This is a genomic window from Scandinavium sp. NPDC088450, from assembly GCF_044900545.1.
GTDB lineage: Bacteria > Pseudomonadota > Gammaproteobacteria > Enterobacterales > Enterobacteriaceae > Scandinavium.
The window spans coordinates 1-183,544 of the sequence record NZ_JBJDNI010000009.1 but is presented as its reverse complement, the minus strand read 5'-3'; the positions used below and the strand labels follow the sequence as shown (position 1 = coordinate 183,544).

Below are 183,544 nucleotides of genomic sequence, written 5' to 3'. Positions count from 1 at the left end.
AATGAATATAGTTAATGCGCTGAAATTATTAGGGAAAGAGTACAGTAATATGGTCACAGGCGAATGACCATATTACTGGGGATCCCTCAGCCCTGAGGGAGAGGGTTAGGGAGAGGGGGGAAAAGCGGGTGCTATGCCTGAGAAGGCGTCGGATCGTCCCCTTTCACTTCACGCTTCACTTCTGTGACTTCATCGCCCTTCTCGTTGCGCAGGTGCACTTCAAGCTGATTAAAGGCGATGTTGATGCCGTTCTCACGGCACAAGCGGTCAATAGTACGGTTCAGTTCATCGACGGTGTAGCTGCGATCTCGTAATTCACGCACATACAGGCGCAGCTCGTGATCCAGAGTGCTTGGGCCAAAGGTGGTGAAGAACACTGATGGTTCCGGCTCGTGCATCACTTTTGGATGATCGTTGGCGGCTTTCAGCAGCACCTCTTTCACCTTGTCGAGATCCGATCCGTAAGCCACGCCAAGACGGATAACCACGCGGGTGATCGTATCGCTCAACGACCAGTTGATCAGACGCTCGGTCACGAACGCTTTGTTCGGGATGATCACTTCTTTACGGTCGAAGTCAGTGATCGTCGTGGCGCGAATACGGATCTTGTTTACCGAGCCAGAGAACGTCCCGATAGTCACCGTGTCGCCGATGCGTACCGGGCGTTCGAACAGGATGATCAGGCCCGCCACGAAGTTACCGAAAATTTCCTGTAAGCCGAAACCTAAACCGACCGACAGCGCGGCGGCGAGCCATTGCAGTTTATCCCACGACACGCCGAGCGAGCCGAAGATGGTCATCGCCCCGACGGCGATAATGACGTAGTTCAGAATGGTGGTAATGGCATATGACGCGCCCTGACGCATGTTCAGGCGCGAGAGCACAAGCACTTCCAGCAGCCCCGGCAAGTTGCGAATCAACGCCCAGGCAACCGCTAACGAAATCAGCGCAAACAGCAGGCTGCCGAGCGTCACGTTGCGTAGCACCTCCGCCCCGGCTTCAGTGGCGTTGTAGTGCCACAGCGTGATGCTGTCGAGATAGGCGAAAACGGTGATTAAATCTGACCAGATAGCCCAGAACATCAGGCCAAACAGCGCCACCATCACCAGCATGGTGATACGTAAGGTTTGCTGGTTGACGTCTTCCAGCGCGATGGTCGGCTCTTCAACCGGCTCCGCCCCTTCAGCGCCCTCTTTCACCAGATGCTGACGGCGAGCCAGCGCACGGCGATAGGCAATGCGGCGAGCGGCAACGCTCAGACCACGCAGAACGGTTTGATAAAGCAAGTTCCACAGGATGACCAGATAGACGGTTTCAATCCAGCGTCCCGCCAGACGCAGCGTGGTGTAGAAATACCCCGTTGCCGTCAGTACCAGCAGCGCAACCGGCACAATCGCCAGCACGGTGATGGTAAGCAAACGCAGGCTATGCGACTCTTTATCACGCCAGGCGTCGCGGCACATCGGCATGATCAGCACGGCTATCAGCAGCAGGTTGAGGAAAATCGCAAACTGGCCCAGCACGTCATCCATCAGATGCAGCGGAGACAATTCCGCCTCTACGGACCAGAAATGCAGCGGTAACAGCGCCAGGCTGATACGCACAATCTGCCGACGCCAGTGGCTGGTCAATTGCGGTGGCATGTTGAAGTGGGTCACCGCCACGCCGTTTTTCTCAAGCACTTTCCAGCACACGCCAAACACCAGCCAGAACAGCGCCAGTTTTTTACTGAACGCCCACAGCAAATCGCTGACGTTCAGCTGCATGGTCAGCAGAATCAATCCTGCCGCGAGAATGAGCATCACCACCGGCAGCGCGCGAATCAGGTCGATAAGAATCGCTTTCGGGGTGTGTAACTGGCTGTCATTACGCAGTTGCCCGACTTCTGAAGCCAGTTTTGCCTGATAGTTACGCAGCCATTTCAGCCGCCAGCGAATCAGCCCGGCAATCAACAGCAGCGGCAATCCTGCGAGGAAAGCGACGAACACCGCAGGCCAGGCTTTCTGCCAGTTAACGGTCAGCTTCATTTTGCTGAACTGGTCTTTCAGCGCTGACGGGAAGGATTTGATCCAGTCCCAGTCCATCGGCTTGTTGCTGTTCACCCAGAAAATTTGCTGGGTCAGAATAGAGCGCAGGCTTTTCGAGACGCTCATCAACTGCTGCTGGTTCACCTGCAGGTTGATGGCCATCATCAGCTGGTTACCCAACTGTTTGTTCATCTGGTCCAGCAGTTCACGACGCATATCCACAACCTGGGTTAACGCATCGGTCACTTCGTCGTTCACTTCTCCGGTATGCCCTTCTTCCAGCTTCGACACGTAATCATCGCTCTGGAACAGCGCGTCACGCTGCTGGTTGACTTCAAACTGCTCAAGACGCAAATCCGCGATGCGGTTGGTCATGTCTTCCAGCTCATCGGCGGAAGGCAGCGTTTGCTGTTCCTGATACAGAATGCGCGACAGCAACAGGCTGCCTTTGAGCATAGAAATTTGTTCTTTGATATTGCGTTCGGACTGCAGCGCCCTGTCGAGCCAGTTCTTCACGCGAATATTTTGCTGAACCAGCTGGTTGCCCGTTTCGGTCGCTTTGATCAGGCGTTCGCTGAGCTGATGATTAATATCAAGCTCTTGCTTCACCAGCGGGTTGGCCTGAATGCGAGCGGCATCATCCGGAGAAACCGCTTCCTGGGCTGTTTTTTCTGTCAGCGTCAGGCGTTTGCTGTTCACCGCTTCCTGTAACAGCTGAAGCTGATGTTGCAGGCGGTTGGCATTGGCCGTCACATAGTCCCGCTGCTTTTGCAGGGCATCCTGCAACGTGGTGTTGCCTGAAAGACTTTTGCGTTGCTGATCGAGCTCGGCATTCAGTAAGGCTTGCTGCACCAGCAGCATATTTTGCTGAGTGGGACGCAGCGCATCTTCGCCCACCGTCGTGCCGTTCAGGCGGTTACGAATCTGCTGTAGCTGCTGCGAGGCGTTATACATCGCATTCTGAACGCGCTCCGGCTGCGTTTGCAGAGAAACCAGTTGACTGTTATACGTCGCGAGATCGTTTTGCGCGGTTTGTAGCTGGTCAAGAACATCGGTAATTCGCGCTTCTAACTGGCGAACAGAAAGCTGATTCAGCGTCTTGCGGGTTTCTTCGTCGTTATCGGCGTCGCTCAACGCATTCAGGCTGTCTGTCGCCTGGCGCATTTTTACCGGAGCCTGATCAATTTGCTGCTTGAGCTGGTTGGTCTCGTCTTTCACCCGATCTATTTTATCGAGCAGTTGCAGGGTATCCGACAGATCCTGCTCGACGAGTTTATCCTGAGGGGTGAGATCTTTTTTCTTGGTCAGCGTGGTCAGTTGTTTTTGCACATCTGCGCGATCGGGAAGATCGCTGCTGTTTTGCGCCCGTGCCTGGCTGATGCCCGTGGCGCCAAAGAAAAAGACCAAAACAATAATGAATGCGGAGAGTGGCTTGCGGCCAAAAATGTTGTGCAGCATAGTGTCGACACGAATGAGTTCAGGACCGGAGAGACCGGGGACAAGTGCCGCCGAAGAATAGCATTTCTGCCGGGAACCGAATAGCAGTTCTCGCCAGGAATATTCTCGGACTCGTTCGCGCCTTACTTCGCGGAACCCGCCCGCAGCGTTGGGCAGAACTGGTACATCTCAATCAACACTTCCACGTAAGCACGGGCTTCATTTTTCAGGTTGAAAGAGTCCGGCGAAAAAAGCCAGTTTTCAACAATCCCGGACACATAACTACGCATCAGAATCGCTGCACGTCGGGTCAATAAATCTGCTGGCAACTGCCCGGCATCCATACACGCCTTTAAGGCCTGTTCGATGCGATCGTAACTCTCCAGACAGAGGTCGCGCTGAACCTGTTGCACCACGGCCATTTCACCGACAAATTCACATTTGTGGAAGATTATCTCCATTAGCAGTCGTCGGCGCTCCTCTGACACTGTAGCTTCAAGAATATAGGCTAGAATCTCCCTAAGAACTGAGAGTGGATCGCCGGGGAATTTTGCCTGATACTCTGTTTCTAATGAGCCGATGCTAAGCTCCGAGAGCTGCCAGATTTCGCTGAAGAGATCTGATTTGTTTTTGAAATGCCAGTATATTGCACCACGGGTCACGCCAGCCGCTTTTGCAATCTCGGCCAACGAGGTGGATGATACCCCCTGTTGAGAAAACAAACGCAGGGCAACATCGAGAATGTGTTGCCGTGTTTCCAGCGCTTGTTGTTTGGTTTTTCGTGCCATAGGTTCGTGAATTTACAGAGGTTAGATTTACATACATTTATGAATGTATGTACCATAGCACGACCATAATATAAAGCAGCAATGGGTTTGTGGACATTTGATCCATTGATCAATTTGAAATCGGACACTCGAGGTTTACATATGAACAAAAACAGAGGGTTAACGCCTCTGGCGGTCGTTCTGATGCTTTCAGGCAGCTTAGCGCTTACAGGATGTGACGATAAACAGGCTCAACAGGGCGCGGCGCAAACGCCAGAAGTTGGCGTGGTGACGCTCAAAACCGAACCTCTCCAAATCACGACTGAATTACCTGGCCGCACCAGTGCTTTCCGTATCGCAGAAGTTCGTCCTCAGGTGAGCGGGATTATCCTGAAACGTAACTTTACGGAAGGCGGTGAAATTAAGGCCGGTGAGTCTCTTTATCAGATTGATCCAGCAACCTACCAGGCTTCTTACGACAGCGCCAAAGGCGATTTAGCTAAAGCTGAAGCTGCAGCGAAAGTGGCTCAGTTGACCGCAAGCCGTTACCAGAAACTGCTGGGTACTCAGTACATCAGCCGTCAGGATTACGACACTGCGCTGTCTGATTCTCTGCAAGCCAATGCTGCCGTTGTGGCGGCAAAAGCCGCTGTTGAAACGGCGCGAATCAACCTGGCTTACACCAAAGTGACCTCGCCAATTGGTGGCCGTATCGGCAAATCTTCCGTTACGGAAGGTGCGCTGGTGCAAAACGGTCAGGCCGATGCGTTGGCAACCGTGCAGCAGCTCGACCCGATCTATGTCGACGTGACCCAGTCCAGCAACGATTTCCTGCGTCTGAAGCAGGAACTGGCAAGCGGCTCACTGAAACAGGTAGATGGCAAAGCGAAAGTCGATCTCGTCACGCAGGACGGTATCAAATATTCGCAGAGCGGTAGCCTGGAATTCTCTGATGTGACCGTTGACCAGACCACCGGCTCAATCACCCTCCGCGCCGTCTTCCCGAACCCAGACCATACCCTGCTGCCGGGCATGTTTGTGCGGGCGAAACTGGAAGAAGGGACCAACCCTAACGCGCTGCTGGTACCTCAGCAGGGTGTCACTCGTACGCCACGTGGTGATGCCAGTGCGATGGTTGTGGGTGAAGGTGACAAAGTCGAAGTTCGCCAGATTACCGCCACTCAGGCGATTGGTGACAAATGGCTGGTGACCGACGGTCTGAAGCCAGGCGACCGCGTCATCATTACCGGTTTACAAAAAGTAAGACCGGGCGCTCAGGTGAAAGCGCAGGAAGTGAATTCTGACAATAAACAGCAGGCCGCGGGCGGCGCGCAGTCAGAACAAACCAAGTCTTAACTTAAACAGGAGACGTTAAGACATGCCTAATTTCTTTATCGATCGCCCCATTTTCGCGTGGGTGATCGCCATAATCATCATGCTGGCTGGGGGACTTGCGATCCTGAAGCTGCCGATTGCGCAATATCCTACGATTGCGCCACCGGCAGTGACGATCTCCGCAGTCTACCCTGGCGCTGATGCGAAAACGGTGCAGGACACCGTCACGCAGGTTATCGAACAGAACATGAACGGTATCGATAACCTGATGTACATGTCCTCAAACAGTGACTCAACCGGTACCGTGCAGATTACCCTGACCTTCGAGTCTGGTACTGATGCGGATATCGCTCAGGTTCAGGTGCAGAACAAACTGCAACTGGCCATGCCACTTCTGCCGCAGGAAGTTCAGCAGCAGGGTGTGAGCGTTGAGAAATCGTCCAGCAGCTTCCTGATGGTTGTCGGTGTCATTAACACCAACGGCACCATGACCCAGGACGATATCTCCGACTACGTTGCGGCCAACATGAAGGACCCTATCAGCCGTACTTCCGGCGTGGGTGACGTTCAGCTGTTTGGTTCTCAATACGCGATGCGTATCTGGATGGACCCAAACAAACTGAACAACTTCCAGTTGACTCCGGTTGACGTTATCACCGCTATCAAAGCGCAGAACGCCCAGGTTGCAGCCGGTCAGTTAGGCGGTACGCCGCCAGTGAAAGGCCAGCAACTGAACGCCTCTATCATCGCTCAGACCCGTCTGACCTCCACTGAAGAGTTCGGCAAAATTCTGCTGAAAGTGAATCAGGATGGTTCGCAGGTTCGTCTGCGTGATGTGGCGAAAATTGAGCTCGGCGGTGAAAACTACGACATCATTGCGAAGTTCAACGGCCAGCCAGCTTCTGGTCTGGGGATCAAACTGGCGACCGGGGCTAACGCACTGAACACCGCTGATGCGATTCGCGCTGAACTGAAACGTATGGAGCCGTTCTTCCCATCCGGTCTGAAGATTGTTTATCCGTACGACACCACGCCGTTCGTGAAAATCTCCATTCACGAAGTGGTGAAAACGCTGGTGGAAGCGATCATCCTCGTGTTCCTCGTGATGTATCTGTTCCTGCAGAACTTCCGTGCGACGCTGATCCCAACCATTGCGGTACCGGTGGTACTGCTCGGGACGTTTGCGATCCTGGCCATCTTCGGGTACTCGATAAACACCCTGACGATGTTCGGGATGGTGCTCGCCATCGGCTTGTTGGTGGATGACGCCATCGTGGTGGTCGAAAACGTCGAGCGTGTGATGGCAGAAGAAGGCCTGCCGCCGAAAGAAGCGACCCGTAAATCAATGGGTCAGATTCAGGGCGCGCTGGTCGGTATCGCGATGGTGCTCTCGGCAGTATTCATCCCGATGGCGTTCTTCGGCGGCTCAACCGGTGCGATTTATCGCCAGTTCTCGATCACTATCGTTTCGGCGATGGCGCTGTCGGTTCTGGTGGCGTTGATCCTGACGCCAGCCCTGTGTGCCACCATGCTCAAGCCGATTCAGAAAGGCGGTCATGGCGAACACAAAGGCTTCTTCGGCTGGTTTAACCGCATGTTCGATAAGAGCACTCACCATTACACCGACAGCGTAGGCAACATTCTGCGCAGCACCGGTCGTTATCTGCTGCTCTACATCATCATCGTGGTGGGCATGGCTTACCTTTTCGTGCGTCTGCCAAGCTCGTTCCTGCCGGACGAAGACCAGGGCGTATTCCTGTCAATGGCGCAGTTGCCAGCAGGGGCGACTCAGGAGCGTACGCAGAAAGTCCTCGATGAGATGACGAATTACTATCTCACCAAAGAAAAAGACAACGTTGTCCGTGTTTGCGGTTAACGGCTTCGGCTTCGCCGGTCGTGGCCAGAACACCGGTATCGCGTTCGTTTCTCTGAAGGACTGGAGCCAGCGTCCAGGGGAAGAGAACAAAGTCGGCGCGATTACCGGCCGTGCGATGGGCTACTTCTCGCAGATTAAAGATGCGATGGTGTTCGCCTTTAACCTGCCAGCTATCGTCGAACTGGGTACGGCAACCGGCTTTGACTTCCAGCTGATTGACCAGGCCGGTCTGGGCCACGAAAAACTGACTCAGGCGCGTAACCAGCTGTTTGGTGAAATCGCCAAGCATCCGGATGTGTTGACGCAGGTTCGTCCTAACGGTCTGGAAGATACGCCACAGTTCAAAATTGACGTTGACCAGGAAAAAGCGCAGGCACTGGGTGTGTCCATTAGCGACATCAACACCACGCTGGGCGCAGCCTGGGGTGGCAGCTACGTCAACGACTTCATCGACCGTGGTCGTGTGAAGAAAGTGTACGTGATGTCCGAAGCGCCATACCGCATGCTGCCAAATGACATTGGTAACTGGTATGTTCGAGGCAGCAATGGCCAGATGGTGCCGTTCTCCGCCTTCTCCACGTCACGTTGGGAATACGGTTCACCGCGTCTGGAACGTTACAACGGTCTGCCATCCATGGAAATCCTCGGTCAGGCAACGCCAGGTAAGAGTACCGGTGAAGCGATGCTGCTGATGGAGCAACTGGCTGGCAAACTGCCGACTGGTGTGGGCTACGACTGGACGGGCATGTCTTATCAGGAACGTTTGTCCGGTAACCAGGCCCCTGCCCTGTACGCGATTTCACTGATTGTCGTGTTCCTGTGTCTGGCGGCGTTGTATGAGAGCTGGTCGATTCCGTTCTCGGTTATGCTGGTCGTTCCGCTTGGGGTTATCGGTGCCCTGCTGGCAGCCACCTTCCGTGGCCTGACCAACGACGTGTACTTCCAGGTAGGCTTGCTGACAACCATTGGCTTGTCGGCGAAGAACGCGATACTTATCGTGGAATTCGCCAAAGACCTGATGGATAAAGAAGGCAAAGGCCTGATTGAATCGACGCTGGAAGCGGTCCGTATGCGTCTGCGTCCTATCCTGATGACGTCTCTGGCGTTCATCCTCGGGGTAACACCGCTGGTTATCAGCTCCGGTGCAGGCTCCGGTGCACAGAACGCCGTCGGTACTGGCGTAATGGGCGGGATGGTCACCGCGACAGTGCTGGCAATCTTCTTCGTGCCGGTGTTCTTTGTGGTTGTTCGTCGTCGTTTCGGTAAAAAGAACGAAGATCTGGAACATACCCACCCGGTTGAACGCCATTAATTTGGCTAAGCCATAACGACAAAGGGCCGCATACGCGGCCCTTTTTAATCGCTGCACTCCGACCAAAAACGCACTTATTGCACCTCTGTTTATATCTCCACTACAACTATCAGGGATATAATCTTAATATTCTGACGATTTTTCCGTAGCAATAAGCGATAGCGTTGATTTTTATCTCAATCTACTTAGGAATACTCTTAGTTTGGCCACTCACTAAGAATTTTCACCCTTGTTCATTGCCTCGGGATAAACATAAGCTAATGAAAACTAAGCATCCTGCAGCATATTTAACGAGCGAAACCTAAAATTTCAGGTATTAGAAATGCTTAAGCTTTACCCAGGCTGAATGTCCGAAATAACGCTAATTGTAATTTTTCGTAATAGCGCGATGAAATCTTTTTCAGAGTGGATTATAGTTAGAGCATCAGGTTAGAAGCGTATGTTCCGGGTCAGACTGTTGTATCCATCCCACACGGTGTTTGTTGGTTTATCATAAGGGGATGCGTTATGGACGAATACTCGCCAAAAAGACATGATATTGCGCAGCTTAAATTTCTCTGCGAAACCCTGTATCATGATTGTCTGGTTAACCTTGAAGAAAACCGAACTGGCTGGGTCAATGACCCGACGTCAGCGCTTAATCTTCAACTTAATGAACTGATCGAGCATATCGCCACCTTCGCACTTAATTACAAAATTAAGTATGACGAAGACAATAAATTGATCGCACAAATTGATGAATATCTGGACGATACCTTTATGTTGTTCAGTAACTACGGCATTAATGCCGACGATTTGCAGAAATGGCGTAAATCAGGTAACAGACTTTTTCGCTGCTTCATCAACGTCAGCAGAGCGAATCCTGTAAGTCATTCTTGTTAAAAATATTACAATCAAAAAGGTCACATGATGTCAGATAAACCTTTAACCAAAACCGATTATTTGATGCGTCTGCGACGTTGTCAGACTATTGATACGTTGGAACGTGTTATTGAAAAAAATAAATATGAACTCTCCGATAATGAACTGGCTGTTTTTTACTCAGCAGCCGATCATCGTCTGGCCGAACTCACCATGAATAAGCTGTACGATAAAATCCCTTCTTCCGTGTGGAAATTTATACGTTAATTCTCCCTGTCAGCTAAACAAGCCACGGTCTTGTCTGCCTCACTCAAGAGAGCAGAAGGCAATGTGACAAGCGTCACACGGCAAGACAGGGAACGTTCCCTGATTGTGGTAGACCTTATACTGTGACTCTCTCGCTAACAGGAGAATCACATGAGTCACATGAGTGAAGAAAAACGCAAAATGATCGCCGGAGAGCTGTATCGTCCGGGTGATGCCACCCTCCGGGCCGACCGTTTGCGGGCAAGAGACATTCTGCATCGCTATAACCATTCCTCGCCAGAAGAGAAAGCGTTACGTCACGAACTGCTCAGTGACTTACTGGGCTATGAGCATGACGCTTACATAGAGCCGACTTTCCGCTGTGACTACGGCTACAACATTTTCCTCGGTCGCAACTTCTACGCCAACTTTGACTGCATCATGCTCGACGTCTGCCCGATTCATATCGGTGACAACTGTATGCTTGCGCCCGGTGTGCATATCTACACCGCTACTCATCCTCTCGATGCGCAAGAACGCGTAGGCGGAGCCGAGTTCGGCAAGCCCGTGACGATTGGCCACAATGTGTGGATTGGAGGGCGAGCGGTTATCAATCCTGGTGTCACTATTGGTGATAATGCGGTGATCGCGTCCGGCGCTATCGTGGTGAAAGATGTGCCAGCGAATGCGGTGGTCGGTGGCAATCCGGCGCAAATCATTAAAATGCTCGCCTGACTGTTATGCTTTTCTGCAACCAAACTGTTACTTTCCGCCTGAATCACGGCAACATAAAATAGGGCATCACCCGATTCAGGCATAACAGAGGGCGCAGATGGCCGAAATCCAGCGACTGCTTACCAATACCATCGAAGAATTAAACAGCACTGAGAAACGCGATAATCGCCCGCGCTTTAGCATCAGCTTTATTCGCCGTTTCCCTGGGCTGTTCGTGGCGATGTATCTCGGCTTTCTGGCGACGTACATCGTCATGCATCGTTCAGAAACGCTGGCGGATTCCCTGTGGCTACTGGTGGTGTTGTTTATCGTCCTCAACGGCTTTTTCTTTTTCGACGTCGCCCCGCGTTACCGCTACGAAGATATCGACGTACTGGATTTTCGCGTCTGTTATAACGGCGAGTGGTACAACACCCGCTTTGTGCCAGATGAGCTTATCGAGCGCATTTTGCATTCCCCTCGCGTTGCCGATCCGCAGAAAAGCCAATTACAGAAGATGATGGCCACCAAAGGTGAGCTGTCGTTCTACGATATCTTCACCCTTGCCCGCGCCGAGACTGCGCAATAAGCTTATTCAGCGTCCGCATTCCAGAGACAAACTGGGATGCGGACGTATTGCCGTACCCCAACACAAAGCCCGTTTTCCCACGAGATGCGTCGAGGTAATAACGGCTCAGCGCGGCGGGTGCCATTTGATAGTGCCGGGCAAGGTCAGCAATGTTACCGTCATCAATGCCTGCCATTTGCACAGTCAGGTGCATACCTCCTTCACCGCCGGAAACCGTATGCGGCGTCTTCAGCTCCAGCGCAATCGCTTCACGTAACTGCCCCTGCCGCTTGCGGTAAAGCCTTCTCATCGAAGCAAGATGGCGCGCGTAGTGTCCTTCTTCAATGAAATGCGCCAGCGCTCGCTGCTCCGTTCTGTGCCCGCCGCGCAGCAGTGAATGGATGGTGGGCTGTACCGCTCTCGCCAGCGCTTCCGGCATCACCACAAACCCCATTCGTAATGACGGGAAAAGCGTCTTGCTGAAGGTGCCCAAATACACAACGGGCGCCTGAGGATGCATGCCCAACATGGCGGGGATCGGTTCGCCGCTGTAGCGGAACTCACTGTCGTAATCATCTTCGATAATCCATGCGCCATGGGCGCGCGCGAACGCCAACAGTGCCAGGCGCCTTGACGCGCTCATCACGCTACCCAAAGGAAATTGATGCGAAGGTGAAGTAAAAATGAGCCGGGGAGCCTGCGCGGTTTGCGCGTTAAAGTTCATACCCTCTTCATCCACGCTAATGCCTTGCACCTGCAATCCGCAGGAAACAAAAGCGCTGCGTGCGCCAAAGTAACCGGGATCTTCATGCCAGGCTAACTGCCCGCTTTCGCTGAGCAATTGAGTACACAAGTTCAGCCCTTCCAGCGCGCCCTCGGTGATGATGACCTGGCTTGCATCGCAATGAATGCCGCGAGACAGCGCCAAATGGCGGGCAATCGCCGTGCGCAGCGGCCATTCACCAGCCGATTCGCCGTAACCCAGTAACGTGCAGCCCTCTTCCCTCAACACGCGATCCAGCAGGCGTCGCCACAGTGGCAGCGGAAAATAGTTCACCGCCGGAGTGCCCGGCGTGAACATAAAGGCAGGAGAATCGCGCCGGGTGCCCGGTGGCAGTTGTGCCAGCCTGGTCGGCAGGCGCAAATCTGGCACCACGGTTGATTGGGTCACAGAAGATTTAGGCAGTGCAGCGACTCGCGAACCCTGACGGTCGCGCAGCAGATAGCCTTCCGTCGCCAGTTGATCCAGCGCGGCATTAATAGTGTTGCGCGAAAGGAGCAACTGCTGCGCGATGGTCCGCGATCCAGGCAAACGGCTTTCCGCCTGCAGATGCCCTTGCAAAATGGCTTCTCGCAACCCGAGATAGAGAGCACGAGCCAGCGTTTCATTACCTCTTTGCTGCAGAGCTTTTGCCAGCAGAGTGTAGAAAGCATCTTGTGGAATATTCATCGCCTCTCCTCGTGGTACCACCACAATGCCCATCAATGGTTCTTTTTAGGGAACCATCTTATCTCTATTCTGCGGGAGTGCGTTCATAAAAGGAGTGAGTATGAGTCAGAATAATGAGTTTGGTCAGCCGGTGGGCGATGCCCTTCCGGACTGGCAACCGCGTCAACATCCACAACGAGTGACCCTTGAAGGCCGTTTGTGCCGGCTGGAGCCGCTGGCTGAACACCATGCGCATGCGCTGTTTGCAGCCTATCAACTGGCAGAAGATACGCGTAGCTGGACCTGGCTACTGCGTGAACCGGATACCGACGTTGAGAGCTATCAGGCGTGGGTGGCAAGTGTTGCTGCGCTGCAGGACCCGATTCATTTTGCGGTGATAGACAAAAACACGGGGCAGCCAGTGGGCAGCCTGGCTCTGATGCGTATCGACAGCAAAAATGGCGTCATCGAAGTGGGGCATGTGCATTTTTCACCTTTACTGAGCCGCACACCGATGTCGACCGAAGCCCAGTGGCTGCTGATGCGCTATGCGTTTGAAACGCTGGGCTATCGTCGCTATGAATGGAAATGCAACAGCCTGAACGAGCCGTCGCGTCGCGCGGCGTTACGCATGGGGTTTCAGTATGAAGGGCGTTTTCGCCAGGCGCTGGTGATTAAAGGTCACAACCGGGATACCGACTGGTTCTCTATTATTGATAGCGAGTGGCCCGACGTCGACCACGCGATGCAGAAATGGCTTGCCGCCGGGAATTTTGGTCCCGACGGCAAGCAGTTAAGTTCCCTGGAAAGTTGGCGACAGCCAAAACGTTAACGTCTTTTCTTACGCCCCTGCACAGCTTTAAAGCGGGGGTTACTTTTGCAAATGACGTACAGCCGCCCTTTGCGTTTGACTATCTGGCAATCCGGATGGCGCTGTTTCGCGCTCTTCAGTGAGTTAAGCACCTGCATGTTTAGCCTCGTTTCGCATTAAGGAAACCAGCAAAACGCTGACGGAAGCGCGCCGTACTGCCTTCGCTGGAGAAAGTTTTCTGCTTCCCGGTGTAGAACGGGTGCGATTTGGACGACACTTCCAGCGTGATGTACGGATAGGTTTCGCCTTCCAGCTCAATCTCTCTGTCCGTCCTGATGGTCGAGCCCACTTTGAAGTACTCGTTAGCACTGGTGTCGTGAAACACCACGGTACGGTAGTGCGGATGAATGTCGGCTTTCATGAACAACCTCAATTGTTATAGTATAACATAACAACAAAATACGCCGACGTCTGTAGAAGATCAACCATGAATAAATCAGGGTTATTTATTAAGGGAAGGAGCTGCCTGGCGGCGCTACGCTTGCACAGGCTTACAAGAGAAGAGAGAAACGTAGGCCGGGTAAGGCACAGCCGCCACCCGGCAATAGCGCATTACCGCTGTTCGCGCCCCACCAGCACTGTCGTCAGTGTGAAGGACAGCACCAGCGCGATAGCCACGCCAGACAGCGCAAACACAAAGTATGGGCCAATATATGCAGGCAAGCTGAAAATGCTCGACAAGATGTAGCCATACAGTCGCACACCAAAGAAAGCGATGAATGCTGAAGCCAGTGAGCTCGCCACCGTCGCGGCAATAAACGCCTTTTTATAGCGAGTCAGCACGCCGAACAGCGCAGGTTCGGTGATCCCCAGCAGCGCAGAAACCGCAGCAGAAAGCGTGACGGTTCTTTCCTGCCTGTCTTTACTCAAACGCCAGATAGCAAACGTCGCCCCGGCAATCGCCATATTGGCCATAAACATCATCGGCATCAGCATGTCGTAGCCGCGATCGCTGAAGTTTTGCAGCGCAATGGGCGTCATGGCGTGGTGCATGCCGGTCAGGATTGCTACCGGACGAATGGCCCCCACCACCAGCCCCGCAAAACTCGCGGAAACACCGAACAGCCCTTCAATAAAGAAGGCCAGCGCTTTCCCAAGCCAGATGCCAATCGGCCCGATAACTACCAGAGCAGCCAGCGCGCCAATGAACAGCGTCAGGGTCGGCGTAAAGACCGTTTTCAGCACGTCCGGCATGATGCTGTCGACCCACTTGTGGATGTATTTCAACGCCAGCACCGAGAAGATAACCGGGATAACGCTCGACGCGTAGTTAAACACCGAGACAGGAATGGCGTTCATCAGCCACAGCGCAGAAGCCGCATCTGCCTGATGAGCCGCCAGCGCTTTGGCGGCATCGATAAGAGTGGGGTACATCAAACAGGCCGCCACCGCCGCAGCCAGATATTCGTTGGTTTTGAAGATTTTCGCCGCCGACACCGCCAGGAAGAACGGCAGGAAATAAAACACGCCGCTGGCAATTAAATCGATGATCATTACCGTGTCGCTTTTTGGCGAAACGACCTTCAGGGCAATTAATCCTGCGAGCAAGCCTTTAATCATCCCCGCGCCTGCAATGGCCGGTACTATCGGACCAAATACGCCGGAGACGGTGTCCATAAATAACGACACCAGGCTTTTGCGCCCTTTACTGCTTTCCACCGTGCTGTCATCACGCTGGCCTAACACGTCCTGCAATTGCTCATACCAGCTGTTGACCTTCGGCCCGATAATTATCTGGAATTGGTCGCTCTGCAGCTGTGCGCCCAGCACCCCGGGCAGCAGCTTGATTTCACTGTGTTTTATTTTGCTATCATCAATTAAATCAAAGCGTAAGCGGGTCATGCAGTGCCAGACTTTATTGATATTTTCCTGCCCACCCACCAGTTGAATGATGCTGGCGATGGCGTCTCGCGTCCCCATAGTGACTCCTGCTGAAATGTTCTTGTTTTGGTTGTCTGGAGGATAATAAAGCCCAAACAATAAAACAAACCAATAAAATTTGAATCCCCTCACAATTATGGACGCAAGGTACGTAGAAAGAGAGCCTCCACAACAATTGGTCTGGTTTTTAATTAAAATACCTCACAATTACAGACCAAAAAATTTATTCAGTAAAAGGGTTTACCTGTGCCTGAAAATAGAGTGAAGATAGTGCATCAACCGTATTCTCTTTTCGTCTTCTACAGGGAGCCTTTGGCGTGGAACCGACACTTATCACCGCGATTGATTGTTTCATCACCCGCCCGGATCGTCACAACCTGGTGACCGTCCGCGTGACAACCGACAAAGGGGTGACTGGCCTCGGCTGCGCCACCTTTCAGCAGCGCCCGCTGGCGGTAAAAACGCTGGTCGATGAGTATCTTAGCCCTCTGCTGCTGGGCCGTGATGCCAACAATATTGAAGATCTCTGGCAGATGATGAACGTCAACGCCTACTGGCGTAACGGCCCGGCGATGAATAACGCAATGGCAGGCGTGGATATGGCGCTGTGGGATATTAAAGCTCGCCTGGCGAATATGCCGCTGTATCAACTGTTTGGCGGGAAAGCTCGCGATGCCATCGCCGCGTATACTCACGCCAGCGGCGAAACCCTCGAAGAACTGTACGCCTCCGTCGACGCGCTTTTGGAAAAAGGCTATCGCCATATTCGCTGCCAGTTAGGTTTTTATGGCGGCACGCCAACGGAATTGCACGCGCCCGAAAACCCGTCTTCCGGCGCCTGGTTCGATCAGGATCAGTACATGCGCAATACCGTCGAGATGTTCCGCGCCCTGCGCGAACGCTATGGCCATCGCTTTCATATTTTGCATGATGTGCACGAGCGGCTGTTCCCACAACAAGCCGTCCAGCTGGCGAAGCAGTTGGAGCCTTATCAGCCGTACTTTATTGAAGACATCTTACCCCCGCAGCAAACGCCGTGGCTGGCACAAATTCGCCAGCAAAGCTGCGTTCCGCTGGCCCTGGGCGAGCTCTTCAATAATCCGGCGGAGTGGCACGATCTGATTGTGAATCGTCAGATTGATTTCATTCGCTGCCACGTTTCACAGATTGGCGGAATAACGCCTGCACTGAAGCTTGCGGTCTTGTGCCAGGCATTTGGCGTACGCCTGGCGTGGCATGGCCCGGGGGATATGACGCCGATTGGCGTGGCAGTGAACACGCATCTGAATATTCATCTGCACAATGCGGCGATTCAGGAGTTTATTCCTCGCTCAGCCACCACTGACGCGGTGTTCCCGGGCGCGCCGGAAGTGAAAGAAGGCTATGTCTATCCTCCGCAGGGCGTGGGGATTGGCGTAGGATTTAACGAAGAAGTGGCGCTGGCTCATCCGGTGGTGTATCGCCCACATGAATGGACTCAAAGCCGCCTGCCTGACGGCACAATTCATACTCCGTAATCACACCGGCTGCTGGCGGAACGCGAGATTGTCGCGGTTGTGCGGGATAACGTAAGTGCAGGTGTAGTTGATGTCGATGATATCGCTTATCTCATACACCTGCCCGCCCGCCAGAATGCCGCGATTGCTGATATGCATCGCGGCTCCGCCTTTCTTACAGCCCAGCAGTTCCGCTTGTTCACGGCTGACGTTTACCGCCCGATACGTCGTCAGCATGTGCGAAATGGCGTAACCCTTTTCAAGGACATATTGCTGTAACGATCGTTCGATAACCTGCTGCGTAAGGTCCGGGAATGCCGCCGACGGCATGCGCGACACCTCAATTTGCACAGGATTGTCGTCCACATAACGCAGACGGCAAAACTGCCAGATAAAGTCATCATCCGTTAGCCCGAATATCTGTTGCTCCTCGCGATTCGGGCGTTTTTTATGCAAACTGATCATCCGGTAGCGCATCTGATCAAAGCGTTTCTCGGTGATCGAGTTGTAAACCAGCGGGTTATTCCGCGCCTGTTCGTTAATCCACGCTCCCGATCCCTGAACAATTCTGACCACTCCAATACTCGCCAGTTTTTCCAGCGCCTGACGCACGGTGAAACGCGACACGCCATATTCCTCGGCCAGTTGCCGCTCCGGAGGCAGCTTGCACGGGCCGCCTTCGCTGTGCTGATAAATTTTACTGAGCAGATCCTGGGTGACGAACTCGTTCTTCTTCATACGTTGTTTTTCTCATTCTTGATCTCCGTAAGACAGCACAGGCTGGCAGCGCATATACTGGGTTAACTTTACGAAATTTGCGCTGAAAGGAAAGCAGGCTATGACAAATACCCGGTTGATTGCGCTTGTCATCACCGTGCTGTTTCTGGTCGTGCTGCTGCCTGTCACCCTGAGCATCTGGCTGGCGCATTATCAGGCACAAAAGGATTTTACCCACACGCTCGATGACTATGGCGAGCGTGTCATCCAGCGTTCTCAGCAGGTGGCTGACCAGGCGAAACAAGCCATTCAGGTAATCAGCCAGTTCCAGGGCACGCCTTGCAGTGACGAACATTTGATGGCAATGCGCCGTATCGCTTACACCTGGCGTGATGTTCAGGAAGTGCTGTGGCTCGACGGATTGCAGCCCCGCTGTTCATCGATGGAAAAGCGCAGCGCTGAGATCTGGTTTCCTTCAAACTTTGGCTACACTCACGACGGCTATCGCGTCTGGCTGACCAGCGATAACGACCTGGGTATCAAGCATGCCATGGTTGCGCTCGCCAATGAGCATTATATGGTGATGGTTGATCCCACGGCCTTTGTCGATGTGCTTCCCTTCTCATCATGGAACATTAATGCCGCGCTGATTGCCACCCGTAGCGGGCATATCATCGCGCAAAACGCCGACTTAACACCGAACCTCTGGGAGAATGCTCATCGCGACGGAGTGCGAACGTTTGAACGCAAAGGCATGATGTACAACCTGCGCGATTATCCGGAATTGGGCATTTCACTGGTGGTCTGGGCCTCGACCCTTCCTCTCGACGAAAGCTGGCATCGCCAGTTACTTATCTGGCTGCCGTTAGGCATTTTTATCAGCCTGGCGGGCGCGGGGCTGATTATCTGGATGGTGCGGCGCACACAGCTACCGTGGCACAGAATTCAGGACGCGATTAAAAACCGGACTATCGAAGTTTATTACCAGCCGGTGGTCTCGCTGAAGACAAAGAAAATTGTCGGGGCTGAAGCGCTTGCCCGCTGGCCGCAGCCGGATGGCACTTTTTTGTCACCCGACATTTTCATTCCTATCGCTGAACAAGCCGGGTTGATTACAGACCTCACCAAACTGGTGGTTGAGAAGATCTTTGAAGACTTGGGAGCCTGGCTGAAACCCCACCCGCAGCTTCATATCTCAGTGAATCTGGACCCAAGCGATCTCAACTCGCCGTCACTTTCAGCGCTGTTGTTCCATAAACTGCTGGAATACGGTATCTCACCTTCCCAGATTGCACTTGAGCTGACTGAGCGCAGTTTTATTGATCCTCAACGTTCGTCGGCTCGCCTGAGTCAATTCCGTGAAGCCGGGCATGCCATTTATATTGATGACTTTGGTACTGGCTACTCCAGCCTGAGTTTTTTGAAAGACTTACAGGTCGATACGCTCAAAATCGACAAAGCCTTTGTCGACCCGCAGGCCTTTACCAGCCTGACACCGCACGTTATCGAGATAGCCAAAACGTTGAATCTGTCGATGATTGCCGAAGGCGTGGAAACACAGTCTCAGGCGGACTGGCTGGAAGCACATGACGTGCAGTTTGGTCAGGGATGGCTTTACAGCAAAGCGCTGCCGAAAGAGGCGTTTATTGCGTGGGCGGAAGCCAATCTGAAGCAGGCCTGAAACGAAAACGGCTGGCGGCACGCCGCACAGCCGGGAAGGATTACTCGTCGAGAATCGGCGCGAAGCCGCCATAGATCATGCGTTTACCGTCAAACGGCATGCTCTCACCCATCTCTTTCATCCGTGGATCGGCCATCATCTTCGCGTTGGCAGCATCCCGAACCTCTTTCGACGGATACTCAATCCAGCTGAACACCACCTCTTCACTGTCTTCAGCTTTGACCGCCATGCGAAAATCAGTCAGGTTTCCCGCGGGGACATCGTCCGTCCAGCACTCCACCACGCGAGTAGCACCAAACTCTTTAAACAGCGGTGCCGCCTTTGCCGCCAGCGCCAGATACTCCTCCTTTTTGTCCGCCGGCACGGCAACGACAAAACCATCAACATACTTCATGAGATTACCTCCGAAGTGAACGGCGCGGCCAGCGGGTCTGGCCGCGTCCGGCGTAGATAAGTTTAGTCGCGACGCCAGCTGAACGCATAACGCAGACGGCGCGTGGGCAAAAGGAACTCCGGCGACACACTCGGACTCCAGGAATCATCCCCGCCCACGCCCATATGAAACGCATCAAGATTTAGCCAACAGCCCGCTTCTTCCCGTAGCAGGTGCTGATGCATGGTTTCATGAAGCTGTTTTTGGCTGTAGCGACTCAGGCCAAAATGAAACAGCCCGTGCAGGCAATGATCGGCATATTGCAGTTCGCGCGTATCACAGCGCAGCCCGTTCTCACTGGGGAAAATGTACGGCGTGTGCAGCGCTTCCAGCGGTAACGTCCAGCGACCCTGCCGTGCAGCCAGTTTACGGTCGGGGTAATTCTCATGAGGGCCAAGCCCCTGCCACGTCACCTCATTGGCCGATGCCGCTAGCTGGCAGCTCAGGCCGATACGTGCAGGTTCGGGAATGTCACTTGCCACGGTCACGTCTATTTCTGCGTGCAGTTCTCCCTGGCCGTCGATACGCCAGCGTTTATCAGAAATGAACAGCGTCTTGTCACCGTGCTGCCAGGCGTGGCGAGTCACCACCACCACGTCATTGCCTTGTTCCTGAGCTTCACACAGCAGCAAACGCGGTGTCATCGCGTACATGCCTGCCGCCTTCCAACGTTCAACCCAGGCATTCGGATCGATACGCGTGGCCTCGCTTACGCCAATGTCGTTATCCAGCGGCGCACGGGTGAAATTATCGGTCAGTGGTGAAAGCAAAGCGGGCTGCTCGTTGCGCCACCATTGGCAGAGATCGCCACTTTGGCGGCTGAATTGCCAGCGCTGATTGCCGTGCGTGATGCTAAAAGCCGCTTCCGTTTCATTCAAACGTGGAGCCGTGCCGTGTGCGAGAAGTTTTGGCAGGGCAAGTGGCGAGGGCAACAGCCACTGATCCCAGGCACAAAGATGGTTGGCATCAGACCAGGCGGTGGCTTCCTGCTGCCACACTTCGACGTTGAGCCATATCTCTCCCCCGTTTTCTGGCATCGTAAACTCTGGCAGGTCAAACCGTTGCTGACCTTCCGCTTCGACATCAAGCGCCCTCTCGCCTTCTGCCAGAATTTTGCCCTCACACGCCAGCCACCAGCGTAATTTTTCGTTATCGGTACGACGGAAAAGATACTCACTGGTCACTTCAATCTGAAGCAGCGAAGCGGACAGCAAACGGAACTGGAAGAACTGCTGCGCGCGTTTGGCCTCGTAAAGCGCAGGATGCGGGCTGCGATCCGGGAACACCAGCCCGTTCATGCAGAACTGGCGATCGTTTGGCGTATCGCCGAAATCGCCGCCGTAAGCCCAAAACGTCTTGCCCTCGGCGTCGGTTTTGCACAAAGCCTGATCGACCCAGTCCCAGACAAAACCGCCCTGCAAACGAGGAAACTCGCGGAAAGCCTGCCAGTATTTGGCGAAGCCTCCAAAGCTATTGCCCATGGCATGGGCGTATTCGCAAAGGATCAGTGGGCGATGTTCACTGGGCAAGCCGATCCACTTTTTTAGCGACCATTTTGGCACCGCCGGGAAAGGCTGATCCTGATCGACGCGAGCATACATCGGGCAAACAATATCGGTTGCGGCGGTATTTGCGCCGCCGCCCTCATACTGCACCGGACGGGTTGGATCGGTGGTTTTGATCCAACGATAGAGCGCATCGTGGTTCGCGCCATGGCCGGATTCATTCCCCAACGACCAGATAATTATCGACGGATGATTGCGATCGCGGGCAACCATTCGCGTCACGCGTTCGCTCATCGCCGGGAGCCAGTGCGGATCGTCTGCCAGACGGCTCATCGGCACCATGCCGTGGGTTTCGATATTAGCTTCATCCACCACATACAGGCCGTAGCGATCGCACAGGCGATACCACTGCGGATGATTAGGATAATGCGAGCAGCGCACAGCATTAAAGTTGTTCTGCTTCATCAGCAGAATGTCCTGAACCATCGTGGCCTCATCCACGGCTTGCCCGGTGAGCGGATGATGTTCATGCCGGTTCACACCACGGATAAGCAAGGGTTTACCGTTGAGCTTCAGCAAGCCATCAGCAATTTCCACCTTGCGAAACCCGACGTCACAAGCTTCTGTTTCCAGAGCATCGCCCTGCGCATTTTTTAACGTCAGCGTCAGCCGATACAGCTCGGGAAGTTCAGCGCTCCACAATGCAGGCTGCGCTACGGGAATGTTCAGTTGAAGGCGTTCAGTCCAATTTCCACGCTCATCCACGATATCGCTGCCGGGGTGTTGGCTCGCGCTTCCAACCTCAACGCCATCGCGCCAAAGCACAGCTTCCACAACGGAATCGGCATATGCCTCACCTTCCAGCGTGACCTGAAGTTCCACCACGCCGTGGGTGAAATCTTCGTTAAGCCGGGTTGAGAGGTGATAGTCGGCAATGCGCGTCACCGGTTTGTGCAGCAGAGTGACATCGCGAAAAATGCCGCTCATCCGCCACATATCCTGATCTTCAAGATAGCTGCCATCACACCAGCGCAGCACCAGCACGGCCAGACGGTTTCGCCCGGCCACCAGCACATGGCTGAGGTCAAATTCCGCGGGCAAACGGCTGTCCTGGGAATAGCCGACCCACTGGCCGTTGCACCATAAATAAAAAGCGGAGTTTACGCCATCAAGGATAATGCGCGTCTGCCCTTCCGCCAGCCAGGCTTCCGGCACCTCAAATTCTCGGGAATAACAGCCTGTCGGGTTTTCTTCTGGCACCTGCGGCGGCGTGACGGGAATGGGATAGGTCACGTTGGTATAAATCGGGATATCGAACCCTTGCATCTGCCAGTTTGAGGGCACGGGCATGGCGACTGCATCCGGTAAATCCTTTTCGAGCCAGTTCTCAGGCACCGCTTCCGGGCGAGTAAAAAAACTAAACCGCCACTCACCGTTTAGCAGCAAGCGTGAAGTGGCAGCTTCATCACGCTGGGCCTCTTCTTCATGACGCCAGCTGAACAGTGGAGTATGGGCAGGTAAACGGTGCCACTGGGTCATGCCAGGGTTTTCCCAGTCACGACGAGCCAGTAACGAAGCCAGAGTTTGGGTAGCAGATTGCATCAGTAAACCTCTTTTGCGAAGCGCTCACAATTTTAACTGAGAGTGCATCGTTATCCTGTGCCCGTAAAGGATCAGATCAGCAGGAAGCGAGGAGGATCACAAAGCGTTTAGCGCAACCCAAGCTTGTTGGCCATTTCTGCCAGCGCCTGAAAACGTTCAGCCAGATCCTGCGATGCCGTCTGACTCATTGGAGAGGTTGATCCACGCACGATCAGCGAGACGGGCAAACGGGTTTGACTGGCTGAGGTTTCCTCACGATGTGGATCAATCAGCCAATCGACAGCCTTCTCACCGGCCTCACGAAAAGCCTGCCGAACAGTGGTTAACGGCGGCGTAAACCAGGCGCTGTCTGTCGTGTCGTCATAGCCGATAACCGATAATTGATGCGGGACTGAAATCCCCTTCTCAGCACAGGCGCGGAGTACGCCAAGCGCCATCTGATCGTTGCCCACCAGAATGGCCTCTGGGCGAGGTGTGCCAGCAAGCAAACTGTGAGCCTTTTCGAAGCCTGATTGTGCGCTCCAGTCGCCCTCTGCAATTGCAGCGGCCTCTAAGCCTGCATTTCGAAGCGTGTGCAGCCAACCCTCCAGCCTCGCACGCGCTGAAACAGAGGTTTTTGGCCCCGCCAATAACGCAATGTTGCGATGCCCTTCTGCCAGCAGATGTTCAACGCCCAGCGCCGCGCCTTGAGCGGCATCAAACACCAAACTATTGACCTGTGCCTGTTCACCGACATCCAGGAAGAGCACCGGTAACGGCGCAGCCAGTTCGCGAAGTTGTTTTGCGGCTGCATTTTCCAGCGGCACGTTGATCACCAGCCCATCGACACGCTGAGCTAACAACTCCTGCACCGCCAGGGTGCAATCACTCGGCGGATGGCTGGCAACCATCGAAATCAACACCGCATACCCTTTCTCGCTGGCCCGAGTTTTTACCGCAGAGGCAATTTGCGATGGCGCGTGCAAGGCCAGATCGGCGGTGATTAACCCCAGAGTGGGTTTATGTTTTCCAGCCAGCAGTTGCGCGCCCCGGTTGGGCACATAATTCAGTTCAGCCATGGCGTACTGAACTTTCTCTCGCGTGCGAGCAGAAACGTGCTCCGCCTGGTTAATGACGCGGGAGACAGTCTGGTAGGACACCCCCGCGAGGCGAGCGACATCGTAGAGCGTTGTGGGTTTCATCAAATGCAGCTTCCAGTCAGAGAAGCTCTCAGTGTACCTGAAAAGCCTTTCCCTGACTGTGAGCGCTTCGCAAATTTAGCTAACTGCTTTCACCTTTGCGCTGACAGGTGTCGCTTTCGGTAAAGTGCGAAACCAGGGCAAACAGAGCTGAATCAGGGGGCCAATCGCCAGGGCATAAACCAGCGTGCCGACCCCCACGCTGCCGCCGAGCAGATAGCCAATCACCAGCACGGTCAACTCAATGGTGGTGCGGATGCCGCGAAGCGACCATCCCGTGCGGGCGTGCAGGCCAGTCATCAACCCATCGCGCGGCCCCGGGCCAAAACCTGCGCCAATGTACATGCCTGTTGCCAGCGCATTTAGCACAACAGCTGCCACCATCAACGCAGTCTTTAACCACAGAGAATCCGGCGTGTGCAAAACAGCCATCGTGGCATTGGCCGCCAGACCCAACACAATCACATTGCTGATGGTGCCCAGCCCTGGGCGTTGGCGAATCGGGATCCACAGCAGTAACACCAGCGCGCCGGTGAGGATCATCACCGTGCCAATATCCAACGAAAAAACTTTCCCGACGCCAAGGTGAAACACATCCCACGGATCGGCCCCGAGATCCGCACGGACAAACATCGCGGTGGAAATCCCATACAGACAAAGCCCGACATACAGCTGAACTAAACGGCGCAGCATAAAAACCTCACGATGGATTGCTGAAAACCGCATCATCGTTAAAAATGGACTTATTATTAATGACCAGTTTTATAAAAGTGGACTGCTATGCCTCAACGTCGTTCCGGAAGTCAGTCGCTGGTGAGCTTATTGGGCCACTGGCAGGAAAGCCCTTCTCGTATGCCGCTCTGGCGACAGCTGGCTGAAGCGCTGCGTCTTTTGATTCTGGACGGTCGTCTGGCGCTGGACAGCCGTCTGCCCGGCGAGCGTGAACTGGCAAGCGCGCTGCAGGTCAGTCGAACGACGATTGCCAGCGCTCTTGCCCACTTACGTGAAGAAGGATTTATCGTCAGCCGCCACGGCAGTGGATCGCAGGTCATGCTGCCCGCTCACCATCCTCAGGTGCCGACCCGAATGAGCGCCGCTCAGTCATTGGATCTTTCCACTGCGGCTTTGAGCGCCGGGCCTGAAATCCACCAGGCCTACAGCCACGCAATGGCCGCGCTACCCGAACATCTCGCCAGCACAGGTTACGATCAGCAAGGATTACCAGCGCTGCGGGAAGCTATCGCAAAGCGCTATTGCCAACGTGGGCTGCCTACCCGAGCGGATGAAATCATGGTGGTCAATGGTGCCGTCAGCGGGCTGGCACTGATCCTGCGTTTACTGACCGGGCCGGGCGATCGGGTGGTCGTGGAAAACCCGACTTACCCATTGGCCATTGCGGCCATTCAGGGCGCATCTTGCCGTCCTGTCAGCGTCGCACTTCCCCATCAGGGTTGGGACGTGGGAGGGTTAGCGGCCACCATAGCGCAAACCGCGCCAAGACTGGCTTACCTGATGCCCGATTTTCATAACCCCACAGGACGGTGCATGGACAGCGCTACGCGGCAGGCGATTGCTGACCTGGCTGCGAAAACGCGTACTGCGCTGGTGGTGGATGAAACGATGGTCGATTTGTGGTTCAACGCCCCGCCGCCGCCCCCGCTGGCGGCGTTTAATTCCCAGGCGCAAATCATCACGCTGGGTTCGGCAGGAAAAAGCTTTTGGGGCGGATTACGGCTTGGCTGGATCAGAGCATCCACTCGCACAATTGCATCGCTGATTCAGGCGCGTGACACACTCGATTTGGGTTCGCCGATCCTGGAGCAGCTCGCCACCTGCTGGCTGCTGGAAAACAGTGCGGATTTGCTGTCTCAGCGCCGCCAGATGCTGGCGACTCGTCGGGATATGTGCAGTGCATTAATGGCGGAGTATTTTCCACAATGGCGTTACGAGCAGCCGGAAGGTGGCCTGTCATTTTGGGTGGAACTGCCGGATATGCTCGCAACGCTGTTTGCCGCTCGCGCCGAAGGCATCGGTATTCATCTGGGAACGGGTACCCGTTTTGGGCTGGCGGGGGCGTTCGATCGCTGGCTTCGCCTGCCCTTCACCCATGACGACGAAACGCTGCGGGTTGCTTTTAAGGCGCTGCAACCCCTCTGGAATTCTCTGAACGGTCAGCAGAATAATTTACGTACACGGAAAATAATATAATAAAATAACGACGAGCCAGCATTAACGATGGCTCGTCTAAAAATATCGTCCATGATGATATGAGATGATCATGTCTTTCTTATTGCAAAACATCATCCTGGATTCAGATGTCCGCAACATGACAAGATGTTGGCAGTTTTATTAATGCTGGCGTGGGATTGGGAAACCTTTCAAGGAAATAATAAAACTGTCGCCATCTTTTTTAATTTTTGCACCGGTATCACACCAGTCAGAAGCGATGCGGAAAAACTCATCGCTGCCCACATTCCAGTTCAAACGCACGTGCTTAACATAGCCGGAACGCAGCGTTCACAGGCTTCGCCATAAGTGCTGGCCGTTGAAAGTTGTTGTTTCATTTTCTCTTCTTCAAAAGTTTGCGTAGTGCTTTGATTTCTTTAGGAGTAAGAGGTGATGATTCTTCTTCGGTATGCTGGCTGTCGACCTCATCTTCGGATACTCCCGCTGCAACCTCCTTGTCGAACGCAAGCTGTAACAGCTTTTGTGTTGCCGCGCTCAGGGTCTCGTTATGGACTTCCGCGTAATGCCGTAATTGCTCTTTCAGATCGCCATCAATTTTTACATTCAGTACTGCAGTACTCATGTTCACGTTTCCCGTGCAATAAATTCAGATAATTAATACATGAACATGACAGAACGATCCAGAAATAAATTTTTCACAATCGTTAACTTAATAATTACCCATCTTTATTGTCTGCCTATAAAATGACATTTATATGACAGTAATACTTCAATGGCATGACAACTTATTTATTAGCACTACGTAATGAGATTAGCACGGCTTAACTTTTAACCGTTAATTTAACATTTATCTTTGCACCAGGGGTTCGCGCTACACTGTAGTGAACGGTTTAAAAGAGGATAAACATGAAAATTTTCGTCACTGACAGCAAGGGTGCCCTGCATGAAGTTGAAGGGGAAAGCGTGGTGCTTCAGCTGGAAAACGGCAAAACCATTGAGTTGGCCGAAGTCAATCCGTGGCGTGATACGCCAGACGCCATTACCGTTTGGGGTGGACGTCAACCGCTGGAGTCCTGGACCGAAGAAGAACGCGGTCAGACAGAGCAGATTAATTTAAGCCTGATAGCCGGCAACTGCGTGGATATCTGGCCTGGCAGAGCCAAAAAACAGTAACCCCCGCATTGCCCGTTACGTCGACGAGAGCGATTTGGCGTAACGGGTAAGCTGATCGACCACAATTCCCCACCCTTCGTAGAAGCCCATTTGTTCATGCTGTGTACGTGCTTCAGGTGTGCGATGACGAGCAATGGCGGTGTAACGCGTCTTCCCTTCCCCGGCCTCTTCCAGCAGCAAAATGGCCGTCATAAAAGGGTTCTCGCTGGGTTTCCAGCCTTCAGTGTAGCTGTCAGTGAACACCAGTTTTTCGCCGTCTGTCACTTCGAGAAACACGCCATTATTCTTCATCTCGCTGCCGTTCACTTCAAAAGTGGTGTTGAAGCGGCCACCCACTCGCAGGTCGATGTCACAGGCCGTGACGCGGTGAGGCTCAGGAACAAAAAAGTGTTTGATATGCTCAGGCGTCGTCCAGCACTCCCAAACCAACTTGCGAGGGACATCAATAATACGTTCAAGCTTCAGATCGGTTTCAGGGTCAAGCTGGATCATTGTGGTTTCCGCGTCAGTGGCAAATGGCACAAAATAACCATAGTGAAGGCTTGACTGAATTGCCATCCCGGAAAGGTGAAGAGGGATATTTTTGGGGGAGCAGAATTGGGTGGGGGCCCTGCCAGCTACATCCCGGCACACACGTCGTCTGCCCTGGCTGCTTCCTTCCGGACCTGACCTGGTGAACAGAGTAGCGTTGCGGGAGAACCAACAGAGCCCCCATTGAGAGCGTTATTCCTAACGCGCTGGCGCATTATCCCTGTGCAGCCCGGCAATTGCAACCCGCCGCCGACCGGATGCTGGTTTATTGCCCATCTTTGCGCCATTCTTTCTGTACAGCACCTGAAAGCCAGGATGTGCGAAGTTGCTCTCAGCAAATCCGGCTACAGCGTGCAGACTCTGTTTATCCTTCGAATCGTTTAGGGTATGACAATGATCAAGACACCGCCTCAGACACTCACGCTGCCGATGCCCGCTATCGACGAAGCCACCATCCCCCATCACGGGCTAAACTATTTACGCCCGGAATTGGTGTTGGATTTCATCACCATCAGCCCCAGCCCGTTGTTGTTTGTCACGCCTGTGGCCGTGCTTTTCTCCTCGTTGGGGGTGGTGAATCACGTACCTTTGCGCCAGATCCCCGTCGCGGTCTCTGGGCGGGTTATCTATCCGATTTGCACTCAGGAACTGCCGGAGTTGCGGGGAAAACTCATCATCAATACCGCCTCACGAAAGCTCAAGTTTCTGGAAAATCAGGTCGTCAGCCCGGATAAATTTGCCCCGACAACCACGCAAGTGATTGGCCTGGCGCTTGAATTTACCGTTCAGCAACCTGAGTGAGCGCTTCACAAGGTCAGGAGCGTCACTTATCCTGTGTTTTTTGGCAATTCGGACGCAGTGATGGAACCTAAAGATTCATTCCCGCAGCGGGTTTGGCAAATTGTGGCTGCTATTCCGGAAGGGTCTGTAACGACGTACGGTGAAGTGGCACGGCTGGCAGGTTCGCCCCGCGCAGCGCGGCAAGTGGGTGGCGTGCTTCGAAGGCTGCCGGAAGGCTCGACGCTGCCGTGGTATAGGGTGATCAACAGTCAGGGCTCTATTTCCCTCACCGGGCCGGATTTACAACGTCAGCGCCAGGCGCTGTTGTCTGAGGGCGTTCAGGTGTCGGGAAGTGGAAGAGTTGATTTGTTGAAGTACCGCTGGAAATACTGAGTCCTCCCCCGCGATGGAGGGAGGAACTCACGTCATTACGGCATCTGCGTTGGAGCAGGAACGGCCGAAGACGGATTCACCTGAGTCGGTGAAGTCGACGGAACGGTTGTCGCCGCACCACCGGTTTCATTCACCGGCACAGCGGTCGACTGAACAGGCACCAGCGTCAGATCGGCTTTTGTTCCACCGTTATTGATCACCTGCTGAACGGTGTCAGTGATAAACACCAGCTTATCGTTCACGGTGATGGCCGCACTCAACAGGATGCGAGCATTCGGCTGAATATCGGCCGGGTTATAAGGCAGAACGAAGCTGAACGGTGCCTGTTTCCCTTCCGTACGGGTCACTTTCTGTGACAACACTTTCGATGGCGCATCGGCAAGTGAAGCATCAGACAGCGTGACCGTCAGAACGGCATCAGGTGGCAGCGCCACTTTCTGGCGTATCCACGCAGTACCAGAAACATTAGGCTGCTGGATGACAGGCTGTGTAGCCGCAGAGGGGTTCGGGCTAGGCGCAGGTGTCGGAATGTCTGCACTTTTATGAGCGCAGGCCGACAGCGCAACCGCAACCGCTAAACCACTTAACACGTGCACGAGTTTCATTATGTTCTCCTTTTCATCCATGCACTCGCAGGACGATATCCTGCCAGAGTGAGTGGTTAAAACATTTGTGACGCACTAAGTGTGGCACAGATCTCAGATATTTGCCTGTATTCGCCTCGTTATTCAGACTATTGCACCCATCGGACCACTTCGCAAACTGCGTTATACTGTGGCTATTCCCGCGCTCAGTCGTGGCTTTTTTACCTGTTGAGGACATTTATGAGTCAGGCTCTCTCTAATCTGCTAGCCCTGTTAAATCTGGAAAAAATCGAAGAGGGATTATTCCGCGGCCAGAGTGAGGATCTGGGATTACGTCAGGTATTTGGGGGTCAGGTCGTTGGTCAGGCGCTGTATGCGGCGAAAGAAACCGTGCCTGCCGACCGACTCGTCCACTCCTTCCACAGCTACTTTTTACGCCCGGGCGACAGCCAAAAACCGATTGTTTATGACGTAGAAGTGCTGCGTGATGGCAACAGCTTCAGCGCACGCCGCGTGGCCGCCATTCAGCATGGCAAACCGATTTTCTATATGACCGCCTCTTTCCAGGCACCGGAAAGCGGTTATGAGCATCAAAAGCAGATGCCTCCTGCGCCAGCGCCAGATGCCCTGCCTTCGGAAACAGACATTGCACGCAAGCTGGCACATCTGCTGCCACCGCAGGCCAAAGAGAAGTTTCTGTGCGATAAACCGCTGGAGATTCGCCCGGTCGAGTTTCATAACCCTTTAAAAGGCCATGTGGCAGAACCCACTCGCCAGGTCTGGATCCGTGCGAACGGTACCGTCGCAGACGACTTCCGCGTCCATCAGTACCTGCTGGGTTATGCCTCTGATTTCAATTTCCTGCCAGTCGCCCTTCAGCCGCACGGCGTGGGCTTCCTCGAAAAAGGCATGCAGGTCGCCACTATCGACCATTCCATGTGGTTCCATCGCCCGTTCAATATGAATGAGTGGTTGCTGTACAGCGTGGAAAGCACTTCCGCCTCCAGCGCTCGCGGGTTTGTGCGCGGCGAGTTTTACACCCAGGATGGTGTGTTAGTCGCTTCGACGGTGCAGGAAGGGGTGATGCGCAATCGCAATTGATATTGCGTGAGCCGTGAAGCAAAAAGCCTCCGAATCGGAGGCTTTTGCGCTTTATGGAGATAACGTGAGGATAGAGCTGTCTGATGCCCTCTCCCCCAACCCCTCTCCCACAGGGCGAGGGGAGTTTTTGGTTCCCTTAGGGAGAGGGTGATAACTGTTTAATCAGGCGTTATAAGCATTCTCGCCGTGGCTGTTGACGTCCAGACCTTCGCGCTCCTGCTCTTCTGGTACACGCAGGCCCACGGTCAGGTCAGCCAGTTTGTAGCCGATGAAGGCCACAACTGCAGACCAGACGATAGTGATGGCGACACTTTCCAGCTGCACCAGTACCTGATGGCCCATGGTGACACCTTCGGCATAGCCCACGCCGCCCAGTGAAGTCGCGGCGAAGATACCGGTCAGGATACAGCCCACAATCCCACACACGCCGTGAACACCGAACACATCGCAAGGGTCATCGACACGTAACCAGCGTTTCAGCGCGGTGACACCCCACAGACCTGCCAGACCTGCCGCGATGCCAACAATCAGCGAACCGCCAACCCCGATGTAGCCACAAGCCGGAGTGACCGCAACCAGACCAGCGATAGCACCTGAACAGGCGCCCAGCAGAGAAGGTTTACCGCGAACAGCCCACTCACCGAAGACCCAGGCCAGAATCGCTGCGGCGGTTGCCACGACGGTATTCACGAACGCCAGTGCCGCAATTTCGTTGGCTGAGCTTGCAGAACCTGCGTTGAAACCAAACCAGCCAACATACAGGATCGCAGTCCCGGTGAAGACCATTGGCAGGTTATGTGGTTTGAAAGCTTCTTTACCAAAGCCCGCGCGTTTGCCAATCAGGTAAGCGCCCACTAAACCTGCCACAGCGGCGTTGATATGCACGACGGTACCGCCCGCAAAATCCAGCGCGCCGTGTGTAGCAAGCAAGCCGCCGCCCCAGACCATATGCGCGATTGGCACATAGGAGAAGGTCATCCACACGGCCACGAAAATCAGCACCGCAGAGAAGCGAATACGTTCTGCCAGGGAACCGACAATCAGGCCAACGGTGATACAGGCAAACGAACCCTGGAACGCCACGTGGATGTACTGATAGAAGGTGCCCATCAGCGCTTTCAGCTCAATGCCTTTCAGCATCACCCAGTCAAAGCTGCCGAAGAAATTCCCGCCAGTACCAAACGCCAGGGTGTAGCCGTAAACCACCCACAGCACGCAAACCAGTGCGAAAGACACCGTGACCTGCGTCAGCATGGAGAGCACGTTTTTACCGCGGATCAGGCCGCCGTAAAACAGCGCAATCCCAGGGATACTCATAAACAACACCAGCGCGGTGCTGATCATCATAAAAGCGTTATCCGCTTTGTCAGCAACAGCGGGAGCCGCCATCGCCAGACCCGGCAGCAGAGCCAGTACACCAGGGGCAAATTTCAGTACTTTATTCATTTTCTCGATCCCTATCACTGTGTGGTCTGAGAATTACAGTGCCGCTTCGTCGGCTTCGCCGGTACGAATACGAATAACGCGTTGCAGCTCGGCGACGAAGATTTTGCCGTCGCCAATTTTGCCGGTGTAGGCCGCTTTGCTGATCACATCGATAACCTCTTCAAGCTGGTCATCGGCGATAGCAACATCGATTTTCACCTTAGGCAGGAAGTTGACGCTATATTCGGCACCGCGGTACAGCTCGGCATGGCCCTTCTGACGACCGAAACCTTTCACTTCGGTAACGGTCAGCCCCTGAATACCAATGGAAGACAGCGCTTCACGCACGTCTTCGAGTTTGAATGGTTTGATTACCACGGTAACCAGCTTCATAGATCCCCTCCAGTCAGAATTCGGTAATGGCTGCGGCTAACACGTATGAGGTAAAGCAAGCGGCGTGCCAGAAATAAAAATCTGGCCGCTACATGAAGTGCGGAGGCGTTTTATGCGGGGGAATGAGTCGGAAAGCAGGCGGGCAAGAACAGCGGATACTAGGCCAGAAACAAAAACGCACCAGCGTAGTGCATGGTGCGTTTCACTTTTGCACCAGCTTGCGCTGGTGTTATCAGATTGCCTGATATTGGTGCATCAGGCGATAAGCGACTCTTCTTCGATGCTGGCCGCCAGCTCTTCCCCGGCTAACTGCAACTGGTACATCTGCCAGTAACGGCCTTTGGCTTCAAGCAATTGCTGGTGAGTCCCCCGTTCAACCGCCTGCCCGCGATGCAGCACCATGATGGTATCGGCTTCCACTATGGTCGACAGACGGTGCGCAATGACCACCAGCGTTGTACGTTCACGCACCGCGGCCAGTGCCTGCTGAATGGCTTGTTCCGTGCCGGAATCGATGTTGGCTGTGGCTTCGTCGAGGATCAGAATTTGTGGCGTATCCACCAGCACACGAGCCAGCGCCAACAGCTGTTTCTGCCCCACGGAGAGATTATTGCCCTGCTCGCCGAGACGGGTATAAATGCCGTCATCTAAGCCGCGAGCCAGTTCTGCCAACTGTACCGTTTCCAGTGCTTGCCACACCTGTTCTTCGCTGATGTCTCGCCCCAGCGTAACGTTGGCAAAGAAAGAGTCAGCCAGCACCACTGGGTCCTGCTGGACCATCGCTACACCCTGACGAAGCACAGTATGGCTGAGCGAAGAAAGCGGACGGCCATCAAGACGGATTTCCCCTTTGCTGAGCGGGTAGTAGCCCATCAACAAACTGGCCAGCGTACTTTTGCCGCTGCCAGTGTGCCCAACCAGCGCCACAAAATTACGTGAAGGCACATTCAGGTTGATGTCCTGCAACACCAGCCGATCGCCGCGATAAGCGAAAGAAACGTTATCAACGTCAATTGAACCGCTACGCAGTGGCTGCTGATCTTCACCATAATTCTGGCGCGGCTTGTCCATCAGCTCGAACACGCGTTCGCCCGCCACCACAGCCTGTTGCAGCATCGATTGCTGAGTCGTGAGTTCAATCAACGGTTCGTTCAGGCGACCGAGATAGCTGATAAACGCATAAAGCACGCCCACTTCAATGGTGCCTTTGGTTGTCAGCCCGAACAGCATCAGCAAGCCACAGAGGATCAGCGAAGAAAACAGGCTCAGCAGCGGACGCAGCAGGAAACCGTCCAGACGCAGCGTCTGCATGCGGGCAACATAATGCGAACGACTCGCCTCCCCCATGCGCTCACCAAAACGCGCCTGCTGACGGAATTGCTGGATAACACTCATGCCGTTAATGACTTCGTTAAAGCCGTCGTTGATGTCCGCCAGATAGGCACGGACGCGGCGCACAATCGGCGTGCTGTAACGCTGATAGATAACCATCACGACAATCACCGCCGGGAAGATAGCAATCGCCACCAGCGCCATACGCCAGTCGAGGCTGAACATCGCCACCAGCATCGCACTGATAAGGGCGGCACTGCGTAATACCGTGGAAACGACCGTGACGTAGAGATCGCGGATAACTTCGGTGTCGTTGGTCACGCGCGAGATCAACTGCCCGACAGGCTGCACATCAAACTCGCTCAATGGCTGGCGCAGCGCGGCATCCATCACATCGGTACGCAGTTGCTGAACCACGCCCACCGCCGCCCGGTTAAACAGCAGCGATTGAACATAGTGCAGCGAAGCCGCCAGCAACTGTAAACCCACATAGGCAGCAGCAAGCCCCGCGACAATGCCTAACGGCAGATAGCTTTTCGCCACCATGTTATCGATGAAGTAGCTTATCAGCAGCGGCCCGGTGACTTCGGCAGCCGCAGCAATCCACATAATCACCATGCCGATGCCGAGCGGTTTACGCCACGGCGAGCCATACGCCAGCAGGCGTTTCAGGGTGGGCCACAGCTGTCCAAAACTACGCATTGGCGGCCTCCTCTTGCTCGTCCGGTGCATCGTTGAGTGCCGCTTCAAGTTGTTGATAACGGTACATGTCGCGATACCAGCCTGACTGGATCGCCAGGTGTTCATGCTCGCCGCGTTGGGCGATATGCCCATGTTGCATGACGATGATTTCGCTCGCTTCGGTCAGCGCTGACAGACGGTGAGCGCTGATAATAACGGTGCGCCCCTCGCCCCACTGACGCAGGTTGTGCAGGATCTGATGTTCTGTGCGCCCATCGACCGCCGAGAGTGCGTCGTCGAGGATCAGGATCTCCGCATCCAGCAGCAACGCGCGAGCGATAGAAATACGTTGTTTCTGCCCACCAGAAAGCATCACGCCGCGTTCGCCAACTTCGGTGTCGTAGCCTTGCGGCAGGCGAAGAATGTCTTCATGCACGCTGGCAAGCCGCGCCACATGCTCAATTTCTTCCTGCGTCGCCCCAGGTTTGCCCAGCGCAATATTGCTGCCCACGGTGTCCGAGAAAAGGAACGGCGTCTGATTGACCACTGCGAGGCGGCTACGCCAACTGTCGAGTTGCAGCGCGGTCAAGGGCAGATCCTGGAAGCGGATATCGCCGTGTTTCACGTCGAAGTGACGCTGTATCAGGGAAAGTATCGTCGTTTTACCCGCACCAGTGGGGCCACAGATACCCAGCATCTGGCCCGGCGACAAGCGGAAATTAACGTTACTCAGCGTGGTTTTATCGGTTTGCGGATACTGGAATTCATGAATATCAACCACCAGCGTGCCGCGCTCTGGTTTCAGCGTTTCTGTTCCGTCCGTGACTACTGGCGCTTCTGCCAGCATGTCGCGGATTCGGCTGTACGCCGCGCTGCCGCGTTCAACGATATTGAACATCCACGCCAGCGCCAGCATCGGCCAAATCATCAGGCCCAGATACATCATAAAGCTGGTGAGCTGGCCCAACGTCAGACTGCCATGCACCACCATCCAGCTGCCGCCCGCAATAGCCAGCAGGTTTGCCATGCCGATGGCGATGTAAATAGTCGGGTCAAAGCGCGCATCTACGCGCGCCACGCGCATATTTTTCGCCCCGGTATCGGCCGCTTCTGCCGCAAACTGTGCTGATTGTCGGTCTTCCAGGCCAAACGCTTTGATCATGCGGATGCTGGTCAGGCTCTCCTGAGTTCGGTCGTTCAGACCCGAAAACGCGGCCTGCGCCAGTTTGAAACGTTCGTGCAGCGTGTCGCCGTTGCGCTTGATGGCAATCGCCATGATCGGCATCGGCAATAGCGCCAGCAGCGTCAGCTCCCAGCTGATTTGCGTGGACATCACGATCAATACCGCGAGACCCATCACCAGCGAATCCACCAGCGTCAGCACGCCTTCCCCGGCGGCAAAGACCACGCGGTCAACGTCGTTGGTGGCACGGGCGATTAAATCCCCGGTGCGGTGACGCAAATAAAACTCCGGATGCTGACGACTGAGCTGACGGTAATAGTCCTCACGCAGTTCAACCGCGAGCTGATAGGACGCGCCAAACAGCAGCACGCGCCAGACGTAGCGCAGCAGATAAACCACCACCGCAATCAGCGCCAGTGTCGCCACCCACATCATCACTCGCATGGCGGTGTAATGTTGTTGTGTCACGCCATCCACTACATAGCCCACCACACGCGGCGGGATCAGTTGCAGGATAGCAATAATGATAAGCAGCAGGACCGCACCGAGATAGCGACGCCATTCCCGGCGGAAGTACCAGCTGAGTTGAGCAAATAATCGCACGCAGAATTACCCAGAGAATGAATCGACCGGCAGCGCGGTGGTGTATTTGATCTGTTCCATCGCAAAACTCGATGTCACATCCGATAACCCCGGCACGCTGTTCACCAGCCGTTTATAAAAATCGTCGTAGCGTTTCATGTCCGCTACCTGTACTCGCAGCAAATAGTCGTATTCGCCTGCCATGCGCCAGAAGCCAAGCACTTCGGGCATTTGTGTAACGTGGGAGACAAACCGGCTATACCAGTCGCTACTGTGATGCTGTGTTTTGATGAGCACAAAAGCCGTTAGCCCGAGCCCCAGTTTTTCTGCATCCAGCAGTGCCACCCGAGCGCGCAAAATGCCTTCGTCTTCGAGACGTTTCAGGCGCTTCCAGCAGGGTGTGGTGGTCAGATTAACGGCATCTGCTAACGCCTGCAAAGAGAGGGTGCAGTCCTCTTGCAGCAAAGCGAGCAGCTTACGGTCAATTTTATCTATCATCACCCCACCTCAGAGAAATTTTTTCTCCTTTAATTGTATTTCAAAGGTCAAATAGCAACAATTTTTTCCGTGCTTTCCGCTATTCTGGGCACAAAATGACAAACGGATAACCACGATGAACAGCACCTGGGTCAAACACGCCATCAGTGAAATTAACGCCGACTATCAGCGTTCTGCCGATACGCACCTGATTCGTCTGGCGCTGCCCGCTTTTCCGGGCATTCAGCTCTATCTCAAAGATGAAAGTACACACCCAACCGGCAGCCTGAAACACCGCCTGGCGCGTTCGCTGTTTTTATACGGACTGTGTAACGGCTGGATCAAAGAAGGCACCACCATAATCGAAGCCTCATCAGGCTCAACGGCGGTGTCGGAAGCCTATTTTGCTCGCCTGCTCGGCCTGCCGTTTATCGCGGTGATGCCGTCATGTACGGCGAAGCGCAAGATTGAACAGATTGAATTTTATGGCGGGCGTTGCCACTTCGTGCAAAGCGCCTGCGAGATTTACGAAGCCTCTGAAATGCTGGCTCGCGAGCTGAACGGCCATTATATGGATCAGTTCACCTTCGCGGAACGCGCAACGGACTGGCGCGGAAATAACAATATCGCCGACAGCATTTTCCGCCAGATGCAGCATGAACCGAACCCTGTTCCGGCGCATATCGTGATGAGCGCGGGCACGGGCGGCACCTCTGCCACCATCGGCCGCTACATTCGTTGTCAGGGTTATGACACGCAACTGACCGTCGTTGACCCGCAGAATTCAGTATTTATGGATTACTGGCAACAGCGCGATGCGTCTTTGCGCAGCCCGGTTGGCAGTAAAATTGAAGGGATTGGTCGCCCGCGTGTCGAACCGTCGTTCATTCCTGATGTCGTGGATAACATGCTGCGCGTGCCAGATGCCGCAAGCGTGGCGACGGCACACTGGCTGGAAAGCCAATTGGGCCGCAAAGTAGGTGCCTCAACCGGCACCAATATGTGGGGTGCGCTGCAACTGGCGGCGCAAATGCGTAACGACGGTCAAACCGGATCTATCGTGACGCTGCTGTGTGACAGCGGCGAACGCTATCTGGAAACCTACTACAACCCGGAATGGGTCGCGGCAAATATCGGCGATATTCATCCGGCGCAAGCAACGCTCAGCAACCTCATTGCCTGTCGTTAATCGCAAGACGGCGTACTCATCGCGGTGAGTACGCCCGTTTCTCCTACCCAATCAGCAGCAGACAAGAGAGATCGTCCCCGGCATTAATCATATCGATAGCCCGGTTCATGCGGGTATCGAGCGTAGCCGAGTGCATGGTTTTCTCAGACAAGCTTGCCAGCGTCTTTAACACCAACGTTTCGTTCACTTCCCTCTGCAGCGAATGCGCGCTCAGGATGTGCTTCAGGTAGAAATACTCCAGCACCAGACGGTAGAACTGGCGCATCACCGTCGTTAAATCTGTGCCTGGGAAATGGCTGGTGTAAATTTTATAGGTCAGGAAATTGCGCAGCACATGGGGTGCAGACAGACAAGAGTCCTCGCACAACGCCAGCCATTGCTTATCGAGAGCCGCAAACTTTTCACTCAACTGCCCGATATCCGTTTGCTCTGCGGCATCAAGGTATGTCGCAATGTGCTGATGGCCTTTCTTGAGATGGTCTTCGCGAGCACCATCGTTGGCTATCAGCGTTCCCAAAACGGCTAACGCCCGGAGCTTCATTGGCACCGTGTTCTGAGCGGGTTGGTCTGACATCAGGCTCTCACCGGACTGCAAATCAGCCAGCAGTTGCTGGTGCCAGGCCGCGACTTCATCGAAGCGGGTGTGCAAATCAAAATCAATGCGCTGCAGGTAAAGAATAAATTGCGCCAGCGCCTGTAAGTTCTCTTCGATATGACGCGACGGTGCCTGAACCAGATGCCAGACAAAAAGATGGACAACTTGCTGCACCTGATTCAGCGGCTGACGCTGACCAATCAGATTCACCTTCCCTTTTGCCAGCAGAGATTCCTGCTCATGCAGCCTCATGCTGTCAGCATCAAACAACACCAGCCTGGCGACTTCCGGACAAGAAAGCGTCATCGAATGGCGCGTTTCATCGTCATAACGCCGCTTCAGGCGCGGATAGGTGGAACAAGTGGGCGACAGCGCACTTTCCCCCAGCTCGCGCTGAACCAGACAAAATTTGTCCTCAGCAATAAAAGGACAAAAGCCCTCTTCATTCAGCTTGATCACGGAAAAATTGCTTTTGCCTTTACGGGTGCGGAGTAAGTTAGCCTCGGCAAGCGTGGCGATGTCGCGGTTATCGGAGTTGAGATACGCATGATGGGTTTTCTTGTCGATGGCGATGTTCCAGCCCTGACAGCAGGAGATCAGGCACTCCGGGCCAACACAGCTAAACCTTTCGACAAAATCAGGCTTAACGACTTTATGAATGAGCATAGGGATTCTTCACGTGCAAAAGGTGAAAAATATCACGCGCCTGAACAGATTTTATAACCCCATAACCCGCTGTTTAAGTCAGTATTTCGCCACTTTAACTGACGGCAAAAAGAAAAAAGCCGGGCTTCAAAGGAAGTCCGGCTTGCTGGAAGGAGTCTCAATCATTCGGGGGAATAAGGGAGATGTGGAGTGTCCAGCCAATGAGTCAAATAATGTGAGACCGCCTGATTCTGGCAGTGCCCGATAACCGGTAGATGAGGCAGCGCGGCTTTAAGCTGCGGCATGGCATTACCCATGATGACGCCTTTCCCCACCAATCCCAGCATTTCGCTGTCGTTCATTGCGTCACCAAACGCCATGCAGTCCGCCATCGTCATCCCCAGGTGCTGGCTCAGCACCGAAAGCGCGGAACCTTTATTGGAGCCAACGGGCAGCACTTCCAGACATTCAAACGCCGAGAACGTGAGATGCGCGCGAGTGCCCAACGCTTCGTTGAGTTGAATGCGCAGACGGTTCAAATCTTCATGCTCACCGCAGAAACAGATTTTTGTGACTTCATGCGCGGGCAGGCGTTTGAAATCACACAGCTGATAGCGAAAGCCGCTGTAAACGTGGGCGTGCAGCATTTCAGGGATTTCACGGTTGGTGAGCCAACCGCTGTCATTGAAGACATGCATGCTGGCCTGGGTATCCCAGTGGCTGTGCAGCACCAGGTCGGCCACATCCGGGTCAAGATCGCTACGATGCAGAACATCGCCTTCGCGGGAATGAATGCGCGTGCCGTTGCCAGTAATCAGGAAAGCATCAAGGGAAAGGTTGCCCATCAAATGGCGCATTTCAAGAGCATGACGGCCAGTGGCAAACGTCAACGTGATTTCCCTTTCATGCAGGCGTTTAAGGGTATTCAGCGTTTGTTCGCCCAGACGATGGTCGGGCATCAACAGCGTCCCGTCCATATCAAATGCAGCCAGTCTTGCCATTATCTTCCCCGGAGTGTGATGAGTGTCGCTTGTGGGAAAGTATCACCTGATATATACGGAAGGAATACTGAATAACTCTTATTTATTGTTCCGGATTTAACCCTATGCGCCAGCTCAACAGACTCAATCAGTTTCAACGCCTGTGGCAGCCCTCCTCCGGCGCGCCGCAGCAAATCACCGTCGCCGAACTGGCTGAACGCTGTTTTTGCAGTGAGCGGCATGTGCGAACATTATTACGCCAGGCCCAGGAAGCGGGTTGGCTAACCTGGCAGGCGCAGTCAGGCCGGGGAAAACGCGGCACGCTGACGTTTCAGGTCACGCCAGAAGCCCTGCGCAACGACATGATGGAACAGGCGCTCACGCAGGGCCAGCAGCAAAACGCGCTGGAACTGGCGCAGCTTAATGCGCCAGAGTTGCGCGCCTTGCTGCATCCTTTTCTGGGCGGACAATGGCAAAACAACACGCCAACACTGCGCATTCCTTATTACCGCCCGCTTGATTCACTGCAGCCGGGTTTTCTGCCAGGGCGCGCCGAGCAGCATCTGGCCGGGCAGATTTATTCCGGGCTGACCCGGTTCGGCATAGACAGCGATGAGCCCAGTGGCGATCTGGCGCATCACTGGGAGGTTTCCCCCGATGGTTTGCGCTGGCATTTTTACATTCGTTCAACGTTGCACTGGCACAACGGCGATCCTGTCGATACCGCTCAACTTCACCGACGCCTGGAGATGTTGCTGGCGCTTCCTGCGCTGCGAAAACTGTTCGCCAGCGTCCAGCAGATTGAAATGACGCACGCTCAGTGCCTGACGTTTACGCTGACTAAACCCGACTTCTGGCTGGCACATCGTCTGGCAAGCTATTGCAGCGTGCTGGCCCATCCGGATAACGTCACGCTGGGCACGGGTCCTTTTCGGCTGAAAATTTTTGAACCTGAACTGGTGCGCCTGGAAAGCCACAATCGCTATCACCTGAGCCACCCGCTATTGCAGGCGATTGAGTTCTGGATAACGCCTCAGCTTTTTGAGCAAGATTTGGGTACCAGTTGTCGACATCCGGTACAGATTGCCATTGGTGAACCCGATGAACTGCGTAAACTTCGGCTGGTCAGCGACAGCATCAGCCTCGGTTTTTGCTATCTCACTCAGCGTAAAAGCTCATGCCTCACCGCGGCCCAGGCACAAAAAATCATTGCCTTAATTCACCGCTCGTCGCTGATGGAGACCTTGCCTCTGGATGAAAATCTGATCACGCCTACCCATGAACTGCTGCCGGGATGGGATATTCCAGTGACGAAAGACGCTCCCGATGTCGCGTTTCCGTCAGCCCTGACCCTCGTCTACCACTTGCCTGTCGAGCTTCACACGATGGCCGAACAACTTCGTCTGGCCTTAGAGAAACTGGGCTGCAAACTGACGCTGATTTTCCATGATGCGAAAACCTGGGATGGCTGCGAGGCGTTAGCCCAGGCCGATTTGATGATGGGAGACCGGCTGATTGGGGAAGCGCCTGAATATACGCTTGAACAATGGCTGCGCTGCGATTCCCTCTGGGCGCAGGTGTTGAGCGAGGAACACTATGCCGAACTTCAGCAAACGCTGGATACCGTTCAGAGCCAAAAACAGCCCTCATCCCGGCATGCGGCGCTGAAACATGTTTTCCAGGATCTGATGGAAAATGCGGTACTGACGCCGCTCTTTAACTATCAATACAAGATAAGCGCGCCGCCGGGCGTCAATGGCATTCGCCTCAATGCCCGTGGCTGGTTTGAATTCACTGAAGCCTGGCTTCCGGCATCTGGCGCGTCGTGAAGCTGGTGGACACGACGCTCAGGCGCTACCATAGCGCTTTCCAAAAAGTTGACAGGATTTGCTATGAAACGCGCCGTGGTGGTGTTCAGCGGAGGTCAGGATTCGACAACATGTCTGGTCCAGGCTTTACAGCAGTATGATGAAGTACACTGTGTGACCTTTGATTATGGCCAGCGCCATCGTGCAGAGATCGACGTGGCTCGCGAACTGGCCCTGAAATTGGGTGCGCGAGCACATAAAGTGCTGGATGTCACCCTGTTGAACGAACTGGCGGTGAGCAGCCTGACTCGCGACAGCATCCCGGTGCCGGATTACGAACCAGAAGCCAACGGTATTCCCAATACCTTCGTGCCGGGCCGCAATATTCTGTTCCTGACCCTGACTGCGATTTACGCCTATCAGGTGAAAGCCGAAGCAGTGATTACCGGGGTCTGCGAAACAGATTTCTCTGGATACCCTGACTGCCGTGACGAATTCGTCAAAGCGCTGAACCACGCGGTTAATCTGGGCATGGCCAAAGAGATCCGCTTTGAAACGCCGCTGATGTGGATTGATAAAGCCGAAACCTGGGCGCTGGCCGATTACTGGGGCCAACTAGAGTTAGTCCGCAGTGAAACGCTCACCTGCTACAACGGCATCAAAGGCGATGGTTGCGGGCACTGTGCAGCATGCACGCTGCGCGCTAACGGGCTGAACCATTACCTGGCAGATAAAGCGGGCGTAATGGCGGCGATGAAGGCGAAAACCGGGCTGAAGTAAGAATGAAGTAAAGAGAGTTTCATCTGAACTCTCTTTATTATTTTCATTCAATGCGGAGTCACGGCGTCTGTTTGGTGATCTTTTCCAGTGCAACTTGTGCCAAAAAACCCGAACGACTTTTGTATTCAGGATGACGAGCCACACAGCGATCGATTCGATCGATTAACGATTTTGGCAACGTGACGTTAATTTTCTCTGATCCACCAAGTAAGCGCAGTACATCCACATCAATCAGAGCCCAGGTGAACCCTTTGAACTCGCTGTTGCCGGCCAGGTCATTCACCATTGAGACGTGCGGAATTTCCTCGCCAGCCTCAAGCAGTAATTCAATATGCGCGGTGATGGCTTCGTTAGCGTTAATGATCGCTTCATCCAGCGTGTCACCAGCAGAGAAACAACCGGGCAGATCAGGAACAATCACACCCCAGGCGTGATTTTCATCTCCACACTCGATGGCTATGGGAAAGTGCATATTATCTCCAGGATAGCTTGCGAGAATGATCGAGACCAGCCTGACGGCGAATACTCTTCACCGTGCCGACAGGTAAATCCTTTTTAGGGTGCGGGACAGTAACGAGCCCTGCAAAGTTCGGATGACGGAAGTGATGACGGCTTCCCGTCACCCGAACTAATTCCCACCCAGCAGCAAGCAATTCACTGATCAAATCCCTGCTGTTCATCCATGATATCCTGATATCAATTATAACTCCAATAACCCTGAGTGTTAATCGCTACTCCACCATCGCTTCCAGATGTTCGCGAAGTTCACCTTCCAGCGGCAGTGCTTTTTGCGTTTTCAGGTCGATGCAGACAAATGTAATTTGCGCGTCGGCAACGACTTCGCCTTCTGGCTCCAGCGTCACGACCTGGCTTAATACGCCGCTTTTGCCGTTAAGTTGCTGAACTTTGCTGGTGACAGTTAGCAAATCACCTAACACTGCCGGGCGGCGATAATTAATGTTGATGTTGACGACCACGAACGCGATGTGGTGTTGGGTCATCCATTGGAAGCCCGAACTGTTTTCCAGCCCATCCCAACGGGCCTCTTCGAGAAATTCGAGATAGCGGGCATTATTCACGTGTTGATAAACATCCAGGTGATACCCGCGTACTTTGATTTGTGTCTGCATAGCGCAATAGCCTTTCTTATTAATAGAGTCTTAATAGAGTCAGAGGTCGTACACTGGTACGACCTCTTCAGTCTGGCATTTTTTTGCTAGTGTGCAAACTCCTTCGCGAGTCAGAGCATCAGATGCGGCAGATTTCTTTCTACCAATGCGCCTCCCATGCCTGGTACCTGGCGCAGATCGTCGAGGGTTTTAAACGGGCCATACTCTTCGCGGTAGCTGACAATCGCCTGGGCCTTCTTCAACCCTACGCCGTTCATGGCACGCGCTAATTCTTCTGCGCTGGCGGTGTTGATGCTGACTTTGCCACTGTCGCTATTTTCGGGGGGCGCAGGTGTTTTTGCCGTAGCCGCAGGTGCAGCAGCTGCTTTGGTTTCTACCTGTGCTTTACTTGTGGATTGTGCCGCAATGGCCTGCGATCCGAGCGCTGAGAAAGCGACTGAGAGAGCAATAAGACAAACTTTGATTCCTGATTTCATGCTGTTATCTCCTTGTTTGTTGACAGCGAGGCCACCATAACCGGAGAAAAACACCAGCACAAAAGGCAATGTTCAGAATTGGAAAAGGCCGCGAAAGCGGCCTTTGAATTTTGCAGTACGTTACGAAAATCTGCGAGCGTGCTCGACGTTATTGCTGCTGTTGAACGATATCACCCAGCTTGATCTTCGCTTCTTTACGCAGGTTCGCCATCAGGGCTTCGAAGGCAATCTGGGCGTTGTTCTGGGTGATCCCCTGAACCATCGCTTTCTTCTGCTCTTCCGGCATGGTGCCGTCTTTCACTTCATCCAGCGACAGCAGAACCACGTTCCCCTGCATGTCAGAGCCCACGCCATAGCTTGGTTTATCTTTCTGCGGCAGCGGCAAGGTGAATGCAGCCTGGCTGATAGGATCCTGACCGGTACGGCTCAGGGTTTTCGCTGCGCTGAAGCTCAGATTAGCCGCTTTCATCGCATCGTCACCTTTACCCGCTTTCAGCTCAGCCAGCAGCTTGTCAGCATCCAGCTTCGCCTGCTGCTCTGCTTTGGTGTGCTTAACGATAGCAACAACCTGATCTTTGACTTCTGCCAGTGGTTTAACCGCTTCGGCTTTGTGCTCGCTCACGCGCAGAACAAAGGCACGATCGCCATCGACAGTGATGATGTCAGAGTTGCTGCCCGGTGTGCCGTTCTCACCCACCAGACCGCCATTGAAAATGGCATCGGAAACAGGTTTGAAGTTCAGCTCAGCTGGCAGGTTGTCGTGACCAAACCAGTCGGTTTCAACCACTTTTATACCTGCAACTTGTGCCGCGCCAGCCAGTGTCTCGTTGTCATTGCTGGCTGCTTCGCTCACTTTCTGCTGCAGAGCATAGTAAGCATCCAGCGCTTTTTCCTGTTTCACTTTCGCTGCGATGTCATCATGAACGTCTGCCAGCGGCTTCACTTTCGCTGGTTCAACATCATCAAGACGTGCGACCAGGAAGCCAACGGAAGATTTGATCACCCCGGAGAGCTGGCCTTTGTCTTTCAGACCGGCATTTTTCAGTTCATCTGGCGTGGTGGACGCTTCCAGCCAACCCATGTCACCGCCGTTTTTCGCGGAGATGATGTCGGTAGATTTCGCTTTGGCAACGTCAGCAAAGTTAGCGCCTTTGTTGATTTCGTCCAGTGCGGCTTTGGCGTCAGCTTCAGTTTTGGTCTGAATCACGCTGTAACGCACGCGCTGCGGCTGAGTGAACTGATCCTGATGCTGATCGTAGTAAGACTGGATATCGCTGTCAGAGGCGGTTTCCTGCATGCTCGCGGCATCCATCTTGATGTAGCTCACGCGGAACTGCTCTGGGGCAACGAACTGGTTTTTGTTCTGCTCGTAGTAGCCAGTGATTTCCTGATCGCTCACCTGCTGCTTCGCAGCCAGTGCATTCACATCAATGGTGGCTTCACGCACAACACGCTGCTGAGAAACCAGGGCAGCCAGTTGATTTGTTTCGCCCGGCAGCATGAATTCAGAGCCAACAATTGCGTTGATAAGCTGCTGGGTAACCAGTTGGTTACGCAGGGCCTGCGCGTACTGATCGGCGCTCATGCCCATCTGATTGACGATGCCGTTGAAACGATCGTTATCAAATTTGCCGTTCGACTGGAATGCCTGAGTCTGGAAGATGGCCTGTTTGACCTGAGCATCGCTGATGCCAAGGTTCAGGTGTTTGGCGTACTGATCCAGCAGCGCTTCGTCGATAAGACGGTTCAGCACCTGCTGACGCATGGTTGTCATGTAGTTTTCATTAGACGCCAGTTCAGAGAACTGATCGCCCAACTGCTGCTGCATACGGTTACGTTCGCTGGCAACGGCATTTTCAAACTGTGGTCGGCTAATTTCCTGACCGTTCACTTTCGCGGCGTAGGTACTGTTCCCGCCAATCAGGTAGCTGCTCACGCCGGTCAAAATGAACGACACGATAATGATACCGAAAATAATCTTGAGCACGACGCTGTTCGCGGCCGTACGTAAGGAGTCCATCATGGTGTAACAACGCTCCGCTGTAGGTGACTTTTTACCTCGCACAGCATAGCACGACTGGCGCTGCGCGTGAGGGCGTATTTTGACAAGAAAGGGGGGCAATTGTCAGCCTGCAAGTCACTTAAAAACAGAGAAAGTGTGGCTGGACAAATAAAAAAAGGCACATCAGATGATGCGCCCTTGTACTTCGTCACGTTCCCTTAACGGGAAAGCGATCAGTTTACCGCGTCTTTCAGTGCTTTACCTGCACGGAAACCCGGAACTTTGGCAGCAGCAATGGTGATCTCTTTACCTGTTTGCGGGTTGCGACCAGTACGGGCAGCACGCTCTTTAACAGCAAAAGTACCAAAACCTACCAGTGCAACGTCATCCCCAGCCTGCAGAGACTCGGTGACAGAAGCGATCAAAGCGTCTAACGCACGGCCAGCAGCAGCTTTAGAAATATCCGCACCCGCAGCAATTTTGTCAATCAGTTGAGATTTGTTCACTGTTCTCTTCCTCTCTTTATAATTTATATCGCACTGGAATCCTTCGCAGTGCGACGGCGCAGCAGTTATATCAGGAGTGTCATGCCCTTACAACACCCGTTGTCTATGACATACCCAACCAGCAATCTAAATTAGCTATACAAAAAAAGGCTGGCAAGTGCGAAATCACCTGCCAGCCCTGTTTTTCTTAACGCTATTTGCGCGAAGTCACTATTTTGCGGTTACAACCTGCATGCCGTAAGGCTCATTCTGCAGTGCAAGTGCCAGAACTTCCTCGATACGTTTCACAGGATGAATCTGCAAATCGGCAATCACGTTATCTGGAATGTCTTCCAAATCGCGTTTGTTCTCGTCCGGAATCAGAACAGTCTTAATGCCGCCACGGTGAGCCGCGAGCAGTTTTTCCTTCAGACCACCAATCGGCAGCACCAGGCCACGCAGGGTGATTTCACCCGTCATCGCCACGTCGGCACGCACCGGGTTACCCGTCAGACAGGACACCAAAGCGGTACACATGGCGATACCTGCGCTTGGGCCGTCTTTCGGCGTTGCGCCTTCAGGAACGTGAACATGGATGTCGCGTTTCTCGTAGAAGTCGCCATTAATGCCGAGTTTCTCCGCACGCGCGCGAACCACGGTCAGCGCAGCCTGAATGGATTCCTGCATCACTTCGCCCAGGGAACCGGTATACGTCAGCTTGCCTTTGCCTGGTACACACGCGGTTTCGATGGTCAGCAGATCGCCACCCACTTCCGTCCACGCAAGACCTGTAACCTGGCCAACACGGTTTTCATCATCCGCACGGCCATAGTCGAAGCGCTGCACGCCAAGGTAATCATGCAGATTCTCACCGTCGATGGTGATGTGCTTGAGCGTTTTATCCAGCAACAGCTGTTTCACCGCTTTACGGCACAGTTTGGAGATTTCACGCTCCAGGCTACGCACACCGGCTTCGCGAGTGTAGTAACGAATGATGCCGACAATCGCGCTGTCTTCGACGGTGATCTCGCCTTTTTTCAGGGCGTTACGCTCAATCTGTTTTGGCAACAGATGGCGTTTAGCGATGTTCAGCTTCTCATCTTCGGTGTAACCGGAAAGACGAATCACTTCCATACGATCCAGCAGCGGGGCTGGAATGTTCATGGAGTTAGAGGTCGCCACGAACATTACGTCGCTGAGATCGTAATCGACTTCCAGATAGTGATCGCTGAACGCCACGTTCTGTTCTGGATCAAGCACTTCCAGCAGAGCAGACGCCGGGTCACCACGCATGTCAGATGACATTTTGTCGATCTCATCCAGCAGGAACAGCGGGTTTTTCACGCCCACTTTCGCCATTTTCTGGATAAGTTTGCCCGGCATCGAACCGATGTAAGTACGACGGTGACCACGAATTTCAGCTTCATCACGCACGCCACCGAGTGCCATACGGATGTATTTACGACCGGTTGCTTTGGCAATGGACTGACCCAGAGAGGTTTTACCCACACCCGGAGGCCCTACCAGGCACAGAATCGGCCCTTTCAGTTTGTTCACGCGGCTCTGGACTGCGAGATACTCAAGGATGCGGTCTTTGACGCGCTCCAGACCATAATGGTCGGTATCGAGGATCTCTTGCGCCTGGCGCAGATCTTTTTTGACTTTGCTGCGTGCGTTCCACGGAACCTGCACCATCCAGTCAATGTAGCCACGAACGACAGTCGCTTCCGCCGACATCGGAGACATCATTTTCAGCTTCTGCAGCTCAGCTTCGGCCTTCTCTTTTGCCTCTTTTGGCATCTTAGCGGCGTCAATCTTACGCTTCAGCGCTTCGTTTTCGTCTGGCGCATCGTCCATCTCGCCGAGTTCTTTCTGAATGGCTTTCATTTGCTCGTTCAGATAGTACTCGCGCTGGGATTTCTCCATCTGCTTTTTGACGCGATTGCGAATGCGTTTCTCAACCTGCAGCAGGTCGATTTCCGATTCCATCATCGCCATCAGGTATTCCAGACGTTCGTTGATGTCGGACATCTCCAGCACAGACTGTTTGTCCGAAAGCTTGAGCGGCATGTGCGCAGCGATGGTGTCCGCCAGACGAGCCGGATCGTCGATGCTGTTCAGCGACGTCAGCACTTCCGGTGGGATTTTCTTGTTGAGCTTGATGTAGCCTTCGAACTGGCTGATGGCGGTGCGTACCAGCACCTCCTGCTCACGCTCTTCGATAACCGGAGACTCAAGGTACTCCGCTTTCGCCGAGAAATGCTCGCCGTTGTCAGACAGTGCGGAAATACGCGCACGCTGCAGGCCTTCAACCAGCACTTTGACAGTGCCGTCAGGCAGTTTCAGCATCTGTAAAATAGAGGCCACGGTCCCGACGGTGAAAAGATCGTTTACACCCGGCTCATCCGTTGACGCGTCTTTTTGAGCGACCAGCATGATTTTTTTATCATGGTCCATGGCCGCTTCCAGACAACGGATAGATTTTTCCCGCCCTACAAATAAGGGAATGACCATATGCGGATAAACCACCACATCGCGCAATGGCAATACGGGGATTTCAATGCGTTCAGAACGCTCAGGATTCATAGAGCTCTCTCTTAGTTTAATGTCCGCCAGGTAGTCGATGGCGCCACTGGCTTTACGCCACCGTTAACATGTAATCCAGTATATGGGGATGTTTCCCACACATTCAACGCCAGGTATGCAGGAAAAGTAAAAGGGGGATAAAATATCCCCCTTTTGGTTAACTGACTGAGTAATTTGGTGAATTATTCGCCAGATGCCTGCTGTGTTTCACTGGTGCCATACATCAGCAGCGGCTTAGTTTGCCCTTCGATGACGGACTCATCGATAACCACTTTTTCAACGTCTTCCATAGAAGGCAGATCGTACATGGTATCGAGCAATGCAGCTTCAACGATTGAACGCAGACCACGGGCACCGGTTTTACGGGCCATCGCTTTGCGAGCAATCGCATCCAGCGCTTCATCACGGAATTCCAGATCCACGCCTTCGAGATTAAACAGCGCCTGATACTGCTTGGTCAGGGCGTTTTTCGGCTCTTTCAGAATCTGAATCAGTGCGTCTTCGCTCAGCTCATTCAGGGTTGCAACCACGGGCAGACGGCCAATGAATTCCGGGATAAGACCGAATTTGATCAAATCTTCCGGCTCGACCTGCTCCAGCAGCTCACCTTCGTTAGCTTTTTCAGATTTCGCTTTCACCGTCGCGCCAAAGCCGATACCTGAACCAGTTTCAACGCGGTTAGCGATGACTTTATCGAGGCCAGCAAATGCACCGCCACAGATAAAGAGGATCTTCGAGGTATCAACCTGCAGGAATTCCTGCTGTGGATGCTTACGGCCACCCTGCGGCGGAACAGCGGCTACGGTGCCTTCGATAAGCTTCAGCAGAGCCTGCTGTACGCCTTCGCCGGACACGTCGCGGGTAATCGACGGGTTATCCGATTTACGGGAAATTTTGTCGATTTCATCGATATAGACGATGCCGCGCTGCGCTTTCTGTACGTCGTAATCGCACTTCTGCAGCAGTTTCTGGATGATGTTTTCCACGTCTTCACCCACATAACCGGCTTCGGTCAGGGTGGTGGCATCCGCCATGGTAAAGGGCACGTCCAGCAGACGAGCGAGCGTTTCCGCCAGCAGCGTTTTACCGGAACCGGTTGGGCCAATCAGCAGAATGTTACTTTTGCCGAGTTCTACGCCGTTGCTGGTATCGCCGTTACGCAGACGCTTGTAGTGGTTATATACCGCCACCGCCAGCACTTTTTTCGCCCTTTCCTGACCGATAACATAATCGTCAAGGTGATGGCGGATTTCATGCGGCGTGGGTAATGCACTACGTTCACGATGCGGAGCGACTTCTTTGATTTCTTCGCGAATGATGTCGTTACATAAATCAACGCATTCGTCGCAGATATACACGGACGGCCCGGCGATCAGCTTACGCACTTCATGCTGGCTTTTGCCGCAAAAAGAGCAATACAACAGTTTGCCTGAACCATCTTTGCGTTTATCTGTCATGAGTCCAAACCTCTTTCTAAGTTCTTTGTGCCGCACATGACGACGCAAATGCCCGTCTTCGCGGAATGCCGCCTTCTACAGTATATACCCTAAATAATTCATGTTGCAGGAAGGCGTCAAGGGAACTCATCCCCAGGAGCTTACTAAAGTAAGTGACTGGGGTGAGTGAGTGCAGCCAACGCACCTGCCGCTTGAAGAATGACGGGTATAGCGGCACTCGGCGAGCTGGCATTATTTACGATGGGTCAAAATGGAGTCGACCAGACCGTACTCCACCGCTTCTGATGCTGAGAGGAAGCGATCGCGTTCGGTGTCGCGCTCGATCTGCTCAAGAGAGTGACCCGTGTGTTGCGCCATAAGTTCATTCATGCGCGCTTTAACTTTCAGGATTTCTTTGGCGTGGATTTCGATATCCGTCGCCTGGCCCTGGTAACCACCCAGCGGCTGGTGAATCATCACGCGAGAGTTAGGCAGGCAGAAACGCTTACCTTTTGCGCCCGCGGTCAGCAGGAAGGCGCCCATCGAGCACGCCTGGCCCATACAAATGGTGCTGACGTCCGGCTTGATGAACTGCATGGTGTCATAGATAGACATGCCTGCGGTGATCACGCCGCCTGGGGAGTTGATGTACAGGTAAATGTCTTTTTCCGGGTTTTCCGCTTCCAGAAACAGCATCTGCGCTACGATCAGGTTCGCCATGTGGTCTTCCACCTGGCCGGTCAGAAAGATAACGCGCTCCTTGAGCAGACGGGAGTAGATATCAAAAGAACGTTCACCGCGAGAGGTCTGTTCGATGACCATGGGCACCAGGGCCATATGGGGTGCAAAGTTATCTCGTTCGCCACTGTATGACATGTCCGTCTCCTGGATAAATAGTGAAATTACCTGCTGTACTGATTGTAACCTTGCGGACGGATCATCAGCCAGTCGATCTGTTACTTCCCCTTTTATGGGGTTGCTACTGCCGTATTTCAAGCATAACAATATTTTGGTGTTACGCTAACACCGAAACACTGTTTTGGCACGTTCAGGCGTCCTATTACTGCAATAAAAAAACCCGCCACCAAAAGGTAACGGGTTTTCGCTCAAACTTTAAACGACAGGGGCGTTAATTACGCCTGCTGGTTCATCAGTTCGTTGAAAGAAGTGGCTTTTTCAGACACTTTCGCTTTGTTCAGAACGGCTTCAACAGCCTGCTCTTCCAGTGCGACGTTACGCATGTTGTCCATCAGCTCTTTGTTCTTGCTGTAGAACTCGATAACTTCTTTCGGATCTTCGTACGCGGAAGCCATTTCTTCGATCAGGCCTTTCACACGGTCTTCGTCAGCTTTCAGCTCGTGGGTGCGAATCACTTCGCCCAGCAGCAGGCCAACCACAACGCGGCGTTTAGCTTGTTCTTCAAACAGTTCGCGTGGCAGTTCCATCGCTTGCTTAGCGTTGCCGCCAAAGCGCTGTGCCGCCTGCTGACGCAGAACGTCAACTTCGCTGTCGATCAGGGCCGCTGGCACGTCGATGTTGTTGGCGTTAACCAGACCTTCGATTGCCTGAGACTTGATGCGGTTTTTAACAGCACCTTTCAGCTCGCGTTCCATGTTCTTACGCACTTCAGCACGCAGACCGGCTACGGAACCATCTTCCACGCCGAAACGCTTGATGAATTCTTCAGTCAGTTCTGGCAGCTCACGCTCTTCCACTTTCTTCAGGTTAATAACGAACTTAGCCGCTTTACCTTTCAGATTTTCAGCGTGGTACTCTTCCGGGAAGGTCACGTCGATGGTGAACTCTTCGCCAGCTTTGTGGCCTTTGATACCGTCTTCAAAGCCTGGGATCATACGACCCTGACCCATTGCCAGTACGAAATCAGTGGCTTTGCCGCCTTCGAATTCTTCGCCGTCTACAGAACCGGTGAAGTCAACGGTGACGCGATCTTCATCGGCTACCGCGCCTTCTTTATCTTTCCAGGTTGCCTGCTGCTTACGCAGGGTGTCCAGCATGCCGTCAACGTCAGCATCGGTCACTTCAACCATTGGTTTTTCAACTTCGATGGCGTCCAGACCCTGCAGTTCGACTTCTGGGTACACTTCGAACTCAACGGAGTAAGTGAAGTCTTCGCCCAGTTTGTATTCACCCGGAACGTAGTTCGGGGCACCGGCTGGGTTGATTTTCTCTTTGATGATCGCATCAACGAAGTTGCGGCTCATCAGGTCACCCAGCACGTCCTGGCGAACAGAGGCGCCATAACGCTGAGCAACAACATTCATCGGTACTTTCCCTTTACGGAAACCGTCGATGCGAACTTTTTTCGCTACGTTGACCAGCTCGCTTTTTACAGCGTTTTCGATGCTGTCAGCAGCGATAGTAATCGTTACACGGCGGCCAAGGCCCTGAGTGGTTTCAACTGAAACTTGCATCTTGTTACCTCAAAAAAATCACAGTGCTCGGTCAACTCTGGAAGCGCGTATCGCGAACTTCGCAGAACCGGGATGTTCCCTTCTGTACAGAAGACCATTCCCTGTTGCCAGAATCATCCCGAAGACATTCCGAAAATAAGACGCAGCATTATAGCGGCATCACTGGAGTGAGTCGAGAACGGGAATGGTGCAGCGATGCGCCATTTTTCACATTTTTGAGGTAAATTTGACCTGAAAAAAGCATTACCCGCTCAAATCTCATGCAAAACAAAACGGCCCGCAGGCCGTTAGAGACTTCTGACAAAGCAATACACAAACAGACTCACTCCGCGAAAACGATCATTAAACCTATACTCGGCAGCAAGTCAGTGTGTTGACTTTCCCTACTAAAACAGGAAAAACCACGTTTTTTCCTGTTTTATGTCCACAGCATGAAACGGCCCGCAGGCCGTTTCTCATTAATCTGTACGCAACATACTGGAAAAGTTCCGGCTGTTGCAAATGTGAATTTACGCGATAGTGCCCGCTCCGCGACACGGCGGAGAGGCAAACACGGTGTCCTGTAACCCTTCCCACTCTTTTACGGTGTAGGTGTGCAGTGCCAGCGCATGTACGGTGCTGGACAATTCAGCGGTTAAGGTCCCGTAAATCATGCGATGACGGTTGAGGAAACGCTCTCCGGCAAAACAGTCGCTAACCAGTACGACTTTGAAATGGCTTTCAGAGCCCGCCGGGACATTGTGGCGATAACTTTCGTCGACCACTTCGAGGAATAAGGGTGAAAACGCCGCCCTTAATTTTTCTTCTATCTGTTCACGTATCATCATGAATTTACTCCTCCGACAACGCTGAGATGCCGCCCTTCCCTTTAAATGTTAGCCGCTTTTACCGTTTCCATTACATGAAGACAACAAAAATTTAGCTTTCGTCTGTTTCTCTCACGCAAAGGGATGAAGTTTGCTTCTTTTGCCATCCGATTCCTCGCAAAAATCAGCAGGAAATTGTGCCTGTGTTCAGAAATCACTCAACACGATGAATTTACATGCGTTGCCCACTTCCCCTCTCTGATGGCGATGTTATGATGGCGGGAATTTTTCGCCCGTAGAAAATTTTGCCCGTTGAACCACAGTGACGCTGAGAGCCAAAACATGTTAAAAAAAATCCTCTTCCCGTTGGTTGCGATGTTTATGCTGGCCGGTTGTGCCAAGCCGCAAACCACCATCGACGTATCGCCTAAAATTACCCTGCCTTCACAGGACCCAAGCCTGATGGGCGTGACCGTCAGCATCAATGGCGCCGATCAGCGTCAGGACCAGGCGCTGGCGAAAGTCACCCGTGATAACCAGCTGGTAACCCTGACCGCTTCCCGCGATCTGCGTTTCCTGCTGCAGGAAGTGCTTGAGAAACAAATGACCGCCCGTGGCTACATGATTGGCCCGAACGGCGCCGTTGATCTGCAAGTCATCGTTAACAACCTGTACGCTGACGTGTCTCAGGGCAACGTTCGCTACAACATCGCGACCAAAGCAGACATCGCCATCATCGCGACCGCGAAAAACGGCAACAAGATGACCAAAAACTACCGCGCGAGCTATCAGGTTGAAGGCGCATTCACCGCCAATAACCAGAACATCGCTAACGCCGTGAACAGCGTGCTGACGGATACCATTTCCGATATGGCACAGGACACCAGCGTTCACGACTTCATCAAGCAAAACGCTCGTTAAGTTGATTCTGACCCGGTTCCGGCCGGGTCAGTCATCTAAAGCCCATGTCAAATCACTACCTGCGCATCTTCCAGCAACCTAAATCAGCCATTCTGCTGATCCTCGGCTTCGCCTCTGGCCTGCCTCTGGCGTTGACGTCCGGCACGCTTCAGGCATGGATGACCGTCGAGAACATCGATCTCAAAACCATCGGTTTCTTCTCGCTCGTCGGCCAGGCCTACGTCTTTAAGTTCCTGTGGTCACCGATGATGGACCGCTACACGCCGCCGTTCCTGGGCCGTCGTCGCGGTTGGTTATTAACGACTCAGGTACTGTTGCTGGTAGCCATTGCCGCCATGGGCTTTCTCGAACCGTCGAGTCAGTTACGCTGGATGGCCGCGCTGGCGGTAGTGATAGCTTTCTGTTCCGCCTCGCAAGATATCGTGTTCGATGCCTGGAAAACGGATGTGCTGCCGCCGGAAGAGCGTGGCACAGGTGCGGCAATAAGCGTGCTGGGTTATCGCCTGGCGATGCTGGTTTCCGGCGGTCTGGCACTGTGGCTGGCCGATCAATGGCTTGGCTGGCAAGCGATGTACTGGCTGATGGCCGCGCTGATGATCCCCTGCATCATCGCCACCTTAATGGCGCCGGAGCCCAGCGACGTTATTCCTGCTCCGAAAACGCTGGAGCAAGCGGTGGCTGAACCGCTGCTGGATTTCTTTGGCCGCAATAACGCCTGGCTGATTCTGTTGCTGATCGTCCTTTATAAGCTGGGCGATGCGTTTGCCATGAGTCTGACCACCACTTTTCTGATCCGCGGCGTCGGCTTTGATGCCGGTGAAGTGGGCGTGGTGAATAAAACGTTGGGGCTGTTTGCCACCATCCTCGGCGCGCTGTATGGCGGCGTGCTGATGCAGCGTTTGTCGCTGTTCAGGGCTTTGCTGATTTTCGGTATTTTGCAGGGTGCGTCAAACGCGGGTTACTGGCTGCTGTCGGTCACCGACAAGAGCATGCTCAGCATGGGCACCGCCGTCTTCTTCGAAAACCTGTGCGGCGGGATGGGTACCTCGGCGTTTGTTGCCTTATTAATGACCCTCTGCAACAAGTCGTTTTCTGCAACACAGTTTGCCCTGCTTTCTGCCCTGTCTGCCGTTGGCCGTGTTTATGTCGGCCCAATTGCCGGTTGGTTTGTGGAAGCGCACGGCTGGCCAACCTTTTATATGTTCTCTGTCGTTTCTGCCGTTCCCGGTATTTTACTGCTGCTGCTGTGTCGTCAGACGCTGGAATACACCTGGCAAACAGAAAGCTTTATGCCACGCACGGAATTTAAATCGGCCTATTCTTTGGCGCTGTTGATTCTGACCGTGGGCTGTCTTGTTCTCGCGGTCTGGCTTCTGCTGCTGGTGTTGAACGCCCTGGATCTGACCAACTTCTCCTTCCTCACCGGCATGCTGGAAGTCGGCGCTTTTATTGCCATTGGCGGCATTGTCTTTGGCGGCCTTTTGGATGCGCTGGCATTACGGAAAACACGCCTTGCCTGAACAATAAATAAGCGAAATAGCGGTTGTAATCACCTCGAGTAATTATAACGGCCGTCAGTCATTCATTTTTTCCGATTGTTATTTTGTGCGTTATCAAATTTCGGAAATTACTGGCGCTTTTCGCGTTTCGGCTTATTTCCTTAACCGATTCAGCTTGAGGCCGTTTATTTTATTGTTTTTTCATTGTCGTTTATTTGATAATTTATTGTTAATTATTTGTTTGTTTTTAGCGCCATTTATAGCCCAAGCTCCAGAAACCAGATTAATCAGCCCCATTTAGTTATAACGCAGCGCGAATGCGCTATCCGCCTGGATTTTAGACATAATCGGTAACATCTGTGACAGCCCCGGCAGAACCCGGTAACAGGCCAAAGACACTTCTCCAATCATGTTTACAGTAATGTAACCTTCCCGTAAAATGCCCCCACACTTTAAACGCCACCAGATCCCGTGGAATTGAGGTCGTTAATGAGACTCAGGAAATACAATAAAAGTTTGGGATGGTTGTCATTACTCGCAGGCACTGTATTACTCAGTGGCTGTGATTCTGCGCTACTTGACCCCAAAGGACAGATTGGACTGGAGCAACGTTCTTTGATACTGACGGCTTTTGGCCTGATGTTGATTGTCGTTATTCCCGCCATCTTGATGGCAGTTGGTTTCGCCTGGAAGTACCGCGCGAGCAATAAAGATGCGAAGTATAGCCCTAACTGGTCACACTCCAATAAAGTGGAAGCTGTGGTCTGGACGGTCCCTATCCTTATCATCCTGTTCCTTGCCGTTCTCACCTGGAAGACCACTCACGCGCTTGAGCCTAGCAAACCGCTGGCCCATGACGAAAAACCAGTGACCATCGAAGTGGTCTCCATGGACTGGAAATGGTTCTTCATTTATCCGGAACAGGGTATTGCGACTGTTAACGAAATCGCCTTCCCGGCGAACGTGCCAGTCCAGTTCAAAGTTACCTCCAACTCCGTGATGAACTCGTTCTTTATCCCGCGTTTGGGTAGCCAGATTTATGCGATGGCCGGTATGCAGACTAACCTGCACCTGATCGCCAATGAAGCAGGCACCTACGACGGTATCTCCGCCAGCTACAGTGGTCCGGGCTTCTCTGGAATGAAGTTCAAAGCCATTGCTACACCTGATCGCGCTGGTTTCGATCAGTGGGTCGCGAAGGTCAAACAGTCTCAGGGCACCATGAACGATATGGCGACCTATGAAAAACTGGCTGCACCGAGCGAATACAACAAGGTGGAATACTTCTCCAGCGTGAAACCTGATTTGTTCAAAGATGTGATTAACAAATACATGGGTCACGGTCACATGGACATGAGCCAACCTGCCGGTGAGCACGCCTCACACGAAGGGATGGAAGGCATGGACATGAGTCACGCGGAAACCGCTCACTAAGGGGCCGAGGAAGAAACGATGTTCGGAAAATTAACACTGGATGCAGTGCCCTACCACGAACCCATTATCGTGGTTACGGTGGCTGCCATTATCATCGGTGGGGCAGCCTTACTGGGCTTGATCACTTACTTCGGTAAGTGGACCTACCTGTGGAAAGAGTGGCTGACGTCTGTCGACCATAAAAAGCTCGGTATCATGTACTGCATCGTCGGTATCGTGATGCTGATTCGTGGCTTTGCTGACGCCATCATGATGCGTAGCCAGCAGGTCCTTGCCTCAGCCGGTGAAGCAGGCTTCTTGCCACCGCACCACTACGATCAGATCTTTACCGCTCACGGCGTTATCATGATCTTCTTCGTGGCGATGCCGCTGGTTATCGGCCTGATGAACGTGGTTGTTCCTTTGCAGATCGGCGCGCGCGACGTTGCGTTCCCGTTCCTGAACAACCTGAGCTTCTGGTTCACTGTCGTCGGCGTTATCCTGGTTAACCTGTCTCTCGGTGTGGGCGAATTCGCACAGACCGGCTGGCTGGCCTATCCACCGCTGTCGGGCATTGAGTACAGTCCGGGCGTAGGCGTCGATTACTGGATTTGGGCACTTCAGCTCTCCGGTATCGGTACGACGCTGACCGGGATCAACTTCTTTGTGACCATCATCAAGATGCGTGCGCCTGGCATGACCATGTTCAAGATGCCTGTTTTCACCTGGGCTTCTCTGTGCGCTAACGTCCTGATTATTGCCTCCTTCCCAATCCTGACTGTCACCATCGCGCTGCTGACCCTAGACCGTTATATCGGTACCCATTTCTTCACCAACGAAATGGGCGGCAACATGATGATGTACATCAACCTGATCTGGGCCTGGGGCCATCCGGAAGTGTACATTCTGGTGCTGCCGGTGTTTGGTGTGTTCTCCGAAGTGGCGGCCACCTTCTCCCGTAAGCGTCTGTTTGGTTACACCTCACTGGTGTGGGCAACCGTCTGTATTACCGTTCTGTCGTTCATCGTTTGGCTGCACCACTTCTTCACCATGGGTGCGGGCGCGAACGTAAACGCCTTCTTCGGTATTGCGACCATGATTATCGCGATCCCAACCGGGGTTAAGATCTTCAACTGGCTGTTCACCATGTATCAGGGCCGTATCGTGTTCCACTCTGCGATGCTGTGGACCATCGGTTTTATCGTGACCTTCTCGGTTGGCGGTATGACTGGCGTTCTGCTGGCGGTGCCGGGTGCGGACTTCGTGCTGCACAACAGCTTGTTCCTGATTGCCCACTTCCATAACGTGATTATCGGTGGTGTGGTGTTCGGTTGCTTCGCGGGTATCACCTACTGGTGGCCGAAAGCCTTTGGCTTCACCCTGAACGAGACCTGGGGCAAACGCGCCTTCTGGTTCTGGATCATCGGCTTCTTCGTGGCGTTTATGCCGCTGTACGTGCTGGGCTTCATGGGGATGACCCGTCGCCTGAGCCAGCAGATTGATCCGCAGTTCCACCCAATGCTGGTTGTTGCAGCTTGCGGTGCTGCGCTGATTGCCTGTGGTATCGCGTGCCAGCTGATTCAGTACTACGTGTCTATTCGCGACCGCGAGCAGAACCGTGACCTGACCGGTGACCCGTGGGGCGCACGTACGCTGGAGTGGGCAACCTCTTCTCCGCCTCCGTTCTATAACTTTGCCGTTGTGCCGCACATTCATGAGCGTGACGCATTCTGGGAAATGAAAGAGAAAGGCGAAGCGTACAAGCAACCTGCGAGCTATGAAGAAATCCATATGCCGAAAAACAGCGGTGCGGGCATCGTGATTGCCGCCTTCGCAACGGTATTCGGTTTTGCCATGATCTGGCATATCTGGTGGATGGCGATCGTCGGCTTCCTCGGCATCGTGATTAGCTGGATTGTGAAAAGCTTCGACGAGGACGTGGATTACTACGTGCCGGTAGCAGAAATCGAAAAACTGGAAAATCAGCATTTCGATGAGATCTCTAAGGCAGGGCTGAAAAATGGCAACTGATACTCTGACTAACGCGCACGCCCACGCGCACGACCATGGGCATCACGATTCAGGGCCGACCAAAGTCTTCGGCTTCTGGATCTACCTGATGAGCGACTGCGTTCTGTTCTCCATTCTGTTCGCGACCTACGCGGTGTTGGTTAACAACACCGCAGGTGGCCCGGCAGGGAAGGACATTTTCGAGCTGCCGTTCGTTCTGGTTGAGACGGCTCTGCTGCTGTTCAGCTCCATCACTTATGGCATGGCGGCGATCGCCATGTATAAGAACAACAAAAGCCAGGTTATCTCCTGGCTGGCGTTGACCTGGCTGTTCGGTGCAGGCTTCATCGCGATGGAAATCTATGAATTCCATCACCTGATCGTAGAAGGTATGGGTCCGGATCGCAGTGGCTTCCTGTCCGCGTTCTTCGCGCTGGTCGGTACGCACGGTCTGCACGTGACCTCTGGTCTTATCTGGATGGCGGTACTGATGTTCCAGATTAGCCGTCGCGGCCTGACCAGCACTAACCGTACTCGTATCCTGTGCCTGAGCCTGTTCTGGCACTTCCTGGACGTAGTGTGGATCTGCGTGTTCTCTGTAGTTTATCTGATGGGGGCGATGTAATGAGTCATTCAACCGATCATGGCGCGTCTCACGGCAGCGTAAAAACTTACATGACAGGGTTTATCCTGTCGATCATCCTGACGGCAATCCCGTTTGCGATGGTGATGAACGGCTCTGCGTCCCACGTTGTGCTGATTGGCACTGTGCTGTTGACCGCTGTGGTGCAGATTCTGGTGCATCTGGTGTGCTTCCTGCACATGAACAGCAAGTCTGATGAGGGCTGGAACCTGACGGCCTTCATCTTTACTGTACTGATCATCGCCATTGTGGTGATAGGCTCCATCTGGATCATGTGGAACCTTAACTACAACATGATGGTTCGATAAGAGCGTCGCGTATGTTTAAGCAATACCTGCAAGTTACAAAACCCGGCATCATCTTCGGTAACCTGATCTCGGTGATCGGCGGATTCCTGTTGGCCTCCAAAGGCCACATCGATTACCCGCTGTTTATCTCCACCCTGGTCGGCGTGTCCCTGGTCGTTGCATCCGGTTGTGTTTTCAACAACTACATCGACAGGGATATCGACAAGAAGATGGAACGAACCAAAAATCGGGTGCTGGTTAAAGGCCTGATTTCTGCGAACGTTTCGCTGGTGTATGCCACTCTGTTGGGTATTGCTGGCTTCGCGCTGTTGTGGTTCGGTGCTAACCCGCTGGCCTGTTGGCTTGCCGTGATGGGGTTCGTGGTTTATGTCGGCGTTTACAGCCTGTACATGAAACGCAACTCCGTGTACGGCACGCTGATTGGTTCCCTGTCGGGCGCAGCGCCGCCGGTGATTGGCTACTGTGCCGTCACCGGCAACTTTGACAGCGGTGCGGCTATTCTGCTGGCTATCTTCAGCCTGTGGCAGATGCCTCACTCCTACGCCATCGCGATTTTCCGCTTCAAGGATTATCAGGCGGCGAACATCCCGGTTCTGCCGGTGGTGAAAGGGATCTCCGTTGCCAAAAACCACATCACGCTCTACATCATCGCCTTTGCTGTGGCGACCCTGATGCTCACCCTCGGCGGCTATGCAGGTTATAAATACCTGGTTGTGGCTGCAGCGGTCAGCGTCTGGTGGTTGGGCATGGCATTACGCGGCTATAAAGTCGCTGATGACAGAATCTGGGCGCGTAAGCTGTTCGGTTTCTCCATCATCGCCATTACAGCCCTTTCCGTGATGATGTCCGTCGACTTTATGGTGCCGGATTCTCATTCTGCGCTGGCTTACCTCTGGTAAGATAAACAGCCGTTTTAATCGGCATTTTTCGACATAAAAAGCAGGTCGCACAAACGTGCGGCCTTTTTTTTACTTAACTGTGAATGCACCGTCCTTTTTTACTGACGCGATCCCCTATTGTTGCTTCGTTTTATTTATTTCGTTTGAATATTCATCAAATAGATAATGCGGAGCAATATATTTATGCAATCTATGCTTACCCCTTACACGCTTTTCCAGACCGTCAATAAGTTTGACAATTACGCTGCCGAGGATATGAAATACGGTGATATGGACGATAGCATGCTCTACGCGCTTGATCTGAGGGACATCTCTCCGAACGTAGATCCATACAAATTAATTATCTATGAAACACCTGCTTTTGACGATCGCATTGGCGGAAGCTTTGATAGAAGCTTTAATGGTTTTTTTGATTTAGAGTCTACACAGCCAAGAGGAAGAAAGATCAGCCATAGTGAATGTGTTGATATCCTGTTTAATGAGATGCATAAACTCTCTCATACTTTCGCTATTTATGGCGACTACACCGATTTAATCACCCAAATGATTAATCATTTCAGGTACAGCGATGGGGAAAATTTTCATAGCCCATTACTCGACTCAGCATTTGAGCATCAAATAATATCTAAAGGTTTCAATAGCTCACTAAACATTATTTCGCAGCATCTTAAAAAAACGCTTTACAATAAAAAACAAAAAATAAATGAAACCACATTATTTTATAATATATCAAGTGAAATATTGAACTCCACGCTACCTAAATTCAACCGTTTTATTGACAGAGTCAATGGTCTTGGTATCACGGTGCATGATATTTTCGCCCAGAAAATAACCTTGTCCTCCCTTGAGCGGTATGCCTCTGGCTGGAGTGCTAAAGTGAGCTATCGCGCTCAGGACCATTTTGGACTTGATGTCACTGATATCAAAAACGATCTCTACCGCCAATTTCGCTTTTTCCGTATCTGGTTTTTCCTGCAGCGACATAAAGACTTCGCATTCAAGCCTTTTATGACAAATTTTTCGGCCACCCTACAATTGCGGAATCAGTGATGAAAAAGACAACACGGACCGCTTTGTTCATCTATTTATCTTTCTCTCTTTATAACTTATGGAGCCTGAGACCTGTTAATATTCTCTATGTTGACCTTATTTCCTGGTCTGATGCTGGCTCACATGCGAATCATATTACTGTTGTCGTCGACCATTTCCCGTGGACAGACAGAGACAGAATAGCCTGGTTTTTAGCACACGAATCTGAAATTAGAGCATGGCATCCTGATTTTAAAGACCGAGTAGACGGCATCTTCATCATGATCGCCAGCGAGGGGTTTCTTAACCGCCTTGAATACCCTCACGAGGATTTATATTGTTTCTCTTCAATTAAAAACCCAAAAAACTGTATTGAAAAAGACGTCCCCCTCAGAATTAGCCATGACAGTGATAGCCCTGTCATTTTTGAATTAGAGGAAGCAAATTACCTGTATAACAATGGCAAAATTGAAGTTGCCCCTGATTATTACCTGATACACAGAGATTATCAGGAGTAGCACTTAAGTCGTCTGATGAGCACGACGTGTGAGCCTAAGGATACAAAACGTAATATCTCTTTGCTAAACACTTATTTACCCCATTTATAACTCAGTCTAAACTATGGACGACTTTTGATTGAGGTGGAAATGAACGATTTTAAAATGACACCAGGGGAACTGCGCGCAACCTGGGGTTTAGGGACCGTTTTCTCATTGCGCATGCTCGGCATGTTTATGGTCCTGCCTGTTCTGACCACATACGGCATGGCGCTTCAGGGCGCGAGCGAAGCGCTGATTGGCCTGGCCATCGGCATTTACGGCCTGGCACAGGCTGTTTTCCAGATTCCTTTTGGCCTGCTCTCCGACCGCATCGGCCGCAAACCGCTGATTGTCGGCGGATTACTGATTTTTGTCCTCGGCAGCGTGATTGCAGCCCTCTCGGATTCTATCTGGGGCATTATTCTCGGCCGGGCATTGCAGGGCTCTGGCGCAATTGCCGCCGCGGTCATGGCGCTGCTCTCTGACCTCACTCGTGAACAGAACCGTACCAAAGCGATGGCCTTTATCGGCGTCAGCTTCGGCGTTACTTTCGCTATCGCGATGGTGCTGGGCCCTATCGTGACCCACAAGCTCGGCCTGCACGCCTTATTCTGGATGATTGCGGGCCTGGCGACGCTCGCTATTCTGCTGACCCTCTGGGTGGTGCCCAACAGCGAAAACCATGTGCTGAACCGCGAGTCTGGCATGGTGAAAGGCTGCTTCAGTAAAGTGCTGATGGAGCCAAAACTGCTGAAGCTGAACTTCGGCATTATGTGCCTGCACATCCTGCTGATGTCGACGTTTGTCGCCCTGCCCGGCCAGCTCGAAGCCGCAGGTTTCCCGGCAGCCGAGCACTGGAAAATCTATCTGGCGACAATGCTGATTTCGTTTGTCTCCGTCGTGCCGTTCATCATCTACGCCGAAGTGAAACGCCGCATGAAGCGCGTGTTCCTGGTGTGCATCGCCCTGATTTTGATCGCAGAAATCGTACTGTGGGGTTCCGGTTCTTACTTCTGGGAGCTGGTCGCAGGCGTGCAGTTATTCTTCCTGGCATTTAACCTGATGGAAGCCCTGCTGCCCTCGCTTATCAGCAAAGAATCGCCAGCAGGCTATAAAGGCACGGCGATGGGAATTTACTCCACCAGCCAGTTCCTCGGCGTGGCGATTGGCGGCTCATTAGGCGGCTGGGTTGATGGTTTCTTTGATTCACAAACCGTCTTTTTGATGGGCGCGCTGCTGGCAACAGTCTGGCTGTTAGTCGCCATGACGATGCAGGAACCGCCTTACGTCAGTAGCCTGCGCGTGGCGATCCCGGACGACGTTGATGCTGATGAAAATCTGAAATCACGCCTGCTGGCAAAAGAAGGCGTGAAAGAAGTGTTGGTGGTTGCGGCTGAGCGTTCTGCCTATGTCAAAATTGACAGCAAAGTGACCAACCGCTTCGAAGTGGAGCAGGTTATCAAAGCCGTTTGAGTTACAAATTGCCGGGTGGCGGCGTCGCCTTACCCGGCCTACGATTTCGTTAATTTGCAGGCCCGGTCAGCGCAGCGCCACCGGGCAAAATCAGGACTCCGGCGTCACCCCTTTCTTCAATAAAATATTCCCATACTTCGCCGTCTCGCCGGTGACGACAATCGCAAAAGCTTTCTGCGCGCGTTCGTAAAAGGCAAAGCGATCGATTCGACTGACAGGCGTCATCTCATCTTCGCCAAATAAAGCCTTCAGATAGCGAGCCTCCACGCTTTTATCAAGCTGGTCGCCTGCAACCGGGGCCATCATCACCAAGGGCTCGGCATAGCTGTCCAGTTCAAACAGCGGAATGACTGCCTTTAACAACGCATCGATTTTCAGGCCATCCGCACGAATCACCTGTGGCCCGATGCTGTGCGCAGGAAAGTGCGCGTCGGCGAAAATGATTTCATCGCCGTGTCCCATTTCGGCCAGCGTTTTCAGCAAGTCAGGTGAAATCAAAGGTGAGATAGTTTTCAGCATGTCAGTTTTCCTGTGGCGTATAAACGCGGTAGCGATACTCAACAGCGGCTCGCGCGGCGCTGGCGGTCGGATAGAATCCGACACCGCTCCAGCCATAAAAAGAGGCACCCAGTACGGTGGTTTCGGCTTCATCCAACACTTTTACCGGAATGCCCAGTGCATCGGCTTTCATCTGATTCCAGAGCGTATTGCGGCTTCCTCCGCCCACCAGCAGCAATTCACGTGTTTTGAACCCCGCGGCTTGTTCCAGTCGGGCAAGATTGTCTTTCAGCTGGCGCGTTAATCCTTCCAGCGCTGCGCGATACAAATGTCCACGTGTCGTGCCTAAAGAAACCCCTTCCCAGCCAGCTTGAGGATGCGTCAGCAGCTCGCAATTCATCCTCACGCCTTCGCATCCGGCAGGAATGCGGCGCGCTTGTTCCACAATGTCTTGCCACGGCGTCTGCGCATCGCCCAGCAACGTGCGTAACCACTCCAGTACGCCAGAGGCCAGATACTGCATGCCGGGGTTGTACACGCCAGGTTCACTGTCGAGTTCGCAGGTTGAGCCTGGGCAAGCCGCCAGTTTTTGACTGTCGATTTTGCGGCTGCGGACCATCAGGATTTCCCAGGTGCCGGAAGAAAGCACTGGCTGATCGATATCAGCCCCTGCGCCATACAGCGCGAACTGAGTGTCGTGGCCGCAGGATATGACCGGTAAAGCAGGCGGTAATCCAAGAAACGCCGCCATCGTGGGAAGCAGCTGTCCGACGCATTCCCCTGGCGTGACCTGCGGCGGAAAGAGTGACTCCGGGACGCCCACTAAATCGAGGATGGAGGCGCTGAAGTCTCCACTTTGCAACGACAGCAGTTGGCTGGTTCCCGCCATGGTGCGGTCGGTGGTGAATTCGCCCGTCAAACGTTGATTAATCAGCGACGAGATAAACAGCCAGCGGTGCGCTTTTGTCAGCAGATCAGGATGGTATTGCTTCAACCAAAACAGCTTATAGAGGGTGTTAAAACTGAAATGCCCGACGCCGCTGGTTTTTTGCAGCCACTCAGGAGAAACCTGTTGCAGGACGGTGTTCATCACCGGCGTTGTGCGCGGGCATTTCCAGCTAATGATGGGATAAAGCAACTCTCCGGCGTTATCTACCAGCGCGCCATCGACGCCAAACGTGGTGACCGTCAGCCCGGCAATTCTGTAGCCCGTAAGCTGGGTCTGCACTTCCCGGCAGCAATGCGCAAAACGCTGCATGATGGCGTCCAGCGACCACTGGTGCCAACTGGAGTCTTCCGTTGCGGGCTCACTGGCATTAGCGATGCTCGCACGTGCAACGACTGTACCTTGTGGGTTCAGCGCCATCGCCCGCACGTTTGTCGCCCCGCAATCGAGAACCAGAAAACAGTCTTTCATCGTCCCTCCCGATGAGCGCGAGGTAGCACCCCGCGCTCCACTCCATTAACGTTTGTACAGCGGGCCGTAATTTTGGCAGGCGCGATAATCCTGCCCTTCCAGATCCATGCCGTGCGCGGCCCACGCGGTAGGACGCCAGACTTGCTCCTCTTCGAGGTTGTGCATGCAGACCGGAATACGCAGCATCGCCGCCAGCGTGACAAACTCAGCGCCCACATGCCCGACCGTCAGCACTCCGTGGTTGGAGCCCCAGTTCGACATCACCGACCAGACATCTTTGAACGGACCGTTGCCCGTCAGACGTGGCGCAAACCAGGTGGTTGGCCAGGTGGAATCGGTTCGGCTATCCAGTGTTTTATGCACATCTTCAGGCAGTTCAATGCTCCAGCCTTCCGCAATTTGCAGCACCGGGCCGATGCCTTTGATGATGTTCACGCGCGTCATGGTGAACGGCACGCCGCCACGGGTCAGGAAGTTAGAGGAATAGCCGCCGCCGCGGAAATATTCATGCACCGCCGGGCACCAGCGCGTCGCTTCCAGACAGGCGTCGGCCTCTTTCTGGCTGATTTCCCAGTGCGGTTTTAAGGTTGGTTTGCCTTCAGCATCGGTTTGTTGAGCGGTGCCGTCAAGCGCTGCTGAACCGGAGTTAATCAGATGGATAATGCCGTGCTGCGCATGGCCGGTGAGCGCTTTCCCGGTGACACGTTTAACCGCATCCGGCGACCAGAAGGTGCGCACGTCGGCAAAAATCTGCGCGGTGCCAGTCATCAGGTGACCGAACAACATCGCCACGCCGTTGAGGCTGTCGTTTTCCGTGGCAACCACATACGGCTGACGCACGCCGTGCCAGTCAAACGAACTGTTGAGCAGCGCTTCTGCGGTGTCGCCATTAGGATATTGATCCGTCCAGTGACGCTGCCCCTGGAAGCCCGACACAATGGCGTTGTAACCCAGCGCCTCCTCCTCGCGGCCTTTTTCTGCAAGTTTAGGATTGCCCTGCATCATGTCGCGAATGCAAATGGCCATCAGCAGACTTTCACGCAGAATGTCGCGATTTTGCTCTTCGCTGCGACGATATTTGGCGGCATTTTTATCTTCGCCAAAGCGGAATTTTTCCTGCGCCCAGCTCACCGCCAGCGCCAGTTCCTCTTCATCGTAAATCTGGTTATCCATGCGACGACGCAACTCGGTCATGTCGACCGCCTGCACTTTCATCCCCAGCCACGATTCGAAGAAATTGTGATCGACAATCGAGCCCGCAATCCCCATCGAGGTGCCGCCCAGTGACAGATAACTTTTGCCCTTCATGCTGGCAACCGCCAGCCCTGCACGAGCAAATCGCAGCAGTTTTTCTTCCACATCAGCCGGAACAGACGTGTCCCCCGCGTCCTGCACTTCATGACCATAAATGGAAAATGCCGGGAGGCCTTTCTGGTTATGTGCAGCCAAAGCAGCAGCCAGATAAACCGCACCCGGACGCTCAGTGCCGTTAAAACCCCAAATGGCTTTTGGTCGCAGTGGGTCCATATCAATCGTTTCGCTGCCGTAACACCAGCAAGGCGTAACGGTGATGGTCAGCCCGACATTCAGCGCCGCGAATTTTTCTTCACAGGCGGCAGACTCGGCCATCCCGGCAATACAGGTATCGGCAATCACGCACTCAATCTGGCTGCCGCAAGGGTGGCGCAGCTTTTCCTGCAGCAGCGCCGCCGTGGCCTTCGCCATGTTCATGGTCTGCTCTTCCAGCGATTCGCGAATGCCCATCCGACGCCCGTCAATCACCGGACGAATGCCAATTCTCGGTAACAGTTTTTTCGATTTCATCTTCACTCCTCGTGATGGCTATTGCCCGTACAGGCACGGCGCGGTGGACCCGGCAGGCCGATTGAGCATGAAAACCAGAATTTGCTAACTCGAATTAGCTTAGAAGTGCATTGAAATTTTGCTCAACTACTTTGTGGTTGTTCTGTGAACACCTTCACGATCAGAGGTCAAAATTCGATCAGCGTCAGATAACTCGTTTCAGCTAAAAAACAATAAATAATTAAAATTCATCGCGTTAAACAAATTCACTTGCAGCGCGTCACAATTTAAAAACAAATAATTTGGCGAAAATTCCACCGTGAAATAGCTTTTATCAGCACAAGCTAATTCGAATTAGCTAAAAAGTGATTGCGATAACATCCGGAGAAAACCTAATGATGTCAGAGACTTTCTTGCAGATGAGCAACATCACCAAGCGTTTTCCCGGTGTGTTGGCACTCAGCAACGTCAGTTTTAACCTGCGGCCCGGTGAAGTGCATGCGCTGTTGGGGGAGAATGGCGCCGGAAAATCGACGCTGATGAAAATTCTCTCTGGCGTTTATCAGCCCGATGAAGGCGAGATCGTTTTCGAAAACAATAAGGTGGCGTTCAGCGATCCGCTCAGTGCGCAGCACGCCGGGATCACCATTATTCATCAGGAATTTAACCTCTTCCCTGACCTGACCGTTGAGGAAAATATCTATATCGGCCGCGAGTTTCGTAAGAACACGAGCTGGCGGCTGGATGAGAAAAGCCAACGCCAGGCGGTTATCGATATTCTGGCACAGCTCAATCTTTCGATTTCACCCCAAACCAGGGTGGCGGATTTAACCGTTGCTCAGCAGCAGATGGTGGAAATTGCCAAGGCGATTTCCGTTAACGCCAAAGTCCTGATCATGGATGAACCCACGGCAGCGCTGACCGAGAGTGAAATCGAAAGCCTGTTTAAGGTCACGCGTCTGCTCAAATCGCGCGGCACCGGCATTGTGTATATCTCACACCGGCTGGAAGAGTTAGCGTTGATTGCCGACCGGGCCACGGTGATGCGCGACGGCCAGTTTATTGCCACCGTTGATTATGAAACGGTGCAGATTAGCGAGCTTATCGCGATGATGGTCGGTCGCGATCTGGGCAATATCTACCCCAAACGCCCGCCACAAACCGAGAAAGTCCCGGTGCTGGAAGTGAAAAACTTGCAGCGCAAAGAGGTGCTTAACGACATCAGTTTCACGCTGCATCGTGGCGAAATTCTTGGCCTTGCGGGGCTGATGGGTGCCGGACGTACCGAACTTGCACGCGCGATTTTTGGTGCCGACCCGATTGATTGCGGCACCTTAACGCTCAACGGCAAAAACATCGTGATTAAAGACGTCGCCGATGCCATTCGTCAGGGCATCAGCTACCTCACGGAAGACCGTAAAAAAGAGGGGCTGGCGCTCGGGCTGTCGGTGGAAGAGAACATCATGCTCGGCAACTACCCCGAATTCAGCAGCCGCTTGGGTAACGTGGACGAAAAATCCTGCGAGAAAACCAGCAGCGAATTAGTCAAAGCCCTGCGTATCAAAACGCCTCACCTGCAACAGGCCGCGCTGAACCTCAGCGGCGGTAATCAACAGAAAATCATTATTGCCCGCTGGGTCTGCAAAGACACCGACATCCTGATTTTTGATGAACCGACCCGCGGCATCGACGTCGGCGCGAAGCTGGAAATTTACGAGTTAATGAACCGGCTGGTCGCTAAAGGCAAATCCATCATCATGATTTCGTCTGAGCTCCCGGAAGTCCTGGGCATGTGCGACCGCATTCTGGTCATGCGCGGTGGCCGAATTACCGGTGAAGTTCAGGCGCAAAGCGCCACCCAGGAAAAAATCATGCAATACGCGACGCTGGAGGATTAACCATGAGCATCACTGTCACCCCTGCAAAAAGTGAGCAGCACAAAATGAAAGTGAACAAAGCCCTGCTGATGCGTCTGGCGCCGCTGTTCAGCCTGATCCTGCTGGTGCTTTTTTTCAGCTTCAGTTCACCGTTCTTCTTTAACACCGAAAATCTGATGACCATCGCCCTGCAAACCTCGGTGATTGGCATTATGGCTATCGGCGTAACGTTTGTGATTATCACCGCGGGTATCGACCTGTCGCTCGGCTCGGTGGTGGCCTTTTCCGGCGTGGTCGTGGGTATCTGCGCGGGCTTCGGCTTACCACTGCCGTTGTGCGTGCTGGGTGGCGTGTTGGCTGGCGGCCTTTGTGGCTACGTCAACGCGTTCCTCGTCACACGTGCGGCCATTCCGCCTTTTATTGCCACGCTGGGGCTGATGATGTCGGTACGCGGCATCAATATGGTGATGACTGATGGGCGCGCCATTTACTTCTCTGAATACCCGATGTTCAAACTGCTGGCGCAGGGTCGCCTGTTTGATGTTCTGCCTTACCCGGTGTTCTATCTGGTGATTGTGGCGCTGTTCTCCGCGTACATCCTGAAAAAAACCGTCATTGGTCGCTACGTCTACGCCGTGGGCAGTAATGAAACGGCGGCACACCTTTCCGGTATCAAAGTACGCCGGGTCAAAATCTTTGTTTACGCCTTCTGCGGTCTGCTGACCGGTATCGCCGGCGTGATCCTCGCCTCGCGCCTCAATTCCGGCCAGCCGACTGTCGGTGTGGGTTATGAACTGGAAGCCATCGCCGCGGTGGTCATTGGTGGCACCAGCCTGATGGGCGGTATCGGCACCATCGGCGGCACCATCATCGGCGCTTTCATCATGAGCGTGCTGAAAAACGGCCTCAACCTGATGGGCGTCTCGCAGTTCTGGCAGATGGTGGCGATGGGCGTGGTGGTTATTGCTGCGGTGTATCTCGACACATTGCGTAAAAAAATGCGTTAAAACAGCGTCCGGCGGTGATGCCGGGCACCCTTACCTGCCCTGACGTATAGGGTTCTTCCCTCAGTACGGAGTACAAAAATGAAAACCAGGCAATTTCTGTATGCACTCTCTCTCGTCGCGGTGATGACCAGCAGCGCGCTGGCAAAAGATTACAACCTGCCGGTGGTCAGTAAAGGCTTCCAGCATGAGTTCTGGCAGACCGTCAAAATGGGGACCGAAGCCGCGGCGAAAGAGCTGGGCGATAAAACCAGCTACGTTGGCCCGGCGGATGAAACGCAGATTGCGGAGCAGATCCAGTTGGTGGAAAACACCATGGCGCAGAAGCCGAATGGCCTGCTGCTGGCGGCACTCGACGCGAATGCGTTGGCTCCGCTGGTTGAAACCGCGAACAGCCGTGGCATTAAAGTCGTGACGTTTGACTCCGGCGTGGAATCTGACATTCCGGCAAGCTTCGTCGCCACCAACAACCGCAAAGCCGGGGCACAGGCTGCCGATGCGCTGGCTGAACAGGTGGGCGGGAAAGGCAAAGTCGGGATTATTGCACACGTCGCCGGGACCACGTCAGCCATCGAACGTTCCGAAGGTTTTTCCGCAGAAATGAAAGCGAAGTACCCTAATATTCAGGTACTGCCGGTGCAATACAGCGATGGCGATCCGCAAAAAGCGATGGATAAAACTATCGATATGGTGCAAGCCAACCCGGACCTGGCGGGGATTTACGCCACCAATGAAGGGGCTACACTGGGTGTGGCGAACGCCATCGACAGCCAGAGCCTGAAGGGCAAAGTGAAAGTCATCGGCTTTGACAGCACTGAAGCTATCATTGGTTTCCTGAAAAGCGGCGTGATTCAGGGCTTTATGGTGCAGGATGCCTACCAGATTGGTTATCAGGGGCTTAAAGCACTGAACGCGGCAGTGGCGGGTCAAAGCGTGCCGAAGCAAATCGATATTCCGGTGAAATACGTGAACGCGAAAAATATCGATACGCCGGAAGTCGACAAACTGCTCTACCCGCTGGGCAAAAAATAACGATAAACCCCGTTGAGGAATGAAGATGACTAGCAGCTATTTTGTGGGTGTGGATGTCGGCTCAGGCAGCGTTCGGGCTGGAATATACGACCGTCAGGGCAAGCGCCTGGCTTTCGCCACCCGCCCGCTGTCTCAGTTTCGTCCCGGCGGGGAACGCGTGGAGCAGTCGTCTGCTGAAATCTGGCAACATGCCTGCGAGGCAGTGCGTGAAAGCGTCTCTCTTGCCGGTATCGACGCGGCTCACGTTTGCGCCATCGGCTTCGATGCCACCTGTTCACTGGTGGCTATCGATGCCCAGGGAAAAGGGCTGTCGGCCTCGCCTCACGGCAGCCCTGACCACGATATCATCATGTGGATGGATCATCGCGCCGATGAAGAAACTCGCCAGCTTAATCGCACCGGCGACCCGGCGCTACGCTATGTCGGCGGTGAAATCAGTATTGAAATGGAGCTGCCAAAAGTCCTTTGGCTCAAGCATCACCATCCGCAAACCTGGGAGCAGGCATACCGCTTTTTCGACCTGGCCGATTTTATGGTCTGGAAAGCCACCGGCGAGGATGTCGCCAGCCTTTGCACCCTCACCTGCAAATGGAACTATCTGGCACACGAACACCGATTTAGCGACTCCTTGCTAGCGGCGGTTGGCCTCACGCCGCTGCTGGATAAAGTGCCAACGCGTATTCTTGCGCCGGGTACTCGCGCCGGGCAATTAACGCCACAGGCGGCTGCGGAAATGGGTCTGTCGACAAATGTGGTTGTCGCCACAGGGATGATTGATGCCCACGCAGGCGGCGTTGCGCTGACTGCTGCAAATCCTTCTGGTACCGTCGCCCTGATAAGCGGCACCTCGAACTGTCACATGATCAGCCATCCTCAACCGCTCATGACACCCGGCGTCTGGGGCCCTTATTGGTCAGCGATGTTGCCGGATTTTTGGTTAACCGAAGGCGGACAAAGCGCGGCAGGCGCCCTGGTCGACTGGACGCTGAGAGAGCATTACTCCAGCGCGGAGTTGTTCGCCAAAGCCAAAGCGCGAGGTTGCCATCCTGTCGAACTCATCAATGAGTGGGTCGCGGTCCTCGAAGCCGCAGAAAAAGACCCCACGCAAAATCTGCATGTGCTTGCCGATCATCACGGTAATCGCTCGCCACGCGCACGAGCAGACGCACGCGGTACGGTTTGCGGGCTGACACTTGAGCAAGGCGAAAGCGCCCTCGCTCGGCTCTATCTGGCAACGTTACAGGCTATCGCCTACGGCACGCGCCATATTCTGGACGTGATGCGTGAAAACGGACATACCGTGGAACGCATCGCGCTGTGCGGCGGCGCAAGCCATAATCCTCTGTGGCTGCGCGAGTATGCCGATGTCACCGGCTGTGATATTCAGCTCATGGCGGAAGAAGATGCCGTCACACTCGGTGCAGCCATTACCGGCGCGGTCGCCAGCGGTACCTATCCAGACATGTCCGCAGCCGCAAGTGCCATGGTTCAACCAGGACAACTCGTCGCGGCGAACCCGGCGCGCCGGGCGTTTCATCAACGCAAATATCGGGTGTATCTGACCCTTTGGGATCACCAACAGCAGCTTAACCACCTGATGAATAACGACTATGATGCCTAATCCTTCTATGATGTCGGCTATGTTTTTCTTTATGGAAGCCTGCGGAGCTCAGTGATGGCCAAAACAGTGGAACAAATTGCCAATGACCTTAACCTGTCGGTGACCACCGTCCGGTTGGTGTTGGGCGGAAAAGCGGAACAGTACCGGATCAGCGTGAAAACCCAGAGCCGGATAAACCAGCACGTGGAACGCTACGGCTACGTGCTCAATCATTCCGCCCGCAGCCTGAAGCTGAACAAAACCGAGACGCTGGGCCTCATCGTGCCGAACATTTCCAACGTGTTCTTCGCCACCCTGGCCGAAAAACTGGAGCTGCGCTGTCGCCGTTCGGGGTATCAGCTAACCATCAGCTGTACCTATAACGATGTTGATTATGAGAACAAGCTGGTGCAGTCACTGATTGCTCGTAATCTCGACGGGCTGTTTATTGTTCCGACCTCGCTGGAAAACCAGCAGCATCATCTGCGGCTGGTGAAAAAGCCGCTGGTGCTGCTGGACCGCGATTTTAAATTTACCGATAACGCGCTGGTCGAAAGTCATAACGCCGAAGGTGGGCAGAAACTCACCGAAGCGCTACTGGCCGCAGGTAAATCGCCGCTGTGGTTCCTGGTGGGAGATGCCGAATTGCCGAGTATCAGCGATCGTCTGACGGGCTATCTGACTGCGTTGAAAAAGCACGGTATTGAGCATCAGGACTGGGTGCAACGCGGGGCGGAAAACACCCCGGAAGGCGGCCATCAAATCATGACTCAGCTGCTGGATACCCATCCTGCACCTGAAGCTTTTATTGCCTCGTCGTTGCCGGTTCTGGAAGGCGCGATTGAAGCCCTTCGCGACAAATTTGGCGAAGTGCCGCCTGACATCAACATCGGCACCTTCGACGAACATCCCATGCTGGGGTTTCTGGCCAATAACGTCTGGTCGATGCAGCAGGATGAACATACCTGGGCCGAAAAAGCGTTCGAGATTATGCAGCGCGCCATCGAGGGCGACCCGGTAACTGAAACCGTGAAAGTAAAAATGAAACTGATTAAACGCGCGCGTCGCGCTTAACGTTAATTACGCCTGTTATGCCGTTGTCTGGAGAGGCCTGCGCTTCTCCAGTGGCTTCCTTTTGCCTCGCGTCACCCGGAGAAAGAAATGGAACGATCACAACTGTCACGCGAAATTATTGAAACCTGTCTGGAAATGACCCGTCTTGGCCTGAATCAGGGCACGGCGGGCAACATCAGCGCCCGATACGATAACGGCATGCTGATTACGCCCACCGGCATTCCTTACGAAAAACTCACTGAAAGCCACATTGTGTATGTCGATGCACAAGGCCGTCACGAAGAGGGCAAACTGCCCTCAAGCGAATGGCGCTTTCATCAGGCCGTTTATCTGACTCGCCCTGAAGCGAATGCCGTGGTGCATAATCACGCCATTCACTGCACCGCCGTGTCGATTTTGAACCGCCCTATTCCGGCCATTCACTACATGATTGCCGCCGCCGGGGGCAATTCTATTCCCTGCGCGCCCTATGCGACTTTCGGCTCTAAAGCGCTGTCAGAACACGTGGCCGTTGCGATGCGTAACCGCAAAGCTACGCTGCTTCAACATCATGGGCTGATTGCCTGTGAACAGAATCTGGAAAAAGCACTGTGGCTGGCACAAGAAGTGGAGGTGCTGGCGAAGCTGTATCTGGCAACGTTAGCGGTCACCGAAAATGTGCCGGTGTTACCGGACGAAGAGATAGCCGTCGTGCTGGAGAAATTTAAGAGCTACGGATTGCGCATTGAGGAATAACAGCAGAAGTACGGTACAAAACAAGCGGCCCCCGTCAGGAGGCCGCTTTTGTATCAGAACTCAGAACAGGCCCAGGGGATCCGTCCCGTAGCTCACCAGGATATTTTTGGTGTGCTGGTAGGCGTCCAGCGCCATTTTGTGGGTTTCGCGGCCTACGCCAGACTGCTTGTAACCGCCAAACGCCGCATGAGCCGGGTAGACGTGGTAACAGTTCGTCCAGACGCGGCCTGCTTTAATGCCTCTTCCCATGCGGTATGCGAGGTTGCTGTCACGGGTCCAGACACCGGCCCCCAGGCCATACTGCGTATCGTTCGCCAGGGCCAGCGCTTCCGCTTCATCCTTAAAGGTCAGAATGCCGATCACCGGGCCAAAGATCTCCTCCTGGAAGCTGCGCATGGCGTTGGTGCCTTTGATCAGCGTCGGCTGAATATAGAAGCCGTTATCCAGATCGTTGACCACCGCCCGATCGCCGCCGGTCAGGATTTTCCCGCCCTCTTCGCGAGCAATATTGATATAAGACATTATCTTATCGTACTGCTGCCGTGAGGCCTGTGCGCCAATCATGGTGTCGGTATCAAACGGGTCACCGCGGCGAATGTTGGCAATTTTCGCCATCACGCGTTCCATGAACGGCTCATAGATAGACTCATGGATCAGCGCACGCGACGGGCAGGTACACACTTCGCCCTGGTTGAAGAAGCCTAACACCAACCCCTCAACGGCTTTTTCAATGAACGACTCTTCGGCGTTCATCACATCGGCAAAGTAGATATTCGGCGATTTTCCGCCCAGTTCTACGGTGCAGGGAATAATATTTTCCGCCGCACAAGCCATGATGTGCCGTCCGACCGGCGTTGATCCGGTGAAGGCGATTTTTGCAATGCGCTTGCTGGTCGCCAGCGCCTCACCCGCTTCACGGCCATAGCCCTGGACAATGTTCACCACGCCCGCCGGGAACAGATCGCCAATGATGCCCATCAGCAGCGTAATGCTTAACGGCGTCTGCTCTGCGGGCTTCAGCACCACGCAGTTCCCCGCCGCCAGCGCCGGAGCCAACTTCCATGCCGCCATCAACAGCGGGAAGTTCCAGGGGATAATTTGCCCCACCACGCCCAGCGGCTCATAGAAGTGATAAGCCACGGTATTTTCGTCGATCTCCGCCGTACTGCCCTCCTGGGCACGCAAACAACCGGCGAAGTAGCGGAAATGATCCACCGCCAGGGGAATATCGGCATTCAGGGTTTCACGCACAGGTTTGCCGTTGTCCCAGCTTTCGGCAATCGCCAGCATCTCCAGATTCTCGGCAATCCGATCCGCCACCTGTAATAGCAAGTTAGAGCGATGCTGTGCGGAGGTTTTCCCCCAGGCCGCCGCCGCGCGATGGGCGGCATCCAGCGCCTTGTCGATATCCGCCGCGCCGGAACGGGGGAACTTGCCGATATCGCTCCCATCGACGGGAGAGGTATTCATGAAGTACTCGCCGTTAACAGGTTCGACGAACTGACCGTCAATGTAATTGCCGTAAGTGGCCTGCAGGGTAATCAGAGCACCTGGCTTGCCAGGATGTGCATAACGCATGGCGAACTCCTTCTGTAGGGTTGAGATACAGCGGCGTGACTCTATTGGTCTCGCGCACTGCTGTTCAGCCCATGCATTGGGCATGCCAGAATTTCAACGCCTGAAAAAGACATTTATTTTCATCACGTTAATCATTAAAAACCGCAGGCTGGATGAATTTGTCGCAGCAATGTTCGCTTCCGTGTCGCACAACGCAACACCAAAGAAACCTTTAAGCTACAATATCGCAACACTTTTCGTTCCATTGAGGTGTTCGATGCAGGGAAAATCAACCGACCGCCTGAGCCATGCTCACAACAACCCACTGCTACGCGAGTCGTGGTTTCGCAGCGAGCTGTATGGTCTGGAACGCAACGCTGAAGATTTCCCGTTGCTGGGCCAGGGAGAACTGGCCGATCGTCTCGCCAGTCATTCCGGATTACAACGTTATGCCTCACCCACGGTCAACCATCTGGCGGAAAACCTGACGGCAACCCAGTCAGTGGTGGTCTTAACGGATGCCTCAGGCATCGTGTTGCAGACGGTCGGCAACCTGAGCGCGATGGAAAAAGCGCAGCGTTTTGCCCTGTCGCCGGGCACATTGTGGAGCGAAAGTGGCCGGGGAACCAATGCGATTGGCACGGCGCTTGCCATTGATGACAGCTGCGAGATAGACGGTGAACAGCATTTTCTCACCAGCAATCAGAACCTGTATTGCGCCGCCGTTCCCCTGCAAACACCGGACGGTCAGATTGCAGGCGTGCTGGATATCTCCGGCCCGGCGCATTTCTCGCATACGCACACGCTGGCGTGGGTCAAAAGTGCTGCCAGGCAGATTGAGTATCTGTGGGTTAAACAGAGTCTTCATCCGCAGCAGTGGCTGATGAGTTTGCACCCTGACCCGCAAAAGCTCGACAGCGTCGAAGAGCTCCTGCTGGTCTTTTCCGACAATACGCTGATTGCAGCCAACCGCCTGGCGCTGCGCAGACTGGGCATTGACGCAGGACGGCTCGGTCAGATGACGTTTGGACAGCTCTTCCCGCTGCTGAAACAAACGGCCAGCACGGTGCCCGTGCCGGTGACCTGTAATGCTCAGACTTACTTTTACCGCCTGCGTGCTCCAGCACAAAGCCTCGTCAGCGTGCCGCCAAAACCCGCCGTCGCCTGGCCTTTTTCGCTGCAGCAGGAGGGCGAAAAAATGGTGCGTCTGCTCAATGCGGGAGTGTCACTCTGCGTTCAGGGAGAAACCGGCAGCGGGAAAGAGTTTGTCAGCCAGACGCTGCACCAGCACAGCCGCTGGCGGGAAGGGAAATTTATCGCCATCAACTGCGCAGCCATCCCGGAATCACTGATTGAATCAGAGCTGTTTGGCTATCAGCCCGGCGCGTTTACTGGAGCGAATAAAAACGGCTATATCGGGAAAATCCGCGAAGCGGACGGGGGGATACTTTTCCTTGATGAGATTGGCGATATGCCCCTTGCCCTGCAAACCCGTCTGCTCAGAGTCTTGCAGGACAAAGTGGTTGCCCCGCTGGGTTCCAGCCGCAGCTGGCCGGTGAATTTTGCCGTGATTTGCGCGACGCACCGCAATCTGACTCAACTTGTCGCTAACGGAGAATTCCGCGAAGATCTGCTGTATCGGCTACAGGAATTTACCCTGACCCTTCCCCCGCTGAGAGAATGGCCCATGCTTCCGGCCTTTATTGATCAGCAGTGGCTGCTGCTAGGCGGACAAGCGCGGCACATCACGCTTTCACCGTCGCTGCTGGACACCCTGGCGCACTTCGCCTGGCCGGGGAATATCCGCCAGTTGCGTAGCCTGATGAAGGTTCTGTTGGCACTGGCTGAAGACGGCGAAACGCTAGGCGTTGAGACTTTACCGGCTGAGTATCGGCAGGCAATTCCTGAACTTACGGATAATCTGAAACAGCATGACACCGCGCTCATTACCAGTACGCTGGCACGCTTTAACGGCAATATCAGTAAGGCAGCTCAGGCTTTGGGTGTGGCGCGCAGCACGCTGTATCGACGTGCCGCGCGGACCCGTGACGGGAATTAATCGCGGAAGTTTTTGAACTGGAACGGCTGGCCGAGGTTGCCGCCGCGCACCAGCGCCATGACAGCCTGCAAATCATCACGGGATTTACCGGTGACGCGAATTTCTTCGCCCTGAATCTGCGCCTGCACCTTCGCCTTGCTGTCTTTAATCAGCTTAACGATTTTCTTCTGCACTGAGCTTTCGATGCCGGTTTTCAGCTTCGCTTCCACGAACCAGGTTTTGCCGCTGTGGACAAACTCTTCTGGCACTTCAATGGAGTTGCCTTCAATGCCGCGCTTGAGCAGCTTGGCGCGCAGAATATCCAGCAGCTGATTCACCTGGAAATCTGACTCGCTCAGGACCTTGATGGTTTCGTTCTTTTCGTTCAGTTCGATGGTTGCTTCTACACCGCGAAAATCAAAACGAGATTCGACTTCACGTGCCGCATTATCTACGGCGTTTTTGGCTTCCTGAAGATCAACTTCAGAGACAATATCGAAAGATGGCATGTTTTATTCTCCCTCTCTTTTTGTTGCGATGCATAATACCCGCAACATCAGAGAACACAACCTGTTATACCTGTGTCTGCGGGGGTGTGGTCGGCGCTATAATAGTAACATAACGCCTGATCCCTAAGCAGGTGAGGAGGAATAATGAAGATTACCGTGCTCGGATGCGGCGCCCTTGGACAATTATGGCTGACTGCGCTATTCCGGCAAGGCCACGACGTTCAGGGTTGGTTACGCGTGCCTGCGCCCTGGTGCAGCGTGAACCTCCAGCAGCGCGACGGCAGCATCTTCAACGAACTGCTGACCGCCAACGATCCAGAGTTTCTCGCCCACAGCGACCTTTTACTGGTCACGCTGAAAGCCTGGCAAATTTCTACCGCCGTCAAAAATCTGGCCCCACTTCTGCCGCCGGGTTGCCCAATCCTGCTGATTCATAACGGCATGGGCACCGTGGAAGAGCTGCAATCAATGAAACAACCGCTGTTGATAGGGATGACCACTCAGGCCGCGCGTCGTGACGGCAACCTGATCATTCATGTCGCCAACGGCATCACACACATTGGCCCGGCGAATACTATGGCGCAGGAATACAGCCATCTTGCCGACGTGTTGCAAGCCGCTCTGCCCGACGTGGCCTGGCATAACGACATGGGCAATGCGAGCTGGAAAAAGCTGGCCGTGAACTGCGTGATTAACCCGCTGACCGCGATTTATAACTGCCCGAACGGACAGTTGCGCGACTATCCACAAGAAGTGGAACGTATTTGTGCGGAAGTCGCTGCGGTGATGCAACGCGAAGGGCATCATGCCTCGCAGGAAGATTTGCTGTTTTACGTCTGGCAAGTTGTCGACAGCACGGCTGCCAACATCTCATCAATGTTGCAGGACGTCCGCGCCGAGCGACAAACTGAAATAGACTATATCAGCGGTTACCTGCTGAAACGGGCCCGGGCGCACGGTATTCCGGTGCCGGAAAACGCCCGTCTGTTCGAACTGATTAAACGTAAGGAGAACGCGTATGAGCGCATCAGCGCTGGTTTGTCTCGCCCCTGGGAGTGAAGAGACCGAAGCCGTCACCACTATCGATCTGCTGGTTCGCGGCGGCATTAGCGTCACCACGGCGAGCGTGGCCAGCGACGGCGAACTGGCGATTGTCTGCTCTCGTGGCGTCAAACTGCTGGCCGATGCGCCGCTGGTTCAGGTCGCCGACGGCGACTATGACGCAATTGTGCTGCCCGGCGGTTTGAAAGGCGCGGAATGTTTCCGCGACAGCCCGTTACTGGTCGAAACGGTGAAACAATTTCACCGCTCCGGGCGCATTGTTGCCGCCATCTGCGCCGCCGCAGGCACAGTTTTAGTGCCGCACGATATCTTCCCCATTGGCAATATGACCGGTTTCCCGGGGCTGAAAGACACCATTCCGGAAGACCAATGGCAGGACAAACGCGTGGTCTGGGACCCGCGAGTGAACCTGTTGACCAGCCAGGGGCCGGGCACCAGCATCGATTTCGGCCTGAAGCTTATCGACCTGCTGGTCGGGCAGAAAAAAGCCCATGAGGTCGCCTCACAACTGGTGTTAGCCGCCGGGATTTATAACCACTACTCTGAATAATTCCTTGATGCGCCGGGTGGCGGCTATCGCCTTACCCGGCCTACCAAAACCTGCCGTTAAGCTCGCTTCACAAGAGTGAGTTCCAACTGCCAGCCCAGCGCAGACAACGCTCCGGCAATGGTATCGATTTTGGTTGAGTGCCCCAGCTTCACGATACGAGTCACTTCCTGCGGGCGGGTTTTCAGTTTACGCGCCAGCTCCGCCTGGCTGGTGCCGCTCTTTAGTATGGCATTCAGCAATAGCACTTTAGCCGTGATGCTGGCTGGCAGCTGGACAAACTCATCCTCAGCATTGAGCGCGTCAGGCAGCGGGATTGCACGCTCATCTTCAAAGTAAAAATCCAGCGCAGTGACCAGGGCATCTTCGGCCATCTGCAACGCTTCCTCTCGGGTGTCGCCACAGGTCAGCGCTTCCGGAATCTGTGGGAAAGAGGCAAACCAGCCCCCTTCAACGTCGTCTTTCTCAATCACCACTTTGTATTTCATTGTTCATTCCTCGCGCAGATTGAGTTGCTTAATGATGGCCTTGCGCAGCTTTTCGTTCAGCTCTTTACCCGGATGCCGTGGCATAACCGATTGACGGCCATGAAGGTAAATCTTCAGGTGATTTGTACCTTCAACGAAGATGGCTCCTTGCCTTGCCAGCCACTGACGAAATTCCCTTTGCTTCATCGACCACTCCCTGAGTATAAACTTTTTTGTTTATTAACAACACAAAGATTACGAGGTGATGCTTTTATATGCCTCGTATAACTTACTGTAAATCATGACTTTCATGATTTACGAGGCCGTTTCAGGAAAAGACATTTTAAGAATTAATCAAGATCTGCTCAGGTACGGTTTTGCGTGCCAGCGCTCACACTTCTCATCTTTTCTGCGCATCCCCTTCCGCCCCCCGATTCAACAAATCCCTGATATTTCATTGAGATGACATGTTATTTGCCAGGTTGTCGCCTGTTTGACAGTCCAGAAAATGCGTGGAACACTCAAGCACAACTGGACTAGTCCAGTTACAAATAACCTTCTGACCCCTACAACAGAAGGCATAAAAACCTCATAAGAGGAGTGGCCCGTGGTGACATTTATTGAGAGCAAGGTTGTCCCTGTCCTCATCCGGATCGGTGAAAACAAAATTCTGGTCGCCGTCAGAAACGGAATTGCCCTGACGTTGCCCTTTACCATTACTGGCAGTTTGTTCCTGATTATTGCCAACCTGCCCATCCCTGGCTGGAGCGAGTGGCTTGGCCCGTGGGCTGATAAAATCAGCGCTCCGGTGGCCGTCACGTTTGGTGCCATCGGCCTGATTTCTGCCGTCGGGATCAGCTACAACCTGGCGAAAGAATACAAACTCAACGCCATTACCTGCACCGCCGTGACGTTGGTGGTATTCCTGCTGGCGCAGCTTAATGACAAATATCAGCTAAACGTGGATAACCTCGGCGCGGCTGGACTGTTCTCCGCCATCATTCTTGCGATAGTGACCGTGCAGATTATTCGCTGGTTTGTTGGCCGCGAAATCGTCATCAAATTGCCGGATGGCGTGCCGCCTGCGGTTGCACAATCTTTCGCAAGCCTGGTGCCTGCGGCGGTGACCATCACGCTGGTGTGGTTTGTCAGAGTGATGCTGAACTTTGATATCAATGAATTTTTCACCCAGATTTTAAGCCCACTGGTCAGCGGCCTGGGTTCACTGCCGGGTATGCTGGTCCTGATTTTCCTGATTTCCTTGCTCTGGTGCTGCGGCATTCACGGCGACAACGTGCTCTCTGGCATCACTAGCCCCATCTTCCTGAAATATATCGCTGAAAATACTCAGGCCTATTTGAACCACCAGCCGATCCCTCACATTACGGCGGATGGCTTCTACATCGTCTTTATGTGTATTGGCGGCACTGGCGCAACGCTCGGGCTGGTGCTGGCGATGCTGCGTTCCCGCAGCAAGATGTATAAATCAGTGGGTAAGCTCTCGCTGCCTTCCGCCGTTTTCTGCATCAACGAACCAGTGATTTTCGGCACCCCGATTGTCTTCAACCCGCTGCTGATGATCCCTTTCACGCTGACACCGATGCTGCTGTGCATCTCCACCTACAGCCTGATGTACTTCGACATCATCGGCCGCCCGGTGCTGCAAATCCCGTGGACCATGCCGCCAATTCTGGCCGCCTGGTTTGTGACGGGAGGCAATATCCCGGCGGTCATCTGGTCTGTCTGCACCATTGTGATTTCAGTGGCGATTTACTTCCCCTTCTTCAAAACGCTCGAACGCCAACAACTGGCGCGTGAAGCGCAGGAAAGCCAACAGGCTACTGACTCTGTACTGAACACTGACTCTGCTTCGTCTTAAGGATATCACTATGAAAAAGTTAAAAATCGTGACCATCGGTGGGGGGTCAAGCTATACCCCGGAACTGATCGACGGCTTTATCAAACGCTACGATGAACTGCCGGTGACCGACTACTACCTGCTGGACATTGAGGAAGGCAAAGAGAAGCTGGAAATTGTCGGCAAACTGGCGCAGCGAATGGTGAAAGAAGCCGGGATCCCGATGAAAATTCACCTGTCACTCAATCGTGAAGAAGCGCTGAAAGATGCCGATTTTGTCACCACTCAGCTGCGTGTCGGCTTCCTTGATGCACGCATTAACGACGAAAAAATCCCGCTGAAATATGGCGTCCTTGGTCAGGAAACCACCGGCCCCGGCGGCTTTATGAAAGCCCAGCGTACCATTCCGGTGCTGATGGATATCTGCCGCGATATGGAAAAATATTGCCCGGACGCGTGGCTGATTAACTTTACCAACCCGGCGGGCATTGTCACCGAAGCCATCACTCGTCATTCCAGGATTAAAAGTATCGGGATTTGCAGCGGCGCGAACAGCATGCTGATGGATATCGCCAAAGCGTATGAGGTGGAAAAGAAAGATGTCTACGCCCGTATCATGGGGCTTAACCACCTGATTTTCGCCGACCAGATATACATCAAAGGCGAAGACTACACCGACGATTTCATGGCAAAACTGGCTCAGGGCAGCGCCAGCAACTCGCTGAAAAACATTCCGGATATTGGCTTCTCTTCGCGCTTTGCCAAAGCCCTGCACATGTACCCGATTTCTTATCTGAAGTACTTCTTCCTGACCCGCGAAATGGTGGAAGCGGCGCAAAAAGATGCAACAACGAAGGGCACACGAGGCGAGCAAACGCGAGAAATTGAACACCGTCTGTTTGAGCTGTATCAGGATGAGCACCTTTCCCATAAACCGAAAGAGCTGGAAAAGCGCGGCGGGGCCTGGTACTCCGATACCGCCTGCTCGATTATCAGCTCGATTTATAACGACAAGAAAGAGATCCACGTGGTCAACACCGTGAACAACGGAACGACGCCGGATCTGCCCGATCATGTCACCGTGGAAACCAACGCAATGATCGACCGTCACGGCGCTCACCCTCTGGCTTATGGCCGTTTGCCGGTGAAAATACGTGGTTTGATTCAGAGTGTTAAAGCCTATGAAGAGTTGACCGTTGAAGCCGCAATCACTGGCGATTACAGCACGGCGCTGATGGCGCTGACCATCAACCCATTAGTGCCTTCCGCCACGCTTGCGGAGAAGATTCTTGATGAATATCTGGAAGTGAATCAGCGCTATTTACCGCAATATCAAACCAAACGCTAAGGAGCAGCAATGAAAACGCTTATCTCTCAGGATTACCCACAGCTGTGTGAAGCGGTAGCGAAGAACGTTATCGACTGTGTGAACGCAAAACCGGATGCGCTGATCTGCATTGCAGGCGGCGATACGCCTCTCGGGGTGTTTGCCGCCCTGGTCGAGGCGCAAAAACAGGGCCACGTTGATTTCTCCCGCACGCAGTTTGTCGGCCTCGATGAATGGCTTGGGCTTGGCAAAGAGGACAAAGGCAGCTGCCGGGAAATGGTCTGGAGCCATTTCTTCGATAAACTGGCCTTACGAGACGAGCAAATCTGTTTCTTTGACGGCCTGACAAACGATCCGCAGGCTGAGTGCAAACGCGTCGACAGCTATATCGAGAAGCACGGCCCACTCGACTGCATCGTGCTCGGCATCGGGATGAACGGTCATATTGGCTTTAACGAACCGGGAGCTGCGCTGGACAAGACTTGCCACATTGTCGATCTCGATCCTGTCACTCAGACCGTGTCAGTGAAATATTTCGGTACGGCGCGGGATGTTAAGCAGGGGATTTCGCTTGGCCTGAAAACGATTCTGGCTGCGAAGAAAATCGTGCTGATGGCGAGTGGTGAGAAGAAAGCGTCGGTTGTGGCGCAGACAGTAAATCAGTCTGCCAGCAACGCCATTCCTTCCACGCTGGTCAAGACAACCAACAAGGCAAGTTTGTACGTCGATAAGGCGGCCGCCAGCACGCTGTAACTTTTCTCTGGCAGGCGCTCACGCGTCTGCTAGCGTTCGATGCGCAGGTTTTTGACGCGGAAAATGTCTGCGCGATTGTAGCTGATGGAAAAGTTAAACGCCGTTTTATCGGCCAGACGCGTCACTTCGGTGATTTTCAGCATCGGCAGCCCGCTGGCAATATTCAGCAAAGGAGCCAGCTCAGCATCAAACAGCGCGGCTTCGATAATGGAATCCGCATCCTTGATTTTCTTCCCGGTGTACTCTTCGACATAACCATACAGCGAGCCTTCTTTGAGGATATGCTCAGGAATGGTGTCGATGATGCGTTGCGGAATATTGCTGTCTTCGACCAGCACAGGATTGCCGTCCAGCAGACGGATTCGGCGGATAAACCAGACGTTGTCACCCGTGGTGATTTCAAGATGCTGTGCGAGAGTGGCATCAGCCTGAATCAGCTCAAATTTTAATAACTGGCTACTGACCTTGACCCGCCCCTGAAATTCACGGGAAAAGCCAAGAATGCTGTCACTGGTTTCGTTATTGAGGAGGTAAACGCTGGTGTCGGTATTCTTCAGCACAAACATGCCTTTGCCGTGAATACGCTCGATAAACCCTTCCTGCACCAGAATATCAATGGCTTTCTGCACCGTGACACGGGTGACGTCATACTGCGTCGCCAGTTCACGCTCGGAGGGAATGCTTTCACCTTTTTTGTAGACCTGGCTAAGGATGTCGCCTTTGAGGCGTTCCTTAATTTCGAGGTATTTGTGCGTTTTTTGCATTGCGGTTCCCAGAAAATCGCCGGGTGGCGCTGCGCTGACCCGGCCTACAAATTCCTGCCGCTTTTGTAGGCCGGGCAAACAACGTGCCGCCCGGCGAACAGTGCGGTCTGGTGCCCTCTCCCTTGAGGGAGAGGGGGAAATCCGACAGTTTACTCAGGACGATAAACCTTCACGTTCGCGAAACCTTGCTCACGCAGATACAGCGCCTGCAGGCGGCTCATCACCCCACGCTCACACCACAGCAGCCAGGTTTTACTCTGATCAAGGTCGCCAAACTTCGTGCTGAGTTTATAGAAAGGCAAAGAAACAACCTCAACGCCTTCCACTTTCAGCGGCTTTTCGTCCTGCTCGTCGATGGAGCGGATATCGAGGATCACGTCGTTGGCGCTGAAGCCGCTAACGGTTTCCACTTCCACCACTTCCTGTTCGGCCTGCTGTGCAATTTCACGGATATCGACGTTGCTGGCTTCCGCCACCACTTTATCGAGGATCGCGAAATCAAAGTTCTGCTCTTCCGCTTCGATCTTCGCTTTCACCGCTTTGACGGTTGGGCTCTTCGAAATCACACCACAGTATTCCGGCATGGTACGGGCGAAATCTTCGGTGCCGATTTCACGCGCCAGATCGATGATGTGCTCTTTATCGTGAGAGATCAGCGGACGCAGGATCAGCGTGTCAGACACGTTGTCGATCAGACGCAGGTTGGTCAGCGTCTGGCTTGATACCTGGCCCAGCGCTTCGCCGGTCACCAGCGCCTGCACACCGTAGCGCTCGGCAACTTGTGATGCGGCACGCATCATCATGCGTTTCAGGACGACGCCCATCTGACCGTCATCGATTTTCTCAAGGATTTCGCCAACCACAGGCTCAAAGTTGATCGCCACAAAACGCACCTTGTGGGAGCTACCAAAACGGTTCCACAGATAATGCGCCACCTGGCGAACACCGATTTCATGCGCCGCGCCGCCGAGATTAAAGAAGCAGTAGTGCACACGGCAACCACGACGAATCAGCATGTAGCTGGAGACGCCGGAATCGAAGCCGCCAGAAATCAGCGACAACACGTCTTCCTGAGTGCCGATTGGGAAACCGCCGATGCCTTCATAGCGGCCTTTCACCAGCAGCAGGCGATCGTTTTCGATCTCCAGGTGCACGGTGATGTCCGGGTTGGTGAGTTTCACGCGTGCCGTTTCGATATGCTGATTCAGCCCGCCGCCAACGTAACGTTCCACTTCGATAGAGGTGAACTCGTGCTTACCACGACGTTTCACGCGCACACAGAAGGATTTGCCTTCCAGTTGCTCACGCCACAGCGGCAGCGTCTGTTCGAAAATATCGTGCAGCGAAGTGAAAGGCACATCTTCCACTTCCAGAATATGATGGATGCCGGGAATGCGGGTCAGCGCGTCACGAATGACAGGGCGCTGCGCCTCATCTTTGGCACGCACTTCAATGTGATCCCAGTGGCGCACCACGGCGAGGGTTTCGTCATACTGCTTCAGAACGTTACGGATGTTCCCGGTGAGCATCTTTATAAAGCGTATGCGCACAGATTGGCTCTTGATGGTGATTTCCGGGAACAATTTAATGATAAACTTCATGGCGGCAATGGTTCTTTGGCAAGCCCGCAAAGGCTTGTGATGAAAAAGAGTACAGCAGCTCACGTCGGTGGCTGCATCCAGGCGCGCAAGTATACCACCTTCGCGCGGCTCCTGTGCACATTGCGCGTTATTTGATAATTGCCCCGAGTCCGTTACCATGACGGGGCTGAAAACATAAGAGTCCATTCACATGCCAAAGAAAAATGAAGCGCCAGCCAGTTTTGAAACCGCACTGACTGAACTTGAGCAGATTGTCTCGCGCCTTGAAAACGGCGATCTTCCGCTGGAAGAGGCGCTGAACGAGTTTGAACGCGGCATCGGGCTTGCGCGTCAGGGCCAGGTGAAGCTGCAACAGGCCGAGCAGCGTGTGCAAATCCTGCTGGCCGATAACGAAGACGCCCCACTGACCCCCTTCACGCCGGACGCCGAGTAAGATGGATTTCACGCAACAATTGCAGGCCTGCGTAACGCGAGCTAACGACGCGCTGCGTCAGTTCATCGCCCCGCAGCCGTTTCAGAACACTCCACTGGTCGAAGCCATGCACTATGGCGCACTCTTAGGCGGAAAGCGCCTGCGCCCGTTCCTGGTGTATGCCACAGGCGAGATGTTCAACGTCAGTTTGTCCACGCTGGATGCGCCCGCTGCGGCGGTGGAATGTATTCACGCTTATTCTTTGATTCATGACGATTTACCGGCGATGGATGACGACGATCTGCGTCGTGGTCAGCCGACTTGCCACATTAAATTTGGCGAAGCCAACGCCATTCTGGCCGGAGATGCGTTGCAAACGCTGGCGTTTTCTATACTCAGTGATGCGCCCATGCCGGAAGTGAGCGATCGCTATCGTCTGAAAATGGTCTCCGAGCTGGCACAAGCGAGCGGCGTGGCGGGCATGTGTGGCGGTCAGGCGTTAGACCTGGAAGCGGAAGGCAAACAGGTTGATTTGCAGGCGCTGGAGCGTATCCATCGCCATAAAACAGGCGCACTGATTCGTTCTGCCGTACGCTTAGGCGCGCTGAGTGCGGGTGATAAAGGCCTCGCTGCGCTGCCGGTACTGGATAAATACGCAGAATGCATCGGCCTGGCCTTCCAGGTGCAGGATGACATTCTGGATGTGGTAGGGGATACTGCGACCCTTGGTAAGCGCCAGGGTGCCGATCAGCAACTTGGCAAAAGCACCTACCCTGCCCTGTTGGGTCTTGAGCAAGCCCAAACGAAAGCCCGTGATCTGATTGAAGAAGCCCGCCAGGCATTGACCGTTCTGGCCGCGCAGTCTCTGGACACCACGGCACTGGAAGCGCTAGCGAATTATATTATTCAGCGCGATAAATAAAAAAACACCACGATGAGTCTCTGATGAGTTTTGATATTGCCAAATACCCGACGCTGGCACTGGTGGAGTCCACTCAGGAACTGCGTCTGTTGCCAAAAGAGAGCCTGCCGAAGCTCTGCGACGAACTGCGCCGCTACCTGCTCGACAGCGTGAGCCGCTCCAGCGGACACTTCGCCTCCGGGCTTGGCACGGTGGAACTCACCGTGGCGCTGCACTATGTCTACAACACCCCGTTTGATCAGCTGATCTGGGACGTAGGCCATCAGGCTTATCCGCACAAAATTCTGACCGGTCGTCGCGATAAAATTGGCACCATTCGTCAGAAAGGCGGCCTGCACCCGTTCCCGTGGCGCGGTGAAAGCGAATTCGACGTGCTGAGCGTCGGCCACTCATCGACCTCCATTTCTGCCGGGATTGGCATCGCCGTCGCCGCCGAAAAAGAAGCCAAACAGCGTCGCACCGTCTGCGTAATTGGCGATGGCGCCATTACCGCAGGCATGGCGTTTGAAGCCATGAACCACGCGGGCGATATCAAACCGGACATGCTGGTTATCCTCAACGATAACGAAATGTCGATTTCCGAGAACGTTGGTGCGCTCAACAACCATCTGGCGCAGCTGCTTTCCGGCAAGCTTTACTCCTCGCTGCGCGAAGGCGGCAAGAAAGTGTTCTCTGGCGTACCGCCAATTAAAGAACTGCTCAAGCGCACCGAAGAACATATTAAAGGCATGGTGGTGCCGGGCACGCTGTTCGAAGAGCTCGGTTTTAACTACATCGGCCCGGTGGACGGGCACGACGTGCTGGGTCTGGTGAGCACCCTGAAGAACATGCGAGACCTGAAAGGCCCGCAGTTCCTGCACATCATGACCAAGAAAGGCCGTGGCTATGAGCCAGCGGAAAAAGATCCGATCACCTTCCACGCCGTGCCGAAGTTTGATCACACCAGCGGCGTGCTGCCGAAAAGCAGCGGCGGTCTGCCGAGCTATTCGAAAATCTTCGGCGACTGGCTGTGCGAAACGGCGGCCAAAGACAATAAGCTGATGGCGGTCACTCCGGCGATGCGCGAAGGCTCCGGGATGGTTGAGTTTTCGAAGAAATACCCGGATCAGTATTTCGATGTCGCGATTGCTGAACAGCACGCGGTCACCTTCGCCGCAGGTCTGGCGATTGGCGGTTACAAGCCGGTGGTGGCGATTTACTCCACCTTCCTGCAACGCGCCTACGATCAGGTTATCCACGATGTGGCTATCCAGAAGCTGCCGGTGCTGTTTGCTATCGACCGTGCCGGGATTGTGGGTGCAGATGGGCAAACCCATCAGGGCGCATTCGATCTCTCTTATCTGCGCTGCATTCCGGATATGGTCATCATGACCCCGAGCGATGAGAACGAGTGCCGCCAGATGCTGTTTACCGGCTATCACCACAATGACGGCCCAAGTGCTGTGCGTTATCCGCGTGGAAGTGGCACGGGTGCTGAACTGGCTCCGCTGGAAAAACTGCCGCTGGGCAAGGGCGTGGTGAAACGTCAGGGCGAGAAAATCGCGATTCTGAACTTTGGCACTCTGCTGGCAGACGCTGAAACAGTCGCGGAAAAACTCAACGCCACGCTGGTCGATATGCGCTTTGTGAAACCGCTGGATGAAGCACTGATTCTGGAGATGGCCGCACGTCATGAAGTGCTGGTCACCCTTGAAGAAAACGCCATTATGGGCGGTGCAGGTAGCGGTGTGAACGAGGTGCTGATGGCACATCGTAAACCGGTGCCAGTGCTGAACCTCGGTCTGCCTGATTTCTTTATCCCACAAGGCACGCAGGAAGAAGCCCGGGCCGAAATTGGCCTGGATGCCGAAGGAATCGAAGCGAAAATCAACGCCTGGCTGGCCTGATCCCTCCCTTTTTCCGCTCCTGCTATGCTTAACGTTATGTTCATCGCAGGAGTGGAACCATGCAATACAACAAATTAGGAACGACCGACCTCAACGTCTCCCGACTTTGTCTGGGCTGTATGACCTTTGGCGAGCCCGATCGCGGCAACCACGCCTGGACGCTGCCGGAAGAGAGCAGTCGTCCTATCATCAAACACGCTCTGGAAGGCGGCATTAACTTCTTTGATACCGCCAATAGCTATTCTGACGGCAGCAGCGAAGAAATCGTCGGGCGTGCTCTACGTGATTTTGCCCGCCGCGAGGATGTGGTGGTGGCGACCAAGGTCTATCACCAGACAGGCGACCTGCCGCAAGGCCTTTCCCGAGCGCAAATCCTGCGTTCCATCGACGACAGTTTGCGTCGGCTCGGCATGGACTATGTCGACCTGCTGCAAATCCACCGTTGGGACTACAACACCCCGATTGAAGAAACGCTCGAAGCGCTAAATGATGTCGTCAAGGCCGGGAAAGCGCGTTACATCGGCGCCTCGTCAATGCACGCCTCACAGTTTGCTCAGGCCCTGGAATTGCAGAAACAAAACGGCTGGGCACGCTTTGTCACCATGCAGGATCACTACAACCTGATCTACCGTGAAGAAGAACGCGAGATGCTGCCGCTGTGCTATCAGGAAGGGGTGGCGGTGATCCCATGGAGCCCGCTGGCACGTGGTCGTCTGACACGACCCTGGGGCGAAACGACAGCGCGAGTGGTGTCTGATGAGTTTGGTAAAACGCTGTACAGCACCACCGAAGCGAACGATGCCCAGATAGCTGAACGGCTGGCTGCGATTGCCGAAGAGTTAGACGTGAGCCGCGCACAGGTAGCGCTGGCGTGGCTGTTAAGCAAGCCAGGCGTGGCAGCACCGATCATCGGTACGTCGCGAGAAGAGCAGCTCGATGATTTGCTGAATGCGGTGGATATTACGCTGAAGCCGGAGCAGATTGCTGAGCTGGAAACGCCTTATCAGCCACATCCAGTGGTGGGGTTTAAGTAGGTTATGGCCCCTCTCCCCTGCCCTCTCCCAAGGGGAGAGGGAGAATGAACACTGCTCGTTCTGAATTCCCTCTCCCTCAGGGAAAGGGCCAGGGAGAGGGTGGAAAAAACACGCCTTCTCCCACAAAATCAGTGCTTCACCAGTGTCGCAAAATAGTACACCAGCGGCACTGCCAGTACCCACAGACCCACTGGGATCTCACGCCATTTCCCGGAAATGGCTTTGATAACAACGTAGAACAACAGCCCACCGGCAATCCCTGTCCCGAAACTGTTGGCAATCAGGGTGATCATCACCATCATCAGCACCGGCAGTCCTTCGGTGAAATTCGCCAGATCCACTTTGCGCAAACCGCTGAACATATTCAGGCCAATCAGGATCAGCGCCGGGGCTGTCGCCTCTTTCGGGATCATCAACGCAACGGGCGTAAACAGCAGCATCAATAAGAACATAACGGCAGCTGCCAACGCGGTGATGCCCGTTTTCCCTCCCGCCTCAGCGGCTGCCGAGGACTCAATCAGTGCAGTGGCGGCAGGAATACCTATCCATGGGCCAAGGGCCGCCGCAATCGAATCAACAAGGAATGGCCGGTTGATCTGAGGCATATTGCCCTCTTCATCCAGCAGCCCGGCATCACCGCCCACCGCCAGCGTCGTCCCCATTGTTGAGAAGAACTCTGAGGCAAAGAAGACAAACAGATAAGGCAGGAAAGCGATATTCAGCGCCCCAAAGAGATCGATCTTGCCCAACACCGGAGCCAGTGAATGTGGCATTGCGATAATGTGTTCTGGCAGATGAGTCACGCCCATCGGGATCCCCAGCAGCGTCGCAAACAGAATCGCCCACAGAATAGCACCCGGCACGCGGCGAGCCTGTAAAGCAATGGCAAGAAGTAATCCGCAGAGCGCAACCACCGCCCCCGGGGCCAGAAAATCCCCCAGCATCAACGCGTTGTTGCGACTATTTGCCAGCACTAAACCTGCATTACGAAAACCAAGTACCGCGACAAACAGACCGATAGAGGCCGTCAGCCCGAGCTTGATTGACTGCGGTACTGATCGTGTCACCACTTCCCGCAAACCAAAACGCGTCAGCAGGAAAAACAAGATCCCGGACCAGCAGGCAATGCCCAAACCAATCTGCCAGCCAATGCCCTCACTGCCCGCCAGCGTCACGCCAACCAGCACTGAGCCGCCAATACCTGGCCCGACGATAAAGGGCAGATTTGCATAAAAGGCCATCAGCAGCGAACCGGCGATGAAAACCAGGATAGTGCCTGTCGTGACCGCCCCTTTATCCATTCCGCCAACCGCCAGCAGACCGGGGATCACCACCAGCAAATAAGCGGCGGCAAGAAACCCGGTGACACCCGCGAGACATTCCGTTTTAACCGTGCTACCGCGCTCAGTGAGCGCAAAACGTCGCTCAAGCCAGCCTGAAGACGAGCGAGTATTCAGCGTGTTATCAGCCATTATTTGCCGCTCCCGTTATGCTCAGCTTTTTCACTTTCCAGCGGAATGTCCTGACAGCTAATGACAGGATTAACAATTTGACGGGTGGTGCCGTCAGTTAATCCCAGGTCAGTGAGGTGCGGCCCGGCATTGCACGCCAGACAAGTTCCTTCGATGGCCTTAAAGACCCGATAGGGCGGTTCCCAGTCGGCGATATCACTGCTGCGATCGCGCAGTGTACGGAATTGTTCTGCCAGTGCTTCCGGCGGTAAATCGGAAAGCATTCCGGCAATCGGCATCGCCACGTGGGCAATCACCTCGTCATGTTGTGCCAGCGCCATCCCTCCACCGCTGGTGATAAGCTGGTTCGCCGCTTTCACCATCTGTGCCGCATCACGGCCTAACACCACCAGATTGTGAGAGTCATGGGAATAACTGGTGGCAATGGCACCACGCAATTCTCCCCATCCTTCCAGCAGCGCAACCTGAGGTTTTGCTTCATGGCGACCATGACGATGCTGCACCCAAATCAGACTGAAGCCATCCGGAATACACACTTTGCCGTCGCGAATGGTGACATCCACTTCGCCCCACTGGGTGAAACGCGCCCCGCGGATATGACGCAGACGGGCCACGCCATTACGCACTCCCTCAACGCGTAATGCGAAATCATCTTCCGTCAGCGGCGAGAGGTGCAGGGTATTACGTGGAACCTGAAGATGGGTCGACTCCGTTAACGGTTGAAGAATTTTACCCTCTTCGGCAATGAGTTCCCCGCCAACATAAACGCGCTTCGCACGTAAGGTATCGAGTGAATCAAACACCACCAGATCGGCACGTCGACCCGCAGCGACCAGCCCCAGATCGTTTCTCTGCAAGCGAATAGCGGCGTTCAGTGTCGCAAAGCGTAAAACATCCACTGCCGGAAGACCATGGGCAATCAGCAGATTGAGCAGCGCGATGATCCCACCCTTCTCCAGTAACTGGTCAGGCGCGACGTCATCGGTACAGACCGTTATCTGCGAAGAGAGGTGCGGCAACGTTTTCAGCGCGGCAACGATATCCGGCAGCAAATAGGGGTGCGAACCACGAATCTCCAGGGTTAAACCTGCACGCAGTTTCTCCAGCGCATCTTCAGCAGAAGTCAGCTCGTGATCGGACGTCACGCCTGCCGCCAGATACGCCTGCAATTCTGCCCCACTCAGACCGCGAGCATGGCCTTCAATTAGCTTGCCGCTCTCCAGGCCCGCCTGCAAAATGTCCATCATGCGCTCACTGCCGTGTAGCACGCCGTGCATATCCATCACTTCGGCAACACCGTTGACTTCAGGCCAACTCAACAGCGTCTCCATCTCTTTCCCGGCAAAGTCAGCACCCGACATTTCCAGACCCGGCGTAGACGGGACACTGGACGGGGCGGCAATCATCACCTGCAACGGCAAGTCACGGCTGGCCTCAACGGCATAGCGCACGCCCTCAATGCCAAGCACATTCGCCAGCTCATGCGGGTCCCAGAATACGGCGGTAGTGCCCTGCGCGAGCACGATTTCAGCATAGCGCGCCGGAGGAAGGTGTGAGCTTTCAAGATGAACGTGAGTATCCATCAGACCTGGTGAGATCCACGCCCCGTTCAGCGCATGTGTTTCGCGAGCATCCTGACGCGTGCCGCGCGGGTGGACGCTGGCAATCAATGCGCCCACGATACCGACATCGGCTTCACGTACTTCGCCTGTGGCCATGTCCACCACCTGCGCATCGGTTAACAGAAGATCAAAAGGCACCTGGCCCTGGGCAGCAAGCACCGCACGACGGCGGGTTTCAGCACTAACCTGCATAATAAACACTATCCGGTAAGGGGGAATGACGTTACTCTAGGCGCACAGCAAACGTTTGCCCAGATGATTAAATTTATCGGGCGATAAGCCAACGTTATTCTCACCTGATTAAAAATGATGATGATTGACCCCTGGCAGCGACTCCCTGCCCTTTCGCTCAAGCAACTGCAGTATTTCGTCACCCTTGCCCAATTGCGCCATTTTACCGATACCGCCAACCGTCTGGCGATCAGCCAGCCTGCGCTGAGCAGCGCCTTGCGTCAGATTGAGCAGACACTCGGCGGCAAGCTGGTGAATCGCACGGCGACAGCCGTGTCACTGACTGAATTGGGGATGGCGATTTTACCGCACGCCGAGCGTATTCTGAGCGTTGCACAGCGGGCGTTTAACGACATGCAGGCTATCGTCGAAGCGGGCGGCAACGGCACGGTACGCATTGGCCTTATTCCCTCCGTCAGCTCTCTGCTATTTCCGGCGCTACCGGAACAACTAGCCAGCGAGTTTCCACGCCTAAAAGTCGAATTTCACGATGCCCCAAACCCTTCGCTGGTCACGCTGTTACAGAATGGACAGATTGATTTCGGCATCGGGGCGCTCGACAACTCGGTGCCTTCATCGCTTCAGACATGGCCGCTACAGGACGATCCGTTTGTCGCGGTACTCCATCGCGATGATGCGTTAGCCACCTCTCCTCATCTGCCATGGAAGCAACTGGCAGAGCGTGATATCGCGGTGTTTTCCAAAGGCAATGTTCAGCGGCTGGTGACGTCACTTGCGGAGAGCCACCGCCTGACGTTAAGTCTGCGTTACCATGTGGATTACATCGAAACGCTATACGGACTGGTGCGCTCAAAACTGGCCATCGCCATTCTGCCGCAGCTCTATACGACTCATCTGCATGACGAACAGCTGAAGGTGGTGCAACTCCAGCAGCCCGCGCTGGCTCGCACCATCGTACTGATGCGAAATGCCCAACCGCTGCCACCGATGATTGAGTCCTGCTTTACGTGGGTACGCCAGGCACTGCGCCCCTGAAACGGGGCGCAAGGGGCAACGTCAGAGGAGACCCATCGGCCAGTGGTGGCCAATCAGGTACAGTAGCCCCGCGGAGATGATCCCGGCGATGATGTCGTCGACCATAATTCCCATGCCGCCGTGGACATTGCGGTCAAACCAGCGAATCGGCCACGGTTTCCACATATCGAAAATGCGGAAAATCACGAAGCCTGCGGCGACCCACTGCCACTGGTTGGTCGGCAGCGCCATCAGCGTTATCCACATCCCGACAAATTCGTCCCAGACGATACTGCCGTGGTCATGCACGCCCATGTCTTTGGCGGTGCGGTGACAAATGTAGACTCCGATACAGATGCTCAGCATGACTACCAGCGAATAGAGCTGCCAGGGCAGAAGCGTGAGCAGATACCAGAAAGGAATGGCGGCCAGAGAGCCCGCCGTGCCAGGCATGATTGGGCTCAGCCCGCTGCCAAATCCTGTGGCGAGTAAATGCCAGGGATTGAGCAGACTCAGGCGGCTTTTCGCGATGTCTTTACTGCGCAAAATGGTCGTACCCCTTCCAGTCGAGCGTCACCGGCTTGCCGTCACGCTGAAAATGCAGTCCTTCTACATCGGCCGTCATCTGTCCGATGCAGGTATACGCCATACCAAAATTCCCTAGCGCTACATCCATCGCGCCTCGGTTCAATTCTGGCACGGTAAAGCACAGCTCGTAATCTTCGCCACCCGATAACGCCCAGCGCAACGCCTGTTCAGGCTCGACGTGGCGAGTCATGGCTTCCGAGTACGGCAGTAAATCGAGATCGATTCTTGCTCCGCACTCGCTCGCTTTGAGGATGTGCCCTAAGTCAGAAATCAGCCCGTCAGAAAGATCGATAGCCGAATTTGCCAGCCCGCGCAGCGCTTGCCCGCTCAGAATGCGTGGCGTCGGGTTGAGATGGCGTTTGACCAGATAATCAGCGTCTTCTTTCGCGTTGACCTGCAAGCGGTCCTGCAAAATCGCCAGACCCGCCGCGCTATCCCCCGGCGTACCGGTCACGTAAATCCAGTCACCCGGTTTTGCGCCTGAACGCTTCAGGGCTCGGCCTTCTGGCACAAAACCATGAATACCCAACGTCATCGACAGCGGACCTTTAGTGGTGTCGCCGCCAATCAGCTGCATATCGTAGTAATTGAGCTGTTCGAACAGGCTGTCGCTAAACGTTTCCAGCCAGGCCTCATCCACAGAAGGCAGCGTCAGGGCTAGTATCAGCCATGCCGGGTCCGCCCCCATCGCCGCTAAATCACTGAGATTGACCGCCAGCGCTTTACGAGCGAGATCGGCAGGGTTGATGTCCGGAAGAAAATGAATGCCCGATACCAGCGTATCGGTGCTGATCGCCAGCGTCTGTTTCTCTGGCACGCTGAGCAGCGCACAGTCGTCACCGATTCCGGTTTCAACATCAAGACGGGAGCTTCTTACGCGATCGAAATAACGGGAAATGAGAGAGAATTCACCGCATGCCATGCGTCAGCCTCGAGACAGGAAAAAAGAGAGGCCGACAAAAGCGGAGAAACCGCTTCGTCGGCCTGCAGATTACTTTTTGCGGGGACGGATGACCGGAGCGGCTTTATCCAGCACGCCGTTGACAAACTTGTGGCTGTCTTCAGCGCCGAAGGTTTTCGCCAGTTCGATGGCTTCGTTGATGGCCACTTTGTACGGCACATCATCACGTTTAGCCAGCTCGAACAGCGCGATACGCAGCACGGCTTTTTCCACCTGACCCAACTCTTCCAGCAGACGGGAGAGGTACGGTTTCATCAGGCCATCGAGATACGCGCTGTTGGTCGCCACCCCGGACAGCAGTTCACGGAAGTACACGACGTCGACGTCTTTCACGTCCTGTTCCGCCAGGAACTGATATTCAACATCAGCGATGTCGTTATGGGACAACTGCCAGGAGTAAAGCGCCTGGACGGCACACTCACGGGCGCGGCGACGAGCAGCAGGTTTCACGGAATTCCCCTTACAAAAATCAGGCCCTGATGGCCTTCAATACATTAATCATTTCAAGTGCGGTCAGTGCAGCTTCTGCACCCTTGTTACCCGCCTTGGTGCCAGCGCGTTCGATGGCTTGTTCGATGCTTTCGGTGGTCAATACGCCAAAAGCGACCGGAATTTCGCTGTCCTGTGCAACATGCAGCAGGCCATTGCTTGCGCCACCGGCGACGTATTCAAAGTGAGCAGTACCGCCACGGATAACGGTGCCCAATGCCACAACGGCGTCATATTTACCGGTCTTCGCCAGTGCGCCCGCTGCCAGTGGCAGTTCGTATGCGCCCGGAACCCAGACTACGGTGATGTTGTTATCGTTCACTTGACCAATGCGCTTCAGGGCGTCAATCGCACCTTCCAGCAGGCTGTCATTGATGAAGTTGTTGAAACGCGCAATGGTGATGGCGACGCGGGCTTCAGGAGCCGCTACGTTAGCTTCGATAATGTTCATACTTTTCCTTTTGGGATTCGACTTACCCCATGAGGGGGGCGGATTTTATCATAATAATTTGCGCGCTGCTTCGGTTATTGACAGCAACTTACGCGGGTATCAGGTGCAGACAGAGATCCGGGCCAACGTGGCGTATCTCGCTGAAACTAAATTGGGGCGCCTCGGCCAGTTTCTCAAGCCCTGGCAACACACATAATCCTCTGGCATCACTGCCTAACAGTTTAGGCGCAACGTAAACAATCAGCTCATCCACAAGCCCTGCCTGCAACAGCGCGCCAGCAAGCATTGGGCCTGCCTCAACCCAGATACTGTTAATCTGTTGTTTGCCCAATTGCATCATCAACAGCACCAAATCAAGATGACCGTTGTGTTCCGGGATTTGCAGCGTGCGCACAGACTCCGGCCATTCGCGAGAATCTTGCTGAGTTCTGGCAAACCAGGTTTCGCCCGGTTGCTGCACGATGCGGTGTTCCGGCGTCACGCGATTTTGACTGTCGATAACGATACGCACTGGCTGACGCAAATTTTCCTGCGGATACTGCGCCTGCACGTCAGCGTTGAGTTCTTCCCAGCGTACGGTCAGAGCCGGATTATCCGCTAACACAGTTGCACTGCTGGTCAGAATGGCATGGCTTTCTGCACGTAAACGCTGAACGTCCCGGCGCGCTTGCGGCGAAGTGATCCACTGGCTTTCACCGCTCGCCATTGCCGTGCGCCCATCCAGCGATGCGCCAAGTTTGAGCTGGATAAACGGGAAACCGGTACGCATACGTTTCAGGAAGCCTTTGTTCAATGCTTCGGCTTCACTCATCATCAGCCCATGGCTGACTTCAATGCCTTCCTGTTGCAAACGATAAAGCCCGCGGCCTGCAACCTGGGGATTTGGGTCCTGCATGGCTGCCACTACGCGGCTCACGCCTGCCGCAATGAGAGCGTCACAGCACGGCGGCGTACGCCCGTGGTGGCTGCACGGTTCAAGCGTGACGTACGCTGTTGCGCCTTTAGCTTTTTCGCCCGCCATGCGCAACGCATGCACTTCTGCATGAGGCTCGCCCGCTCTGTAGTGCGCGCCCTCTCCCACTATCTCGCCGTCTTTAACTATCACACAGCCAACACGTGGATTGGGATGAGTGGTGAAACGGCCCTGATTCGCCAGCTTCAGCGCACGCGCCATGTACTGTTCGTCATGCATGGCTCAGTCCTGTAAACGGGCGATCTCTTCGCCGAATTCTTTGATGTCTTCGAAGCTGCGATACACCGAAGCAAAGCGGATATAAGCCACTTTATCGAGTTTTTTCAGCTGCTCCATCACCAGATTGCCAATCTGTTTGCTTGGGATTTCACGCTCACCGGTGGCGCGCAGCTGCGATTTAATGTGATTCAGCGCCATTTCGACGTCATCTGAACTGACAGGACGCTTTTCGAGTGCTTTCTGAATGCCGCTGCGCAATTTGTCTTCATTAAACGGCTCGCGAACATCGTTGCTTTTCACCACTCGCGGCATCACAAGTTCAGCCACTTCGAAGGTGGTGAAGCGTTCATTACAGACCAGGCACTGTCGGCGGCGGCGTACAGAAGAGCCTTCTCCCACCAGACGAGAGTCGATCACTTTGGTATCTACGGCTAAACAAAATGGGCAATGCATGGCGCGTCCTGACGAAAGGGGAATAACATTTTCCTATTTTACCACGACCCAGGCGGCGCCGTCATTTTGAGACAAACCCCCGATGGCAACGCGCGCGATACTGCTACCATTGAAGACGAAAGAACTCTGAAAGGAACCCTGACAATGACACGACGTTATTTACGCCTTTTGGCCGTGGGAAGTTTGTTTACCCTTAGCGCCTGTGCACAGCAAACCGAAGTTCACCAGATGCAGCAGAGCGTGAGCGCGCTCTCAAAGGACATGACTAAGCTTAATCAGGAAACGGTCAAGATAACCCAGCAAAATGCCCTGAATGCCAAATCTGCAAGCGGTGTTTATCTGTTGCCTGGCGCGAACACCCCGGCACGCCTGGAAAGCCAGATTGGTACCCTGCGCATGTCGCTGACCAATATTGCGCAAAACGCTGAGGGAATGCGCGCCACGCTGCGTATTCAGGGTGAATCCAACGATCCGCTGCCTGCCTTTAGCGGCACAGTCGAATGGGGCCTGATTCAGGGCACCACGGACAACTACCAGGAAGTTGACGTGAAAAACCAGCTCATCAACGCCCCGGCAAGCATCCTTGCCCCAAGCGATGTCGATATTCCGTTGCAGTTGAACGACATTGATCCGAAGCAACCGGTCTTCGTCCGTATCCACGACATTCAGCCGGTGAATGCTCAGTAACTGATTGTTGCCGGATAACGCCCGTTATCCGGCCTCTTTCCCGCCTTTTCCTCATGCTTTGACACCCTTTGCAATGTTTCCTGTTTTTCCAGAAAACCCTGGAAACATTCATGAGAATCCGTACAATGCCCGCCGTCAATGTACGCAAACGTGAACGCAATCGATTACGTACATGAGAAAACTGTGAAACACCACATATTTTTGTGAGCAATGATTCTTATAATAGGCCTCGCAAAAACAGTTACATTTAGAAACGCTCCGGCGGGTCTTTTCACACCCCGAAAGGGATTTTTAAAAAAGTGGCGTCTTTATGAAAAAAACATTACTTGCAGCCAGTGCAGTGCTTGCGCTCTCCTCGTCTTTCACGGCAAACGCTGCCGAAACGTCTAAGCCAGAGTACGTCTCTGACTGGTGGCACCAGAGCGTCAACGTGGTAGGCAGCTATCACACCCGCTTCGGACCAAAAATCAACAACGACGTGTACCTGGAGTACGAAGCGTTTGCCAAGAAAGACTGGTTTGATTTCTATGGCTACATCGATATCCCGAAAACCTTCGGTTGGGGTAACGGCAATGACACTGGCGTCTGGGACGACGGTTCCCGTATGTTCATGGAAATCGAACCGCGCTTCTCAATCGACAAGCTGACCGGCACCAGCCTGGCCTTCGGTCCGTTCAAAGAGTGGTACTTCGCGAACAACTACATCTATGACATGGGCGCTCATGGCAACGATGCCAGCAAGCAGAGCACCTGGTATATGGGTCTGGGCACCGACATCGACACCGGTTTGCCAATGAGCCTGTCTCTGAACGTGTACGCGAAATATCAGTGGCAGAACTACGGAGCCTCCAACGAAAACGAGTGGGACGGCTATCGCTTCAAAGTGAAATACTTCGTGCCAATCACCCAACTGTGGGGCGGCCAGCTGAGCTATATCGGCTTCACCAACTTTGACTGGGGTTCTGACCTGGGCGACGACAACTTCTACGATCTGAACGGGAAGCACGCGCGTACCAGCAATTCCATCGCGTCCAGCCACATTCTGGCGCTGAATTACGATCACTGGCACTACTCTGTCGTGGCACGTTACTGGCACAACGGCGGCCAGTGGAACGACGATGCCAGCCTGAACTTCGGTGACGGCAACTTCAGCGTTCGCTCCACCGGTTGGGGTGGTTATCTGGTTGTGGGTTACAACTTCTGATAACCCTTTGTTTGCCGGGCGGCAGCTTCGCTTTGCCCGGCAAACAAAACCAGAAGCCGGGTCACTGCCCGGCTTTTCATTATTTCACACTCAACGCCTGACTCTGATCCAACAGCCACGGTCGTAAATACCCCACGGTATTTGAGAACGGCAACACCCATTCCGGCAATGTAATCCCAATCTCACGCTCGATAAATTCTCGTCTTTTCAGGACTCGCGCCCACAGCGCCGGGTATTCAACGGATAACTGTTTGCGCAGCGTTTCATCTGCCAGTGCCACCGTGTCCTCAATGCTTGCGCCCGCGTAACCCGCACGAGAGTGGATAATATCGATTTGCAGCAGCATGCCGCTTTTTAAGGGAATGTCAGACCCTGGGCCGACCGGCGAGCACAACCACTCTTCATCGGCGACCAGGTGACCCGGATTGAGATGCCAGTGGTATTCCGACTTTGGCAGCACGTCTTCAATCAGCTGATACAGTTCACCGCCCGTCATGCCTGGGCGAATGTTTTCCAGCCAGGTGACGACCGCGCGGAAATACGGAATAGCCACCACATCAAGATAATCACTTACTGCTTCAGGGAGCTGAGAGGCATCTTTCACGACGTAAGCCGCGCGACTGCTGAGCCCGCCTTTATAGCTGGTGGTCAGCGAGAACTTATCACCCTGCTGCACGACTTTATCGCCAGGATAAAGATTGGCGTTCGCGAAGCGGTCGCCCGTCGCGGCAATCATCACCACGTTATTTGGTTGACCATCTGCCGCTAATAAACAGGCAATCTGCTTTTCGGTTTTGCCCGGTGCAACAGCATTTAAGGCACTCAGAATAGCGGTAGAAGCCAGATTCGCACCGTACTCATAATGCGCCAGTTCATTGGCATTGTTGACAGCCCGCGCCCCTTCTGCGGGGGAAATAAATAGCCCGGTGGCATTTTGCAGTTCCGCAAGCGGTGCCGCTTCGCGAATCGCATCGACGATAAACGTCGGGATATCGAACATCTGACGGGTATTGTCTTTCACGCCGGTAAAGAGTTTCCAGCCTGCCAATCCCAACCGTTTATTCGCCGTGATACCTGCGCTTTGTAATAGCTCAGGCAGAGACTGCGTGTTGTCCATCGGCTGATTAGGCAGCGAAAACCACGGCGCATGCACCACATGGTTTGGCAACCGGGCGTGAGCAGCCAGTTTGAGGTTTTCATTGCCAAGCACTAATACCGCTTCGCCATCGCGATGCAGGACCAGCAGCGCCTCTTCGAAGCGCGGAATAAACCCGGTCAGATACTCAAAATTACCGCCGTGCTCTTTGTCCGCGTAGACAATCAGCGTGTCCAGCTTCTGCTGCTGCATCCCGGCGAGCACTTTCGCCTTGCGCTGTGCAAGGGTGGCATCGCTGAGTGTGACTGAAGGCAATCCTGTCCAGCACTGCGGTTGCGGCGTGGTATTGAGGGCAATCACATGAGGCGTGGTCATGTCTGTAGCATCCTTTGAACAGAGAGTAATCTGTTCAGCCTATCGGAAATCCCCCTTTTTGGCATAAAAAAATCCCGGCCAATTGACCGGGATTCGTTTTTTAGCTGGAAAATCTTACGGCAGGATGGAAGGCTGATCGGCGCCTTCTTTCTCTACTTTCTGTACCAGCAGGTGTTCGCGTTTCATCCCGAGTTTCAGCGCCAGCGCCGATGCCACGTAGATGGAAGACACCGTACCGATGGAGACACCGATAAGCATGGTCAGCGAGAAGCCTTCCAGAACCGGGCCACCGAACAGGAACAGCATCAGGATAACCATTAAGGTGGTTCCTGAGGTGATCAACGTACGGTGTAGCGTCTGGGTCAGGGACACGTTAAAGATTTCGTAAGGCGTGCCGCGACGAATCTTGCGGAAGTTCTCACGAATACGGTCCGAGACCACGATGCTGTCGTTCAGCGAGTAGCCGATAACCGACATCAACGACGCCACGATGGTCAGGTCAACCTCGATGTGGAACAGCGAGAGAATGCCCATGGTGATCACCACGTCGTGCGCCAGGGCGATAACTACCCCCGCCGCCAGACGCCACTCGAAGCGGAAGCCAACGTAGACCAGAATCGAGATCAGTGCCGCCAGCAGAGCCATCGCCCCGCTCTGCGCCAGGTCAGCCCCGACGCTCGGCCCCACGAACTCAATACGCTTGATAGCCGCGTTCTGAGAGGTGGATTCGTTGATCACGTCCAGCACTTTGCTGCCCAGCTCCTGGCTGCCGCTCTCCGTTTTCACCGGAGGCATGCGCACCATGATGTCGTGGCTGCTACCAAAGTTCTGCACCAGTGGCTCAACGAAGCCCGCTTTTTCCAGCGAGGCACGCGTCTGCTCCATGTCCACTGGTTTTTCCAGCGTAATTTCAATCACCGTACCACCGGTGAAATCGAGACCCCAGTTGAAGCCGCGTACGCCGATAATGATTATCGACGCCACCAGCAACAGGCCAGATATTGAAAAGGCCCAGAAGTCCCAGCGCATAAAGTCATAGACTTTACGCCCGTGGTTCAATTGTTCAACAGTATATTCCTGTGCCACAACGCACTCCTCAGATAGACAGCTTGTTGATGCGTTTGCCGCCGTACAACAGGTTTACGATGGCACGGGTGCCGACGATCGCGGTAAACATGGAAGTCGCCACACCGATACCGGTGGTGATGGCGAAGCCTTTAATGGCGCCAGTACCGACTGCATACAGGATCAGGACTTTAATCAGCGTAGTGATGTTCGCATCGAAGATGGAACTAAACGCACCAGCATACCCCTCATGGATGGCCTGCTGGACCGAGCGTCCGTTACTTAATTCTTCTTTGATACGTTCGTTAATCAGTACGTTAGCATCGACCGCGACCGCAAGGGTTAACACGATACCCGCAATGCCTGGCATACTCAGTGTGGCCCCTGGCAGCAGCGACATGATCCCAACAATCAGCACCAGGTTTGCCAGCAGCGCAGAGGTTGCGATCAGGCCAAACTTCTTATAGAAGAACAGCATGAACAGAATCGAGACCACCAGACCAGCCAGACACGCTTCCAGACCCTGCTTGATGTTCTGCAGACCCAGAGTTGGACCGATGGTCCGTTCTTCGACAATCTGGATTGGCGCAATCAGCGCACCGGCACGCAGCAGCAGCGACAGCTGACGAGCTTCGTTCGGGTTGCTGAGCCCCGTGATGCGGAAGCTGTTACCCAGGCGAGACTGGATGTTAGCGACGTTAATCACTTCTTCCTGTTTCACCAGTACGGCACGGCCTTTCGCATCTTTCTTACCGCTGTCTTTATACTCTACGAACAGGGTCGCCATCGGTTTACCGATGTTGTCCTTGGTAAAGTTAGACATGATGTTACCACCGGCGCTGTCGAGCGAGATGTTAACCTGCGGCTGGTTGTATTCGTCCTGGCTGGAGGTGGAGTCGGTGATATGGTCACCGGTCAGGATCACACGCTTGTACAGCACAATCGGCCGGCCTTCGCGGGTATCTTTCACCTCAGAGTCGCCCGGTACGCGGCCAGAAGTGGCAGCAGACTGATCGACGTTGGTGTTCACCAGACGGAATTCCAGGGTCGCGGTTGCGCCCAGAATTTCTTTCGCACGCGCGGTGTCCTGAATACCAGGCAGCTCGACGACGATGCGATCAGCACCCTGACGCTGTACCACCGGCTCGGCAACGCCCAGCTGGTTAACACGGTTACGCAGGATGTTGATGTTCTGCTGAACGGCATATTCGCGCGCTTCTTTCAGGCGCTCATCGGTCATCGTGGCCCGCAACTGGTTGTTGCCCTGGCTGGTGATAACCAAATCACGGTGACGCGGAGAAAGGTAGCTAATAGCCTGGTCACGGGCCGTGCTGTCACGGAACGTGATGTTCAGACCGTAGTTATCGGCTTTCTGCACCGTGGTATAGCCGATGCCCTTCTCACGCAGGTCACTGCGCAGGCCATCGATATTTTGTTCCTGCAGTTTACCCAACGCGGTGTCCATGTCGACTTCCATCAGGAAGTGCACGCCGCCGCGCAGGTCAAGACCGAGCTTCATCGGCTCAGCCTGCATCATGGCCAGCCAACGCGGAGTGGCCGGTGCCAGGTTAAGCGCCACGACATACTTGTCACCCAGCACGCTAACCAGCGCTTCACGCGCACGCAGCTGGATGTCAGTGGAGTCGAAGCGAGCAAGAATTGCGCCCTCTTCCAGTGCCACAGACTTCGCGGTAATTTTTTCTTCTTTTAAAGTGTTCTGGACCTGGATCAGCGTTTGCTCACTGGCGGCGTTACCACGCACGCCAGTGATTTGAACAGCCGGATCCTCACCATACAGGTTGGGAAGTGCGTAAAGCAGGCCGACGAGTATCACGACGACCAGCATAATGTACTTCCACAAAGGATAACGGTTTAACACGGCAGTTCCCTTTGGGAAAACAAGAAATTACAGCGCCTTCATCGTGCCTTTCGGCAGAACGGCAGCTACGAAGTCACGTTTGATGACCACTTCAGTGGTGTCGTTCAGGGCGATAGCAATGTAGCCAGCTTCAGCTACTTTGGTTACGCGACCGACCAGGCCACCGTTAGTCAGCACTTCATCACCTTTCGCGATGGAGTCCATCAGCTTTTTATGCTCTTTGGTGCGCTTCTGCTGTGGGCGCAGGATCATGAAATAGAAAATCAGACCGAACACCACCAGCATCAGGATCAGAGACATCGGGCTGCTTTGTCCCGGTGCACCAGTAGCGGCTACCGCATCAGAAATAAAAAAGCTCATTGAATTTCCCTCATTATTAAAATTAATCAACGTTCAACGGTGGGACATCCCGACCCTGACGTTGGTAAAACTCCGTCACAAAGCTCTCTAATTTACCCTCTTCGATAGCCTTGCGTAAACCCGCCATTAAGCGCTGATAGTAGCGAAGATTATGGATGGTATTGAGACGCGCGCCCAGAATTTCATTGCAACGGTCAAGATGATGCAAATAAGCGCGTGAATAATGACGACAGGTATAGCAATCACACTCAGCGTCGAGTGGGCTGGTGTCGCTCTTATGTTTCGCGTTACGGATTTTTACCACGCCATCGGTGACAAACAGGTGTCCGTTACGGGCGTTACGCGTTGGCATTACGCAGTCGAACATGTCGATACCGCGACGCACACCTTCCACCAGATCTTCCGGTTTGCCCACGCCCATCAGGTAGCGTGGTTTATCTGCCGGGATTTGCGGGCAAACATGCTCCAGAATGCGATGCATGTCTTCCTTTGGCTCCCCGACAGCCAGACCGCCGACAGCGTAGCCATCAAAGCCAATCTCCACCAGACCTTTGACGGAGATATCGCGTAAATCTTCGTAAACGCTGCCCTGAATAATGCCGAACAGCGCATTTTTGTTGTGCAGAGAATCAAAACGATCGCGGCTGCGTTTTGCCCAACGCAAGGACATTTCCATGGAGCGCTTGGCGTAATCCCAGTCCGCCGGGTACGGCGTACATTCGTCGAAGATCATCACGATATCGGAACCGAGATCGTACTGAATCTCCATGGATTTTTCCGGATCGAGGAAAATCGGATCGCCGTTGATCGGGTTGCGGAAATGCACGCCCGCTTCGGTGATTTTACGAATATCGCCCAGGCTGAAGACCTGGAAGCCGCCGGAATCGGTCAGGATAGGCCCTTTCCACTGCATGAAATCATGGAGATCGCCATGCAGCTTCATGATTTCCTGGCCTGGACGCAGCCACAGGTGGAAGGTATTGCCGAGAATAATCTGCGCGCCAGTGGCTTCGACTTCTTCCGGCGTCATCCCTTTTACGGTGCCGTAAGTGCCAACAGGCATAAAGGCTGGCGTTTCAACTACGCCACGATCAAAGACCAGGCGGCCGCGGCGTGCGCGACCGTCTGTGGTATCCAGTTCAAATTTCATTTTTACTCCAGCGTCAGAAAGACAGTCTGACGTATTAACCCAGCGCCGCGGAATCAGTCCCCAACGCGTTCTTGAATAGCGGACGGATTGTACGTGATGTACATGGCATCCCCGTAGCTAAAAAAGCGATATTTTTGTTCTACCGCAGACTTGTAAGCGTTCATCGTGTGCTGATAACCCGCAAAGGCGGACACCAGCATGATGAGCGTCGACTCTGGCAGGTGGAAGTTGGTCACCAGCGCGTCGATGACTTTGTACTGATAGCCTGGATAGATAAAGATTTGCGTGTCGCCGAAGAACGGTTCGATCAGGTCAGTTTTCGCTGCCTGCGCCGCGCTTTCCAGTGAACGAACGGAGGTTGTGCCTACTGCGACAACTCTGCTCCCGCGCGCTTTTGCCGCCAGCACCGCATCAACAACGTCCTGCGGCACTTCGGCATATTCGGAGTGCATGATGTGATCTTCGATGCTGTCTACGCGCACTGGCTGGAAAGTTCCCGCACCCACGTGCAGCGTGACAAACGCCATCTCAATGCCTTTCTCACGCAGTTTCGCCAGCAGCGGTTCATCAAAATGCAGACCGGCGGTTGGCGCAGCAACAGCCCCTGGTTTTTGGCTGTAGACCGTCTGATACAGCTCGCGGTCAGCGTCTTCATCCGGGCGGTCGATGTACGGCGGTAACGGCATATGGCCGATGGCGTTGAGGATATCGAGCACCGGTCGCTGGTCATTAAACTCAACTTCAAACAGCGCATCGTGGCGGGCAACCATCGTGGCATGAATGCTTTCATCGTCACCGAGCAGCAGCTCTGCGCCCGGTTTCGGCGCTTTGGACGCGCGAATATGTGCCAGAATACGTTTATCGTCGAGCATGCGCTCCACCAGCACTTCAATCTTGCCGCCGCTGGCTTTACGGCCAAACAGACGCGCCGGGATCACCCGGGTGTTGTTAAAGACCAGCAGATCGCCAGGGTTGAGCTTGTCGAGCAGATCGGTGAAAGTACCGTGCGTCAGCGCGCCCGTTGGCCCGTCTAAGGATAACAAACGGCAGCTACTGCGCTCCGGCTGTGGATAGTGGGCAATCAGGGATTCGGGCAGTTCAAAAGAAAAATCGGCGACGCGCATGACGGTAACTCAGACATAATAAAGAGGCGAGTAGTCTAGTGGCAGGCTGCTTTGGCTGCAACCTGTAAGCCTTTAAATAAGGAAAGCATACAAATGAACTTTCTCGCTCACCTGCATTTAGCGCATCTGGCCGACAGCTCGTTATCGGGCAATCTACTGGCCGATTTTGTGCGCGGCAATCCGGATGAGCTGTACTCCCCGGAGGTGGTAAGCGGGATTTACATGCACCGTCGCATAGACGTGCTGACGGATAATTTGCCGGAAGTCAAAGCCGCCCGTTGCTGGTTCCGCCCTGAAACCCGCCGCGTTGCCCCGATTACACTGGACGTGATGTGGGATCATTTTCTTTCGCGCCACTGGTCGCAGCTTTCGCCCGAGATGTCGCTGCCTGATTTTGTGCACTATGCGCACGCGCAGGTCGCTGAAATCTTGCCTGAATCGCCCCCTCGCTTCGTGAATCTGAATGATTACTTGTGGACTGAGCGCTGGCTTGAGCGTTATCGGGAGATGGATTTTATCCAGCGAGTGCTTAACGGCATGGCGAGCCGTCGCCCGCGACTCGATGCCTTACGCGATTCCTGGCAGGATTTAGACGCGAACTATGAGCAGCTGGAAGAAACCTTCTGGGCGTTCTACCCGCGCATGATGGCACAAGCGCAGGCCAGAGCACTTTAAAACTTGCGCTTCATCACAAAATCGCTAAGCTGACACAGTTGGAAATATAACAATTGATAGGTAAAACCTGTCTCAACGATTGTCAGCGCCTCTTTGTATCGTTTATTTCCTCTCCCTATACTGGCCCGCGTTGCGTTCCATTAACCTTATAAATCTAGAGGAGAACCTCATGGTTCTGGTAACTCGTCCTGCTCCTGACTTTACTGCCGCTGCTGTACTGGGTAACGGCGAAATCGTTGATAACTTCAACTTCAAACAGCACACCGCTGGCAAAGCGACCGTTCTGTTCTTCTGGCCAATGGACTTCACCTTCGTCTGCCCATCTGAGCTGATCGCTTTCGACAAGCGTTACGAAGAATTCCAGAAGCGCGGCGTTGAAGTGGTTGGCGTTTCTTTTGACTCTGAATTTGTCCATAACGCATGGCGCAACACCCCTGTCGACAAAGGCGGCATCGGTGCAGTGAAATACGCGATGGTTGCGGACATCAAACGTGAAATCCAGCAGGCTTACGGTATCGAACATCCGGACGCTGGCGTGGCTCTGCGTGGTTCTTTCCTGATCGACGCTAACGGCATCGTACGTCACCAGGTGGTGAACGATCTGCCACTGGGTCGTAACATCGATGAAATGCTGCGTATGGTTGACGCGCTGCAGTTCCACGAAGAGCACGGCGAAGTGTGCCCGGCTCAGTGGGAAAAAGGCAAAGAAGGCATGAATGCTTCCCCAGCAGGCGTTGCTAAATACCTGACTGAGAACGTCAACGGCCTGTAATCAGCGCTGATTGATAGATGAAAGGCTCGCTTAGGTGGGCCTTTTTTGTGGGTTGAGATCGGCACACTCCCCTCTCCCTAACCCTCTCCCGTGGGGAGAGGGAACTGTTCGGCGCTGATTTTCTCCCTCTCCCGTGGGGAAAGGGAATTGTTCGGCGCTGATTTTCTCCCTCTCCCGTGGAGAAAGGGAACTGTTCGGCGTTGGTTTTCTCCCTCTCCCTTTGGGAGAGGGCTGGGGGAGAGGGGAACAGGCCGCTCAGCTGTCAAAAAGCAAAACAACTGCATCCCAGCACGCCCCAGAATGCCTGGTCGTCCGAAACCGGAATGCCTGACTGCCTCGCGATATCATGCGAGTGCCCATGTACACCGCAGCTACCGATACACTGGTGCATCTGTACCACTGCACCGACTTTCCCCATCGCTGGCGGCGCAGAACGATAATGGCCTGGCACTTTCACCACTGGCGACCAGTCTGGTACCACCGGAATGGCTGGCGGCGCAAGCGGTGTGAAATGCCCTGCTGCGTACACCACTTTGCCATCGACAATCGTCAGCACTGACTCGATGCCTTTGATTTCTTCTTCCGGCACGCGGAAGTAGTCTTTTGACAGCACCACCAAATCCGCAAGTTGATCGGCAACGATGCGGCCTTTCTTGCCCTGTTCGCTGGAGAACCACGCACTGCCGGCAGTCCACAGCTCCAGTGCCACATCACGCGGCAGGCGATTGCTGTCGTCATACATCGACAAACCGCCGACGGTACGCCCGGACACCAGCCAGTAAAGCGCCGTCCACGGGTTGTAGCTCGCCACACGAGTCGCATCGGTCCCCAAACCAACTGGCACATCCAGCTCCAGCATTTTCGCCACTGGCGGCGTGTGTTTCACGGCCTCTTTGCCATATCTGTCGACAAAATATTCGCCCTGGAACGCCATGCGGTGCTGCACCGCAATCCCGCCGCCCAGTGCTTTTACACGTTCGATATTACGTTCGGTGATGGTTTCGGCATGGTCGAAGAACCAGTGCAGGCCGTTGAATGGAATATCCCGATTCACTTTCTCGAACACATCCAGCATCCGGCTGATGGATTCGTCATAAGTGGCGTGCAGGCGGAACGGCCAACGGTGTTCCACCAGATGGCGTACCACGCGCTCCAGCTCATCTTCCATGCCTTGTGGCAAATCAGGCCGCGGCTGGAGAAAATCTTCGAAATCCGCTGCGGAAAAGACCAGCATTTCCCCTGCCCCATTCGCGCGATAAAAATCAGTGCCCTGGCCTGGTTTCAGCATATCAGTCCAGCGTTCGAAATCTTCCAGCTCTTGTTTCGGCCGTTGGGTAAACAGGTTGTAGGCGATGCGCACGGTCATTTGGTCATTGGCGTGCAGTTGCTCAATGATTTCGTAATCTTCCGGGTAGTTCTGGAAACCGCCGCCTGCATCGATGGCACTGGTTAAGCCCAGGCGATTCAACTCGCGCATAAACTGACGTGTGGAGTTCACCTGCATTTCCAGCGGCAATTTGGGTCCTTTCGCCAGCGTGGAATAGAGGATCATGGCGTTGGGTTTCGCCACCAGCATGCCTGTCGGATTACCGTTGCTGTCACGCACGATTTCACCGCCTGCAGGATCAGGCGTTTCTTTGGTGTACCCCACCGCTTTCAGCGCTGCACGGTTCAGCAGCGCACGATCATAAAGATGCAGGACAAACACAGGCGTGTCCGGCGCGGCTTCATTCAGTTCTTCAATTGTCGGCATCCGGCGTTCGGCAAACTGGAACTCACTCCAGCCGCCCACCACGCGCACCCACTGCGGTGACGGCGTGCAATCGGCCTGATCTTTCAGCATTCGCAGCGCATCCGCGAGCGAAGGCACGCCTTCCCAGCGCAGTTCAAGATTGTAATTCAGCCCACCACGAATCAGGTGCAGGTGCGAGTCATTCAGGCCAGGGATCACCGTGTGGCCTTTAAGATCGACAATCTGCGTGCCATCAGTGGCATAGCTCATGATTTGATCGTGGCTGCCGGTGGCGAGGATTTTACCGTTGGCAATCGCGACCGCTTGTGCGAGAGGATTTTCCCGATCCAGGGTATGGATTTCGCCATGGGTCAGGATCAATGTGGCTTGTTGAGACATTTCAGACTCCTCAAACCGGCTCAGGCTTTTTTCAGCCAGCCGGCAAAAATTCGGGTAACGATGGGCATCCACAGCCAGACAACCAGCGCCACCACGCAGGCATCGTTAATCAGATGCAGCAGCAACGTGCCTTTCAGGCCAGGAAACAGCAGGCCAGTGATAGCAGGCACCAGGTTAGTGCTCGGGAAAATCACCAGCAGCGTGATAAGGAACTGTTTCCAGCGTTTGGGTTGACGCACATGCGGCGCAGGCGGGGTAAACCAGAAAGCCGCCTCAGTTTTGACTTCGGTATGATCGCCTTCGGTCAGCAGTGGCGTGATTTCATCCACCAGTTGCTTGCGGGTTTCGGATTGTGTCCAGGCGTAGAGGTGTTCGAGCGTGTCGAAGCGAATGATGATATTCCACATGCCCTGCCCGTCAGTAGGGCGAATAACGTTAGCGCCAAGATGGCCGGGGAATTCCGCCGCGACCGGCATTATCCTGCCGAGCCACGCTTCGTATTCCCCGCTGTCTTCAGGCCGCAAAGCGTGGGTGATAACCAGAGTCACATGTTTTTTTTGCGTCATGGCAAAGATTCCCTGCTGTCGCAAACAGGCGGGCGAACGCCCGCCACCGCGTTACGCTTTACGTTCAGGCGCACCGTGAACCAAAGTGTAGGCGTAATCGACGCCCATGCCGTAAGCACCGCTGTGTTCGCGCACCAAATCCATTACGGCATCGTAGGTGCCTTTGCGTGACCAGTCTCGTTGGTACTCAAGCAGCACCTGTTGCCAGGTCACAGGTACCGCGCCAGCTTGTACCATGCGGTCGATTGCACGTTCGTGCGCATCCACTGACGTGCCACCGGAAGTATCGGTCACCACGTAAACTTCAAAGCCTTCGTCCAGCGCCATCAGTGCCGGGAAGGTCAGGCACACTTCAGTCCACAGCGCGGAGATAATCAGTTTTTTACGCCCAGTCGCTTTCACGGCCTCGACAAATGCCTTGTCTTCCCAGGAGTTCATTGATGTACGTTCAATCGGTTTGACATCAGGGTGCACAGCCAGCAATTCTGGCCAGATATAACCACTAAAACTTTTGGTTTCGACAGAGGTATAAATCACCGGCACATTGAATATCTTCCCGGCTTTGGCGAGTGCCACGGTATTATTTTTCAGTGTCTGACGGTCAATATTCGCCACACCAAAAGACATTTGCGGCTGATGGTCGATAAAAATAAGCGCAGAATTCTGCGGGTCGATCAGTTCCCGAATAGACATAACACACCTTCTTAATCAATGAGTTGAAAGGCAACGATCTAAGACTGTTGTAAACAGTTGGATCCTGACGGATAAGGCAAAATGAGTATAGGCGGAAATTTCTAACGAGTTATTAAAGAAATTTTTCTGTTTTATGACCAGCGAGCTGGAGAATATATTCTGGGAAATTCATTCCCGATGAAAACTATTATCAGGCTTAGTCAAAAAATTACGCGCCTGCGTTCTAAATTATTCACTGGCATTGAATAAGCGCTTCAGTAAGACTTTAGCTATTCTTTTTCTGACCGATCCTGCCGCCATGCGCTTAAACCTTGATGTCCTGCTGATCCTCGATGCCCTCGATAAACACGGATCTTTTGCCACCGCCGCCGAATCTCTGTTCAAAACGCCCGCCGCGCTCAGCTACATGATCCAGAAACTGGAAAGCGATCTGGAGATTACCTTGTTAGATCGCTCCGGACATCGAGCGAAATTTACCGATACTGGCCGAATGATGCTGGAAAAAGGACGGCTTCTGCTAAACGCAGCCAAAGATCTGGAGAAACAGGCGGTACAGGTGCAATCCGGCTGGGAAAAAGAGCTATCGATTGCACTGGATGACTCCTTCCCGTTTGCAGCACTTTTACCGCTGATTGACGCGTTCCACGCCCTGAATAAACAAACGCGGCTGAACTTTACCCATCACACGCTGGCCGGTTCATGGGAAGAACTCACCCACCACGGCGCGGATATGATTATAGGAGCGATCAACGAGCCGCCAACCTCCGGCGCATGGTCGTACAAAATGCTTGGCACCCTGGACAATGTGTTCGTGGTCGCCCCTTCGCACCCGCTGGCGCAGACTCAAACGCAGCTTTCCAACGATCAGCTTTGTCTGCACCGAGCCGTGGTCATCAGCGACAGTGCGCGCAGCTGTCAGCCTATCAACAGCAATCTTATGGATGAACAACCGCAAATACGCGTGGATGATTTTCACTCTAAGCTGACGCTGTTACGCGCGGGAATGGGCTGCGGTTTTCTGCCACGGCACATTGCACGTCCGTGGCTGGAGAATGGCGAGCTGGTGGAAAAAGAAGTGGTGTCATTTCGTGAAAAAGACGTGGCCTATATGGCCTGGCGCAACCACAGTGACGGGCTGGCGCAGCGCTGGTGGCGGGACGCGTTGTTGAGCGATGACGTTTTGGCGCGTTTGTACTGTTAAAGATATGCCGGTTATGCGGTCTGATGCCCTCTCCCCCGGCCCCTCTCCCACAGGGCGAGGGGGGCAAACACTAAAAATCCTCTCATGAGAGGATTTTGTTCTTTACCTTGCCGCCCGGCACCTCTGGTGCTAATTACCGAACCATACCGAAGCAGAGATAGCGGGCAGCGTCAGCACATCGTCCTGCAACGTGCCTTTGCCCTCTTTCAGCAGCCACTCTTTAACAGCCAGCAACGGCGAGGCGTCGAGCACCACTTCACACGGCTCGCCGCGATTTATCGCCACCAGCACGCGCTGTTGCTTCAATACGCGCACAAAGACCACTACGTTGTCTTCCGCGTAAATCACCTGACAGCCGCCGTGACGCAGGGCCTGAGAGCGTTGACGAAGCTTCGCCATTCGCTGATACAGGGCAAACAGCGTCAGATCCTGTTTTTCTTTCTGCCACGGGAATGGCTTGCGGCAGAACGGATCATTGTTGCCATCAAGCCCCACTTCATCACCGTAGTAGATGCACGGCACGCCAGGCCAGGTGAACAGCCACACCACCGCCAGTGGCAAACGAGCCACATCTTTGCCAAGTAGCGATTTAAAACGCGCCGTATCGTGGCTATCGAGCTGGTTAAACATGCGCAACTGCTGCTGTTGCGACAGGCCAGCGCGGTAGTTGTCCATCCATGCCATGCAGGTTTGGGCATCGATCATTTGCGGATCGTAAGAGATATCGGTGTTCGCCAGGAATCCCCACAGCGGGAAAGTAAACCCGCGATAGTTCATCGCCGCGTCTTCAGCATCGGCCTGTAGCCACTGACGCGCATCGCCGAAATGCTCACCCAGAATATAGGCCTCTGGCTGCGTTTCTTTGGCCGCTTTGGTTATCCCGGCGATGTGCTGAAGATTGTTCCGCGCCCCACCCGCTTCCCCCAACATATGCACCACGTCGAGCCGCCAGCCGTCCATGCTCCACGGCGTTTTGAGCCAGTGGCGCACAATGCTGTCTTCACCGCGATAGATTTCGTTGATCAGCGTTTCAGAGCTGAAATCGAGCTTCGGCAAGCTGGCATAGCCCAGCCAGTCCAGCGCTTTGCCTTCCTCCGAAAAACTGTACCAGTCGCGCCAATGCGATGAAGGATTGTGGCATGCACCATCGGTGCCGCGGTTATGCCTGTCAAACCAGCCGTGCGAATCTCCGCTGTGGTTAAACACACCGTCGAGGATCAGCTTCATGCCTTCGCGGCGGGTGTTGTGGCGCAGCCTTAATAACGCCTGATCGCCGCCAAACTGCGGATCGACGTGACGATAATCTTCAGTGTCGTATTTGTGCACGCTCGGGGCGACAAAAACAGGGTTGAGATACAGCGCGGTGACGCCGAGCTTTTTCAGGTACGGCAGCTTTTCGCTGATCCCGTCCAAATCGCCGCCGTAAAAAGTGGAGCCACCCGCTTCGGCCGTCAGCGGTTCATCCCACTCGCGCAGCACGATGTCGCGCCCGGCAGCGTGGTGATAATAGACGTTGTCCTGCTCCGCCGAACGAGGCTCAGTTCGGGCAAAGCGGTCGGGGAAAATCTGATAGAACACCTGATCGGCCACCCACTGTGGGCCAATATCCGGCACGTCCACCGCAAACTGCTCAAGACGTGCTGGCGGGAAACGACTAAAGCCTTGTGGCGTAAACCAGCGCTGGCGATTTTCCCACAGCAATTTGAAGCTGTAACGGCGACGCGGTTGCCCGCTTGCTAATGGGATCTCCGCCCGCCATGCCGTTACTCCCGGCTGCGGTTCACTGCGCAAACGGTGCATTGGCAACGCAATCTCTTCGTTGTCTTCCTCTGCTCGTAACGTCACGCGCAGCGGCGGCGCTTCACCGCTCAGCCACAGCGTGATCGCCAGCCGATCCTGCTGCTGTTTAATGAACGGTGCAACAGGCAGATGCCATGCCTTCAACATCATTTTTCCCCTTTGTCCAAAATGCGTTCACCTTGCCACAGTCTGGCTACGTATCACTCATCATTATGCGGCGAATTGGGGGAGGATACCGGGGGAGGAGACTCTCCTGTCGCGGCTTTTACTTCTCAACAAACAACAACGCAAGAACACTTTCGAGCATGGTGAGAACGACCTGCGGATCGGGCTTATCGAGCGCCCCTAACGCCAGGCCGCGTTCCAGCGTAACGATAAAGCTGGCAAACGTGGCGGGCGTCATGTGGCCAGGCAACTCCCCAGTATCCTGTGCCAGACGGGCTTCTTCTTCCAGCCACTGCACAAACGCGGCACGTTCATCCCGCAACTGGTTGGCTAACTCCCCCTCTCCGCTCCGAAACGCCAGAGCGGAAAAAGTCATCATGCAACCTAAAGGTTTATCGCTACAGCTAAACAGGGTGAAAGCGGCCGTCAAAAAGGCAGTGATGCGCTGTTGAAAGCTTAACCCTTTATTGTCGAGGGTTTGCTGAAGCCCTGACAGCCACGTCTGGCGATAGTAGGCCAGGGCAGCAGCGTACATGCCTTCTTTGTTGCCAAAAGCCAGATATAAAGAAGCCGGTTTCATGCCTGTTGCCTGTGTCAAATCCGCGATGGAAGTCGACGCATAGCCTTTTGAAGCAAAGACCTGAAACAACGTCTCGGCCAATTTCTCTTCCGACATGAGCTTGGGGCGCCCCGTTTTCTTACCTTTTATCATGATGTTACCTAACATTTTAATTTTTTCGGATAACATATTTTACCTTATTTTTGAGCAATCGCTAAAAAAATATTTGCACCCACAATCCAGCCAGGCTATATATTTTAGCGAACACTAAAAAACATCCTTTAAGGAGAACATCATGAAAAAGATCATCATTGCTTCAATCCTGGCATTCAGCACAGTCCCTGCTTTTGCACAAAACACGACAGAAATTACTCAGTCGCACCAATGTGAACTGTTGCGCATCGGGAGCATTACCGCCTCTTCTGGCACCATTGATGAGTTAACGCATCAACTTGCGGCAAAAGCTCAAAATGCCGGGGCTGATTATTTTCGGATCACCCATCTGAATACCAATCAGCTCGGGTATGCCACGGCAACGCTTTATAACAATGCCGATGCCAAAGCGTAATTAGGGACAACTCTCTTGTTGATAATAAAAATGTGTGGCCACACATACTTCAACAAATTTAACCAGGAAATACATTATGAAGAAGTCATTGAAAATTGCACTTATTGCCTCTCACCTCGCACTATTTGGTGTTGGTTTCGGCGCAGGGATATATATCTTACCGATCCTTACCGCAGAAAAAAACTCCACCACCGAAGAGATCCAAACCGTTAAAGACAATGCACGCTATAACGGTGTCTTTGATAAAAACCAAAAAGGCAGCAATGCGGTACACTGGGCAGAAGGCAAGCTGTACGTGAATGATAAAGAAATAGCCTTTGAAGGCAGCGTCGCGCCCGGACCGGATTACAAGATCTATTTGACCAAAACCCAGGCCAATGATCGTGAATCCTTCATGAAAATCAAAGAAGACTCACTTTATATTGGCGACCTTAAAAACTTCGGTAATTTCAAAAAGAGCCTTCCGAATGGTGTCAATATTGACGAATACACCACCGTACAAATCTGGTGCGAACAATTTGAACAGTTTATTTCTTCGGCCTCGTTCAAATAAACAGGTTCATTCGGAATACCTTTATCCTGTCCATGAGTAAATGGGTGTCCACCTTGTCAACACCCATTCACTCCTGAAGGAGAAATGCGATGAAACTCAATCACCCCTTTTCTGTTTTGTATCGCCGCGAAATAAATCTGATCAGAGTAATCGTTGTTCTGCTGTTCTTTATTTCCGGCAACCTGAAATGGTTCTCGCCTGAAATGCAACTGGTGGATGAACTTACTCATGATACCTGGCTCTCTTTCTTGCCCGGATGGTTGGGTCAGGATGGCACAAGCTACTTTCTGGCCGTTGTACAGGCAGCTATCTCCGTCGCGCTGTTGGGGGGAATCGTGTTTCCCGCACTTGGAATAGCCGGAGGTCTGGCCGCGATAGCATCGGCGCTGATAACACTAAATCTGCTTCCCGCAGCAATGAGCGTTAGCGTCGTCGGCCTTGCGCTGAAAGAAATATTGCTCGGAAGCGCAGCAGCAGCCATTGTGTATTTCGACTTCCGCGCGTTTTTCCATCAACGACTGGTGATTATCGAATGACTGCAAGAACAAAAAACCCGGCGCGTGGCCGGGTTTGAGAGAGTTACTGCGCAAGCGCTCGTTGGCGGTCGCGGCGGGCTTTGAACTGCCAGCCAATCAGCAACAGGGCAATCCACGCAAAGCCTACGTACAGCGAGATGCGGGTGTCCGGGTGCCAGCCAATCAGCACGATGATAAACACCAGGAACAGCAGGCCGACAATGGTGGTGAAAACGCCGCCCGGCACTTTAAATTTCAGCGCTTTAACTTCTTCCGGCGGCAGACGGCGACGGAACGCAATCTGTGACAAGAGGATCATGATCCACACCCACACCGTGGCGAAAGTCGCCAGCGAAGCAATCACCAGGAACACGTTTTCCGGCATGATGTAATTCAGATACACCGCCAGCAGCAGCGCGACTGTCATGACCGCTACCGTCACCCACGGCACACCGCGGCGAGAGGTTTTAGCGAAAATCTTCGGCGCACTGCCCTGCTCGGCCATGCCGTGTAACATGCGCCCTACGCCAAAGACGTCGGAGTTAATGGCTGAAAGCGAGGCCGTCAGCACCACAAAGTTAAGGATGCTGGCTGCAAAAGTGATACCCAGATGCTGGAACGTCAGCACGAACGGGCTGCCATTGGTGCCGACCTGGTTCCACGGGTAGATGGACATGATCACGAACAGCGTACCCACATAAAACACCAGAATGCGCATCGGCACGGAGTTAATCGCACGCGGAATGGATTTCTCCGGGTCTTTCGCTTCACCCGCTGTAATGCCGATGATTTCAATGCCGCCGTAGGCAAACATCACCATTTGCAGCGACATCACCATGCCAAGCCAGCCGTTACTGAAGAAGCCACCGTTGCTCCACAAATTGTGAATGCCGGTTGGCTGACCGCCGTTGCCGATGCCCCAGATGATGATGCCAAAGCCTGCCGCAATCATCACAATGATGGTGGCGACCTTGAAGAAGGAGAACCAGAACTCCAGCTCGCCGAACACTTTGACGCTCATCAGGTTGATGGCGCAGATGATGAGCACCACGCTCAGCACCCAAATCCAGTGCGGCACTGCCGGGAACCAGACGCCCATGTAGATGCCAAACGCGGTCACGTCGGCAATCGCCACAATCAGGATTTCAAAGCAGTACGTCCAGCCGGTGATGTAGCCCGCGAGAGGGCCTAAGTTATCCTGCGCGTAGCGGGAGAAGGAGCTGGCAGACGGGTTGTGCACGGACATTTCGCCGAGCGCACGCATGATGATGTAAGCGGCAACACCGCCGATGATATAAGCCAGCAACACGCTGGGACCGGCCATTTTGATGGCGTCTGCCGAGCCATAAAAAAGACCGGTACCGATGGCCGACCCGAGCGCCATAAAGCGAATGTGACGGGTACTTAGCCCGCGTTTTAGTTTGTTCTCTGTTTCCATGAATTCCACTGCCTTACCAAAAAACAAAACCACGGAGCCTGTAGCCCCGTGGTTAATTTTACTTCTGGAACGCTAATTAATGCGCGCTTGAAGTCACCTGACGGCCTGCTGCGCGATCCCAGCCAATGGCCAGCACGGCGGCCACGATGGTCGGCATCAGCCAGGCCAGGCCTTGCTCTGCCAGCGGCAGATGCGAGGTCCACGCCGGAAGGATGTCCGCGAAGGCGGAAGCTTTAATGCCATCCAGCAGACCGAACACCAGGCTGATAAACATCGCCGGGGCAATCACGCGGCTCGAATTATGCCACCAACCGCGGGTAAAACTTAATACCACGAGTGCGATACAAGGCGGATAAATTGCAGTCAGCACCGGAATGGACACCTGAATCAGGTGGCTCAGCCCCAGATTCGACACCACCATCGAGAACAGACCGAGGATAAACACCAGCGAACGGTAAGACAGCGGCAGATACTGAGAGAAGAACTCGGCACAAGCGGTGGTCAGGCCAACGGCGGTCACCATACAGGCGATGAAAATCAGGGCTGCCAGCAGGAAGCTGCCTGCGCCACCGAAGGTGTGCTGCACATAAGCGTGCAGAATCGCTGCACCGTTGGCATTTTGATCCACCAGCGAGGCACTGTCAGAACCCAGACGGAACAGCGCCAGATACAGCAGCGTCAGACCAACGCCTGCCATCAGGCCAGCCCAAACGGTGTAACGGGTCAGCAGACGAGCTTCGGTCACGCCACGAGAACGCGCGGCGTTAACAATAACGATACCGAAGACCATTGCGCCCAGCGTATCCATGGTCAGATAGCCGTTCACGAAACCGTTAGAGAACGGTGCGGTCTGGTAAGCTTCCAGCGCATGGCTGATAGAACCTGCAGGCCACATGATAGCGGCAACAGACAGCACAATCAGCGCAAGGATTTTCAGCGGTGCAAGGAAGTTGCCCACGGTATCCAGCAGTTTGCCCGGATAGAGCGACACCAGAATCACCAGTGCAAAATAGATAACGCTGTAAATCAGCAGCGGCAGCGCACCGTCACCCGTCAGCGGCGCAATGCCCACTTCAAAGGAGACTGTTGCGGTGCGCGGGGTCGCGAACAGCGGACCAACGGCCAGATAGCAGACGACAGCCAGCAGAATACCGGCGACTCTCCCGATAGGCGTGCTCAGGCTATCCACGCCGCCGCCCACTTTTGCCAAAGCAATAATGGTCAACACAGGCAGGCCCACTGCGGTTATCAGGAAACCAATCGCCGCAGTCCAGACGTGCTCGCCTGCCTGTAAGCCAACCATTGGAGGGAAGATGATGTTGCCAGCGCCAACGAACAACGCAAAGGTCATAAAGCCCAGGGCGATGATGTCGCGTGATTTTAACTGATGGGTCATAAACTCTTTACTGCCTGTGGATGTGGTGTTGAAAAAATAAAACGTCGCGCTTATCCCTGCGGAACAGAACAACGGCAAGAGCGTAATCGTTAGTGGGATATTCTCCCGATGTTCGCGTGGAAAGAATTGTTATTGGGTTTACCACGCGAAAGCAGTCAGACTGCGACTGCAACGTGGGCAATTTAAACGCTTATAACGTTTTAAAGCAACATGGGATCGCAAAACCAGAGGATTATATCAACATGAAAACCCATATCAGCATGAATAACCAGTTATAAGAAAAACCCATGGCTTATCATGCGAACAAAAAAGCATCAGACGTTTGATAATTATCCGCCGTTTGGTTAACTGGAAAGCAAAAAAACCGGCTCTCGCCGGTTTTTGAAACTGATGACAAACCGCCAACGAATGAAGATTTGTCATAACTTGCCGAACAAAAAATAAGGAAAATCAATTCATTGATTTTCGGCTGATAATCACAAAGAAGGAAAAACCACGCTTTTTCCTTCTTTGTCTGCGATCTGAAAAACCGGCTTTCGCCGGTTTGTGTCAATCTTTCCTGCCAGTACTGAAATCAGGCGCTTTTTTTGGCAATCAAACGTTCCGGCAGCAAGAAGCTAAAGCGCGTCACTTTGCCTGGCTGACTCTCGATATCGAGCCGGCTTTCGTGGTGATTCACCGCATGCTTAACAATGGCTAACCCAAGACCGCTGCCGCCTGTCTGGCGCGAACGGGCTTTGTCGACACGATAGAAGCGCTCAGTCAGACGCGGAATGTGTTCAGGCGCAATACCTGGGCCATCATCTTCCACGCTGAATAGCGCACCGTGAGGCGCTCGCTGCCAACGCACGATAATGGTCGTGCCTTCAGGCGTATGATTCACCGCGTTATAAACAAGGTTCGATATTGCGCTACGTAACTGTTCTTCGCTGCCCAGCACCGTGAGCGAATCATCTATCTCAAAATGCAGCGTATGCTTTTTCTGGCTGAGGGTTTGCGCTTCCCGCTCTACCACTCGCAGCATCATTGGCACGTCGATACGTTCGTTTAAGGCCGCTAACGGTGCCGCTTCGATGCGTGAGAGCGTCAGTAACTGGCGCACCAGCCCTTCCATTCGCTGCGTTTGTTCGCGCATGGTGTGCAGCGCTTTTTCACGCGGTGCCCCTTCCAGCGTTTGCTCCTGCATCATTTCCAGATAGCCCTGCAGCACCGTGAGCGGCGTGCGTAGCTCATGGCTGACGTTGGCAAAGAAGTTGCGTCGGGCGCCTTCCAGTTGGTGCATTTGCGTGACATCACGCGCCACCAGCAGCAGCTGTTTGTCGGTGTAGGGCATCACGCGAATTTCCAGATGCCGCCCGGTGTTGAGCACCAGATTAAGCGGCTTTGTGAAGTCGCGGGTTTTCAGGTAACGGGAGAATTCGGGATAACGCAACAGGTTGAGAATGTTCTGGCCGTTGTCATCCGGCCAGCGCAGATTCAGCATTTGCTGCGCCAGGCCATTACACCAGAACATCGCCCCTTCCTCGGTGGTCAGCACCACCGCATCCGGCAAGGACTCTGCCCCACTGCGAAAGCGTTTGATCAGGCTGCCCAGTTCGCGACGGCGTTTTTTATTACGCATCTGCATCTGGTGAAGCCCGTACAGCAAGGGCTCCCAGCTGCCGCTGCCCGGCGGTGGCGTCATGCTTCGGTCAACCCACAGCCACCAGGAGAGGCGCAGCAGGTTCCAGAAGTGCCACACCAGCAGCCCGGTCACCGCCACCAGTAAAAACCAGGGCAAGTAACCGAAAATCGCCCCGAGGATCAGGGCCGGGATACAACAGAGGATCAGCTCGAAAACCAGCCTTTTCCATGACAACCGTTCAAGCACGGGTCACACTCCAGTCAATTGTCAGAAACGGGCAGAGAAACGATAGCCCGTGCCGCGAACGGTTTGTACCATCCGATCGTGACCACTGTGTTCCAGCGCTTTACGCAGGCGGCGGATGTGCACATCGACCGTCCTGTCTTCCACATAAACGTTGGTTCCCCAGACATTGTTCAGCAGCTGTTCGCGGCTATAAACACGTTCCGGGTGAGTCATAAAGAAGTGCAGCAGTTTAAATTCCGTCGGCCCCATGTCCAGCGGATTTTCGCCGGTCATCACGCGGTGCGAAGACGGATCGAGGCTTAATCCCTGCATCTCGATAACTTCTTCCACGGCCATCGGCGAAATACGACGCATGACCGCTTTAATACGTGCCACCAGCTCTTTCGGTGAGAAAGGCTTGGTGATGTAATCATCCGCGCCCGTTTCCAGACCACGAACCCTGTCTTCTTCTTCGCCACGCGCCGTCAGCATCACGACCGGAATGTCGCGGGTCAGCGCTTCACGTTTCAGGTGCTTGATAAACTGGATCCCGGAACCGCCCGGCAGCATCCAGTCCAGCAGAACCAGATCAGGCCACGGCTCATTCATCTGGTTAACGGCACTGTCATAATCTTCGGCTTCTATAGGCTGGAAGCCATTTTGCTCCAGGACGAAGCACACCATCTCGCGGATCGGCGCTTCATCTTCAACGACCAGAATACGTCTCGCCATTATTTGTCCCGTGTTATTAGTCATATGTATGCAATGCGGCGCTAGTATGCGTCAGTTTTATGACAGATTTATGATAGCGATTTTTTGATTATGACACCGAATCCGCGCAGTCATCGCCCTGTTATCGTTAAATGTTTATACTTGCTGCCACGCTTTCACGCCATGGACTGATTATGCGCATCCTACACACCTCTGACTGGCATCTCGGCCAGAATTTTTACAGCAAAAGCCGCGCCGCCGAACATCAAGCTTTTCTTGATTGGCTGCTGGCGACCGCCGAAGCGCAGCAGGTGGATGCCATTATTGTGGCGGGCGACATTTTTGATACCGGCTCGCCGCCAAGTTATGCCCGCGAGCTGTACAACCGTTTTGTCGTTCAGCTTCAGCAAACAGGCTGTCAGTTAGTCGTGCTGGCGGGAAACCATGATTCTGTGGCCACGCTGAATGAATCACGCGATATTCTCGCCTTCCTGAATACAAAAGTTGTCGCGGGCAGCGGCACACCGCCGTGTGAATTAATGCTTCGCGACGGCACGCCAGGTGCCATTCTTTGCCCTGTGCCTTTTTTACGCCCGCGTGATGTGATTGTTAGCACCGCTGGAGCCTCTGCGGGTGAAAAGCAACAGCATTTATTACAGGCCATCACCGGGTATTATCAGCAGCAATATCAACAAGCTTGCGACCTGCGCGGCGAGCGCACGTTGCCGATCATTGCCACCGGGCATCTGACCACCGTGGGCGCCAGCAAAAGTGACGCAGTACGTGACATCTATATTGGCACGCTGGATGCCTTCCCGGCGCAGAACTTCCCGCCTGCGAATTACATCGCTCTCGGGCATATTCACCGCGCACAGAAGATTGGCGGCACCGAGCACATTCGCTACTGCGGCTCCCCTATTTCTTTGAGCTTTGATGAAACGGGCAAAGCCAAAACCGTCAATCTGGTGAGTTTTGAGGACGGGAAACTGGCCGAAGTCCTGCCGCTGGAGGTGCCTGTCACTCAGCCGTTGGCGGTTTTGAAAGGGGATTTTGGCAGCATCAGCACGCAGCTTGAACAGTGGCGAGACGCAGATGACAGCCAGCCGGTGTGGCTCGACATCGAAATCACCAGCGACGAATACCTGCATGATATCCAACGCAAAATTCAAACCCTGACCGAAACGCTGCCCGTCGAAGTGCTGCTGGTGCGCCGCAGCCGCGAACAGCGTGAGCGCATCATGGCAAGCGAACATCGGGAAACGCTGAGCGAACTGAAAGTAGAAGAAGTGTTTGAACGCCGTCTGGCGCTGGAAACCTTAGAAGAACCGCAGCAACAACGCCTGCACCAACTCTTCAACGAAACCCTGAGCGCCCTGTCCAGCGAGGAACAGCCATGAAAATTTTAAGCCTGCGGCTGAAAAACCTGAACTCGCTGAAGGGTGAATGGAAAATCGATTTCACCCAGGAACCGTTCGCCAGCAACGGGTTGTTTGCTATCACTGGCCCCACGGGTGCCGGGAAAACCACGCTGCTGGATGCCATCTGTCTGGCGCTGTATCACGAGACACCGAGACTCAGCACGCTGTCGCAATCGCAAAATGATTTGATGACCCGCGATACCGCCGAATGTCTGGCCGAGGTTGAGTTTGAAGTGAAGGGCACCGCCTATCGCGCTTTCTGGAGCCAAAACCGGGCACGAAATCAGCCGGACGGTAATCTCCAGGCACCGCGAGTGGAACTCTCACGCTGCGACACGGGCGAAATCCTTGCCGAGAAAGTGAAAGAAAAGCTGGATCTTACCGCCTCACTCACCGGGCTGGATTACGGCCGTTTTACCCGTTCGATGATGCTCTCTCAGGGCCAGTTCGCCGCGTTCCTGAATGCCAAACCGAAAGAGCGAGCAGAGCTGCTTGAAGAACTGACCGGCACAGAAATCTACGGACAGATTTCCGCGATGGTGTTTGAGAAGCACAAAGAAGCCAAAATCAGCCTGGAAAAGCTACAGGCTCAGGCATCAGGCATGGTGTTGCTGAGCGACGAGCAACAGCAGGCTTTGCAGCAACGTTTGCAGGCACTCACTGACGAAGAAAAGCAGCAACAGAGCACGCAGCTTCGCATTCAGGGCTGGCAACAATGGCTAACCCGAGAGGCTGAAATGCGCGAAGCGCATCAGCGTTCACAAACGGCCCTCGCAAGCGCCCAGCAGGCACTGAGTGACGCGCAGCCGCAGCTGGCAGCGTTGGCGCTTGCCCAGCCAGCCGACCAGTTGCGCCCGCTTTGGGTTCGCCTTCAGGATCAGCAAGCCGCTTATGCTCAAACGCATCAACAGGCTGAAGAAGTAAATACTCGCTTACAGCGTCAACTGGCGCAGCGGGCGGGTATACGCCTGACTGCGGATGCGCAATATCAGCAGTTGAACACTGAACACAAAACCCTTAGCGAGTGGCTGAAAACAAACGACCGCTTCCGTCTTTTAGGCCGTGAACTCGCGGGCTGGCGAGCGACATTTACTCAGCAAACACGCGACGCATCGCAGGTGCAAAACCTGACGCAGCGCGAAGCGGAGCTGATTCGCCAATCGAATGCCCTGCCCGCCAGCACGCTGGAGCTGGACGACAAGCAAGTTACCGCCGCCATCGAAAAACACACGGCGGCCCGGCCTTTGCGTCAGTTACTCAACACGCTGCAAAACCGCTTCCAGCCGCTCAGCAAGCGCCGCCAGCAGCTTCAGCCGCTGCTTGTGCAGCGTCAGCAGGAACTGAAAAAAGGGGAAGCAGAGCTTGTTACTCGCCGTCAGCATTATAAAGAGAAGCTGCAGCAGTTTAACGATGTGAAGACGCTGTGCGAGCAGGAAAAAATCATCGCGAAGCTGACCGATGAACGCGCTCGCTTACAGCCGGGTGGCCCTTGCCCGCTGTGCGGTTCGACGGAACATCCGGCCGTAGCGGAGTATCAGGCGCTCAAACCCGGCGTGAATGAAGCCCGCCGTGATCAGCTTGAAAAAGAAGTGAAACAACTGGGCGAAGCCGGGGCCAGCCTGCGAGGGCAGCTTGATGGGTTGCAGAAGCAGCTACAGGCCGAGCAAAGCGAGCTGGTATCAATCGCTGAGCAGGAGCAAGCACTCACCTCGCAATGGCAGGAAACCGTCGCCGCGCTGGCGATTTCGCTGACTCCTGAAGACGATATCGGCGGCTGGCTGAATGAGCAGGAAAGTTGGGAGCAGCAGCTGTATCAACACAGTCAACGCCTAAACCTGCAAAAACAGCATCTTGATTTGCAAGCCCAGCGTACCGCGCTTGAGCAGGAGATAGCCGCTCGTCAAAACAGCTTAACCGAGGCCCTGAGCAGCTTCAATCTGACGCTTCCGGCTACCGGGGAAGAAGCCGCATGGCTTGCTGAGCGTGAAGCCGAAAGTCAGCAATGGCAAACGCAAACCGAACAGCTTCAGTCGGTTGAGCAGAAGCTTCTTCACCTGCAACCGCTGCGGGAAACGCTGCCTGAAGTGCCGCCATCAGACGACTTCACGCCGGTGCCACTGGAAGGCTGGCAGCAGGTTCATCACGATTGTGTGTCGCTGCAAAGCCAGTGGCAAACGCTGCAACAGCAAAAAGAGCAGACAGAGCAAACAAGGCTTGCGGCCCAACAAGCATTTGAAAGCGCGTTGACCAACAGCCAGTTTGCCGATCAGCAGGCGTTTCTGGCCGCCTTGCTCGACGAGCAGACGCGCCAGCGCCTGGAACAGTTAAAGCAACAGCTCGAAAGCCAACTTCAGCAACAACAGGCGCTGGCGACGCAGGCTCAAACGGCACAGGCCAGCCATCAACAACAGCGTTCTGAAGATTTATCCGCTGAGGCCCAACCTGAACAAGTGCAGTTCCAGTTAGCCGAGCTGGCGCAGAAGCTGCGGGAAAACAGTTCCGCCCAGGGCGAAATCCGTCAGCAGATAAAGCAAGACGCCGATAATCGCCAACAGCAGCAAGCGTTGATGACACAGATGCAAACAGCCAGCCAGACGCTCGAAGACTGGGGCTGGCTGAATGCTCTGATCGGCTCGAAAGAAGGCGATAAATTCCGCAAATTCGCGCAGGGGCTGACGCTCGATAATCTGGTGTGGCTGGCAAACGAACAGTTAAACCGTCTCCATGGGCGTTATCTGCTTAAACGCAAAGCCAGCGAAGCGCTTGAACTGGAAGTGATGGACACCTGGCAGGCCGATGCCGTGCGAGATACACGCACGCTTTCGGGCGGAGAAAGCTTCCTGGTGAGTCTGGCGCTGGCGTTAGCGCTGTCGGATCTGGTGAGCCATAAAACCCGAATTGACTCCCTTTTCTTAGACGAAGGTTTCGGCACGCTGGACAGCGAAACGCTGGACACCGCACTCGATGCTCTGGACGCCCTGAATGCGAGCGGCAAAGTCATCGGTGTGATAAGCCATGTGGAAGCGATGAAAGAGAGAATTCCGGTGCAGATCCGCGTGAAGAAGATCAACGGGTTAGGCTACAGCAAGCTGGATAAAACCTTTGCCGTGGACCCGTGAGATAGCAGGATCGTCAATACCAAAAGAAGAATAAGCAATTGGCCTGCGCAGCCTGTTTGCCGCAAGCTGGGGTTCACGACGTGTCCTGACGTTCCGGGATGTCACACCACAACGAGTCAGTATGAAAAAAGTCATTTTATCGTTAGCGTTAGGCACCTTCGGCCTGGGCATGGCCGAATTTGGCATCATGGGCGTGTTAACCGAGCTGGCTCACAACGTGGGGATTTCCATCCCAACCGCCGGGCACATGATCTCCTGGTATGCGTTCGGCGTGGTGATTGGGGCCCCTGTTATTGCCGTATTTTCCAGCCGATTTTCCCTGAAGCACATTCTGATTTTCCTGCTGGCGCTGTGTCTTATCGGCAACGCGATGTTTACCCTCTCGTCGTCTTACTGGATGCTCGCCGCAGGGCGACTGGTGTCCGGCTTCCCACACGGCGCTTTCTTTGGCGTCGGCGCGATTATTTTGTCGAAGCTCGCGAAGCCCGGAAAAGTGACCGCTGCGGTGGCGGGAATGATCAGCGGAATGACTGTCGCCAACTTACTCGGCGTGCCGCTCGGCACCTGGCTCAGCCAGGAATTTAGCTGGCGCTATACGTTCCTGCTGATTGCCGTTTTCAACGCTCTGGTCATCGCCTCCGTTATCTTTTGGGTGCCGAATATCACCGACGCCTCCAAACGCAAGTTGCGCGAACAGTTCCATTTCCTGAAATCCCCCGCGCCCTGGTTTATCTTTTCCGCCACGCTGTTTGGTAATGCTGGCGTGTTCGCCTGGTTCAGCTACATCAAACCCTTCATGATGACCGTGGCGGGCTTTTCCGAAGGCAATATGACGCTGATTATGATGCTGGCTGGGCTAGGCATGGTCTCGGGCAATCTGCTGAGCGGACGCTTATCAGGAAAACACTCGCCACTCAGTATCGCTATCGTGACGGATCTGGTGATTGCGCTTTCGCTGGCGCTGCTGTTCGTATTTGGCGCGGATAAAGCCGCCTCGCTCGGGCTGGCGTTTGTCTGCTGTCTGGGGTTGTTTGCGCTCTCTGCACCGCTGCAAATCCTGCTGTTGCAGAATGCGAAAGGTGGCGAAATGTTGGGGGCCGCCGGAGGCCAAATGGCCTTTAACCTCGGTAGCGCTGTAGGGGCTTACTGCGGAGGAATGATGTTGACGATGGGGTTTGCCTACAACTACGTGGCGCTGCCTGCGGCACTGCTCTCCTTTTTCGCTATGTCGTCCCTGTTGCTGTATGCCCGCCTGAAACAAAAACCTGCTCCGGCGTTTTCATCACTCTGAGATTCGCCCCTTTTCAGGGGCGTTCAGATTACAGTGGCCACAACCACGCCGCGCCGCGCACGCCGCTTGAATCACCGTGAACCGCTTTGCGAATGGGCGTTTCACATTCACCGCCAAACACAAAATTCTTCACCAGGCCAGGAACCGTTTTGTACAACCGTTCGACGTTGCTCATGCCGCCGCCCAGCACGATGACGTCCGGATCCAGAATATTGACCACGTGTGCCAGCGATTTTGCCAGACGCAGTTCATAGCGACTTAACGCCAGTTCCGCCACCGCGTCCTGCTCTTCAACCAGACGCATGATCTCATTGCCTTTCAGCGGCTTGCCGCTAAGACGATGATAATCTGTCGCAAAGCCCGTGCCAGAGATGAAGGTTTCAATACAACCTTGTTTTCCGCAATAGCACGGCACTTCTTCGCGATAGCGCAACTCGTCTTCGTCCATCCACGGTAAAGGGTTATGCCCCCACTCACCCGCCGTGCCGTTACCGCCAATGTGCGCCCGGCCACCAAGCGCAACACCAGCACCACAGCCGGTGCCGATAATGACGGCAAAAACGGTTTGCGCACCGGCTGCTGCGCCATCAATGGCTTCAGAAACGGCCAGACAGTTCGCATCGTTCGCCAGCCGAACTTCGCGATTGAGGCGCTTGCTTAAATCTTTATCGAAAGGCTGGCCGTTGAGCCAGGTGGAGTTGGCGTTTTTCACCACGCCGGTATAAGGCGAAATGGAGCCGGGAATGCCCATGCCCACTGTGCCCGTTTGCCCAGTTTCTTTCTCAGCCATGGCCACCAGCGTGGCTATCGTCTCTATCGTTTGCTGATAATCGTCTCGCGGCGTCGGCAGACGATGACGGAACAACTGCTCGCCTCGATCGCTAAGCGCGATGACCTCTGTTTTCGTGCCACCCAGATCAATTCCTATACGCACCGATACCTCCCCCGTTCCTGATTAACAATGCAAGCATAGCGACAATTCGCTATCATGCGCCCTGGATTTAACGACAAAGCCGTGGAAATTATCATGCTGTGGTTCAAAAATTTAATGGTTTACCGTCTTAGCCGCGACATTTCTTTGCGCGCCGATGAGATGGAAAAACAGTTAGCCGCGCTGGCGTTTACCCCCTGCGGCAGTCAGGATATGGCGAAAACCGGTTGGGTTTCGCCTATGGGCTCGCACAGTGACGCGTTCACGCACGAAGCGAACGGTCAGATTCTGGTCTGCGCCCGCAAGGAAGAAAAAATTATCCCTGCTCCAGTTATCAAACAGGCGCTCGAAGCAAAAATTCTGAAACTGGAAGCCGATCAGGGTCGTAAGCTTAAAAAGACCGAGAAAGACTCCCTGAAAGATGAAGTGCTGCACTCGCTTCTGCCACGTGCTTTCAGCCGTTTCAGCCAGACAATGCTGTGGATTGACACTGTAAACGGGCTGATCATGGTGGATTGCGCCAGTGCGAAGAAAGGCGAAGACACGCTCGCGCTGCTGCGTAAAACGCTCGGCTCGCTGCCGGTGGTTCCGCTGGCGCTGGAAAACCCTATCGAGCTGACGCTGACCGAGTGGGTTCGCTCCGGCACTGTCGCACAAGGTTTCCAGTTGCTGGATGAAGCTGAGCTGAAAGCCATTCTGGAAGACGGTGGCGTTATCCGTGCCAAGAAGCAGGAACTGGTCAGCGACGAAATCGCCGTGCATATCGAAGCGGGCAAAGTGGTCACTAAACTGGCTCTGGACTGGCAGCAGCGCATTCAGTTTATGGTGTGCGAAGATGCGTCCATTAAGCGCCTGAAGTTCTGTGACGAACTGCGCGATCAGAACGAAGATATCGAACGGGAAAATTACGATCAGCGCTTTGACGCTGACTTTATCCTGATGACCGGTGAGCTGGCAGCCTTGATTGCCCAACTGGTTGAAGGCCTGGGCGGCGAAGCCCAGCGCTAAGTAAAAAGCCTTCCGTCAGGAAGGCTTTTTTATTTACAGGTAGCGGCAGAGATAAGAGGTTGGCTCTGCGACCTGAAGATGAAATTCACTGTGTCCCGGCACATTGAAGACCTGCCCGGCGGTGTAGGTTTTCCATTCGGTTTCACCCGCCTGTAAGACGTTCAGCGCGCCGCTGACAACGGTCATCTCTTCCGGCTGCGCGGTGCCAAAAGTGTATTCCCCTTCTGCCATAACACCCACGCTGGCGCGGCCAGTGCTGCTGCTGGTAAACCCGATGGACTTCACTTTCCCGTCAAAGTATTCATTGCTTTGAAGCATAACTGGCCCTTATTGGTTTCATTGTTGTGTCCTGTCCAATATAGGGGGCGTGACAGCGGACTGTCACGCAAAAAATCCGTCAGACCAGCAGTTCCGCCGCCAGACGAGCCACCAGCACATTCGACAACAACACAGGCACATCCAGCGCTTTTTGCAATACATCACGGTGATGTTGATGAAAACCCAGACAGTCGAGCATCAGGACATCAGCCCCCTCACCCATCAGTTTTTTTCCGGCGGAGATCAATTCATCATCGCTACCATGAACAGGATTCGCCAGGGCGTAGTGCGGGGAATTTTGCAACACTTCCCATTTGACCCGCTGGTTTTTCATCAGCTCAGGGATCGGCACAATCACCCCGACTTGATGGCCATCGACAATGGAATTCACTAAGGGCGGGATAATGCGTTGCGGTTCGATAAGTATCGCTTTGCGGGCCACCAGGCCGCTGATGGGTGCCGTGCTCATCAGCAGGATAACGTCATAATCCTGATTATCGAGCACCTCAACGAGTGCCTGCAAGTCACGTTCAACCTTCTGACGGGAGACTTCCACCATGCGATTATCGTTGAGGAGGGCAATAAGAACATCTTCTCCGGGACTCACCGCGTACGCGTCCATGACGGCTTCGCGAGTCATTTTCCCCAGCAAACTGACGTGGGTTATCTGATCTTCCCTGATGTGCTCTGTTAATAGCGGCAACACCTCACGCAACGGAACCACGCCGATGGTAAGAATCGCTAAAGTCGCACTCATGTTATTTACCTTTTTATCACTGCAACCACTGCTTCGACACAGGCTTACTTCTCGATGGCAGCCCCCTGGATGGCTAAAAAATTCAACCGTTCAGAAGCGTAGCAGCTACGCTCCGGCGCAGTTTGTAAAGATTCCAGAAGGCTCCGACACACTCCAGTAATATCTTGAGGTTAACGTTTTATTAACAATGAGTTTAGCTAAAAAGTGTGATTTACGCCCACTCAAGGCAGGCGTTGCGCAACAGAAAGGCCGGATTCAGGACTTGCCGGGGTCTTCATAACGGCGTTTGGCGTCGAGGGCTTCGGCCTCAGTCGGATGTTCGCTGATCAGCGAATCAGGTTTGGGGTGGTCGGCACGCAGTTCGTACCAGGTCACGCTGTTGCCCGGCTCGCCTTTTTCTACGGCAACAATCCGGGCTTGTCTTGGATACGGGGGATTGGTCGGCATAGCTCTTCCTCTTTTGGGTCAGAGCGTTAAGTATAGGCGTTAGCCCGCTGTTGCCGAGTTTGCCTGAATGCAGGCTGCTGCTGGCGCGTTGATGGCGGCCAGAATTTGCGCAACGACATCGTCAGGATCGCAGGCGGCATCGACAATGTGATGGGCGGTTTCACGATACAGCGCATCGCGTTGGGCCAAAATTTCCCTGACCTCTTCGCTGATCGGTTTTCCGGTTAACGTAGGGCGTTGGGATTCTTCCGGAAATGCTTCAAGGCGACCAGCAAGGACCGCCACAGGCGCTTTCAGGTAGATAACGATGCCGTTTTTACGCAAAAATTCGCGGTTCACGGGAGCCAGAATAATGCCGCCACCGGTGGCGATAATCGACTGGGGCGCGGTGACCGATTGCAGGGTTTGTGTTTCACGGCTGCGAAAGGCGGGCCAGCCTTCTTTCGCCACGATATCGGCAATGCTTCTGCCTTCACGTTGCTGAAGGATCTGATCGGTATCGAGGAAATCAAACTGACAGGCCTGCGCCAGCTTTTGTCCGACTGTTGTTTTTCCGCAGCCACGGGCGCCGATAAGAAAAATAGGCTCTGTTGTCACCTGAAAATCCCCCTGGTACTGCAGCAATGCAGGCTGTGCGTGTGAGCGAGAAAGAATACCATCAAACTAGTACGCAAGTAAGTGTAAATTAATAGTTACAACCCTGATACCCCGTCAATCTCTTTGCCGGGAATAAAGGGGAGTGTAAATCATGAGGGTGTAAAGAAATAGTGTCATCGAGTGTTGCGGCAACCTTACATGAAAGCACGGTCTTTTGACAACCCTGTGCAGGTGCAAAAGGTAACACATCTATGCACAGCTTTACGTAGCGCATATTTACAGTATGAATGTTTCAGACAAACTATGCCGTACAGCATTCGTATGACCGAGGACTCACCCATGCAATCTGAAGAACAACGCCTTATCGAGGGTCTTTTCTCTCGCCTGAAACAAGCCGAAGAGCAAAGTTCGCCGCGCGATGCTAACGCCGAGAGCGTGATTGCGCAACATATCCAGGCGCAACCGGCTGCTCCTTACTATATGGCGCAGACCATTCTTATTCAGGAAGCGGCCGTTAAACAGCTGCATGAGCGCGTTCAGGCGCTGGAAAATGAAGTCGGCCAACTGCGCTCTACCAGGCAAAGCAGCGGCGGCTTTCTTGCCGGATTGTTTGGCGGTGGCTCAGCACAACCTCAAGTCAACAATCCTATCCCTGGTGCGCAAAACTACGGCCAACCTTCAGCTGCGCCTCAGATGCAAAACTATGCTGCAGGCCGCAACGGAGGTGGCTTTATGGCAGGCGCGCTACAAACTGCGGCGGGTGTTGCTGGTGGCGTTGTGCTGGGGAATATGCTGATGAACATGTTCTCCGGCACGCACCCTCAGGAAATCGTCAATATTATCGAGGAACCGCCTGTTCCTGCGTCTGACAATGTAAGCCAGGCAGCAGACACGCCGTTTTTACCTGATGACGGCAGCACCGACTACGCCAATAACCAGGATAATGACAGCTGGAATAACGACGATTTCAGCAACGATGATTTCGGCGGCGACGACGACAGCTGGGTTTAGTTCTGTCCTCGTTGGACCGCCAGCAGCCACTTATCAAGTTCCGCTGCAAATTGCTGTCTGTCGCGCTGCGATAAACTGTCGGGGCCACCGGTCTGAATGCCGCTGGCCCGCAGCGTATCCATAAAATCACGCATGGTCAGCCTTTCACGAATGGTTGCTTCACTGTAGCGCTCGCCGCGAGGGTTGAGCGCTGCGCCGCCTTTAGCTAACACTTCTGCCGCCAGAGGAATGTCAGCGGTGATCACCAGATCGCCCGGCTGGCACTGGCGAACAATTTCGTTATCCGCCACATCAAAGCCAGCAGGCACACGCAATGCGCGAATAAAACGCGATGGCGGCACGCGCAGGTTCTGGTTGGCGACGAGCGTCACCTGTGTCTGTGTTCTGTCTGCTGCACGAAACAGGATTTCTTTAATCACATTCGGACACGCATCGGCATCCACCCAAATCGACATATTCACTCCTGTAATAAATAACTGCGCTATTGTCGCCTGCTTTCCCCTGTCGGCATAGCCACAAGATGATAAGCTAATACGCATTATCAAAAAAACGCTGAGGGAGAGACAGAATGGATAAGAAAATCGGATTCATCGGCTGCGGTAATATGGGCAAGGCCATTCTTGGTGGGCTTATCGCCAGTGGGCAAGTGCAGCCTGGCCAAATTTGGGTCTACACGCCCTCGCCGGACAAAGTCGCCGCCCTGCAAGAGAAGTATGGCATTAACGCGGCACAGAGCGCGCAGGAAGTGGCGCAAATCGCCGATATCGTCTTCGGTGCGGTGAAACCTGCCATCATGACCAAAGTGCTGAGCGAAGTGGCCTCCAGTTTCAATAAAGAGACACTGGTGGTGTCGATTGCAGCAGGCGTAACGCTCGACCAGCTCGCCCGTGCGCTGGGGCATGACCGTAAAATCGTTCGCGCGATGCCCAACACCCCGTCGCTGGTGAATGCCGGGATGACTTCCGTGACGCCAAATGCGCTGGTCACCAGCGAAGATACGGCCGATGTACTGACTATTTTCCGCTGCTTTGGCGAAGCCGAAGTGATTGCTGAACCGATGATCCACCCGGTAGTGGGCGTCAGCGGTTCTGCACCTGCTTATGTCTTTATGTTTATTGAAGCGATGGCGGATGCTGCGGTACTGGGCGGAATGCCACGTGCGCAGGCGTATAAATTCGCGGCACAGGCGGTGATGGGTTCAGCCAAAATGGTGCTTGAAACCGGGATTCATCCGGGCGAACTGAAAGATATGGTGTGTTCACCGGGCGGCACGACTATTGAAGCCGTTCGCGTGCTGGAAGAAAAAGGGTTCCGCTCTGCCGTGATTGAAGCCATGGTCAGCTGCATGGAAAAATCAGAAAAGCTCAGTAAAGCCTGATAAAAAAACGGGTGAACCAGAACAGGGTTCACCCGCTTGATATACGCCTGGGATTACCCCGTTTTTTTCAGGCAAGCGCTCATGAATTTCTTACGATCGTCACCTTTCAGCGATTGCTGAGTCGCCGTGGCATTACACTCACCCATTTTTTGCTGCTGCGGGGTCATGCTTTTCTCTGCAGGCTTTGAGCTGCTGTTTTTCAGGCAGTTACTCATATAGGTTTTTCTTGCATCCCCCTTCAGCGTTTGAGCCGTAGCCTGTTGGTTACAGCTCGTCATTCGCTGCTGTTGCGGGGTCATCGTTTTTTCTGCTGCTCCCACTGTTGTGAGAAACACCAGACCGAACAGTAGAGTCACCAGTAATGTTATTTTCATTGCACCATCCTTCTGTGAGGGATCTCAGTAAGTCTGGTCGTTTAAACGAAAAAAACCACTTAGCCGGTAAAAAAAGAGTGATACCACGAGTCTGGACGGGAAGGTATTAATACGTTATCAGCGACGATAAAACGGCAATCGTCGCGTCTGAATTCGGCACTCGCCTTAACTACGCGGATGCCGTAATAGCTTTTTTATATATTGATTTAATAATTCCGCATCGCGATCGGGCACCTGAGATTCCGGTTTTGCTTCGTCTAATGCAGATTCAATATCGGTAATCAGAGCCTGTTGTTCCGGCTGTCGCATGTGACGTAATAGCGCCGTGACAACGATTTCCAGTGCTTCAACCTGAACCACTAACTCCTTTGATTCTTCTTCCTTTTCCGCAAGCTTAACCAACAATTCTGCAATCAGATTTTTCATGGTGAGACTTCCTTATGAGAATGCCTGAGACGGTAGCACCGATGATCCCTAATGCCTAGTCGGTATAAGAATTATTTTAGAAATTCCAAATTATGCAAATTGAATTGGTAGCGAAACGTTTCTCTCAAGGAATTATGATCAAAATGTGAAGGGGAGAATATTTCATACTCTACCCCTTGAGAATTAGGTGGATAAATTAGGCTTGTTGTTGGCGACGGCGAAGCATTATGGCTAACTGAACTAAATTAATCAGCACGACAATGGCCGTGGCAACAAATACCCAGCGGAAACCCGCCATCGCGGAGACAGATGCCCCAATCAGCGGCCCGGCGACATTGCCAAGATACATAAAGGACTGGTTGTATCCGAAGATGCGGCCCGTGACCTGATCGCTGGAATATTTCAACAGCAGTGTTTGTACCGCTGGCAGCATGGCGCCATCGGCAAACCCAAGCAGAAAACGCAGCACACCCAACTGGAATGGCGTGGTGACAAATGACATCGCAAAAAACATCACCACGGCGCAGAAAAGGGTGGCCAGCAGGATGCGTTGAGTCCCGATACGGTCGCCAAGTTTGCCTAATCGTGGAGCCGAAATTAGCGCCGAAACCCCGGGAACCGCCGCGATCATCCCGGCTAAAAACGCGATATTGTTGCTTTCTGGTGCCATCGATTTGATAAACAGCGCGAGGATTGGCCCGATGGACCCATTACACAGCTGAATCACCATGGTGGTGAAAAACAGACTGATAACCAGCCCCGGATAGGTGAGCGAAGCGAATACGGCCTTTCCGCTTAGCCGGTCAGCCTTGCTAATTTGCGGACGTGCGCCTTCTTTAATCAGAAATAACGTCACCAGAAAACTGATGGTCAGCAAAATGGCAGTGATAAAAAACACCGCACGTAAACCCACATGATCGGCGAGGAATCCCCCCAGCAGTGGGCCACCAATAACCCCGCTGATTTGTGCTGTCGATAATGTGCTTAACGCCCAGCCACTGCGTTCTCTTGGAACCTGCGAAGCCACCAGCGCCATGGCGTTAGGAATATAACCCGAGGTCAGGCCCATAATCGCGCGCAGGATAAACAGCTGCCAGACGTTGGTGGCAAACGCCTGCAACAGAATGGCTATCGCCATCCCAAGCGAGGCGCGGAGCAGCATCAGTTTACGCCCTTTGCGGTCAGCAAGGCTGCCCCACATAGGCGACACAATGGCAGACACCAGGAACGTCACGCTAAACGTTAACCCAGACCACATCGACAAGGCTTCATGCGAAGTGACGCCTAGCTGGGAAACATACAGCGGCAAAAAGGGCAGGATCTGGCTGATAGCAAGGCCGGTGAAAAAGCAGCCAAACCAGACAGAGATGAGGTTTATTCTCCAGGATTCCATAACTGCACGTAATCATTCATTTTTGGTATGTATCGACCAGCATAGCAAGATGCCGTTGAGCCTGTTCGGCGAGAGGTGCGCTATAAATGAGTTCAGACATTTATCTTCTCAATACTCATTTGTGTGACTAATATCACGAAGAATCCCCTCTTCGGCAGAGGGTTATGCTCACTCTGTTTCGGCATCCTAAAAGCCATAAAGGGTATCCAGGATTTTGCACAAGCGACGGGTCGGCGTGCTATGGTATCAGCTTTGTGTTTTTTCGGATGGGTACAGAAATGGCTAAGTTGCGGGTTGGGATCGTTTTTGGTGGAAAGTCTGCTGAGCATGAAGTCTCTTTACAGTCAGCCAAAAACATTGTTGAAGCGATGGATAAAACACGTTTCGAAGTGGTGCTGTTGGGGATTGATAAACAAGGGCAATGGCACGTTAACGATGCCACTCACTATTTGCTCAATCCTCAGGATCCGGCTCGAATTGCCCTTCGCCCGTCAGAGATAACGCTGGCGCAAATCCCGGGTAAAACCACCCAGCAGTTCATCAACGCTGAAGGCGGTGAACCGCTGGCTGCCATTGATGTGATTTTCCCTATTGTGCACGGCACGCTTGGAGAAGACGGCTCTCTTCAGGGCATGCTGCGAATGGCGAATCTGCCTTTCGTCGGGTCAGATGTGCTGAGCTCTGCGGCCTGTATGGACAAAGACGTGACAAAACGCCTGCTGCGCGATGCAGGCCTGGCTATTGCCCCGTTCGTCACGCTCACGCGTTCAAACCGGAACAACTACTCTTTTGCGCAAGTGAAGGAAAAGCTCGGCTTACCGCTATTTGTTAAGCCTGCCAACCAGGGCTCATCGGTGGGTGTCAGTAAAGTCAAAACCGCAGAAGAGTACGAGCGCGCCGTTGCGCTGGCGTTTGAGTTTGACCATAAAGTCGTGGTCGAAACCGGGATCGTTGGGCGAGAAATTGAATGTGCGGTGTTGGGTAACGACGAACCGCAGGCCAGTACCTGTGGCGAAATTGTACTTAACAGCGAGTTTTATGCCTACGACACCAAATATATCGATGACAATGGCGCGAAAGTCGTGGTTCCCGCGGCTATCGATTCTGCTGTTAACGACAAGATTCGCCAGGTTGCGGTTGAAGCGTACCAGGCGCTGGGATGCAGTGGAATGGCGCGCGTGGATGTTTTCCTGACCGCGGAAAATGAAGTGGTGATCAACGAAATCAATACGCTGCCGGGCTTCACCAATATCAGCATGTACCCGAAACTGTGGCAGGCGAGCGGCCTGGATTACACCAGCCTTATCACTCGCCTGATTGAACTTGCGATGGAGCGCCATCAAACGAATCTGGCGCTGAAAACCTCGATGAACGGATAGCGGTTATGGGCCGGGCATCTTCAGAGATGTCCGGTCAGGCTTCAGAACTTTTTTCTTCTTCGATATCGACCGGACGACGACGGATCACCAGCCCCGCCAGCCAGAAGCTAATCACCCAGGTCACCAGACCGACCGCATAGGTCTGCCACCCTTTCGCTTCAAAACCTAACAGCCCGACCACGCCGTTAAGAATAAAAATCAGGCCGATGGCAAAGGCATAGTAATGCCAGTCGCGGCGAATTTTATCAGGCAGTTTCATAACAACTCCGCAAGTGAAAACCCTATCCTCGCACATTCCTGTGACAGCGTCTGCGTGACGCTTAGCAAATTCTTAACCTGTACTGATTTCACTTAAGGAGAGACTTTGTGACGCAGAGCGTAAAAGCCAACTTTAGGAGTCTTCCCTGAGTGAAATTACCACGAATCTGATATTGACAACGGCGATCCCCTGTCAAACTTACTCACGTAATTCTGGCTCAGGCCAGCTTATAACAAGGTCTGACAGGATTGGCGCTAAGCAGTCTCAGGAGGTTCTCATGGCTGATTTCACATTCTCAAAACCCATTATTGCCGGGAAAGGAAGAGCCCCCTCCACGAAGGGGAATATCGCTTATGCGCTATTCGTTCTGCTCTGCTTCTGGGCCGGTGCTCAGGTGTTAAACCTGGTGGTACATGCGCCGGGCGTTTTCGAGCATCTGATGCAAATTCAGGATAGCGGTCGCCCACGCGTTGAAATGGGGATTGCTGTCGGCACCTTGTTTGGTCTGGTCCCCTTCCTGGTGGGCTGCGCAATATTGGGTGTTCTGGCCCTCGTGTTACGCTGGAGACACTACTTCTGACCGAGCGCCATGCATTTTGCCCGACGCTCATCCACACGTTTTGCAAACCAGGCTGTGGTTAAATTACGGGTGATTTTCGGGCTTTCGAGTTGAATTCCAGGCAACATTTCACGCGCTAACGGTTTACCGGTTTTCGCTTCTGCCAGCTTATAAACGCCTTTATAGAGCGCCGTACTTTCAAAATCCTGACTGTCCCCTTTTTGTAACTGGCGATGGATTTCACTGTCGCTCATCGAGAGCTTGCTCGCCAGTTTACGAACGGCCAGTTCCGTTTTCCCCGCTTCGTCGCTGTCGTAACGAATCAGATCGCCATCCAGAGCCAGTTTTACCCCACTCGCCTTGCTAACAGCATTCTGGAACGCAGCATTTCGACTGGCATACCAACCGGCATTAAAGTCAGCAAATCGATACAACGGTGCCGTATAGCTGGCTGGATAATTCAGCAGATGGTAAGTTCCGAACCACAACCCGCCTCGCAGAGTGAACACTTCCTGACGGACAGTACCTTCCATTTTCCACGGATATCCGCGCTCATGCGCTTGAGCAAAAGCAATGCTCACTTGCATTGGGCCACCGGTATGAACAGGGTTTAACGAGCCGAACAGCGTTTGTCCCATTGGCACCATGTCGATAAAGTCATCGAAAATCGCGCTTAGCTGTTTCTCGGTTCGGACGGTATCCAGCCGCTCGCTGTAGGTTTTGCCATTGGGTGATTTGATTTTCAGCGCCGTGTGGACGAGGAAGACGGGCACGTGCATGTTCTGGGCACGTCTGTCTATCTCCTGCCAGGCAATTTTGCTCAGCCCCGGAACCGCTGGGTCGGCCTGATAATTGGATTCCTGTTGCGCGACAGCCAGCACCGAGCAGACATTTTCTTCTGTCGGGGCCAGTTTTTGACTCTCAAAGGCTTTCGCGATGCTTTGCGCCCAAACCTCTCTGTCCTTCACGCTGGCGGGCATTTTTTGCTTCACCACCGTGGCGACATCCACGGGTTTTTCACCGGGTTTTAGCTCCGCAGGCTTGCTGGAGCACCCAGCCAAAATGATACTGGCAACCAGAGTGAGTGAAGTTGAAACCTTACGTGTTGCGACTGTCGCCATGGGGCATCCCTGTCTTAGCTAAATGTTTGTGTCACTTCCTGCTCAGGTGCGTTGTCGAGTTCGCGTTCAAAACTGCGCAGACGTTTGTAGATAGACATCAGTTCGACCAGCGTCGTCCAGGAATTTATCAAATATTGGAATGAATTGCTCACCTGCCCGAAAGCGCCAAGGATCTGGTTCATGATCCCCAGTGTGATGGCTCCTGCCGCAATGGACGGAAACAACAGAAAGAGCCCGAACACCGTATCAGCCTGCAGGTACAGAATACGGGCAATGTTGAAATACATGTAGTGAAAATACAGACGGAAGTAGTTGCGACGCACGGCGCTGAATAGCTCACGCACAGTCGGCGGCGCGGCGCGATTAGGATCGTCTTCGCCATACACCAACTCTTTACGGTAGGCGGCTTCCACGCGCTGATTTTTAAAGTTAAGACCCGGTAGTTTGATCCCTACGACCGCCAGCATCCCTGTGCCCATTATTGACCAGACTATCGCGGCAATCACCAGACCATAAGGAATGTGACCGATGATCGGTAGTGCCTGGATTTTGGGGGACACCGCAATCAGCACCGGCAAAAACGCAATCAGCGTCATCACGGAATTAATCAAGCTGACGCCCATGTCCTCCAGGGTGGTGGAAAACCGCATGGTGTCTTCCTGCACACGCTGGGCGGCACCTTCGATATGACGCAGGCGCTGCCAGTTGTCCATGTAATATTCGTTCATGGCCGCACGCCAACGGAAAACATAGTGACTGACGAAGAAGAGATTCAGCACCCCAACCACCACCGCAATCAACGCAATCGTCAGAAAAATACTGGTTTCAGAATAGAGCTGAGCAATAGATACGCTGCCAGGTTTGCTCAGGGCGCTCTGAATCAGATCCCAGAAAGGCACATACCAGGCGTTGATCGCCACGCTCACTTCCACGCTAAACCAAGTGACGAAAATAATCAGCGAGGTGCCCAGAATTGACCAGTACTGCCAGCGATGCGGGGAGTACACAAACCAGAACGCGGCAAAGAGAGCCACGCAAAACAGATAGTAGACGTAAAAGGCAAAGAAGTTCAGCGACCAAAAGCGGGCGGCGCTTACGGGAACCGTGGCGGAAGCGCCAATGGCGTGTTGTAGCCAGGCGTTCCCCCCTACCTGCCAGAAGATCACCGCGATCAGTGCCCAAAGGGCGGCCGAGAGAAAAAAAGGCCCCGGCTTTGGGAAAAAAGACTTAAACATAACTGCTCTCCTGCTGATTTCTTATCGTTTTGAGGTTGCTGTGTTCCATAAAAAGCGTGCGGCATTCACCGCGACAAAAGGTGATGCTGTACCTGGACTTACCGTCTGACCCACAAGAAAACGCTTAGTTCGCTTGCCATTGCGCAACAATTGTTTCGACGGGTTTCACGCTCACGGGATTGCCCGGTACGGTTAATGTGCGCCAGACTTCGTTGTAATGAGCAATTAACGTTTCGGCCTGTGCCGCCGGGCGATTAGCGGTGGTATGAGCATCCTCTGCAACCGTAATGCCGTAACCCTTACTTGCGCCAATTTTCAGCGTAGTGTCCACGCAGTAATCTGTCGCACAGCCGCAAATGACAAAGTTTTTGATACTGTTCTCAGCCAAAACTTGCTCAAGCCGGGTTTGATAGAACGCATCACAGGCCGTTTTGGTGACATACAGCGCATCGGCTGGCTGCTCAAGTTCTGACAACAAAGCAAAACCCTCACTGCCCTCTTCCAGCCCACCGTCTTCAATGTGTTGAATAAAGATGACTCTGTCGGCTGCGGCCATTAAACGGTTGATTTTGGCAGCACATTCCTGCCGTTGGCGGCGAGGAGTCGCGAAGACGCCATTTTGCATATCAATCACCATGACAACGTGTTTCTCTGACATCATTTGCTCCGTAACTGACTGTGAAGGTTGAGAGTATCATACGCGCGAGTTCACAAAAGCGCGTAAAGGCGTGCAGAAAAATCGTCATATTTACCCGTCGTTACGTTTTTCTTACGCAAAACCGGACTCAAGGCGCTTTGCAAGCGGCCGTATTATCGTTTTAATAAGCATTAACCTTCCCTTTCACTTCACGGATGCTTTCCTTGAAACGTAGTCTGCTTTTTATTGCAGCGCTGTGTGCTGCTTCGCTGCCAGTGGCTCAGGCCGCTCAAACTTCGCCGGACCCGGTTTTCGCCTCAGATATCGTCGACCGTTACGCCAACCACATTTATTACGGCAGTGGTGCAACGGGCATGGCTCTGGTTGTGATTGACGGCAATCAGCGCGTCTTTCGCAGCTTCGGCGAGACCCGCCCGGGCAGCAATGTGCATCCACAGCTGGATTCAGTGATTCGTATTGCGTCCTTAAGCAAGCTGATGACCAGCGAGATGCTGGTGAAAATGCTCGATCAGGGCGTGGTGAAACTCAACGATCCACTGAGCAAATATGCGCCACCGGGTGCCAAAGTGCCTACGTATCAGGGTACGCCAATTACGCTGGTGAACCTTGCCACACATACCAGCAGCCTGCCGCGCGAGCAACCTGGCGGCGCAGCACACCGTCCGGTGTTCGTCTGGCCGACCTACAATCAGCGCTGGAGCTGGCTCAGCACCGCCACGCTGAAAACCACACCAGGATCACAGGCGGCGTATTCAAATCTGGCGTTTGATTTATTGGCCGATGCGCTGAGTAAAGCAGCAGGGAAACCTTATCCTCAGCTTTTTGAAGAGCAGATAACCCGCCCGCTAGGGATGAAAGACACCACCTTTACGCCATCACCCGATCAGTGTCAGCGCCTGATGGTCGCGGAAAAAGGCGCCAGTCCTTGCGATAACACGCTTGCAGCCATCGGCAGCGGCGGCGTCTATTCCACCCCGGGCGACATGATGCGCTGGATGCAACAGTTCCTTTCCTCTGATTTTTATCAGCGCAATCAGCAGGCCGACAGGATGCAAACGCTGATTTATCAACGTAGCCAGTTGACCAAAGTCATTGGGATGGACGTGCCTGGAAAGGCTGATGCGTTGGGTCTGGGATGGGTCTATATGGCGCCGAAAAACGGTCGCCCCGGCATTATTCAAAAAACCGGTGGGGGTGGCGGTTTCATTACCTATATGGCGATGATCCCGCAGCATAACGTCGGCGCATTTGTCGTGGTGACTCGCTCTCCCCTCACCCGTTTCGTCAACATGAGTGATGGGATCAACGACCTGGTGACGGAACTTAGCGGTAACAAACCACTGGTGGTTCCTGCCTCCTGATTTTAATACTCGAGGGGCAAACGGTGTACGGTGATCAGTTTGCCCTTATCCATTTCGATGTATTTTCCTGCCCGTAAGGCCGCCAATACCTCTGCAATAACAGAACGCGAAATGTGCGTGCGCTGTTGGATATAATTCATTACGCCAATCTTGGTGCGTAACGTTGGGTCCCATCGCGACATATGTTGCAACGTGGCTCTGATCTGGCTGTATGAGCTCTTACCGATCAAGTGCACATCTCGTTGCTCCAGTACCCGAAACTGCCAACTGACCCACTCAAAGGCCTCACGCCATAGCAGGTGTTTATCCAATAGCGCCTGACATTCCGCCATCTCCAGTTGATAAATCTCACAGGGCGTTAGCGCGGTTATCTGATAAATCTCATGCCCCATCAGGTGCACACCGGGTAAATCAATGATGGTGGGAGCGGGAGAAATGGACACCAGCAGTTCTTCCTGAGTGCGATCAATTTTAATGATCCCCTGACGAACGATCGTCACTTTAGGTGACTCCGTGTTCAGGATGATTTTCTCAGAAGCCGAAAGGGTAATGGGCGCTGCGATAGGTGAAAAAGCCTTATCAAGAACAGCAAATGCGGACAAGGGTTTTACAGCAAACATACGACGTCACTTCCTGTGTCAGTTCCTTGCTTAAAAAAAAGCAGGGAATTAATTCCCTGCTTTTATTCAGTGGGCTATTACCAGGTGTATTTCACACCTACGTTAGCGCCCCAGTTCTGGTCGACGTCGCCGCCACCCAGATAGCTGGCATCAGTGTATGCGCTGAACTTCTTAGTGAAGTTGAACTCTGCACCGGCACCAACACGTACTGCGGAACCTTTAACACCGTTATCGATGTTATCGCCGTTCACGTGAGCATCGTTACCCGCGTCATCATAGACGTAAGCGAGTTTGAAGTACGGGGTCAGCGCCTGATCTTCGCTGTAAGTGAAGGTATAACCTGTGTCCATACCCAACTCATAACGCATGCTGTCATAAGACTGGCTGTCTACACGCATTTCATTGCTGAGACGGTAGTCATCACCAGACTGGAACAGGCCGGAAATTGCCGCGTAAGGGGTGACGTAACCCGCTACGTTGTATTTCCAGTCATAACCCAGTTTCAGGTTGAAGCCCCAGGCATCGTTAGTGGTGTCGCCATCAACATACTGACCGTTGCTCATGGTTGCTGAGAGGTCATTGCTGAAGCGGCTGTAGCTCAGGTTACCGTCGAGGAACACATCATTCGCCCAACGAGCAGAGGTGTAGACGTAGGCAGACTGGCTATCTTGATCAACCTGACCAGAACGGTCGCTGATATCACCTTTCGCGAAGCCTGCTGCCCCACCGACGATCCACTTCGCATAGTTACCGTCAATCTGAGTATCCAGACCGACCATGATGCCGCTAACGTCTTGATCATAATGGATCACGCCGTTATCGCCATCAAAGTTACCGCCGAAGTAGTTCACCCACACACCGCCGTCGTCAACCAGACCATGACGTGCGTTGGTCAGACGGTTCGCCAGCGTATCCTGTTGCAGGTTCCAGATATTGGTGTTTGCAGAAGGAATGCTCAGCGCCATGTTGGCATAGTCGGTCAGATCACGCTGTTCCAGTACAACAGTGTCGCCCACTTGCTTAGCCTGATAGGTGTAAGCCCCCAGGTCAGCTTTGTTTGCGGCTGAGAAGGTGGCAACGGTATCCGCCTGATTGTTGTAAATACGGATAATTTCGTTGTTGTTGTAATCAGCAACAGAACCCGCACCGGTCGCATTATCAATACGAACTTTGTAGTTACCCGCCACGTCACCATTTACCGCCAGGTGACCATCAGAGTTAGCCGCAATAACACCGTAACCGTAGTTAGATTGAGACTCATCGTTGGTGTGACCATTGGTCATATCACCGTTCAGCACATAATCACGGCTGGCGATATTGAACGTACCGCCATTGGTGAGTTTCAGATCAGCGGTATCCACCTGGCCCAGACCCAGGTTCAGCTGTGCATTGCCGTCTACGTTGATCGTATTGGCATACAGTTCACCCAGTTCTTCGGTCAGGGTCAGGGTTGAGCCGCTGTTCAGGCTCACGCTGTCTGCCGCCACAAAGCCCTGGTCACCGATGTTCATGTCGGATGCGTTGTTCAGGGTGATGCTGTCAGAAATCAGCGTTGAATTTTCAACGTTAACCTGAGAACCGTTGTTCACCGTCAGGGTATCGATCAGCGAAGATTTACGCGTATCCCACTCTGAACCGTGATCCAGGGTCACGTTAAACAGACCGCTCTGGTAAACTTCGTTGCCGATAACGTGGCCCGCTTCGTTATACGCGGTATCGGTATTATCAACACCGTAAGTTGAGCTCGGCCACAGGCTGTTGGCTTCAATGTCATACAGCGTTGCTGTTGCATCAGTGCCTGCTGCGTAGCTATCGAGAACGCCATCACCATCAGAGTCAACCTGATGGACAGACATTGCTGCACCGACCCACTTGCTGCCGTTGTCCAGTGTCAGATCCAGGCGATCGGTACCATCCCAGCCGTTGGTGTCTGGGTTGGAATCGGTATCACGATAGGAATCTGCTCCGTTCGGGAAGAAGTTTTGATCGAAGTTGCTGGAGAACAGCACGTCACCGGTCAGCGTAGAGTTGCTAAAGGTTGCCGTGGTCTGCATCGCGTTATCTGCGGATGGGTTAGCGATAACAGCCAGAGCGACATCTTCCATACCGGCATTTACGTCGTTCGCATAGTCGCTGGCATTGTCAGTACGACCAAACCAGCCGCTGGTGCCTTCGTCACTCCAGGAGCCAGACGTCACAACCGAATCTTTCACCACGATGGTGTTATTAAAGACTTCAGAACTGTCGACACCCGTGCTGACGGTTTTATCGTCAGTATCTGGCCATTGATAACCCTGAGCCAGCGTAATTCCCGCAACGTGTGAATTATTCTGAATGGTCAGGTCAACTTCCTGATCCAGCGTGATAGCGGTGCCGAGATTATAAACATCGACAACATGAGTATCCGCAGTTTTATCGCTGTTGGTACCGTTGTAAGTATAATGTTCGTAATTATCGTCAATGGTTGAGTTATCGACATCTAAAGTCAGACGATCGTAGATATACCCGGTGGTATCACGGTTAGTACACTCTTCCGTCATACATTGGGAGGTAATCATACCGTGAATCGTACTATTTTTGATACTCAGCGAGTTAGGGTTAGTATTGCTCGACAACCCGTCATCAAGGTAATAAGTGGAGATAACGCCATTAACGGTGGCGTTATTAATAACCGGATAAATATCGCCGTTATAAGCACTGTCCGTGCCGTAGTTGTTCCAACCTGCATAACCCTGATAGTAAACGCCATCCGCATAGGTGGCGTCGTTGTAATGAACAAAGGTTTCATAGGTTTTGTTAGAGACATCCGTGCCTGCATTTGCCTGAGAAGCGATTGCTAATGCGCAGGCCACGGCCAATTGTGATACGACTAGTTTATTTTTCCACGAGTGCATTCGTCATCCCTCCTCAGGGACGTAATTATGTTGATCCATCAAAGCAAAATTAATTTGCCACGGAATTATGCGTGCCCGCTGACCATTAGTTCAATTAATCTCTTTTAAAAGTTTGAATGCGGACAATTCAGGCAAGCGGGAATAATAAAATCAAAATAAGTGAAGCATGTCACTGTTTAACTCATACATTAAGAATCAGCGCATTAATAATTCAGCAAACAAATACAATGCGGTGAATATTCTTAAACAAGATCGCGGTTTCGTTATCAATCCCAATAAAAACATTTGATAAAATGATAATTGGTAATTAAGACCTCAGTGAAAAGTCCTAAACATAACCACCACTATAGTGAAACACGCCATCCATAATTCAGGTAAACTTGTCAGATGTTCCCTTACTCTCAGGCTTATCATGACAGATTTGATCACTCGCCCTCGCCGTCTGCGCAAATCCGCTGCGTTGCGCGCTATGTTTGAAGAGACATCACTGACCCTCAATGATCTGGTGCTGCCTATCTTCGTTGAAGAAGACATTGACGACTTCAAAGCCATTGAAGCCATGCCTGGCGTCATGCGTATTCCCGAAAAACACCTTGCCCGTGAGATTGAGCGTATCGCCAATGCGGGCATTCGTTCGGTGATGACCTTCGGTATTTCGCATCACACGGATGCCACTGGCAGCGATGCCTGGAAGGAAGATGGCCTGGTGGCGCGCATGTCCCGCATCTGCAAGCAGACCGTGCCTGAAATGATTGTGATGTCAGACACCTGTTTCTGCGAGTACACCTCTCACGGTCACTGTGGCGTGCTGTGCGATCATGGCGTAGATAATGATGCAACTCTGCTAAATCTGGGCAAACAAGCGGTGGTTGCTGCAGCGGCAGGTGCTGATTTCATCGCGCCTTCTGCAGCAATGGACGGTCAGGTTCAGGCCATTCGCCAGGCACTGGATGCCGCCGGATTCACTGACACCGCAATTATGTCTTACTCCACCAAATTCGCCTCTTCCTTCTATGGTCCTTTCCGTGAAGCCGCAGGCACCGCGCTGAAAGGCGATCGTAAGACATATCAAATGAACCCCTTGAACCGCCGCGAAGCGATTCGTGAGTCGTTGCTTGATGAAGCTCAGGGCGCAGATTGCCTGATGGTAAAACCGGCGGGAGCCTATCTGGATATTCTGCGGGATATTCGTGAACGTACCGAGCTGCCGATTGGCGCCTATCAGGTAAGCGGTGAGTACGCGATGATCAAATTCGCCGCTCAGGCGGGTGCGATAGACGAAGAGAAAGTTGTTCTTGAAAGTCTGGGCGCTATTAAGCGTGCGGGCGCAGACTTGATTTTCAGTTACTTCGCACTGGATCTCGCAGAGAAGAAAATTCTGCGCTGATCTTAACGCCCGGCGGCTATTGCTGCCGGGCGTTTCCTTATTCCTTATCCCGCCCGATAAAAAGGCTTATCGCCTAAGATGGTTGCCCGGTGCATGACTCGCCGCTGTGGCAAATAATCTGCATTGGCATAATGCTGCGTCACCCGGTTATCCCAAATAGCGATGTCGCCCTGCTGCCACCGCCAGCGCACCTGAAACTCAGGCTTGGTCACGTGAGCAAATAAAAAACCGAGCAGTGCTTCGCTCTCTTTATCGGTGACATCCACGATTCGGGTGGTAAATCCTTCATTCACAAACAGCGCTTGCTTGCCCGTTACCGGATGCGTGCGGATCACCGGGTGCAACAATGGCGGGTGTTTTGCGACGGCATCCAGCCAGCGCTGGTGCTCTTCCTCAGAATGACGGTGCTTATATTCCGGGAAAGATTTACGGAAATCATGTTCAGCCTTCAGCCCACTCAGCAGGGCTTTAAGTGGCGCAGAGAGCGCTTCGTAGGCCGCAATACCGCTGGTCCAGAGCGTATCACCGCCCGTTTCCGGCAGTTGTTTCGCCGCCAGAATCGCCCCGGCAGGAGGCGTCTCAATGAAGGTCACGTCGGTATGCCAGTTATCGTTGTCTGGCGGATTATCGTTATGCGTATCCAGCACGATAATTTCCTCCACACCTTCAGCGTGCGGATAAACCGGATGGATGTGCAAATCGCCAAAACGCAAAGCCAGCCCGCGCTGCTGTTGAGGCGTAATATCTTGTTCACGAAGGAAAACAACCTGATGGCGTAGCACCGCATGATACAGCTGCTCAAATTGGTTATCGCTGAGCGGCCGACTCACGTCCAGCCCGGAAACCTGCGCCCCAATAAACGGCCCCAGCGGGGTAATACTCAGACGTTCACTCATGCTCTTTCTCCATGCCACGGCGTCAGGCGGCGCTGTAATGCGCGCAAGCCCAGCTCTAATACGAAAGCGATAATGGCAATCACCGCGATACCCGCCAACACAACGTCGGTGGCCAGGAATTCTCCCGCGGACTGCACCATAAACCCTAAACCGCGGGTAGCAGCGATCAGTTCAGCCGCCACCAGCGTTGACCAACCTACACCCAGCCCAATACGCAACCCGGTCAGGATCTCCGGCAGTGCCCCGGGCAAAATAACAAACCATAAAATCTGTGCTTTGGAAGCGCCCAGCGATTGCGCTGCCCGTAGCCGAACCTGTTGCGCACTTTTCACGCCAGCAAGGGCGGACATCGCAACAGGGGCAAAAATCGCCAGGTAGATAAGCAGGATCTTCGACGTTTCGCCGATGCCAAACCAGATAACCATCAGCGGTAAATAAGCCAGTGGCGGGATCGGGCGGTAGAGTTCAATCAGCGGATCGAGTATTCCTCGCACCGTCGGGCTAAGCCCCATCGCAATCCCCACCGGGATGCCGATGATGACCGCCGCCAGCAAAGCAATCAGAATACGCGTCAAACTGGCTGCCAGATGCTGCCACAGCGTGGCATCCATAAAACCTTCTGGCCCGGCTAGGGTGATTAACTTATGCAATACCAAAGCTGGCGGAGGTAAGAACAGCGGAGCAATCAAATGCAGCGCGGTAACCAGCCACCATATAGCCAGAAGCACAACGAGCGTCGCGATGCTCAGGGTCAGTTGGCGGGAAAGCGGCCAGCGCCAGTTTGTCCGTTGACGACGCGGTTTATCGGTGACGAGAATGCTCATGAGAAGGCCTCCCGATGTTCAAACACACGGCTCAGCACGTATTCACGCTGGGCGATAAACTGCGGATCGGATTTAATACTGCGGCAAGATTCCCCCGCCACAAAACGGTGTGCAAAATCGAGCGACAGGCGCTCAGTGACCCGACCCGGCCCTGAGGAAAGCAAGACCAGATCCGTCGCCATGAAAATCGCTTCTTCTATGTCATGGGTGATCAGCAGCACCTGTTTGCCGGTTTCGTGCCACAAGCGCAGCAGCAGCGTTTGCATCTGTTCGCGAGTAAAAGCATCCAGTGCACCGAAGGGCTCATCCAGTAACAGGAGTTGGGGATCAGCCGCCAGTGCGCGGGCAATGCCAACACGCTGACGTTGCCCGCCTGAAAGTTGCCAGATGAAGCGCTTCTCTGCGCCCTCAAGCCCCACTTTTTTCAGCATCTGACGCGCGATGTCGTTACGGGTTTCCTTATTCATTCCCGCGAGCTGCAACCCAAAAGCCACATTGTCCTGGACGTTACGCCAGGGCAGCAGCCCTTCATTCTGGAACACCACGCCACGCTCTGCGCCCGGCCCGCGCACAGGCTGGTTGTTCAGCGTAATGCTGCCGGACTCGTAAGGCATAAATCCGGCGATCAGGTTCAGCAGTGTGGTTTTTCCGCTCCCCGAAGGTCCGAGAACCACTAACAGCTCTCTTCGGTCAACGCTTAACGAGATGTCGTCAAGGACGGGCTTGCCACCGTAATCAGCGCTCAAATGAGAGATTTGCAGCATGCTTATTCCCTCACTTCACAAATTTGTCAGTCACATACTGACTGTAATCAGCCGCTACCGCAGGCACTTTGCCTTGTTCCTTCAGGAACTGAGCGGTGTCGACAATCGCTTTATTGACCGGGCCATTGAGCTGTTCAGTCTGTTGTGCTGCCGTCAGATAGGTATTCCCTTTCACCAGCCCCGGGACGTCAGCTTCCGGCACCCCGCTCAGTTTCGACAGTTTTTGCAGATTTTCTGATTTTGTCAGCCAGCTGTCAGGATTGTCGATATAGGGACGTTGAGCCTCGATGGCGCTGCGGGCAAAAGCTTTTACGATCTCAGGATGTTGCTGGGCAAAATCTTTGCGGACCACCCAAACATCCAGGGTAGGCGCTCCCCACTGCCCGACTTTGGAGGAGTCCGTCAGCACCGTGCCGTCTTTTTCCAGCTCATTCACGGCGGGTGCCCAAACATACGCCCCATCAATGTCTCCTCGCTGCCAGGCGGCGATGATGGCCGGCGGCTGCAGGTTCACAATCTGCACCTGACCGGGCTTGATGCCCCAGTGTTTCAGTGCGGCCAGCAGGCTGTAATGGGTCGTTGAAATGAACGGGACTGCAATGCGTTTACCTATTAAATCCTCAGGCTTGCTGATGGTCTTCTTCACCACCAGCGCTTCGGAGTTTCCGAGCTGCGAGGCCAGCAAGAACACTTCAATAGGAACCTGTTGGCTTGCCGCAACCGCCAGCGGACTGGAACCGATGTTGCCAATCTGCACATCGCCCGAGGCCAGCGCACGAACCACGCTCGCGCCGCTGTCGAACTTGCGCCAGTCGACCGTCGCCCCACTCTCTTTTGCGAAGGTGTTGTCAGCCTGTGCCACTTTGGCTGGTTCTGCGGAAGTTTGATACGCCACGGTGACATTCACCGCCTGCGCCTGAAAGGTGATAAAGGCCAATGCGGCCAGGAAAGATAAGTGCGATGTGCGTGCCATGGTGTCTGCTCCCCTGTTGTCATGGGCGCAGTATTTCCGGCAGCATCAATTTGATAAAGGAATTAAAACGTCTGGCTAATACCGATCTGTTTTTAGAAAAAAATCGGAAAAGCTTAGTGAATTCCCGCGCAAAAGTGCGTTATCGGACCAACGTGAGTCGTCCACGGCGATGCGAAAGCTGCGGATATTGTGTGGTAATCAGAAACAGAAAAGGTCGCCAGGCCATTGTGTCCTCCTGTTTATCTCTCCTTTCAGCATGTCTCTGCCCGACCTGTTCTTCCGTCAGGCAAAAGCCTGATCGTCCTGCTAAAAATCACCCTTTTGTCTCAGTTCGCGCCATATCCACACCACAAATATGTAAATTTTCTGCAACACATATTTCATGCGAATATTTCCCTCACAGGCAGCACCAGCGGAGAAACCAGTGTCAGCATCAGCAATGTCGGGGGATTGGGTGAACAAGCGCTAAACGGCATCAAAGTGGTGGAAGTACAAGGTCACTCAGCGGCAGGCGCGTTTACTCAGAATGGGCGAATCGCTGCGGGTGCCTTCGATTACTTCCTCACGCAGAAGGGAAAAAACTGGTATCTGACCAACACCGTTGAAGAACCCGAACCGCCCGTTGTTGAACCGAAGCCGCCGATAGAAGAAGAAAAGCCGGAGCCTCCAGTCGAAAAACCAGAGCCACCGGTTGACGTGACGCCGCCCGATAATGAAAAACCGGTCGATCCCCCCAAGCCTGATGAGCCAGAGGTGACCCCGCCAACGCCTCGCCCTGACTTTATTGGCCCGAAAGCCTGGCGTCCGGAGATTGGCGGTTATCTGGCAAACCTGCAGGCTGCCAATACCCTGTTCACCTTAACCCTGGACGACCGTGAAGGCGGAACGGAATATGTCGATCCCGTCAGCGGTGAAATGAAGAAATCGGCAATGTGGCTGCGCCAGGAAGGCGGACACAACCGTTTCTCGGCCGGAGACAACCAGCTAAAAACCCAGGCCAATCGCTATGTTGTGCAGCTTGGCGGCGAAATCGTTAACGGTTCCTTTACGGGTGACGATCGCTGGGATATCGGCGTGATGGGCGGTTATGCCAATCAGCACGCCAATACGCATTCGACTCTGACTGGCTATAAAGCCAAATCGAGCGTGGACGGTTACAGCGCCGGTTTGTATGCCACCTGGTTTGAAAATGCCGGGGAAAAGCACGGTTGGTACGCAGACAGCTGGGCCCTGTATAACTGGTTCGACAACACGCTCACCAGCCCTGACCAGAGCAGCGAGAAATGGAAAAGCCGTGGCTTCACCGCGTCGGTCGAAACAGGCCATATTTCACAACTTGCTCAGTACAACCGTACGGCGCTGTATCTTCAGCCACAGGCGCAAGCTGTCTGGATGGGAGTAAAAAACAACAGTGACATGACCGAACAAAATGGCACTCAGGTTCAGGATGTGAATAACGGGAATCTCCAGACTCGTCTGGGGGTCAGGCTTTATCTGAAAGGCCATTCACAGTTGGATGACGACAAACAACGCGAATTTAAGCCTTATGTTGAAGCAAACTGGCTCCACAATACCCAGCGCTTTGGGGTGAGAATGAACGGGGAAACCGTCTCCATTGACGGTTCGCGTAACATCGCCCAGTTAAAGCTCGGTGTACAAGGCCAACTGACGCCATCCCTCAATCTCTGGGGCGGGACTGCGGTACAAATTGGTGATAATAGCTACAGTGATGCTTCCGCCATGCTCGGTGTGAAATACCGTTTTTAATCGTACTGAACGCCTTCCTGACGGAGGGTGTTTTTAATTATTTCGCAAGCAAATAAAAGTGTAGATTTAAATTTTGCGTTTAACTCATCGCTAACCGGCGCATTTCATAACAGAGAATAAACATAATTTATTTTTGGATAGTCCGTCTTTTGCTCACCTTTTCTTTTTATGGTTTTCTGTACTCTGAAACCTTTTCAAACTCAATTCTTACGTTATTTCCTTATTGTTTCTGGAGCTTTTATCATGACTCTGGACTATGTTGCATTAGCAATACTGATCCTGGTATTTTTGATTTTGTTCTACGGTATTATCGTTATTCATGACATCCCTTATGAAATTGCAAAACGACGTAACCATCCGCATCAGGATGCCATCCATTATGCCGGCTGGGTCAGCCTGTTTACGCTGCATGTGCTCTGGCCTTTCCTGTGGATTTGGGCCACGCTGTGGCGCGAAGATCGCGGTTGGGGCATGAAACAACTGGCGAAAGATCAACACAATATTCACCATCAGATGGATCAGTTGACCTCACAGGTTGAACAGCTGAATGCCGAACTCAAAGCGTTAAAAAATAACCAGACTGCATCCGTCGCGATGACTCAGGAGGCAAAATAATGGAAACATTATTACTGCTCACTTATGCCGCGCTGTGCGTCGCTATTTTTAAGATTTTCCGCATCCCCTTAAATAAATGGACGGTGCCAACGGCGGTACTTGGCGGCGTTGTTTTTATCAGCCTTATTATTCTGGTGATGAACTATAACTACCCTTTTAGTGAAACCGGCAAACAGGCTTATCGAACGGTACCCATTGTTTCTCAAGTCCGTGGTCGTGTTATCGAAGTGCCCGTAAAATCGAACACGATGCTTCACGAAGGCGATGTGCTGTTCCGCATCGATCCCACGCCTTTCCAGGCCAGAGTGGATGACTTACGCGCGCAGATAAAAGAAGCGAGCCAAAATGCACTGTCTCTCGATGCGGGGCTAAACCAGGCACAAGCGGACCTCGCGAAAGCCGTGGCTGACCGCGATAAGGCCAAACGTGAGTACGCTCGCTATAACGAGGGCCACAGTAAAGGGGCGTTTTCAGACCAGATGGTCGACACGCGCCGTCAGACCTGGAAAGCCACAGAAGCTGCAGTGGTCGCAGCCCAGGCACAGGTTGAGCAGGCTAAAAATAACCTCAATTCTGTCGTCAACGGCAAGAACACCAAAGTCGCCTCATTGATGGCAAAACTGCGTGAGGCTGAATTTAAGCTTGAAAGTACCGTTGTTCGCGCGCCTTCAGCAGGCTATGTCAGTACCGTCGGGTTGAAAACGGGGACGATGTCCACCGCGTTAGGGCTGAAACCGCTGATGACATTTGTGCCAGTGGATGAGGATTCCCGCCAGACCTATGCCGCCGCGTTTCGACAGAATTCCGTTCAGCGCCTGAAGCCAGGCTACAAAGCAGAACTGATGTTCCCGTCAATTCCGGGCACGGTGTTCAGTGGTGAAGTGGTGCAGGTGTTACCGGCGATTGGTGAAAGCCAGTTCCAGGGCCAGGGCACGCTGCTGACTACCGCGGAATTGGCCAATCAGGGTCGGGTGTTGGTGTTAGTAAAAGCCAATGATCCACGTCTTGATAGCTATCAGTTACCGCAAGGGACACAAGTGGAAGTCGCCGTCTATTCCGGTCACTTCAAGGAACTTAGCCTGATCCGTAAGATCCTTATCCGTATGAAGAGCTGGCAGAACTACATCTTCCTCGATCACTAACCGCCATCCCCTCTTCGGAGTAGCACCGTTAGTTTAAGACCGAGATATCCGGGGCGCCCACCGGGTTTGGCGCCCCTCCGGGAACAAAATCCCGGTGTTTCCCCTAATTCATTGGCTTAAGTGAACGGCGTTACTCTTCGGAGGGGATTTTTTCATGCCTTCTCCGGCAACCCGCAGATACGATCCCGCCCGCTGTTTTTGGCTTGATACAGCGCGGCATCGGCTTCAGCAATGACCTCACTCAATTCGCGTTTCCACCCAGAAGCTACGCCGAAACTGGCGGTGATCGTGAACGGCTCGCCTTTCGGACCTTCAAACCGCAACCGGCGAATTTCGTTCTGAATGCGGGTGGTGTACCCCGTCACATCTTCAGGATCAGACATGCGGAACATCACTGCAAATTCTTCGCCGCCAAGACGCCCAATCACATCCCCTGGACGACTGAACATCTTCAGCGTTGCGGCCAACTGAACCAGCACTTTATCGCCTACCGGATGTCCCCAGCTATCGTTGATCGCTTTGAAATGGTCAACATCAATCATGATAAGCCACGCCGGAAAATCCTGACTGGCCTGCTGCAACAGTTGACCCGCCATCACGTCAAACGCCCGGCGGTTCGACAGGTGCGTCAACGGGTCTTCTTCCGACTGACGTTTGAGTTTTTTACTCAACCGGGTTTGCTCCCGGAGCTGATTGCCCAATGTTCCGAGAGAAGAAAAGAGCTCCTGAACTTCCTCCGCGGTGCTGTCATTCATCAGGGTATCCTGATGATCACCGGCAATGATCCCGGTCGCTATTTGATTCAGCCTGAGGATCGGTTGCAGCACACGTGAACGTATATAGTAGATAAGCCCGGTTGTCAGCAGGCACAGCGCAATCAGGATGGCAACGACCATCAACAGATGCAGCGCGGCTTGCTTCTCGGACACCACATAATGCTTTTTAACACCCGCCAGATAGGTGTCCAGCAGCTCGTCAAAGGTGTTGAGGCTTTCGTGATAGCGCACAGCAAAGTTATTGGCATCGACACTGTAAAGCGCGCCCTTCTCGCTTTCGGCTTGCAGCATCCTGATGAGGGACACGCCCTGCTCCTCAAACTGCTGGCGGGTATTCCCCAGCAACTGGGTGAAACCTGGCAAATAGCCAGCTTCATCACCCTGAGTACGCAACAGCCACCACAACACGTGTATGCGCTCCATCCCGCGGCTAATGGCTTCGGTATTATGCAAAGGGATAGGCGTTTGTGTTGCCAGCGGAATAAGCAATTGAGCCCCGAGTCTCCCGGTCGCATCGCGCAGTTCACCTAATGCCTGAGCGCGGATGATCGGCCCGAGAGCAGAAGGCTCAAGCATCAAAAATTCTGAGGTGTGGCGAAAGAGCGCTTCGTGATAAAAATCCGTCGCCGCTAACATCGCGTTGATGGCGCGCTGTGCTTCAATGGGGTCGTGCAGCTCTCTTTCACGGTACAAATCAATAACCTGCCGCGATCGTTCCAGTTGATCAATCGTGGCCGTCAACAGCGCCAGCGAGAGCATATTCGCGGGGATCTTTTTTAAATCACGGTTGGTCAGCAGACGGCTGGCTTCCAGCTTTCGCCAGGCCTGCAGTTTGGTGGCCGCCGGGCTTAATACCAGCTCATTCGCATAGGCACGCTCGCTCGCAAGATCGTTAGAGACCTGCAAGACGAGGTAGAAATTATCAAACTGAATCAAGTCGTTACGCGCAGTGTGCCACGCATTCCATGAGCCAGAAAGGAGCCACCAGGAGAGAATGGAGGTCAACACAATCGTTGCCGCCGCCGATCCCCAGAGATAGCGCAACACAGTAGAGGGCGAGGCCGATTTTAGGGTTTTGTTCATTACACTAGTAGGCCGTCACAGCTCAGCAAGGTGAATATCCGATAAGCCTAAGTCTATCTCAGGCAGTGAGCGTCAGACCAGCACAGCAGACTCTTTTTCTGTTCATTTTATGATCGGGTGTAAACACGCATAAATTTCTTTCTTATCTTGTGAATAATGTCGACCATTGAAATCCATTATTAAATATAAAACAAAAAACAATAATATTGATAACATCAAATTCAAGAATTGGGGGGAATATGCCCTTCCAATATCAGGAAGATTTATTTCCTCTATATTAAAAGGCAAATCAAAATACAGTAAATAACACCAATTCTGTTGTTATTTTGCTCACTCATCCTCTATAATCCCTGGCAATCCATGTAGCGCGGCGTGCCGTTGCGAATCGCGTCGTAACGCAATCAAAGGCTCACAACAAACTGAATTACTTCATTTATCTTATACATTGCATAAGATGGCCGCCGCATTTTTTGCCCGATAACGATCTGTTTTTGTTGAACTTATCTGCGGGCTCCGAATACGTCATATTGAGAGTCAGGTTATGTCCCAGTCACGAATGAAATTTGCTATTGATGATGGTTCCACCAACGTAAAATTAAGCTGGATTGAACAAGGCACTTTAAAAACCATTATTTCCCCCAATTCATTCCGCAAAGACTGGAAAAGCGCCGCACTGCTGCGTGGACAGAAAGTTTTTAACTACACCATTGGCACCACCAAATACACCTACGATGCAACGTCAGACAAAGCGCTGTCGACCACCCACATCAACTATCAATATGACGACTTAAACTTGCTGGCGGTTCACCATGCCCTGCTGCAAACCGGGATCGAGCCTGGTGAGGTCGAGATTGTCGTCACACTGCCTATCACCCAGTTCTACAACCCGGATGATTGCCAACGCAACGAAGAACGCATCGAGGCCAAGCGCCGCAATCTGATGCGCGAAATCTCCCTCAACAAAGGTGAAGTCTTCCGCATCGTTAACGTGGAAGTGATGCCGGAAAGCCTGCCGGCGGCGCTGTCTCATTTATTGAAAGCAGACATCAGCGAATTCACCAAATCGCTGGTGATCGACTGCGGCGGCACGACCCTGGACATGGGCATTATCGTGGGTGAATTTGACGATGTTTCCGCTATTTACGGCAACAACGAGATTGGCGTAGCGATGGTGACCGATGCCACTCGTAAAGCGCTGGCCTTCGCCGACAGCGACTCCAGCTATCTGGTCGCTAACGAGCTGATCAAGCGTCGCCATGACCTGAATTTTGTGCGCAGCGTGGTCAATGACGAATCTCGCATTGAAGAGATCCTTCGCGGCATTGAAACCAAAATTAAAGAACTTGGCGAACAGGTCGCGCAGGAAGCGAAAAAATTTGCCCGCAACCCTAACCGCGTCTATCTGGTTGGCGGCGGCGCAATCCTGATTGAACCCGCCATACGTGAAGCCTATGCCACACTTGGCAATCGCGTCATCACTATCGAAAAACCGCAAAGCGCCCTTTCACGTGAGATTTGCCTGTTCCATTCCGAATCCGGTGCCAGCGAAGTCGATGAACCCGTGCTGCTTGAGGTAGAGGACAATGAGTAAAGGCGCGACGAAGCAGGTTAATTTCTCGCTTCATCTGCGTCCGGATACCTCGAAAGCGGATGAGCGAGTCATTGCCTGGCTGAAGCAGTGGCACGACGGCCTGAAACAAAACGACGATAATCGCAACGATGCCAATATGGAAATTCGTACTTTCCACCGCAACGTGTATCTTGCCGGGCTCCAGTTGCAGCTGCTGGACCCACAGCTGTGCAACGCGATTGCGGAATCCATTGGCCGTGAAGAGCTGACGCTGGCAGAGCTGGTGGGCAAACTTGTCCGCGACAAATTGCTGCCTGAAGGCACGCCTATGGCCGCCTCCACGCCGGCTTATTCCGATGCGTTTACCGCTGAACAGCTAAATCAACTCAAGCAATTGTTGGGCGAGCAGAAGGCTGAAACGCCCAGAGGGAATTCGGATCAACAGGTCGAGTTTCAACGCATGCGCGACGAACTGGCGAAACTGAAAGCGGTATTAGACCAGCAGACACGCCTGTTACAGCAGTTATCACGCCCTGAAAATGGCGCTTCCGCGACGCCCGTAGCAAAAGACAGCGGTGCGGAAGAAAGTGAGTTATCCAGCCTCTCGGCCCCTACCGAAAAAATGCAGAAGATTAAGCAGAAAGGAATTTTCTGACATCGTCTTCATCGGGCTGAAACATCACCCGATGAAGACAAGATAAAGGCTTATGCTCCCTGGCGAGTTGCCGCCAGCACAATCTCACGGATGCACACATACTGCGGCTGAGCGTAGGCATACTCAATGGCATGTGCCACATCTTCCGGGCTCAGGACTTTCCCGCCCATCTCCTCTTTCCAGCTCTGATAACCCGATTTGATATCTTCACTGGTGGTGTGGCTCAGCAACTCAGTTTCCACCGCGCCCGGGGCAATGACCACGACACGAACATTGTGCGGAGAAAGCTCTTCACGCAGGTTTTCTGACAGACCGTGCACCGCAAATTTGGTGCCCACATACACGGTATGATTCGGGAACGTTTTACGCCCGGCAATCGAGCTGATGTTAATGATGGTGCCCGCTTTACGCTCAATCATGCCTTTGGTGACGGCATGCACGCCGTTCAACAGGCCTTTCACATTCACGTCCAGCATCTGCTCCCATTCATCTGGATTCTGCTGATCAACATTGCCCAACAGCATCACACCCGCATTGTTGACCATCGCGTCAACGGGGCCAAATTTCTGTTCCGCTTCGGCAATGGCAGCAGCAACAGCTTGTCTGTCAGTCACATCCACCGAAAGACAGAGTGTGTTCGGCAGATTCAGAGCCGTCATGCGCTCTACGCGACGTGCCAGCAGCAACAACGCATGCCCACGCTGGGACAGCAGTTTCGCGGTGGCCAGGCCAATGCCAGAGCTGGCACCCGTGATAACGACTAACGGTTTGATTTCGGTATTCATTGCAAGACCTCATAAAAAAAATTGATGCCGACACTTTAAATCCGAACAGAAAGGGTGAAAAATGGTTTATTTTTCTCACAGCCATAATAAATTTCTATGGATAAGCGACAGCTCAGTGCCTTTATCTGCGTGTTTGAAGAGCGCAACATCACCCGTGCATCCGAACAGTTAAGTCTTACACAGCCCGCGTTATCCGCCACTATTAAGGCGCTGGAAGAAGAACTGGGGACGCAGCTTTTCATCCGCAAACCGCGTGGCGTGGACGTTACAGAAGATGCGCGCGTGCTCTATCCCCATGCCCGGCGCATGATTGACGAGATGTCGGCGCTCACTTCCCGCTTTCGTCAGCGCCGCGACAAATCGCCATTAACGATAGGCATCGAGCAGGATATCTCGGCCTCAAGCCTGCAGTTTCTGCTAGAAGAATGCCGTACCACGCTGCCTGACGCATTAATCACGCTCGACCCAGGCTGCACCGGTGATATCCGCTTCGGCTGTGAAAGCCTGCGCTGTGAAGACGAACTGTTTATCCCACTGTTCGAAGAAAGCTACGTCCTGGCCTGCCCCAGCCATCATCCGCTGAGCAAAGCCGAAGCCCTGAGCGCCGAACTGCTCTGCAATCAAGCGTGGGTGATGTACCCGACGCATGATTCACATCAGCGATTCCTGCCGTTTTACGGAGCCTGTGCCGAAACCCCAAGTGCGAACGCAGGCAGCTTCACTCTGGCCCTGGATCTGGTCGAAGCGGGTTTCGGCCTGACTATTGCCCCACAAGGTTTAGTGGAACAACGCTGCGACGTCGCCGCGCGTCCATTGCCAGGCTATCCACTACTGCGCCGGGTCGGCATTTGCTACGCCATGCAGGCGTTGGCAAATCCTCAGGTGGAACGGTTGTTGGAGGGATTGAGTCAGCGGGTCCAACGTGGGGATATGACGGAGAGTGTTGGGTAAAAGATGGAGTGCAAAGTTGTGCGTTAGCTGATGCACTCCAAAGACTTAATCCACCAGCGTTAGAGCCTGGTAGAGGATAGTGCACAGAGCTGTAAACCACAGCGCCATTAGCGAGAACATCGCCCGATAAAAAAGGTTCCTTGCCCCACTTCAGCGTTCAGCCAGCGTACGGGTATTCCCCGTCTTTTTGGCCCACAAATGCGCCATTCCGTTATCAAATTCAGCGAGATCGCTTTCACTCCCAATGAGCGGAAAAAGGCGCTCATCCATCCACAGACGCCAACAGTAATAATGAGTCAGCAAAAAGAGCCCCATCAACAACACGCAATCGGCTGAAAACAACAGGTTAAAGATCAATACCAAAGGTGGCAGCGTCAGCGCAGCAAAGTAACGCCAGCTCGACAGATGAATTTGCATGATTCGGCTTGTCATTGGTCTGACATTGCAGCTCCTTGCTGAACGTTTCCAGAACCTGAAGATGGGCGGGCGTAAGCACTACCTGAGGGCGCTGGGATTTGATTAACTCCACAGCCTGCGATACAGATCCGGCATGGCCTTCATTCAGCAGCCATGCCGCTACAACCGTTGCACTGCGGGATAAACCTAAGGCGCAGCATACAAGCACACTTTCATGTCCTTGCTGCAGTTGACTGAGCCTCATCACGGCCTGGCGGATATCTCGTACGTCCGGCACCACCAAATCCATCAGTGGGTAAGCTTCCCAGTGCTCTGTTTTGCGGCGGCCTTAAGGAGTTTTTTTGGGTGAGCGAAGCCCTACCCGAGATAGGCATAATTGTTCTTCATGGCATTTACCTTTTCGAATTGTATAGTGAACTTTCGCAACAAACTTATTCTGAGTGCTCTACATCGCAAGAGCACGCAAGTTATTAACGAGTTCAATTTTTTTCATCCGTTAAAGGGCGAACTTCAGCAAACGGCTCATGACCATCTTCGCCTAACAGCTCTGGCTGATACTTACGCCATAGCTGGCTCTCTTCCCGCTCAAGAGCCTCTTTTACTCCCTTGCACTGCTGCAACTTATACCCGCGTTTGCTGGCCTCCTGCTGATAAGCAGCCATGCGCCGGCTGAAGTCATTCAGGAACACGAATGGCACTCCATAGAAGCCAGTTTTACGAATTGAGGGAATGACCTCACGGAATACCCAATTACTGAAATGGTGCGCAAACGTGCCGGGAGTAGTCGCCTTACGACTACGTGAGATCAGTTTGTAGAATCCTGACTCGCATACAGTTCGCATAGTTTGCTTTCCGCCAGGGGTGGGTATTAAACACTCCCCCTTTTCATCATCATCCAGACGTCGCAAAGCAACCTTGTGATCAGCTATTTCCAGAGCTGTGCATACATCTGCTGCTACAAACCATGGCTCGCCCAGGATCTTAACAATACGTACTTTTGCATCCTCAAACTTAATGACCGAAATATCATCGTTGCTGTTTTCAGGGTGAGCAAAACCCTGCCCGGCACGGGCATTTTTGCGAGTCATATTAGTTTTCCCGAGCTAAGTTACAGTTGAGTTTTTGTGGAAATTAATGCATCACGTTCTTCGATACGCTGGCTTATCCAATCATAAACTTCACTTTCAACAAAGGCGATAGCTCGTGACCCAACTTTGACTGGGCGAGAGAAGCGACCTTGAGATATAAGCTTGTAAATCCAAGCGTTTCCTTTACCGGTGCGGTGCATAACTTCAGGCATTTTAATAAGGCGTACTGACATCTATCCTCCTATCTTCGTGTGACGTCATCGGTAGACGCCAATAGATTACAGGAGGAATTATGCCGTTCGTGTGGAGTAAGGGTAAGGCACAGTAAACCTACTGTACCGGTAGAGTAAGTTGACTCTACCCCTTGTTATTTGCTGCAGCTCTAAGATGTCTTAGTATCACATCTTCATTTGTAATTGGTAATGGAGGTATCTCACTTTGACGAGCCATAATACAATCACGCCATTTTTCAGGACTTATTTCCTTGCGTTCCCCACGACATTCATCAGGATATTTCGATAATAAGCATATAGCATATTTGTATAATTTCTCGCGATTTATTGCATGACGTTCAGCACTTTGGTTGTTTTTGTTTGCTTTTTGCACCAAATCGTTAGTTAGGAAAGTCTCATTATCACTACACTCAGATAGATCGCTGTAATCACCATTATGGTTTAATAATTTCCTCACCTGCTCTGATGTTATCCACAAGTCATTTACAGTTATTTCAACGCATGGATAACTTTCTTCATATTCATCGCTATCATCCTCATCATCACTATCATTATTATCGGAATCTATCGGCAAAGGAATTAAACATAAACTAGGTGTGCTTTCATCTGTACGATAAAGACCTAAAGAACCCCATAAAAGAGAAGAACGTCCATAGTTCATTATCGTATTTATTACCGGCAACTGAGGAACCCAGAGACCATATCCTCTTCCTTTATGACTTTGGGATTTATTCCCTAATGGATTGCCCATTGAATCCAAACTTTGATAAAACCTTGGATGAAAGACGCATTCATCATTCCCTTCATCGTAAGCAAGTCGATCAATAGAAAACGATGTGTATTTCGATAAATACTTTGCAGCAGCTAATACACTGCTATCATTTTTTAAAGATAAATACCATTCATCCAGTTCATCGGGTTTGCCATCGACAAAAAGTACTGAACTTAAACCATCTAATCTAACGCAAAGGATTATTTTCTCGGATAATGCAAGGCTAAGTAGATCCTCATTACTCATCCCCAAGAAATCAGAAGCCCTATTTAATCGGCAAAATGAAAAGGGTATAAAAATATTTTCAGACATTACACCACCTCATCCCTCTGATTATTCGGTTATGTCAGCCCGCAGAGGTGCGCGGGTTTTCGGTGAACAGCCTAGACAATGCCTAATTATTGTTCGTCTACTGAAGTCTACTACTGTCAATTGACACTGTCTATGCATACAGTTAAGCGTTTTTCCCAAACGTTCCATCCACAACATTTTTGCCGTTTTCCAGCGCCTCTATATAGTCGGCATACCATTGAAGCATTTCACGGCGGCCGTCTATCTATTGAGCGTGGTTGTACGTACCTCGAATAGAGTTTTTGTCGACGCGTACCAGTTGCGTTTCTGTTCACGCTGGATGGTACTCATAGTGTGCCGGAAACCGTGCCCGGTGACTTTCCGTCATAGCCAATCCGCTTAAAGACTTGGTTTATGCTAGCTTCACTCATTATTTTTCGCGGATCGTTACGGCCAGGGAACATAAGCAGGTAATTGCCTGTTAGTTCTTGGATCTGGCCAATAAGCGTAAGAGCTTGTCCGGACAACGGAACCACATGAGGGCGATGCATTTTCATGCGTGAGGCCGGTATTTCCCAGGCCGTCTTATTGATATTGATTTTATCCCAAAATGCCCCGCGGAGTTCGCCAGTACGCAAGCCGGTGATATTTAGTTTGCTGCTGTGCCACTCAAAGGCAATATCTTTAAAGGTGTTGTTTAACTGAGTTTCACGGGCAATCTTCTCTTCCCGTTTCGCTTCCATAGGATCGATACCCCTTTTGGCTTCTTCACGTTTTACCCGAGCATAGGCCAAAGTGACTTCAGGATAGACACCCAGCGCTAACAGCTTCTCTTTGTCGGCAACACGATATTTGAGCCGCCAGTATTTGCCGCCATTAGGTTTGATCAGGAGATACAGGCCACCACCATCAGCCAGCGTGTAAGGCTATCTTTAGGTTTGGAGGCGTCCACCTGCCGGGAGTTTAGTTTCACTCAGGGGTACCTCCTTTAGACCGAACAGCAAATACCCCCATAAGTACCCAAACGACCCTAGATTTCAGGTAACTCTAGTAGGCGTAAAAATACTATAAGGAGCTGTAAAGCGCAGAGCATAAGGAGTTTTAGTGAACTTGAGTAGACTTTGAGAGATGCTTGAATGGTGCGATAATAGGAACATAACACACCACATATAACCATTGATAAACATACATATTTTCTTGTTTCATCTTTATAAATGCCCCCTTTTGTGCCCCCACCTTGTTTTTCATGCGACTCGATGAGACTTTCATCGAGTCGTTAATCTCATCAAATTCTTCACGTATCGTGGAAATCTTCGCAGATCTCCATCCCCTCACAGCCGTGATCGGCTAAGAACAATATTACTTACCTCCCTGTAAGAACACCGGCTCATCAGCCCGCACGCTTTCCTGGCTTGAAGAATGTCTGTCGCAGTCAAATATGGTGCTTGTACCTGAGAGGTAAATCCATTGCGATCGATACGAACTAAGTCATATTTCTCTACCAGAAAGTTAACGGCATTAGCCAGAGTGATACCGGCATCGATATGCTCCTTTATAACGGTTTCATCACTAAAAGGTGTGTCGCTTAGCATCAGACCATAGTGCTGTTCAAGCAGACGAGTAAGTAACATTTGCCAGATAGTCACGGGCGTCAGGCATGGCTTCGCCGCCCGCATATTTGTTGCAGGTAGAAATTTCATTTTTTCTCTCGTGAAAATAATTAACGTTGAGTGGGATAAACGGCGATGTATACGTAGCCACAACTACCAAGCGTATCGGCTTCGCAGGTGAGTCCGTTGTGGCAAAGCACGACGCTGTGTTGATAGCGGGGATTGAGCTCGCCACTGATGAGCATTAGTTCCAGTTGTTTGAGTATTAATGGAAATGCCTGGTCGAGGCTCAACGCATCCTCGTCGCTGAAAGCACCATTAAACCCGGCGCGGTCAGCGAGAAAATGCACCCGGCTGCCTTCCTGTACCAGACGAGCGCCATAACAGGGTGTAATAGCGCGTTTAAGTCCCCACTGCTGGATGGCGGGATTCTCCGGCCTGGTGCCGGATTCTGAGTGATTGTTCATTATTGTTCCTGATTAAAGGGAAGGATTAATTGAGAGTGACACTTCGAAGAATGACATAGGGGCCATTGCGGTCCTGACGACGTTCAGCAAACACTGCCAGAACGCCGCGTATGTCCTGAACTTCCCGGCCAGCATAATGGCAGATGCTGCCAGACCATTTATATTTGCCGGTACAGAAGCGAAACAGTCGGGAGTCTGGGTGCTGTCGGTACAAGGCCATGGCCTGGCGTTTACTGATGATTTTCATATCCAGCCTCGTTCTGCAAACGACACAATGCCATCATGGCCGACAACCAAGTGATCGAGCGTCTTCACATCAACCAGTTCCAGCACCTCCTTTAGTCTGTCCGTCAACTGGCGATCGGCCTTGCTGGGCTCCGGATCACCGGAGGGATGGTTATGCGCCAGCACGACCGCTGCAGCATTGAAGCGAAGCGCTGACTTCACTACCTCGCGGGAATGGACCTGCACATGGTTAACTGAACCGGCGAACAGCGTTTCACTCTCCAGTAAACGATGCTGATTATCGAGATAGAGCACCATAAACACTTCCCGCTCCTGCCTCGCCAGTTGTAGCCGAAGCCAGTCACGAGCGGCAGTGCTTGAGGTAAAGGCTATACCGGGCTGGCGCAGATATTTATCCAGCAGGTTGATAGCGCGCCTAATAGTGCGCTGGGCATAGGGTGTCAGTCCGGAAGTCGCCGGTAACAGGCAACCATGTTGGGCCATAATCGCCAGTGGAAAGAGTTCAGGCTGCGATAACAGTGGGGATATTGCGGTATTCATGTTCGCTATGACTCAGTCGATGAGATGCATAATGGTGCTGCACTCTGGATGGTTCAACGCGAAGTCTCGTAAGCGATAATAGTGCTCAGTCATCGCGCCACATTCGGTACGACAGGCATGGTGGCTGTATGCCATAAGGCAAGCGACAATCCCTGCCGCTTCGCCAGTAAGTTCCGCGCCGTTGCCATTCATGCTGTTGAACATTGTCCACTTTTCATCTTGCTCTGACTCGGGAGCCATAAAAGCGCCACCGTTACTGAGCGTCGAAAAATTCCAGATACCGCCGTGATAATCGGCACACAGCCGGTCCATCCAGGCAAAGATTCGGGGCTCAAGCGTTATCCATTGCGGGATGGAGCCAAAGTGCTGCGGCCAGAAGCCGATGCGTAACTCGTCAGGGAGCACTGAGGCGGTAATTGCTGTCCGCTCAGCGAACTGAATGTTTTGTGTATCCATTAAATTATCTCCTTATGCCGGAACTGCTGTTTAACGCCCGAAAAACTCGAGCATGTTTTCTGCCATAACCCACAGGGCGCGGTTGAGCTTCACATCGCCGTCAATACCGGTAACAGCACGGGTGCGATTACTTTTTCCCTGTGCGGTTCGCCCTGACAGACCACCTTTCATCAGGTTCTCCTGCACGCGTTGGTAGACAGTCCACAGGTCATCGCTGTAGTCCTCCCGGCGACGCGGAGTCAGCAACTGCGATACCGTGACCGGCTGGTGGTCTTCCCCAAAGCGATATTTCAGTGCGGCATTCGCCATTGCGTGTCGGGCTGGTGTAGGCAGCGCCAGTGACTGCATTGCATCGCGTTTCTCATCCACCCGGTCAAAAACCCCGAGCACTTCGTAAGCCCCTTCAATCACCTTCTCGACGACATTACCTTTATGCGGTACCCGCACTTCCCCGAATGACTGGCCGCAGACCAGACCATTGGTACAGACGCCACGAAACAGTCCCGGTAGCATCTGATAGCTCGACGAACCGTCATGGCTGTTGAGAAGAATGATTTCCGGCACCTGATGCCCGGTCAGTTGTCCGGCTCGACGCAGGCGAAGCATGTGTTTGGTGTGTTCCCGCTTGCTCTGGTCGCGAACCTTCGTCTGGCAGGCAAAGAACGGCTCAAAGCCTTCCCGCTGCAGGCTTTCAAGGATGGTGATGGTCGGAATGTAGGTATAACGGTCTGAGCGTGATTCATGCTTGTCACTCCCGAATACGCTGGGCACATGGCTTATCAGCTCTTCGTGGGTCAAAGGCCGGTCACGGCGTATCTGGTTTATACGGCCAAAACGGCTGGCTAATCGCATGGGTAACTCCTTATGCAGTTGGTAAAAATACAAAAGGCCACACTTCCCGAGGGAGGTGTGGCCTGACTTTGTTTATATCGGTGATGTGCTGGTGGTGGTTATGCAGGGAATTTGCGGATGCCATAACGAGTGATATACCGGTTCAGCCAGTAACCGGCATCCTGCTCAAAGTTCCAGGCTCGCCAGACCATGCAACGCTCATGATAGATAACCAGACGGAAATGTGTCCCCAGGTCGTCCTCTATAGCAACGTTGGAATATTGAGACGCAACCGCCTCTGCCTGCTGGCGAGTAAACGGTCCAACAGGCAATTCAATGAGCTCATGCACTCAGCCTCCTTAAAACAAAAAGCCCCTGCGGCATAAGCGACAGGGGCTGAATCAAACAGATGGCAAATCGGCTAAGATGCCTTACCACCGACAACCGTGACTTGTACAGGTCGGTAGTACTGCGGGTCGAAAACGGAAAGTGGCAGGTCAATCTGGTAACCATTACGCTCTTCTGTTGCCTTCATGATTTCGACGGAGCTAACGTTTTCCACGCATTCGTTCTCCAGCGAGGCTTCCTGAGAGCGAGTGGCATCGCTGTCGCCAAATGCAGCCACTGCCATATTCCCCATGGCCAGCGTGTTCCCCCCTTTATCTTTCAGACGCAGGGAAAGTGTCAAAGGCCCGAATCCTTCACCACTTCCGCCGTTGTCCAGGCGAAACTGCCAGACGCAGACATTGCCTGGCACCCAGACCATGTCTGTGTTGCGGATACTGATGTAACGCTGTTCTTCGGCCTGAGCCGGTGACAGCAGACAAAGGCTCAGAGCGAAAACTGAGATAACGCCTTTCAGCTTCTTCATGGATTTTTCTCCTGATTCTCCGGCAGATAGAGTTTTCCCATTTCCTTGCCATCGTGCGAATACACCACCGATTTTTCTCCCGTATAGCTGTCGGTTTCAATTCTGAAGCTCAGAGTGATATTGTCCGCAAGGCACAGGGCTGCCATCAGTGGCTGCACCGTTTTCTGCTGCATATCAGCAATGTAGTAATAATTGCCTGACTCACATCCTTCCGGTGACTGGCGGGTTTTAATCACCGTATATTGCGGTGTACCGAAGGCATCCTTTTTTACCCATTCCTGGGCAATATCGGATTTATGCGAGACAAACTTGCTGAATGGTGGTGGAGCCAGGTCTTTAAACCTGGCTATCGCTTTCACGCCAGCATCTTCCTTGCTGTCGCAGCCAGAGGCACTCATTGCACCGATAACTGTCAGAACGGCAAGCACAGGTGGATACAATTTCTTCATGGTGCAGATTCCTTATTATTCGTCCGTTCCGTTGCTTCAGCAGTTGCCAGTTCGTCGGCACAACTCAGCCAGACTCTGTTGGGCTACCCACTGCTGCAATTTCTGCTCTGAGGCAGAACGCTTCGCCGCCAGGGCAGCCTGCTGCTGTTTGTTGACACAGTTTTCCGGGAATGCAGCAAGCACCTGGTTGCTGTGAGGTTCGTCAGCCAGTTCCAGCTGATACTGGGTGTCGATGATAGTGAAGTAACACCCTTTCCCCTGGTCTTCGCCCTGATAGACCGATGTCAGGTCGGAGTAATAACCGCTGGCGGGTTTCAGATTCAGCTTGCGCACGGTATGCGTTTTCTTGTCGGCGAGAAAATAAGCACCACCACCACGCTGACGCAGCAGGAATTGCCTGGTCCAGGGATAATTGCCAATCACACTGGCCTGATAGAGCGTATTGTTTAGCGTGTCGTTATCCATGCCATCGGCCGATTTCCAGCCATCCGCCTGCATGTACTGCCAGAATTTGACGGTACCCACGACAGTTTCGGCAGACGCCGGAAAGGTAGCGCCAGCGCAGAGACTGACGGCCAGTGCTGTTGTGGTCAGTAATTTCTTCATCATGATTCCTTATGAGGTAAAAGACCGTCGCCGGTTCTGGCGAGCAGTGAGTGAAAAACGTGAAAATGGGGAAGGGCTCTGAGTAATTCCGGTTCGGCGAGAACGTTACGAATCTGAAGGTCGGGCACGAACAGTTCCGGGTGCAAGGTAACCGCATGGATATCTTTCAGCGGAAACACCGCCACGCGATGATGATGCTCTCCAGTCAGATACCAGTGCCCGCCGCAGAGTACGAGGCGGTATGGTGCAAGCCCTGAGCAACGACAACCTTCAGCCAGCAGCGTCACGCGACGATGCTCTGATATGGCCCTGACAAGGCGTGTAAATATGCCTGCCCTGGACGGCGACAATGACTCCGATTCTGCCCATATGAGGCACGGAGACTCACCGGGCCCACTCAGCAGTGAGCTGACCATGTGGTTATCCATGTCAGGAAACAAGGCCTCCACACCTGACTGACGAGCAAAAGTCAGCACCGCCAGTTCGCGCTGATGGCTACCTGAAAGCAGACGACAGGTGCCGTCGCGATATTCCAGGTCCAGGTACATCAGTCGCTCACGAAAATCGCGGCGGAGGGTACGGAGCGATACACCAAACTCTGCGGCAAGAAGACCCATATCCAGTGTTTCGCCAGCAACAAGACGGCTGATAATGAGGGACAGCCGAACCGCCAGCCGCTCATGGCGACGCTCAGTCTGTGACATTAGATTTTCTCCATCCCGTTAACAGGCTGAAAATTAAGTGATTAGTGTAACTAAGGGGTTGGACAGGGTATGGACATGGGAAGGCGTATTTTTTCAGTGCGAGGATTACAGCTGTAATGCGCCTTTGCGCATTGAAGGTGCATTAATCGCTCATTAATTGAGCACAGAAAGGACAAGAAGTGTCCGCAATACGCGGTTTGTCAGAAGAAAATCCAGTCCCAGACGGCATGGGCAACTGTCACCACGGCTTCCCGCACGGTTCGAATCACAGCCCGTACAGGCTCTGGTAGAAAAGATGATGACTCCACAGTGCCAATCATTTCATCCACGGCATGACCAAAGCGCTCGCGTGCCTGCTTTTTTACCGGCTCGGTGCAGAGCCTTCCGTGCAGTTGTGTTGTCAGTGGGCTGGTGGCCCGGTCAGGCAGGCTGCGCATCATCGTCTCTACCATCGCATCCAGCCCCCAACCCGTTCGGGCCGATACAACACAGACTGGATGGTGCGGCAGGAAGAGCTGCTGCACCGCGCTCCGCTTGGCCTCAATTGTCGATTGTTGGCTATGAGATGGTGTATTGCTGGTGGCATTCCACTGATGGCACGGTTCAGCCTTGTCAGCCTGATTAACCACGAACAGCACTCGATGCTGATACGCCAGCATCACCTTGCGATAGAAGTGTTCATCTAATGACAGTGCCCGGTCATCGGCTTTGATTACCCATAACACCAAATCCAGTTCGGGCAAGATCCGGCGGTATAACGTGGTGTACTCCTCGTCACGTTCCTTACTTTCCCCCACTCCGGGTAAGTCGACCAATAAAAGACTGTGAGAGCCACTACTGAGCCGGAAGCCCAGCACGTCGCGAGTGCAAGCTTCAACATTACTCACAGGTGTTACCTCTCCCTGGAACAGTGCATTACAGAGCGACGACTTACCCGCTCCGGTTTTACCCATGATGCCGATTACCGGCTCGTACTGAGTGAGACTGCAAAGACGTGCAAGGATAAGGTTGCGAAACGGGTGTGGCAGTGAAGCCAGAGGTTGCTCAAAGGCCTTAAGGCCGTTCAACTTTTGCATACGAAGATCTCAGCGTGAAAAATAACAAGCCCCGCAATCCGGTAAAGGATGCGGGTGATTCACTGAGATAATATCTGTCTGAAATTATTTGGAGTGTTCTTTAGTATTTTTACTTTTATATAGCCTAAGAATGGCACTCTCTATAATTGCGTTATTTGACATCGTATCTTTCATAGACATATCTCTCAGCATATCATGAACTTGCTGAGAGATATTCACACTCATTGTCACAAGTTTTTTCTCTTCTCTATTTTTATTCCTGTTCTTCTGTGTAGACCAGGCGCTCTTAAACTTTCTAATGAACAGTTCGACAGAATCCGGAGAATGCAGGTTGCTTTTTCTCCACATAAAGTAACTAGCATAGCACCACGACATTATTTCCTCGGGAGAATTACCACAAATACGTTTCAGACCTATTGATGTATTCCCCTTTAAGTAATCCCTTAACCAGGAACAGACATCAACTTTACTGGATCTAACACTTCTGAATAAATCATGCTGATCAAGTAACCCAGCCCACTCAATACTTCGATCCTTCATAAAGTCAGACTGTGTTATATAAAATATAGGCCATTCATCCATGCAGCGACGTATTGCATCAATTCTTACATCATGACTGGGTTGTAATGACGCAGGGGATAAAAAACCGCTATTGTATTCAGGAGTTTCTGATTCTAATTTTTCATATAATACACAAGCCAACCACAAGCTTGCTCGTGGATCATTACGATACCAATCCAGTTCATTTTCGGATGGAAAGCCGCTTGTATAACTGTTATCTACTTTAGCAAAGAAAGCATTAATTTCCGGCTCTGATTTATTCAGCGAAATAAGATAATTGAAAACCCTCACCTGATAGGCTCGGTAATCTTTATCCATCCCATTTGATTGAAAATGATAACCAATTGCAATAAGTTTGTTTTCAAGATTCCTTATCTTACTACTGTCATTTCCCACTATCTTAACCATACCGGCACCTTCCTTGATATCACTAAGTGATTTACAGTGAATCAATGACTTTTAGCATAACTCCACACTGCATATCAATAACTTTCATGTGTAAGATCTAGGGAAAAACGACAGTAATGTGATGTGGTTTACACATGCAAATGAGGATGATGATTGCCATTCTCTCTTCAAAGTTATACAGAAATTGTTGCAGCCTTTATCAGCCCACAATCAGCTTGCATTACTTCATTTATATTTTTAACCATTTTCACTATACGTAGCGGTTAATTTCATCCGGAGTGAAAATTACAGCCCCAGAAAATAACACTTCATTATCTTCTATCTTTGAAAAAAACCAGCATTGATACCAAGGTAGGAACAGAGGTAAACATAACTCGCTTTTTTTACGTATCTCCACATGGATATGTCCCGGAGCAGTCGTCGTTATCAAACTTCACTAATCCGGCTTACCTTTCATAACCGGAGATATCCATCATGATTACTCGTCCCTCACTTACCGAAGACCAGTTCGTTGACATGGCATTTATAACCACGCTGTTTCAAATGACAGATAAGTGGATTTATAAGCTCATTAAGGACGGAGCCTTTCCCAAACCTATCAAACTGGGTAGAAGCTCCCGATGGTTAAAAAGCGAAGTTGAGACTTGGCTTCAGGATCGTATAACTCAGTCCCGTAAATAGCCTCCCCCTGAACCAAACCTCTAAGAAGAAAATAACCACCCGGTTCGCCCGGAGGTTTTCTGCCTTCTGAAATTTAAGCTTTAAGGAATAAACCCCATGAAAGACTACAAACCGCGTTACGAAGAACTCTATAAATATTACCAGACATGGTTGACGGATTTTACGAAGCTGACTGTCAGGTCAGGTATGTGCCACCAGAACATCTATCACCATCATAGCCTGACAGTTGGAAGTCTTAAATTTTCGGGAGAGGAAGATGTTATTGCCATTGTCCCTCAGTGCCTGCATAGGATTATTTATGGAAGAACAGAAGCCTCGTTGGCAGTCAGTGATGATTTAAGCGTCAGTTTATTTACCCAAGAGCATCTGCTGGCTCACCATCCAATGCTGGAGGGGATTTTGCTGTCTGAGTGCGTGCGTTTAAAGCAACGTTCTCTGGCAAATAAACTCATCAGTTTGTTCCGGCAATTTAGTGGTAGCGAGTTGCGCCTGAAACTGGTCTGGCTGTGCTGGTACGATTTGATGTTGGGAAATAGTCTTGATGACTGGAGCGAAAATCTCAGGTTCAAAAAGAGCAAAGAGATGGACTTCTGGATCAACGATCGGCAGGCAGAAAACCCAGCCCTGGCCAGCCTGATGGACGAGTACGTATGCTTTGCATGGCGGACGACTGCAGAACCACTGATATAACCATTTGAGACGCTGACGGGAGACATTGCTACACCATGAAAAATGCCTGTTTTATGGGACAGCTAACTTCGGAGTGAATATTGCCTATAAAACAAGCAATTACGCCTTGTGCCATAAGGTCTCTTGCATCTGCAATTGTGTCGGATAGGTAATATATACCTATTTAGTCAGTACCTAACGACCCATAAATACCCATATCATACAAACAGTTAGCCATACTTAATCAGCAAGAACCTATGGCTTTCTCAGTCGTATCCTGACCAACAATCAACGCCTGTGATCAGTATCACCTGTCAGCGTTACTCCTGGATATCCCCCAATCACCATGCCTGTCTTTGTTTCAGGAGCACTGTACGTGCTGTTCCCGGCAGTCGAAGGAAACCATTATGATTTTATTCAATGACATCCATCCAATGATGGTGGACACAAAGCACAAACCTTTTAACCAACGGTATCTGAACCGTATCGAAGGGGTTATCTGCAACGCCCTACGGGACCATCCGCAGACCACTGTCGTCAGGGCTGATCTGCACCTACCTGAATACGGGGATGTAAGCGACAGCATACTCTGCAATCCTGACTTAAGCCCGGGGCTAATGTCCCGCTTTATCGAGTCGTTGAAAGAGCAGATTGTCTTTTACCAGCGCCAAAAAGCGAGGGAAGGCAAACGCACTCACCGTTGCTCTGTTCGTTATGTCTGGGTTCTTGAGCAACCGGAACTCGGCGGCAAGAAGCATTACCACCTGGCTCTTTTCGTCAATACCGATACGTTCAACTGCCTTGGAGGCTACAACGAGAAAGGGACGGGGTTGGCCTCAATGATCCAGAACGCCTGGCTGAGTGCAATGAAGCTACGAGACTGGCCGGAATACAGAACGTTGGTCCATTTTCCGAATAACCCAATGGCATTCCTGAGCCTTAATAGACTGGATTTCAGGGAAAGACTGAATGCACTGACTTTCCGACTAAGCTACATGGCAAAGCATCGCACCAAGCACTACAGCAGTACCGAACGCTCATTCGGCTGCAGTCAGGGCTGATATTCCCTACATCCGTTTTGCTGATGGCGATTTATTTACGCCACAACGCCATAGTGTGACAACCACACCGTAATTCCCCTTTAAATCCCTTTAATCCATTCAACCGCATGGCGTCTGTCTGCCCTTCAGGGACGGCTTACGCCTGCGTGTTGTCTGGCTGGAGTCACGAAAATGTTTGCCAAATCCTTTCTCGCTCTCGACGGTAATGGTCGTCTGACAGGTGCCAGAACGGCGCAGACTGCACCATACGACCGCTATACTTGCCATCTCTGCGATAGCCCACTTATGTATCATCCTGCGTATGACACAGAGCGACCATGGTTTGAACATGTCAGCAACAACATGACGGTAAATGGACAGCAGCACTGCCCTTACGCAAATCCTGACAAGCATGAGACTAGATTGGTACATCGTTTGCGAAGATTTTTGCCTAATGTCACCCCTGTAGTGTTCAGAGACAGCTGGCATTGTTCGCTATGTGATTCCGATTATCATGGGGAACGATACTGCCTTAGCTGCCAGACAGGGTGCTTTAGCCTCAAACTGAGTGCAGAATCATGCTATGTGTGATGCCCTACCAGCAGTGGAACAGCCCTTCAACTCTGGCTAAAAATAGTAACCACTAGAACCTCCGTTGCAGATTAAGTCGTTTCTCCAGTTCGACTCTCAGGCATGTTGACTATGGCTTCTTGGGAAAATAAGTTATTATTCCCATATTTCCGGAAATATAGAAATGAGATGCAAATGGAGCTTTCAAAAGCAGCAGACACCCTGAAAGAACTGGGTCATCTTACGCGTCTGAGCGTGTACAGAGAGTTGGTTAAAGCCGGACATGGAGGGTTACCGGTTGGCGAACTGCAGAAGCGGCTCGACATCCCTGCCTCTACGCTGAGCCATCATCTTTCCTCGCTGATATCAGTCTCCCTGGTACACCAGGAGCGGCAGGGTAGAACGCTCTATTGCCATGCTCGATATGAAAACCTTGAGGCTCTCATTACCTTCCTGACAGAAGAATGCTGCTCAGGGACTGATGACTGCCTCACCCAGCCCCAGAAGACGGAGAAGTAAAATGACAGGTGATCTGAAGAATGTTGATTCGGGTTTGTTTGACACCTCAATCACAGAGGCAAGATTCGGCATTCCTGCCGTTCCCCATCCTCCTCGTATCCTGATGCTGTATGGTTCTGTACGTGAACGTTCATATAGCCGACTGGCAACTGAGGAAGCAGCAAGGCTGCTGACTGCCATGGGCGCAGAGGTGCGGATCTTCAATCCTTCTGGCTTGCCTCTTCCTGATGATGCGCCTGACTCGCATCCTAAAGTCATGGAGCTGCGCGAGCTGGTTCGTTGGTCCGAAGGGATGGTGTGGTGCTCCCCTGAACGTCATGGTGCGATGACCGGTATCATGAAGGCCCAGATTGACTGGATACCATTATCAGAAGGCGCTGTTCGCCCTTCTCAGGGTAAGACGCTGGCCGTCATGCAGGTCTGCGGTGGCTCTCAGTCTTTCAATGCCGTAAACCAGATGCGCATTCTTGGCCGCTGGATGCGGATGATCACCATCCCGAATCAGTCCTCTGTGGCAAAGGCCTGGCAGGAGTTTGATGAAGATGGACGTATGAAACCGTCGTCTTATTACGACCGCATCGTGGATGTGATGGAAGAACTGGTGAAATTTACTCTGTTGACCCGAGGTAACTCAGCCTATCTCGTTGATCGCTACAGCGAACGAAAAGAGTCTGCAGAAGAACTTTCCCGGCGGGTTAATCAGAGCAAAATTTGAGGGCTGGTATGAGTGATGTAACGGCATTCAACAACTGCATGAGCGCGTTCTGGCGGCAACATGAAGCCGAACTCTCTCGCTTTCTGACATCGAAGACAGGTGATAGCGAAAAAGCAGCAGACCTTCTGCAAGAGCTTTTTCTGCGTGTCCGCGCTCATTCGGACAGTTTTTGTGAAATGGAGAATCCGCGAGCTTGGTTGTATCGGGCAGCGAGGAATCTGCTGATTGATGAGTACCGCACTACCAGGGAGTTTGTTGAGCTGGAAGAAGATGCCCCATTAACAGATGCATCCCCTGATGCAATCTCAACGCTGGATATTTGCCTGCCTGAAACATTACAGGCTTTACCCGAAGATGAGCGGTGGTTAATTGAAGAGTCCGACCTTAACCGGCGTCCTCAGCAGTCCCTGGCCGATGAACTGGGAATCACGCTTACGGCATTTAAATCCCGTCTGCTTCGGGCCAGAAAGCACCTGAAAGAAACGATGACAGAACTTTGCCAGATTGAGGCGGATGACTCTTCTCCCGTCTGCTGTCACAAAAAAATGAGTTAATCGCGCATCTTTTTCCCTCCACCTTCGTTTACCTCAGTGTAAAGCCAAATGACTAAACACTGAGGTAAACAATCCATGTCAAAAATTGAGATCTTTGAAGCAGCAGGCTGCTGCGCAACCAGCAGTGTTGTGGTGAGCGACGAAGCCGTCAAATGGAATGCCAGCGCCGAATGGGCGAAAAAGAATGGTGTTGATATTCAGCGCTACAGCCTTGCGAAAAACCCGCAGCAGTTCCTGAAAGCCCCTGTCATCAAAGAGTTTCTGAACACATCAGGGATGGAATCCCTCCCTGTCACCTTGCTCGACGGGAAGCTCGTGATGGCAGGCAAACTGCCAACTCATGAAGATATCGCCCGTTGGGCAGGTATTCCGCTGACTCAGGACTGGAGTGAAGACAGCGCACAACCGCGTTGCTGCAGCATTCCACGTATGCCTTAATTCCAGAGGAGCTATCACTGATGAATATGCCATTTTTAAACGACATTCCCCCATTCATCTTCTTCACCGGTAAAGGTGGCGTGGGTAAAACATCTCTGGCCTGTGCTACTGCGGTATGGCTGGCCGATCAGGGTAAGAGAACGCTTCTGGTGAGTACCGATCCGGCTTCCAATGTCGGCCAGGTCTTTAGCCAGACTATCGGCCACCGAATCACAGATATTAGTACTGTAGAAAATCTTGCTGCGATGGAAGTTGATCCGATGGCTGCAGCGCAAGCCTATCGTGACCGTGTGCTCGACCCTGTTCGCGGGTTGATGCCAGCCGATGTGGTCAGCAGCATTGAAGAGCAGCTCTCTGGCTCATGCACCACGGAAATCGCCGCGTTCGATGAGTTTACCGGTCTGCTGACCAACCATGAGCTACGGGAAAAATATGACCATATCGTATTTGATACCGCGCCAACCGGTCACACCATCCGCATGCTTGAATTGCCGGGAGCCTGGAGCGGTTACCTGGAAGCGAATCCTGATGCCGCCGCTAACCTCGGGCCTCTGGTTGGGCTTGAGAAACAACAGCACCAGTATTCGGATGCGGTTAAAGCGCTGTCTGATGCAGCTCTCACACGCTTAGTGCTGGTTGCCCGAGCCCAGGCTTCAACACTGAAAGAGGTTTCTCATACGCACGATGAGCTGTTTGCTATCGGTTTGCAGCATCAGCACCTTGCCATCAATGGTGTGCTGCCGCCGTTTGCAGGTGAGGATGACCCACTAGCGCAAAGTATTCTGGCCCGGGAAGAAAAAGCATTACAGGCAATGCCTGATAATCTGGCTAATCTTCCCCGTTCGCAACTGTATCTGAAGCCATTTAATCTGGTCGGTCTGAAAGCCCTGAGGGAATTATTTACAGAGAGCAAAGCTGCACCGGCACTCTCTGCTACCGCGCTGAATGCTCTGGATTTGCCGAAATTATCCTCATTGGTGGATGAACTCAGCCAGACAGGCAAGGGGCTGGTCATGACGATGGGTAAAGGCGGAGTGGGAAAAACGACCGTTGCGTCATCAGTCGCGGTATCGCTGGCGAAACGTGGCCACAAAGTCCACCTGACCACATCCGATCCGGCAGCACATCTGTCTTATACGCTGGATGGCTCGCTGCCCAATCTTCAGGTCAGCCGTATTGACCCAAAGGTGGAGACAGAGCGTTATCGCCGTTTTGTACTGGAAAATCAGGGTAAAGGGTTAGACGCTGAAGGACTGGCGGTGCTGGAGGAAGATCTCCGCTCACCATGTACTGAAGAGATCGCCGTCTTCCAGGCATTCTCGCGGATCATCAAAGAGGCAGACGACCATTTTGTCATTATGGACACCGCGCCAACGGGTCACACGCTTCTGCTACTGGATGCAACAGGAGCTTACCACCGGGAAATGGTGCGCCAGATGGGGCAAACACATGACCATGTGATGACGCCAATGATGCAGTTGCAGGACCCGGAGAAGACGAAGGTGATTATCGTGACGCTTGCCGAAACGACACCTGTACTGGAAGCAGCTAACCTGCAGCAGGATCTGCGTCGAGCTGGCATCGAGCCGTGGGCATGGGTTGTTAATAACAGCCTGGCAGCTGCTCAACCGTCTTCGCCTTTCCTGAAGACCAGGGCGAACCGCGAGCTGCCTCTCATCTCTGATGTGGAAGAGCAGTACGCAAAGCGTATTGCATTAACAGCGCTACAGAGCGAAGAGCCGGTTGGTATTGACCTGCTGGAAGAAATGGCTAAGTAATAATAAAGGGGGCAAATGCCCCCTTCATCTTTATTTCAGTCTTTTACCTGCATCATCAACGACTTTTTCACCATCTTCCTTGGTGAAAGCCGCTTTCTGGGCATCTGGAAGGATATCCAGAACAACCTCCGAAGGACGGCAAAGTTTAGTTCCCAATGGCGTCACTACGATCGGACGGTTAATCAGAATCGGATGCTGCAGCATAAAGTCGATGAGCTGGTCGTCAGTAAATTTATCTTCTGCAAGACCCAGTTCCTCATACGGCTCGACGTTCTTACGCAGCAAAGCACGGACGGAAATGCCCATATCCGCAATGAGTTTGACCAGCTCATCGCGTGAAGGTGGAGTCTCAAGGTAAAGAATAACGGTAGGCTCGATACCGCTGTTCCGGATCATCTCCAGCGTGTTACGCGACGTGCCGCAGGCTGGGTTGTGATAAATGGTGATGTTGCTCATATCAGTATCTCATTACAAAGTGAAAGAGAGACGTAGCGCCAGCGCGGCCAGCGTTACAAACAGCACAGGCAGAGTCATGACGATCCCGGTGCGGAAATAGTATCCCCAGGTGATGGTCATGTTCTTCTGTGAAAGGACATGCAGCCAGAGCAGCGTTGCCAGGCTACCAAT

At 53.2% G+C, this 183,544-nt stretch carries 179 protein-coding genes, 1 other RNA gene and 5 pseudogenes; 77 read left to right on the top strand and 108 right to left on the bottom strand.

Annotation, left to right across the window (positions count from 1 at the left end; genetic code table 11):
• Nucleotides 1-131 precede the first annotated feature (131 nt).
• Both mscK and acrR read right to left on the bottom strand, forming a co-directional pair.
• Complete coding sequence (gene mscK / locus ACI2I2_RS11000) at nt 132-3,485, bottom strand: mechanosensitive channel MscK (RefSeq protein WP_404657941.1); 3,354 nt, start codon at nt 3,483-3,485, stop codon at nt 132-134.
• A gap of 122 nt (nt 3,486-3,607) precedes the next feature.
• On the bottom strand, nt 3,608-4,252 hold the full coding sequence (gene acrR / locus ACI2I2_RS10995) for a multidrug efflux transporter transcriptional repressor AcrR (protein ID WP_404657940.1): 645 nt from the start codon (nt 4,250-4,252) through the stop codon (nt 3,608-3,610).
• 141 nt (nt 4,253-4,393) lie between these two features.
• Between acrR and acrA the strand changes: the two genes are divergently transcribed.
• The 6 genes and pseudogenes from acrA to ACI2I2_RS10965 all read left to right on the top strand — a co-directional run bounded on the left by acrA (nt 4,394) and on the right by ACI2I2_RS10965 (nt 11,164).
• Complete coding sequence (gene acrA / locus ACI2I2_RS10990; protein WP_404657939.1) at nt 4,394-5,587, top strand: multidrug efflux RND transporter periplasmic adaptor subunit AcrA; 1,194 nt, start codon at nt 4,394-4,396, stop codon at nt 5,585-5,587.
• Nucleotides 5,588-5,609: 22 nt separating this feature from the next.
• A pseudogene (gene acrB, locus ACI2I2_RS10985) lies at nt 5,610-8,754 on the top strand (multidrug efflux RND transporter permease subunit AcrB).
• A gap of 507 nt (nt 8,755-9,261) precedes the next feature.
• Nucleotides 9,262-9,636: an Hha toxicity modulator TomB gene (tomB, locus tag ACI2I2_RS10980; protein ID WP_330983155.1), complete on the top strand. Its 375-nt coding sequence runs from the start codon at nt 9,262-9,264 to the stop codon at nt 9,634-9,636.
• A 27-nt stretch (nt 9,637-9,663) separates the two neighbouring features.
• Nucleotides 9,664-9,882: an HHA domain-containing protein gene (locus tag ACI2I2_RS10975; RefSeq protein ID WP_001280991.1), complete on the top strand. Its 219-nt coding sequence runs from the start codon at nt 9,664-9,666 to the stop codon at nt 9,880-9,882.
• A 159-nt stretch (nt 9,883-10,041) separates the two neighbouring features.
• Entirely contained in the window at nt 10,042-10,596 is a 555-nt protein-coding gene (gene maa, locus ACI2I2_RS10970) for a maltose O-acetyltransferase (protein WP_404657950.1), read from the top strand.
• A gap of 97 nt (nt 10,597-10,693) precedes the next feature.
• On the top strand, nt 10,694-11,164 hold the full coding sequence (locus ACI2I2_RS10965) for a YlaC family protein (protein WP_404657938.1): 471 nt from the start codon (nt 10,694-10,696) through the stop codon (nt 11,162-11,164).
• Here the strand turns inward: ACI2I2_RS10965 and ACI2I2_RS10960 are convergent.
• Complete coding sequence (locus tag ACI2I2_RS10960; protein WP_404657937.1) at nt 11,133-12,593, bottom strand: PLP-dependent aminotransferase family protein; 1,461 nt, start codon at nt 12,591-12,593, stop codon at nt 11,133-11,135. The genes ACI2I2_RS10965 and ACI2I2_RS10960 overlap by 32 nt on opposite strands.
• Before the next feature lie 100 nt (nt 12,594-12,693).
• Between ACI2I2_RS10960 and ACI2I2_RS10955 the strand changes: the two genes are divergently transcribed.
• Nucleotides 12,694-13,404: a GNAT family N-acetyltransferase gene (locus tag ACI2I2_RS10955; protein ID WP_404657936.1), complete on the top strand. Its 711-nt coding sequence runs from the start codon at nt 12,694-12,696 to the stop codon at nt 13,402-13,404.
• Here the strand turns inward: ACI2I2_RS10955 and ykgO are convergent.
• The 3 genes from ykgO to ACI2I2_RS10940 form a co-directional block, all read right to left on the bottom strand.
• Entirely contained in the window at nt 13,401-13,541 is a 141-nt protein-coding gene (gene ykgO, locus ACI2I2_RS10950; protein ID WP_049847774.1) for a type B 50S ribosomal protein L36, read from the bottom strand. The two genes, ACI2I2_RS10955 and ykgO, sit on opposite strands and share 4 nt — an antisense overlap.
• 2 nt (nt 13,542-13,543) lie before the next feature.
• Nucleotides 13,544-13,804 carry a type B 50S ribosomal protein L31 gene (locus ACI2I2_RS10945; protein WP_330983150.1) on the bottom strand — a complete coding sequence of 87 codons (261 nt, stop codon included), beginning with the start codon at nt 13,802-13,804 and terminating at the stop codon, nt 13,544-13,546.
• Nucleotides 13,805-13,995: 191 nt separating this feature from the next.
• Nucleotides 13,996-15,363, bottom strand: coding sequence for a PTS transporter subunit EIIC (locus tag ACI2I2_RS10940; protein ID WP_404657935.1), 1,368 nt, complete (start codon nt 15,361-15,363; stop codon nt 13,996-13,998).
• A 278-nt stretch (nt 15,364-15,641) separates the two neighbouring features.
• Here ACI2I2_RS10940 and ACI2I2_RS10935 point away from each other — a divergent pair, with 278 nt between their 5' ends.
• The gene (locus tag ACI2I2_RS10935) at nt 15,642-16,841 is read left to right on the top strand and encodes an enolase C-terminal domain-like protein (protein WP_404657934.1); all 1,200 of its coding nucleotides are present in this window, start codon (nt 15,642-15,644) and stop codon (nt 16,839-16,841) included.
• Here ACI2I2_RS10935 and ACI2I2_RS10930 read toward each other — a convergent pair whose 3' ends face one another.
• Nucleotides 16,842-17,558: a GntR family transcriptional regulator gene (locus ACI2I2_RS10930; RefSeq protein WP_404657933.1), complete on the bottom strand. Its 717-nt coding sequence runs from the start codon at nt 17,556-17,558 to the stop codon at nt 16,842-16,844.
• 100 nt (nt 17,559-17,658) lie between these two features.
• Between ACI2I2_RS10930 and ACI2I2_RS10925 the strand changes: the two genes are divergently transcribed.
• The gene (locus ACI2I2_RS10925) at nt 17,659-19,218 is read left to right on the top strand and encodes an EAL domain-containing protein (RefSeq protein WP_404657932.1); all 1,560 of its coding nucleotides are present in this window, start codon (nt 17,659-17,661) and stop codon (nt 19,216-19,218) included.
• A 40-nt stretch (nt 19,219-19,258) separates the two neighbouring features.
• Here ACI2I2_RS10925 and ACI2I2_RS10920 read toward each other — a convergent pair whose 3' ends face one another.
• The 4 genes from ACI2I2_RS10920 to ACI2I2_RS10905 all read right to left on the bottom strand — a co-directional run bounded on the left by ACI2I2_RS10920 (nt 19,259) and on the right by ACI2I2_RS10905 (nt 24,629).
• Nucleotides 19,259-19,612: a DUF1428 family protein gene (locus ACI2I2_RS10920; protein WP_330983147.1), complete on the bottom strand. Its 354-nt coding sequence runs from the start codon at nt 19,610-19,612 to the stop codon at nt 19,259-19,261.
• Nucleotides 19,613-19,674: 62 nt separating this feature from the next.
• On the bottom strand, nt 19,675-22,758 hold the full coding sequence (locus ACI2I2_RS10915; protein ID WP_404657931.1) for a beta-galactosidase: 3,084 nt from the start codon (nt 22,756-22,758) through the stop codon (nt 19,675-19,677).
• A 107-nt stretch (nt 22,759-22,865) separates the two neighbouring features.
• Nucleotides 22,866-23,939: a LacI family DNA-binding transcriptional regulator gene (locus tag ACI2I2_RS10910; protein WP_404657949.1), complete on the bottom strand. Its 1,074-nt coding sequence runs from the start codon at nt 23,937-23,939 to the stop codon at nt 22,866-22,868.
• A 75-nt stretch (nt 23,940-24,014) separates the two neighbouring features.
• Nucleotides 24,015-24,629, bottom strand: a complete 615-nt coding sequence (locus ACI2I2_RS10905) for a YitT family protein (RefSeq protein WP_404657930.1) — start codon at nt 24,627-24,629, stop codon at nt 24,015-24,017.
• An 87-nt stretch (nt 24,630-24,716) separates the two neighbouring features.
• On the opposite strand from ACI2I2_RS10905, the gene ACI2I2_RS10900 reads away from it, so the two are divergent.
• Nucleotides 24,717-26,144 carry a PLP-dependent aminotransferase family protein gene (locus ACI2I2_RS10900; protein WP_404657929.1) on the top strand — a complete coding sequence of 476 codons (1,428 nt, stop codon included), beginning with the start codon at nt 24,717-24,719 and terminating at the stop codon, nt 26,142-26,144.
• A gap of 141 nt (nt 26,145-26,285) precedes the next feature.
• On the opposite strand, the pseudogene ACI2I2_RS10895 reads toward ACI2I2_RS10900, so the two are convergent.
• Both ACI2I2_RS10895 and ACI2I2_RS10890 read right to left on the bottom strand, forming a co-directional pair.
• A pseudogene (locus ACI2I2_RS10895) lies at nt 26,286-26,500 on the bottom strand (hypothetical protein).
• Complete coding sequence (locus ACI2I2_RS10890) at nt 26,497-26,745, bottom strand: hypothetical protein (RefSeq protein WP_330983141.1); 249 nt, start codon at nt 26,743-26,745, stop codon at nt 26,497-26,499. Before ACI2I2_RS10890 ends, ACI2I2_RS10895 begins: the two are co-directional and overlap by 4 nt.
• Nucleotides 26,746-27,029: 284 nt before the next feature.
• On the opposite strand from ACI2I2_RS10890, the gene ACI2I2_RS10885 reads away from it, so the two are divergent.
• The gene (locus tag ACI2I2_RS10885) at nt 27,030-27,296 is read left to right on the top strand and encodes a hypothetical protein (RefSeq protein WP_404657928.1); all 267 of its coding nucleotides are present in this window, start codon (nt 27,030-27,032) and stop codon (nt 27,294-27,296) included.
• Nucleotides 27,297-27,311: 15 nt separating this feature from the next.
• Here the strand turns inward: ACI2I2_RS10885 and ACI2I2_RS10880 are convergent, their stop codons facing one another.
• Nucleotides 27,312-27,785, bottom strand: a complete 474-nt coding sequence (locus ACI2I2_RS10880) for an SRPBCC family protein (RefSeq protein ID WP_404657948.1) — start codon at nt 27,783-27,785, stop codon at nt 27,312-27,314.
• A gap of 119 nt (nt 27,786-27,904) precedes the next feature.
• An RNA gene (gene ffs, locus ACI2I2_RS10875) (signal recognition particle sRNA small type) lies at nt 27,905-28,001 on the bottom strand.
• Nucleotides 28,002-28,220: 219 nt separating this feature from the next.
• Between ffs and ACI2I2_RS10870 the strand changes: the two genes are divergently transcribed.
• Entirely contained in the window at nt 28,221-28,628 is a 408-nt protein-coding gene (locus tag ACI2I2_RS10870) for a dTDP-glucose pyrophosphorylase (protein ID WP_404657927.1), read from the top strand.
• A gap of 60 nt (nt 28,629-28,688) precedes the next feature.
• On the top strand, nt 28,689-29,000 hold the full coding sequence (locus ACI2I2_RS10865; RefSeq protein ID WP_404657926.1) for an MGMT family protein: 312 nt from the start codon (nt 28,689-28,691) through the stop codon (nt 28,998-29,000).
• A gap of 35 nt (nt 29,001-29,035) precedes the next feature.
• Here the strand turns inward: ACI2I2_RS10865 and ACI2I2_RS10860 are convergent, their stop codons facing one another.
• Nucleotides 29,036-29,605 (bottom strand): YbaY family lipoprotein, encoded by a 570-nt coding sequence (locus tag ACI2I2_RS10860; RefSeq protein ID WP_404657925.1) that lies wholly within the window; start codon nt 29,603-29,605, stop codon nt 29,036-29,038.
• Nucleotides 29,606-29,824: 219 nt separating this feature from the next.
• Here ACI2I2_RS10860 and tesB point away from each other — a divergent pair, with 219 nt between their 5' ends.
• Nucleotides 29,825-30,685: an acyl-CoA thioesterase II gene (tesB, locus tag ACI2I2_RS10855; protein WP_330983137.1), complete on the top strand. Its 861-nt coding sequence runs from the start codon at nt 29,825-29,827 to the stop codon at nt 30,683-30,685.
• Between the two features lie 162 nt (nt 30,686-30,847).
• Here tesB and amtB read toward each other — a convergent pair whose 3' ends face one another.
• The 5 genes from amtB to ACI2I2_RS10830 all read right to left on the bottom strand — a co-directional run bounded on the left by amtB (nt 30,848) and on the right by ACI2I2_RS10830 (nt 36,779).
• Entirely contained in the window at nt 30,848-32,131 is a 1,284-nt protein-coding gene (gene amtB, locus ACI2I2_RS10850; RefSeq protein ID WP_330983136.1) for an ammonium transporter AmtB, read from the bottom strand.
• Nucleotides 32,132-32,164: 33 nt separating this feature from the next.
• Nucleotides 32,165-32,503 carry a P-II family nitrogen regulator gene (glnK, locus tag ACI2I2_RS10845; protein WP_097161518.1) on the bottom strand — a complete coding sequence of 113 codons (339 nt, stop codon included), beginning with the start codon at nt 32,501-32,503 and terminating at the stop codon, nt 32,165-32,167.
• A 255-nt stretch (nt 32,504-32,758) separates the two neighbouring features.
• Nucleotides 32,759-34,537: a SmdB family multidrug efflux ABC transporter permease/ATP-binding protein gene (locus ACI2I2_RS10840; RefSeq protein ID WP_404657924.1), complete on the bottom strand. Its 1,779-nt coding sequence runs from the start codon at nt 34,535-34,537 to the stop codon at nt 32,759-32,761.
• Nucleotides 34,530-36,302, bottom strand: coding sequence for a SmdA family multidrug ABC transporter permease/ATP-binding protein (locus ACI2I2_RS10835; RefSeq protein WP_404657922.1), 1,773 nt, complete (start codon nt 36,300-36,302; stop codon nt 34,530-34,532). Before ACI2I2_RS10835 ends, ACI2I2_RS10840 begins: the two co-directional genes overlap by 8 nt.
• A 6-nt stretch (nt 36,303-36,308) precedes the next feature.
• On the bottom strand, nt 36,309-36,779 hold the full coding sequence (locus tag ACI2I2_RS10830; protein ID WP_330983132.1) for an Lrp/AsnC family transcriptional regulator: 471 nt from the start codon (nt 36,777-36,779) through the stop codon (nt 36,309-36,311).
• A gap of 115 nt (nt 36,780-36,894) precedes the next feature.
• On the opposite strand from ACI2I2_RS10830, the gene ACI2I2_RS10825 reads away from it, so the two are divergent.
• The gene (locus ACI2I2_RS10825) at nt 36,895-37,947 is read left to right on the top strand and encodes a PLP-dependent cysteine synthase family protein (protein WP_404657921.1); all 1,053 of its coding nucleotides are present in this window, start codon (nt 36,895-36,897) and stop codon (nt 37,945-37,947) included.
• Between the two features lie 43 nt (nt 37,948-37,990).
• Here the strand turns inward: ACI2I2_RS10825 and fliB are convergent, their stop codons facing one another.
• Both fliB and cof read right to left on the bottom strand, forming a co-directional pair.
• Complete coding sequence (gene fliB / locus ACI2I2_RS10820; RefSeq protein ID WP_404657920.1) at nt 37,991-39,208, bottom strand: flagellin lysine-N-methylase; 1,218 nt, start codon at nt 39,206-39,208, stop codon at nt 37,991-37,993.
• Nucleotides 39,209-39,369: 161 nt separating this feature from the next.
• The gene (gene cof, locus ACI2I2_RS10815) at nt 39,370-40,188 is read right to left on the bottom strand and encodes an HMP-PP phosphatase (protein ID WP_404657919.1); all 819 of its coding nucleotides are present in this window, start codon (nt 40,186-40,188) and stop codon (nt 39,370-39,372) included.
• 104 nt (nt 40,189-40,292) lie between these two features.
• On the opposite strand from cof, the gene ACI2I2_RS10810 reads away from it, so the two are divergent.
• On the top strand, nt 40,293-41,996 hold the full coding sequence (locus tag ACI2I2_RS10810) for an SgrR family transcriptional regulator (RefSeq protein ID WP_404657918.1): 1,704 nt from the start codon (nt 40,293-40,295) through the stop codon (nt 41,994-41,996).
• A 63-nt stretch (nt 41,997-42,059) separates the two neighbouring features.
• Nucleotides 42,060-42,755 (top strand): 7-cyano-7-deazaguanine synthase QueC, encoded by a 696-nt coding sequence (gene queC, locus ACI2I2_RS10805; RefSeq protein ID WP_404657917.1) that lies wholly within the window; start codon nt 42,060-42,062, stop codon nt 42,753-42,755.
• Between the two features lie 58 nt (nt 42,756-42,813).
• On the opposite strand, the gene ACI2I2_RS10800 is transcribed toward queC, so the two are convergent.
• The 11 genes from ACI2I2_RS10800 to bolA all read right to left on the bottom strand — a co-directional run bounded on the left by ACI2I2_RS10800 (nt 42,814) and on the right by bolA (nt 54,129).
• Nucleotides 42,814-43,227: a type II toxin-antitoxin system HicB family antitoxin gene (locus tag ACI2I2_RS10800; protein WP_404657916.1), complete on the bottom strand. Its 414-nt coding sequence runs from the start codon at nt 43,225-43,227 to the stop codon at nt 42,814-42,816.
• Nucleotide 43,228: 1 nt separating this feature from the next.
• Nucleotides 43,229-43,435 carry a type II toxin-antitoxin system HicA family toxin gene (locus tag ACI2I2_RS10795; protein ID WP_404657915.1) on the bottom strand — a complete coding sequence of 69 codons (207 nt, stop codon included), beginning with the start codon at nt 43,433-43,435 and terminating at the stop codon, nt 43,229-43,231.
• Nucleotides 43,436-43,486: 51 nt separating this feature from the next.
• A complete protein-coding gene (locus tag ACI2I2_RS10790; protein ID WP_330983127.1) occupies nt 43,487-43,885 on the bottom strand; it encodes a YbgC/FadM family acyl-CoA thioesterase in 399 nt (132 codons plus the stop codon).
• A 110-nt stretch (nt 43,886-43,995) separates the two neighbouring features.
• Entirely contained in the window at nt 43,996-44,361 is a 366-nt protein-coding gene (locus tag ACI2I2_RS10785; RefSeq protein WP_404657913.1) for a ComEA family DNA-binding protein, read from the bottom strand.
• Between the two features lie 148 nt (nt 44,362-44,509).
• Nucleotides 44,510-46,384 carry a peptidylprolyl isomerase gene (ppiD, locus tag ACI2I2_RS10780; protein WP_404657912.1) on the bottom strand — a complete coding sequence of 625 codons (1,875 nt, stop codon included), beginning with the start codon at nt 46,382-46,384 and terminating at the stop codon, nt 44,510-44,512.
• 212 nt (nt 46,385-46,596) lie between these two features.
• Nucleotides 46,597-46,869: a nucleoid-associated protein HU-beta gene (hupB, locus tag ACI2I2_RS10775; RefSeq protein WP_002444653.1), complete on the bottom strand. Its 273-nt coding sequence runs from the start codon at nt 46,867-46,869 to the stop codon at nt 46,597-46,599.
• 210 nt (nt 46,870-47,079) lie between these two features.
• The gene (lon, locus tag ACI2I2_RS10770; protein ID WP_404657911.1) at nt 47,080-49,434 is read right to left on the bottom strand and encodes an endopeptidase La; all 2,355 of its coding nucleotides are present in this window, start codon (nt 49,432-49,434) and stop codon (nt 47,080-47,082) included.
• A gap of 182 nt (nt 49,435-49,616) precedes the next feature.
• Entirely contained in the window at nt 49,617-50,891 is a 1,275-nt protein-coding gene (clpX, locus tag ACI2I2_RS10765; protein ID WP_404657910.1) for an ATP-dependent protease ATP-binding subunit ClpX, read from the bottom strand.
• A 231-nt stretch (nt 50,892-51,122) separates the two neighbouring features.
• On the bottom strand, nt 51,123-51,746 hold the full coding sequence (gene clpP, locus ACI2I2_RS10760; protein WP_404657909.1) for an ATP-dependent Clp endopeptidase proteolytic subunit ClpP: 624 nt from the start codon (nt 51,744-51,746) through the stop codon (nt 51,123-51,125).
• Between the two features lie 257 nt (nt 51,747-52,003).
• Complete coding sequence (gene tig / locus ACI2I2_RS10755; protein ID WP_404657908.1) at nt 52,004-53,302, bottom strand: trigger factor; 1,299 nt, start codon at nt 53,300-53,302, stop codon at nt 52,004-52,006.
• 509 nt (nt 53,303-53,811) lie between these two features.
• Nucleotides 53,812-54,129, bottom strand: a complete 318-nt coding sequence (bolA, locus tag ACI2I2_RS10750; protein ID WP_404657907.1) for a transcriptional regulator BolA — start codon at nt 54,127-54,129, stop codon at nt 53,812-53,814.
• Between the two features lie 321 nt (nt 54,130-54,450).
• Between bolA and ACI2I2_RS10745 the strand changes: the two genes are divergently transcribed.
• The 10 genes from ACI2I2_RS10745 (at nt 54,451) to ACI2I2_RS10700 (ending at nt 64,842) form a co-directional block, all read left to right on the top strand.
• Nucleotides 54,451-55,029 carry a lipoprotein gene (locus ACI2I2_RS10745; protein WP_330983119.1) on the top strand — a complete coding sequence of 193 codons (579 nt, stop codon included), beginning with the start codon at nt 54,451-54,453 and terminating at the stop codon, nt 55,027-55,029.
• Between the two features lie 44 nt (nt 55,030-55,073).
• The gene (gene ampG, locus ACI2I2_RS10740) at nt 55,074-56,549 is read left to right on the top strand and encodes a muropeptide MFS transporter AmpG (RefSeq protein ID WP_404657906.1); all 1,476 of its coding nucleotides are present in this window, start codon (nt 55,074-55,076) and stop codon (nt 56,547-56,549) included.
• 468 nt (nt 56,550-57,017) lie between these two features.
• Nucleotides 57,018-57,962, top strand: a complete 945-nt coding sequence (cyoA, locus tag ACI2I2_RS10735) for a cytochrome o ubiquinol oxidase subunit II (protein WP_404657905.1) — start codon at nt 57,018-57,020, stop codon at nt 57,960-57,962.
• A gap of 18 nt (nt 57,963-57,980) precedes the next feature.
• Nucleotides 57,981-59,972 (top strand): cytochrome o ubiquinol oxidase subunit I, encoded by a 1,992-nt coding sequence (gene cyoB, locus ACI2I2_RS10730; RefSeq protein ID WP_404657904.1) that lies wholly within the window; start codon nt 57,981-57,983, stop codon nt 59,970-59,972.
• Nucleotides 59,962-60,576 carry a cytochrome o ubiquinol oxidase subunit III gene (locus ACI2I2_RS10725; protein WP_404657903.1) on the top strand — a complete coding sequence of 205 codons (615 nt, stop codon included), beginning with the start codon at nt 59,962-59,964 and terminating at the stop codon, nt 60,574-60,576. Before cyoB ends, ACI2I2_RS10725 begins: the two co-directional genes overlap by 11 nt.
• On the top strand, nt 60,576-60,902 hold the full coding sequence (locus tag ACI2I2_RS10720; RefSeq protein WP_330983114.1) for a cytochrome o ubiquinol oxidase subunit IV: 327 nt from the start codon (nt 60,576-60,578) through the stop codon (nt 60,900-60,902). The genes ACI2I2_RS10725 and ACI2I2_RS10720 overlap by 1 nt, the downstream gene beginning before the upstream one ends.
• Before the next feature lie 11 nt (nt 60,903-60,913).
• Nucleotides 60,914-61,801 carry a heme o synthase gene (cyoE, locus tag ACI2I2_RS10715; protein ID WP_404657902.1) on the top strand — a complete coding sequence of 296 codons (888 nt, stop codon included), beginning with the start codon at nt 60,914-60,916 and terminating at the stop codon, nt 61,799-61,801.
• Between the two features lie 183 nt (nt 61,802-61,984).
• A complete protein-coding gene (locus ACI2I2_RS10710; protein ID WP_404657901.1) occupies nt 61,985-62,851 on the top strand; it encodes a DUF3289 family protein in 867 nt (288 codons plus the stop codon).
• Nucleotides 62,851-63,348: a DUF943 family protein gene (locus ACI2I2_RS10705; protein ID WP_404657900.1), complete on the top strand. Its 498-nt coding sequence runs from the start codon at nt 62,851-62,853 to the stop codon at nt 63,346-63,348. Before ACI2I2_RS10710 ends, ACI2I2_RS10705 begins: the two co-directional genes overlap by 1 nt.
• A 129-nt stretch (nt 63,349-63,477) precedes the next feature.
• Nucleotides 63,478-64,842 (top strand): MFS transporter, encoded by a 1,365-nt coding sequence (locus ACI2I2_RS10700; protein ID WP_404657899.1) that lies wholly within the window; start codon nt 63,478-63,480, stop codon nt 64,840-64,842.
• Between the two features lie 90 nt (nt 64,843-64,932).
• On the opposite strand, the gene fucU is transcribed toward ACI2I2_RS10700, so the two are convergent.
• Genes fucU through ACI2I2_RS10685 form a run of 3 tightly spaced genes read right to left on the bottom strand, consistent with a single transcriptional unit; the run spans nt 64,933 to nt 68,581 of the window.
• Nucleotides 64,933-65,361, bottom strand: coding sequence for an L-fucose mutarotase (gene fucU / locus ACI2I2_RS10695; RefSeq protein ID WP_404657898.1), 429 nt, complete (start codon nt 65,359-65,361; stop codon nt 64,933-64,935).
• A gap of 1 nt (nt 65,362) precedes the next feature.
• Complete coding sequence (gene fucK, locus ACI2I2_RS10690) at nt 65,363-66,757, bottom strand: L-fuculokinase (protein WP_404657897.1); 1,395 nt, start codon at nt 66,755-66,757, stop codon at nt 65,363-65,365.
• 45 nt (nt 66,758-66,802) lie between these two features.
• Entirely contained in the window at nt 66,803-68,581 is a 1,779-nt protein-coding gene (locus tag ACI2I2_RS10685; protein WP_404657896.1) for an L-fucose isomerase, read from the bottom strand.
• 377 nt (nt 68,582-68,958) lie between these two features.
• Here ACI2I2_RS10685 and ACI2I2_RS10680 point away from each other — a divergent pair, with 377 nt between their 5' ends.
• From ACI2I2_RS10680 to fucA, 6 genes are all read left to right on the top strand, one after another.
• Nucleotides 68,959-70,458, top strand: coding sequence for a sugar ABC transporter ATP-binding protein (locus ACI2I2_RS10680; RefSeq protein WP_404657947.1), 1,500 nt, complete (start codon nt 68,959-68,961; stop codon nt 70,456-70,458).
• A gap of 2 nt (nt 70,459-70,460) precedes the next feature.
• Nucleotides 70,461-71,444: an ABC transporter permease gene (locus ACI2I2_RS10675; protein ID WP_404657895.1), complete on the top strand. Its 984-nt coding sequence runs from the start codon at nt 70,461-70,463 to the stop codon at nt 71,442-71,444.
• A gap of 78 nt (nt 71,445-71,522) precedes the next feature.
• Complete coding sequence (locus ACI2I2_RS10670) at nt 71,523-72,473, top strand: ABC transporter substrate-binding protein (RefSeq protein ID WP_404657894.1); 951 nt, start codon at nt 71,523-71,525, stop codon at nt 72,471-72,473.
• A 25-nt stretch (nt 72,474-72,498) separates the two neighbouring features.
• Entirely contained in the window at nt 72,499-74,094 is a 1,596-nt protein-coding gene (locus ACI2I2_RS10665) for an FGGY-family carbohydrate kinase (protein ID WP_404657893.1), read from the top strand.
• 54 nt (nt 74,095-74,148) lie between these two features.
• On the top strand, nt 74,149-75,147 hold the full coding sequence (locus tag ACI2I2_RS10660; RefSeq protein ID WP_404657892.1) for a LacI family DNA-binding transcriptional regulator: 999 nt from the start codon (nt 74,149-74,151) through the stop codon (nt 75,145-75,147).
• A gap of 87 nt (nt 75,148-75,234) precedes the next feature.
• Entirely contained in the window at nt 75,235-75,882 is a 648-nt protein-coding gene (fucA, locus tag ACI2I2_RS10655) for an L-fuculose-phosphate aldolase (RefSeq protein ID WP_404657891.1), read from the top strand.
• A gap of 60 nt (nt 75,883-75,942) precedes the next feature.
• On the opposite strand, the gene ACI2I2_RS10650 is transcribed toward fucA, so the two are convergent.
• A complete protein-coding gene (locus ACI2I2_RS10650; protein ID WP_154160250.1) occupies nt 75,943-77,460 on the bottom strand; it encodes an aldehyde dehydrogenase family protein in 1,518 nt (505 codons plus the stop codon).
• Between the two features lie 256 nt (nt 77,461-77,716).
• Here ACI2I2_RS10650 and ACI2I2_RS10645 point away from each other — a divergent pair, with 256 nt between their 5' ends.
• Nucleotides 77,717-79,498 (top strand): sigma-54-dependent Fis family transcriptional regulator, encoded by a 1,782-nt coding sequence (locus ACI2I2_RS10645; RefSeq protein WP_404657889.1) that lies wholly within the window; start codon nt 77,717-77,719, stop codon nt 79,496-79,498.
• Here the strand turns inward: ACI2I2_RS10645 and ACI2I2_RS10640 are convergent.
• Nucleotides 79,495-79,986 (bottom strand): YajQ family cyclic di-GMP-binding protein, encoded by a 492-nt coding sequence (locus ACI2I2_RS10640; protein WP_404657888.1) that lies wholly within the window; start codon nt 79,984-79,986, stop codon nt 79,495-79,497. The two genes, ACI2I2_RS10645 and ACI2I2_RS10640, sit on opposite strands and share 4 nt — an antisense overlap.
• Before the next feature lie 144 nt (nt 79,987-80,130).
• Between ACI2I2_RS10640 and panE the strand changes: the two genes are divergently transcribed.
• Nucleotides 80,131-81,045 (top strand): 2-dehydropantoate 2-reductase, encoded by a 915-nt coding sequence (gene panE / locus ACI2I2_RS10635; protein ID WP_404657887.1) that lies wholly within the window; start codon nt 80,131-80,133, stop codon nt 81,043-81,045.
• A complete protein-coding gene (gene yajL, locus ACI2I2_RS10630) occupies nt 81,005-81,598 on the top strand; it encodes a protein deglycase YajL (protein WP_404657886.1) in 594 nt (197 codons plus the stop codon). Before panE ends, yajL begins: the two co-directional genes overlap by 41 nt.
• Before the next feature lie 56 nt (nt 81,599-81,654).
• On the opposite strand, the gene ACI2I2_RS10625 is transcribed toward yajL, so the two are convergent.
• Both ACI2I2_RS10625 and ACI2I2_RS10620 read right to left on the bottom strand, forming a co-directional pair.
• A complete protein-coding gene (locus ACI2I2_RS10625; RefSeq protein WP_404657885.1) occupies nt 81,655-82,083 on the bottom strand; it encodes a type II toxin-antitoxin system HicB family antitoxin in 429 nt (142 codons plus the stop codon).
• Nucleotides 82,084-82,086: 3 nt separating this feature from the next.
• Nucleotides 82,087-82,269: a type II toxin-antitoxin system HicA family toxin gene (locus ACI2I2_RS10620; RefSeq protein WP_330983098.1), complete on the bottom strand. Its 183-nt coding sequence runs from the start codon at nt 82,267-82,269 to the stop codon at nt 82,087-82,089.
• 400 nt (nt 82,270-82,669) lie between these two features.
• Between ACI2I2_RS10620 and ACI2I2_RS10615 the strand changes: the two genes are divergently transcribed.
• Genes ACI2I2_RS10615 through ACI2I2_RS10605 form a run of 3 tightly spaced genes read left to right on the top strand, consistent with a single transcriptional unit; the run spans nt 82,670 to nt 86,000 of the window.
• Nucleotides 82,670-83,941, top strand: coding sequence for a PTS sugar transporter subunit IIC (locus ACI2I2_RS10615; protein WP_404657884.1), 1,272 nt, complete (start codon nt 82,670-82,672; stop codon nt 83,939-83,941).
• Between the two features lie 10 nt (nt 83,942-83,951).
• Nucleotides 83,952-85,268 (top strand): 6-phospho-beta-glucosidase, encoded by a 1,317-nt coding sequence (locus tag ACI2I2_RS10610; protein WP_404657883.1) that lies wholly within the window; start codon nt 83,952-83,954, stop codon nt 85,266-85,268.
• Between the two features lie 9 nt (nt 85,269-85,277).
• Nucleotides 85,278-86,000 carry a glucosamine-6-phosphate deaminase gene (locus tag ACI2I2_RS10605; RefSeq protein WP_404657882.1) on the top strand — a complete coding sequence of 241 codons (723 nt, stop codon included), beginning with the start codon at nt 85,278-85,280 and terminating at the stop codon, nt 85,998-86,000.
• Nucleotides 86,001-86,029: 29 nt separating this feature from the next.
• On the opposite strand, the gene ACI2I2_RS10600 is transcribed toward ACI2I2_RS10605, so the two are convergent.
• Both ACI2I2_RS10600 and thiI read right to left on the bottom strand, forming a co-directional pair.
• On the bottom strand, nt 86,030-86,764 hold the full coding sequence (locus tag ACI2I2_RS10600; RefSeq protein WP_404657881.1) for a GntR family transcriptional regulator: 735 nt from the start codon (nt 86,762-86,764) through the stop codon (nt 86,030-86,032).
• Nucleotides 86,765-86,913: 149 nt separating this feature from the next.
• Complete coding sequence (thiI, locus tag ACI2I2_RS10595; RefSeq protein ID WP_404657880.1) at nt 86,914-88,365, bottom strand: tRNA uracil 4-sulfurtransferase ThiI; 1,452 nt, start codon at nt 88,363-88,365, stop codon at nt 86,914-86,916.
• A 190-nt stretch (nt 88,366-88,555) separates the two neighbouring features.
• Here thiI and xseB point away from each other — a divergent pair, with 190 nt between their 5' ends.
• Genes xseB through ACI2I2_RS10575 form a run of 4 tightly spaced genes read left to right on the top strand, consistent with a single transcriptional unit; the run spans nt 88,556 to nt 92,619 of the window.
• Entirely contained in the window at nt 88,556-88,798 is a 243-nt protein-coding gene (gene xseB / locus ACI2I2_RS10590; protein WP_330983092.1) for an exodeoxyribonuclease VII small subunit, read from the top strand.
• 1 nt (nt 88,799) lies between these two features.
• The gene (gene ispA, locus ACI2I2_RS10585) at nt 88,800-89,699 is read left to right on the top strand and encodes a (2E,6E)-farnesyl diphosphate synthase (protein WP_404657879.1); all 900 of its coding nucleotides are present in this window, start codon (nt 88,800-88,802) and stop codon (nt 89,697-89,699) included.
• Nucleotides 89,700-89,722: 23 nt separating this feature from the next.
• A complete protein-coding gene (dxs, locus tag ACI2I2_RS10580; protein WP_404657878.1) occupies nt 89,723-91,585 on the top strand; it encodes a 1-deoxy-D-xylulose-5-phosphate synthase in 1,863 nt (620 codons plus the stop codon).
• 59 nt (nt 91,586-91,644) lie between these two features.
• On the top strand, nt 91,645-92,619 hold the full coding sequence (locus tag ACI2I2_RS10575) for an aldo/keto reductase (protein WP_404657877.1): 975 nt from the start codon (nt 91,645-91,647) through the stop codon (nt 92,617-92,619).
• Between the two features lie 128 nt (nt 92,620-92,747).
• Here ACI2I2_RS10575 and ACI2I2_RS10570 read toward each other — a convergent pair whose 3' ends face one another.
• Together ACI2I2_RS10570 and ACI2I2_RS10565 are read right to left on the bottom strand one after the other, a co-directional pair.
• Entirely contained in the window at nt 92,748-94,091 is a 1,344-nt protein-coding gene (locus tag ACI2I2_RS10570; RefSeq protein ID WP_404657876.1) for an NCS2 family permease, read from the bottom strand.
• Complete coding sequence (locus ACI2I2_RS10565) at nt 94,091-95,905, bottom strand: adenine deaminase (protein ID WP_404657875.1); 1,815 nt, start codon at nt 95,903-95,905, stop codon at nt 94,091-94,093. The genes ACI2I2_RS10570 and ACI2I2_RS10565 overlap by 1 nt, the downstream gene beginning before the upstream one ends.
• A 120-nt stretch (nt 95,906-96,025) precedes the next feature.
• On the opposite strand from ACI2I2_RS10565, the gene ACI2I2_RS10560 reads away from it, so the two are divergent.
• Nucleotides 96,026-96,940 carry a LysR family transcriptional regulator gene (locus ACI2I2_RS10560; protein ID WP_404657946.1) on the top strand — a complete coding sequence of 305 codons (915 nt, stop codon included), beginning with the start codon at nt 96,026-96,028 and terminating at the stop codon, nt 96,938-96,940.
• Between the two features lie 21 nt (nt 96,941-96,961).
• Here the strand turns inward: ACI2I2_RS10560 and pgpA are convergent, their stop codons facing one another.
• From pgpA to nrdR, 6 genes are all read right to left on the bottom strand, one after another.
• Entirely contained in the window at nt 96,962-97,468 is a 507-nt protein-coding gene (pgpA, locus tag ACI2I2_RS10555; protein WP_404657945.1) for a phosphatidylglycerophosphatase A, read from the bottom strand.
• Nucleotides 97,455-98,429 (bottom strand): thiamine-phosphate kinase, encoded by a 975-nt coding sequence (thiL, locus tag ACI2I2_RS10550; RefSeq protein WP_404657874.1) that lies wholly within the window; start codon nt 98,427-98,429, stop codon nt 97,455-97,457. The genes pgpA and thiL overlap by 14 nt, the downstream gene beginning before the upstream one ends.
• A 69-nt stretch (nt 98,430-98,498) precedes the next feature.
• Nucleotides 98,499-98,918 (bottom strand): transcription antitermination factor NusB, encoded by a 420-nt coding sequence (nusB, locus tag ACI2I2_RS10545; RefSeq protein ID WP_312624796.1) that lies wholly within the window; start codon nt 98,916-98,918, stop codon nt 98,499-98,501.
• 19 nt (nt 98,919-98,937) lie between these two features.
• Nucleotides 98,938-99,408, bottom strand: a complete 471-nt coding sequence (gene ribE, locus ACI2I2_RS10540; protein WP_404657873.1) for a 6,7-dimethyl-8-ribityllumazine synthase — start codon at nt 99,406-99,408, stop codon at nt 98,938-98,940.
• A gap of 88 nt (nt 99,409-99,496) precedes the next feature.
• Nucleotides 99,497-100,600 carry a bifunctional diaminohydroxyphosphoribosylaminopyrimidine deaminase/5-amino-6-(5-phosphoribosylamino)uracil reductase RibD gene (ribD, locus tag ACI2I2_RS10535; protein WP_404657872.1) on the bottom strand — a complete coding sequence of 368 codons (1,104 nt, stop codon included), beginning with the start codon at nt 100,598-100,600 and terminating at the stop codon, nt 99,497-99,499.
• Nucleotides 100,601-100,603: 3 nt separating this feature from the next.
• Nucleotides 100,604-101,053: a transcriptional regulator NrdR gene (gene nrdR, locus ACI2I2_RS10530; RefSeq protein WP_330983082.1), complete on the bottom strand. Its 450-nt coding sequence runs from the start codon at nt 101,051-101,053 to the stop codon at nt 100,604-100,606.
• Nucleotides 101,054-101,197: 144 nt separating this feature from the next.
• On the opposite strand from nrdR, the gene ACI2I2_RS10525 reads away from it, so the two are divergent.
• Nucleotides 101,198-101,740 (top strand): DUF3251 domain-containing protein, encoded by a 543-nt coding sequence (locus tag ACI2I2_RS10525; protein ID WP_404657871.1) that lies wholly within the window; start codon nt 101,198-101,200, stop codon nt 101,738-101,740.
• 310 nt (nt 101,741-102,050) lie between these two features.
• A complete protein-coding gene (locus tag ACI2I2_RS10520) occupies nt 102,051-102,944 on the top strand; it encodes a nucleoside-specific channel-forming protein Tsx (protein WP_404657870.1) in 894 nt (297 codons plus the stop codon).
• 79 nt (nt 102,945-103,023) lie between these two features.
• On the opposite strand, the gene ACI2I2_RS10515 is transcribed toward ACI2I2_RS10520, so the two are convergent.
• The 6 genes from ACI2I2_RS10515 to queA all read right to left on the bottom strand — a co-directional run bounded on the left by ACI2I2_RS10515 (nt 103,024) and on the right by queA (nt 109,993).
• Nucleotides 103,024-104,415, bottom strand: a complete 1,392-nt coding sequence (locus ACI2I2_RS10515) for a M24 family metallopeptidase (RefSeq protein ID WP_404657869.1) — start codon at nt 104,413-104,415, stop codon at nt 103,024-103,026.
• 114 nt (nt 104,416-104,529) lie between these two features.
• Entirely contained in the window at nt 104,530-105,501 is a 972-nt protein-coding gene (secF, locus tag ACI2I2_RS10510) for a protein translocase subunit SecF (RefSeq protein WP_404657868.1), read from the bottom strand.
• Nucleotides 105,502-105,511: 10 nt separating this feature from the next.
• Nucleotides 105,512-107,359 (bottom strand): protein translocase subunit SecD, encoded by a 1,848-nt coding sequence (secD, locus tag ACI2I2_RS10505; protein WP_404657867.1) that lies wholly within the window; start codon nt 107,357-107,359, stop codon nt 105,512-105,514.
• A gap of 27 nt (nt 107,360-107,386) precedes the next feature.
• Nucleotides 107,387-107,719 carry a preprotein translocase subunit YajC gene (gene yajC / locus ACI2I2_RS10500; RefSeq protein ID WP_097161468.1) on the bottom strand — a complete coding sequence of 111 codons (333 nt, stop codon included), beginning with the start codon at nt 107,717-107,719 and terminating at the stop codon, nt 107,387-107,389.
• A 22-nt stretch (nt 107,720-107,741) separates the two neighbouring features.
• Nucleotides 107,742-108,869 (bottom strand): tRNA guanosine(34) transglycosylase Tgt, encoded by a 1,128-nt coding sequence (gene tgt / locus ACI2I2_RS10495; protein WP_404657866.1) that lies wholly within the window; start codon nt 108,867-108,869, stop codon nt 107,742-107,744.
• A 53-nt stretch (nt 108,870-108,922) separates the two neighbouring features.
• The gene (gene queA, locus ACI2I2_RS10490) at nt 108,923-109,993 is read right to left on the bottom strand and encodes a tRNA preQ1(34) S-adenosylmethionine ribosyltransferase-isomerase QueA (protein WP_404657865.1); all 1,071 of its coding nucleotides are present in this window, start codon (nt 109,991-109,993) and stop codon (nt 108,923-108,925) included.
• Between the two features lie 93 nt (nt 109,994-110,086).
• On the opposite strand from queA, the gene acpH reads away from it, so the two are divergent.
• The gene (gene acpH / locus ACI2I2_RS10485; RefSeq protein ID WP_404657864.1) at nt 110,087-110,668 is read left to right on the top strand and encodes an ACP phosphodiesterase; all 582 of its coding nucleotides are present in this window, start codon (nt 110,087-110,089) and stop codon (nt 110,666-110,668) included.
• A 169-nt stretch (nt 110,669-110,837) separates the two neighbouring features.
• On the top strand, nt 110,838-111,440 hold the full coding sequence (locus tag ACI2I2_RS10480; RefSeq protein WP_097161464.1) for a peroxiredoxin C: 603 nt from the start codon (nt 110,838-110,840) through the stop codon (nt 111,438-111,440).
• A 262-nt stretch (nt 111,441-111,702) separates the two neighbouring features.
• On the opposite strand, the gene ACI2I2_RS10475 is transcribed toward ACI2I2_RS10480, so the two are convergent.
• From ACI2I2_RS10475 to ACI2I2_RS10465, 3 genes are read right to left on the bottom strand one after another with little or no spacing between them, the layout of a single operon-like run.
• On the bottom strand, nt 111,703-113,571 hold the full coding sequence (locus ACI2I2_RS10475) for an amidohydrolase (protein ID WP_404657863.1): 1,869 nt from the start codon (nt 113,569-113,571) through the stop codon (nt 111,703-111,705).
• A gap of 20 nt (nt 113,572-113,591) precedes the next feature.
• The gene (locus tag ACI2I2_RS10470) at nt 113,592-114,137 is read right to left on the bottom strand and encodes an antibiotic biosynthesis monooxygenase (RefSeq protein ID WP_404657862.1); all 546 of its coding nucleotides are present in this window, start codon (nt 114,135-114,137) and stop codon (nt 113,592-113,594) included.
• Between the two features lie 51 nt (nt 114,138-114,188).
• Nucleotides 114,189-114,830 carry a hydrolase gene (locus tag ACI2I2_RS10465; RefSeq protein ID WP_404657861.1) on the bottom strand — a complete coding sequence of 214 codons (642 nt, stop codon included), beginning with the start codon at nt 114,828-114,830 and terminating at the stop codon, nt 114,189-114,191.
• 298 nt (nt 114,831-115,128) lie between these two features.
• Between ACI2I2_RS10465 and ACI2I2_RS10460 the strand changes: the two genes are divergently transcribed.
• Complete coding sequence (locus ACI2I2_RS10460; protein ID WP_404657860.1) at nt 115,129-116,031, top strand: LysR family transcriptional regulator; 903 nt, start codon at nt 115,129-115,131, stop codon at nt 116,029-116,031.
• A gap of 129 nt (nt 116,032-116,160) precedes the next feature.
• On the opposite strand, the gene malZ is transcribed toward ACI2I2_RS10460, so the two are convergent.
• Both malZ and ACI2I2_RS10450 read right to left on the bottom strand, forming a co-directional pair.
• Nucleotides 116,161-117,981: a maltodextrin glucosidase gene (malZ, locus tag ACI2I2_RS10455; protein WP_404657859.1), complete on the bottom strand. Its 1,821-nt coding sequence runs from the start codon at nt 117,979-117,981 to the stop codon at nt 116,161-116,163.
• Between the two features lie 115 nt (nt 117,982-118,096).
• Nucleotides 118,097-118,672 carry a TetR/AcrR family transcriptional regulator gene (locus ACI2I2_RS10450; protein ID WP_404657858.1) on the bottom strand — a complete coding sequence of 192 codons (576 nt, stop codon included), beginning with the start codon at nt 118,670-118,672 and terminating at the stop codon, nt 118,097-118,099.
• A 178-nt stretch (nt 118,673-118,850) separates the two neighbouring features.
• Here ACI2I2_RS10450 and ACI2I2_RS10445 point away from each other — a divergent pair, with 178 nt between their 5' ends.
• From ACI2I2_RS10445 to ACI2I2_RS10435, 3 genes are all read left to right on the top strand, one after another.
• Nucleotides 118,851-119,123: a DUF1471 domain-containing protein gene (locus tag ACI2I2_RS10445; protein ID WP_404657857.1), complete on the top strand. Its 273-nt coding sequence runs from the start codon at nt 118,851-118,853 to the stop codon at nt 119,121-119,123.
• Nucleotides 119,124-119,199: 76 nt separating this feature from the next.
• Nucleotides 119,200-119,676, top strand: a complete 477-nt coding sequence (locus ACI2I2_RS10440) for a DM13 domain-containing protein (RefSeq protein WP_404657856.1) — start codon at nt 119,200-119,202, stop codon at nt 119,674-119,676.
• Between the two features lie 89 nt (nt 119,677-119,765).
• Nucleotides 119,766-120,212 (top strand): DUF417 family protein, encoded by a 447-nt coding sequence (locus ACI2I2_RS10435; RefSeq protein ID WP_404657855.1) that lies wholly within the window; start codon nt 119,766-119,768, stop codon nt 120,210-120,212.
• Between the two features lie 43 nt (nt 120,213-120,255).
• On the opposite strand, the gene proY is transcribed toward ACI2I2_RS10435, so the two are convergent.
• From proY to phoB, 4 genes are all read right to left on the bottom strand, one after another.
• Nucleotides 120,256-121,629 (bottom strand): proline-specific permease ProY, encoded by a 1,374-nt coding sequence (gene proY / locus ACI2I2_RS10430; protein ID WP_404657854.1) that lies wholly within the window; start codon nt 121,627-121,629, stop codon nt 120,256-120,258.
• A 76-nt stretch (nt 121,630-121,705) separates the two neighbouring features.
• Nucleotides 121,706-123,025: a branched-chain amino acid transporter carrier protein BrnQ gene (brnQ, locus tag ACI2I2_RS10425; protein WP_404657853.1), complete on the bottom strand. Its 1,320-nt coding sequence runs from the start codon at nt 123,023-123,025 to the stop codon at nt 121,706-121,708.
• A 574-nt stretch (nt 123,026-123,599) separates the two neighbouring features.
• The gene (gene phoR, locus ACI2I2_RS10420; RefSeq protein WP_404657852.1) at nt 123,600-124,895 is read right to left on the bottom strand and encodes a phosphate regulon sensor histidine kinase PhoR; all 1,296 of its coding nucleotides are present in this window, start codon (nt 124,893-124,895) and stop codon (nt 123,600-123,602) included.
• A 21-nt stretch (nt 124,896-124,916) separates the two neighbouring features.
• Nucleotides 124,917-125,606, bottom strand: a complete 690-nt coding sequence (gene phoB, locus ACI2I2_RS10415) for a phosphate response regulator transcription factor PhoB (protein ID WP_404657851.1) — start codon at nt 125,604-125,606, stop codon at nt 124,917-124,919.
• A 173-nt stretch (nt 125,607-125,779) separates the two neighbouring features.
• On the opposite strand from phoB, the gene sbcD reads away from it, so the two are divergent.
• The 3 genes from sbcD to araJ all read left to right on the top strand — a co-directional run bounded on the left by sbcD (nt 125,780) and on the right by araJ (nt 131,413).
• Entirely contained in the window at nt 125,780-126,982 is a 1,203-nt protein-coding gene (sbcD, locus tag ACI2I2_RS10410; RefSeq protein WP_404657850.1) for an exonuclease subunit SbcD, read from the top strand.
• On the top strand, nt 126,979-130,122 hold the full coding sequence (gene sbcC, locus ACI2I2_RS10405; RefSeq protein ID WP_404657849.1) for an exonuclease subunit SbcC: 3,144 nt from the start codon (nt 126,979-126,981) through the stop codon (nt 130,120-130,122). The genes sbcD and sbcC overlap by 4 nt, the downstream gene beginning before the upstream one ends.
• A 121-nt stretch (nt 130,123-130,243) precedes the next feature.
• Complete coding sequence (araJ, locus tag ACI2I2_RS10400) at nt 130,244-131,413, top strand: MFS transporter AraJ (protein ID WP_404657848.1); 1,170 nt, start codon at nt 130,244-130,246, stop codon at nt 131,411-131,413.
• 28 nt (nt 131,414-131,441) lie between these two features.
• Here the strand turns inward: araJ and mak are convergent, their stop codons facing one another.
• Complete coding sequence (gene mak / locus ACI2I2_RS10395) at nt 131,442-132,347, bottom strand: fructokinase (protein WP_404657847.1); 906 nt, start codon at nt 132,345-132,347, stop codon at nt 131,442-131,444.
• Between the two features lie 93 nt (nt 132,348-132,440).
• Here mak and rdgC point away from each other — a divergent pair, with 93 nt between their 5' ends.
• Nucleotides 132,441-133,352 (top strand): recombination-associated protein RdgC, encoded by a 912-nt coding sequence (gene rdgC / locus ACI2I2_RS10390; protein ID WP_404657846.1) that lies wholly within the window; start codon nt 132,441-132,443, stop codon nt 133,350-133,352.
• Nucleotides 133,353-133,385: 33 nt separating this feature from the next.
• On the opposite strand, the gene ppnP is transcribed toward rdgC, so the two are convergent.
• The 4 genes from ppnP to aroL form a co-directional block, all read right to left on the bottom strand.
• Nucleotides 133,386-133,670, bottom strand: a complete 285-nt coding sequence (ppnP, locus tag ACI2I2_RS10385) for a pyrimidine/purine nucleoside phosphorylase (protein WP_404657845.1) — start codon at nt 133,668-133,670, stop codon at nt 133,386-133,388.
• A 79-nt stretch (nt 133,671-133,749) separates the two neighbouring features.
• On the bottom strand, nt 133,750-134,427 hold the full coding sequence (locus ACI2I2_RS10380) for an AroM family protein (RefSeq protein WP_404657844.1): 678 nt from the start codon (nt 134,425-134,427) through the stop codon (nt 133,750-133,752).
• 255 nt (nt 134,428-134,682) lie between these two features.
• Nucleotides 134,683-134,874: a YaiA family protein gene (locus ACI2I2_RS10375; RefSeq protein WP_404657843.1), complete on the bottom strand. Its 192-nt coding sequence runs from the start codon at nt 134,872-134,874 to the stop codon at nt 134,683-134,685.
• Between the two features lie 39 nt (nt 134,875-134,913).
• Complete coding sequence (gene aroL / locus ACI2I2_RS10370; RefSeq protein ID WP_404657842.1) at nt 134,914-135,471, bottom strand: shikimate kinase AroL; 558 nt, start codon at nt 135,469-135,471, stop codon at nt 134,914-134,916.
• A 339-nt stretch (nt 135,472-135,810) separates the two neighbouring features.
• Between aroL and ACI2I2_RS10365 the strand changes: the two genes are divergently transcribed.
• Nucleotides 135,811-136,482 carry a DUF2076 domain-containing protein gene (locus tag ACI2I2_RS10365; protein ID WP_404657841.1) on the top strand — a complete coding sequence of 224 codons (672 nt, stop codon included), beginning with the start codon at nt 135,811-135,813 and terminating at the stop codon, nt 136,480-136,482.
• Here the strand turns inward: ACI2I2_RS10365 and ACI2I2_RS10360 are convergent.
• The gene (locus ACI2I2_RS10360; protein WP_330985341.1) at nt 136,479-136,937 is read right to left on the bottom strand and encodes a YaiI/YqxD family protein; all 459 of its coding nucleotides are present in this window, start codon (nt 136,935-136,937) and stop codon (nt 136,479-136,481) included. The two genes, ACI2I2_RS10365 and ACI2I2_RS10360, sit on opposite strands and share 4 nt — an antisense overlap.
• Nucleotides 136,938-137,050: 113 nt before the next feature.
• Here ACI2I2_RS10360 and proC point away from each other — a divergent pair, with 113 nt between their 5' ends.
• Nucleotides 137,051-137,860 (top strand): pyrroline-5-carboxylate reductase, encoded by an 810-nt coding sequence (proC, locus tag ACI2I2_RS10355; RefSeq protein WP_404657840.1) that lies wholly within the window; start codon nt 137,051-137,053, stop codon nt 137,858-137,860.
• A gap of 53 nt (nt 137,861-137,913) precedes the next feature.
• Here proC and psiF read toward each other — a convergent pair whose 3' ends face one another.
• The 3 genes from psiF to ACI2I2_RS10340 all read right to left on the bottom strand — a co-directional run bounded on the left by psiF (nt 137,914) and on the right by ACI2I2_RS10340 (nt 140,053).
• Nucleotides 137,914-138,234 carry a phosphate starvation-inducible protein PsiF gene (psiF, locus tag ACI2I2_RS10350; RefSeq protein ID WP_404657839.1) on the bottom strand — a complete coding sequence of 107 codons (321 nt, stop codon included), beginning with the start codon at nt 138,232-138,234 and terminating at the stop codon, nt 137,914-137,916.
• Between the two features lie 165 nt (nt 138,235-138,399).
• Nucleotides 138,400-138,660 (bottom strand): anti-adapter protein IraP, encoded by a 261-nt coding sequence (gene iraP, locus ACI2I2_RS10345; RefSeq protein ID WP_330985344.1) that lies wholly within the window; start codon nt 138,658-138,660, stop codon nt 138,400-138,402.
• Nucleotides 138,661-138,856: 196 nt separating this feature from the next.
• Nucleotides 138,857-140,053 carry a multidrug efflux MFS transporter gene (locus tag ACI2I2_RS10340; RefSeq protein WP_404657838.1) on the bottom strand — a complete coding sequence of 399 codons (1,197 nt, stop codon included), beginning with the start codon at nt 140,051-140,053 and terminating at the stop codon, nt 138,857-138,859.
• 278 nt (nt 140,054-140,331) lie between these two features.
• Here ACI2I2_RS10340 and ddlA point away from each other — a divergent pair, with 278 nt between their 5' ends.
• Nucleotides 140,332-141,432: a D-alanine--D-alanine ligase gene (gene ddlA / locus ACI2I2_RS10335; protein WP_404657837.1), complete on the top strand. Its 1,101-nt coding sequence runs from the start codon at nt 140,332-140,334 to the stop codon at nt 141,430-141,432.
• A gap of 34 nt (nt 141,433-141,466) precedes the next feature.
• Here the strand turns inward: ddlA and ACI2I2_RS10330 are convergent, their stop codons facing one another.
• Nucleotides 141,467-141,691, bottom strand: coding sequence for a DUF2754 domain-containing protein (locus ACI2I2_RS10330; RefSeq protein ID WP_330985346.1), 225 nt, complete (start codon nt 141,689-141,691; stop codon nt 141,467-141,469).
• A gap of 277 nt (nt 141,692-141,968) precedes the next feature.
• Here ACI2I2_RS10330 and ACI2I2_RS10325 point away from each other — a divergent pair, with 277 nt between their 5' ends.
• Nucleotides 141,969-142,271, top strand: coding sequence for a DUF2755 family protein (locus ACI2I2_RS10325; RefSeq protein ID WP_404657836.1), 303 nt, complete (start codon nt 141,969-141,971; stop codon nt 142,269-142,271).
• On the opposite strand, the gene ACI2I2_RS10320 is transcribed toward ACI2I2_RS10325, so the two are convergent.
• The 3 genes from ACI2I2_RS10320 to ACI2I2_RS10310 all read right to left on the bottom strand — a co-directional run bounded on the left by ACI2I2_RS10320 (nt 142,262) and on the right by ACI2I2_RS10310 (nt 145,264).
• Nucleotides 142,262-143,371, bottom strand: coding sequence for a DUF1615 domain-containing protein (locus ACI2I2_RS10320; protein ID WP_404657835.1), 1,110 nt, complete (start codon nt 143,369-143,371; stop codon nt 142,262-142,264). The two genes, ACI2I2_RS10325 and ACI2I2_RS10320, sit on opposite strands and share 10 nt — an antisense overlap.
• Nucleotides 143,372-143,385: 14 nt before the next feature.
• Nucleotides 143,386-144,606 carry a peptide antibiotic transporter SbmA gene (gene sbmA / locus ACI2I2_RS10315; protein ID WP_404657834.1) on the bottom strand — a complete coding sequence of 407 codons (1,221 nt, stop codon included), beginning with the start codon at nt 144,604-144,606 and terminating at the stop codon, nt 143,386-143,388.
• A 124-nt stretch (nt 144,607-144,730) separates the two neighbouring features.
• On the bottom strand, nt 144,731-145,264 hold the full coding sequence (locus tag ACI2I2_RS10310; protein WP_404657833.1) for an isochorismatase family protein: 534 nt from the start codon (nt 145,262-145,264) through the stop codon (nt 144,731-144,733).
• Nucleotides 145,265-145,467: 203 nt separating this feature from the next.
• Here ACI2I2_RS10310 and ampH point away from each other — a divergent pair, with 203 nt between their 5' ends.
• Nucleotides 145,468-146,625: a D-alanyl-D-alanine-carboxypeptidase/endopeptidase AmpH gene (gene ampH, locus ACI2I2_RS10305; protein ID WP_404657832.1), complete on the top strand. Its 1,158-nt coding sequence runs from the start codon at nt 145,468-145,470 to the stop codon at nt 146,623-146,625.
• Between the two features lie 2 nt (nt 146,626-146,627).
• Here ampH and ACI2I2_RS10300 read toward each other — a convergent pair whose 3' ends face one another.
• Entirely contained in the window at nt 146,628-147,245 is a 618-nt protein-coding gene (locus tag ACI2I2_RS10300) for a helix-turn-helix domain-containing protein (protein WP_404657831.1), read from the bottom strand.
• Between the two features lie 77 nt (nt 147,246-147,322).
• On the bottom strand, nt 147,323-150,139 hold the full coding sequence (locus ACI2I2_RS10295; protein WP_404657830.1) for an autotransporter outer membrane beta-barrel domain-containing protein: 2,817 nt from the start codon (nt 150,137-150,139) through the stop codon (nt 147,323-147,325).
• A gap of 412 nt (nt 150,140-150,551) precedes the next feature.
• On the opposite strand from ACI2I2_RS10295, the gene hemB reads away from it, so the two are divergent.
• The gene (gene hemB / locus ACI2I2_RS10290) at nt 150,552-151,526 is read left to right on the top strand and encodes a porphobilinogen synthase (protein WP_404657829.1); all 975 of its coding nucleotides are present in this window, start codon (nt 150,552-150,554) and stop codon (nt 151,524-151,526) included.
• Between the two features lie 44 nt (nt 151,527-151,570).
• On the opposite strand, the gene tauD is transcribed toward hemB, so the two are convergent.
• From tauD to tauA, 4 genes are read right to left on the bottom strand one after another with little or no spacing between them, the layout of a single operon-like run.
• Complete coding sequence (gene tauD, locus ACI2I2_RS10285) at nt 151,571-152,422, bottom strand: taurine dioxygenase (protein ID WP_404657828.1); 852 nt, start codon at nt 152,420-152,422, stop codon at nt 151,571-151,573.
• Nucleotides 152,419-153,246 carry a taurine ABC transporter permease TauC gene (gene tauC, locus ACI2I2_RS10280; protein WP_404657827.1) on the bottom strand — a complete coding sequence of 276 codons (828 nt, stop codon included), beginning with the start codon at nt 153,244-153,246 and terminating at the stop codon, nt 152,419-152,421. Before tauC ends, tauD begins: the two co-directional genes overlap by 4 nt.
• Entirely contained in the window at nt 153,243-154,010 is a 768-nt protein-coding gene (gene tauB, locus ACI2I2_RS10275) for a taurine ABC transporter ATP-binding subunit (protein WP_404657826.1), read from the bottom strand. The genes tauC and tauB overlap by 4 nt, the downstream gene beginning before the upstream one ends.
• Nucleotides 154,011-154,020: 10 nt before the next feature.
• Entirely contained in the window at nt 154,021-154,983 is a 963-nt protein-coding gene (gene tauA, locus ACI2I2_RS10270) for a taurine ABC transporter substrate-binding protein (RefSeq protein ID WP_404657825.1), read from the bottom strand.
• Nucleotides 154,984-155,208: 225 nt separating this feature from the next.
• On the opposite strand from tauA, the gene ACI2I2_RS10265 reads away from it, so the two are divergent.
• From ACI2I2_RS10265 to ACI2I2_RS10255, 3 genes are all read left to right on the top strand, one after another.
• Nucleotides 155,209-156,750 (top strand): autotransporter outer membrane beta-barrel domain-containing protein, encoded by a 1,542-nt coding sequence (locus tag ACI2I2_RS10265; protein WP_404657824.1) that lies wholly within the window; start codon nt 155,209-155,211, stop codon nt 156,748-156,750.
• A 243-nt stretch (nt 156,751-156,993) separates the two neighbouring features.
• Nucleotides 156,994-157,365: a DUF3302 domain-containing protein gene (locus ACI2I2_RS10260; RefSeq protein WP_404657823.1), complete on the top strand. Its 372-nt coding sequence runs from the start codon at nt 156,994-156,996 to the stop codon at nt 157,363-157,365.
• Nucleotides 157,365-158,507: an HlyD family secretion protein gene (locus ACI2I2_RS10255; protein ID WP_404657822.1), complete on the top strand. Its 1,143-nt coding sequence runs from the start codon at nt 157,365-157,367 to the stop codon at nt 158,505-158,507. The genes ACI2I2_RS10260 and ACI2I2_RS10255 overlap by 1 nt, the downstream gene beginning before the upstream one ends.
• Nucleotides 158,508-158,659: 152 nt before the next feature.
• Here the strand turns inward: ACI2I2_RS10255 and ACI2I2_RS10250 are convergent, their stop codons facing one another.
• Nucleotides 158,660-160,366 (bottom strand): GGDEF domain-containing protein, encoded by a 1,707-nt coding sequence (locus ACI2I2_RS10250; RefSeq protein ID WP_404657821.1) that lies wholly within the window; start codon nt 160,364-160,366, stop codon nt 158,660-158,662.
• Nucleotides 160,367-160,922: 556 nt separating this feature from the next.
• Here ACI2I2_RS10250 and parM point away from each other — a divergent pair.
• A complete protein-coding gene (gene parM, locus ACI2I2_RS10245) occupies nt 160,923-161,957 on the top strand; it encodes a plasmid segregation protein ParM domain-containing protein (RefSeq protein WP_404657944.1) in 1,035 nt (344 codons plus the stop codon).
• A complete protein-coding gene (locus ACI2I2_RS10240; protein ID WP_404657820.1) occupies nt 161,950-162,591 on the top strand; it encodes a hypothetical protein in 642 nt (213 codons plus the stop codon). Before parM ends, ACI2I2_RS10240 begins: the two co-directional genes overlap by 8 nt.
• Nucleotides 162,592-162,641: 50 nt before the next feature.
• On the opposite strand, the gene ACI2I2_RS10235 is transcribed toward ACI2I2_RS10240, so the two are convergent.
• Entirely contained in the window at nt 162,642-163,376 is a 735-nt protein-coding gene (locus tag ACI2I2_RS10235) for an SDR family oxidoreductase (RefSeq protein ID WP_404657819.1), read from the bottom strand.
• A 96-nt stretch (nt 163,377-163,472) separates the two neighbouring features.
• Between ACI2I2_RS10235 and ACI2I2_RS10230 the strand changes: the two genes are divergently transcribed.
• Nucleotides 163,473-164,327 carry a LysR family transcriptional regulator gene (locus tag ACI2I2_RS10230; protein WP_404657818.1) on the top strand — a complete coding sequence of 285 codons (855 nt, stop codon included), beginning with the start codon at nt 163,473-163,475 and terminating at the stop codon, nt 164,325-164,327.
• Nucleotides 164,328-164,372: 45 nt separating this feature from the next.
• Here the strand turns inward: ACI2I2_RS10230 and ACI2I2_RS10225 are convergent.
• The 19 genes and pseudogenes from ACI2I2_RS10225 to ACI2I2_RS10135 form a co-directional block, all read right to left on the bottom strand.
• A pseudogene (locus ACI2I2_RS10225) lies at nt 164,373-164,759 on the bottom strand (hypothetical protein).
• A gap of 4 nt (nt 164,760-164,763) precedes the next feature.
• A pseudogene (locus ACI2I2_RS10220) lies at nt 164,764-165,051 on the bottom strand (dual specificity protein phosphatase family protein); the annotation flags it as partial.
• 172 nt (nt 165,052-165,223) lie between these two features.
• Nucleotides 165,224-165,832: a Bro-N domain-containing protein gene (locus ACI2I2_RS10215; RefSeq protein WP_404657817.1), complete on the bottom strand. Its 609-nt coding sequence runs from the start codon at nt 165,830-165,832 to the stop codon at nt 165,224-165,226.
• Between the two features lie 20 nt (nt 165,833-165,852).
• Nucleotides 165,853-166,065 (bottom strand): helix-turn-helix transcriptional regulator, encoded by a 213-nt coding sequence (locus ACI2I2_RS10210; protein ID WP_404657816.1) that lies wholly within the window; start codon nt 166,063-166,065, stop codon nt 165,853-165,855.
• Between the two features lie 124 nt (nt 166,066-166,189).
• Complete coding sequence (locus ACI2I2_RS10205; RefSeq protein ID WP_404657815.1) at nt 166,190-167,149, bottom strand: hypothetical protein; 960 nt, start codon at nt 167,147-167,149, stop codon at nt 166,190-166,192.
• Between the two features lie 142 nt (nt 167,150-167,291).
• Nucleotides 167,292-168,101: pseudogene (locus ACI2I2_RS10200) on the bottom strand (tyrosine-type recombinase/integrase).
• A 358-nt stretch (nt 168,102-168,459) separates the two neighbouring features.
• Nucleotides 168,460-168,828 carry a TA system toxin CbtA family protein gene (locus ACI2I2_RS10195; RefSeq protein ID WP_404657814.1) on the bottom strand — a complete coding sequence of 123 codons (369 nt, stop codon included), beginning with the start codon at nt 168,826-168,828 and terminating at the stop codon, nt 168,460-168,462.
• Nucleotides 168,829-168,848: 20 nt separating this feature from the next.
• Complete coding sequence (locus ACI2I2_RS10190) at nt 168,849-169,205, bottom strand: type IV toxin-antitoxin system YeeU family antitoxin (protein WP_404657813.1); 357 nt, start codon at nt 169,203-169,205, stop codon at nt 168,849-168,851.
• A gap of 25 nt (nt 169,206-169,230) precedes the next feature.
• Complete coding sequence (locus tag ACI2I2_RS10185; protein ID WP_231838339.1) at nt 169,231-169,452, bottom strand: DUF987 domain-containing protein; 222 nt, start codon at nt 169,450-169,452, stop codon at nt 169,231-169,233.
• The gene (radC, locus tag ACI2I2_RS10180) at nt 169,449-169,991 is read right to left on the bottom strand and encodes a DNA repair protein RadC (protein WP_404657812.1); all 543 of its coding nucleotides are present in this window, start codon (nt 169,989-169,991) and stop codon (nt 169,449-169,451) included. Before radC ends, ACI2I2_RS10185 begins: the two co-directional genes overlap by 4 nt.
• A gap of 12 nt (nt 169,992-170,003) precedes the next feature.
• Nucleotides 170,004-170,447, bottom strand: a complete 444-nt coding sequence (locus ACI2I2_RS10175; protein WP_404657811.1) for an antirestriction protein — start codon at nt 170,445-170,447, stop codon at nt 170,004-170,006.
• A 30-nt stretch (nt 170,448-170,477) separates the two neighbouring features.
• A complete protein-coding gene (locus ACI2I2_RS10170; protein WP_404657810.1) occupies nt 170,478-171,299 on the bottom strand; it encodes a DUF932 domain-containing protein in 822 nt (273 codons plus the stop codon).
• A gap of 98 nt (nt 171,300-171,397) precedes the next feature.
• Nucleotides 171,398-171,628, bottom strand: coding sequence for a DUF905 domain-containing protein (locus ACI2I2_RS10165; protein ID WP_404657809.1), 231 nt, complete (start codon nt 171,626-171,628; stop codon nt 171,398-171,400).
• 71 nt (nt 171,629-171,699) lie between these two features.
• Nucleotides 171,700-172,149, bottom strand: coding sequence for an IrmA family protein (locus ACI2I2_RS10160; RefSeq protein WP_014226752.1), 450 nt, complete (start codon nt 172,147-172,149; stop codon nt 171,700-171,702).
• A complete protein-coding gene (locus tag ACI2I2_RS10155) occupies nt 172,146-172,598 on the bottom strand; it encodes a YfjS/YafY family lipoprotein (protein ID WP_404657808.1) in 453 nt (150 codons plus the stop codon). The genes ACI2I2_RS10160 and ACI2I2_RS10155 overlap by 4 nt, the downstream gene beginning before the upstream one ends.
• Before the next feature lie 36 nt (nt 172,599-172,634).
• On the bottom strand, nt 172,635-173,204 hold the full coding sequence (locus tag ACI2I2_RS10150; RefSeq protein WP_103270123.1) for a hypothetical protein: 570 nt from the start codon (nt 173,202-173,204) through the stop codon (nt 172,635-172,637).
• The gene (locus ACI2I2_RS10145) at nt 173,204-173,908 is read right to left on the bottom strand and encodes a WYL domain-containing protein (RefSeq protein ID WP_392495079.1); all 705 of its coding nucleotides are present in this window, start codon (nt 173,906-173,908) and stop codon (nt 173,204-173,206) included. The genes ACI2I2_RS10150 and ACI2I2_RS10145 overlap by 1 nt, the downstream gene beginning before the upstream one ends.
• A gap of 200 nt (nt 173,909-174,108) precedes the next feature.
• Nucleotides 174,109-174,984, bottom strand: a complete 876-nt coding sequence (locus ACI2I2_RS10140) for a GTPase family protein (RefSeq protein WP_404657807.1) — start codon at nt 174,982-174,984, stop codon at nt 174,109-174,111.
• Nucleotides 174,985-175,068: 84 nt separating this feature from the next.
• Entirely contained in the window at nt 175,069-175,953 is an 885-nt protein-coding gene (locus tag ACI2I2_RS10135; protein WP_404657806.1) for a hypothetical protein, read from the bottom strand.
• A 474-nt stretch (nt 175,954-176,427) separates the two neighbouring features.
• Between ACI2I2_RS10135 and ACI2I2_RS10130 the strand changes: the two genes are divergently transcribed.
• The 9 genes from ACI2I2_RS10130 (at nt 176,428) to arsA (ending at nt 182,917) form a co-directional block, all read left to right on the top strand.
• Nucleotides 176,428-176,634 (top strand): helix-turn-helix transcriptional regulator, encoded by a 207-nt coding sequence (locus ACI2I2_RS10130; RefSeq protein ID WP_404657805.1) that lies wholly within the window; start codon nt 176,428-176,430, stop codon nt 176,632-176,634.
• A gap of 96 nt (nt 176,635-176,730) precedes the next feature.
• A complete protein-coding gene (locus ACI2I2_RS10125; protein ID WP_404657804.1) occupies nt 176,731-177,324 on the top strand; it encodes a hypothetical protein in 594 nt (197 codons plus the stop codon).
• Nucleotides 177,325-177,710: 386 nt separating this feature from the next.
• Nucleotides 177,711-178,364, top strand: a complete 654-nt coding sequence (locus ACI2I2_RS10120) for an inovirus Gp2 family protein (RefSeq protein WP_404657803.1) — start codon at nt 177,711-177,713, stop codon at nt 178,362-178,364.
• Nucleotides 178,365-178,535: 171 nt separating this feature from the next.
• Complete coding sequence (locus ACI2I2_RS10115) at nt 178,536-178,934, top strand: putative zinc ribbon protein (protein WP_404657802.1); 399 nt, start codon at nt 178,536-178,538, stop codon at nt 178,932-178,934.
• A 174-nt stretch (nt 178,935-179,108) separates the two neighbouring features.
• The gene (locus ACI2I2_RS10110) at nt 179,109-179,432 is read left to right on the top strand and encodes an ArsR/SmtB family transcription factor (RefSeq protein ID WP_404657943.1); all 324 of its coding nucleotides are present in this window, start codon (nt 179,109-179,111) and stop codon (nt 179,430-179,432) included.
• Between the two features lies 1 nt (nt 179,433).
• On the top strand, nt 179,434-180,147 hold the full coding sequence (gene arsH / locus ACI2I2_RS10105) for an arsenical resistance protein ArsH (protein WP_079927716.1): 714 nt from the start codon (nt 179,434-179,436) through the stop codon (nt 180,145-180,147).
• Between the two features lie 8 nt (nt 180,148-180,155).
• Nucleotides 180,156-180,701 carry a sigma-70 family RNA polymerase sigma factor gene (locus ACI2I2_RS10100; protein ID WP_404657801.1) on the top strand — a complete coding sequence of 182 codons (546 nt, stop codon included), beginning with the start codon at nt 180,156-180,158 and terminating at the stop codon, nt 180,699-180,701.
• A gap of 75 nt (nt 180,702-180,776) precedes the next feature.
• The gene (locus tag ACI2I2_RS10095) at nt 180,777-181,139 is read left to right on the top strand and encodes an arsenic metallochaperone ArsD family protein (RefSeq protein WP_404657800.1); all 363 of its coding nucleotides are present in this window, start codon (nt 180,777-180,779) and stop codon (nt 181,137-181,139) included.
• 20 nt (nt 181,140-181,159) lie between these two features.
• Nucleotides 181,160-182,917, top strand: coding sequence for an arsenical pump-driving ATPase (gene arsA, locus ACI2I2_RS10090; protein ID WP_404657799.1), 1,758 nt, complete (start codon nt 181,160-181,162; stop codon nt 182,915-182,917).
• Nucleotides 182,918-182,947: 30 nt separating this feature from the next.
• On the opposite strand, the gene arsC is transcribed toward arsA, so the two are convergent.
• Nucleotides 182,948-183,373 (bottom strand): glutaredoxin-dependent arsenate reductase, encoded by a 426-nt coding sequence (gene arsC, locus ACI2I2_RS10085; protein ID WP_039556180.1) that lies wholly within the window; start codon nt 183,371-183,373, stop codon nt 182,948-182,950.
• Nucleotides 183,374-183,385: 12 nt separating this feature from the next.
• On the bottom strand, nt 183,386-183,544 hold a 159-nt coding region (locus ACI2I2_RS10080), incomplete at its 5' end, for an ArsB/NhaD family transporter (RefSeq protein ID WP_404657942.1).

What these genes read in the sequence shown, in the direction of transcription:
- mscK (WP_404657941.1), bottom strand. Translation starts at nt 3,485, where the DNA reads ATGCTGCACAACATTTTTGGCCGCAAGCCACTCTCCGCATTCATTATT.
- acrR (WP_404657940.1), bottom strand. Translation starts at nt 4,252, where the DNA reads ATGGCACGAAAAACCAAACAACAAGCGCTGGAAACACGGCAACACATT.
- acrA (WP_404657939.1), top strand. Translation starts at nt 4,394, where the DNA reads ATGAACAAAAACAGAGGGTTAACGCCTCTGGCGGTCGTTCTGATGCTT.
- tomB (WP_330983155.1), top strand. Translation starts at nt 9,262, where the DNA reads ATGGACGAATACTCGCCAAAAAGACATGATATTGCGCAGCTTAAATTT.
- ACI2I2_RS10975 (WP_001280991.1), top strand. Translation starts at nt 9,664, where the DNA reads ATGTCAGATAAACCTTTAACCAAAACCGATTATTTGATGCGTCTGCGA.
- maa (WP_404657950.1), top strand. Translation starts at nt 10,042, where the DNA reads ATGAGTGAAGAAAAACGCAAAATGATCGCCGGAGAGCTGTATCGTCCG.
- ACI2I2_RS10965 (WP_404657938.1), top strand. Translation starts at nt 10,694, where the DNA reads ATGGCCGAAATCCAGCGACTGCTTACCAATACCATCGAAGAATTAAAC.
- ACI2I2_RS10960 (WP_404657937.1), bottom strand. Translation starts at nt 12,593, where the DNA reads ATGAATATTCCACAAGATGCTTTCTACACTCTGCTGGCAAAAGCTCTG.
- ACI2I2_RS10955 (WP_404657936.1), top strand. Translation starts at nt 12,694, where the DNA reads ATGAGTCAGAATAATGAGTTTGGTCAGCCGGTGGGCGATGCCCTTCCG.
- ykgO (WP_049847774.1), bottom strand. Translation starts at nt 13,541, where the DNA reads ATGCAGGTGCTTAACTCACTGAAGAGCGCGAAACAGCGCCATCCGGAT.
- ACI2I2_RS10945 (WP_330983150.1), bottom strand. Translation starts at nt 13,804, where the DNA reads ATGAAAGCCGACATTCATCCGCACTACCGTACCGTGGTGTTTCACGAC.
- ACI2I2_RS10940 (WP_404657935.1), bottom strand. Translation starts at nt 15,363, where the DNA reads ATGGGGACGCGAGACGCCATCGCCAGCATCATTCAACTGGTGGGTGGG.
- ACI2I2_RS10930 (WP_404657933.1), bottom strand. Translation starts at nt 17,558, where the DNA reads ATGAAGAAGAACGAGTTCGTCACCCAGGATCTGCTCAGTAAAATTTAT.
- ACI2I2_RS10925 (WP_404657932.1), top strand. Translation starts at nt 17,659, where the DNA reads ATGACAAATACCCGGTTGATTGCGCTTGTCATCACCGTGCTGTTTCTG.
- ACI2I2_RS10920 (WP_330983147.1), bottom strand. Translation starts at nt 19,612, where the DNA reads ATGAAGTATGTTGATGGTTTTGTCGTTGCCGTGCCGGCGGACAAAAAG.
- ACI2I2_RS10915 (WP_404657931.1), bottom strand. Translation starts at nt 22,758, where the DNA reads ATGCAATCTGCTACCCAAACTCTGGCTTCGTTACTGGCTCGTCGTGAC.
- ACI2I2_RS10910 (WP_404657949.1), bottom strand. Translation starts at nt 23,939, where the DNA reads ATGAAACCCACAACGCTCTACGATGTCGCTCGCCTCGCGGGGGTGTCC.
- ACI2I2_RS10905 (WP_404657930.1), bottom strand. Translation starts at nt 24,629, where the DNA reads ATGCTGCGCCGTTTAGTTCAGCTGTATGTCGGGCTTTGTCTGTATGGG.
- ACI2I2_RS10900 (WP_404657929.1), top strand. Translation starts at nt 24,717, where the DNA reads ATGCCTCAACGTCGTTCCGGAAGTCAGTCGCTGGTGAGCTTATTGGGC.
- ACI2I2_RS10890 (WP_330983141.1), bottom strand. Translation starts at nt 26,745, where the DNA reads ATGAGTACTGCAGTACTGAATGTAAAAATTGATGGCGATCTGAAAGAG.
- ACI2I2_RS10885 (WP_404657928.1), top strand. Translation starts at nt 27,030, where the DNA reads ATGAAAATTTTCGTCACTGACAGCAAGGGTGCCCTGCATGAAGTTGAA.
- ACI2I2_RS10870 (WP_404657927.1), top strand. Translation starts at nt 28,221, where the DNA reads ATGATCAAGACACCGCCTCAGACACTCACGCTGCCGATGCCCGCTATC.
- ACI2I2_RS10865 (WP_404657926.1), top strand. Translation starts at nt 28,689, where the DNA reads ATGGAACCTAAAGATTCATTCCCGCAGCGGGTTTGGCAAATTGTGGCT.
- ACI2I2_RS10860 (WP_404657925.1), bottom strand. Translation starts at nt 29,605, where the DNA reads ATGAAACTCGTGCACGTGTTAAGTGGTTTAGCGGTTGCGGTTGCGCTG.
- tesB (WP_330983137.1), top strand. Translation starts at nt 29,825, where the DNA reads ATGAGTCAGGCTCTCTCTAATCTGCTAGCCCTGTTAAATCTGGAAAAA.
- amtB (WP_330983136.1), bottom strand. Translation starts at nt 32,131, where the DNA reads ATGAATAAAGTACTGAAATTTGCCCCTGGTGTACTGGCTCTGCTGCCG.
- glnK (WP_097161518.1), bottom strand. Translation starts at nt 32,503, where the DNA reads ATGAAGCTGGTTACCGTGGTAATCAAACCATTCAAACTCGAAGACGTG.
- ACI2I2_RS10840 (WP_404657924.1), bottom strand. Translation starts at nt 34,537, where the DNA reads ATGCGTAGTTTTGGACAGCTGTGGCCCACCCTGAAACGCCTGCTGGCG.
- ACI2I2_RS10830 (WP_330983132.1), bottom strand. Translation starts at nt 36,779, where the DNA reads ATGATAGATAAAATTGACCGTAAGCTGCTCGCTTTGCTGCAAGAGGAC.
- ACI2I2_RS10825 (WP_404657921.1), top strand. Translation starts at nt 36,895, where the DNA reads ATGAACAGCACCTGGGTCAAACACGCCATCAGTGAAATTAACGCCGAC.
- fliB (WP_404657920.1), bottom strand. Translation starts at nt 39,208, where the DNA reads ATGCTCATTCATAAAGTCGTTAAGCCTGATTTTGTCGAAAGGTTTAGC.
- cof (WP_404657919.1), bottom strand. Translation starts at nt 40,188, where the DNA reads ATGGCAAGACTGGCTGCATTTGATATGGACGGGACGCTGTTGATGCCC.
- ACI2I2_RS10810 (WP_404657918.1), top strand. Translation starts at nt 40,293, where the DNA reads ATGCGCCAGCTCAACAGACTCAATCAGTTTCAACGCCTGTGGCAGCCC.
- queC (WP_404657917.1), top strand. Translation starts at nt 42,060, where the DNA reads ATGAAACGCGCCGTGGTGGTGTTCAGCGGAGGTCAGGATTCGACAACA.
- ACI2I2_RS10800 (WP_404657916.1), bottom strand. Translation starts at nt 43,227, where the DNA reads ATGCACTTTCCCATAGCCATCGAGTGTGGAGATGAAAATCACGCCTGG.
- ACI2I2_RS10795 (WP_404657915.1), bottom strand. Translation starts at nt 43,435, where the DNA reads ATGAACAGCAGGGATTTGATCAGTGAATTGCTTGCTGCTGGGTGGGAA.
- ACI2I2_RS10790 (WP_330983127.1), bottom strand. Translation starts at nt 43,885, where the DNA reads ATGCAGACACAAATCAAAGTACGCGGGTATCACCTGGATGTTTATCAA.
- ACI2I2_RS10785 (WP_404657913.1), bottom strand. Translation starts at nt 44,361, where the DNA reads ATGAAATCAGGAATCAAAGTTTGTCTTATTGCTCTCTCAGTCGCTTTC.
- ppiD (WP_404657912.1), bottom strand. Translation starts at nt 46,384, where the DNA reads ATGATGGACTCCTTACGTACGGCCGCGAACAGCGTCGTGCTCAAGATT.
- lon (WP_404657911.1), bottom strand. Translation starts at nt 49,434, where the DNA reads ATGAATCCTGAGCGTTCTGAACGCATTGAAATCCCCGTATTGCCATTG.
- clpX (WP_404657910.1), bottom strand. Translation starts at nt 50,891, where the DNA reads ATGACAGATAAACGCAAAGATGGTTCAGGCAAACTGTTGTATTGCTCT.
- clpP (WP_404657909.1), bottom strand. Translation starts at nt 51,746, where the DNA reads ATGTCATACAGTGGCGAACGAGATAACTTTGCACCCCATATGGCCCTG.
- tig (WP_404657908.1), bottom strand. Translation starts at nt 53,302, where the DNA reads ATGCAAGTTTCAGTTGAAACCACTCAGGGCCTTGGCCGCCGTGTAACG.
- bolA (WP_404657907.1), bottom strand. Translation starts at nt 54,129, where the DNA reads ATGATGATACGTGAACAGATAGAAGAAAAATTAAGGGCGGCGTTTTCA.
- ACI2I2_RS10745 (WP_330983119.1), top strand. Translation starts at nt 54,451, where the DNA reads ATGTTAAAAAAAATCCTCTTCCCGTTGGTTGCGATGTTTATGCTGGCC.
- ampG (WP_404657906.1), top strand. Translation starts at nt 55,074, where the DNA reads ATGTCAAATCACTACCTGCGCATCTTCCAGCAACCTAAATCAGCCATT.
- cyoA (WP_404657905.1), top strand. Translation starts at nt 57,018, where the DNA reads ATGAGACTCAGGAAATACAATAAAAGTTTGGGATGGTTGTCATTACTC.
- cyoB (WP_404657904.1), top strand. Translation starts at nt 57,981, where the DNA reads ATGTTCGGAAAATTAACACTGGATGCAGTGCCCTACCACGAACCCATT.
- ACI2I2_RS10725 (WP_404657903.1), top strand. Translation starts at nt 59,962, where the DNA reads ATGGCAACTGATACTCTGACTAACGCGCACGCCCACGCGCACGACCAT.
- ACI2I2_RS10720 (WP_330983114.1), top strand. Translation starts at nt 60,576, where the DNA reads ATGAGTCATTCAACCGATCATGGCGCGTCTCACGGCAGCGTAAAAACT.
- cyoE (WP_404657902.1), top strand. Translation starts at nt 60,914, where the DNA reads ATGTTTAAGCAATACCTGCAAGTTACAAAACCCGGCATCATCTTCGGT.
- ACI2I2_RS10710 (WP_404657901.1), top strand. Translation starts at nt 61,985, where the DNA reads ATGCAATCTATGCTTACCCCTTACACGCTTTTCCAGACCGTCAATAAG.
- ACI2I2_RS10705 (WP_404657900.1), top strand. Translation starts at nt 62,851, where the DNA reads ATGAAAAAGACAACACGGACCGCTTTGTTCATCTATTTATCTTTCTCT.
- ACI2I2_RS10700 (WP_404657899.1), top strand. Translation starts at nt 63,478, where the DNA reads ATGAACGATTTTAAAATGACACCAGGGGAACTGCGCGCAACCTGGGGT.
- fucU (WP_404657898.1), bottom strand. Translation starts at nt 65,361, where the DNA reads ATGCTGAAAACTATCTCACCTTTGATTTCACCTGACTTGCTGAAAACG.
- fucK (WP_404657897.1), bottom strand. Translation starts at nt 66,757, where the DNA reads ATGAAAGACTGTTTTCTGGTTCTCGATTGCGGGGCGACAAACGTGCGG.
- ACI2I2_RS10685 (WP_404657896.1), bottom strand. Translation starts at nt 68,581, where the DNA reads ATGAAATCGAAAAAACTGTTACCGAGAATTGGCATTCGTCCGGTGATT.
- ACI2I2_RS10680 (WP_404657947.1), top strand. Translation starts at nt 68,959, where the DNA reads ATGTCAGAGACTTTCTTGCAGATGAGCAACATCACCAAGCGTTTTCCC.
- ACI2I2_RS10675 (WP_404657895.1), top strand. Translation starts at nt 70,461, where the DNA reads ATGAGCATCACTGTCACCCCTGCAAAAAGTGAGCAGCACAAAATGAAA.
- ACI2I2_RS10670 (WP_404657894.1), top strand. Translation starts at nt 71,523, where the DNA reads ATGAAAACCAGGCAATTTCTGTATGCACTCTCTCTCGTCGCGGTGATG.
- ACI2I2_RS10665 (WP_404657893.1), top strand. Translation starts at nt 72,499, where the DNA reads ATGACTAGCAGCTATTTTGTGGGTGTGGATGTCGGCTCAGGCAGCGTT.
- ACI2I2_RS10660 (WP_404657892.1), top strand. Translation starts at nt 74,149, where the DNA reads ATGGCCAAAACAGTGGAACAAATTGCCAATGACCTTAACCTGTCGGTG.
- fucA (WP_404657891.1), top strand. Translation starts at nt 75,235, where the DNA reads ATGGAACGATCACAACTGTCACGCGAAATTATTGAAACCTGTCTGGAA.
- ACI2I2_RS10650 (WP_154160250.1), bottom strand. Translation starts at nt 77,460, where the DNA reads ATGCGTTATGCACATCCTGGCAAGCCAGGTGCTCTGATTACCCTGCAG.
- ACI2I2_RS10645 (WP_404657889.1), top strand. Translation starts at nt 77,717, where the DNA reads ATGCAGGGAAAATCAACCGACCGCCTGAGCCATGCTCACAACAACCCA.
- ACI2I2_RS10640 (WP_404657888.1), bottom strand. Translation starts at nt 79,986, where the DNA reads ATGCCATCTTTCGATATTGTCTCTGAAGTTGATCTTCAGGAAGCCAAA.
- panE (WP_404657887.1), top strand. Translation starts at nt 80,131, where the DNA reads ATGAAGATTACCGTGCTCGGATGCGGCGCCCTTGGACAATTATGGCTG.
- yajL (WP_404657886.1), top strand. Translation starts at nt 81,005, where the DNA reads ATGAGCGCATCAGCGCTGGTTTGTCTCGCCCCTGGGAGTGAAGAGACC.
- ACI2I2_RS10625 (WP_404657885.1), bottom strand. Translation starts at nt 82,083, where the DNA reads ATGAAATACAAAGTGGTGATTGAGAAAGACGACGTTGAAGGGGGCTGG.
- ACI2I2_RS10620 (WP_330983098.1), bottom strand. Translation starts at nt 82,269, where the DNA reads ATGAAGCAAAGGGAATTTCGTCAGTGGCTGGCAAGGCAAGGAGCCATC.
- ACI2I2_RS10610 (WP_404657883.1), top strand. Translation starts at nt 83,952, where the DNA reads ATGAAAAAGTTAAAAATCGTGACCATCGGTGGGGGGTCAAGCTATACC.
- ACI2I2_RS10605 (WP_404657882.1), top strand. Translation starts at nt 85,278, where the DNA reads ATGAAAACGCTTATCTCTCAGGATTACCCACAGCTGTGTGAAGCGGTA.
- ACI2I2_RS10600 (WP_404657881.1), bottom strand. Translation starts at nt 86,764, where the DNA reads ATGCAAAAAACGCACAAATACCTCGAAATTAAGGAACGCCTCAAAGGC.
- thiI (WP_404657880.1), bottom strand. Translation starts at nt 88,365, where the DNA reads ATGAAGTTTATCATTAAATTGTTCCCGGAAATCACCATCAAGAGCCAA.
- xseB (WP_330983092.1), top strand. Translation starts at nt 88,556, where the DNA reads ATGCCAAAGAAAAATGAAGCGCCAGCCAGTTTTGAAACCGCACTGACT.
- ispA (WP_404657879.1), top strand. Translation starts at nt 88,800, where the DNA reads ATGGATTTCACGCAACAATTGCAGGCCTGCGTAACGCGAGCTAACGAC.
- dxs (WP_404657878.1), top strand. Translation starts at nt 89,723, where the DNA reads ATGAGTTTTGATATTGCCAAATACCCGACGCTGGCACTGGTGGAGTCC.
- ACI2I2_RS10575 (WP_404657877.1), top strand. Translation starts at nt 91,645, where the DNA reads ATGCAATACAACAAATTAGGAACGACCGACCTCAACGTCTCCCGACTT.
- ACI2I2_RS10570 (WP_404657876.1), bottom strand. Translation starts at nt 94,091, where the DNA reads ATGGCTGATAACACGCTGAATACTCGCTCGTCTTCAGGCTGGCTTGAG.
- ACI2I2_RS10565 (WP_404657875.1), bottom strand. Translation starts at nt 95,905, where the DNA reads ATGCAGGTTAGTGCTGAAACCCGCCGTCGTGCGGTGCTTGCTGCCCAG.
- ACI2I2_RS10560 (WP_404657946.1), top strand. Translation starts at nt 96,026, where the DNA reads ATGATTGACCCCTGGCAGCGACTCCCTGCCCTTTCGCTCAAGCAACTG.
- thiL (WP_404657874.1), bottom strand. Translation starts at nt 98,429, where the DNA reads ATGGCATGCGGTGAATTCTCTCTCATTTCCCGTTATTTCGATCGCGTA.
- ribE (WP_404657873.1), bottom strand. Translation starts at nt 99,408, where the DNA reads ATGAACATTATCGAAGCTAACGTAGCGGCTCCTGAAGCCCGCGTCGCC.
- ribD (WP_404657872.1), bottom strand. Translation starts at nt 100,600, where the DNA reads ATGCATGACGAACAGTACATGGCGCGTGCGCTGAAGCTGGCGAATCAG.
- nrdR (WP_330983082.1), bottom strand. Translation starts at nt 101,053, where the DNA reads ATGCATTGCCCATTTTGTTTAGCCGTAGATACCAAAGTGATCGACTCT.
- ACI2I2_RS10525 (WP_404657871.1), top strand. Translation starts at nt 101,198, where the DNA reads ATGACACGACGTTATTTACGCCTTTTGGCCGTGGGAAGTTTGTTTACC.
- ACI2I2_RS10520 (WP_404657870.1), top strand. Translation starts at nt 102,051, where the DNA reads ATGAAAAAAACATTACTTGCAGCCAGTGCAGTGCTTGCGCTCTCCTCG.
- ACI2I2_RS10515 (WP_404657869.1), bottom strand. Translation starts at nt 104,415, where the DNA reads ATGACCACGCCTCATGTGATTGCCCTCAATACCACGCCGCAACCGCAG.
- yajC (WP_097161468.1), bottom strand. Translation starts at nt 107,719, where the DNA reads ATGAGCTTTTTTATTTCTGATGCGGTAGCCGCTACTGGTGCACCGGGA.
- tgt (WP_404657866.1), bottom strand. Translation starts at nt 108,869, where the DNA reads ATGAAATTTGAACTGGATACCACAGACGGTCGCGCACGCCGCGGCCGC.
- queA (WP_404657865.1), bottom strand. Translation starts at nt 109,993, where the DNA reads ATGCGCGTCGCCGATTTTTCTTTTGAACTGCCCGAATCCCTGATTGCC.
- acpH (WP_404657864.1), top strand. Translation starts at nt 110,087, where the DNA reads ATGAACTTTCTCGCTCACCTGCATTTAGCGCATCTGGCCGACAGCTCG.
- ACI2I2_RS10480 (WP_097161464.1), top strand. Translation starts at nt 110,838, where the DNA reads ATGGTTCTGGTAACTCGTCCTGCTCCTGACTTTACTGCCGCTGCTGTA.
- ACI2I2_RS10475 (WP_404657863.1), bottom strand. Translation starts at nt 113,571, where the DNA reads ATGTCTCAACAAGCCACATTGATCCTGACCCATGGCGAAATCCATACC.
- ACI2I2_RS10470 (WP_404657862.1), bottom strand. Translation starts at nt 114,137, where the DNA reads ATGACGCAAAAAAAACATGTGACTCTGGTTATCACCCACGCTTTGCGG.
- ACI2I2_RS10465 (WP_404657861.1), bottom strand. Translation starts at nt 114,830, where the DNA reads ATGTCTATTCGGGAACTGATCGACCCGCAGAATTCTGCGCTTATTTTT.
- ACI2I2_RS10460 (WP_404657860.1), top strand. Translation starts at nt 115,129, where the DNA reads ATGCGCTTAAACCTTGATGTCCTGCTGATCCTCGATGCCCTCGATAAA.
- malZ (WP_404657859.1), bottom strand. Translation starts at nt 117,981, where the DNA reads ATGATGTTGAAGGCATGGCATCTGCCTGTTGCACCGTTCATTAAACAG.
- ACI2I2_RS10450 (WP_404657858.1), bottom strand. Translation starts at nt 118,672, where the DNA reads ATGTCGGAAGAGAAATTGGCCGAGACGTTGTTTCAGGTCTTTGCTTCA.
- ACI2I2_RS10445 (WP_404657857.1), top strand. Translation starts at nt 118,851, where the DNA reads ATGAAAAAGATCATCATTGCTTCAATCCTGGCATTCAGCACAGTCCCT.
- ACI2I2_RS10440 (WP_404657856.1), top strand. Translation starts at nt 119,200, where the DNA reads ATGAAGAAGTCATTGAAAATTGCACTTATTGCCTCTCACCTCGCACTA.
- ACI2I2_RS10435 (WP_404657855.1), top strand. Translation starts at nt 119,766, where the DNA reads ATGAAACTCAATCACCCCTTTTCTGTTTTGTATCGCCGCGAAATAAAT.
- proY (WP_404657854.1), bottom strand. Translation starts at nt 121,629, where the DNA reads ATGGAAACAGAGAACAAACTAAAACGCGGGCTAAGTACCCGTCACATT.
- brnQ (WP_404657853.1), bottom strand. Translation starts at nt 123,025, where the DNA reads ATGACCCATCAGTTAAAATCACGCGACATCATCGCCCTGGGCTTTATG.
- phoB (WP_404657851.1), bottom strand. Translation starts at nt 125,606, where the DNA reads ATGGCGAGACGTATTCTGGTCGTTGAAGATGAAGCGCCGATCCGCGAG.
- sbcD (WP_404657850.1), top strand. Translation starts at nt 125,780, where the DNA reads ATGCGCATCCTACACACCTCTGACTGGCATCTCGGCCAGAATTTTTAC.
- sbcC (WP_404657849.1), top strand. Translation starts at nt 126,979, where the DNA reads ATGAAAATTTTAAGCCTGCGGCTGAAAAACCTGAACTCGCTGAAGGGT.
- araJ (WP_404657848.1), top strand. Translation starts at nt 130,244, where the DNA reads ATGAAAAAAGTCATTTTATCGTTAGCGTTAGGCACCTTCGGCCTGGGC.
- rdgC (WP_404657846.1), top strand. Translation starts at nt 132,441, where the DNA reads ATGCTGTGGTTCAAAAATTTAATGGTTTACCGTCTTAGCCGCGACATT.
- ppnP (WP_404657845.1), bottom strand. Translation starts at nt 133,670, where the DNA reads ATGCTTCAAAGCAATGAATACTTTGACGGGAAAGTGAAGTCCATCGGG.
- ACI2I2_RS10380 (WP_404657844.1), bottom strand. Translation starts at nt 134,427, where the DNA reads ATGAGTGCGACTTTAGCGATTCTTACCATCGGCGTGGTTCCGTTGCGT.
- ACI2I2_RS10375 (WP_404657843.1), bottom strand. Translation starts at nt 134,874, where the DNA reads ATGCCGACCAATCCCCCGTATCCAAGACAAGCCCGGATTGTTGCCGTA.
- ACI2I2_RS10365 (WP_404657841.1), top strand. Translation starts at nt 135,811, where the DNA reads ATGCAATCTGAAGAACAACGCCTTATCGAGGGTCTTTTCTCTCGCCTG.
- ACI2I2_RS10360 (WP_330985341.1), bottom strand. Translation starts at nt 136,937, where the DNA reads ATGTCGATTTGGGTGGATGCCGATGCGTGTCCGAATGTGATTAAAGAA.
- proC (WP_404657840.1), top strand. Translation starts at nt 137,051, where the DNA reads ATGGATAAGAAAATCGGATTCATCGGCTGCGGTAATATGGGCAAGGCC.
- psiF (WP_404657839.1), bottom strand. Translation starts at nt 138,234, where the DNA reads ATGAAAATAACATTACTGGTGACTCTACTGTTCGGTCTGGTGTTTCTC.
- iraP (WP_330985344.1), bottom strand. Translation starts at nt 138,660, where the DNA reads ATGAAAAATCTGATTGCAGAATTGTTGGTTAAGCTTGCGGAAAAGGAA.
- ACI2I2_RS10340 (WP_404657838.1), bottom strand. Translation starts at nt 140,053, where the DNA reads ATGGAATCCTGGAGAATAAACCTCATCTCTGTCTGGTTTGGCTGCTTT.
- ddlA (WP_404657837.1), top strand. Translation starts at nt 140,332, where the DNA reads ATGGCTAAGTTGCGGGTTGGGATCGTTTTTGGTGGAAAGTCTGCTGAG.
- ACI2I2_RS10330 (WP_330985346.1), bottom strand. Translation starts at nt 141,691, where the DNA reads ATGAAACTGCCTGATAAAATTCGCCGCGACTGGCATTACTATGCCTTT.
- ACI2I2_RS10325 (WP_404657836.1), top strand. Translation starts at nt 141,969, where the DNA reads ATGGCTGATTTCACATTCTCAAAACCCATTATTGCCGGGAAAGGAAGA.
- ACI2I2_RS10320 (WP_404657835.1), bottom strand. Translation starts at nt 143,371, where the DNA reads ATGGCGACAGTCGCAACACGTAAGGTTTCAACTTCACTCACTCTGGTT.
- sbmA (WP_404657834.1), bottom strand. Translation starts at nt 144,606, where the DNA reads ATGTTTAAGTCTTTTTTCCCAAAGCCGGGGCCTTTTTTTCTCTCGGCC.
- ACI2I2_RS10310 (WP_404657833.1), bottom strand. Translation starts at nt 145,264, where the DNA reads ATGTCAGAGAAACACGTTGTCATGGTGATTGATATGCAAAATGGCGTC.
- ACI2I2_RS10300 (WP_404657831.1), bottom strand. Translation starts at nt 147,245, where the DNA reads ATGTTTGCTGTAAAACCCTTGTCCGCATTTGCTGTTCTTGATAAGGCT.
- ACI2I2_RS10295 (WP_404657830.1), bottom strand. Translation starts at nt 150,139, where the DNA reads ATGCACTCGTGGAAAAATAAACTAGTCGTATCACAATTGGCCGTGGCC.
- hemB (WP_404657829.1), top strand. Translation starts at nt 150,552, where the DNA reads ATGACAGATTTGATCACTCGCCCTCGCCGTCTGCGCAAATCCGCTGCG.
- tauD (WP_404657828.1), bottom strand. Translation starts at nt 152,422, where the DNA reads ATGAGTGAACGTCTGAGTATTACCCCGCTGGGGCCGTTTATTGGGGCG.
- tauC (WP_404657827.1), bottom strand. Translation starts at nt 153,246, where the DNA reads ATGAGCATTCTCGTCACCGATAAACCGCGTCGTCAACGGACAAACTGG.
- tauB (WP_404657826.1), bottom strand. Translation starts at nt 154,010, where the DNA reads ATGCTGCAAATCTCTCATTTGAGCGCTGATTACGGTGGCAAGCCCGTC.
- tauA (WP_404657825.1), bottom strand. Translation starts at nt 154,983, where the DNA reads ATGGCACGCACATCGCACTTATCTTTCCTGGCCGCATTGGCCTTTATC.
- ACI2I2_RS10260 (WP_404657823.1), top strand. Translation starts at nt 156,994, where the DNA reads ATGACTCTGGACTATGTTGCATTAGCAATACTGATCCTGGTATTTTTG.
- ACI2I2_RS10255 (WP_404657822.1), top strand. Translation starts at nt 157,365, where the DNA reads ATGGAAACATTATTACTGCTCACTTATGCCGCGCTGTGCGTCGCTATT.
- ACI2I2_RS10250 (WP_404657821.1), bottom strand. Translation starts at nt 160,366, where the DNA reads ATGAACAAAACCCTAAAATCGGCCTCGCCCTCTACTGTGTTGCGCTAT.
- parM (WP_404657944.1), top strand. Translation starts at nt 160,923, where the DNA reads ATGAAATTTGCTATTGATGATGGTTCCACCAACGTAAAATTAAGCTGG.
- ACI2I2_RS10240 (WP_404657820.1), top strand. Translation starts at nt 161,950, where the DNA reads ATGAGTAAAGGCGCGACGAAGCAGGTTAATTTCTCGCTTCATCTGCGT.
- ACI2I2_RS10235 (WP_404657819.1), bottom strand. Translation starts at nt 163,376, where the DNA reads ATGAATACCGAAATCAAACCGTTAGTCGTTATCACGGGTGCCAGCTCT.
- ACI2I2_RS10230 (WP_404657818.1), top strand. Translation starts at nt 163,473, where the DNA reads ATGGATAAGCGACAGCTCAGTGCCTTTATCTGCGTGTTTGAAGAGCGC.
- ACI2I2_RS10215 (WP_404657817.1), bottom strand. Translation starts at nt 165,832, where the DNA reads ATGACTCGCAAAAATGCCCGTGCCGGGCAGGGTTTTGCTCACCCTGAA.
- ACI2I2_RS10210 (WP_404657816.1), bottom strand. Translation starts at nt 166,065, where the DNA reads ATGTCAGTACGCCTTATTAAAATGCCTGAAGTTATGCACCGCACCGGT.
- ACI2I2_RS10205 (WP_404657815.1), bottom strand. Translation starts at nt 167,149, where the DNA reads ATGTCTGAAAATATTTTTATACCCTTTTCATTTTGCCGATTAAATAGG.
- ACI2I2_RS10195 (WP_404657814.1), bottom strand. Translation starts at nt 168,828, where the DNA reads ATGAAATTTCTACCTGCAACAAATATGCGGGCGGCGAAGCCATGCCTG.
- ACI2I2_RS10190 (WP_404657813.1), bottom strand. Translation starts at nt 169,205, where the DNA reads ATGAACAATCACTCAGAATCCGGCACCAGGCCGGAGAATCCCGCCATC.
- ACI2I2_RS10185 (WP_231838339.1), bottom strand. Translation starts at nt 169,452, where the DNA reads ATGAAAATCATCAGTAAACGCCAGGCCATGGCCTTGTACCGACAGCAC.
- radC (WP_404657812.1), bottom strand. Translation starts at nt 169,991, where the DNA reads ATGAATACCGCAATATCCCCACTGTTATCGCAGCCTGAACTCTTTCCA.
- ACI2I2_RS10175 (WP_404657811.1), bottom strand. Translation starts at nt 170,447, where the DNA reads ATGGATACACAAAACATTCAGTTCGCTGAGCGGACAGCAATTACCGCC.
- ACI2I2_RS10170 (WP_404657810.1), bottom strand. Translation starts at nt 171,299, where the DNA reads ATGCGATTAGCCAGCCGTTTTGGCCGTATAAACCAGATACGCCGTGAC.
- ACI2I2_RS10160 (WP_014226752.1), bottom strand. Translation starts at nt 172,149, where the DNA reads ATGAAGAAGCTGAAAGGCGTTATCTCAGTTTTCGCTCTGAGCCTTTGT.
- ACI2I2_RS10155 (WP_404657808.1), bottom strand. Translation starts at nt 172,598, where the DNA reads ATGAAGAAATTGTATCCACCTGTGCTTGCCGTTCTGACAGTTATCGGT.
- ACI2I2_RS10150 (WP_103270123.1), bottom strand. Translation starts at nt 173,204, where the DNA reads ATGAAGAAATTACTGACCACAACAGCACTGGCCGTCAGTCTCTGCGCT.
- ACI2I2_RS10145 (WP_392495079.1), bottom strand. Translation starts at nt 173,908, where the DNA reads ATGTCACAGACTGAGCGTCGCCATGAGCGGCTGGCGGTTCGGCTGTCC.
- ACI2I2_RS10140 (WP_404657807.1), bottom strand. Translation starts at nt 174,984, where the DNA reads ATGCAAAAGTTGAACGGCCTTAAGGCCTTTGAGCAACCTCTGGCTTCA.
- ACI2I2_RS10135 (WP_404657806.1), bottom strand. Translation starts at nt 175,953, where the DNA reads ATGGTTAAGATAGTGGGAAATGACAGTAGTAAGATAAGGAATCTTGAA.
- ACI2I2_RS10130 (WP_404657805.1), top strand. Translation starts at nt 176,428, where the DNA reads ATGATTACTCGTCCCTCACTTACCGAAGACCAGTTCGTTGACATGGCA.
- ACI2I2_RS10125 (WP_404657804.1), top strand. Translation starts at nt 176,731, where the DNA reads ATGAAAGACTACAAACCGCGTTACGAAGAACTCTATAAATATTACCAG.
- ACI2I2_RS10120 (WP_404657803.1), top strand. Translation starts at nt 177,711, where the DNA reads ATGATTTTATTCAATGACATCCATCCAATGATGGTGGACACAAAGCAC.
- ACI2I2_RS10115 (WP_404657802.1), top strand. Translation starts at nt 178,536, where the DNA reads ATGTTTGCCAAATCCTTTCTCGCTCTCGACGGTAATGGTCGTCTGACA.
- ACI2I2_RS10110 (WP_404657943.1), top strand. Translation starts at nt 179,109, where the DNA reads ATGGAGCTTTCAAAAGCAGCAGACACCCTGAAAGAACTGGGTCATCTT.
- arsH (WP_079927716.1), top strand. Translation starts at nt 179,434, where the DNA reads ATGACAGGTGATCTGAAGAATGTTGATTCGGGTTTGTTTGACACCTCA.
- ACI2I2_RS10100 (WP_404657801.1), top strand. Translation starts at nt 180,156, where the DNA reads ATGAGTGATGTAACGGCATTCAACAACTGCATGAGCGCGTTCTGGCGG.
- ACI2I2_RS10095 (WP_404657800.1), top strand. Translation starts at nt 180,777, where the DNA reads ATGTCAAAAATTGAGATCTTTGAAGCAGCAGGCTGCTGCGCAACCAGC.
- arsA (WP_404657799.1), top strand. Translation starts at nt 181,160, where the DNA reads ATGAATATGCCATTTTTAAACGACATTCCCCCATTCATCTTCTTCACC.
- arsC (WP_039556180.1), bottom strand. Translation starts at nt 183,373, where the DNA reads ATGAGCAACATCACCATTTATCACAACCCAGCCTGCGGCACGTCGCGT.